We start from the raw sequence: 196,780 nt of genomic DNA on the forward strand, positions 1-196,780 counted from the left end.
GTGCCCTTCGGCGGGGTCAAGCAGTCGGGCAACGGGCGCGACAAGTCGCATCACTCGCTGGAGGAGTACTCCGATCTCAAGAGCGTGTGGATGACGCTGGCGCCCTGAGGGGCGGAGCCTGGAGCACTGATGGGGGAGGGGATCCCTCGACTTGCCGGCCGCGGTTCGCCGCGGCCGGCTTTTTTCGTGCCGCGGGCTCGGTCAGGAAACGGCGTCCTGGGCGGCGGCCGGACCGGGCGGCCAGGGGGGAAAGGATTGCGGCGCTGTTCGCCGCGTGGCACACCCGTCACCTCGTCAGGCGATCGCCGACCGGCTCGTTATGGGGGCGCGTCGAATGAGCGCCGGGAGCGGAATTTTCTTGTACAATAGTTGTTTCAAAGTTGTACGAAATTCTGCTCTTGCGGAGGAAATGGCATGTTGAACTGGCTCAAGCGAGACCCGCTAAAGAAGCTCCAGCGGCAGTACGAGCAGAAGCTGGAGGAGGCCATGACGACTGCACGCAACGGTGACATGCGGTCCAATGCGGTGCTGACCGAGCAGGCCGAGGCGCTGCGGGCGGAGATCGAGCGGCAGAAGAGCTGAAAGCGGCGGTGGCCGGCTGGCCTGGCGCATGACCCGATCGAGGCGCGGTGCGTGGAGTCGTTCGCCCCACGCCTCATCCGGGAAAAGAGGGGAGGATTAGGCCGTCGTGTCCTGATCGGCGCGGCGCTTGGCGACCGACTCGCCGCTCAGGCCGAAGTCCTGGGGCGCGATGTCGGAGAGCACGATGCGCACGCTCTCCGGGGTGCAGTCGATGGCCTCGACGCAGGCCGCGGTGATCTTCTCGATCAGGGCTTCCTTCTGCTCGGCGCTGCGGCCTTCGATCAGCTGGATGTTGACGTTCGGCATGGGGGTCTCCCGGGGTGGGGGCGATGTCCGGCGGCGGTGCCGGGGCGTCGCCACGTTCAGAAGCTGCGGGCCGGGGTGGCGCAGCTGACCAGTCGGCAGGCGACCTCGCCGACGTTGCGAAAGCGATGGGGAACGTTGGTGTCGAAGTAGTAGGCCTCGCCGGAGGTCAGCACGCGGGTCTCGGCGCCGATGGTGATCTCGATCTCGCCCTCCAGCACCACGCCGGCTTCCTCGCCCTGGTGGGCGATCATCTCGCGGCCGGTATCGGCCCCGGGGGGGTAGGTCTCGACCATGAAGTTCAGCGCGCGGGCGGTGCGATTGCCGCCGACCAGCTTGTAGATGACGTCGCCGCTGCCCACGTCGGCCAGCTCGTCGGCCGAATAGAACACCTGGTCGCGGCTCTCCAGGTCCATGGTGAAGAAGTCGCCGACGCTCATGGGGATGGCATCGAGGATCTTCTTCAGTGAGCTCACCGAGGGGCTGACCTTGCCCTGCTCGATGAGCGACAGGCTGGAGTGGGTGACGCCACAGCGCTTGGCCAGCTCGCGCTGGGAGATGCCTCTCAGTTTACGCAGGGCACGCAATCGCGCGCCGACGTCTTCTGCCATGGTTCATCCTCTGAAGTCGACGGGGCGGGCCGGTCAGGCCCGCCCCTCGGGGCTCAGCACAGGGCGTCGAGCTTTTCCTTGAGCAGGGCGTTGACCTGCTGGGGGTTGGCGGTGCCGCGGGAGGCCTTCATCACCTGGCCGACGAAGTAGCCGATCATCTTGCCGCGCTTGTCGGGCTCGGCGTCGCGGTACTGGGCGACCTGGGCCGGGCTGTCCGCGATCACCTGGTCGATCATGGCCTCGATGGCGCCGGTGTCGGTGACCTGCTTCAGCCCCTTGGCCTCGATGATGGCGTCGGCGGAGTCACCTTCGCCGTGCCACAGCGCCTGGAACACCTGCTTGGCGGCCTTGCCGTTGATGGTGTCGTCCTTGACCCGGGCCACCAGCCCGCCGAGCTGGTCGGCGGAGACCGGGCTGTCGACGATCGCCAGGCCCTCGCGGTTCAGGGCCCCGGACAGCTCGCCCTGGACCCAGTTGGCGGCCTGCTTGGCGTCGCCACAGACCGCATGAACGCGCTCGAAGTACTCGGCCATGGCACGGCTCGCCGAGAGCACGCCGGCGTCGTAGGCGGAGAGGCCGAGCTCGCCCTGGAAGCGCTCGCGCTTGGCGGCCGGCAGTTCCGGCAGCTGGCCGCGCAGGTGATCGACGTAGGCCTGATCGAGCACCACCGGCAGCAGGTCGGGGCAGGGGAAGTAACGGTAGTCGTTGGCCTCCTCCTTGGTGCGCATGCTGCGGGTCTCGTCGGCCTCGGGGTCGTAGAGACGGGTCTCCTGAACCACCGTGCCGCCGTCCTCGAGCAGCTCGATCTGGCGCTCGACCTCGAACTCGATGGCGCGCTCGACGAAGCGGAAGGAGTTGACGTTCTTGATCTCGGCGCGGGTGCCGAAGGCTTCCTGGCCCTTGGGGCGCACCGAGACGTTGACATCGCAGCGCATCGAACCCTCGGCCATGTTGCCGTCGCTGATGCCCAGATAGGTCACGATGGAATGGATCGCCTTGAGGTAGGCCGCGGCCTCCTTGGCCGAGCGCATGTCCGGCTCGGAGACGATCTCCAGCAGCGGCGTGCCGGCGCGGTTGAGATCGATGCCGGTCATGCCGTGGAAGTCCTCGTGGAGCGACTTGCCGGCATCTTCCTCGAGGTGAGCGTGATGCACGCGGATGCGCTTGCTCTCGCCGTCGTCGAGCAGGATCTCGACCTCGCCCGGGCCGACGATCGGCTCATACATCTGGCTGGTCTGGTAGCCCTTGGGCAGGTCCGGGTAGAAGTAGTTCTTGCGGTCGAACACCGAGACCTCGGGGATCTCGGCATGGATGCCGAGGCCGAACTGCACGGCCATGGCCACTGCCTGCTCGTTGAGCACCGGCAACACGCCCGGCAGGCCCAGGTCGACGGCGCAGGCCTGGGTGTTGGGCTCGGCGCCGAACGCGGTGGAGGCGCCGGAGAAGATCTTGGAGCGGGTGGCGAGCTGGACGTGGACCTCCAGCCCGATCACGGTTTCCCATTGCATCAGGCGGTCTCCTCGGCGAGGTCGGGACGGCGCAGGTGCCAGTCGGTGGCCTGCTGGAACTGGTGGGCGACGTTGAGCAGCTGGGCCTCGGCGAAGTGGGTGCCGAGGATCTGCAGGCCCACGGGGCGGCCGCCGGCGAAGCCGGCCGGCACGCTGATGCCGGGGATGCCGGCCAGGTTGACGGCGATGGTGTAGATGTCCTGCAGGTACATCGACACCGGGTCCTTGTTGTCGCCCAGGTCGAAGGCCGGGGTCGGTGAAGCCGGGCCCATCAGCACGTCGACCTCCTCGAAGGCGTCGAGGAAGTCCTGGCGGATCAGGCGGCGGACCTTCTGCGCCTGCTTGTAGTAGGCGTCGAAGAAGCCCTCGGAGAGGGTGTGGGTGCCGATCAGGATGCGCCGCTTGACCTCCTCGCCGAAGCCCTCGCCCCGCGAGCGCTTGTAGAGGTCGATCAGGTCGGTCGGGTTCTCGCAGCGGTGGCCGAAGCGCACGCCGTCGAAGCGCGACAGGTTTGAGGAGGCCTCGGCCGGCGCGATCACGTAGTAGGCCGGGATCGCATAGTGGGTATGCGGCAGGCTGACCTCGCGCACCGTGGCGCCCAGCGACTCGTAGACCCGGATCGCCTCGCGCACCGCGCTCTCGACCTCGGCGGACAGGCCGTCGCCGAAGTACTCCTTGGGCAGGCCGATCTTGAGCCCGGATAGCGGCGCGTCGAGGCCCTCGGTGTAGTCCGGCACGCCGCGCGCCACGCTGGTGGAGTCGCGCAGGTCGTGGCCGGCGATGGCGCCGAGCAGGTGGGCGCAGTCCTCGGCGGTGCGGGCCATGGGGCCGGCCTGGTCGAGGCTCGAGGCGTAGGCGATCATGCCGTAGCGCGACACGCGACCGTAGGTCGGCTTCAGGCCGGTGATGCCGCAGAAGGCCGCCGGCTGACGGATCGAGCCGCCGGTGTCGGTGCCGAGCGCCGCCGGCACCAGGCCCGCGGCCACCGCGGCGGCGCTGCCGCCGGAGCTGCCGCCGGGCACGGCGCCGAGGTCCCAGGGATTCTTCACCGCGCCGTAGTGGCTGTTCTCGTTGGACGAGCCCATGGCGAACTCGTCCATGTTGGTCTTGCCGAGGCTCAGGGTGCCGGCCGCGGCCAGCTTCTCGACCACGGTGGCGTCGTAGGGCGCGTCGAAGTTGTCGAGCATCTTCGAGCCGCAGCTGGTCTTGACGCCCCGAGTGCAGAAGATGTCCTTCAGCGCCAGCGGCAGGCCGGTCAGCGGGCCGGCCTCGCCGCGAGCGCGGGCGTCATCGGCGCGATCCGCGGCTTCGAGCGCGGCATCGCCAGTAACGGTGATAAAGCTGTTGAGCGCGCCGTCATGGCGCTCGATGCGCGCGAGCAGATGTTCGGTCAGCTCGCGGCTGGAGAACTCGCCGGCCGCCAGGGCGGCGGCGAGTCCGGTCAGTGTCTGGTCGTGCATGGGGCCGGGGCTCCGTGATGACATGTCATTGACGACGAAAGAGGGAGGCGGTCATTCGACGACTCGCGGCACCAGATAGAGGCCGTTCTCCACCGCGGGGGCGCAGCGCTGGAAGGTCTCGCGCTGGTCGGCCTCGGTGACCTCGTCGGCGCGCAGGCGCTGGGTGGCGTCCAGCGGGTGGGCCAGCGGGGCGACGCCGTCGGTGTCGATCGACTGCAGCTGGTCGGCCATCTCCAGGATGCGGCCCAGGTCGTCGAGATAGCGATCGGCCTCACCCTCGTCCAGGCCGAGACGGGCCAGGTGGGCGGCCCGGAGAACGTCTGCGTGTTCAAGCGCCATGATCGGGTGTCCTCGAAAGGGTGGCAGAAAAGACCGCAGAAGTTATCACATTCGCGTCACGGCGGGCAGGGGCCAGGGGCGTGGCGCTTGCCGCTGGGGGGGTGCAGTGATACGGTTTGCCCCCGCACAGGGTCCCCGGTCTGCACTAGGTAACGACTTCATGTTCAAACGTTTGAGGGGGCTGTTTTCCAGCGATCTGTCGATCGACCTGGGGACGGCCAATACGCTGATTTACGTCCGCGGGCGCGGCATCGTGCTCGACGAGCCGTCGGTGGTGGCGATCCGCCAGTCCGGTAACATGCGCAGCGTGGCCGCCGTGGGTGCCGACGCCAAGCGCATGCTGGGCCGCACACCGGGCAACATCACCGCCATCCGCCCGATGAAGGACGGTGTCATCGCCGACTTCACCGTGACCGAGCAGATGCTGCAGTACTTCATCCGCAAGGTCCATCAGAGCACCTTCCTGACGCCGAGCCCGCGGGTGCTGGTCTGCGTGCCCTGCATGTCGACCCAGGTCGAGCGCCGCGCCATCAAGGAATCCGCCGAGGGCGCCGGCGCCCGTGAGGTGTTCCTGATCGAGGAGCCCATGGCCGCGGCCATCGGCGCCGGCCTGCCGGTCGAGGAAGCCCAGGGCTCGATGGTCGTCGACATCGGCGGTGGCACCAGCGAGATCGCCATCATCTCGCTCAACGGCGTGGTCTATTCCGAGTCCATCCGCGTCGGCGGCGACCGCTTCGACGAGGCGATCATCGCCTACGTGCGTCGCCACTACGGCAGCCTGATCGGCGAGTCCACCGCCGAGCGGATCAAGGAAGAGATCGGCTGCGCCTATCCCGGCGGCGAACTGCGCGAGATCGACGTGCGCGGCCGCAACCTGGCCGAGGGCATTCCGCGCAGCTTCACCCTGAACTCCCACGAGATCCTCGACGCCCTGCAGGAGACCCTGGGGTCCATCGTCGCGGCGGTGAAGAGCGCGCTGGAGCAGTCGCCCCCCGAGCTGGCCTCCGACATCGCCGAGCGTGGCCTGGTGCTGACCGGCGGCGGTGCGCTGCTGCGCGATCTCGACAAGCTGATCGCCGAGGAGAGCGGCCTGCCGGTGGTCGTCGCCGAGGACCCGCTGACCTGCGTGGCCCGCGGCGGCGGCAAGGCCCTCGAGATGATCGATCAGCATACGTTCGAGCTGCTCTCCAGCGACTGACCGGGCAAAGCCCTGCTGGATGGCTGCGCTCGCCGGGATCGGCCACCCCCGAGTGGCCGGGCCCGGCGACGCACGACCTGACCGGTACGTCCCCTGAAAACGGAATGTTGCCATGGCGGGCCGGCGCCCTGGCGGGACAGTGCTGTCTGGCGTCGCGGCAAGAGGCCCGACGCCGCCAAGGAGAATAGGGAGAGGACGCCATCAAACCGCTGTTCTCGCACGGCTCGGTGCCGGGGTATCGCATGCTGCTGTGTGCGCTCCTCGCCGTGGCCCTGATGTTCGCCGATCTGCGTTTCACGCGCATGGAGCCCGTGCGGGCCCAGCTGTCGACCCTGGTGGCGCCGGTCCAGTGGCTGGTCAGCCTGCCCAGCGACGCCCTCAACTGGGCGTCGCTGGCGTTTTCCGACCAGCGCGAGCTGCTCGACGAGAATCGCCAGCTGCGCGAGCAGATCCTGACTCTCTCGCATCGCGTCCAGCGCATGGCCAGCCTGACCGCCGAGAACGTGCGGCTGCGCGAGCTGCTGGATGCCACCCGCGAGCATGACATTCCCTTCATCACCACCGAGCTGCTGTCGCTGGACCCGGATCCCTTCAGCCATCGCATGGTCATCGACCGCGGGCAGCGCGACGGCGTCTTCGTCGGCCAGCCGGTGATGGATGCCGCCGGGCTGGTGGGTCAGGTGACCTCGGTGTCGGCCTACGCCAGCCGGGTGCTGATGGTGTCCGACGCCAGTCACTCGCTGCCGGTCCAGGTCAACCGCAACGGCCTGCGTTTCATCCTTCAGGGCACCGGCCAGTACGACGCCCTCGGCGTGTTGCACGTGCCGGACACCGCGGATATCCGCGAGGGCGACCTGCTGATGACGTCGGGGCTGGCCGGGCGCTTTCCACCCGGCTATCCGGTGGCGCGGGTCACCTCGGTGGTCCACGATCCCGGCGAGCCCTTCGCCCGGGTCGAGGCCCGTCCGGTGGCCCAGCTGCAGCGCGCCCGCCATTTCCTGCTGCTGTTTCCGCCGGAGCCCCCCGAGGCGCCGGGCCGCGGGGGCTGGACGGTCGCGCTCGACCAGGCCGCCGTCCAGGCGGCGCTGGAGATGATCGGTCCCGTCGGGGAGGAGGAATAATGGCCGCACGCGCGACGGCGAGCCTGCCCTGGATCTGGCTGACCCTGCTGCTGGCACTGTGCCTTCAGGTGATGCCGCTGGCCGATGGCTGGCAGATCTGGCGCCCGGACTGGCTGGGCCTGATGCTGATCTACTGGTGCATGAAAGCGCCCCACAAGGTCGGGGTCTTCCACGGCTTCGCGCTGGGCATCCTGGTGGACCTGATCCAGGGCGCGCCGCTCGGCCAGAACGCCCTGCTGCTGTCGCTGCTGGCCTTCCTGTGCGCCCTGGTCTATCCGCGTTTCCGGGCCTACTCGCTGCTCCAGCAGGCGGTGCTGATCCTGGTGCTGCTGGGCACGGTGCAGCTGGTGGAGCAGTGGCTCCGGACCCTGCTGGGGCCCTTTGCGATTCACCTGTCCTTCCTGCTGCCCTCGGTGATCGGGGCACTGCTGTGGCCCTGGCTGACCACGCTGTTCCGCGCCTTCCGGCGCCGTGGCAGCGAGGAGTGAGCCGGATGACGATGTCCGATGCCGCCACCGATGCTCCCGAGCCGCCGCTGATCCGGCTGGCCTCCGCCTCGCCGCGCCGCCGGGAGCTGCTGGCCAGCATCGACGTGCCGGTCGAGGTGCATCCGGTCGACCTCGACGAGACACCGCGGCCCGGCGAAGCCCCCGAGGCCTATGTTCGACGTCTGGCCGAGGACAAGGCCCGGGCCGGGGCGCTGGGCAGCACGCTGCCCACGCTCGGCTCCGACACCGCGGTGGTGTGTGACGATGCCATCCTCGGCAAGCCGCGCGACCGCGAGCACGCCGCCGCCATGCTGCGTTCGCTGTCCGGGCGCACCCATCGGGTGCTGACCGCGGTGGCGGTGACCGGCCCGGCGGGCCTGCTGAGTGCCTGCGTGACCACGCGAGTGACGCTACGCGAGATCACCGAGGCCGAGGCCGCCGCCTATTGGGCGACCGGCGAGCCCGCCGACAAGGCCGGCGGCTATGCCATCCAGGGCCGGGCGGCGCTGTTCGTGTCGCGTCTCGAGGGCAGCCATTCCGCGGTGGTCGGCCTGCCGCTGTTCGAGACCGCTGAATTGCTGGCCCGACAGGGCGTGCCGCTGTGGAACCGCGCTATGTCATAATGCCTCGAGTTTCCTCTGGACAAGGATTTCCGCATGAGCGGTGAAGTACTGATCAACCTGACCCCGATGGAGACCCGGGTCGCCGTGGTGGAGAACGGCGTGCTCCAGGAAGCCTTCATCGAGCGGGCCCGGCGCCGCGGCATCGTCGGCAACATCTACAAGGGCAAGGTGGTGCGTGTACTGCCGGGCATGCAGGCTGCCTTCGTCGACATCGGTCTCGAGCGGGCCGCCTTCATCCACGCGCATGAGGTGATGCCCTCCGGGACCCCGGCCGACGAGCAGGCCTCCATCGGCCACCTGCTCCACGAGGGCCAGTCGCTGGTGGTGCAGGTCACCAAGGACCCCATCGCTTCCAAGGGCGCGCGCCTGACCACGCATCTCTCGGTGCCGTCGCGCTACCTGGTCTACATGCCGGACTCTCCTCACAACGGGGTCTCCCAGCGCATCGAGGACGAGCGCGAGCGGGAGCGGCTGCGCGAGCTGGTCGAGGCCGCCCAGGCGGAGCAGACCCTGGAGGTGACCGGCGGCTTCATCGTGCGCACCGCCGCCGAGGGCGTGAGCCAGGAGGAGATGGCCGGCGACATGCATTTCCTGCTGCGCCTGTGGCGCAAGGTCAGCGAGCGCAAGGTCACCGCCTCGGCCCCCAGCGTCATCTACGATGACCTGCCGCTGTTCATGCGCACCCTGCGCGACGTGATGCGCGACGACATCGAGAAGGTGCGCATCGATTCCCGGGAGAATCACGTCAAGCTGTTGGAGTTCGCCGAGGAATTCATGCCCTCGGCGGTGGAGCGCATCGAGCACTACGCCGGCGAGCGGCCGATTTTCGACCTGTTCAGCGTCGAGGACGAGATCCAGAAGGCGCTGGGACGCAAGGTCCAGCTCAAGTCCGGCGGCTACCTGGTGATCGATCCCACCGAGGCCATGACCACCATCGACGTCAACACCGGCGGCTTCGTGGGACATCGCAACCTCGAGGAGACCATCTTCAAGACCAACCTCGAGGCCGCCACCGCCATCGCCCGCCAGCTGCGGCTGCGCAATCTGGGGGGCATCATCATCATCGACTTCATCGACATGGAGGAGCCGGAGCATCAGCGCCAGGTGCTCCGCGTGCTGGAGAAGTCGCTCGAGCGCGATCACGCCAAGACCAAGTGCACCGGCGTCACCGAGCTGGGGCTGGTGCAGGTGACGCGCAAGCGCACCCGCGAGAGCCTCGAGCAGACCCTGTGCGAGGCCTGCCCGTCCTGCCACGGTCGCGGCACCCTCAAGACCCCGGAATCGGTGTGCTACGAGATCTTCCGCGAGATCCTGCGCGAGGAGCGGGCCTACAGCGCCGAGACCTATACGGTGCTGGCCTCCCAGCCGGTGGTCGATCGCCTGCTCGACGAGGAGTCCGCGGCGGTCGCCGACCTGGAGGAGTTCATCGGCAAGACTATCCGCTTCCAGGTCGAGGCCCACTACTCCCAGGAGCAGTACGATATCGTGCTGATGTGAGCCCATGTCGAGGACTCGCCTGGCCATTCGCTGGACCCTGACGCTGCTGGCGGCGGCGCTCACCCTGGTGGCGGTGCTCACCCTGGTGCTGCGCCTGCTGCTCGGTCAGGTCGATCAGCTCACCCCGCGCCTGGAGGCGCTGCTTTCGGCCCGCTTCGAGGCTGCAGTGAGCCTGGAGACGATCGAGGGTGGACTGGCCGGCTTCGATCCCGAGCTCGAGCTGCGCGGACTATCGCTGCGTGCGGCCAGCGGCGACCGGCCCCTGCTCGAGCTTGGCGACGCTCGCCTGCGGCTCGATGCCGGTGCCAGCCTGCGCGATGGCATGCCGGTGGTGGCCGATGCGCGGCTGTCCGATCTCACCCTGCATCTCTATCAGGCCGAAGACGGCCGATGGCACTGGCCGGAGCCGGCCGACGTGCCCCCCGAGCTGATGCCCGACAGCGAGTTCGATCTCGAGCGCCTGGACTTCTGGGTCGGCGTGCTGCTGCGCCAGCGCGCCTGGGCCGAGGACATCGAGCTGGTGCTGCACGGCCGCGAGCACGAGGCGGTGCTCGAGGCGCCGCGGCTGCTGATGGTCGGCGATGCCCGACGCACGCATCTGGAGGGGCGGGTGCGGCTGCGGGGCCGGCCGGGGGAGGCCGCGAGCGTGGTCATGGAACTGGTGCCGGGCGAGGGGCTGGACGATTTCGGCGCGGCCCTGCAGGCCGACATGAGCCTCGACAGCCTGACCGGGCTGTCGTCGCTGTTCGGCGTCGAGGGGCTGCCGGACTTCGACGACCTGGCGGGCGAGGCCCGGCTGTGGGGGCGCTGGACCCACGGGCGCCTGGCCGACGCGCGCCTCGACGTCACCGCGCCGCGCCTGGTGCTGGGCACGACGGTAGACGACGCCGAGGCGTCGGATATCGTGCTCGACAACGCCATGCTGCGGGGCCAGTGGCGGCGCACGGCCGGCGCCGAGGACTGGCAGGCCTGGGTGCAGGCCGACGCCGAGCAGGTCGCCGGCCCCGAGGCCTCGGCCGAGGCGCGAGCGCTGCCGCGGGACTGGTACCTTCAGGGCGACGACAGCGACTGGTGGCTCACCACCGGCCCGTTCGATCTCGAGGCCCTGGCCGCCTGGCGCTCCCGGCTGCCGCTGCCGGAGGCGCTGGACCGCGGCGTGGCCGCGCTGGCCCCGCGCGGGCGCATCGAGGCCCTCGGCGCCGGGGTGAAGGCTGGCGTCTGGCAGGCCCGGGTCAGTGCCAGCGAGGTGAGCGTGGCGCCCTGGAACGAAGCCCCGGGCGGCGGTCCGCTGGCGCTGTGGCTGGAGGCCGACGGGAATCACGGCAGCGTGCGCTTCGCCGGCGGCGAGGGCAGCACGCTGGCCTTTCCCGAGGTCTTCGAGGCGCCGATGTCGCTCGATCATGCCAGCGGCGAGGTGAGCTGGCGCTACGACGGCGAGCGCGGCTTCGTCAGCGGGCGGCACCTCTCGGCGGGCTGGCGCGGCGCCGAGGTGAGCGGCGACTTCGGCCTGGCCACCGGTGGCCCCGGCCGCGGCGGCTTCGGCCTGGCGCTGGATTTCCGTGACGTGGACGCTCGCTCGCGGCCGTTGACCGACTGGCTGCCGATGGTGGTGCTGCGCGAGGAAGCCCCGGAGCTCGCCGACTGGCTGTCCGGCGGCCTGGCCGGGCGGGTGCCCGCGGGGGCGCTGCGCCTGCACGTCCCGCTGCGCGACGAGCAGACCGGGCTTTCCAGCATCGAGCCGACCCTGAACCTGGATCTCGAGGTCGAGGCCGGGCGGCTGCCGTTCGCCGACGGCTGGCCGGTGCTGGACGACGTGGCCGGCCGCCTGCGCCTGCGCGGCGAGACGCTCGAGGCCGAGGTGGACGCCGCCGAGAGCCTGGGCATCCGCACCCGCGACGCCGAGGTGCGCCTCGAGGACGATCGGCTCTCGGTCAGCGGGCCGCTCGTCGCCGACGCCCCGGCACTCACGGGCTATCTTGCCGCGATGCCCGTCGATGGCATCGAGGCGGTCACCGACTGGCGGGCCGAGGGGAGCGTCGAGGCCGGCCTGGACCTCGAGATGGCGTTGGACGAGCCCGAGGCGCTGCAGCTCGACATCGCCGGCGACGCCGACCTGCCGCGCCTGACCCATGCGGCGAGCGGGCTTTCGTTCCACGACATCAGCGGGCCGCTGGCCTGGCGCCAGCGCGGCGAGGCCGGCTCCCTCGACGGTCGATTGAGCGGACGGCTGCTGGGCGGGCCGGTCAGCGCCACGCTGGCCACCGGCGAGGGACGCGTCGCGCTGTCGGGCACTGCCCGCGCCGGGGCGCTGACCGAGCTGGGCGCGCCGGCCGGCATCGGCGGCATGCTGTCCGGCCCGCTGGCCTGGCAGGGCAACGTGGATCTCGACGCCGAGACGCCGATCCTGAACCTGTCGAGCGAACTGCGCGACCTGGTCATCGACCTGCCGGCGCCGCTGGGCAAGCCGGCCGGCACGCCGCGCGACCTGCGCCTGACCTTCGCCCTGGCCGAGTCCGGGCCCTGGTCGGGCCGGCTGGGTGCGCGCCTCGGCTGGCGCTGGCGCCCCGGGCGCGGCGGCCAGGGGCAGGCCTGGCTGGGCCGCGAGGCACCGGCGACCTGGCCCAGTGAATCCGGCTGGTCGCTGCAGGCCTATCTGCCGCGCGTCGATGCCGAGGCCTGGGGCACCGCCCTGGCGCCGCTGTCCGCCGGCGTGGACGGTGCCGGCGGGGGGCTGGAGGGCAGCGGCGCCATCTCGCACCTGATGCTGGATACCGATTGCCTGAGCGTCGAGCGGCGCTGTCTGGGCTCGATGATCGTCGAGGGGGCCCCGACGGCCGGCGGCTGGGACCTGGCCCTGGACGGCAGCCTGCTGACCGGCCGGCTGGCCTATCGGCCGGGGCTTTCGCAGCCGCTCGACGTCTCGCTGTCGCGGCTGCGCCTCGACGGCCTGCTGCCGGCCGAGCCGGCACCGGTCTCCGCGGGTGGCGGCCGCCTGCTCGAGGAGCTGGAGGTGCCACCGACGCCGGTCGCCATGCCGGCGTCGCTCGAAGCGCTGCCGGCGGGTCGGCTGGGCATCGACGAACTGAACTACCAGGGGCGACAGTTCGGGCCGCTGAACGCCCAGTGGCGGGCCGCTCCGCAGCGCCTGGTGGTCGAGCCGCTGGCCTTGAGCCTGGGCGAGATCGATGCCCGGGGCAGCCTGACCTGGGAGGCCGCCGGCCCCGAGGCGAGCCTGACCCGGGCACGGCTGGACATCGATGGCGGCGACCTGGGGTCGGCCCTGGAGGCGCTGGGCCAGCCGGTGGCGATCCGCAACGCCGAGACCCGCGTCGACGGACAGCTGGCCTGGCCCGGTGCGCCCTGGCAGTTCGCTCTGGCGCGCTCCCGGGGCAACCTGGCGGTCGAGCTGCGCGACGGTCGTTTCGTCAACCTGGAATCGCCCTCGGCGCGGCTGGTCGGCTTGCTCAACGTGGACAACCTGCTGCGCCGGCTGACCCTGGACTTCTCCGACGTCACCGGGCGGGGCACCGCCTTCGATCGTGTCAGCGGCGATGCGACCCTGTATGGTGGGGTGCTGGAGACCCGCGGTCCGGTCGAGATCGATGGTCCGGCCACCCGCTTCACCCTCGACGGCAGCGTCGATCTGGCGCGGCGGGAACTCGACCAGCGTCTGGGCATTACCCTGCCGGTGAGCAGCAACCTGCCCCTGGCGGCGGTGATCGCCGGGGCGCCGGTGGTCGGTGGGGCGCTGTTCATCGCCGACAAGCTGTTCGGCGACGCCCTCGACCGCGTGACCCGAATTCACTATCGCGTGGAGGGGCCCTGGACCTCGCCGCGCATCGCTCTGGAAAGTGCCGAATGACATCACACACGCAACCCCTGCTCGACCAGGCCGCCGAGGCGCTGCTGACCCCCGGCGGGCTCGATCTCGATGCCCTCGACACCGGCCTCGGCCACGCCATGGGCGCCGGCATCGACTACGCCGATCTGTACTTCCAGCGCAGCTGGCACGAGGGCTGGGTGCTGGAGGACGGTGAGGTCAAGGAGGCCAGCTACAACATCGACGGGGGCGTCGGCGTGCGCTCCCTGGCCGGGGAGAAGACCGGTTTCGCCTACTCCAACCAGATCTCCATGGAGGCCCTGGCCGAGACCGGGCGCACCGCCGCCGGCATCGTGCGCAGCGGCCAGCGCCTGAGCGCCGCCCCGCGGGTGGTGACGGCGCCGGCCGCTCGCTATGCCGGCATCGATCCGCTGGCCGGACTCTCCGCCGACGAGAAGGTCGCCATGCTCAAGGAGGCCGATCGCGTCGCCCGGGCCGCCGACCCGTCGGTGAGTCAGGTCAGCGCCTCGCTGACCGGCGTCTACGAGGTGGTGCTGGTGCGTGCCAGCGACGGCACCCTGGCCGCCGACGTGCGCCCGCTGGTGCGTTTCAACGTCAGCGTGATCACGGTGCGCGACGGCCGCCGCGAGCGCGGCAGCGCCGGCGGCGGTGGCCGCTACCCGATGTCGCGGCTACGCGACGAGAACGTCGCCGAGCGCTTCGCCAAGGAGGCGGTGCGCCAGGCGCTGGTCAACCTCGACGCCGTGGATGCCCCGGCCGGCCAGATGCCGGTGGTGCTGGGCGCCGGCTGGCCGGGCATCCTGCTCCACGAGGCCGTGGGCCACGGCCTGGAAGGCGACTTCAATCGCAAGGGCAGCTCGGCCTTCGCCGGCCGCATGGGCGAGCGCGTGGCCGCGCCCGGCGTGACCGTGGTCGATGACGGCACCCTGGCCGACCGTCGCGGTTCGCTGTCCGTCGACGACGAGGGCACGGCCACCCAGTGCACCACGCTGATCGAGGACGGCATCCTCACCGGCTACATGCAGGACAAGCTCAACGCCCGACTGATGGGCATGGCGCCCACCGGCAACGCCCGCCGCGAGTCCTTCGCCCACATGCCGATGCCGCGCATGACCAACACCTACATGCGTGCCGGCCAGGACGACCCCGCCGACATCATCAAGAGCGTCTCTCGCGGCATCTATGCCGTGAGCTTCGGCGGCGGTCAGGTGGACATCACCTCCGGCAAGTTCGTGTTCTCGGCCAGCGAGGCCTATCTGATCGAGGACGGCCGCATCACCGCGCCGGTCAAGGGCGCGACCCTGATCGGCAACGGTCCGGAGGCCATGGGGCATGTGTCGATGATCGGCCACGACCTGGAGCTGGATACCGGCATCGGCGTATGCGGCAAGGAAGGGCAGGGGGTGCCGGTGGGCGTCGGCCAGCCGACGCTGAAGCTGGACGAGCTCACGGTCGGCGGCACGCAGTCATAAAGCTTGAAGCGGGAAGAGCGCCGCTTCGCGGCTGGAAGCTGGAAGAGCAACCCATGGCCTGACGGGAGGACTTCCAGCTTCAGGCTTCAAGCTTCCGGCTTTACAGCTCGGCGGTCTCGCGGATCAGCTTGAACAGCCGCCGGGCGTTGGTCGGCGGCTTGCCCTGATCGCGTTCGCGGCGGGCGTTGCGGATCAGCTGGCGCAGGGCCTGGCGGTCGACGTCGGGGTAGTCGGCGATGAAGGCCTCGAGGGCGTCGTCGTCCTCGATGAGGCGGTCGCGCCACTGTTCCAGGCGATGGAAGGCGTGGTCGCGGCGCAGCTGCTCGCGGTCCATTTCGTCGAACACCGCCTGGATGCCCTCGAGGTCCTCGCGGCGCATCAGCTTGCCGACGTACTGCATGTGCCGGCGGCGGGCCTCCCGGGCGCGGATGCGGCCGGTCTCCTCGATGGCCGCCAGCAGGTCGTCGGAGAGCGGGAAGCGGTCGCGTTCGGCCTCGCGCATGGCGATCAGCCGTTCGCCGAGCTCCTGGAGGGCATGCATCTCGCGCTTGAGCTGCGACTTGCTGGGCCGTTCGTCGGCCGGAGAGAAATCATCCTGGGTCATGCGGCGTCCTGATTCATGAGAGGGGCGTTAGGCATCGGCCCAGTATACCAGCCCGCCGCGTCGGGCTGGCCAAACGACCATGTTGTGTATCGGCCGCCTGGCCGGTCGAGTGAGGAGTCAAGACGATGACACAGGCTTTCGATGCCGTCGCCCAGCAGTCGCTGCTGGAAACCCGTGCCGAGGCGGCCCTGGCGCTGGCCCGCCGGCTCGGCGCCGATGCCTGCGAGGTGGGCGCCAGCGTCGACCAGGGCGTGGGCGTCAACGTGCGCGAGGGCGAGGTCGAGACCGTCGAGCTGTCCCGCGATCAGGGCATCGCGGTGACCGTCTACGTCGGCCAACGCAAGGGCAGTGCCTCGTCCACCGACGCCTCCGAGGCGTCGATCCAGGACGTGGTCGAGAAGGCCATGGCCATCGCCCGCTACACCGGCGAGGACCCGGCCTCGGGGCTCGCCCCGGCCGAACTGATGGCCCGCGAGCTGCCGGACCTCGACGTTCATCACCCCTGGGCGCTGTCCACCGAGGAGGCGGTCGAGCTGGCGCTGGCCTGCGAGAACGCCGGCCGCGGCCAGGCGGGCATCAGGAGCTCCGACGGCGCGGGGCTGTCCAGCGGCGAGGGCGTGCGCGTCTACGCCAACAGCCACGGTTTCCTGGGCAGTCAGCGCGGCAGCCGCCACTCGCTGTCCTGCATGCTGATCGCCGAGGACGAGCACGGCATGCAGCGCGACTACGACTACACCAGCGCCCGCGACCCTCGCGAGCTGCTGGCTCCCGAGGCCGTGGGCGAGAGCGCCGCGCGTCGCACCCTGCGCCGGCTCGGCGGCCAGCGCCCGGCCACCGGGCGGATGCCGGTGCTGTTCGATCCGAGCCTGGCCTCGGGGCTGGTCGGCAGCTTCTTGAGTGCCATCGCCGGCGGCGCCCTCTATCGCCAGTCCTCCTTCCTGTGTGACCGCCTCGGCGATGCGCTCTTCCCCGAATGGTTCTCGCTGCAGGAGAAGCCGCGCCTGATGCGCGGCATGGCCAGCAGCGCCTTCGACGGTGACGGCGTGGCGACCCGCGACAACGTCTTCATCGATCAGGGACGGCTGGCCAGCTACATGCTGTCCGCCTACAGCGCGCGGCGACTGGGGATGGAGACCACCGGCAACGCCGGCGGCGCCCGCAACCTGCGCCTCAGCGCGCCGCTCGAGTCCCAGGAGGCGCTGCTCGCGCGCATGGATCGCGGGGTGCTGGTCACCGAGCTGATGGGGCAGGGCGTCAACGGCGTTACCGGCGACTACTCCCGTGGCGCCGCGGGGTTCTGGGTCGAGAACGGCCGCATCCAGCATCCGGTGGAGGAGTTCACCATCGCCGGCAACCTGGCGACGATGTTCCAGGGGCTGGTCGGCGTCGGCGACGACATCGACACCCGCGGCAGCGTTCACACCGGCAGCTGGCTGATCGACGAGATGACCGTGGCCGGCAGCTGAGCCGGCCACGGTAACGACACTCCGGACACAAAAAAGCCCGCGAGACGCTCGCGGGCTTTTTTGTGTGCTCATGCGCGACGTGGTCTTGGCCCGAGGGCCGGTATTCAGCGTTTCGGGCGGTAGTGTTCGTCCACGCCCAGTCGCTCGAGCAGGCGAGCGAACAGGAAGGCCTCGTTGCCCTTGAGCGAGCGGCTCAGGCAGTCCAGGTACTCGCGGCGCGGATAGCGCCGCCAGCGCGGTGCCTTGTAGGCATCGAGGTCGATGGCGAACAGGCGACCGTCGCGAACCAGGAAGTTGTCGGTGTGCAGGCCGCGGCAGTGAATGCCGTCGCGGTCGAAGGCGACCAGCGCGTCCAGATACTGTTCCTGCAGGTCGGGGGAGTCGAGGATCAGCTGCTTGAGCGGCACGCCATGGATGTTCTCCGTGACCAGCCGATAGGGGCGCGCCTCGACGATGGTCGGCGTGGCGATGCCGAGGGTTTCGAGCCGGGAAGCAATGAGGGCGAAGTTGCGCCCGGGGTAGGGCCGGATGCGCGCCAGGTAGCGCAGCCGGTCGACGGCCTTTGGCTGGAAGGTCTTGATGAAGTGGTCGCGCTCGGGATCGAAGTGGACTCTGGAGTACTTGCCGGTCTGGATCAGCTGCATGGTCCTGCTCGGTAGAGGGGAGTGATGGCGCCGTCGAGACGGCCTCTGGTCAGGCTTCTTCGTCGAAGCGGGCCGCGAAGAGGGCTTCCAGCGCATCCAGCACCGCCTCGCCGTCGTCGCCGTCGGCCTCGAGGGTCAGTTCGGTGCCGCAGGGCGCGGCCAGCATCAGCAGCGCCATGATGTTGGTGGCATCGGCCTGCTGGTCGCCATGGCAGACGGTGACGCGGGAGGCGTAGGGTTGGCAGCACTGCACCAGGCGGGTGGCGGCCCGGGCGTGCAGGCCGCGCTTGTTGGTCAGGGTGAGCTTGCGGCTGGGCACGTGACTAGCGGTCCTTGGCGTCGTTCGGGTCGGGAAGCGTGAGTTGCAGGCCGAGCTCGCGATGGCGCAGGCGCACGCCGGCGTGGGTCTCGGCAAGACGTCGGGACAGTCGCTCGGCCAGGTAGGTGGAGCGGTGCTGGCCGCCGGTGCAGCCGATCGCCACGGTCAGGTAGCTGCGCTGGCTGGCGCGGTAGCGGGGCAGCCAGCGTTCGATCCAGGTCAGGATGTCGTCGGCCATCTCGTCGACCACCGGGTAGCCCTCGAGAAAGGCGATCACGCTGTCGTCGCGGCCGGTGGCATCACGCAGCCGCGGGTCCCAGTAGGGGTTGGGCAGGCAGCGGGCGTCGAACACGATATCGGCGTCCAGGGGCACGCCGCGCTTGAAGCCGAACGACTCGAGGGTCAGCGTCAGCCCTTCGCGGCGGTGCCCGGCGACCTGGTCGGTGATGCGACCGCGCAGGTCGTGCACCGATAGCCGCGAGGTATCGATCAGCAGATCGGCGAGGTCGCGGATCTCCGACAGGGCGTCTTCCTCGCGATCGATCGCCTCGGCCAGGGTCATTTCGGTATCGCGGGTCAGGGGGTGTCGGCGCCGGGTCGCGGAGTAGCGCTCCAGCAGGATGCGTGCATCGGTGGTCAGGTAGATCACCTGGCACTGGATGTCGCGGGCACGCACGTCCTCGAGCAGCGTCGGGAAGCGTTCCAGGGCATGGGGCAGGTTGCGGGCGTCGATGCTGACCGCGACGGCGCTGCGCAGGGACTGGCCGCTGCGCAGCTCGTCGACCAGCGGTCCGAGGAGCATCGCCGGGAGGTTGTCGATGGCGTAGTAGCCGAGGTCCTCGAGGGCCTGCAGGGCGATCGACTTGCCGGAGCCGGAGCGTCCGCTGATGATGACGAGCTGCATGACGGATCGGGTCTCCTGGTCGGGGGCGGCCCTCAGCCGCGTCCGCTGGCGGCCGGTGCCTGTCGTCGGATGGCGTCGAGGAGGCTGTCGTGCAGCTCGCGCTGGCTGCCGGCCCGACGCAGGGCGCTGCGGGTCGCGGCGTCGTTCATCACGCCGGCGACCTGGCCGAGCAGGGCGAGATGCGCGTCGTCGGCTTCCTCGGGGACCAGCAGCACGAACACCAGGTCGACGGGTTCACCGTCGATGGCGTCGAAGTCGACCGGTTCGTCGAGCTTGAGAAAGCCGGCGATGGGGGCCTTGCAGTGAGGGTTGCGGGAATGGGGGATGGCGACCCCGTGCCCGATGCCGGTGCTGCCCAGCCGCTCCCGTCCGATCAGCCGGCTGAAGACCTCCTGGCTGTCGAGGCTGGGAATGTTCTGGGCGATGAAGGTGCTGAAGAACTCCAGCACCCGTTTCTTGCTCCCCCCGGGCACACCGAAGAGGGTGCGCTCGGGGGGCAGGATGGCTTCGAGTGACATGACTCAGCGGACGCTTGCGGCGCCCTGGGCGCGGGCCTGAGTCTTTTCCTTGTGCTTGACGAGCTGGCGGTCCAGCTTGTCGGCAAGGGCGTCGATGGCGGCGTACATGTCGGCGTCCATCGCTTCGGCGTGCAGATCGGCACCGGCGGCGTGCAGCGTGCAGGCGGCCTGCTGGCGTTCCTTCTCGACGGAGAGCGTCACCTGAACGGTGGTGATGTTGTCGTAATGGCGTTCCAGGCGGGAGAGTTTCTCCTGCACGTAGTCACGCAGGGGCTCGGTCAATTCCACGTGATGGCCGGTGAGGTTGACTTGCATGACACGCTCCTTGCTCCTTGGGTGGTGACTCGATTGTAACCCTTTTTGGTGCCTTGCAAACCCCCCGTGCCAGACGCGTTTTCATACTCTGGAACCCCCCGCCGGGAGGGCCTCAGCCGAGGCGCTTGCGCTGGCTGGAGGAGGGGATGTGCATCGCTTCGCGATACTTGGCGACGGTGCGTCGGGCCACCTCGATGCCCTCCTCGGCGAGCAGGGTGACCAGCTTGCTGTCGGACAGCGGCTTGCGCGGCGGTTCGCCCTCGATCAGCTTGCGGATGCGGGCGCGGATCGCGGTGCTGGAGTGGGCATCCTCGCCGTCGCCGACCTGGCTCGAGAAGAAGTACTTGAGCTCGAAGACGCCGCGGGGGGTGTGGATGAACTTCTGGGTCGTGACCCGGGAGATGGTCGACTCGTGCATCTCCACCGTCTGGGCGATGTCGGCCAGGATCAGCGGCTTCATGGCCTCCTCGCCGTGCTCGAGGAACTCGATCTGGCGGGTCATCACCTCGTGGCCGACGCGCAGCAGGGTGTCGTTGCGGCTGGCCAGGCTCTTGATCAGCCAGCGCGCCTCCTGCAGGTGGTCCTTGAGGAACTGGTTGTCGTCGCTCTTGTCGGCGCGCTTGATCAGCGCCGCGTAGTCGGGCTGGATGCGCAGCCGCGGCATCGCCTCAGGGTTGAGCTCGACGCGCCAGCCCTGGGGCGTGTGGCGGGCGATCAGGTCGGGAATCACGTAGTCGCTGTCGCCGCTGGCGAATTCGCTGCCCGGGCGCGGGTCGAGGCCGCGGATCAGGCCGATGACCGCGTCGAGGGTTTCGTCGTCGAGCCCCAGGCGCCGCTTGAGCAGCCGCCGATCGTTGCCGGCCAGCGCCTCGAGGAACTGGCGTACCAGGCGGCGCGCCTGGGGCAGCAGCGGGGTGTCGTCGGGCAGGGTGGCCAGCTGCAGCAGCAGGCACTCGCGCAGATCGCGGGCGAACACGCCGGTGGGCTCGAACTGCTGCAGGCGCAGCAGCACCGCTTCGACCTCGCGGGTGGCGAGCCCGTCGAGGCCCTGGGCGCGCAGGCCGTCGCGCAGCTCGTCGAGCGGTTGATCCAGATAGCCGTCCGGCGTCACGGCATCGATCAGGCTCTCGGCGATACGGGTCTCGCGTTCGTCGAGCTTGCTCATGGCCAGCTGCCAGACGAGGTGGCTCTGCAGGCTCTGGCCGGCGGCCTGGCGCTCGAAGTCGGGAGCCTCGCCGCTGCCGCCGGCGTCCTGGAAGGTGTCCGACCAGTCGCTGTCGACGCTGAGTTCTTCCGGAATCTCGTCGGACCAGTCGTCGTCCGGCGTCTCGCCGACGGCCTGCTCGCCGAAGTCGTCCTCCAGCTCCAGCATGGGATTGGCTTCCAGGGCCTGCTGGATCTCCTGGCGCAGATCGAGGGTCGAGAGCTGCAGCAGGCCGATGGCCTGCTGCAGCTGGGGCGTCATGGTCAGCTGGGTGCCGACACGCAGTTGGAGGGATGCCTTCATGGCCATGGCAAGCGTTCCGGTCCTGCGGCAAAGAGGCCTTCCACCCTAGTGTGGGTGTGCCCGCCGTGCAAGCCTTTGCTCAGCAATTAGCATGCCAATGGCAATTGCCATGCCTGTCTGTGCATGGCGACAATATATCAGTGACTTGCGAAGCTAATAGGCTCAGAGTCGGAAGTCCTGGCCCAGGTAGACGTCGCGTACCCGCTGGTTGGCGAGGATGGCCTCGGCGTCGCCTTCGGCGATGATCTGGCCGTCGCCGACGATGTAGGCGCCGTCGCAGATGTCCAGCGTCTCGCGCACGTTGTGGTCGGTGATCAGCACGCCGATCTCGCGGGCCTTGAGCTGGCGGATGATACCCTTGATGTCGCCCACCGAGATCGGGTCGACGCCGGCGAAGGGCTCGTCGAGCAGAATGAAATCGGGTTCGGTGGCCAGCGCCCGGGCGATCTCGACCCGCCGGCGCTCGCCGCCGGACAGGCTCATGCCTAGGTTGTCGCGGATGTGGGTGATGTGGAACTCCTCCAGCAGCGCCTCCAGGCGCGCCTTGCGGCCGGCACGGTCGAGGTCACGGCGGGTCTCGAGAATGGCCATGATGTTGTCGGCCACCGACAGCTTGCGGAAGATCGAGGCTTCCTGGGGCAGGTAGCCGATGCCGGCCTGGGCGCGTTGGTGCATGGCGGCGCCGGAGAGGTCGCGGTCGTCGATGGCGACGCGGCCGGCGTCGGCCCGGACCAGGCCGACGATCATGTAGAAGGAGGTGGTCTTGCCGGCGCCGTTGGGGCCCAGCAGGCCGACGATGCGGCCCTGCTGGATCTCCAGGCTGATGTCGTGAACGACGCGACGGCGCTTGTAGCTCTTGGCGAGGTTCTGGGCACTCAGGGTCTTCATGGGCCGTCCTGCTGTTCCGGCTCCAGGGTCATGCGCACGCGCTGGCGCTCGCCGATGCCCTCGGCGTCGGAGCGGGCCTGCACCACCCGGCGGTCGAGGAAGTATTCGAGGTAGCCGCCGTCGAAGGTGTCGCCGCCCTGGTGCAGCTCGGCCTGGTCGACGAGCTCGATGCGCCGCTCGGCCACGTGGTAGACCACGGTGCGGCCCCAGGCGCGGACCAGGGGCTGATCGGGGGCGGGCTTCTGCTCCAGGTAGGCGCGCTGGCCGGTGGCGGTGGCGGTGGTCAGCTGGCCGGCCTCGTTGCGCTGGATTTCCACGCGGTCGCCGGTCAGCTGCATGCTGCCCTGCTGGATCTGCACGTCGCCCTGATAGACGGCGGTGCCGGCGCGGTCGTCGAGGTCCAGGCGGTCGGCCTCGACCTGGATGGGCGCGCTGGCGTCGCCTTCCAGCGCCAGGGCGGCGGGGGCGGCCAGCGCGGTGGCGAGCAGCGCTGCGCTGAGCAGTGAAGCGAGGGATCGCGTCATGACTCGGGGTCCTCCTGGGTGTCCGGCGGGTGGTGGCCGCGCACATTGTCGGTCAGTCGGGCGCGGTTGTCATCGAGCCAGGCGTCGAAGCGCTCGCCGCGCATCCACTGCGGCGGCTGGCTCAGTCGTGCCGGCGTGTCGCTCCAGGCGTGACCGGCGATGCTGTCGTAGTACAGGCGTTCGGTCTCGAGCCGCCAGCGTTCCTCGGGGGCGGTCAGCACCGCCTGCCCCTCGAGGGTGAGCAGGCGCTGGCCGTCTTCCAGGCGTCCGCGCTCGGCGTCGGCCAGCCATCGCCGGCCTTCGCTGTCGCGAAGCCGGGCGTGGGGCGTGGTCAGCCGGGTGACGTCGTCGACGGGCGTGTGCTCCAGGCGCGGCGTGGTGAGGCGCTGGTGAGGCGCACCCTGAGCGTCGAATCGCGTCAGGTGCGCGTCCTCCAGGTAGTAATCGGGCTCTCCCGTCTCGCCCTGGGGCGCGGGGCCCGGCGGTGCCTCGGGGCGCTGGTCGAGCAGCGCCAGGCCGCCGCCCAGGGCGAGCAGCAGCAGGAACAGCCAGGTGCGAAAGCCGGGACGAGGGAGGCGCATGGCGTCAGTCCTGGCCGTTCAGATAGGTGTCGAGCACGGCGTCCAGGCTGTCCTGGGCCTGGAGCAGGGTGTCGCAGATCTCGCGTACCGCGCCATGACCGCCCTCGCGTTCGGTGACCCAGTCGGCGTGCCGACGGATGTAGCTCGGCGCGCCGGGGACGCTGATGCCGACGCCGGCCCGATGGATCGGGGCCAGGTCGGGCAGGTCGTCACCGCAGTAGGCGACCTCGGAGAGATCCAGCGCCAGGTCCTGGCACAGTCGGCGCAGCGTCGGCAGCTTCTTCTCGATGCCCTGATGCAGATGCCGGATGCCGAGCGCGCTGGCGCGGCGAGTGACCATCGGCGAGTCGCGGCCGGTGATCAGCGCCACCTGGATGCCGGCGCGCTGCACCAGCTTGATGCCGTGACCGTCGAGGGTATGAAAGGCCTTGAGGCTGTCGCCGTCGGCATCGAAGTAGAGGCGGCCGTCGGTCAGCACGCCGTCCACGTCCAGGGCCAGCAGGCGCACCTGTCGCAGGCGCTGGACCAGGTCCGGGTTCAGCAGGGGGGCGTCGAAGGGCATGGAATCTCCTTGGGTCAGATGACGCCGCTGGCCAGCAGGTCATGCATGTGTAGCGCGCCCACCGGGCGGCCGTCATCGTCGACCACGGCCAGGGCGGTGATGCGGTTGTCCTCCATCAGCCGCACGGCCTCGGCGGCCAGGGTGTCGGGCGAGGTTCGTTTGCCGGGGGTCGTCATCACCTGATCCACGGTCAGCGACGACAGGTCGCTGAACTGATCCAGGGTGCGGCGCAGGTCGCCGTCGGTGTAGACCCCGGCCAGCCTGCCCTCGGGGTCGATGACGCAGGTGAAGCCCAGGCCCTGGCGGGTGATCTCCAGCAGCGCATCGCGCAGCGGGCTGCCCAGCGAGACCTGCGGCAGGCGGGCGCCCTGATGCATCAGGTCCGAGACCTTGAGCAGCAGCCGCTTGCCGAGGCTGCCGCCGGGATGCGAGAGGGCGAAATCCTCGGCGGTGAAGCCGCGGCTCTCGAGCAGCGCCACGGCCAGGGCATCGCCCAGTGCCAGGGCGGCGGTGGTCGAGGAGGTGGGCGCCAGGTCCAGCGGGCAGGCCTCGCGCTCGACGCCGGCGTCCAGGTGGGCCTCGGCGTGGCGGGCCAGGGTCGAGCCGGGGCGTCCGGTCATGCTGATCAGCGGGGTGCCGAGGCGCTTGAGCAGCGGCAGCAGGGCGGTGACCTCGGCGGTCTCGCCGGAGTTCGACAGCGCCAGCACCACGTCGCCCGGCGTGATCATGCCCAGGTCGCCGTGGCTGGCTTCGCCCGGGTGCACGAAGAAGGACGGGGTGCCGGTGCTGGCCAGGGTGGCGGCGATCTTGCTGCCGATGTGGCCGGACTTGCCCATGCCGGTGACCACCACGCGGCCGCGACAGGCCAGGATCAGCTCGCAGGCGCGCTCGAAGTCGCCGTCCAGGCGCGCGACGAGGGCGCCGATGGCCTGCTGCTCCAGCCGCAGGGTGCGTTCGGCGCTGGCCAGCAGGCCGGTGAGGGAGGAGGTGTCGTCTGTCATGGGAGGATTGTTGCCTGTCGCGGGGTTGGGCTCAAGGGCGGACGGCCGATTCGGCGCCGGCGGGCCACGCAAGAGGGCGCTCATTGAACCCGCTGAGGCCGTGCTGCGCAAGCCGGCACATGACGGCGCTGGCGCCCCGGTCGATGGTTAGGATACGATGTTCGATAATCTATCAGGGAATTCATTGGATGACCGATTCTCCCCTCATCGAGGTGGAGGGCCTGCGCTTCTCTCGCGGAGAGACGGAGATCTTCCGCGGCCTCGACATGGCGGTGCCACGCGGCAAGATCACCGCGATCATGGGACCCAGCGGCACCGGCAAGACCACCCTGCTCAAACTGATCGGCGGCCAGCTCGCCCCTGACGCCGGTCGGGTGAAGATCGGCGGCGAGGACGTGCACGCCCTGTCGCGCAAGGCGCTGTTCCGGATGCGTCGGCGCATGGGCATGCTGTTCCAGAGCGGGGCGCTGTTCTCCGATCTCGACGTGTTCGAGAACGTGGCCTTTCCGCTGCGCGTGCACACCGACCTGCCCGAATCGATGGTCCGCGACCTGGTGCTGATGAAGCTTCAGGCGGTGGGCCTGCGCGGCGCCCGAACGCTGATGCCGTCGGAGCTTTCCGGCGGCATGGCGCGGCGCGTGGCGCTGGCCCGGGCGATCGCCCTGGACCCGGACCTGATCCTCTACGACGAGCCCTTCGTCGGCCAGGACCCCATCTCCATGGGCGTGCTGGTGCAGCTGATTCGCCGGCTCAACGATGCCCTGGGGCTGACCGCGGTGGTGGTGTCCCACGATATCAAGGAGACCCTGTCCATCGCCGACTACGTCTACGTGATCGCCGACGGCCAGGTGATGGCCCAGGGCACGCCACAGAGCCTCGACGTGGATCGCGACCCCAGGGTCAGCCAGTTCGTTCACGGCGAGCCGGACGGCCCGGTGCCGTTCCACTATCCCGCCAGGGATTTCCATGAGGACCTGCTGGGCACGGGAGGCGCGAGATGATGGCGATGATTCAACGCCTGGGACGCCTGGGCTTCGGCGTCGCCGAGGGACTCGGCCAGGCGACGCTGCTGCTCTTCCAGTCGGCGGTGGGCGTGCCCTCCGGCGAAGGGATCCGTCTGTGGCTGCGCCAGATGTACTTCGTGGGCGTGCTGTCGCTGGCCATCGTGATGGTGTCGGGGTTGTTCATCGGCATGGTGCTGGGCCTGCAGGGCTACACCATCCTGGTCGACTTCGGCGCCGAGGATGCGCTCGGCCAGATGGTGGCGCTGTCGCTGCTGCGCGAGCTGGCGCCGGTGGTGGCGGCGCTGCTGTTCGCCGGCCGTGCCGGCTCGGCGCTGACCGCTGAGATCGGCCTGATGAAGGCCACCGAGCAGCTCACCAGCATGGAGATGATCGGCGTCGACCCGCTGCGCCGGGTCGTTGCCCCGCGCCTGTGGGCCGGTTTCGTCGCCCTGCCGCTGTTGACCATCGGCTTCGGCGTGATCGGCATCTGGGGCGGCGAGCTGGTCGGCGTGAAGTGGCTGGGCGTCTTCGAGGGCTCCTATTGGGGCAACATGCAGGCCAGCGTCGAATTCGTCGATGACATCCTCAACGGCCTGATCAAGAGCCTGGTGTTCGCCCTGGTGGTGACCTGGATCGCGGTCTATCAGGGCTATGCCCTGGTGCCGACGTCGGAGGGCATCGCCCGCGCCACCACGCGCACCGTGGTCTATGCCTCGCTGGCCGTGCTGGGGCTGGATTTCGTCCTGACCGCCCTGATGTTCGGCGGGCTCGCCTGAGGCGGAAGCATGATGGCGGCTGTCGGCCGCCGCGGATTTGTGGAGACATGGAATGAAGCGCAGCAAGACGATGGAACTCGGAGTCGGCCTGTTCATGCTGGCCGGCATCCTGGGGCTCCTGTTCCTCGCCCTGAGGGTCAGCGGCCTGAGCCTCGCGCCCCCGGGCGACGACTTCCGCCTGGAGGCCAACTTCGCCAACGTCGGCGGTCTCAAGCCGCGTGCCCGGGTCACCATGGCCGGGGTCACGGTGGGGCGGGTCGAGAGCATCGACCTCGACACGGAGTGGTACGACGCGCGGGTGGTGCTGACGCTCGACGACGAGCTGGAAGGGGCGCTGCCCGAGGATACCACCGCCGCGATTCTTACCTCGGGGCTGCTCGGCGAGCAGTACGTGGGACTGTCGGTGGGCGGCGCCCCCGAGACGCTGGCGGACGGCGATCGCCTGCGCGATACCCAGTCCGCCCTGGTGCTGGAAGAGCTCATCCAGCAGTTCGTGTCCAACATGGCCAAGGAGTGAACCCGATGAATGCAACGAGCCTTTCCCGGCGCCTGGTCGGCGCCATGACGATCCTGGTGATGTGCCTGATGGCGCTGCCGGCGGTCGCCCAGGCCAACACCCCGGAACAGTTGATCCGCGACAGCATCGACGAGCTGATGGGCGATATCGAGGGGCGTCGGGACTACTACCGCGAGCATCCCGACGAGCTCGAGGCCGTGGTCGACGACAGTCTCGAGCAGGTGGCCGATTTCCGCTACATCGGCGCCAGCGTCATGGGCCGCTACTTCCGCAACGCCACCCCGTCGCAGCGCTCGCGCTTCGTCGACACCTTCCGTCAGACGCTGATCGATACCTATGCCAAGGGACTGGTGACCTTCGATTACCGGGACATCCGCGTGCTCGACAACCAGGATGCCGGCCGCTATGAGGACCAGGCCAGCGTCGAGATGGAAGTGGTGGCCAGTGACGGCACCGTGTACCCGGTGAGCTATTCGCTGCGTCAGGATGACGGCCAGTGGAAGGTGGTCAACGTGATCGTCAACGGCATCAACCTGGGGCTGACCTTCCGCAACCAGTTCGATCAGGCGATGCGCGACCAGAATCGCGACTACGACGCCGTGATCGATGGCTGGGCGCCGGAACTCGCCGTCGACGAGCTGGAGCAGGGCGAGGCAGGATGAGCGTGCTGCTGGAGAACGGTGCCAATCGCCTCGAGGTCGATGGCGAGGTGCTGTCGGTGTCCGGCGAGGTCGACTTCGACGGCGCCGCGGAGATCGCCGCCGCCGGCCAGCGCTGGCTTGCCAGTCAGAGCGAGGGTAGCCGCGTGGTCTTCGATCTCGGCGGAGTGGGGCGCGTCAGCAGTGCGGCGGTCAGCGTGCTGCTGGAGTGGACGCGCCAGAGTCGGGCCGGTGGCCTCGCTCTCGAGGCGGTGCGGCTGTCGCCGCCGCTGGCCCGGCTGACCGAGGTCGCCGGAGTCGATACCCTGCTGCCGGTGGAGGCGAGCGTCGACGCCACCGAAGCGTGAGCGGCACCATGACGGCAAGGGGCCGGGAGCGACGGGCGTCGCCCCGGCCCCTTCGTGTTTCGAGGCTTGTCATGACCAGGCGTGTCGTGTCGAGACTCGTCGGCTGGCGCGCATGTCGCCATACGCGCACGTCGCCATACGCGCACGTCGCCATACGCGCACGTCGCCAACGGCGTCGCTTTTCATTACCATGGTCGGCCTGTTCGTCCCGTCATCGCATCGCGGTGGCGCTTTCACGGATCAACCATTTTCTAGCGAGGGTTCGATGCTTCCCACTGAGGTCAAGGCGCTGCTCGAGAGCCGGCTCGATGGCTGCGAATTTCATATCCAGGGCGAGGGCTGCGACTTCCAGGTGGTCGCCGTCGGCGAGGTGTTCGAAGGGCTGTCCCGGGTCAAGCGCCAGCAGCTGATCTACGGCGCGCTGTCCGACGAGATCGCCTCCGGCGCCCTGCATGCCGTGACCATCAAGACCTACACGCCCGAGCAGTGGCAGGGTGCCGCCGAGAACAAGGGGGCCTGAGGCTCGAGGTGACATGGACAAGCTGATCATTACCGGCAATGGCCCCGTCGATGGCGAGGTCTGGGCCAGCGGTGCCAAGAACGCCGCCCTGCCGATTCTCTGCGCGACCCTGCTGGCCGACGAGCCGGTGACCATCGGGAACCTGCCGCACCTGCAGGACATCACCACCACCCTCGAGCTGCTCGGCCACATGGGCGTGCAGCCGGTGATGGGCGAGCGCATGAGCATCCAGCTCGACGGCGCCCAGGTGACCGACTGTCACGCGCCCTACGAGCTGGTCAAGAAGATGCGCGCCTCGATCCTGGTGCTCGGACCGTTGCTGGCCCACTTCGGCCAGGCCGACGTGTCGCTGCCCGGCGGTTGCGCCATCGGCTCCCGGCCGGTCGATCTGCATATCCGCGGCCTCGAGGCCATGGGTGCCGACATCCGCGTCGAGGGCGGCTACATCCGGGCGCGGGTCGACGGTCGCCTCAAGGGTGCGACCATCTTCTTCGACACCGTCACCGTCACCGGCACCGAGAACCTGCTGATGGCCGCGGTGCTGGCCGAGGGCACCACGGTGCTCGAGAACGCCGCCCGCGAGCCGGAGGTCACCGACCTGGCCGAGTGCCTGATCAAGATGGGCGCGAACATTCGCGGCCACGGCACCGACACCATCGTCGTCGAGGGCGTCGAGCGCCTGCACGGCGCCGAGCACGACGTGATGCCGGACCGCATCGAGACCGGCACCTTCCTGGTCGCTGCGGCGCTGTCGCGGGGCAGGGTGAAGGTGCGCAACACCCGCGCCGACATCCTCGAGGCGGTGCTGGCCAAGCTCGAGGAGGCCGGTGCCAGCGTGACCACCGGTGAGGGCTGGATCGCGCTGGACATGCACGGCAAGCGGCCCAGGGCGGTCAACGTGCGCACCGCGCCCTATCCGGCCTTTCCCACCGACATGCAGGCCCAGTTCGTAGCCCTGAACGCGGTGGCCGAAGGCACCGCCCGGGTGGTCGAGACCATCTTCGAGAACCGCTTCATGCACGTCCAGGAGCTCAACCGCATGGGCGCGAGCATCGCGCTCGAGGGCAATACCGCGGTGATCACCGGCGTCGAGAGCCTGTCCGGTGCGCCGGTCATGGCCACCGACCTGCGCGCCTCGGCGTCGCTGGTGATCGCGGCGATGATGGCCGAGGGCGAGACGCTGGTCGACCGCATCTACCACATCGATCGTGGCTACGAGTGCATCGAGGAAAAACTGCAGCTGCTGGGCGCCAAGATCCGGCGCATTCCGGGCTGAGCCGACAACAGGCGAGACCATGAGCAAGCAACTGATTCTGGCCCTGTCCAAGGGCCGCATTCTCGACGAGACCCTGCCGCTGCTGGCCGAGGCCGGCATCACGCCCGCCGAGGACCTGGGGGCCAGCCGCAAGCTCTTGTTCGACACCAACCTGCCGGACGTCAAGCTGGTGGTGATCCGCGCCACCGACGTGCCCACCTACGTCCAGCTCGGCGCCGCCGACGTGGGCGTGGCGGGCAAGGACGTGCTGCTCGAGCACGGGGCCGAGGGCCTCTACGAGCCCCTGGACCTCGAGATCGCCGGCTGCAAGCTGATGACCGCGGGGGTCAGCGGTGCCGAGCCGTCCCACGCCCGGCGTCGGGTGGCCACCAAGTTCGTCAACGTGGCCAAGCGCTACTACGCCGAGCAGGGCATCCAGGCCGAGGTGATCAAGCTCTACGGCGCCATGGAGCTGGCGCCGCTGATGAACCTGGCCGACGAGATCGTCGACATCGTCGATACCGGCAACACCCTGCGCGCCAACGGCATGGAGCCGCGCGAGCTGATCGCGCCGATCTCCACCCGTCTGGTGGTCAACAAGGCGGCCATGACCATGAAGCACGACCGCCTCAAGCCGCTGATCGCCCGCCTGCGCGAGGCGGTCGAGCGGCGCAGCGCCGAGGCGCCGGCCTGAGCGGCCGGTCATCCCCGATAGGAGAGCAATCGTCATGAGTGAAGTGTCCGCCGGCCGTCTCGAGATCGCGCGTCTGTCCACCGCCGACGCTGACTTCGAGACGCGCCTCGATGCCCTGCTGGCCTGGGAAGGCGTGTCCGACGACGAGGTCCAGCGCCGCGTCGCCGACATCCTCGAGGCCGTGAAGACCCGCGGTGATGCTGCCGTGGTCGAGACCAGCAACCGCTTCGATCGCCTCTCGGCGTCGAGCATGGCCGATCTGACCCTGGGGCCGGATCGCCTGCGTCAGGCCTTCGATGGCCTGCCCGAGGCGCAGCGCGAGGCGCTGGCCACCGCCGCCGACCGGGTGCGCCGCTACCACGAGCACCAGAAGCCCGAATCCTGGCAGTACACCGAAGATGACGGCACTGTGCTCGGCCAGCAGGTCATGCCGCTGGACCGCGCCGGCATCTACGTGCCCGGCGGCAAGGCCGCCTATCCGTCCTCGGTGCTGATGAACGCGCTGCCGGCTCACGTGGCCGGCGTCGGCGAGATCGTCATGGTGGTGCCGACCCCGGATGGCGTGCTCAACGAGCTGGTGCTGGCCGCCGCCCACCTGGCGGGCGTCGATCATGTCTTCACCATCGGCGGCGCTCAGGCCGTGGCCGCGCTGGCCTACGGCACCGAGACGGTGCCGCGGGTCGACAAGATCGTCGGCCCCGGCAACATCTACGTGGCCACCGCCAAGCGAGCGGTGTTCGGCCAGGTCGGCATCGACATGATCGCCGGCCCGTCGGAGATCCTGGCGGTCTCCGATGGCGGCACCGACGCCGACTGGCTGGCCATGGACCTGTTCTCCCAGGCCGAGCACGACGAGGACGCCCAGTCGATCCTGGTCAGCTGGGACGGCGACCATCTGGACGCGGTGGGCGAGGCCATGGCCCGGCTGCTGCCGACCATGGAGCGCGAGGCGATCATCCGCACCTCGCTGGCCGAGCGCGGCGCGCTGATCCACTGCCGCGACCGCGACGAGGCGGTGGCGCTGATCAACCGTATCGCCCCGGAGCACCTGGAGCTGTCGGTGGAAGCCCCGCAGGACTGGCTGCCCGAGGTGCGCCACGCCGGCGCCATCTTCATGGGTCGCTACACCGCCGAGGCGCTGGGCGACTACTGTGCCGGCCCCAACCACGTGCTGCCGACCTCCGGCACGGCGCGCTTCTCCTCGCCGCTGGGCGTCTACGACTTCCAGAAGCGTTCCTCGCTGATCGGCTGCTCCGCCGAGGGCGCCTCGACCCTGGGCCGCACGGCCTCGGTGCTGGCCCGCGGCGAGTCGCTGACCGCCCATGCCCGCAGCGCCGAGTACCGCATCCGCGACTGAGGGCCCTTCGGGCCTTGCCAGGCAACAACGACCGCGGCCCCGTCATCGACGGGGCCGCGGTCGTTTCGGCGGAAGGGTGTCGCTCAGGGCGAGTCGGGCTTCTCGAGGGACAGCGGGCGCGACGGCGTGGGACGCTCGGCGACCTCGAGGGTGATCTCCAGGGGCTCGCCGCCGCGCACCACCGTCACCGGCAGATCGGTGCCGGGGGCGATGTCGGCGATGTCGCTCATGGTCTGGCGCGGATCGAGAATCGGGTTGCCATCCACCTTGAGCAGCACGTCGCCGGGCTGCAGGCCGGCATCGTCCGCCGGGCCGTCGGGCACCACGCCGGCGATGATCACGCCGGTGGGTGCCGCCAGGCCGAAGGAGGCGGCCAGCTCCGGGTTGAGCTCCTGGGCCTCGACGCCCAGCCAGCCGCGCACCACCCGACCCTGGGTGACGATCTGCTCGAGGATGCTGCGTGCCAGGTTGGCGGGGATGGCGAAGCCGATGCCCTGGGAGCCGCCGGAGCGCGAGAAGATGGCGGTGTTGATGCCGACCAGTGCGCCGTCCGGATTGATCAGGGCGCCGCCGGAGTTGCCCGGGTTGATGGCGGCATCGGTCTGGATGAAGTCCTCGTAGGCGTTGAGCCCCAGGTGGCTGCGGCCGGTGGCGCTGACGATACCCATGGTCACGGTCTGGCCGACGCCGAAGGGGTTGCCGATGGCCAGCGCCACGTCGCCGATCGCCGCCTGGTCGGAATCGGACAGCTCGATGACCGGCAGGTCGTCGAGGTCGATGCGCAGCACCGCCAGGTCGCTCTCGGGGTCGGTGCCGATGACCTCGGCCAGGGTCTCGCGGCCGTCGCGCAGTGCCACCTGGATCTGGTCGGCGCCGCGGATCACGTGGTGGTTGGTCAGCACATAGCCGTCGGCGCTGACGATCACCCCCGAGCCCAGGCTCGACAGCATGCGCTGGCGGCGCGGAGCGTCATCGCCGAAGAACTGGCGGAAGAAGGGATCGGACATCAGCGGATGACTGTCGCGCTCCACCACACGCGAGGAATAGACGTTGACCACCGCCGGGGCGGCCTGTGCCACGGCGCTTGCGTAGCTGGCCGGGCCTTCGCCGCGTTCCATGGGCGGGGCTTCGCGCAGGCTGGGGGCCGGTCGCTCGACCTCGTCGGCGGTCTGCAGTGGTGCCGGCTGAGGGGGAGGCGAGGTGGCGACGGGCGGCGTGGCCTGGCGACCCACCAGTCGCGGGAAGGCGTTGAGCAGCACGATGGCCAGCAGCAGGCCGATCAGGATGGGCCAGACATAGGGGAGGGCGCGTCGCATGCGGCGGGCTTCCTTCTGGTGCGTGGTCGCAGGGTGGCGGGGCGGCGGTTTAGAATGGCTCGAATTGTAACATTGCATGCGTGAACCGTCCGGAGGCTTCATGACGACATCCACGGAACTGGTGGCGGCCTGCGATCGGCTGCTGTCACCGGCGCGATTCAAGGACTACACCCTCAACGGCCTGCAGGTCGAAGGCCGCGAGCGGGTCGCTCGGGTGATGAGCGGCGTCACCGCCTGCCAGGCACTGCTCGACCAGGCGGTGGCCTGGGACGCCGATCTGCTGCTGGTGCACCATGGCTATTTCTGGAAGAACGAGCCGGTGGCGGTCACCGGCATGAAGCGTCGCCGGCTGGCGACCCTGCTGGCTCATGACATCGGCCTGCTGGCCTATCATCTGCCGCTGGACGCCCATGCCGAGCTCGGCAACAACGCCCGCCTGGGCGAGCGGCTGGGCTTCGTGGCGGAAGGCTGCGCCGACGGCGAGCTCGGCGAGGGGCTGATCTGGCGGGGACGGCCGTCCGTGCCGATGAGCGCGGCGGCGCTGGCCGATCATGTCGGTGAGCGGCTGGGTCGCGAGCCGCTGCTGGTCGAGGCGCCCGGCGGCGGCGAGGTCCGGCGCGTGGCCTGGTGCACCGGTGGGGCTCAGGACATGATCGCCGAGGCCGCGGCGGCCGGGGCCGATGCCTTCATCTCCGGCGAGATCTCGGAGCGCACCACGCACCTGGCGCGGGAGCTGGGCATTCACTACCTGGCGGCGGGGCATCACGCCACCGAGCGCTACGGCGTCCAGGCATTGGGTGAACGCCTCGCCGCGGAGTTCGGCATCGAGCATCGCTTCGTGGATATCGACAACCCCGCCTGACGGCAGCGGGGCGTGGACGCGAAGACGCCGCCCATGGAGCTCGAGCCATGGGCGGCGTCTTCGTGTTCGTGGCGGGTTCCCGGATCGGGCGCCGGGAGGGCCTCAGTAGCGGGGTGGCTGGGGCGCGTCGGCGTCGTTCTGCTTGAGGCCGAAGTCCTCCGAGAGGGTGCCGCGGTTGCCATCGGCGTAGTCGCGCGGGGCGGCGACATCGTCGTCGCTTTCGACCTCGGGCGTCGTGGGCGTGGCGGCGGCCAGGTCGGCGCGCTGCGGGGCTTCGGCCCCCAGCCGGCTGCTGGCCTCGCTCACTTCCTTGTTCAGCGCGGCGGCGAGGCTGCCGAGACGCTCGACGTGGTCGCCGACGCCGTCGCGGAGTTCGGCCAGCTGGCGGTCGCGTTCGGCGAGGCGCTGGCGCAACATCTGCACGTTGCGTGCGCCCGCATTCATCAGGTGGTAGCCCATCACGCCGAGGCCGATCCCGGCCAGCAGGCAAGCGGCGCCCAGCATCCAGTTGATATTGCTTAATTCCACATCGTTCTCCTGAGCGGTCTCTCGGCTCGGCATCGGCGGCCGGCTCCAGCGCCGGGCGGGCCGGCGGCCCATTATAGGGCCGAGGCGGACGCCGGGGTCAACGGCCGGCGGGCGATGCCAAGCGACGCCCCGGTGGGTATAATGCCCCTCTTTCACCGGATGCCGAGGACCGTCGCCCCCATGTCCATGAGCGAGCGTCACAGGATGCCGACCGCCGCCGAGCCGAACACCCCGATGGGCCGCTATCGCGCCGATCTCGAGCGCGCCGATTTCGCCTTCGATCCCGCCCAGGAACAGGCCGTGACGCACCTGCAGCGCCTGTTCGACGACCTGCTGGCCAAGCCGCGCGAGCAGGTTCGGCCGGCGTCGGCGGGCAAGGGGCTGAAGTCGCGGATGGCCGGGCTGTTCGGTCGCCGCGACGAGCCCGAGGCACCGGCGCTGCCGGAGGTGACCGGGCTCTATTTCTGGGGCGGTGTCGGGCGGGGCAAGACCTACCTGGTGGACACCTTCTTCGAGGCGCTGCCCTTTCCCGAGAAGATGCGCACCCACTTCCACCGTTTCATGCAGCGGGTGCACAACGAACTCGAGCACTACAAGGGCGAGAAGAACCCGCTGACCCTGGTGGCCGACAAGTTCGCCGCCGAGGCGCGGGTGATCTGCTTCGACGAGTTCTTCGTCAAGGACATCACCGACGCCATGATCCTGGCCAACCTGCTCGAGGCGCTGTTCGCCCGCGGGGTGGTGCTGGTGGCGACCTCCAACATCGTGCCGGCCGACCTCTACAAGGATGGCCTGCAGCGCGCGCGTTTCCTGCCGGCGATCGACCTGCTGGAGCGTCACTGCGAGGTGGTCAACGTCGACTCCGGCATCGACTACCGACTGCGCGCCCTGGAGCGCGCCGAGATCTTTCATTCGCCGCTGGACGAGGCTGCCGAGGCCGAGCTGTCACGCAGCTTCCGCGAAATCGCCGGCCACGAGGGCGAGGACGGGGCGCCGATCGAGATCAATCATCGGGTGCTGCACAGCCGGCGGCTGCATGACGACGTGGTGTGGTTCGCGTTCGACGAGCTCTGCGACGGCCCGCGCAGTCAGAACGACTACATCGAGCTGGCTCGCGAGTACCACACCGTGCTGGTCTCCAGCGTGCCGTGCATGGACGGCGCCAGCGACGACCAGGCCCGGCGCTTCATCAACATGGTCGACGAGTTCTACGACCGCGGCGTCAAGCTGCTGATGTCCGCCGAGGCGCCGGCCGAGCGGCTCTATCGCGACGGCAAGCTGGAGTTCGAGTTCGAGCGGACCCTCTCGCGCCTCCAGGAGATGCAGTCGCATGAGTACCTGGCGCTGCCGCACAAGCCCTGACCCGGCCTCTGGACGGGAGCTGTAAGCCTTGAGCTTGAAGCCGGAAGCCCCTTTTCTTTCCTCCGTGACGAAGGGGGGGGGCATGCTGTTTTCCAGCTTGTGCGTCATTGCCTTGCCGGTCGGGGGCGTGTAGAATTCGCGCGCTTGACCGTTGTCGTCCTGCGGACGGCAACCAAGAAAAATAGGGATGGTCCAAACCGCCGAGCCGGGGCAGGACCCAATACATCGATTTGGTGATTCACCCATGAAGACGTTCACTGCCAAGCCGCAGTCCGTCCAGCGCGACTGGTACGTCGTCGACGCTGCGGACAAGACTCTGGGCCGTCTGGCCACCGAGATCGCTCGCCGCCTGCGTGGCAAGCACAAGCCGGAATACACCCCGCACGTTGACACCGGCGACTACATCGTCGTGATCAACGCCGAGAAGGTGCATGTCACCGGCAACAAGGCGAGCGCCAAGAACTATTATCGTCACACCGGTTACCCGGGTGGCCTGCGCTCCATGAACTTCGAGAAGATGATCGCTCACGCACCGGAGCGTGTCATCGAGTCCGCGGTCAAGGGCATGCTCCCGAAAGGCCCGCTGGGTCGTGCCATGTACTCCAAGCTCAAGGTCTACGCCGGCACCGAGCATCCGCACGCCGCGCAGCAGCCGCAAGAACTGAACATCTGAGGGAGCTTTCGCCATGACACAGCAGTATTACGGTACCGGTCGCCGCAAGACCTCTACCGCCCGCGTCTTCCTGAAGCCGGGCACTGGCAAGATCACCGTCAACAACCGTGATCTGGACGAGTTCTTCGGCCGTGTCACCGGTCGCATGGTCGTCCGTCAGCCGCTCGAGCTGACCGAGACCCTCGGCCAGTTCGACGTCTACGTGACCGTCAAGGGCGGCGGCGGCAGCGCCCAGGCCGGCGCCATTCGTCACGGCCTCACTCGCGCCCTGATGCAGTACAACGAAGACTTCCGCAAGCCGCTGCGTGAAGCCGGTTACGTCACCCGTGACGCGCGTGAAGTCGAGCGTAAGAAGATCGGTCTGCGCAAGGCCCGTCGTCGTCCGCAGTTCTCCAAGCGCTGATCTGCGACGAGCCTCGTCAAGAACGCCCGGGTCCTCAGGACCCGGGCGTTTTTTTTGTGCGAGGTCAAGAGATTGGCGTCTTGCCGCTGCCGGTCGGCCGCGGCGTGTTGTGAAGGGTGGCCCCTTTACCTACCATGGTTAGCATTCCTCACCCCCTGTGGTCGCGGCTCTGGTGGCTCGCGCAGCAATGGCGGGCAAATCGCTGATGGGAGAATACCAACAATGGCAGACAGCGGCGTGAACAAGGGGCGACGCCGTTTCCTCGTGGGCGCTACCTCCGTCGTGGGTGCGGCGGGCGCGGTCGGGGTCGCGGTTCCCTTCTTGTCCTCCTGGCAACCGAGTGCCCGGGCGCGTGCCGCCGGTGCGCCGGTCAAGGCGGACATCTCCAAGCTCGAGCCCGGTCAGCGCATGACCGTCGAATGGCGTGGGCGCCCGGTATGGGTGCTCTACCGGACGCCCGAAATGATCGAGCGCACCGAGGCGCTCGGCGGTGATCTGCTGGCCGACCCCGGCTCCGAGGAGCCCCAGCAACCCGGCTATGCCGATGGCACGATGCGGTCCATTCGTCCCGAGATCGGGGTGCTGATCGGTATCTGCACCCATCTGGGCTGCTCGCCGCTGTTCAAGCCGGACCCCGGGGCCGACGATGTCGGCGTCGCCGACTGGCCGGGCGGTTTCTTCTGCCCCTGTCACGGGTCGCGCTTCGATCTGGCGGGTCGCGTATTCGCCAACGTGCCGGCACCGCTGAATCTGGAGGTGCCCCCGTATCGCTTCGAGAGTGACGACGTCATCGTCGTCGGTGAGGATGAGGAGACGGCCTGATGGCGAACCCCGATAAGCCCAAGGCGGAGCGCGGCGTCATGCGCTGGGTCGACGATCGCTTTCCCGCCACCCAGATGTGGCAGGAGCACCTGTCGAAGTACTACGCGCCGAAGAACTTCAACTTCTGGTACTTCTTCGGCTCGCTGGCGCTGCTGGTGCTGGTCAACCAGATACTCACCGGCGTGTGGTTGACCATGAGCTTCAATCCTTCCGCCGAAGGCGCCTTCGCCTCGGTGGAATACATCATGCGCGACGTGGAGTGGGGCTGGCTGATCCGCTACATGCACTCCACCGGCGCCTCGGCGTTCTTCGTCGTGGTCTACCTGCACATGTTCCGCGGCCTGCTCTACGGCTCCTACAAGGCGCCCCGGGAGCTGGTGTGGATCTTCGGCATGGCGATCTACCTGGCGCTGATGGCCGAGGCCTTCATGGGCTACCTGCTGCCCTGGGGGCAGATGTCCTACTGGGGCGCCCAGGTGATCATCTCGCTGTTCTCGGCCATTCCTGCCATCGGGCCGGACCTGGCCCAGTGGGTGCGCGGCGACTACCTGATCTCCGGCATCACCCTGAACCGCTTCTTCGCCCTGCACGTGGTGGCGCTGCCGATCGTGATCCTGGCGCTGGTGGTGCTGCACATCATCGCCCTGCACGAGGTCGGCTCGAACAATCCCGACGGCATCGACATCAAGGCCAAGAAGGACGAGAGCGGCAAGCCGCTGGACGGGATTCCCTTCCATCCCTACTACACGGTCAAGGACATCGTCGGCGTGGCGGTCTTCCTGTTCGTGTTCTGTGCGGTGATCTTCTACTTCCCGGAAGGCGGCGGGTACTTCCTCGAGAAGCCGAACTTCGAGCCGGCGAATCCGTTGAAGACGCCGGATCACATCGCGCCGGTGTGGTACTTCACGCCCTTCTACGCGATCCTGCGCGCGATCAACTTCTCGCTGTTCGGCCTCGACGCCAAGTTCCTCGGCGTGGTGTGCATGGGCGCGGCCATCGCGGTGCTGTTCGTGCTGCCCTGGCTGGACCGCAGCCCGGTGCGTTCGATTCGCTACAAGGGCTGGATCTCGAAGCTGATGCTGGCGCTGTTCGCGGTGAGCTTCATCGTGCTCGGAGTGCTCGGGGTGCTGCCGCCGACCGCTGCGCGCACGGCGCTGGCCCAGCTGTGTACCGTGCTCTACTTCGCCTTCTTCCTGCTGATGCCGTTCTACAGCCGCTGGGAGAAGACCAAACCCGTTCCGGAAAGGGTGACTGGCTGATGAAAAAGGGACTGCTGGCTCTGATCCTGGCCCTGCTTCCGATGCTCGGGTTCGCCGCCGGAGGTGGCGCCCATCTGCAGGAGATGACCCCCGACCTGCACGATCGAGCATCGCTGCAGCGTGGCATGAAGCTGTTCGTCAACTACTGCATGGGGTGTCACTCCCTGCAGTATCAGCGCTTCTCCCGCGCGGCGGAGGATCTGGACATGCCTCAGGGGCTGGTGGAGGACAACCTGATCTTCGCCGAGTCGGTGGGCTTCAACGACCAGATGCACAATGCGATGTCGGCGGAGGACGGCGAGGACTGGTTCGGCGCGGCGCCGCCGGATCTGACCCTGGAGGCGCGGCTGCGCGGCACCGACTGGATCTACTCCTATCTGCTCGGTTTCTATCGCGATCCGTCACGGCCCACCGGCGTCAACAACCAGGTCTTTCCGCTGGTGGCGATGCCCAACGTGCTCGAGCCGCTGCAGGGCGTGCAGGAGAAGGTCTGCGCCGCCAGCGAGCATCCCGTCGAGGGGGCCGAGCTTGATCCGCTGACCGGCAAGTACCAGTCCTGTGAGGTGCTGCAGGTGACCCAGCCCGGCGCCATGGAGCCCGGCGAGTTCGAGGAGGCGGTCTATGACCTGACCAACTTCCTGGCCTATGTCGGCGAGCCGTCCCGGCTCAAGGCCGAGGCGCTGGCGCCCAAGGTGCTGATCTTCATCTTCGTCTTCGGCATCATTGCCTACCTGCTCAAGCGCGAGTACTGGCGCGACATTCACTGACGAATCCGGCCGCGCGGGCGCATGGCTTCGGCCATGCGCCCGCGTCGTGTGCCGTGGCGATAGCGGGACGCCACACGACGCCCCGAGATGGGGTGCGTCGTGTTATCATCCCGCCACGAACTGATGCGAGGATTGTTTCATGGGTGTAGTGGCCAAGCGGTCGTCGATGATCTTCTATTCCGGGGGCGATGATCATTACAGTCATCGGGTGCGTATCGTGCTCGCCGAGAAAGGGGTGGCGGTGGATATCGTCGAGGTCACCGAGGAGAGCCACCCCGAGGAGCTCGCCGATCTCAACCCCTACAACAGCGTGCCCACGCTGCTTGACCGGGACCTGGTGCTCTACGAGTCCAAGGTGATGATGGAGTACCTCGACGAGCGGTTCCCGCATCCGCCGCTGCTGCCGGTCTATCCGGTCGCCCGGGCCCAGAGCCGGCTGTGGATGCATCGCATCGAGCGCGAGTGGTGCCCGCTGGTCGAGCAGATCCAGAACGGCACCAAGAAGGAAGCCGAGAAGGCGCGCAAGGAGCTGCGCGAGAGCCTGGTCGGCATCTCGCCGATCTTCGAGGACATGCCGTTCTTCATGAGCGAGGAGTTCACCCTGGTGGACTGCTGCCTGGCACCGATCCTGTGGCGTCTGCCGGCGCTCGGCATCGAGATGCCGGAGAAGCAGATCAAGCCGCTGATGGGCTACATGGAGCGTGTCTTCGATCGCGACGGCTTCCGGGCCTCGCTGAGCGAAGCCGAGCGCGAGATGCGTCCCTGATCGTTCTTTCACGCCCCGGCGTCGCGCCGGGGCCGCTTTTCTGGAGGGCCAATCGATGCAATCGAGTCGTCCCTATATCGCGCGGGCCCTGTACGAGTGGCTGCTGGACAACGAGCTGACGCCCTACATCGTGGTCGATGCCGAGCAGGCGGGCGTCGAGGTGCCGCGCCAGTTCGTGCAGAACGGCCAGATCGTGCTCAACCTCGGCGTCAGCGCGATCCGCGACCTGTCGATGACCAACGAGGCCATCGCCTTCTCGGCACGCTTCGGCGGCAAGCCGACCCAGATCATGGTGCCGATCGAGGCGCTGATCGCGATCTATGCCCGCGAGAACGGCGTCGGCATGGTGTTCGGTCATGAGCCGGTGATGCCGGCCGATGATGCCAATGACGTGGCCGAGGAGGCGTCGGAGGACGAGGCGCCGGGGCTGTCCAGCGTCGACAGCGACGATGGCGATGCCGGCGGCGAGCCGGAGGAGGCGCCGAAGAAGGGGCGCCCCTCGCTGCGCGTGGTCAAGTAGCGCGTCGTTCCCGCCGCCATGCGCGGAACCTGACAGAAGAACGGCAGGCCCTCGGGCCTGCCGTTCTTCGTTCCGTGCCGCCGGATGGCGGGGCGCGAGGGCGTCAGTCGAGGTAGTCGAAGACCTTGACGATGCGCTGCATGCCGCCGACGTTGCGGACCGCGGCGACGATGCGCTCGGCCTCCTGGCGGCGCACGATGCCCATCAGGAAGACGCTGTCGTTCTCGGTGACGATGCGCAGCTTGCTGGAGTCGATGGCCTCGTTGGCGACCAGGGCGGTGCGGATGCGGGTCTTGAGCCAGGTGTCGGTGAGACGCTGGCTGGTCGGCAGGTTGGCGGCCACGCTCAGCTGGTTGTGGACGCGGCGCACGTTGCGCACCTCGCCGGCGATGCGCTCGGCCATGTTCTTGAGTTCCTGGCTCGGTACCTGGCCGGTGAGCAGCACCACGCCGTTGTAGCTGTCGACGTTGATGCGGGCGTCGCCAAGGCGGGCGTCGGTGGTGCCGAGGTTGTGGGCGACCTTGGTCTCGATGCTGTCGTCCTCGACCTTGGTGCCGACGGTACGCTCGCTGTAGTTCTCGTTGATGGGGCCGGAGGTGGTGGCCGCGGTCATGGTGGTGCAGCCGGACAGGGCCAGCAGCAGGGCCAGGGAAAGGCCCAGGAGGCGGGACTTGTCGATCATGGGCATCACTCGCTTGCGCCGAAGAGTTGTTCGTCGATGAGGTCGCACAGGCAGTGGATCACCAGCAGGTGAACCTCCTGGATGCGGGCGGTCGAGGTGGCCGGCACGCGGATCTCGCAGTCGTCCTGGCCGAGCAGCGAGGCCATGTTGCCGCCGTCGCGGCCGGTCAGGGCGACCACGGTCATCTCGCGGTCGTGGGCGGCCTGGATGGCCTGCACCACGTTGCCGGAATTGCCGCTGGTGGAAATCGCCAGCAGCACGTCGCCGGGCTGGCCCAGGGCACGAATCTGCTTGGAATACACCTCGTTGTAGCTGTAGTCGTTGGCGATCGAGGTCAGCGTCGAGGTGTCGGTGGTCAGCGCCAGGGCCGGCAGGCTGGGGCGCTCGCGCTCGAAGCGGTTGAGCAGCTCGGACGAGAAGTGTTGGCTGTCGCCGGCGCTGCCGCCGTTGCCACAGGCCAGGATCTTCCCTTCGTTGACCAGGGCCTGGACCATCATCTGGCTGGCGACCTCGATGAAGGGCGGCAGCACCTCGCTGGCGTAGGTCTTGGTGTCGATGCTGGCGTTGAAGTGTCCGAGAATGCGGTTCTGGAAATCCATCGTGGCTTCCTGGTCCTTGGGCGATCAGAACGCTTCGAAGGCGTTTCGGACCCAGGTGAAATCGAGGTCCGGCGGCGTGCCGGTGACGGCCAGCACATCGAAGCGGCAGGCACATGATAGCCGGTTGCGTTGCAGATAAAAACGCGCCGCCTGGATCAGACGGCGCTGCTTGGTGGCGTTGACGGTCTCGAGCGGATGGCCGTGGCGGGTGTCGCGGCGGTGGCGAACCTCGATGAATACCAGCACATCGCTGTCGCGCATCACCAGGTCGATCTCGCCGCCCCGGGCGTGTTGGTTGGCGGCCTCGAGGGCGAGGCCGCGGGCCGCCAGCCAGTCCGCGGCGAGGCGCTCGATGCGAGCGCCGCGGGCGCGGGCGTCAGCGGGATGCGTCATCGGTGAAGTGGCTCATGTCCAGCGCCGGCTGGGGCACGCCGTCCTCGAAGCGGGCCCAGGGCAGCTCGCGGTGGATGCGGCCGTCCTGGTCGGCGCTCAGGGTGCCGGTGGCGCCGAACAGCTCGCTGCCGGGGATGGCCTGGAACTGGGGCAGACGCCGGGCCAGCTCGTAGGCGTCCACGCCCATGGCCATCAGGCGGAACATGTTGGGGTCGGACTCCTCGCGCAGCTGGCGATAGCTGTCGAGGAAGGGCAGGGCCTCTTCGCCGCCCACGGCGGCGTCGGGAATCTGCCAGGGGATGTCGAGGAACATCACGCCGTTCAGGTCCTTGTCCAGGCGCGGCTGCTGGCGCCCCTCGTAGAGGTGCGAGGTGGCGTAGACCGACAGCTCCTGCTTGTAGGCGTAGTAGTCGATGGTCGGTGGCACCTGGCGAGCGTAGTCGGGCAGGGCCAGCAGGAACAGCATGTCGGGGCGGCTCGAGCCCAGCGCGCGGCGCGTGCTCTCGGTGGCCGGCCGGCCGGGGTTGTAGCGTACGGCGTTGGCGATCCGGCCGTCGCGATCGCGCCAGGCGTCGGCGAACGCCTCGCCGACCCGGCGTCCCCAGGCGTTGTCCGGTACCAGCAGCGAGGCGCTGCGATGGCCGTCCTGGCGGCCGCGAGCCGCCACCGAGCGAGCCTCGTCCTCGGCCGAGAGGCCGTACTGGAAGAGCCCTTCGGCGCTGTTGCGCTCGTCCTCGCCGTAGTTGAGGGCCAGCGTCGGCATCGGCACCCGGTCGCGGCGCTCCAGGGCGGTGACGGCATCCTTGTCCAGCGGCCCGATGACCACCTGGGCGCCGCGCTGACGGGCCTCCTGATAGAGGGCGTCGAAGTTGCCGCCGGAGGAATCGATGAAGGTCAGCTGGATGCCGCGGCCACCGCCGTTCACCTCGTTCATGTGGTGGGCGCGCAGGCCTTCCTCGAGGGCGTCGGCGACCCCGGCCAGCGGGCCGGACTCGGGCAGGAAGACGGCGATGTGGCGCACGTCCTGGCCGCGCAGGTCGCGCAGCGCCAGGATGTCGGCGGGCAGCTGCCGGGCCGCGGGATGATCCGGATAGCGACCGCGCCAGTCGTCGAGGCGGGCGAACAGGCGTTCGATGTCGCCGCCGCTGGCGCGCACCAGCTCGGCGAGATCGAGCCAGGCCCGGGTCGGGTCGCTGGCGCCGTCACGCAGCTCGTCGATTGCGCCCGGCGTCAGGCGCGAGAGCTGCTCCCAGATCGGGTCGTTGAGATCGATGCGACCGGTATCGGCCTGCAGGCGAAGCAGCGCCTGGGCGGCGGCGCGCGTCTCGCCGATCTGGCCGAGGGCGCGGGCCTGGCGTTCGCGCAGCAGCGCGGCCTGGTCGCGGGACAGCTGCAGCCCGTCGAGCTGCTGGGCGGCCTGGATCACCGCCGAGGGGTCTCCCTCGGTCTCGCCGAGGTCGGACAGCAGCATCGCCCAGCGACCGCGATCCTCGGGGGGCAGCCGGCTGTCGTCGATGCCCTTGGCGATGTCCAGCGCCTGGGGGCGGCTGCCCTGGCGTGCTAGGATGTCGGCCGCCTGAAGCCGCGACTGCGCGGCCTGCTCGGGTGCCTGCTGCTCGGCCTGGGCCAGCAGCTGGTCAGGATCGCCGACGGGCTGCCGTTCGGTGATGCCGGGCTGGAAGGCACAGCCGGCCAGCCACATTGCCACGAAGGCGGCGGCCAGCGGGCCGCGAGACGAAATCTTCATGAATCCTTCCTTGTCCTCACGTGCGGAGAGCTTCCCGGGAGCCGAAATGACAGACGCCATAACAGGGGTATTGTACGTGGTCGCCACGCCGATTGGGAATCTGGACGACCTTGCCCCCCGTGCCGCACGGCTGCTGGGCGAGGTCGACCTGGTGGCCGCCGAGGATACCCGGCACACCTCGCGCCTGCTGCGCCACCTGGGCGTGGCGCCGCCGCTGTTGTCGCTGCACGAGCACAACGAGGCCGCGCGGGTCGAGCAGATCGACGCCCGGCTGGCCGCCGGGGAGGCCGTGGCGCTGGTCAGCGATGCCGGCACGCCCCTGATCAGCGATCCCGGTTTCGTGCTGGTACGCGAGCTGCGCGCCCGCGGGCGTCGCATCGTGCCGGTGCCCGGCGCGTGCGCCCTGGTGGCGGCGCTCTCGGCGGCGGGCCTGCCCACCGATCGTTTCCTGTTCCAGGGCTTCCTGCCGGCCAAGGGGGGCACCCGGCGAGGACGGCTCGAGGCGCTGGCCGAGCGCGAGGAGACCCTGGTGTTCTACGAGTCGCCGCATCGCATCCGTGACACCCTGGCCGATCTCGGTACGGTGCTCGGCGAGCGTCAGGTGGTGCTCGCCCGGGAGCTGACCAAGACCTTCGAGACCTTTCTCGAGGGCACCCCCGAGGCCCTGCTGGCGCGGATGGCGGACGACCCCGACCAGGCCCGTGGCGAGTTCGTGGTGATGGTGGCCGGCGCCGCGCCGAAGTCGGCCGACGAGGCCGCCAGCGTCGATGCCGATGCGCTGCTTTCCGCCATGCTCGCCGAGGGCGTGGGGGTCAAGCAGGCCGCGGCAGTGACCGCCCGGACCCTGGGGGGCGCCAAGAAACAGTGGTACGCCAGGGCGCAGGCGCTCAAGGACGGGGATTGAGGGGGTGGCGGGGCGCTGGTATGCTTGCCGCGGGAGTTGGCCAGACAGCCGCCGCCGGAGCGATCCGGGGGAGGAAAGTCCGGGCTCCACAGGGCAGAGTGCCAGGTAACGCCTGGGCGGCGCGAGCCGACGGAAAGTGCAGCAGAGAGCAGACCGCCTACGTCTCCTTCGGGAGGCCGGTAAGGGTGAAAGGGTGCGGTAAGAGCGCACCGCGCGCCTGGTAACAGTGCGTGGCACGGTAAACCCCACTCGGAGCAAGACCAAATAGGAACCCGTTGGCGTGGCCCGCGTTGGGTTCGGGTAGGTTGCTTGAGGGCGACGGTGACGTCGCCCCTAGAGGAATGGCTGTCCCCGACAGAACCCGGCTTATCGGCCGACTCCCCACGAATTCCTTGCGCGCCGCCGTCCGGCGGCGCCCCGCCATTTGCAAGACCAGCCGCCAAGAGAAGCGCATGACGTCATCCGCCCCCGAACACGCCCCCCGCGGCTTTCGCCATGCCAGCGTGCTGCTCGACGGGGCGGTCGACGCCCTGATCCATGATCCGGCGGGCCATTATCTGGACGGCACCTTCGGCCGCGGCGGCCACTCCCGGGCGATCCTCGAGCGGCTCGCTCCCGAGGGGCGGCTGCTGGCCATCGATCGCGATCCCCAGGCCATCGCCGAAGCGGCGAACATCGACGACGAGCGCTTCGCCATCGATCAGGGCGAGTTCGCCCGCCTGGGCGAGTTTGCCGAGGCGCGCGGCCTGCACGGCCGGCTGTCCGGCATGCTGCTCGATGTCGGCGTCTCCTCGCCCCAGCTCGACGATCCGGAGCGGGGCTTCAGCTTCCTGCGTGACGGCCCGCTCGACATGCGCATGGACCCGACCCGTGGCGAGAGCGCCGCGGACTGGCTGGCCCATGCCGCCGAGGGCGAGATCGCCCGGGTGTTCAAGACCTACGGCGAGGAGCGCTTCGCCCGTCGGCTGGCCAAGGCGATCGTGGCCCGCCGCGTCGAGACGCCCTTCACCCGCACCGGCGACCTGGCCGAGGTGATCAAGGCCGCCCATCCCGCCTGGGAGAAGGGCAAGCACCCGGCCACCCGCGCCTTCCAGGCGCTGCGCATCCAGGTCAACGGCGAGCTCGACCAGCTCGATGCCGCCCTCGAGGCCGCCCTCGAGGCGCTGGCCCCCGGCGGGCACCTGGTGGTGATCAGCTTCCATTCTCTGGAGGATCGTCGGGTCAAGCGCTTCATCCGGGATCACGTGCGCGGCGACACCCATCTGCCCAAGGGCATCCCGCTGCGCGACGACCAGATCCAGCGGCGCCTGGAGTCCGTCGGCAAGGCGCGCCGTCCGGGGCCGGAGGAGGTCGAGGCCAACCCCCGCGCCCGCAGTGCGGTGATGCGCGTGGCGCGCAAGCGATACTGAGGTACGGCATGGCTCAAGGACGCGACGCCACTCCCTCTTCCTTCGCCTGGCCGCTGCGCCTGCGCCCGACCCTGGGGCTGGCGCTCAATGCCGTGCTGCTGGCGGCCTGCCTGGGCGCGGCCCTGGCCGTGATCGCCACCAGCCATCAGACCCGGGTGCAATACGCGCAGCTGCAGGCGCTCGAGCGTGAGCACCAGCAGCTGCAGACCGAGTGGAGCCAGCTGCTGCTCGAGGAGAGCGCCTGGTCCTCGCCGTCGCGCATCGAGCGGCTGGCCAGCGACCGGCTCGAGATGCGCCTGCCCGGCATCGACGAAGTCGAGGTCATCCGGCCATGAGTGCCACGCCTCGTCGCGGCAAGACGCGTCATGCCCCGTCGCCCATGGGGCAGGCCCGCTACCGGGTGATGCTGGGGCTGGTGCTGATCGGCCTGGCGTTGCTGGCCGGACGCATCGTCGACCTGCACGTCTTCGACCGCACCTTCCTGCAGGGGCAGGGCGATGCCCGGACCCTGCGCGTCGATCCCATTCCCGCCCACCGCGGCATGATCACCGATCGCCACGGCGAGCCGCTGGCGATCTCCACCCCGGTGGTGACGCTGTGGGCCAACCCCCAGGATCTGCCCGACGATCGCATCCAGCGGCTGCGCCTGGCCCAGGCCCTGGGGCAGGAGCCCGAGGCCCTGAACGCGCGCATCGAGCGCTATGCCGATCGCGAGTTCATGTACCTGCGCCGCCGCATGACGCCGGTGGACGCCCAGGAGGTGCTCGACCTGCGCATCCCAGGGGTGCACAAGCGGGCCGAGTACAAGCGCTACTATCCTGCCGGTGAGGTGATCGCCCAGCTGATCGGCGTGACCAACATCGACGATCAGGGGCAGGAGGGGCTGGAGCTCGCCTATCAGTCCTACCTCTCCGGGGAGCCGGGGCGTCGCCGGGTGCTTAAGGATCGGCGCGGACGACTGGTCCGCGACCTGGAGGTGCTCCAGGAGGCCGAGCCCGGCGGCGACCTGACGCTGGCCATCGACCAGCGCCTGCAGTACATGGCCTATCGCGAGCTCAAGTCGGCGGTGGACGAGAACGACGCCGACGGCGGCGTGCTGGTGATGCTCGACGCCGATACCGGCGAAGTGCTGGCCATGGCCAACCAGCCGTCCTACAACCCCAACAATCGTGCCGGCCTCGATCCCGGCGGGTTGCGCAACCGCGCCATCGTCGACGTCTTCGAGCCCGGCTCGGTGATGAAGCCGCTGGCCATGTCGGCGCTGCTCGAGACCGGCCGGTTCCCGCCCGATACCGTGATCGACACGTCGCCGGGCTGGATGGTCATCGACGGTTACACCATCAAGGACGTCGCCAACTACGGCGAGCTGACCCTGTCCGGCATCCTCGAGAAGTCCTCGAACATCGGCATGTCCAAGCTGACCCTGCAGCTTGACGACCCCGTGGTGCCCGAGCGCTATCGGGCGCTGGGCTTCGATCAGGTGCCGGGCACCGGCTTTCCCGGCGAGGCGGGGGGCAGCGTGCCGGCGCCCCAGGTCTGGTCCAGCAGCCAGTGGGCGGCGCTGTCCTATGGCTACGGCCTGTCGGTGTCCGCGCTGCAGCTGGCCGGGGCCTACACCGCCATCGCCAACCACGGCGAACGCCTGCCGCCGTCGCTGTTGCGTCTCAATCGGCCGCCGGCCGGCGAGCCGGTGATCGAGCCCGACGTCGCCGACCGCGTGCTGGGCATGATGGACCGGGTGGTGGAGCCGGGCACCGGTGCCCGGCGTGCCCTGGTGCCGGGCTACAGCGTGGCCGGCAAGACCGGCACGGTGCGCAAGAGCGGCGGGGGTGGCTACGAGGAGAACGCCTATCGCTCGCTGTTCGTGGGTATCGCGCCGGTCTCCGATCCGCGCCTGATCACCGTGGTGATGATCGACCACCCCCGGGGCGACGCCTTCTACGGCGGCGCGGTGGCGGCACCGGTGTTCTCACGGGTGGCCGGCAGCGCCCTGCGGCTGCTGGACGTGCCCCCCGACCTGCTGGACGAGGATTCATGAGCGCCGCACCGTTCGCCGTTCGCCATGCGATCGTTCATCGCCCGATCGTCTATCGCCTGACCGTCTACCGAAAGGAGAGCCCATGGACGTGACCGCCGAGCGCCTGATCGAGGCCCTGAGCGCCCACTGGCCCCGCCGGCGCGAGGCGCTGGCCGGGCTCGCGCTGCCCGCCCGGCCGCGGTTGATCCTGGACAGCCGGGAGCTCGCCGCCGGCGACGTCTTCCTCGCCGTGCCCGGGGTATCCGTCGACGGCCGCGACTACATCGCCGCCGCCCTGGAGGCCGGCGCCGCCCTGGTGCTGGCCCATGACGACGACGCCTCGACGCTGCCGGACGACCCACGGGTGGTGGCGCTGCCACATCTGCGCACCCGGCTCGGCGAGCTGGGGCGCGACCTCTTCGACGTGCCCGAGGCGCTGGAGCTGATCGGCGTCACCGGCACCAACGGCAAGAGTTCGGTGACTCACTACATTGCCGCCCTGAGCGAACGCCTCGGTCGACCGGCCGGCATGATCGGCACCCTGGGCCACGGGCGCCCCGGCGCGCTGGTCGAGGGGCGGTTGACCACGCCGGGGCCGCTGGCGCTGCAGGCCGCCCTCGGCGAGCTCGCCGGCTCGGGCCTGGAGCGGGTGGCCATGGAGGTCTCGTCCCATGCTCTGGAGCAGCGGCGTCTCGATGCCTGCCGCTTCCGCGCCGCGGTGTTCACCAACCTGAGTCGTGACCATCTCGACTATCACGGCAGCATGGCCGCCTACGCCGCGGCCAAGGCGCGGCTGTTTCGTCGCAGCGAGCTCGCGCTGGCGGTGGTCAACGCCGACGACCCGCTGGCGCGGCTGATGCTGGCCGGGCTGGGTGAGGACGTGCGGGTGCTGGCGGTAGGCAAGGACGAGGCCGTGACCCTGCGCGTGGTGGACTGGGTGCCCCATGGCGAAGGCCAGCGCGCGCTGGTCGCCACGCCCGACGGCGAGCGCATGTTGACGCTGCCGCTGATGGGACGCTTCAACCTGACCAACGTGCTGCTGGCCATCGCCACGCTGCACGGCCTGGGGGAGGCGATCGATGACCTGTTCGAGGCCGCCGCCGGGCTCGCGCCGGTGCCCGGTCGCATGCAGGCGCTGGTCGGCGAGGGCGCGCCGACGGTGGTGATCGACTACGCCCACACCCCGGACGCCCTGGAGAATGCCCTGCAGGCGCTGCGTGCCCATCTGCCCGACAGCGGCCGGCTGTGGTGCCTGTTCGGCTGCGGCGGTGACCGCGATGCCGGCAAGCGCCCGCTGATGGCCGCCGCCGCCGAGCGCCACGCCGACCGGCTGGTGATCACCGACGACAATCCCCGCTCCGAGGCGCCGGCGGCGATCCGCGAGGCGATGCTCGAGGGGCTGTCCGAGGCCGGCCGCGAGGCCGCCGAGGTGGTCGACGGCCGCGCCCGGGCGATCCGCGACATCATCCGCGAGGCCGCCGCCGAGGATGTGATCCTGATCGCCGGCAAGGGTCACGAGGCCTATCAGGAGATCGACGGCGTCCGCCATGCCTTCTCTGATCTCGCCGAGGCCGAGGCGGCGCTGGCCGCCCGCCGGGAGGGCGAGGCATGAGCGGCGTCGGTCTCGAGACCCTGGCCGAGGTCGCAGCGGCGCTCGGCCTCGACGTGCCCGACGCCGGTGTGGGCGTCGAGCTGTCGGTGGGCGAGATCGTCACCGATACTCGCCGCCTGGGCCCGGGGGCGCTGTTCGTGGCGCTGACCGGCGAACGCTTCGATGGCCATGACTTCATCACCGCCGCCCGCGAGGCGGGGGCGGTGGCCGCGGTGGTCGAGCGTCGCGTCGACGATCCGCTGCCACAGCTCGAAGTGGCCGACGCTCGCCTGGCCCTGGGCCTGCTGGGGCGCGCCCGGCGCCGCGCCTGGGGCGGCCCGCTGGTCGCGGTGACCGGCAACAGCGGCAAGACCACGGTCAAGCAGATGCTGGCCACGCTGCTGGCCCGCCGCGGCGAGACCCTGGCCACCCGGGGCAACCTCAACAACGACATCGGCGCGCCGCTGACGCTGCTCGAGCTGGCCGCCGAGCACCGCCAGGCGGTGGTCGAGCTCGGCGCGAACCACCTGGGCGAGATCGCCTGGACGGCCGGTCTGGCCGAACCGCAGGTGGCGGTGATCACCAACGTCACCGGCGCCCACGTGGGCGAGTTCGGCGGCCCGGGCCGCATCGCTCAGGCCAAGGCCGAAATCCTGGCGTCGCTTCCCGGCGACGGGGTGGCGGTGCTCAACCGCGACGACCGCTACTTCGCCAGCTGGGCGAGCCTGGCGGCCCCGCGAGAGGTGCTGGATTTCGCCGTGGAAGGACCGGCGCGTCTGCGCGCCGAGACACTGGTTTGCGATCCGCTCGGACGCTATGCTTTCACGCTGTTTCACGATGATCGCGAACTGGGGCGCGTGCAGCTTGCGCTGCTCGGCCGCCACAACGTGGCCAATGCCCTGGCGGCGGCGGGCGCGGCGCTGGCCATGGGCCTGGCCCCGGACGACGTGCTGGCCGGGCTTGAGGCCGTCGCGCCGATGCCGGGCCGGCTCAGCGTGGTGGAGGGTGTCAATGGCTCGCGCTTGCTCGACGATACCTACAACGCCAACCCCGGCGCGGTGAAGGCCGCCCTCGATCTGCTGGCCAGCCTGCCGGGACCGCACTGGTGCCTGCTGGGCGCCATGGGTGAGCTGGGCGAGGCCTCGGCGCGGCTTCACGAAGAGGTTGGCCATCACGCGCGCGAGCTTGGCATCGACTTTCTCGGCACCCTCGGCGAGGCGGCGCGGCCGGCCAGCCGCGCCTTCGGCGAGGCGGGGTGTCATTTCGACGATCGGGAGGCGCTGACGCGCCACGTCCTCCAACATCTGCCGCCAGGGGCCAGCGTGCTGGTCAAGGGCTCGCGCAGTGCCGGCATGGAGGCCGTGGTGTCGGCGCTGTGTCCGGATGCATCAAGGTAAGGCATTACATGCTGCTCTTTCTGGCTGAACTGCTGGCGCAATTCCAGAGCGCCTTTCACGTCTTCAACTATCTGACCCTGCGCATGATCCTGGGCACCCTCACCGCCCTGGTGCTGTGCCTGTGGCTCGGCCCGAAGGTGATCCGCCGACTGGTGGAGCGCCAGATCGGCCAGGCGGTGCGTGACGACGGTCCCCAGTCGCATCTCTCGAAGGCCGGCACGCCGACCATGGGCGGCGCCATGATCCTGATGGCGATCGCCGTCAGCACCCTGCTGTGGGGCGATCTGCGCAACCACTACGTGTGGGTGGTGCTGGCCGTGACCCTGGGCTTCGGCGCCATCGGCTGGGTCGACGATTATCGCAAGGTGGTGGAGAAGAATCCCCGTGGCCTGCCGGCGCGCTGGAAGTACTTCTGGCAGTCGGTGATCGGTCTGGCCGCCGCGGTGATCCTCTACGTGACGGCTGCCTCGCCGGTGGAGACCAGCCTGATCCTGCCGCTGTTCAAGGACTTCGTGCTGCAGCTCGGGCTGTTCTACGTGGTGCTCACCTATCTGGTGATCGTCGGCAGCTCCAACGCGGTGAACCTCACCGACGGCCTGGACGGTCTGGCCATCATGCCCACCGTGCTGGTGGCCATGGGCCTGGCGGTGTTCGCCTATGCCAGCGGCAACACGGTGTTCGCCGAGTACCTGCAGATCCCGATGATTCCCGGCGCCGGCGAGCTGGCGGTGTTCTGCGCCACCATCGCCGGGGCGGGCCTGGGCTTCCTGTGGTTCAACACCTACCCGGCACAGGTGTTCATGGGCGACGTGGGGGCGCTGGCCCTGGGCGCGGCCCTGGGCGTGGTGGCGGTGATCGTGCGCCAGGAGATCGTGCTGTTCATCATGGGCGGCATCTTCGTGATGGAGACCGTCTCGGTGATCCTGCAGGTGGGCTCCTACAAGCTCACCGGGCGTCGCATCTTCCGCATGGCGCCCCTGCACCATCACTTCGAACTCAAGGGCTGGCCGGAGCCGCGGGTCATCGTGCGCTTCTGGATCATCACCGTGGTGCTGGTGCTGCTGGGCCTGGCCACCCTGAAGATCCGCTGATGCCGCATCGCTGAGGAGCCGCTGATGGTCAAGGTGCCCAAGGGCGTCACGCTGGTGGTCGGGCTCGGGGTCTCCGGGCGCGCCATCTGCCGCCACCTGCAACGCCTCGGGCGACCCTTCATGGTCGCCGACACCCGCGCCGCGCCCCCGGGGCTGGACGACTTCCATGCCGCCCATCCGGGCGTGGCGATACACTGCGGGGCGCTGACCGAGCTGGACATGGAGGCGGCCCGCGAGATCGTGGTCAGTCCCGGCGTCGATCCGGCAAGCCCCGGACTCGGTGCCCTGGCCGGTCGCCTCGGCGAATCCGGCGAGCCGCTCGTCGTCGGCGAGATCGCGCTGTTCGTGCGCGCGGCCCGCGCGCCCATCGCCGCCATCACCGGCGCCAACGCCAAGTCCACCGTGACCACGCTGCTCGGCGAGATGGCCGCAGAGGCCGGCCGGCGCGTGGCGGTGGGCGGCAACCTCGGCACGCCGGCGCTGGACCTGCTCGTCGAGTGGCCCGATGCCGAGCTCTACGTGCTCGAGCTGTCCAGCTTCCAGCTCGAGACCACGCCGCGGCTCGGCGCCGAGACCGCCGCCTTCCTCAATCTGTCGGAGGATCATCTGGACCGCCACGGCGACCTCGCCGGGTATCGCGCCGCCAAGCAGGCGATCTTCCGCGGCGCGCGCCACGGCGTGATCAACGCCGAGGACCCGGCCACCTGGCCGGACGCGCCGCCGCCGGCCCTCGATCGTTTCACCACGGCGTCGCCCGAGGGCGAGGCGTGGGGCATCGCCGTCCACGACGACGGCAGCGGTCCACGCGACTGGCTGATGCACGGCACCGCGCCGTTGATGCCGGCCTCGGCGGTGCGCCTGCCGGGACGCCACAACCAGGCCAACGCCCTGGCGGCCCTGGCCATGGGGCATCGCCTCGGCCTGGGGATGGCCGCCATGCGCCGCGTGCTCGAGCGCTTCGCCGGCCTGCCGCATCGCGGCGAGCTGATCGCCGAGGTCGGCGGGGTGCGCTGGATCAACGACTCCAAGGGCACCAACGTGGGCGCGACCCTGGCCGCCATCGCCGGGCTCGGCCCGACGCTGTCCGGCCGCCTGATCCTGCTCGCCGGCGGGGAAGGGAAGGGCGCCGACTTCACGCCGCTGGCCACGCCGCTGGCTCGTCACGGGCGCGAGGCGATCCTGTTCGGCCGCGACGCCGAGCGCCTTGCCGCCGCGTTGGACGGCGCCGTGGCCTCGACCCGAGTCGATGACCTCGAGGCGGCCATGGCCAGGGCCGCCGAGATCGCCGCTCCCGGCGACTGCGTGCTGCTGTCCCCGGCCTGCGCCAGTCTCGACCAGTTCCCGAATTATCAGGCCCGAGGCGAGGCCTTCCGGGCCGGCGTCGAGCGCCTGGCCGAGGAGGAGTGCTCATGAGCCGCCTGGCCCGTCTTCGCGAACGGCTCTCCACCGCCGACCAGCCCTTCGACGGCTGGCTGGTGATCGCCGCTCTGGCACTGCTGCTGATCGGCTGGGTGATGGTGACCTCGGCCTCCAGCGAGGTGGCTTCGAGCCTGACCGGCAATGCCTGGTACTTCAGCCTGCGTCATGGCGCCTTCCTGCTGCTGTCGATAGCGATCGCGGCCCTGGCGATGCGGGTGCCGCTGGCCTGGTGGAAGGCCAACGGGCCCTTGCTGCTGCTGGTCGGCATCGTCCTGCTGGTGCTGGTGCTGGTGGTCGGCCGCGAGGTCAACGGCAGCAAGCGCTGGCTGTCGCTGCCCGGCGTGCCGTTCAATCTCCAGGCTTCCGAGATCGCCAAACTGTGTCTGATCGCCTATCTGGCCGGCTATCTGGAGCGTTTCCTGCCCCAGGTGCGCCGAGAGTGGGGGGCCTTCCTGCGGCCCCTGGTGGTGCTGGGTCTGTTCGGCGGCCTGCTGATCTTCGAGCCGGACTATGGCGCCGTGGTGGTGATGACCGGTTGCGTGATGGGCATGCTGCTGATGGCCGGCGCGCCCTGGATCCGCTTCCTGCTGCTAATGGCGCTGGTGGCCGTGCTGGGCGTCGTGGTGGCGATCGCCGAGCCCTATCGCATGGCGCGCCTGACCAGCTTCGTCGACCCCTGGGCCGACCAGTTCGCCAGTGGCTACCAGCTGACCCAGGCGCTGATCGCCTTCGGGCGCGGGCAGTGGCTGGGCACCGGGCTCGGCAACAGCGTGCAGAAGCTGTTCTACCTGCCCGAGGCGCATACCGACTTCGTGTTCGCCGTGCTCGCCGAGGAGCTGGGGCTGGTGGGGGCGATCGCCGTGATCGGCCTGTTCGCGCTGCTGGTGTGGCGTGCCATGGCGGTCGGGCGGCGCGCCGAGCTGGCCGGCCTGGCCTTCGCCGCTTATGCCAGCTATGGCATCGCCCTGGTGATCGGCGCCCAGGCCTTCATCAACATCGCCGTGAGCAGCGGGATGCTGCCCACCAAGGGACTGACCCTGCCGCTGCTGAGCTACGGCGGCTCGAGCCTGGTGGTGAGCTGCATCATGGTGGCGATGCTGCTGCGGGCCGACATCGAGACCCGCCAGGCCGTGCGCCGGGCCTCGCCGACCGCGGCTCGGGACACGGCGTCCGGGACCCGCGGTGCCGGCAAGCGCGCGGCCGCCAAGAGTGACCCTGGCAAGAGCAAAGGAACGCAAGCATGAGTCGACGCGAGGGGCGACGCGCCCTGATCATGGCCGGCGGCACCGGCGGCCACGTCATTCCGGCCCTGTCCCTGGCCCGCGCGCTGCAGGCCCGCGGGGTCGAGGTCGAGTGGCTGGGCAGCCCGCGCGGCATCGAGAACCGTCTGGTGCCCGAGGCCGGCCTGCCGCTGCATCGCATCGCCGTTAGCGGGCTGCGAGGCAATGGCCTGGCCGGCTGGGCGATGGCGCCCTGGCGGCTGATCGGCGCGGTGCGCCAGGCCGGCCGGGTGATCCGCACCTTCGATCCCCAGCTGGTGGTGGGGCTCGGCGGTTTCGCCAGCGGCCCCGGCGGCCTGGCCGCCTGGGTGGCGCGCCGGCCGCTGGTGATCCACGAACAGAACGCCGTGGCCGGGCTCACCAACCGCGTCCTGGCACGGCTGGCGCGCGGGGTCTATGCGGCCTTCCCCCAGGCCTTCCCGGGCCGCGCCGAGGTAGTCGGCAACCCGGTGCGCAGCGACATCGCTGCCATCGGCGAGACGCCCCGCGACGCCGAGACGATGCGCGCCCGTCCGCTGCGTCTGCTGGTGGTGGGCGGCTCGCTGGGCGCGCTGGCGCTCAACCGGGGCATGCCCGAGGCGCTGGCCCGGCTGCCCGAGGCCGAGCGCCCCGAGGTGCGGCATCAGGCCGGCCGCGACAAGGACGCGGCGACCCGCGAGGCGTATGCGGGGCAGGGCGTGGCCGCCGAGGTGACCGCCTTTATCGATGACATGGCCGAGGCCTACGACTGGGCCGATCTGGTGGTCTGCCGGGCCGGGGCCCTGACCGTGGCGGAGCTGGCGGCGGCGGCCAAGCCGGCGCTGTTCGTGCCCTTCCCGCACGCGGTGGACGACCACCAGACCGCCAACGCCGCGGCCCTGGTGGCCCAGGGGGCCGCCGCCCTGATGCCCCAATCCGAGATGACTGCGGCGACGCTGGCCGACCGGCTGGCGGCGCTGCTCGACCCCGACACGCTTGCCACCATGGCCGCCGAGGCGCGAGGCTGTGCCCATCTCGACGCCGTGGAACGGCTGGTGGCCGGTTGCATGGAGACTGCTTTTGAGTGACCAGACCCTAGGGCCGGTACCCGGCCAAGCCACGCCCCCGCGCCTCGGGCGCGGGCTGGGCATGCGCCGTATCCGGCGCATCCACTTCGTCGGCATCGGCGGTGCGGGCATGTGCGGCATCGCCGAGGTGCTGGCCAACGAGGGCTACGACGTCAGCGGCAGCGACCTCCGGGTCTCGCCGGTGGTCAATCGCCTGCAGGCCTGTGGCGTGCGCGTGGCGATCGGCCATGCCGAGGACAATGCGCGCGATGCCGACGTGGTGGTCGTCTCCACGGCGGTGGATCCGGCCAATCCCGAGGTGCGCTGGGCCCAGGAGCATCGCGTGCCGGTGGTGCGCCGGGCCGAGATGCTGGCCGAGCTGATGCGCTTCCGTCATGGCATCGCCGTGGCGGGCACCCATGGCAAGACCACCACCACCAGCCTCACCGCCACCCTGCTGGGCGAGGGCGGGCTGGACCCGACCTTCGTGATCGGCGGTAAGCTCACCAGCGCCGGCACCAACGCGCGGCTGGGGGAGGGGGACTACCTGGTGGCCGAGGCCGACGAGTCCGATGCCTCCTTCCTGCACCTGCAGCCGATGGTGGCCATCGTTACCAATGTCGACGCCGACCACATGGCGACCTACGGCGGCGACTTCGAGCGCCTCAAGGACACCTTCGTCGAGTTCCTGCACAACCTGCCGTTCTACGGGCTGGCCGTGCTGTGCATCGATGACGCCAACGTGCGTGGACTGCTTGAGCGGGTCAGTCGCCAGTTCGTGACCTACGGCTTCAGCGACGACGCCGACTACGGCATCGAGGACTTCGCTCAGTCGGCCGGCGAGGTGCGCTTCACCGCCCGGCGGCCCGACGGGCTGGCGCCGCTGCCGGTGCGCCTGGCCATGCCGGGGCGCCATAACGCCCTGAACGCCCTGGCCGCCATTGCCGTGGCCAGCGACGCCGGCGTCGACGACGACGCCATCCTGCGCGGGCTGGCGAGTTTCGCCGGGGTCGGTCGGCGCTTCCAGGTACACGGCCATTTCCCCGCCCCGGCCGGTGACGGCGAGGTGATGCTGGTCGACGACTACGGCCACCATCCCCGCGAGGTGGAGATGGTCATCCAGGCGGTGCGCGACGGCTGGCCCGACCGTCGCCTGGTGATGGCCTACCAGCCGCACCGCTACTCGCGTACCCGGGACCTCTACGAGGATTTCGTGCGCGTGCTGGCGGGGGTCGATACGCTGCTGTTGCTCGACGTCTACGCGGCCGGCGAGACGCCGCTGCCCGGCGCCGACGGGCGCAGCCTGGCGGGTTCGATCCGCCAGCGCGGCGAGGTCGATCCGATCTTCGTGCAGGACAAGGCCGAACTGCCGGGGCTGCTGGCCAAGGTGCTGCGCCCCGGCGACATCCTGATCACCCAGGGCGCCGGTGACGTGGGCGGCATCGCCCAGCGATTGGCCGACGCCCGTCTGGCGCTCGACGAGGTGACGCTATGACGACCGACGTGACCGGCCCGGGCCGGGTGGTGGTGCTCTATGGCGGGGACTCCGCCGAGCGCGAGGTGTCGCTGAAGAGCGGTGCGGCGGTGCTGGCCTCGCTCGAACGCAGCGGCGTCCAGGCGGTCGGCTTCGATCCCGCCGAGGAGGGGGGGCTGGCCGGGCTCGAGGCGCTGAGGCCGGACGTCGTCTTCATCGCCCTGCACGGGCGCGGCGGCGAGGACGGCACCCTGCAGGGCGCCCTCGAGCTGCTGGGCATCCCCTACACCGGCAGCGGGGTGATGGCTTCGGCGCTGGGGATGGACAAGCAGCGCACCAAGCTGGTCTGGCAGGCCCTGGGGCTGCCGACGCCGCAGAGCGAGATGCTCGGTCCCGACGCCGACTGGGCGGCGGTGGCGGAGCGTCTGGGGCTGCCGCTGATCGTCAAGCCGGTTCACGAGGGCTCGACGCTGGGCATCACCATCGTCGAGAGTCCCGAGGCCCTGGAGGCGGCCTATCGCGACGCCGCGCGCTTCGATGCCCGGGTGATGGCGGAGCGCTTCGTGCGCGGCGAGGAGTACACGGTGACGCTGCTGGGCGACAGTGCGCTGCCGGCGATCCGCGTCGAGGTGCCGAATGGCTTCTACGACTACGAGGCCAAGTACCTTTCCGACGAGACGCTCTACCACCTGCCCTGCGGCCTGCCGGCCGGCGACGAGGCGCGGCTCGCCGAGCTGAGCCGCGATGCCTTCGCCGCCATCGGTTGTGCGGGGTGGGGGCGCGTCGACGTGATGCGCGACGCCGAAGGGCGTTTCTGGTTGCTCGAGGTCAACACCGTGCCGGGCATGACCGATCACAGCCTGGTGCCTCAGGCCGCCGCTCACGCGGGCATCGACTTCGATGCGCTGGTGCGGCGCATCCTCGACACCGCCGGGCGGACCTGAGGCCATGGCGCGTCGCGGAGGCCTGATCGGCGTTCTGCTGCTGCTGCTGGTGCTGGGCGCCGGCGGCCGCGCGCTGTGGCTGTGGCTCGACCGGCCCGTGGAGCGTGTCTCGATCCGCGGCGACCTGGAGTACGCCAGCGCCGACTATCTGAGGAGCAAGCTGGCGCCACTGGTGCGCGGCCAGACCTGGCTGTCGGCGGATATCGGCGAGCTTCGCGAGCAGGCTCGTGACATCGGCTGGCTGAGCGAGGTGCGCATTCGTCGCGAATGGCCCTACGCCCTCGTGTTCGAGCTGGTCGAACAGGTGCCGGTGGCGCGCTGGAACGACGATCGGCTGCTCAACCCGGCCGGGGATCCCTTCGCCTTCGCTCCGCTGGCGGCGCCGGAGGGGCTGGTGAACCTGGCCGGTCCGGCCGGCAGCGGGCCGGAGGTGCTGGCCTATCACGACGCCCTGGGCGCCCGCCTGGCCGAGCATGGGCTGGGGCTGCGCCAGCTGCGGCTCGAGGATCGTGGCGCCTGGCGGCTGCAGACCGATGACGGCATCTGGGTGATGCTGGGCCGCAGCAATCGCGAGGCGCGTCTGGCGCGCTTCCTGGCGGCCTGGGATCGGGAGCTCGATGGCCTGGCGTCGCATATCCGCTACATCGACCTGCGCTATCCGAATGGCGTCTCGGTCGCCTGGCACGGTGAAAGCGAGCCGGACGAGGAACACGGCGCTAAGGAAAGTTGAAGGCGATTCGCGAAACACACGGGATGAATGGAAGGGCCTCTCGGGTGTTCCTTTTGAGGAAAAATCGCCGTATCGTGACGGATGTTTTTCGCTCTGGGCTGGTGGAGCACGGGAAGTTGTTCCTATAATTGGCCCAGGTTTTTCTATTGTTAATGCTTAATTTCCCCAAGCGGGTCAGCTCGAGGAGATTCCCCGACTCATGTCAGGTCCATCCAATGCGTCCAATATGGTAGTCGGGCTGGATATCGGAACGTCCAAGGTCGTGGCGATCGTGGGTCAACCCACCGACGATGGCGGCATCGAGATTGCCGGCATCGGCTCGCATCCCTCTCGCGGGATGAAGAAGGGCGTGGTGATCAACATCGAGTCCACGGTGCAGTCCATCCAGCGCGCCGTGGAAGAGGCCGAGTTGATGGCCGGCTGCGACATCCACTCCGTTTACGTGGGGATCGCCGGCAGTCATATCAGCTCGATGAACTCCGATGGCGTGGTCGCCATCAAGGAGCGTGAGGTCGCGCCTGCCGATATCGAGCGCGTCATCGATTCGGCACGCGCCCGCGCCATCTCCGAAGGCCAGCGTGTGCTGCATGTGCTGCCCCAGGAGTTCGCCATCGACACTCAGGGCGGCATTCGCGAGCCCCTCGGCATGTCCGGGGTGCGCCTGGAAGCCCGGGTACACCTGGTGACGGCGGCACTCAATGCGGTGCAGAACATCGAGAAGTGCGTGCGTCGCTGCGGCCTCGACGTGGACGCGATCATCCTCGAGCAGCTGGCCTCCAGCCATGCGGTGCTCACCGAGGACGAGCGCGAGCTCGGCGTGTGCATGGTCGACATCGGTGGTGGCACGACGGATATCGCGGTGTTCACCGAGGGGGCCATCCGCCATACCGCGGTGATTCCCATCGCCGGCGATCAGGTCACCAACGACATCGCCATGGCGCTGCGCACGCCGACCCAGCACGCCGAGGAAATCAAGGTCAAGTACGCCTGTGCGCTGACCCAGATGGCCGCCAGCGACGAGATGATCAAGGTGCCTAGCGTCGGCGATCGGCCGGCCCGGGATCTGTCCCGCCAGTCGCTGGCCGAGGTGGTCGAGCCGCGCTACGAGGAACTGTTCACTCTGGTGCGCGACGAACTGCGACGCAGCGGCTTCGAGGATCTGGTCGCCGCCGGCATCGTGCTGACCGGCGGAACCTCGCGCATGGAAGGGGTGGTCGAGCTGGCCGAGGAAATCTTTCACATGCCGGTGAGAATCGCCTGTCCGCAGAACGTGCGGGGGCTTGCCGATGTGGTACGCAATCCGATTTATTCGACGGGGGTCGGTTTGCTACATTACGCTCTAAACGAGGCCCGTCAGGGGCACGGCCAACAAGAGACGTCGGGCAGTGGCATGTCGGCGCAGCCGAGGCGCGGAGACGCCTCCCGGCGCGGAGCAGGGGAAGGGATTCCGGCGCTGGTAAAGCTCAAGGGCTGGTTCAAAGGAAATTTCTGACAGGGCCGCGATCGCGGTCCAGGAGACGGGGCTAATGTTCGAACTGGTAGACAGTGCACCCTCAAGCAGTGCAGTCATCAAGGTCATCGGTGTCGGCGGTGGGGGCGGCAATGCCGTCAACCACATGGTCGAAAGCAGCATCGAAGGTGTCGAGTTCATCTGCGCCAATACCGATGCCCAGGCGCTCAAGCGGGTGGCGGCCAAGACCGTTCTCCAGCTCGGCAGCGAGATCACCAAGGGGCTGGGCGCCGGCGCCAATCCGGAAGTGGGCCGTCAGGCCGCCATGGAGGATCGCGAGCGCATCGCCGAGCTTCTCCACGGTGCCGACATGGTCTTCATCACCGCCGGCATGGGCGGTGGTACCGGTACCGGCGGTGCGCCGGTGGTCGCGCAGGTGGCCAAGGAACTCGGCATCCTGACCGTGGCCGTGGTCACGCGTCCCTTCCCCTTCGAGGGCCCCAAGCGCATGCGCTCGGCCGAGGAGGGCATGAAGGAGCTCTCCGAGCACGTCGACTCGTTGATCACCATTCCCAACGAGAAGCTGCTCTCGGTGCTCGGCAAGAGCGCCAGCCTGCTTACCGCCTTCAGCGCCGCCAATGACGTGCTGCTGGGGGCGGTGCAGGGCATCGCCGAGCTGATCACCAGCCCCGGCATCATCAACGTCGACTTCGCCGACGTGCGCACCGTGATGTCCGAGATGGGCATGGCGATGATGGGCACCGGTGGGGCCACCGGCGAGAATCGCGCCCGCGAGGCCGCCGAGAAGGCGATCCGCAGCCCGCTGCTCGAGGACATCGACCTGCACGGTGCGCGTGGCATCCTGGTCAACATCACCGCCGGCCCGGACCTGTCGATCGGCGAGTTCAACGACGTCGGTGCCACCGTCCAGGAGTTCGCCTCCCAGGACGCCACCATCGTGGTGGGCACTTCCATCGACATGGAGATGACCGACGAGCTGCGCGTGACCGTGGTGGCCGCCGGTCTCGACGGCCAGCGTCAGCCGGCGGCGGCCAGCCAGGGCGCGCGTCGCGAGGCGGCCGGCGGTGGCGACTATCGCCAGCGTCAGCCGGCAGCCGCCAGCCGTCCTCAGCAGCAGGCCCCGGCCCCGGGCCGTGGCTCCGCCGCCGCGGCATCCAAGCCCGAGTCCCAGGAGGCGTCACGTCCTCAGCAGGAGCCGCGCAAGTCCCAGGAGCTCGACGACTACCTGGACATCCCGGCCTTCCTGCGTCGCCAGGCCGATTGAGCGCCGCTATCGTTTGCATAGACACGCCAAACGCACGTTGTTTTTGTTGAAACGTGCGTTTGGTGTTATAGTGAACGGTGTTTGATAACCACCGAGCCTGGCGACTGCCCATGATCAGACAACGCACACTCAAGAATGTCATCCGCGCCACTGGCGTCGGCCTCCACTCCGGCAAGAAGGTCTACCTGACCCTGCGGCCGGCGCCGGTCGATACCGGGATCGTGTTCGTGCGCACCGACCTGGACCCCGAGGTCCAGATTCCGGCCAGCGCCGACAGCGTGACCGACACCACGCTGTGCACCGCCCTGTCCAAGGACGGCGTCAAGGTCGCCACCGTCGAGCACCTGATGTCGGCCCTGGCCGGCCTCGGCATCGACAATGCCTACGTGGATGTCAGCGCCCCCGAAGTGCCGATCATGGACGGCAGCGCCGGCCCCTTCGTGTTCCTGATCCAGTCCGCCGGCATCGCCGAGCAGAACGCCGCCAAGAAGTTCATCCGCATCAAGCGTGAAGTGGTGGTGCGCGACGGCGAGAAGGAGGCGATCTTCCTGCCTCACCAGGGGTTCAAGGTTTCCTTTGCCATCGACTTCGATCATCCGGTGTTCGAGGCCCAGAAGCAGAGCGCCGAGGTCGACTTCTCGACCACTTCCTTCGTCAAGGAAGTGTCCCGGGCGCGCACCTTCGGCTTCATGCGCGATCTCGAGTACCTGCGCTCCAACAACCTGGCCCTGGGCGGCAGTCTCGACAACGCCATCGTGGTCGACGACTACCGGATCGTGAACGAGGGTGGTCTGCGCTACGACGACGAGTTCGTCAAGCACAAGGTGCTGGACGCCATCGGTGACCTCTACCAGCTGGGCCACAGCCTGATCGGCGAGTTCCGCGGTGTGAAGTCCGGCCACGCGTTGAACAACCAGCTGTGCCGCGCGCTGATGGAAAACCAGGAGGCCTGGGAGATCGTCACCTTCGAGGAAGAGACTGCCAAGGCGCCGATTTCCTATGCCGCCCCGGCCATGGCCTGACGCCTCTCCGCGGTCGACGAGGTCGCATGAGCCCGATATGCCCGTTCGATGGTGAGGGGCTCGATGGTTGAGGCTCGATCACAAGCTCGGTAGAAGAAAGGCCCGCCAGTTCCTGGCGGGCCTTTCTCGTGGCCGGGAGGATGTGGTGCGTCAGGGGTCGCGTTCCGCGTGGGAGGCGAGGCGTTCCAGGGCGCGCTTGAGCGTCGGGTCCTCGACGTCGGCGGCGCAGCTCGAGAGCTCGTCGGCGGCGTGCGCAGGCAGGTGGCGTGTCTGGCGTGGCGGCACCTTGGCCGGGCGTACCGGGCGGACCTTGAAGTCGAAGCCGGTCACCGCGGCGAAGCCCGGGAGTTCGTGAAGCAGCGACAGCAGGCGCGACTGCTCGTAGCGCAGCCGGGTCAGCCACACGGCGCGGTCGGTGATGACCGTCAATCGCCCCTGGTGGAAGCCGCCCACGAACAGATGCTCGCCGAGCTCGCTCGGCAGGTGGTCGCGCAGATGCTGCTGGGCCTGTTCGATCAGTCGGGCCCGCCGCATCAGGTTACCCAGCTCACCGCGACCGTTCAGCACCTGGGACATGGGCTGGGCTCGCCACCGCTTAACCTTTATACTCATCAGCTTGATTCTCGGGTCCGGCCCGGGTGGGGAATCGTCGACCGTGTCGTCGACGGCCTTGGAACGCATGAGCCTAGCACAGGCACGGGAGTCCCTCGACAGCATGGACAGCCTTACCGCGGAGACAGGTCCGTCAGCGCCCGCCGAGCATGCCTCGGTGGAGCGCCGTCCGTCGGGCCGCCGGACGCCGCGCTGGTGGCTGGCCGGCCTGCTGGTCGGTTGCCTGCTGCCGGCGGGGCTGTCGCCGCTAGGGGCGGCGACGCCGGTCGAGCGCGTGATCCAGGTCTGCATTCTGGCGCCGGCGCTGATCCGGGCCAGCTCTCGCCTCCAGGCACGCCGGCGCGCCCGGCGCCGCTGGCCGGTCCGCCCCCTTCCTCGCCGTGCCGGCCGGCTCGCGCTGCGCCTGCCCCGCGTCGCGCCTCGGCAGCGGGCCGTGGCGGCGCATGATGTCCTGACCCGCCGCGGGCCGCCGCGGGTGCTTCTCGCCTGAACGACGAGCGGCCGGGAGTGCGTCCCGGCCTTGAGCACCCCAGCGATGGACCCTTCATGATCAACAACCTGTTACGCAAGGTCGTCGGTTCCAAGAACGACCGCGAAGTCAAGCGCATGGGCCGCACCGTGGCCCGCATCAATGCCCTTGAGAAGGATCTCGAGACCCTCGACGACGCCGCGCTCCAGGCGCGCACCGCCGATTTTCGCGAGCGCCTGGACGGCGGCGAGTCCGTCGACAGCCTGATGCCCGAGGCCTTCGCCACCGTGCGCGAGGCCAGCAAGCGGGTGATGGGCATGCGTCACTTCGACGTCCAGATGATCGGCGGCATCACCCTGAACGGCGGTCGCATCGCCGAGATGAAGACCGGCGAGGGCAAGACCCTGGTCGCGACCCTGGCCGTCTACCTCAACGCCCTGCCCGGCAAGGGCGTGCACGTGGTCACGGTCAACGACTACCTGGCGCGCCGCGATGCCGACTGGATGCGCCCCCTCTACGAATTCCTGGGCCTGACCGTCGGCACCATCTATGCCGGCCAGACCCCCGAGGAGAAGCGCGAGGCCTACGGCTGCGACATCACCTACGGCACCAACAACGAGTTCGGCTTCGACTACCTGCGCGACAACATGGCCTTCTCGCTGGAGGACAAGGTTCAGCGCGGGCTGCACTACGCCATCGTCGACGAGGTGGATTCCATCCTGATCGACGAGGCGCGCACGCCGCTGATCATCTCCGGTGCCGTGGACGAGAACACCGAGCTGTACAAGGTCGTCGACCGGCTGGCGATCCACCTGGCGCCCTGCACCGATGAAGAGGACCCGGAGAGCGGTGACTTCACCCTCGACGAGAAGCAGAAGCAGGTCGAGCTCACCGAGGGTGGCCATCACAAGGTCGAGCAGCTGATGCGCGACGAGGGCCTGCTCGGCGAGGAGGATTCCCTCTACGCCGCTCAGAACCTCAACCTGCTCCAGCACATGCATTCGGCGCTACGCGCCCGCCATCTCTACCAGCGTGACGTCGACTACATCATCAGCGACGGCCAGGTGGTCATCGTCGACGAGCATACCGGTCGCTCCATGCCGGGTCGGCGCTGGTCCGAGGGCCTGCACCAGGCGGTCGAGGCCAAGGAGGGAGTGACCGTCCAGCGCGAGAGCCAGACGCTGGCCTCCACGACCTTCCAGAACTACTTCCGCCTCTACGACAAGCTGTCCGGCATGACCGGTACCGCCGATACCGAGGCCTTCGAGTTCCGCCAGATCTATGGCCTGGACGTGGTGGTGATTCCCACCAACCGGCCGCTGGCGCGCAAGGACCAGAACGACCTGGTGTATCTCAGCGCCGAGGAGAAGTTCGAGGCCATCATCGAGGACGTCAAGGTCCAGACCGAGGCCGGTCGTCCGGTGCTGGTGGGTACCGCCTCCATCGAGACCTCCGAGTACCTGGCCGAGCTGATGAAGCGGGCGGGTATCCGCTTCAACGTGCTCAACGCCAAGCAGCACCAGAGCGAGGCGCAGATCATCGCCCAGGCCGGGCGTCCCGGGGCCATCACCATCGCCACCAACATGGCCGGCCGTGGTACCGACATCGTGCTGGGCGGCAACTGGGAGGCCGAGGCCGCACAGCTCGAGTCGCCGAGCGAGGACCAGATCGAGCGCCTCAAGGCCGAATGGCAGGAGCGCCACGAGGCGGTGCTCGCGGCCGGCGGCCTGCACGTGATCGGCTCCGAGCGTCACGAGTCGCGGCGCATCGACAACCAGCTGCGCGGCCGTTCCGGCCGCCAGGGCGACCCGGGATCGACGCGCTTCTTCCTGTCGCTGGAAGACAACCTGATGCGGCTGTTCGGCTCCGAGCGCGTGCAGAAGCTGATGCAGGCCCTGGGCCTGGAGCGCGGCGAGGCGATCGAGCACAAGATGGTCTCCAACGCCGTGGAGCGCGCCCAGAAGAAGGTCGAGGGTCGCAACTTCGACATTCGCAAGCAGCTGCTCGAGTACGATGACGTGGCCAACGATCAGCGCCGGGTCATCTACGAGCAGCGCAACGAGATCCTGGCCGCCGACGACGTCTCCGAGAACGTCATCGGCATCCGCGCCGAGGTGCTCGACGAGGCGATCAGCGAGTTCGTGCCGCCGCAGAGCCTGCCCGAGCAGTGGGACCTGGCCGGCCTGGAAGATCACCTCAAGACCGAGTTCAACCTCGAGGCGCCGGTACAGCAGTGGGCCGAGGAAGACCAGCGCTTCCATGAGGAGCAGCTGCGTGAGCGTCTCCACGAGATGCATCGCCAGGCCTACGACGAGAAGGTCGAGATCGCCGGTGCCGAGCTGATGCGTCGCTTCGAGAAGCAGGTCATGCTGCAGGTGCTGGACACCCGCTGGAAGGAACACCTGCAGTCCATGGACCACCTGCGCCGGGGCATCCACCTGCGTGGCTACGCCCAGAAGAACCCCAAGCAGGAGTACAAGCGCGAGTCCTTCGAGCTGTTCCAGACGCTGCTGACCAACATCAAGTCCGACGTCACGCGTATCCTCAGTCACGTCAAGGTGCGTCAGCCGGAAGAGGTCGAGGCCCTGGAACGCCAGCGGCGCGAGTCGCTGGAGCGCGAGAAGGCGGCCGCGGCCAGCCGCCACGACGCGCCCGAAGGGGCCGAGGCGGACACCGAGCAGGCCGCCGCCGCGGCGCCGGCCGGAGAGGCCCGCCCCCAGCGCCGCGAGGGCCCCAAGGTCGGACGCAACGACCCGTGCCCCTGCGGTTCGGGCAAGAAGTTCAAGCAGTGCTGCGGCAAGCTGAGCTGATCGGTCGGGGGCCGGGCGAGCGTGCCGCGCCGGCCCCGCCAAGCGAATTCATACAGGAGACAGACGATGGCAGTGGGCCCTGCAAGCTTTCCCGAGATGCCGGTGATCGATGGGGTGCGCCTGGGCACGGCCCGGGCCGGGATCAAGGCCGCCGATCGCCGTGACCTGGTGGTGATCGAGGTGCCCGAGGGCGCCGCCGTGGCGGGCAGCTTCACGCGCAATGCCTTCTGTGCGGCCCCGGTGACCGTGGCCCGAGAGCACCTGGCGGCCTGCACCCTGCACGGCGAGGCGCCGCGCTACCTGGTGATCAACACCGGCAACGCCAACGCCGGCACCGGCGAGACCGGGCTGCGTGACGCGCGGGCCACCTGCGCCGAGCTGGGTGGCCTGGCCGGGGTGGAGGCCTCCCGCGTGCTGCCGTTCTCCACCGGCGTGATCGGCGAGACGCTGCCCATGGAGCGGCTGCTGGGCGGCCTGCCCGAGGCGCTGCGCTGCCTCGACGAGAGCGCAGCGGGCTGGGCCGCGGCCGGCGAGGGCATCCTCACCACCGACACCCGGCCCAAGGGGGCCAGCGTGACCGTGCCGCTGGGTGACGAGACCGTCACCCTCAACGGCATCAGCAAGGGCTCGGGGATGATCAAGCCCAACATGGCCACCATGCTGGCCTTCGTGGCCACCGATGCGGCCATCGCCCCGGCGCTGCTGGATGAGCTGCTGCGCGAGGCCGTGGAGCGCTCCTTCAACTGCATCACGGTGGACGGCGATACCTCGACCAACGATGCCTGCATGCTGATCGCCACCGGCCGCGGCGCGGCCATCGACGATGACCGACGCCTGGCGGTGTTCCGCGAGGCGCTCGACCGGCTGATGATCGAGCTTGCCCAGGCCATCGTGCGTGACGGCGAGGGCGCCACCAAGTTCGTCGGCCTGCAGGTCGATGGCGCGGTGACGCGTCAGGAGGCATTGGACGTGGCCTTCACCGTGGCTCACTCGCCGCTGGTCAAGACCGCACTGGCCGCCAGCGACGCCAACTGGGGCCGGATCCTCGCCGCCGTGGGGCGGGCGCCGCTGGAGGACTTCGACGTCGAGCGCGTGGTGATCGACCTCGGCGAGGTGCGCCTGGTGGAGAACGGCGGCCGGGCCGCCGGCTACACCGAGGAGGCCGGCAGCGAGGTCATGGCCCGCGAGGAGATCGCGATCCGCATCGACCTGGGGCGCGGCGAGCGCAGCGCCACCGTCTGGACCACGGATCTGACCCGGGAATACGTCGCCATCAACGCCGATTACCGCAGCTGAGCGCGGGGCCCGGCGTTCCCGGTTCGCATCAAGAGAGCAATCCCCCGCGCGTCGGCGCGGGGACAAGTGGGATAAGGTGAATGAACGCAATGGTCAAGAGAAGGGTGCATGTGGCGGCCGCCGCCATCATCAGCGCCGATGGTCGTGAGGTGCTGCTCGCCCGGCGCCCGTCCAACGTCGATCAAGGCGGCCTCTGGGAGTTCCCCGGTGGCAAGCTGGCGCCCTATGAAACGGGCCTCGAGGCTCTCAAGCGCGAGTTGCACGAGGAGCTGGGGGTGGAGATTCATCGCGCCCAGCCGCTGATCCGCATCCACCACGAGTACACCGACAAACACATTCTGCTCGACGTCTGGCAGGTCCACGACTTCGCCGGCGAGCCCTTCGGGCGCGAGGGGCAGGCGGTGCGCTGGGTGCCGATGGAGGAGCTGTTCAACTATCCCTTCCCGGCGGCCAACGTGCCGATCCTTCGCGCGGTGATGCTGCCCACCGAGTACCTGATCACCGCCGAGGAAGAGGACGAGTCAGTGTTCCTGTCACGGCTGGAGCGGGCGCTGGTCGAGGATGGCGTGCGCATGGTGCAGCTGCGGGCCAAGGATCTGGACCGCGAGGGCTACCTGGCTCGCGCCGAGCAGGCCCTGGCGGTATGCCGTCGTCACGGTGCGCGGCTGATGCTCAACGGCGAGCCCGAGCTGCTCGACCAGGTGGATGCCGACGGCATCCATCTGACCAGCGCGCGGCTGATGAGCCTGGATCGTCGTCCGCTGCCCGAGGGCAAGTGGCTCTCGGCCTCGACCCACGACCGCGAGCAGCTGGACCAGGCCCATCGCGTCGGCTGCGACTTCGCGACCCTGTCGCCGCTGCGCACCACGCCTTCGCATCCGGAAGTGGCGCCGATCGGCTGGCACGATTTCCAGCAGCTGGTCGAGCATGCCGGCATGCCGGTGTTCGCGCTGGGTGGCATGACCCGCTTCGACGCCAATCATGCCCGCGCCGTGGGCGCCCAGGGCATCGCCTCGATTCGCGACTTCTGGAAGTAATCGGCGCCGAGCGACAAGAAAACCCCGAAGGACAGTCCTTCGGGGTTTTCTTTTGCTTCAGGCAATTTCAGGCGCTCGACGTGCCGCTAGTCCCGATAACGGCGGGTCAGGTCGCCATAGGCGTCGACACGCCGGTCGCGCAGATAGGGCCAGATGCGTCGCACCGCCTCGCCGCGCTCCATGTCCAGGGTCACCAGCAGCCGCTCGGCCTGCTGGCCGGCGTGGGCGAGCAGTTCGCCCTGGGGGCCGCAGATGAAGCTGCCGCCCCAGAAGTCGATGCCCGGGCCGATGCCGGAGTGGTCGCTCTCGTGGCCGACCCGGTTGGCCACCACCACCGGCAGGCCGTTGGCCACCGCATGGCTGCGCTGGATCAGCGTCCAGGCGTCCTTCTGGCGTGCCTTCTCGTCGTCATCGTCCTGCGGGTCCCAGCCGATGGCGGTGGGGTAGAGCAGCAGGTCGGCGCCGGCCAGGGCCATCAGGCGCGCGGCTTCCGGATACCACTGGTCCCAGCACACCAGCAGGCCGAGGCGGCCCAGCGAGGTGTCGATGGGGGTGAAGCCCTCCTCGCGAGCGGCGTCATGATCGCCCGGGGTGAAGTAGAACTTTTCAAAGAAGCCCGGATCGTCGGGGATGTGCATCTTGCGATACTGGCCGACCCGGCCGTGGCCACCGTCATAGACCACGGCGGTGTTGTGGTAGAGGCCCGGGGCACGGCGCTCGAACAGCGAGCCCACCAGCACGATGTCGAGCTCGGCGGCCAGCGCCGCCAGCCGCTGGCCGGTGGGGCCGTCCAGCGGCTCGGACAGGTCGAACAGCGCGGTGTCCTCGAACTGGCAGAAGTAGTGGGTGGCGTGCAGCTCCTGCAGCATCACCAGCTGGGCGCCGGCGCCGGCCAGTTCGCGGATGCCGGCCTCGCTCTCGGCCAGGCTCCGGGCCTTGTCGGGCCAGGCCGGCTGCTGGACCAGGCCGACCTTGAGGGTGCGGGTCATGATGTCTCTCCTTCATGGCGGCGAGCCCCGGTCAGGGTGCCGCGGGGCAGCTGCATGGTCAGGCAGTGCAGGCTGCCATGCTGGCGGATCACGGTGCTGCAGTCGATGGGCACGATGTCGCGGTCCGGGAAGGCCTCGGCCAGGGCGGTGAGGGCGCGCGCATCGGCGGCGTCGCCGTAGATGGGCACCAGCACCGCGCCGTTGATGATCAGGAAGTTGGCGTAGGTGGCCGGCAGGCGGCGACCGTCCTCGGCGTCGAAGCAGGGCGCGGGCCAGGGCAGCGGGATCAGCCGGTAGGGCTCGCCGTCGGCGCGGCGCAGCGCGCGCAGCTCGTCCTCCATGGCGGCCAGCGCCGGATGGTGCGGGTCGGTGTCGTCGTCGCAGCGCACGTAGGCGATGGTCCGCGGGTCGCAGAACCGGGCCAGGGTGTCCACGTGGCTGTCGGTGTCGTCGCCTTCCAGATGGCCATGGGCGAGCCACAGCACCCGCTCGGCGCCCAGCTGCTCGGCCAGCCGCGCCTCGATGGCGGCCCGGTCGAGGTGCGGGTTGCGGTTGTCGTTGAGCAGGCAGGCCCCGGTGGTCAGCAGGGTGCCCTGGCCGTCGCTCTCCAGGGCGCCGCCTTCGAGCACCAGGTCGTGGGAGACCAGCGGCGCGGCGAAGACGCCGGCCGCGGCGAGGCGGCGGGTCAGGCTGTCGTCGCGGCTGGCCGGGAACTTGCCGCCCCAGCCGGTGAAGACGTAGTCGAGCAGCACGAGCTCGCCGTCACGTTCGACGGTGAGCGGGCCGTGGTCCCGGGCCCAGGTGTCGTCGGCCTCGGCGACCTGGAGAATGAGGCGCTCGGCGGAGACGCCGCGATGATGGAAGGCCTCGGCCAGCCGGGTGCGGGTGGCGTCCTCCGGCACGGCGATCAGTACCGGCTGGTAGCGGGCGATGGCCACTGCCAGGGTCTCGAGGGTCGCCTCGATGTTCGCCAGCAGCGGCGCCCAGTCGCTGTCGGGACTCGGCCAGGTCAGTTGCACGGCATCCTGGGGATGCCATTCGGGGAGCAGGCAGACGGCCATGGCAGGCCTCCTCGATGAAGGAATCCGGCGCAATGTAGGGGGCGGTGCGTCGGGATGCAAGTCCGACGAGGACGTCGGCTCCGCGGGCGGCGAACCCGGGGATCATGCCTCTGTCGGGCGTTTTTCCGCGTCGTCGAGCCGGCAAGGTGCAGTCATCGTGCAAGCCTTGCCTCCCCGATGCAGGGCCGGCCAAAAACACGTACCATGAGCGCCCGCCGACAAGGAATGCTCAAATGCTGGATCGTCTGCCTCTCCTGATCGGGTTGCGCTACGTGCGGGCCAAGCGACGCAACCACTTCATCTCCTTCATTTCCCTGACCTCCATGCTGGGCCTGACCCTGGGCGTGGCGGTGTTGATTCTCGTGCTGTCCGTGATGAACGGCTTCGATCGCGAGCTGCGCGAGCGGGTGCTGGGCATGGTGCCGCACACTCGCATCGAGGTGCCCTCCGGGCTCACCGACTGGCAGCCGCTGGCCGAACGCCTCCAGCAGCGCGAGCACGTCATCGGGGCGGCGCCCTATATCCAGCAGCAGGGCATGTTCTCGGTGGGCGGTCGCAACAACGGCGCCATGGTGAACGGCATCGAGCCCGAGTGGGAGAAGCGCGTCTCGATCGTCGACGAGCACATGGAGCGGGGAAGCCTCGACGACCTCCAGCCCGGCGAGTGGAACGTGGTGCTGGGCTCGATGCTGGCACGCCAGCTCGGGGTGACGGTGGGCGATCGGGTGACCCTGCTGGTGCCCGAGGCCTCGATCACGCCGGCCGGCGTCTTCCCGCGCCTCAAGCGCTTCACCGTCAGCGGCATCTTCAGCGTCGGCGCCGACCTCGATGCCAGCCTCGCCTACGCCAACATCGCCGACATGCAGACCCTGGCGCGCATGGGCAGCGACGTGGGCGGGCTGCGCCTGGAGCTCGACGACCTCTTCCAGGCCGGCAGCGTGACCCGCGCGATCATCGACGACCTGGGGCCGGGCTATCGCGGTCTGGACTGGACCTATACCCGGGGCAACCTGTTCCAGGCGATCCAGATGGAGAAGCGCATGATCGCGCTGCTGCTGACGGTGATCATCGCCGTGGCGGCCTTCAACATCGTCTCGACCCTGGTGATGGTGGTCACCGACAAGCATGCCGACATCGCCATCCTGCGCACCATCGGTGCCACGCCGCGCTCGATCATGGGCATCTTCATGGTCCAGGGGCTGGCGATCGGGGTGATCGGCATCCTGATCGGGGTGGGGCTCGGCGTGCTGCTGGCGCTGACCGTCTCCGACATCCTGGCCTTCGTCGAGTCGGCCTTCGGCATCCACTTCCTCGATGCCGGCGTCTATTTCATCAGCGAGCTGCCCTCGCAGCTGCTGTGGTCCGACGTGGGCCAGATCGTCTCCGCGGCCTTCGTGCTGACCTTCCTGTCGACCCTCTACCCGGCCTGGCGCGCGGCCCGGGTGCAGCCTGCCGAGGTGCTTCGCTATGAATGATCCCGCCATGACCCAGGAGATCGACCGTCCGGCCTCAGGGCGTGAGGTGATGCTGGCCTGCGACCGCCTGACCCGCGTCTATCGCGAGGGGCCGCGCGATCTCACCGTGCTCGACGAGCTGGCGCTCGAGGTGCGCGCCGGCGAACGGGTGGCGGTGGTCGGCAGTTCCGGCTCCGGCAAGACCACGCTGCTCAACCTGCTGGGCGGGCTGGATCATCCCAGCCGCGGCGAGGTGCGCATCGCCGGGCAGGCGCTGCACGAGCTGGGCAACGCCGCCCTGGGGCGCTTTCGCAATCGGCACATCGGCTTCGTCTACCAGTTTCACCACCTGCTGGCCGAGTTCACCGCCGTGGAGAACGCCGCGCTGCCGCTGATCGTGCGTGGCCATCGGAAGAAGGAGGCCGAGGCCAGGGCGCTTACGCTGCTGGAGCGGGTGGGCGTGGCCGAACGGGCCGACCACAAGCCCGGCGAGCTCTCCGGCGGCGAGCGGCAGCGGGTGGCCATCGCCCGGGCGCTGGTCACCGACCCGAGCCTGGTGCTGATGGACGAGCCCACCGGCAACCTCGATCAGACCACCGCCGCCAGTATCCTGGGGCTGATGGATGAGCTGTCCGCCAGCGCCGCCTGTGCCTTCGTGATCGTGACCCACGATCCGAGCCTCGCCGCCCATCAGGACCGGGTGCTGCGCCTCGACGCGGGTCGCCTGACCCAGGACGCGCCCGCCGCCTGAGGCGCGGGCGGGCCGGCTGTCGACCTTTCTCGGCGCGATTATCTTTCTCGAGCGCGGTCGCCCAGCCGGTCCCGGCGGCGCCGCGCTCGACGTTTCCAGCTGCGCGAGACCTGCCAGCGCCAGGCCAGGCGAATCGCCACGCTACCCAGGAGGCCGGCCAGGATGGCCGCCACCAGCGAGCCCGCCGCCAGCGCCGGCAGGGCGTCGATCATCTGAGTGGCGATCCATTCGGTGGACAGGCGGGTGGGGGCCTCCCGGGCGGGCAGGTCCAGCAGCCAGGCGCCCAACCGATAGTTGCCGTAGAAGATCAGCGGCATGGTCAGGGGGTTGGTGATCCATACCAGGCCGATCGACAGGGGCAGGTTGGCGCGCAGCGCCCAGGCGCCCAGGGCGGCCAGCACCATCTGCCCGGGAATCGGCAGCAGCGCGCAGAACAGCCCGACGAAGAACGCATTGGCCACGCTGCGGCGCGACAGCATCCACAGCGAGGGGTTACCGATCAGGTGGCTCAAGAAGCGCAGTGAGCGCTGGCGCCTGAGGGTCTCGGGATGGGGCAGGTAGCGCTGCAGGAGACGGCGCGGCATGGGGATGGGCTCGCGGCTTCGGTATGCGCGCTATTATCCATACAAGCCCGCTCCCTCGCCATGGCGTCGCTCAACGCCTGGCCGTCATGCTGTCGCGGGCGCTCCAGGGATGATGCCCATGGCAACCGGACAGGCCCTGCCGCTCGCGCTGGCGGCCCTCCTCGGCACGCTGATCGGTGCCCTCGCCGACCAGGGCGCCTTCACCGCCTGGCCTCAGGCCGTGGGCCTGTCTCTGCTGGTCGGGCTGGCGGCTTGCCGCTGGCGCCTGGTGCTGCTGCTGTCGATGGTCGCGCTGGTCGCCGGCCAGCTGAGCGTGATGCGCGGCGGCGAGCTGCCCGACGGGCTGACACGCCAGGATCTGGCCGTGGAGGGGCGATTGACGTCGGTGGTCCGGGAGGGGGGCCTGACGCGACTGACCCTGGCGGTGAGCGACTGTGAGCCGCTGGCCGCGGGCCTGCCGCGCTGCGATCGGCTGTCGCGGGTGCGGCTCAATGCCTACGACGCGCCGGTCATGAGCGTCGGCGAGCGTTGGCGCCTGACCGTCCGGCTGCGTCCGCCCGCGGGTTTCGCCAATCCGGATGCCTTCGACTATCGCGCCTGGCTGCGCCGGGAGGGCATCCACGCCACCGGCTACGTGCGCGAGGCGCCGCCACCGGCGCGTCTCGAGGCGTCCGGCGGCTCGATTCGTCGATGGGCCCTCGACCGGCTCGATGAGCGTGATCTCTCCCCGCGCACGACGCGCTGGCTGGCGGCGCTGACCCTGGGCGTCGGCGAACGACTGACCGATGACGACTGGGCGCTACTCAACGCCAGTGGCACTACCCATCTGATGGTCATTTCCGGATTGCATGTCGGCCTGGTGGCCGGCGTGGCCCTGTGGCTGTCGCGCGGGCTGTCGCGGCTCGTCGCCCCGGGTCGCTGGCGGATGGCGATCTGGCCCTGGTGGGCCGCCGGGGTGGCGGCGGCGGCCTACGCCTGGCTGGCGGGGCTCGAGCCGCCGGCGATGCGGGCGATGATCATGGCCCTGGTGGGGCTCTGGGTGGCCAGCGGGCGACATGCGCCCGGGCCCTGGCAGGCCTGGTGGCTGGCGCTGGCCCTGGTGGTGATCCTCGATCCGCTGGCGGTCTGGCGCCCCGGCGGCTGGCTGTCGTTCGGCGCCGTGGCCTGGCTGATCCTGATCTGGCAGGGACGGCCTCGCCCCAGAGGGTGGCGCGGCTGGCTGTGGGCCCTGGTGCGCAGCCAGCTGCTGCTGGCGCCGGTGATGGCGGGGGCGGTGCTGCTGGCCTTCGATCGCCTCGCACCGGCGGCGCCGCTGGTCAACCTGGTGGCCGTGCCGCTCGTCGGCAGCGTCATGGTACCGCTGGGGCTGGCGGGCTGGGCCCTGGCCTGGATGCCGCCGCTGGCGGAACTCGCCTGGTCCGCGTTCGGCACGCTGGCGGAGGGGCTAGCCCTCGGGCTCGAGACAGCGGCACGCCTCGCGCCGCTGCAGGCGCCGACGCCGGCCGTGGCTCAGGCGTTGGGCGTGGCGCTGGTCCTGATCGGCCTGCTGTGGGGGCTACCGGGCCTCGCCGGGCGATTGCGCCTGGCCGGCACCGCGCTGCTGCTGGCCTGCGGTACGCTCGGGTTGTCGCCATCCTCGCCGGCGCCCGGCGAGGTGCGGGTGCGCGTCCATGACGTGGGGCAGGGGCAGCTGGTGGCCCTGCGCACCGCCCGCTACCGGGCGCTGATCGACACGGGGCCGCGCTTCCCCTCCGGCTTCATGCCCCTGTCGACGCTGTGGCCCGAGGGGCAACGCTTCGACGATGTCATCGTCAGCCACGCCGATCTCGATCATGCCGGCGGCGTCGAGGCGCTGATGATGGAGCATTCCGTCGGGCGCTACCTGGCGCCGCCGGGCAGCGCGCTGCCGGTGGCGACGGAGCCCTGCGTGTCGGGGCTGGCCTGGCAGCGTGACGGGGTGGATTTTCGCGTGCTCTGGCCGCCCGCGGGGGCCGCGGGGCTGTCCGCCAACGATGGCTCCTGCGTGCTGCTGATCACCGCGGGCCAGCAGCGGCTGTTGATCACCGGCGATGCCGGCGTGCGGGTGGAACATGAACTCTTGGCGTGGCTCGAGGGGCCCATCGAGGCGCTGGTGGCCGGGCATCACGGCAGCGCGACCAGCTCCAGTCCCGGTTTCCTGGCCGCCGTCAGGCCACGACAGGTGATCTTCAGCGCGGGCCGGGACAACCGTTTCGGCCACCCCGCGGCGTCGGTGGTGCGTCGCTTTCGGCGACTCGGCAGCTGTCTGTGGAACACGGCCCAGGACGGCGCCGTCACCCTGTGGCTGGGCGGGGAGGGGCGGGTCGAGCCCGCGCGCCCGGCGGCCTGGCGGCGCGGCGGTGTCGGACGCGGGTGCCTTGCGTTAGAATCGCCTGCAATGACGCCGGAGGCGCCGGTGACTGCTCGAGGGAGGTGACCCCATGACCCTGATGGAGGCCCTGATCGCCGGGGGCTGGCTGATGCTGCCGCTGCTCGGCTGTTCGCTGGTGGCGGTGGTGATCGTCGTCGAACGCCTGTGGGCGCTGCGCGCCTCGCGCATCGCGCCGAGGGGGCTCGGCGAGGAAGTCTGCACGCTGGTGGCTCGCGGCCAGGTCAACCTCTACTGGCTGGAGAGCCATTCGCCGCTGGGCGGCGTGCTGGCGGCCGGGCTGCGTAACGCCCGGCTCGGCCACGAGCAGGTGCGGGCGCGTTTCCAGGAGGCTGCCACCGCGGTGGTCCACGACATGGAACGCTTCCTCAGCCCGCTCGGCACCATCGCCTCGATCACGCCGCTGCTCGGCCTGCTGGGCACCGTGGTGGGCATGATCGAGGTGTTCGCGGTGCTCGTGTCGAACGATGGCGGCGAACGCACCGCGGATCTGGCCGGCGGCATCTCCCGGGCGCTGGTGACCACCGCGGCGGGCCTGACGGTGGCGATTCCCGCGCTGATGTTCCACCGCTACTTTCAGCGGCGGGTCGAGGACATCACGGTGTGCATCGAGGAACAGGCCGGCCAGGTGGTGGAGTTCCTGGCCCATCACGACGGCGAACTGACCCTGGCCGAGCGCCATGAGGCGACGGCGGACTCCCGGACCGCGGACCCGGATCCGCTGGCGGGAGCCGGGCGCCCATGAGGGTACCGCGCAGGCGACGCGAGGCGGTGGAGGTCAACCTGACCCCGCTGATCGACGTGGTGTTCCTGCTGCTGATCTTCTTCATGGTGTCCACGACCTTCGAGACCCGGCAGGCGCTCGAACTGGTGCTGCCCGAGAGCGAGACCGGCGTGGCCGCCGAGGCCTCGCCGGTCACCGTGGTGGTCACCCCCGAGGGTGCGTATCGCCTGGGCGATCGCGCCCTGGCGCCCGGCGCGCTGGAAGCGGCGCTGGCCGAGGCGGCGCCGCGCGCCCGCGAGCACGGCCTGGTGGTCGAGGCCGACGGCCGCGCCGCCCACGCCGACGTGGTGCGGGTGCTCGACCGGGCCGGCGCTCTGGACATTCGGCGGGTGCGCATCGCCACCGCCAAGGCAACACATTCTGAAGCGGAGACACCGTGAGCGAACACTCGGGCTGGACCCTCTACAAGCGTCTGCTGGGCTATGTGAAGCCCCATTGGAAGGCCTTCGCCCTGGCCGTCGTCGGCTACGCCATCTACGCGGCGTCCAGCACGGCGCTGGCCGAGATGATGAAGCGGCTGATCGACGGCATCCAGAATCCGGATGCCGCCTTTCGCCTGATGCTGCCGCTGTTCGTGGTCGGCATGTTCGCCGCTCGCGGGCTGGGCACCTTCCTCGGCACCTATTTCATGAGCAACGTGGCCCGCAACCTGGTCCACGCGCTGCGCTGCGATGTCTTCAATCACATGCTGCACCTGCCGGGGCGCTTCTTCGACGAGCATTCCTCGGGACATATGGTGTCGCGGGTCACCTATCACGTCGAGCAGGTCACCGGGGCCGGCACCAAGGCGATCACCATCCTGCTGCGCGAGGGGCTGTTCGTGATCGGGCTGGTGGTCTACCTGCTGTGGACCAACTGGATGCTGACCCTGCTGTTCCTGGCCGTGACGCCGCTGATCGGCGGCGTGGTCAGCTATGCCAGCAAGCGTTTCCGGCGCATCTCCCGGCGCATCCAGCATTCCATGGGCGACGTCACCCATGTGGCCTCCGAGGCGCTGTCCGGCTACCGGGTGGTGCGTACCCACGGTGCCGAGGGATATGAAAAGGCCCGTTTCGCCGAGGCCAGCGAGGTCAACCGGCGCCAGAGCATGAAGGAGGCGCTGACCAAGGCCACCAGCACGCCGGTGATCCAGCTGCTGGTGGCGCTGTCGCTGGCGCTGCTGGTGTGGCTCGCCATGTCGCCGGCGATGCTGGACGACATGACCCCCGGCGAGTTCGTGGCCTTCATCACCGCGGCCTCGCTGATGGCCAAGCCGGTGCGACAGCTCACCGAGATCAATGCCACCGTGCAGAAGGGCATCGCCGCCGCCGGCGAGCTGTTCGGGCTGCTCGACGTGCCGCCCGAGGAGGACAGTGGCACCCGCGAGCCGGGCCGCCTCGAGGGCCGCGTGACCCTGGAGGGCGTGCGCTTCGCCTACGGCCCCGACCAGCCCGAGGTGCTCAAGGGCATCGACCTGGACGTGGCCCCCGGCGAGATGATCGCCATCGTGGGCCGCTCCGGCAGCGGCAAGTCGACGCTGATGGGGCTGATGCCGCGCTTCTACCGGCCCACCGCGGGGCGGATCTGCCTCGATGGCGTGCCGCTCGAGGACTTCAAGCTGCTGCCGTTGCGGCGCAGCATCGCCCTGGTCTCGCAGCAGGTGACGCTGTTCAACGCCACCATTGCCGACAACATCGCCTACGGCATCGACGATCCCGACCCGCAGGCGGTCGAGGCCGCGGCCCGGGCGGCCCATGCCCACGAGTTCATCGAGCGCCTGCCCGACGGCTACGCCACCGTGGTCGGCGAGAACGGGGTGATGCTTTCCGGTGGTCAGCGCCAGCGCCTGGCCATCGCCCGGGCGATCTTCAAGGATGCGCCGCTGCTGATCCTCGACGAGGCGACCTCGGCGCTGGACACCGAGTCCGAGCGCTACATCCAGGCGGCGCTCGAAGAGGTGTGCCGCGATCGCACGACCTTCGTCATCGCCCACCGGCTCTCCACCATCGAACGCGCCGACCGCATCCTGGTGATGGAAGGCGGCGAGATCGTCGAGCAGGGCAGCCACGCTGAGCTGCTGGCCCGCGAGGGCGCCTATGCGGCCCTGCATCGCCTGCAGTTCCAGGACGCCGAGACGGCATGAGCGGTGGCGTCGGCGAGCGCTGGCTCGAAGGGGCCTATGCCGGTTCGCTGTGGCTGTGGCCGCTGCGCCCGCTCGAGGCGCTCTACCGCCGGGTGATCGCGCGCCGCGCCCGGGCCTATGCCGAGGGGCGGCGCCAGGCCTGGTGGGCCCCGGTGCCGGTGGTCGTGGTCGGCAACATCACCCTCGGCGGTACCGGCAAGTCGCCGCTGGTGGCCTGGCTGGCGCGCCACCTGGGCGAGGCCGGCTGGCGGCCCGGTATCCTGTCCCGTGGCTACGGCGGCCGCGCCGATCGCTATCCGTTGCGGGTCGAGGCCGATACCCCGGCCTCGGCCTGCGGTGACGAGCCTCGCATGCTGGCCGACCAGACCGGCGTGCCGGTGGTGGTCGACCCGGACCGCCCGCGAGGCGCCCGGCGGCTGCTGGAGGAAGGCTGCGACATCCTGCTCGCCGACGATGGCCTGCAGCACCTGCCGCTGGGGCGCGACCTGGAGCTGGTGGTGGTGGACGGTCATCGCGGGCTCGGCAATCGGCACTGCTTGCCGGCCGGGCCGCTGCGCGAGCCCGCCGAGCGGCTCGAGACCGTGGATGCCGTGCTGGTCAACGGCGAACCACGCGACGCGACGCTGGCCGATCACTATCGCATGACCCTGGCGCCCGCCGGCTGGCGCCCGCTGGGCGGCGGCGAGCGCCGGGCGGTGGCGCCGGCGCCCTTCGTCGAACCGGTGCATGCCGTGGCCGGTATCGGTCGCCCGGCGCGCTTCTTCGAGACCCTCGAAGGCCTGGGGATCGCCCACTGGACGCATCCCTTCGCCGATCACCACCGCTTCACCGCCGAGGATCTGGCCTTCGCCGACGGCCGCCCACGGGTGATGACCGCCAAGGATGCGGTGAAGTGCCGCGGTCTGGACGCGGACGATGCCTGGGTACTGGAGGTGGAGGCAGTCCCCGATCCCGATTTCGTCGCCTGGCTGGACGCACGCCTGGCGACCCTGTGAATTCCTGGCGGCCGCCTGCGTGCGGTCGCCGATGCTGACCCTGGAGGCGTGAGAGATGGACAAGCAACTGCTGGCGATGCTGGTCTGCCCGCTGTGCAAGGGCAAGCTGGCCTTCGATCGTGAGGCCGGCGAGCTGGTGTGCCGCTATGACGGCCTGGCCTATCCCGTGCGCGACGGCATCCCGGTGATGCTGCCCGACGAGGCGCGGGCCATCGACGTGGACGAGAAGCTGCCGCCGTCGACCGGCGCCGAGGGCTGAGGAGGCAAGATGCAGGACTTCATCGCCGTGATTCCGGCGCGCTTCGCCTCGACCCGGCTGCCGGGCAAGCCGCTGCTCGACATCGCCGGCGAGCCGATGGTGGCCCACGTCTGGCGCCGGGCCTCGGCCAGCGCCGCCGGACGGGTGGTGGTCGCCACCGACGATGCGCGCATTCGTGACGCCATGGCGCCGCTGGGCGCCGAGGTGGTGATGACCCGCGACGATCATCCCTCCGGCACCGATCGGCTGGCCGAAGTGGCCGATACGCTGGGCCTGGCCGATGACGCCGTGCTGGTCAACGTTCAGGGTGACGAGCCGCTGCTGCCGGCGACCCTGATCGACCAGGTGGCGGCGCGCCTGATGGACGATCCCGGCGCTTCCATCGCCACCCTGGCCGAGCCGATCGGCGACGTCGAGACGCTGTTCAATCCCAACGTGGTCAAGGTGGTGCGTGCGCTCTCGGGGCGGGCCCTCTACTTTTCCCGTGCGCCGATTCCCTGGGATCGCGAAGCCTTCGCCGCGCGGCCCGAGCTGCTCGAGACCGATGCCTGGCTGCGCCATATCGGCCTCTATGCCTACCGGGCGAGCTTCCTCGACGAGTATCGCCACTGGACGCCGTCGCCGCTGGAGCAGCTCGAGCAGCTTGAGCAGCTGCGGGCGCTGCATCACGGCCATGCCATCCAGGTCGCGCTGTCCCGCGAGCCGCACCCGGCGGGCGTGGACACCGCCGAGGATCTCGCCCGGGTGCGCCAGATCCTGGGGCAGGAGGAAGGCCGCGACGACGAGGGGGAGCGCTGATGCGGGTGCTGTTCGTCTGCCTGGGCAATATCTGCCGTTCGCCCACCGCCGAGGGCATGTTCCGCCGCCACCTCGACGAGGCCGGTCTCGCCGGCCGCGTCGAGGTCGACTCCTGCGGCATCGGCCCCTGGCACGCGGGCAAGGCGCCCGACGCCCGCGCCCAGGCCGCGGCCGCCGCGCGCGGGCTCGATCTCTCCGGCCTGAGGGCCCGTCAGCTCGACGACGACGATTTCGAGCGTTTCGACTACCTGCTGGCCATGGACCACGACAACCTGGCGGCGCTGGAAGCGCGGCGGCCGGCCGGCAGTGATGCCCATGTCGGCCTGTTCCTGTCCTTCGCCGGATTGCCCGATCGCGCCGTGCCCGATCCCTACTACGGCGGCGACGACGGCTTCGAGGAGGTGCTGGACCTGGTCGAGGCGGCCTCGCGCGGTCTCGTCGAGCACGTGCGTCGGCGACTGGAGGAGGGCGCTTGAGCCTGGACATCCTCGCCGACCACGACCTGACCGCCGCCAATACCCTGGGGCTTGGCTGTCGCGCCGAGCGCTTCGTCGCGCCGGACAATGCCTCCGAGCTCGGCGGGGCGCTGTCGCTGGCCCGGGAAGCCGGCTGGCCGACCCTGGTGCTGGGCGGCGGCAGCAACCTGATTCTGCCCGCCTTTCAGCCGGGGCTGGTCATCCGGATGGCCATGAACGACTGGTGGCTGGAAGAGACCGGTGACGGGAGCGTGCGGGTGCACACCGAGGCCGGCGTGGTCTGGCACGAGCTGGTCATGGCCCTGGCCGCCCGCGGCCTCTGGGGGCTCGAGAACCTGGCGCTGATTCCCGGGCACTGCGGGGCGGCGCCGATCCAGAATATCGGCGCCTACGGCGTCGAGCTCGCCGAACGCCTCGAGGCCGTGCATCTGGTGCATCTGGACGACGGCCGCGAAGCGGTGCTGGGGGCCGACGAGTGCGCCTTTGGCTATCGAGACAGCGTCTTCAAGCGCGCCCTGGCCGGGCGGGTGGCGATCACCCGGCTGGTGCTGCGTGTCTCGCGCAAGGCCGAGCCGCGCCTGGGCTACGGCGACCTGGCCAGTCGTGTCGGGGAAACCCCCACGCCGCTGGAGGTGGCCGAGGCCGTCTGTGCGGTGCGGCGCGAGAAACTGCCGGATCCGGCGGTGCTCGGCAATGCCGGCAGCTTCTTCAAGAACCCGGTGGTGTCGTCGGAATGCGCGGCGTCGCTGCGCGAGGCGTATCCCGACATGCCGAGCTTTCCGCTGGCGGATGGCCGCACCAAGCTGGCCGCCGGCTGGCTGATCGATCGTTGCGGCCTCAAGGGCTGGCGCGATGGCCCCTTCGGCGTCCACGACCGCCAGGCCCTGGTGCTGGTGCACCACGGCGGCGGCGATGCGCCCGGTCTGCTGGCCTTCGCCGCGCGGGTCGCCGAGACGGTGGAGCGGCGCTTCGGCGTGACGCTGGAGCGCGAGCCGCGCCTGGCGACAGAATAGGGACATCGGCGCTTTCGGCGCCTTCAGTAGACGCCAACGAAAACGCCCGTGGCCATTGCCACGGGCGTTGTCTTTCAGGGGCGGGCGTCGGATCAGCCTTGCTGGCTGTCCTGGCGCTTGGCCTCCTGTTCACGACGGCGGATTTCCCGCGGATCGTTGTGGGCGCGGCGGCGACGACGAGGCGCCTCGGCCTTGGCGTCGGCCTTCGGCGCTTCAGCCTTGGTCTCGGCCTTCGGCTGTTCCGCCTTGGTGTCGGACTTCGGCTGCTCGGGCTTGGCCTCGGCCTTGGGCTGTTCCGCCTTGGTGTCGGACTTCGGCTGCTCGGGCTTGGCCTCGGCCTTCGGCTCTTCCGCCTTGGTGTCGGCCTTCGGCTGCTCGGGCTTGGTCTCGGCCTTGGGCTGTTCCGTCTTGGTGTCGGCCTTCGGCTGCTCGGGCTTGGCCTCGGCCTTGGGCTCTTCCGCCTTGGTCTCGGCCTTGGGCTCATCCGCCTTGGCGTCGGCCTTCGGCTGTTCGGGCTTGGGCTCGGCCTTGGGCTGTTCCGCCTTGGTGTCGGCCTTGGGCTGTTCCGGCTTGGTCTCGGCCTTGGGCTGTTCCGCCTTGGCTTCGGCCTTGGGCTGTTCAGCCTTGGTCTCGGCCTTGGGCTGTTCCGCCTTGGCTTCGGCCTTGGGCTGTTCCGCCTTGGTGTCGGCCTTGGGCTGTTCCGCCTTGGGGTCGGCCTTCGGCTGCTCGGGCTTGGTCTCGGCCTTGGGCTGTTCCGCCTTGGTCTCGGCCTTGGGCTGTTCCGCCTTGGCGTCGGCCTTGGGCTGTTCCGCCTTGGTGTCGGCTTTCGGCGCTTCTGCCTTGGCTTCGGCTTTCGACTCTTCTGCCTTGGTCTCGGCCTTGGGCGCTTCCGCCTTGGCGTCGGCCTGCGGCTCTTCAGCCTTGGCTTCGGCCTTCGGCTGCTCGGGCTTGGTCTCGGCCTTCGGTTCTTCCGCCTTGGTCTCGGCCTTCGGCGCTTCCGCCTTGGTCTCGGCCTTGGATTGTTCCGCCTTGGCTTCGGTCTTCGCCTCTTCCGGCTGTGCTTCTGCCTTGGCGGCTTCGGCCTGCAGGCGCTGCTGTTCGGCCACGGACTCCGGGTTCAGGGCGTGCTGGCGACGACGCTGGCGCGGGTTGTTGCGGGTGCGCTTGGGCTTGCCGTCCGCCTCGGCCTGGCCGTCATCCTTGGCAGGCGTCGCTTCGGCGTCGCCCTTGGCCTTCTGGGGCTTGGTGTCCTGAGGCTTGTCGCTCTGGCGCTTGGTGTCTTGAGACTTGGGTTCCTGGGGCTTGCGGCCGCCCTGGTCCTTGTCCTTGCGCTCCTGCCCCTTGTTGTCCTGGCTCTTGCCTTCCTGAGACTTGCGGCTCTCGGACTGTGGACGGTTGTCGTCCTGGCGCTGGTTGCGACCGCGACCGCCGCGGTTCTGGCTGCCGCTCTTGTCGGCCTTCTCGCCTTTCTCGGCGCGGTCGCTACGGGCCTTGTCCTCGCCCTGACGTTGCGGCTTGGCGCTGCGCGTCTCGTCGCGATTGTCACCGCGCTCCTGACGCTGGTCCTGGCGCTGGCCGCCTCGACGATTGTTGCGCTGGCGGCCGTTACCGCTACCGGAGCGGTTGTCGCCGCTCTTGCCGCTTTCGCCACGCTGCTGGCTGCGCTCGTCGTTGCGGGCGGTGCCGGCCTGACGCTGGCCACTGCCCTCGGACTGACGCTGCTGGCTGGACGGGGAGGTCTCTTCGCCGCTCAGCAGGCGAGAGAAGCCCTTGACCAGGCGGCTCAGCACGCCATCGCGAGCGGCGGGAGCGACAGCGGATTTTGCCGCCGGGGCCGGCTTGGCGGCGGGCTTCTGGGCGGGCCGCTGCTGCGTCGGCTTTTCGGCGGGCTTCGGCGTGGGCTTCGCCGGTTCGGCGGGTTCTTCCTGCAGGGAGGCCGGGGCGGGCTCGTGGTGCACCACGGTCTTGACCGCGGCCTCGTCGCGCTTGACCGGCTTGCCGAAGGCGGCCTCCGGCTCCTTGCCGACCTCGGTCTCGGTGGGCAGCTCGTGGCTGGGCAGGTGAGAGGTGCCTTCCTCGTCGACGTGGTCGTCGCGCAGCCGCTGCACGTCGTAGTGGGGCGTGTCCATCTCGGGGTTGGGCAGCAGCACCACGCGCACGCCCTGGCGGCGCTCGATGTCGGCCAGCATCGCCCGCTTCTCGTTGAGCAGGTAGGTGGCGACCGGGACCGGCAGGATGGCGCGGATCTGGGCGCTGCGCTCCTTCATCGCCTCTTCCTCGATCAGGCGCATGATCGACAGCGAGATGGAGCGCACGTCGCGGATGGTGCCCTGGCCGTCGCATCGCGGGCAGACCACGCCGCTGGTCTCGCCGAGGGACGGGCGCAGGCGCTGGCGGGACATTTCCATCAGGCCGAAGCGCGAGATGCGACCGATCTGTACCCGGGCGCGGTCGATCTTCAGGGCGTCGCGGACCCGGTTCTCGACCTCGCGCTGGTTGCGCGCCGGCGACATGTCGATGAAGTCGATGACCACCAGGCCGCCGATGTCGCGCAGGCGCAGCTGGCGGGCGATCTCGTCGGCGGCCTCGAGATTGGTCTGCAGCGCCGTTTCCTCGATGTCGCTGCCGCGGGTGGCGCGCGCCGAGTTGATGTCGATGGAGACCAGGGCCTCGGTGTGGTCGATCACGATGGAGCCGCCGGAGGGCAGCTTCACGTCGCGCTCGTAGGCGGTCTCGATCTGGGACTCGATCTGGAAGCGCGAGAACAGCGGCACTTCATCGGCGTAGCGCTTGATCTTCTGCTGGTAGGAAGGCATCACCTGGCGGATGAAGCCCAGCGCCTCCTGGTGGACCTGTTCGCTGTCGATCAGCACCTCGCCGATGTCCTGGCGCAGGTAGTCGCGCATGGCGCGAATGATGACGTTGGACTCGCGGTAGATCAGGAAGGGCGCGGCGCGCTTGCCGGCTTCCTCGGTGATCGACTCCCAGACCTGGGTCAGGTAGTCGAGGTCCCACTGCAGCTCTTCGGGATTGCGGCCGATGCCGGCGGTGCGCACGATCAGGCCCATCTTGTCGGGCACGGTCAGGTGGCTCATGGCCTCCTTGAGCTGTGCGCGTTCCTCACCCTCGATGCGCCGCGAGATGCCGCCGGCGCGGGGGTTGTTGGGCATCAGTACCAGGAAACGGCCGGCCAGGCTGATGAAGGTGGTCAGGGCCGCGCCCTTGTTGCCACGCTCTTCCTTGTCGACCTGGACGATGACTTCCTGGCCTTCCTTGAGCACTTCCTTGATGCTGGGGCGGCCCGAGGGTTCCTTGAGGAAGTACTCGCGGGAGATTTCCTTGAGGGGCAAAAAGCCGTGGCGTTCGGCACCGAAGTCGACGAAGGCGGCTTCGAGGGAGGGTTCCACGCGGGTGATCTTGCCGCGGTAGATGTTGGCTTTCTTCTGTTCCCGGGCACCGGATTCGATGTCCAGGTCGTACAGGCGTTGTCCATCGACCAGGGCGACGCGCAGCTCTTCGGGCTGGGTCGCGTTGATGAGCATCCGTTTCATGTCGTCTCGCAAAATGGACGCGCCGGTGGGCGCCCATGGGCAACGACGAAGGCGAACCGCTGGGTGCTGCGTGCTTGTGCTCAGCGCATGTCGCGGAAGCGGAACTGCGCCCGGCCGTGTCGGGGCCTGTTAGCGGTGGCGGGCCGGCACGGCAGGATCATGTTGAGTACGGGGCGGAGGCAGGACATGTTCTCGGCGGGTCGTCGTATTGCCCATCCGGTCCTGCGGTCACCGCCAACACCTGGCATTCATCGATTCGCCAACGCCGGCCTCCGGCACGGTGTTATACGTATCCCGTGGTCGCCGCTTGCTCGTCGGGAGCAAGGCGGGGCGGGCGTGGCGTCATATCGCTTTCTGTCGGCGGCGGGACCTCATGGGGGAGCGTCGTCGCGGCCTGATTTCGTCGTTCCGGCCTGCGTGTCTGTCGTGCAGGCGCCAAGCGGACGGTTCTGTCCATTGGAACGCCTCGGCAATATAACAGTAAAGGGGGTGCCCAGCAATTGGCGGCAGGACGGCGCACAGTGCGGTAGAATGCGGCCTTTACGACGGTGGCAAGTGGAGAGCGGGATGACCGACGGCCGCGAGGTTCAGTGGGTGGAAGTGACCGAGGGCCAGGTGGGTCAGCGGGTCGACAACTTCCTGATAACGCGCATCAAGGGAGCGCCGCGGGCGCTCATCTATCGCATCGTGCGCAAGGGCGAGGTGCGGGTGAACAAGAAGCGCGTCAAGGCCGATACCCGCCTGGCGCTGGGAGATGTGGTGCGCATTCCGCCGCTCAAGCTCGCGCCGCGTGAGGCGGTCCGCGAGGTCAGCGACAACCTGCGCAACCTGCTGGCCGGCAGCGTGCTGCTGGAAGGGCGGGACTGGATGGTGCTCAACAAGCCCTCCGGGCTCGCCGTGCACGGCGGCAGCGGGGTCAAGATCGGCCTGATCGAGGCCCTGCGCCAGGTGCGCGAGGATCTCGACTTCCTCGAACTGGTGCATCGCCTGGACCGTGACACCTCCGGATGCCTGCTGCTGGCCAAGTCGCGCCCGGCGCTGCTCGCCCTCAACGAGTCGCTCAAGCGGCACGAGATGAACAAGCAGTATCTGGCGCTGGTGGCCGGGCGCTGGCCGGCGCGCCGGGACTTCGTCAGCGCGCGCCTGGATCGCTTCGACGCCGGCAACGGCGAGCGCCGGGTGCGCGTGGACAGCGGCGGCAAGGTGGCGCGTACGCGCTTCGCGGTGCGCGAGGCCTTCGCCCGTGCCACCCTGATCGAGGCCGAGCCGATCACCGGGCGCACCCACCAGATTCGCGTGCACGCCGCCCATGCCGGTCATCCGCTGCTCGGCGACGACAAGTACGGCACCCGCGAGGCGGGGCGCATCGCCGCCCAGTTTGGGTTGTCGCGGCTGTTCCTGCATGCGGCGTCCCTGACCTTCCCCGAACCGACCAGCGGCAAGCCGGTGAAGATCCGCGCACCGCTCGGCGAGACCCTCGACGGCGTGCTGGAAAGCGCCCGCAATGCCCGCTGATTCGGAGCCTGCATGCGTTATCGACTGATGATCTTCGACTGGGACGGCACCCTGATGGACTCGCTGGCGCGCATCGTGGCCTGCATGCAGGCCGCGGGGCGCGACGTCGGCTGGGGCGAGCTGTCCGAGGAGGCGGTTCGCGACATCATCGGCCTGGGGTTGCCCGAGGCCATTGCCAAGCTGTGCCCGGGGATCGGTCCCGAACAGGCCGAGGCCCTGCGCCAGCGCTATGCCTACCATTTCGTGGAAGGTGACGTCACGCCGATGGCCTTCTACCCCGGCGTGGTCGAGGGGCTGGCGCGGCTGCGTGCCGACGACGGCAGCCGGCTTGCGGTGGCCACCGGCAAGAGCCGCCGCGGGCTCGATCGCATCTTCCGCGAGAGCGACTGCGGCCACTGGTTCCATGCCAGTCGCACCGCCGACGAGACCCTTTCCAAGCCGCATCCGCGGATGCTGCAGGAGCTGCTCGACGAGCTCGGGGTGCCGGTCGAGGAGGCGGTGATGGTCGGCGATACCGAGTACGACCTGGAGATGGCCCGGGCGCTGGGCATGGATCGTGTCGCCGTGACCTACGGCGTGCACGCGCCGGAACGGCTGGCGGCCAGTCGTCCGGTGTACACCGCCGAGGCCTTCCCGGCACTCATCGATTGGCTGCATGCCTGATTACGGCTTTTATCCTCGATAGACAGGAGGTGGCGTTATGGACGACGAGCGACGCGACGACTGGACCCAGGGTCCCGAGCTCAGTGCCCAGCAGGCGCGCGAGGAGAAACGGCGCCGCGAGGCCGCCGACGAGGCGTCTTCAGTGGCGGATGGCGAGGATGTGGAGACGCTTCGCGAGCGTCGCCGCCTGGCCCAGCAGGACATGCTCGATCGCTGGATCGATGGCGTGCTGGTCGAGCAGCGGCGCTCGCGGCGCTGGAAGCTGTTCTTCCGCTTCCTGTTCGCCTTTTTGATCCTGGCGTCGCTTTCCACCACGCTCTATGGGCTCTTCGTGGCCCCCGGAGCGACCGATGTGGCCGGTCCGCACCTGGGCGTCGTCGAGGTGAAGGGCGTGATCGATGGCGACTCCCGGGCCAGCGCCGAGCGTGTCATCGAGGGCGTGCAACGGGCCTGGGAGGCGCCGGACGCCGAGGCGGTCGTGCTGCATATCGACAGTCCCGGTGGCAGCCCGGTGCAGTCGCAGCGCATCCATGACGAGCTGATGCGCCTGCGCGAGCAGGGCGACAAGCCGATCATCGCCGTGGTCGAGGACATCGGTGCCAGCGGTGCCTACTACATTGCCTCGGGCGCCGACGAGATCGTCGCCGCGCCGGCCAGCCTGGTGGGATCGATCGGCGTCATCAACGCCGGCTTCGGTTTCGAGGAGGCGATCGAGCGTCTCGGCGTCGAGCGTCGGGTGTTCACCGCCGGCGAGAACAAGGCCTTCCTCGATCCGTTCTCGGATATCTCGCCGCAGCAGCGCGACTTCTGGCAGCGGGTGCTGGCCACCACTCACCGCCAGTTCATCGACGACGTGAAGGCCGGGCGTGGCGATCGGCTGGCCGACGACGAGCGGCTGTTCAGCGGCCTGATCTGGACCGGCGAGCAGGCGCTGGAGCTGGGGCTGGTGGATAAGCTGGGCAGTATCGACACCCTCGCGCGGGAGCGGCTGGCCAAGCCGCGCACCCGGGATTACACGCCGCCGCTGGATCCGTTCGAGCGCCTGACCCGGCGCTTCGGCCGGGTCGCCGCCGAGTGGGTGGGCGTGCCTCAGGCGGCCTCGCCGCTGCGTTATCAGCTCGCGCCCTAGTCCTGTGCCCGGGCTCCTGCCCGTCTGACGATTCGTCGTCATCTGCCGCCCCGTGGCCTTGGCCCGGGGCGGTTTGCGTTGAAGGGCGCTTAAGGGCTGCCCAGCGGGTCCATGCCTGCCTCGCGCAGCAGCTGGCAGAGGCGAATCAGCGGCAGCCCGATCAGGGCGTTGGGATCGTCGCCCTCCAGGCGCTCGAACAGGGTGATGCCGAGACCTTCCATGCGGAAGCTGCCGGCGCTGTCCAGTGGCCGCTCCCGCTCGACGTAGCGGGCGATCTCGGTGTCGCCGAGCTGGCGGAACACCACGTCGTAGCGCTCGTGGCAGACCCGGTGGCTGGCATGGCGGGTGTCGATCAGCGCCAGTCCGGTCAGGAAACTCACCCGATGGCCCGAGAAACGGGCCAGCTGGGCGCGTGCGGCGGCCTCGTCGGCAGGCTTGCCCAGTGCCTCGCCTTCGAAGACCGCGACCTGGTCGGAGCCGATGATCAGATGGTCCGGCCAGTCGTCGGCCAGCCGCTCGGCCTTGGCCAGCGACAGGCGATGCACCAGTGCGCGGGGCGATTCGCCGGGGCGGGGGGTCTCGTCGATGTCCGGACTGTCCCAGGCGTAGGGAAGTTCCAGGCGGTCGAGCAGCTGGCGGCGAAAGCGCGAGCTCGAGGCGAGTACCAGACGTGGCATGGCGGGGTCCTCGTGTGACACGGTGGGGCGGTCTCTGCCGCAACGGGCGGGCATTGTAACCCCGAAGCGTGCGGGCTTTGACAGGGGGGAGGGGAGTGCCTATCATTGCGCGCCTATGTTGACCTCAAGACTCCCTGGCAGGGTCGAGCCTTACAAGCTCGCCGCGCATGCCGAACATCTCGAAGGCCTGGTGGCGCTGGGCGATATGCCCCGTCTCGCCGATGAAGCCGGTGTGCAAAACGGTGATGCCGAGGTATGGCTGGACTTCGCCATCGACGCCCAGGGGCGTCGAGAAATCCGCGGTCGTCTGACGGCCGAGCTGCAGCTGCTGTGTCGGCGCTGCCTCTCGCCCATGCCGCAGTCGGTCGAGAGCGAGTTCCTGCTGGGAATGGTCTCCAGCGACGCCCTGGCGGCCTCTCTGCCGAGTACCCATGAGCCGGTGCTGGTGGAAGACGAACAGCTGAACCTGCTGGCGATGATCGAGGACGAGCTGATCCTCAGTCTGCCCCAGGTGGTTTACCACGACGAGGCCGACTGCGCGGTCTCGCGCGACCAGCTGAGCAGTGGGGAGAGCGCCGAGTCGGTCTCGGACTCGCCCGCGGAGAATCCCTTTGAGGTGCTCAAGCAGCTCAAAGGCAAAACCTGATTACCTCATCGATTCACTCTGGAGTGATATCTCATGGCAGTTCAACAGAACCGCAAGACCCGTTCCAAGCGCGGCATGCGTCGCAGCCACGACGCCCTGGTCGACAACAAGGCCCTGTCCCAGGACAAGGAGACCGGTACCACGCACCTGCGTCACCACGTCTCTCCGGACGGCTTCTACAAGGGTCGCAAGGTCGTCGACGCCTGAGGCGACGCGTCCTATCGATCGCCATGACGCCTGACGCCCGCTGACATGCGGATTGCCGTCGATGCCATGGGCGGGGATCTTGGTCCCCGCGCTACCGTGGCAGGCGCCGCCAGCGCCGTCATGGCCGATCCTGAGCTCGATATCCGGCTGTTCGGCCCTGCCGCGCGGCTGGAGGAAGAGCTCCTTCGGCTGCCGCGGCCTCTCGCCGCGGCGTCGTCGCATCTGGAGATCGAGAATGCCCCCGGGGAGATCCGTCAGGATCAGCGTCCCGCCGAGGCGCTGCGCCGCGGTCAGGATTCCAGCATGGCCGCCATGCTGGCCTGTCTGGCTCGGGGCGAGGCGCAGGCCGGGGTCAGTGCCGGCAACACCGGGGCGCTGATGGCACTGTCGCGCCGCGCACTCGGCACCGTCGCCGGCGTGGCGCGACCGGCGATCAGCACGGCGATTCCCATCGATCGGGAAGGGCGCTGCTATCTGCTCGATCTCGGCGCCAACGTCGACGTCGAGGCCGAGCGACTGCTCGACTTTGCGCTGATGGGCGACGTCATGGCGCGCCATGTGGACGGCCTTGCGCGTCCGCGGGTGGCGCTGCTCAACGTCGGCGTCGAGGGCACCAAGGGGTCGGCGAGCGTGCAGCGGGCCGACGAGCTGCTGCGCGAGCGCGACGACCTCGACTATGTGGGCTTCGTCGAGGGTGATGGCATCTTCGCCGGGGAGGCCGACGTGGTGGTCTGTGATGGCTTCGTCGGCAACGCCGTGCTCAAGGCCAGCGAGGGGCTGGCCAAGATGCTGGTGCGACGGGTCCAGGCGACCTTCGAAGCGCACTGGACCAGCCGCCTGGTAGGCGTGCTGGCGCGACCGGCGCTGGGGCGCCTGCGCCGTGAGCTGGATCCGGTGCGTTACAATGGCGCCAGCCTGCTGGGCCTCAACGGCATCGTCATCAAGAGCCATGGCGGTGCCGATGCCGCGGGTTTTCACTACGCCGTGGCCCGTGCCGCGCAGGAAGTGCAGCATGGCCTGCCCGAGCGGCTGGCCGACGAACTAGGTCTTCGGCGGTCTGTCGTCGATTCGGCCGCCGGCGGCGACCGAACCGACAGCGGATCCAGGACTTCCGGCGTCGCCGCCACGGATAGCGACAGCGCCGGAATCCGTCAACAAGTGCAAAGGTGATCGACATGACACAACCCCTTGCCCTCATCTTTCCCGGGCAGGGCTCCCAGCAGATCGGCATGCTGCGCGAGCTGGCGGAGCGCTACAGCGTGGTGCGCACGACCTTCGAGGAGGCCGCCGACGCGCTGGGCTACGATCTCTGGCAGGTGGTCCAGGAAGGGCCCGCCGAGTCGCTCAACGCCACCGCCTGCACCCAGCCGGCGTTGCTGACCGCCAGCGTCGCCATCTGGCGTGTCTGGCAGGAGCTCGAAGGGCCGCGCCCGGGCGCCATGGCCGGTCACAGCCTGGGCGAGTACAGCGCCATGGTGTGTGCCGGCGCGCTGTCGTTCGCCGACGGCGTGCGGCTGGTCAAGCTGCGCGGCGAGGCCATGCAGGACGCCGTGCCCATGGGGCAGGGCGCCATGGCCGCGATCCTCGGGCTGGACGATGCCGCCGTCGAGCAGGCCTGTGCCCAGGCTGCCGAGGGCGAAGTGGTGTCCGCGGTGAACTACAATGCACCCGGTCAGGTGGTCATCGCCGGCGCCAAGGGTGCCGTCGAACGTGCCATCGCCGCCTGTCAGGAGGCCGGTGCCAAGCGGGCCATGCCGCTGCCGGTGTCGGTGCCGTCGCACTGCGACCTGATGCGCCCGGCCGCCGAGCGCCTGGCCGCGGCGATGGATGACATCTCGCTGCGCGCGCCGCGTTACACCGTGGTGCAGAACGTCGACGCCCAGGCGCATGCCGATGTCGAGACCCTGCGCACGCGCCTGATCGAGCAGCTCTATCAGCCGGTGCGCTGGACCTCCTGTGTCGAGAACATGGTCGGCCAGGGCGCCGAGGTGTTCATCGAATGCGGGCCGGGCAAGGTGCTCACCGGCCTGAACAAGCGAATCGCACGGGGCAGCCGCGGGCTGGCGGTCAACGATCCCGACAGCCTTTCGGCGGCCCTCGAGCTGGCCCGCGAGGCGGCCGGCCAGTCGCCGTCGGCCAACGGCTGACCCCTCTCCTGGACGAGAACGGAAGAGACCATGTCAAGCGAGTCTAGAGTTGCCCTGATCACCGGGGCCAGCCGCGGCATCGGCCGCGCCATCGCCCACGAGCTCGGCCGCCAGGGCCGCATCGTGATCGGTACCGCCACCAGCGATGCCGGCGCCGAGCGCATCGATGCCGACCTCAAGGCCCACGGGTTCGAGGGTGCGGGTCGCCGCCTCGACGTCACCGACCAGGCCAGCGTCGACGGCCTGATCCAGGCCATCAACGAGGAGTTCGGCGCGCCGACCATCCTGGTCAACAACGCCGGCATCACCCGCGACAACCTGCTGATGCGGATGAAGGAAGATGAGTGGGATGCGGTGATCGACGCCAACCTCAAGTCCGTGTATCGCGTCAGCAAGGCCTGTCTGCGCGGCATGACCAAGGCGCGTTTCGGTCGCATCGTCTCGGTCAGCTCCGTGGTCGCCACCATGGGCAACCTCGGCCAGACCAACTACGCTGCCGCCAAGGCCGGCATGGAAGGTTTCACCCGGGCGCTGGCCCGTGAGGTGGCCTCCCGCGCCATCACCGTCAACGCCGTGGCGCCTGGCTTCATCGCCACCGACATGACCGAGGCCCTGCCCGAGGCGCAGAAGGACGCGCTGCTGGGCCAGATTCCGCTGACGCGTCTCGGCCAGCCCGAGGAAATCGCCGCAGCGGTGGGTTTCCTCACCAGCGAGCCGGCCGGCTACATCACCGGCGAGACGCTGCACGTCAACGGCGGCATGAACATGCGCTGAAGCCGCGCCATGCGGCGGTTGCGTTGTCCTTGAGCGGTCTATAAACTACCCCGCAGCTTATTGGCTTGCGGATCTGAAACGGCTGGTTAGCAGTCGCTTAACGTGAACGACTGGAGTACTTCATAATGAGCACCATCGAAGAGCGCGTGAAGAAGGTTGTGGCCGAGCGCCTGAACGTCAAGGAAGAGGACATCCAGAACTCTTCTTCTTTCACCGAGGACCTCGGCGCGGATTCCCTGGATACCGTCGAGCTGGTGATGGCGCTCGAAGAGGAATTCGACACCGAGATTCCCGACGAGGAAGCCGAGAAGATCACCACCGTTCAGGAAGCCGTCGACTACGTCAACGCCCACCAGTAAGGGTGTTGTCGGACACCGCTTGCTGAGGTGTGCCCGGGACAACGCGTCCTGGTGAGAGAGCCGTCCTGCCATGCAGGACGGCTCTCGTGCTGTCTGGGGGCGGTGCGCGACCACAGCGGACGCGGAGTCGGGTATAATGCGCGCCAAGACGGCCCTGCGGGGCCGTGACACTATCTGGATCTGGAGGAGAGCGGATGGCTCGTAGAAGGGTTGTGGTGACGGGGCTCGGCCTGGTCACGCCAGTCGGCAATACCGTGGACGAGAGCTGGGGCAACATCCTGGCCGGCAAGAGCGGTATCGCCCCCATCGAGCACTTCGATGCCAGCGGCTTCAACACGCGGTTCGGCGGGTCGGTCAAGGACTTCGACATCAGCCCGTACCTGAACCCCAAGGACGCCCGCAAGATGGACCTGTTCATCCAGTACGGCGTGGCCGCGGGTGGACAGGCGATCAGCGACGCCGGCATCGAGTGCACCGAGGAAAACGCCCACCGCATCGGCGTGGCGATCGGTTCCGGCATCGGCGGCCTGCCGATGATCGAGCATAACCACAACGCCCTCCAGAAGGGCGGCGCTCGCCGCATCTCGCCGTTCTTCGTGCCGGGCTCGATCATCAACATGATCTCCGGCAACCTGGCGATCCAGCACGGTTTCCGCGGTCCCAATATCGCCATCACCACCGCCTGCACCACCGGCACCCACAACATCGGCTACAGCGCCCGCACCATCGCCTACGGCGACGCCGACGTGATGGTCTGCGGCGGCGCCGAGATGGCCACCACGCCGCTGGGCCTGGGCGGCTTCTCCGCCGCCCGCGCGCTGTCGACCCGCAACGACGATCCGGCCGCGGCCAGCCGCCCCTGGGATCGCGATCGCGACGGCTTCGTGCTGTCCGACGGCGCCGGCGTGATGGTGCTCGAGGAATACGAGCACGCCAAGGCCCGTGGCGCGACCATCTACGCCGAGCTGACCGGCTTCGGCATGAGCGACGACGCCCACCACATGACCGCGCCGCCCGAAGACGGCAGCGGGGCGGCCCTGTCGATGGCGAACGCCATTCGCGACGCCAAGATCGATCCGGCCGAGGTGGACTACATCAACGCCCACGGTACCTCCACCGCGGCCGGCGATCTGGCCGAGAGCCGCGCCGTGCAGCGTGTGCTCGGCGAGGCCTCGAAGGACGTGGCGGTCAGCTCCACCAAGTCGATGATCGGCCACCTGCTGGGCGCCGCCGGCGCCGTCGAGGCGGTGTTCTCGGTGCTGGCGATCCGCGATCAGGTCGCGCCGCCCACCATCAACCTCGACAATCCCCAGGAAGGCTGCGAGCTGGACTACGTGCCGCATACCGCCCGTGAGATGAAGATCGACGTCAGCCTGTCGAACTCCTTCGGCTTCGGCGGCACCAACGGCACGCTGGTCTTCTCCAAGGTGTGAGCGGCACGGCAGGCGAGGGCGACGCCGAGCGGCTGACGCCGGAGGGCGTGCCCTTCGACGACCGCGGCCTGGCCTACGGCGACGGCCTGTTCGAGACCGTGCTGGTGCGCGACGGCGAGCCGCTGCTGTGGGCCGAGCATCTGGGCCGGCTGGCCCGTGGTGCCGAGACCCTCGGCATTCCGCTGCCGGATCGGGCCGCGCTCGACGCCTTGCCGGCCCGGGCCGGTGAGGGGCTCGCGGTGCTCAAGCTGATGCTGACCCGCGGCTCCGGCGGGCGCGGTTACCTCGCGCCCGCCGAGCCCGAGCCGCGGCTGCGCTGGCAGGCCGTGCCCTTCGCCCCGGCCCGGGCGCGCTGGCGCGACGGCGTGCGGGTTCGCCACTGCCGGCTGCGGCTGGGCATCCAGCCGGCGCTGGCCGGCCTCAAGCACCTCAATCGCCTGGAGAACGTCCTGGCCCGGGCCGAATGGTCCGATCCCGAGATCGCCGAGGGGCTGCTCGGCGACGCCGAGGGGCGGCTGGTCGAGGCCACCTGCATGAATCTCTTCTGGTGGCAGGACGACGCCTGGTACACGCCGCGGCTCGACCGCTGTGGCGTGGCCGGCACCCTGAGGCAGGCGCTGCTCGCCGACGGCGTGATCCATGAGGGCGACACCACCCCCGAAGCGCTGGCGACGGCCGAGGCGGTATGCCTGGCCAACTCCGTGCAGGGCCTGTGGCCGGTGACCCGGCTCGATGACGCCGACGGCCGCCGTCAGGCGCGCTGGTACATCGGCGATCGCCATCGCGCCCTGCAGGCCGAGGCCCATGCGCGGCTCGGCTATCCCCACGACTGAACGAGGACTTCCCATGAGGCGAGTGGCCAAGCTGTTGCCGCTGCTGCTGATCCTGGCGGCACTGGTGCTGGGTGCGGGGTATCGCTACTGGCAGAGCCGTCTCGAGGCGCCGCTGACCCTCGAGGCGCCGACGCTCTACGAGGTGCCGGCCGGCGCCGGCTTCCATCGGGTGATCCGTGAGCTCGAAGCGCGCGGCATCCTGTCCGACGGCTGGGCCTATCGTCTGCTGAGCCGTCTCGAGCCCGAGGCGTTGCCCGACCTGCGCCCCGGCGAGTATCGCCTGACGCCCGGCATGAGCGGCCGTGAGCTGCTCGGGCGGCTGGATCGTCACGAGGTGGTCACCTACCCGCTGACGATCCCCGAGGGCTGGACCTTCGCTCAGATGCGCGCCGCGCTGGACGCCGCGCCCAAGCTCGAGCATCGCACCGCCGAGTGGTCCGACGCCGAGATCATGGCCGAGCTGGGTCGCGAGGACGAGCTGCCGGAGGGGCGCTTCTTCCCCGACACCTACCGCTATCGCAAGGGCATCAGCGATCTGGAGATCCTGCGCCAGTCGATGGTGCGCATGGACGAGCTGCTGTCCGAGGCCTGGGCATCACGCGACGACGATCTGCCCATCGATACGCCCTATCAGGCGCTGATACTGGCCTCGCTGATCGAGCGCGAGACCGGCGCTCCCGAGGAGCGTGAGCGCATCGCCGGCGTCTTCGTGCGTCGCCTGGAGCGGGGCATGCGCCTGCAGACCGACCCCACCGTGATCTACGGCATGGGCGACGACTACGACGGCAACATCACCCGCGCCGACCTGCGCGAGCCCACGCCTTACAACACCTACGTGATCGACGGCCTGCCGCCGACGCCCATCGCCCTGCCGGGACGGGCGGCGCTGCAGGCGGCGGTGCAGCCCGCCGAGGGCGAGGCGCTCTATTTCGTGGCCCGGGGCGACGGCACCCACCACTTCTCGCGCTCGCTGCGCGAGCACAACAACGCCGTCAATCGCTACATCCGCAACCGCTGAGCATCGGAGAGGCCATGCAACGCCGAGGACGCTTCATCACCCTGGAAGGCGGCGAAGGGGTGGGCAAGTCCACCAATCTGGCCTGGGTCGCCGCGCATCTGGAGGCCCGCGGCCTCGAGGTGGTGCGCACCCGCGAGCCGGGCGGCACGCCGCGCGCCGAGGCGATCCGCGGCCTGCTGCTCGACCCCGCGTCCGACGAGCCGCTGGACGCCGACGCCGAGCTGCTGCTGGTGTTCGCCGCTCGCGCCCAGCACCTGGCACGGGTGGTGCGGCCGGCCCTCGAACGGGGCGCCTGGGTGGTCTGCGACCGCTTCACCGATGCCACTTTCGCCTACCAGGGCGGCGGGCGCGGGATTCCGTTCGCCCGTATCGCCGAGCTGGAAGCCTTCGTCCAGCAGGGGGTGCAGCCGGACCTGACGCTGCTGCTCGACATGCCGATGGCCGCGGCCCAGCGCCGGCTCGAGGGGCGTCTGGAGCGCAGCGGTGGCCAGCGCGATCGCTTCGAGCGCGAGCGGGCCGAGTTCTTCGAGGCCGTGCGTCAGGCCTATCTGGCCCGCGCCGCCGCGGCGCCCGAGCGCATCGCCGTGGTCGATGCCGACCGAACCCTGGCGGACGTGCAGGCCGAGCTCGGCCGCCGGCTGGACGCGCACCTGGAGGCATCATGAGCGAGCCCGTCCGGCCGCTGCCCTGGCTCGAGCCACGCTGGCGGGAGCTGATCGCGCTGGCCGAGGCCGGCCGCCTGCCCCATGCGCTGCTGTTCTCCGGCCCCCACGGCGTCGGCAAGCCGTCGCTGGCCGAGGCGCTGATCGCCCGCACCCTGTGCCAGGCGCCGGGGGAGGTCGCCTGCGGCCGCTGCCACGCCTGTCAGATGCTGGCGTCGGGCTATCACCCGGACCTGATGCGGGTGTCGCCGGACGAGGGCAAGCGCCAGATTCGCATCGATGCCATCCGCGAGATCAACGGCTTCGTCTCCCAGACCGCCCAGCAGGGCGGCTACCGGGTGATCGTCATCTCCCCGGCCGAGGCGATGAACGTGGCCGCCTCCAACGCCCTGCTCAAGAGCCTGGAGGAGCCCGGCGGCCGGACCCTGTTTCTGCTGCTCTCGGACATCCCTTCTCACCTGCTGCCGACCATCCGCTCGCGCTGCCAGCACTGGAGCCTGACCGCGCCGGACGAGGCCGACTGCCTCGAGTGGCTGGCCGAACGGCTCGGCGGCCGCGAGGATGCCCGCTTCTGGTATCAGGCCGCCGGTGGACTGCCGCTGCGGGCCCTCGAGCTCGCCGAGCCCGACGCCCGGGCGCTGCGTCAGCAGCTCCACGAGACCTTCGACGCCCTGGTGCGCGGTGCCGAGCCGGTGGCCGAGGCCGCGCGGCTGGACCGCCAGTCCCTCGACGCCATCCTGTGGTACGGTATCGCCTGGCTCGAGGATCTGATCCGGCTGGGGCTGTCCGGTGAGAGCGCAACGCTGCGCAATCCCGACCTGCTGCCGCTCTATCGCCAGGCGGTGAAGAACGGCCGGGTGCGCGACTGGTTCCGCCTGCTGGACTATGCTCGCGAGCAGCGCCGCCTGCTCGGCGCGGGGGGCAATCCCAACCCGCAGCTGGTGCTGGAGGCCTGGCTGGTGCGCTGGTCCGCGCTGCTGCGCTCCTGAAGACACTGCCCGAGGAGGCTCGCCGATGTCCGCCCAGAAGGCCCTCTCCCTGACCATCCGGGATATCCCCACGCTGCTCATGGCCTACATGCCGTCGCTGGAGCGGGGTGGCATCTTCGTGCCGACCCGGGAGCGCTACGAGCTCGGCCAGGAGGTCTTCGTGCTGCTGACCCTGCCCGAGCAGAGCGAGCGCCTGCCGATCACCGGCCGAGTGGTCTGGGTCTCGCCCGAAGGCGTCTCCGGGCGACGCGTGCCGGGCATCGGCGTGCACTTCGGCCGCGAGGACCAGGCCGTGCGCGACCATATCGAGACCCTGCTGGCGGGCCAGCTGGACAAGGCCGCGCCGACCTACACGCTCTGACCCGCGTCGAGCTTCCGAACGTATCCCTTTTTCGTGTGAACCTGCCGATGTTTGTCGATTCCCACTGCCATCTCGATCGCCTCGATCCCCGTACCCACGACGGCGACGTCGCCGCCGCCCTGGACGCCGCCCGCGCCCGCGACGTGCGCCAGTTCCTGGCCATCGCGGTCACCCTGGAAGAAGTGCCCGGCATCGCCGCCATCGCCCGCGAGCATGACGACGTGGTGATCTCCGCCGGCGTGCATCCGCTGCATGAGGTGCCGGAGGAGCCGAGCGTCGAGGCCATCAAGGAATGCGCGGAGCGCCATGAGGCGGTGGCGATCGGCGAGACCGGCCTCGACTATCACTACGACGGCGTCTCCCGCGAGGTGCAGCACGAGCGCTTTCGCCGCCACCTGATCGCCGCCACCGAGCTCGAGCTGCCGGTGATCATCCATACCCGCGCCGCGCGCGAGGACACCCTGGCGCTGATCCGCGAACACGTCGATCCGCGGGTCGGCGGCGTACTGCATTGCTTCACCGAGGACCTGGACATGGCCCGCGAGGCGGTAGCCCACGGGTTCATGGTCTCGCTGTCGGGCATCGTCACCTTCCGCAACGCCGAATCGGTGCGCGAGCTGGCCCGCAAGGTGCCGCTGGACCGCCTGCTGATCGAGACCGACAGCCCCTACCTGGCGCCGGTGCCGCATCGTGGCAAGCCCAACGAGCCGGCCTGGGTGGTCGAGGTCGCCGAGTGCATCGCCGAGGAGCGCGGCATCAGCGTCGAGGAGGTGGCCATGCAGACCACCGCCAACTTCTATCGGCTGTTCAAGGCGGCCGTGCCCGAGGCGTCGGCGGAAGTCCGTGAGGCGCTGTCGAGCGCCGGCCTGGTGGTCTGATCCGGCGCGCAAAGGAGGCGTCATGAACCTGGACACCTGGCTGGTCGGCATACCGCCCGAGGGCGAGATCCCGCCGCTGGAGCGCTGGCATCCCGAGTGCCGGGGCGACATGGATCTGACCATCGCCGCCGACGGCCGCTGGCTCCACGAGGGGGCCGTCATCGCGCGCCCCGCGCTGGTGCGGCTGCTGGCGAGCGTGCTGCGCCGCGAGGACGACGGCGAGTATTACCTGGTAGCGCCGGCCGAGAAATGGCGTATCCGCGTCGAGGATCGCCCGCTGCTGATCGTCGATGCCGAACGCGATGCCGCCGGCGACTGGCAACTCGTCACCAATGCCGGCGATCGCGTGAGGCTCGACGACACGCACCGGCTGACGGTCAGCGACACGCCCCGCGGCGAGGCCGTGCCGGAGGTGCCGGTGCGCTTCGGGCTGGCCGCGCGCCTCGGGCGCAACGTCTTCTATCGCCTCGCCGACGCCGCCGAGTGCCGCGACGACGAGCTGGGGCTCGAGAGCGGCGGGGCCTGGCACGCGCTGGGCCGCTGGGACGACGAGGCATCATGAGGCTGACGTCGGAACAGCACGCCGTGGTCGGCCACCCCGAGGGGCATGCCCGGGTCGCCGCCGTGGCCGGGGCGGGCAAGACCACCACCCTGGTGGCGCGGGTGCTGCACCTGCTCGAGCGCGGCATGGCGCCCGGGCGCATCCTGGTGCTGATGTTCAACCGCTCGGCCCGGGAGGACTTCCAGGCCCGGCTGGCCGCGGCGGCACCCGCCGGCCAGGCGCTGCCCGACGTGCGCACCTTCCACTCGCTGGGTCATCGCCTGACCCAGAGCCTGACCCGCTGGGGCGTGCTGGAGAACCGTCGGCTGCTGACCGCCGACTGGCAGCTCGAGCGGCTGCTGCGCCAGGCCACCCAGCAGGCGCTGGAGGCCTTCCCCGAGGCCGGCGAGCGCGCCCTGGAAGCCGAGAAGCTCGAGGCCCTGGCCCACTTCAGCGGCCTGGTGAAGGCCGAGATGGCCGAGCCCGCCGAACTCTACGCCCGGCTCGACTTCGGCGAGGACACCGAGCACTTCGTCGCCGCCTTCGAACACGCCGAGACCCTGCTCGCCGATCAGGGCCTGATGACCTATGCCGACCTGCTGTACCGGCCGGTCCGGGCGCTGGAGGCCGACCCCGCGCTGCGCGCCCGGGTCCAGGGCTTCCTCGACCAGGTGATCATCGACGAGTACCAGGACATCAATCCTACCCAGCAGCGCCTGCTGGCGGTGCTGGCCGGGCGCCAGGCGGCGGTGATGGCGGTCGGCGATGCCAACCAGTGCATCTACGAATGGCGCGGCGCCCACCCCGACACCATGCTCGAGGACTTCACCGCCATCTTCGGCGAGGCCCGCGACTACCCGCTCTCCACCACCTTCCGCCACGGCCACGCCCTGGCGCTGGCCGCCAACCACGCCATCGAGGCCAACCGGCGCCGTCCGGACCAGCTGTGCCTGGCCGCGCCGGACAATCCCGACACCCGGCTGGCGGTGGGGCAGGGCAGCCAGGCGTTGCTCGACGAGCTGGCCGGCTGGCAGCGCGACGGCCGCCGTCTCGACGAGGCCTGCCTGCTGGTGCGCAGCTGGGCGCTGTCGGTGCCGCTGCAGCTGGCGCTGCTGCGCGAGGGCGTGCCCTTCCGGCTGTCCCGGGAGGACCGTTTCGTGTTCCGGCTGCCGCTGGTCGAGGCACTGGCCGGCTATCTGGCGCTGGCGCTCGACGGCCAGCTGCTGCGCGACCCCGGCCACCTGCTGTTGCTGCTGTCCCAGCCGACGCCCTTCGTGCCCCGCGAACGCCTCTCGGCGCTGGCCGCCCGGCTGGCCGAGACCCAGCGCTGGCCGGAGCGCCAGGACCCGCTGCTGGCCTCGCTCAAGCCGCACCAGCGGCGGACCCTCAAGCGTCGCTGGGCGCTGCTCTGCGAGCTGCCGAAACGCGGCGGCTGGTCGCCGGCCAAGCTGCTCGAGCACGTGGTCGAGGAGGTCGAGGCCGAGAAGGTGCTCAAGCGCGCCGCGGCACGCCGCGACAAGGGCGAGGAGGACGTGCGCCTGCTCGACGTGCTGGTGGAGCAGGCCAAGGAGGCCTCCGATCTCGCGGCCTTCATCGAGCTGCTGCGCCGCCCGGTGGAGAACCGCGATGACGGCGTGCTGATCACCACCGTGCACGGTGCCAAGGGGCTGGAGTGGCCGCTGGTGATGCTCGGCGGCGTCAACGAGGAAGACTTCCCGCACTACACCCGCGACAACCCGCTGAGTCCGCCGCGTCTCGAGGAGGAGCGGCGGCTGTTCTACGTGGCGATCACCCGGGCCTGCGAGCGGCTGGTGATGCTGCACGACGGCGGCGATCACCGGCCCAGCCGCTTCCTCGGCGAGACCGCTTGGCAGGACGGCCAGCGGGTGGCCGAGCGGCTGGTCGCCGAGGATACCGAGGCCGCCCCGGCGCCGCTGCGGGTCTCGCGTCCGGCGCTGGTGCAGCGCTATCTCGAGCGCCTGGGCCGGCCGCTGCCCGTCGAGGCCGCCGCGGCGCAGACGGGGCAGGTCGCCGATAGCGCGGCCGACTACCGGGTCGGCCAGCGCCTCAACCATGCCGTCTTCGGCGAGGGCGAGATCAGCGTGGTGGAAGGCGATCCGGCGAATCCGGTGATCGAGGTGCGATTCCGTCAGGCCGGCCGCAGGCGACTGATTGCCCGGCGGGCCCCCATCGAATGGCTGGAAGGAGAGGGCGCATGAACGTGTTGATCGAAGCCACCGCGCTGGCCGAGGCGCTCGCGGGCGATATGCCGCCGCTGGTGCTGGACTGCCGGGCGCGGCTCGGCGATCCCGAGGCCGGCGAGCGGCTGTGGCGCGAAGGCCATGTGCCGGGCAGCCAGCACCTGGACATGGATCGCGACCTGGCCACCTCGCCGGGCAAGAACGGCGCGGGCGGCCGCCATCCGCTGCCGAGCCGCGAGGCCTTCACGGCGACGCTGCGCCGCCTCGGCGTCACCCCCGGGCGGCCGGTGGTGGTCTACGACGACGTGGGCGGCCAGCTGGCCGCGGCCCGGGCCTGGTGGATGATCGCCCGCTGGGCCGGTCATCCCGACGTGCGGCTGCTGAACGGCGGTCTCGGCGCCTGGCAGGCCGCCGGCGGCGAGCTGCCGCTGGGGCGCGAGCCGGCGCCCGCGCCGAGCGACTGGGTGCCCGACTACCGCGACGACGTGCTGGTGGAGGCCGACGAGGTGTTCTCCGGTCGGGCGCTGAAGCTCGATGCGCGCCCCGCCGAGCGCTTCCGCGGCGAGGCCGAGTCCGTCGATGCCATGGCCGGGCATATCCCTGGCGCACGCTCACGGCCGAGCGCCGAGAACCTCGATGCGCACGGTCGCTTCAAGTCCCCCGAGACGCTCGACGCCGAGCTGCCGGACGCGGACCCGGTGATCGCCTACTGTGGCTCCGGCGTCACCGCCTGCCACGACATCCTCGCCTACGCGATCGCCGGCCGCCCGCTGCCGCGGCTCTACGTCGGCTCCTGGAGCGACTGGATCACCGACGCCGACCGGCCAATCGCCACCGGCGACTGAGCCTGGGCAGCGCCCGGAGAGGTAAGAGGGAAGAACGGCGCTTCGCGCCTGGAAGCCTGAAGATAGACGCCCCGCAGGCTGTGTGCCTGCGGGGCGTTTTTTGCCTTTTTGAATCAGGCCTTCCTTACATGTTGGGGTAGTTCGGCCCGCCGCCGCCCTCCGGCGCGACCCAGGTGATGTTCTGGGCCGGGTCCTTGATGTCGCAGGTCTTGCAGTGCACGCAGTTCTGGAAGTTGATCTGGAACGCGGGCTTGCCGTCGTCGTCCTCGACCACCTCGTAGACCCCGGCCGGACAGTAGCGCTGTGCGGGCTCGGCGTAGGTCGGCAGGTTGTCGCGGATCGGCAGTTCCGGGTCCTTGAGGCGCAGGTGGCAGGGCTGGTCTTCCTCGTGGTTGGTGTTCGAGAGGAACACCGAGGAGGCCTTGTCGAACGAGATCACGCCGTCCGGCTTGGGATAGTCGATCTTCTCGCACTCGGCCGCCGGCTTGAGGGTGGCGTGGTCCGGGGTGGTGTCGTGGACCGTCGGCAGCTTGCCGCCGGTGAGCTGGTCGAGGAAGTTGTAGGCGCCGCCGCCCACGGTGCCGTACTTGTGGATCGCCGGGCCGAAGCTGCGGCTCTCGTCGAGCTCCCGGTAGGCCCAGCTGGCCTGCCACTTGGCCTCGAAGGCGGTGAGATCGGCGCCGCCCTCGTCGCCCGCCACGATCGCCTCGAAGACGCTCTCGGCGGCCACCATGCCGGACTTCATGGCGGTGTGCAGGCCCTTGATCTTGGCGAAGTTCAGGGTGCCGGCGTCGCAGCCGATCAAGAGCCCGCCGGGGAAGGTCATCTTCGGCAGGCAGTTGAGACCGCCCTTGGCGATGGCCCGGGCGCCGTAGGCCACCCGCGAGCCGCCTTCCAGGTACTGCTTGAGCACCGGGTGGTGCTTCATGCGCTGGAACTCGTCGAAGGGCGACAGGTACGGGTTCCGGTAGGACAGGTCGAGGATCAGGCCGACCACCACCTGCTGGTTCTCGGCGTGATAGAGGAACCAGCCGCCGTGGGTCGACTTGTCCAGCGGCCAGCCGGAGCCGTGCAGCACCAGGCCCGGTTCGTGCTTGTCGGCGGGCACGTCCCACAGCTCCTTGAGGCCGATGCCGTAGTGCTGCGGATCCTTGCCGGCGTCGAGCTCGAAGCGCTCGATCAGCCCCTTGCCCAGGTGGCCACGGGCGCCCTCGGCGAACAGGGTGTACTTGGCGCGCAGCTCCATGCCCGGCATGTGGCCGTCCTTGGGCTGGCCGTCGGCGCCCACGCCCATGTCGCCCACCAGGATGCCCTTGACCACGCCGTCCTCGACGATGGTCTCCTGGGCGGCGAAGCCCGGGAACACCTCGACGCCGAGCTCCTCGGCCTGTTCGGCCAGCCAGCGGCACAGGTTGCCGGCGCTGATCACGTAGCGGGTGAGGTCGCCACCGGTGTTGTGCATGGTCTTCGGCACCAGGGCATTGGGCAGCTTCTGGGCCTTCTCGGCGTCCTTGAGCAGATAGAGCTCGTCGCGAATCGCCGGCGTGGTCAGCGGCGCGCCGCGTTCCTGCCAGTCGGGGAACAGTTCCTGCAGGGCGCGGGGTTCGAAGACGGCGCCGGAGAGGATGTGAGCGCCGACCTCGGAGCCTTTCTCGACCAGGCACACCGTCAGCTCCTGTCCGGCCTCGTTGGCCTGCTGCATCAGGCGGCAGGCGGCGGCCAGCCCGGAGGGGCCGCCGCCGACGATGACCACGTCGAACTCCATGGCGTCGCGCTCGATCTGTTCTGTCATTGGATCCTTCTCCTCCCATCCCGACGACGTCCTGGCCGAGGCGGTCTCGGCATCGTCAGGGTGTTAAAACGGTCGTTTGCTTCCGGGGGTGTCCCATGGTCCGCATGATAGCGGGATTGGCCCCCCCTTACGATGGCCAAACCCCGGAAAGCCCCATTCCCGGCATGCCGGGGATTGTTGGAGTGGTCCGGGCTGTGGCACATTTAGGGGGTTTTTCGGCAAGGCGCCTATCAAACGCTCGTCTGAAACGCATAAAAGCATATCGGTCCGTTCTATGGGCCGGTGTCGCGTTCCGTCAGCGAGTCGCCGAGCTCCGTTTCCCCGGTTCCGAGACAGAACCCAGCGAGGACATTATGAAGGTACTCGTCGCGGTCAAACGCGTCATCGACTACAACGTCAAGATCCGGGTCAAGCCGGACAACAGCGACGTCGACCTTACCAACGTCAAGATGGCCATGAATCCCTTCTGCGAGATCGCCGTGGAAGAGGCGGTGCGGCTCAAGGAAGCCGGTGTGGCCACCGAAGTGGTCGCCGTCACCGTGGGTCCGAAGGCCGCCCAGGAACAGCTGCGCACCGCGCTGGCGCTGGGCGCCGATCGCGCCGTGCACGTGCAGACCGAGGCGCCCGTCGAGTCGCTGGCCGCGGCCAAGCTGCTGGCCAAGGTCGTCGAGGAGGAGCAGCCGCAGCTGACCATCCTCGGCAAGCAGGCCATCGACAGCGACAACAACCAGGTGGGGCAGATGCTCGCCGCGCTGACCGGTCGTCCCCAGGGCACCTTCGCCTCCGAGGTCGCCGTCGAGGGCGAGACGCTCAAGGTCACCCGCGAAATCGACGGCGGCCTGCAGACCGTGGCCCTGCAGCTGCCGGCCATTGTCACCACCGACCTGCGCCTCAACGAGCCGCGCTACGCCAAGCTGCCCGACATCATGAAGGCCAAGAAGAAGCCGCTGGACACCAAGACGCCCGAGGAACTCGGCGTGGCGGTGGCCTCCGGCCTCAAGCTGGTCTCCGTCGAGCCGCCGGCCGAGCGTCAGGGCGGCGTCAAGGTGGGCTCCGTGGACGAGCTGGTCGACAAGCTGAAGAACGAAGCGAAGGTGATCTCATGAGTATCCTGGTCCTTGCCGAACATCACGACGGTCAGCTGGCCGAGACCACGGCACACGTGGTGGCCGCGGCCCAGGCCATCGGCGGTGATATCGACGTGCTGGTCGCCGGCGAGAACGTGAGCGCCATCGCCGAGGCGGCCGCCAGGCTCGACGGCGTGAGCCGGGTGCGCGTCGCCGATGCGCCCGTCTATGCCCATCAGCTGGCCGAGCCGCTGAGCGAGCTGCTGGTGGCGCTGTCCGGCGACTATGGCCACGTGCTGGCCGCCGCCACCACCCATGGCAAGAACGTGCTGCCGCGCCTCGCCGCGCTCAAGGACGTCAGCCAGATCTCCGAGATCATCGAGGTGGTCGGCGCCGATACCTTCAAGCGCCCGATCTACGCCGGCAACGCCATCGCCACCGTGCAGAGCGAGGACGCGCTGAAGGTGATCACCGTGCGTCCCACCGCCTTCGATGCCGTCGCCGAGAGCGGAAGCGCGAGCATCGAGGCCGTCGAGAGCGGCGTCGACAACGCCCTGTCCTCGTTCATCGACGAGCAGCTCGAGCAGAGCGACCGCCCCGAGCTCGGCGGCGCCAAGGTGGTGATCTCCGGTGGCCGCGGCATGGGCAGCGGTGAGAACTTCAAGCTGCTCGACGGCATCGCCGACAAGCTGGGCGCGGCCATCGGCGCCTCCCGCGCGGCGGTCGACGCCGGCTACGTGCCCAACGACATGCAGGTCGGTCAGACCGGCAAGATCGTGGCGCCGGAGCTGTACATCGCGGTGGGTATCAGCGGTGCCATCCAGCACCTGGCGGGCATGAAGGACTCCCGGGTGATCGTCGCCATCAACAAGGACGACGAGGCGCCGATCTTCCAGGTCGCGGACTATGGTCTGGTGGGCGACCTGTTCGAGATCCTGCCGGAGCTCGAGAGCAAGCTGTAAGGCGAAGATCGGGATCTTCCAGGTGGCGCTCTCGATGACCCGCGGTCTCGTCGGCGATCTGTTCGAGATCCTGCCGGAGCTCGAGAGCAAACTGTAAGGCTCTCTGCCGTCAGGTAGAAAACGGGCCGGCCTCTCCCCGGAGAGGTCGGCCCGTTTGCGTTGATGCGTCGTCGATGCTGGAGAGGGGGGCGGTTCAGCGGCGAAGCCAGCCGCCCAGCCGTCGGGCCATGGCCTGCCACTGGCTTTCCTGTGCCTCGGAGGGGCGACGGCCGGCCAGCCAGGCGGCAGCCTCCTGCAGCGGCGACACGATGGCGTCGAGCTGGCGCGCGCAGCGATCGCGACCCAGGCCGCCGGGACATTGGGCCAGCAGCAGGCTGGCGTGGGCGAGGGCGGCATCGAGGGACTGCCAGGCCGCCGGATGACGAACGGCGGCATCACGGCAGCGTCTCAGTTCGCCGGTGAGCATCTCGACCAGGCCGGCGTCCAGCCAACAGGGGCTGGACGGGGCTCGCGACGGCTTGTCCAGGTCATCGCGAAGCGCCCGGAAGGAGACCGAAAGGAAGATGCAGGTGTTATGCAGCTGTGATGTGTCGGCCGACATGGGTGGCGGCTCCTTTGATAGTAATTCTCATTCTTTATGGATGCCCGCGAGCTGTCAACCTCTCGGTGCTGGGTCTCGTTTGCGGCTGCGCCAGGCATTGATAATTATTCTTGTTCAAAGTAGGGTTTAGGGGATATGTCGGACCTTTCGGAGACAAGCGTGTCCTACCACCAATCCCGGCGCCGCCTCGCCGTGGCAGGCGTTGCCCTGCTCATGGCCGGTTCGGCGGCCGCCCAGTCGACGGTGCGCGATGAGACGCTGGACGCCCAGCGTACCCAGGCCGAGCTCCAGGCGCGCATCGACAACGCCGACGACGTCGTGCGCGACAAGCTCCAGGCGCTGCGTCAGGCGCGCGAGGAAACGCGGCGTCTGAGCGACTACAACGCCGAGCTGGCGCCGCTGGTCGAGCGTCAGGCCGAGACCCTGGCCCACCGTGAAGAAGCGCTTTCCACCCTGTCCGCGACCCGCGAGGCCCTGCCGGGCCTGATGCGTGACATGGTCGAGCGTCTGCGTGCCTGGGTGGAGCGCGACATGCCTTTCCTGGAGGACGAGCGGCTGGCCCGGGTCGAGAACCTCGAGCGCCTGCTGGCCGATCCCGAGACGAGCCGCGACGAGAAGCTGGCGCGGATGCTGGCCGCCTGGCGCGCCGAGCTCGACTACGGTCGGGAGATCGATGCCTGGCGTGGTGAACTGGCCGGCGATGTCCCGCGCGAGGTGGATTTCCTGCGCCTGGGCCGGGTCGGCTGGTACTACCTGACGCCCGACGGCCATCGAGGTGGCGTGTGGAAGGCCGAGCAGGGCGGCTGGCAGCCGCTGGACGGCGCGGCTCTGGCCGAGGTCCGCAAGGGGCTGGCCATCGCCCGCGAGCGGCGCGCTCCCGCGCTGCTGGAGCTGCCCGTTTCTCAGCCCGTGTCTGCGTCAGAGACACCTGCCGGGGAGGACGCCTGATGCACCTGCCGACGGCAATGCGCGCTGCGCTGATGGGCCTTTGGCTGGCCGGCTTCCCCCTGCTGGGCCAGGCCCAGCCGGCAGTCGCGCCGGACGACGAGGCCACGCTCTCGACCCTGCGTGCCGAACGCGAGGCCGCCGAGGCCCGTGACAACGCTCGCCTGGCCGAGCTGGTCGATGACGAAGCGGCGCTGGATGAGGCGCTGGCCGAGGTGCAGGACGCCCTGGCCGAGGCCCGCGAGCGACGCGAATCCCTCGACGCCCGTGAGCGGTCCCAGCGTGAGGCGCTCGAGGAACTCAACGCCCGCCGCCGGGAACAAGGCGGTGATCTGCAGGCCCTGTTCGATGAGGTGGCCGGCGTCAGCGGCGAGCTGCGGGACGATCTCGCCGCCAGCTGGCTGACCCTCGGCGGCCAGGCCGAGCTGCCGCCGCGCCTCGAGGCTGACGGCATCCTCGGCGCCGATCAGGTGGCCGGCCTCGCCGACCGCCTGATGGCGCTGACGCGCGAGACCGCCCGCGTGGCGGAGTTCCAGGCCCCGGTGGCCGGCGCCGATGGTGAGGTTTCCGAGCGCTCGGTGCTGCGGGTCGGTGATCTGCTGGCGGCGACCGACGACGGTCAGCTGCTCGAGCGTTCCGGTGAGGACGGGCGCCTGGCGGTGCTGCCGACGACGCCCGAGGCGATCGCCGACACCCTGGCGGCCTTCCGCAACGGCGAGGGCGATACCCTGGCCTTCGATCCGGCCGACGGGCAGGTCGTCGCGGCCATGGCGCAGACGCCGAGCCTCTGGGAGCGCTTCCAGCAGGGCGGTGCCGTGGGCTATGTGGTCGTGGCGCTGGGCGTCGTCGGCCTGCTGGTGGCACTGGTGCAGTACCTCTATCTGACGCGGGTGACGGTGCGGCTGCGTCGTCAGCTCGGCGATCTCGACCGGCTGCGCGACGACAATCCGCTGGGGCGCGTGCTCAAGCGTTTCCATGCCCTTGGCCCGGGTCACGCGCCCGAGGCGCTGGAGGCCCGCCTCGACGAGGCGCTGCTCGCCGAGCAGCCGAAGCTCGAGCGCGGCCAGGGGCTGGTCAAGATGCTCGCCGCCGTGGCGCCGCTGATGGGCCTGCTCGGCACCGTCACCGGCATGATCGTGACCTTCCAGTCGATCACCGTGTTCGGCACCGGCGACCCGCAGCTGATGGCCGGCGGCATCAGTCAGGCGCTGGTGACCACGGTGCTGGGCCTGATCACCGCGGTGCCGCTGCTGTTCGCCCAGACGGCGCTCTCCAGCCGCAGCCGTTCGCTGATCGGCACCCTCGAAGGGCGCGCCAGTGCCGTGCTCGCCGACACCCTGGAAGCCGGCCGCGACGCCGCTTCCCCGAGCGTGACGCCGCGCCATGCCGATGCGCTGGCTTGATCCCCTGGCCTGGCTGGTCGAGGCCGGCGGCCCGGTGCTGGTGGTCATCATCGGCGTGGCGGTGCTGCTGTTCTCGCTGGGCCTGGAGCGCTGGTGGTTCTTCCGCTTCCACTATCGTCCGGCGCGCCACGCCCTGGTGGCGCGCTGGGTGGCCCGCGAGGATCACGCCAGCTGGAGTGCGCTGACCCTGCGCGAGATCTGGGCCCGCGAGCTGATCACCCGGCTGCGCGCGCCGCTGCCCTGGCTCAAGCTGCTGGTGGTGATCTGCCCGCTGTTCGGCCTGCTCGGCACGGTGACCGGCATGATCACCGTCTTCGACAGCCTGTCGGTGAGCGAGGTCAATCAGGCTCGTGCCATGGCCGACGGCGTGGCCCGCGCCACCCTGCCGACCCTGAGCGGCATGGCGGTCTCGGTGGTGGGGCTCTTGTTCATCGCTCGTCTCGAACACATCATCCGGCGCGAGGATCAGCGGCTGCACGACCGCCTGGCACGCGCCGCGGAGGACGCACATGCGTAGACGTCGACTGGCGGCGGCCGGTGAGGAGAGCAGCGAGGTCAACCTGACCCCGATGCTGGACGTGGTCTTCATCATGCTGATCTTCTTCATCGTGACCACCAGCTTCATCAAGGAGAGCGGGGTGGAGATCGAACGGCCCGAGTCCAGCGCGGCCTCGCCGCGGCCGGACGTTCAGGTGCTGGTGGCGATCACCCCCGAGGGCGCGGTGTGGGTCGACGGCGAGCCCGTGGACCTGCACCGGGTCGGCCCGCGCGTGGCCGGTCTGGTCAGCGGCGACGGCTCGGTGGTGATCCAGGCCGATCGCGATGCCACCACCGGCGTGCTGATCGAGGTCATGGATCGCCTGCGCGAGGCCGACGTCGACAACGTGGCGGTGGCCGCCCAGCGGAGCGGTGACTGATGCGGCTACCGGTTTCGCTGCTGGCCGGGGCGGCCCTGACCCTGGCCCTGTTCGCGCTGCTGGCCTTGCTGGTGGCGCCGCCCGAGGCCGAGCCCGAGCCGCAGCAGGAGATCATGATGACGCTGGCCGAGGCGCCGGCCGAGATGGCCCCCGAGCCGGCCACGGCGGCCAGCGCGGCGCCACCGCCGCCGCCCAGTGCCCCGACACCGCCGCCACAGCCGGCGCCGGCGCCCCAGGTCGACAGCGCCATTGCCCTGCCGGAGCCGGAGCTTCCGCCCCTGGAAGCGCCGGAGACGCCGGTGGACGAGGCCCTGCCGGAGCTCACCGAGACGCCGCCCGAACCGGAACCCGAGCCGCAGCCTGAGCCCGAACCGCAGCCTGAGCCCGAACCGCAGCCGGAACCCGCGCCGACGCCGGCACCGGACCCTGCCCCGAGCCAGGCCACGGCCAGTGCGTCGTCGTCGGCCCCGGCCGCGAGTCAGGCGGCCTCCAACGAGCCGGTGGACGTCGGGTCCTCCGCCCAGGCCATGCGTCGCGTGCCGCCCGAGTATCCCTCGCGGGCCCGCCGTCGCGGTCTCGAAGGCCACGTGGTGGTGCAGTTCATCATTCGCCGCGACGGCAGCGTCGAGCGCGACAGCATCCAGGTGGTGGAGGCCAGCCCGCGCCGCGTCTTCGACCGCGTCGCTCGCCGCGCCATCGCCGGCTGGCAGTTCGCGTCCGCCGACCAGCGCCGCCGGGCCCGCCAGCGCCTGGAGTTCCAGCTGAGATGACGATCATGACGCCGACACGCCCGTTGTGCCTGCTCGCCTGGCTGCTGCTGGCCTCGCCCGCCCTGGCGGCGCCGACCCTGTCCGGGGCGCGCATCGACGACCTTCAGGGCCTCGAGCAGCGCCTGGGGCAGTCCGAGTATGCCGCCGTACGCGAACGCGCCCTGAGCCAGGCCGAGCGCCTGGCGGGCGGCAATGCCTCGGATCGCTGGGCCCGCGCCCTCTACCTGCAGCTCGCCGCCAGCGCCGCGGCGCGCCTCGACGATCCGCTCGCCGCCGCCGCTCATCTGGCCGAGGCGCGCGGCATCCGTGGCGTGGAGCGCGCCCAGGCGGATCGCTGGCTGCGCCAGGAGGCGGGGCTTCGCCTGCGGGGCGATCAGCCCGAGCGGGCGAGGGCGCTGCTCGATGACTGGTTCCAGCGTCACGGCGGCACCCGCGAGGATCACTGGCTGATGGCCCAGCTGCTGGCCGCCGAGTCCGACTGGGACGCCGCGGCGCGCTGGGTGAATCGCGCCCTGAGTGGCGGCGAGCCGAGCGAGGCGCGTGCGACGCTGGCCGCCACCGTGCTGCAGCGTGCCGGCGACGAGGGCGGCGCGCTGGCGCTGATCGAGCGGCGTCTCCAGGGCGCCGACGGCGATGCCGAGACCTGGCGCCGGGCGGCGAGCCTGGCCCAGCGCCTGGGCGATCCGGGCCGGGCCGCGGCGATCTGGGAGGCCGGCTGGCGCCGCGGCGTGCTGGCGGGCGCCGAGGACCTGCATCAGCGCATCCGTCTGCACCTGGCCGGCGGCACGCCGGCGCGGGCCGCCGAACTTCTGACCACCGCCCTCGAAGAGCAGGCGCTGCCGGACGATCTCGAGCATCGTCGCCTGCTGGCGCGCGCCTGGCAGGCCGCGCGCGATCACGACGAGGCGTTGGCTGCCTGGCGCGATGTCGCCGAGCGCAGCGGGGCCGGCGACGACTGGCTGCGGCTGGGCGAGCTGGCCTACGGCTGGGGCGAGTGGGACATCGCCGGCGAGGCGCTGGCGAAGGCGCGTGATCTGGGCGAGCCCGAGGCGGAAGAGTGGCTGTCGAGCCTGCCGGAGCAGGAAGGCGGTGAGGTAACGGGCGGGACCGAGAAGGGTGGTCCCGCCGACGAGGCCTGATGCCTGATTACGCCTCGAATTCGGTCCACACGGGGGCGTGGTCGGACGGCTTCTCCATGCCGCGCAGCTCGTAGTCGATGCCGGCGTCGCGCACCCGGCCGGCCAGCGGCTCCGTCACCAGGATGTAGTCGATGCGCAGGCCGCGCTTCGGGTCGCGGTCGAAGCCCTTGGAGCGGTAGTCGAACCAGCTGAAGCGGTCGCCCACCTGCGGATGGCAGAGCCGGTAGCTGTCGGCGAGGCCCCAGGCCTTGATGCCCGCGAGCCACTCGCGTTCCACCGGCTGGAAGCTGGTCTTGCCCTCGCGCAGCCAGCGCTTGCGGTTGGGTTCGCCGATGCCGATGTCGATGTCCTCGGGCGAGATGTTGAAGTCGCCCATGATCGCCAGGCGCTCGTCCGGGGCATGGTGCGCGTCGAGCAGGCGCGACAGCTGGGCGTAGAACTCGCGCTTGTGCGGGAATTTCACCGGATGGTCGACGCTCTCGCCCTGGGGAAAGTAGCCGTTCCACACCGTCAGCGGCTCGCCGCCGTCGATGCGCAGTCGCGCGCCGATCAGCCGGCGCTGGGCCTGTTCGCCGTCATCGGGAAAGCCGCGATGGATCGCTTCCGGGCCGTCCGGGCACTGCTCGTTGCAGATCATCAGCGCCACGCCGTAGTGACCCTTCTGGCCGTGAAAGTAAACGCTGTAGCCCAACGCCTCGACGGCCTCGACCGGGAACTCGCTGTCCTGGACCTTGGTCTCCTGCAGGCCGATCACCGCCGGACGATGTGCGGCGACCAGCGCCTCCAGCTGATGCAGCCGGGCGCGAATGCCGTTGATGTTGAATGACACCAGGCGCATCGGTCAGTCGTCCTTCTGCTCGGGCTTGTCGGGATGGATGGCGATCTTCTGGCCGCTTTCCTGGCGGGCCAGCTTGCGCTCCGCCTGCAGCTTGCGCTGCTGGCGCTTCTTGTCGGTGTAGCGCCGCGACGAGGTGACCTCGTCGGGGTTCTCGTGGCGCCACTGCTTGTAGTCCTTGCGCCGACCGGTGCGGATGGTCACCTTGTCGGCGATGGAACGGCTCTTCTTCCTGCGTGTCATGACACGGCTCCTCTTTCGATGGGCGCCATTCTAGCAGTCGGACGCTTCCCTTCGACAGCGGACGCGCCCTCGGCGCCCGAGACTGGTACAATGCGCGTTTGCGTCACGCATCGCTGATCGATGCACCTCCATCCACGAACATGGACGAGACAGCACAGCCTATGAGCGAGTCGGAACAGACCACAGCACCGGCCCAGACCGAGAACCGCAAGCCCAAGCGTCGCCGCCGCAAGCCGCGTCGCCGCCAGTCGAACTGGGATCTGCGCCAGTTCCAGGTCCCCGCCGTGGCGGGCAAGTGGCGCTTCCACGATTTCGACCTGCCGCTGCCGCTGATGCGTGCCATCCATGCCCAGGGCTTCGAGTACTGCACGCCGATCCAGGCCGAGGCGCTGACCCACACGCTGCTCGGTGGCGACGTGGTCGGCAAGGCCCAGACCGGCACCGGCAAGACCGCCGCCTTCCTGATCTCGATCCTCGCCTACTTCCTCGAGGAAGAGGCCCCGGACGGCCAGAAGCCGGGCGCGCCGCGGGCGCTGATCGTGGCCCCGACCCGCGAACTGTCGCTGCAGATCGAGAAGGACGCCAAGGCCCTGGCCCGCTTCACCAAGCTCAACGTGGCCAGCGTGGTCGGCGGGATGGACTACCAGAAGCAGCTCGAGGGCCTCGGCCAGCAGCTCGACATCCTGGTGGCCACCCCGGGCCGGCTGCTGGACTTCCATCAGAAGCGTGACGTCGATCTGACCCAGGTCGAGGTGCTGGTGCTCGACGAGGCGGACCGCATGCTCTCCATGGGCTTCATCCCGGACGTGAAGCGCATCATCCGCCATACGCCCAAGCCCGAGGAGCGCCAGACCTTCTTGTTCTCGGCGACCTTCACCGAGGACATCCTCAATCTGGCCAGCCAGTGGACCCGCGATCCGGCCCACGTGGACATCGCGGTCACCGTCGACAACGCCGCCGATATCGATCAGCGCGTCTATCTGGTCGGCGACGAGGAAAAGGCGAAGCTGCTGGTGAAGCTGCTGCAGCAGGAGAGCTTCGACCGGGTGATGGTGTTCGGCAACCGCCGTGACCTGGTGCGCAAGCTCGACGGCCTGCTCAAGGACGCCGGCATCAACGCCGCCATGATCTCCGGCGACGTGCCCCAGAACCAGCGCATCAGCACCCTCGAGAAGTTCCGCGAGGGCGAGATCCAGGTGCTGGTCGCCACCGACGTGGCCGGCCGTGGCATCCACATCGAGGACGTCAGCCACGTCATCAACTACACCCTGCCTGAGGATCCGGAGGACTACGTCCACCGTATCGGCCGCACCGGCCGCGCCGGCGCCAAGGGTGTCTCGATCAGCTTCGTGGGCGAGGAAGACGCCTTCTCGCTGCCGGAGATCGAGCGCTTCATCAACGACAAGCTGCCCTGCGAGCATCCGCCGGAAGGGTTGCTGTAAAAGTGCTGACATTGGCGTCGAGTCGGTCGATGAGACTGTCCCGACGCCAGGCCCCGGCGTGCCGGACCATCGCGAGGGCGCTGTGAACTCGTCCCTGGGTGCTAACTTTTGCCATCCCTGGCAAAAACCCCTCGCGCAGTCGAGTCGCCGGCGCTCATCGAGCCCGGCGTCTTTCATTCGTTACCAGACCGCAAGTACAGTCTCGCCGGGGAGGGCGGCATGCTTGACGAGGCCCTGAAGGGCGAGATCCAGGGCGCCTATCGCAAGGTGCTCGACGGCCTCGACCTCACCCCACGCTATGGCCAGCGGCTGATGATCGCCGAGATCGCCCGCACCCTGGGCGGCATCGAGGCCGATGACGCCGGCCAGCGCACCAGCCACGAGCACGTCTGCGTGCTCGAGGCCGGCACCGGCACCGGCAAGACCCTGGCCTATCTGCTCGCCGCGCTGCCGGTGGCCAAGGCCCATGGCAAGCGGCTGGTGGTGGCCACTGCCACGGTGGCCCTGCAGGAGCAGGTGCTGCACCAGGACCTGCCGGCGCTCAAGGCCCACAGCGGGCTCTCCTTCAACTTCTCCCTGGCCAAGGGCCGCGGTCGCTACGTCTGCGTGGCGCGCCTCGACCAGGCCATGGACGGGGGCGAGGACGACAATCCCACCCTGTCGCTGTTCGAGCAGGCCCTGGACAGCGGCGGCGACGATTTCCAAGAGCTCGTCCAGTCCCTCGGCGAGGCCTACGGCAACGGCCGCTGGGCCGGCGATCGCGACAGCTGGCCGGAGGGCATCGACGACGCCCACTGGCGCAAGCTGACCGTCGATCATCGCCAGTGCACCAATCGCCGCTGCGGACACTACGGTGCCTGTGCCTTCTTTCGCGCACGGCGCGAGCTGGACAGCGCCGAGGTGATCGTCGCCAACCACGACCTGGTGCTGGCCGACCTGGCCCTGGGCGGCGGCGTGGTGCTGCCGGACCCCGGCGACTGCATCTACGTCTTCGACGAGGGCCACCACCTGCCGGACAAGGCGCTCAACCACTTCACTCATCGCTTCGCCGTGGGCCATGGCCTGCGCTGGCTGAGCACGCTCAAGAAGTCGCTCACCGAGCTCAACCAGGCGCTGGCCGTGCAGCCCACGCTGGCGCGCCTGCTCTCGAGCCTGCCGCCGCTGTTCGAGGGGCTCGAGCCGCGCCTCGGCGACGCCTTCTCGCTGGGGCATCAGCTGGCCGGGCGCCCCGAGGGCCTGGGCGACGGCGAAGACAGCGCCCAGCATCGCTTCGAGATGGGCCGAATCCCCGACGCGCTGCGCGAACAGGCCGATGGTCTGGTGACGATGTTCGCCGAGCTGTCGCGGACCCTGGAGTCGATGGCCGACATCCTGCGCGAGAGCCTGGATCCGGAGAAGTCCACCGGGCTGCCCAAGGAGCAGGCCGAGCCCTGGCTGCCGCTGGTGGCGCTGCTCCACGGCCGCGCGCTGGAGGCGCATGCCCTGTGGCAGGCCTTCGCCGAGACCGATCCGGAAGGCGAGCCCCCGCGGGCCCGCTGGCTGACGCTGGAGCGCTTCGGCGGCGACCCGGAGCTGACCTTCTCGGCGAGCCCGGTGTCCGCCGCCCACACTCTGGCGAAGTCGCTGTGGGGGCGCTGCTTCGGCGCCGTGGTGACCTCGGCGACCCTCACCGCCCTGGGCCGCTTCGAGCGGCTCCAGGAGCGCGCCGGGCTCGCCAACCGCTACCGCTACCAGAGCCTGCCGAGCCCCTTCGACTATTCCCGCGCGGTGCTCAGCGTGCCCCGGGAGGCGGCCGACCCGTCCGACCGCGAGGGCCACGAGCGGGCCATCGTCGATTTCGTCGAGGCGCTCGGAAAAGACGAGGCGGTGCTGGCGCTGTTCTCCTCCCGTGCCCAGCTGCGTGCCGTGGAACGCGCGCTCTCGGAAGACACGCGGGAGCGGGTGCTGGCCCAGGGCCGGCTGCCCAAGCGCGAGCTGGTGGAGCGTCACCGGGCGAAGATCGACAAGGGCGAGGGCAGCATCCTGTTCGGCCTGGCGAGCTTCGCCGAGGGCATCGATCTGCCTGGCGACTATCTGACCCATGTGATCATCACCCGGCTGCCGTTCGCGGTGCCCGACGACCCGGTGGGGGCGACGCTGGCCGAGTGGATCGAGCGCCAGGGCGGCAACCCGTTCATGCGCATCAGCGTGCCCGATGCCTCGATCAAGCTGGTCCAGGCCTGCGGTCGGCTGATCCGCAAGGAGGCCGATCGCGGCCGCATCACGCTGCTCGACCGCCGCGTGCTGACTCGCCGCTACGGTCGCGCCCTGCTGGATGCGCTGCCGCCCTTTGTGCGCGAGATCGACGGCCAGTAACGGGGCGTCTTCGCTCGCCGACTTTTGCTCCTGGGTGAGATCATCCCTCCTCGGCGAGCAGCCGCCTGAGGTCGTGTCGCACGGCCTCGGGGTCGTCGCCGTCGCGGATCAGCAGCCGGGCGTCGCCCGCTCGGTCGAAGGCGAAGACGCCGCTTGGATGGGAGACGGCATAGCCGCCGGCGGCGTCCTTCTCTCCATAGCCGTAGGTCACCCGATAGCGCTTGGTAAGGGCGTCGAGCTGCGCCCGGCTGCCGGTCAGCCCGACGATGGCCGACCCGAAGGCCTCGGTGTAGGCCGCGAGCCGCTCGGGGTCGTCCCTGGCCGGGTCGACCGAGACGAACAGGATCTGCATATCGTCCCGGGCCTCGGGGGGGAGGTCTCGCACCTGGCCGGCGAGCCGGGCCAGGGTGATCGGGCAGACGTCGGGGCAGTGCGTGTAGCCGAAGAACAGCAGGGCGACGCCACCACGATAGCGGTCGGCCTCGACCGTCTCGCCGCGTTCGTCGACCAGCGTGAAGGCGAGCGGCGGCATCAGCGAGGCGATGTCCTTGGTCCGCCACTCCGGCTCGCCGCAGCCGGCCATGACCAGCAGGGCGAGAAGGATGAGTGGCGTGCAGCAACGAGGCGGGGCGGGGGGCATGGCATCTCCTTTCAATGGGCCTGGGGCCGGGTCGGCGATGGCGTGTGGCCTGTCGCCTGGTCGCCACGGCGCAGCTGGCGCAGCACGATCAGGGTGCCGATCACGCTCATCATGGTGGCCGGAATCCAGGTGATCAGCCCGCCGATCTGCTGGTCGACCAGCGGCGCCAGCGGCCAGGCGCGCCCGCACACCTCGTAGACGTCGAACAGCACCGTGGGGCTGAAGGTCAGGTAGGCGCCGAGCAGGATCTGCGGCGGAATCACGACCAGCAGCAGCAGGATGCGTCGCCCCGGGCCTAGTCGGCCATGAGGCGTCAGCACCAGCCACCAGAACAGCAGGCCGTCGAGCAGCATGCTCCAGTTCATCAGCTGGTAGAGATGACGGCTGAGCATGGCGTCGAAGTGCACCGACGGGATCAGCCAGAAGTAGATCAGACCAACGAACAGCAGCGGTGCGATGAGCGGATGCTGCAGTAGATCCAGTAGCGGGCGGGCGAGGCGGTGCGCCGAGGACGCCCAGGCCGGCAGTCCGGCGGCCAGTACCCGGGGCGGCGCGGCCAGCACCAGCAGGAAAGGTGCCGCGTGGTGCAGCACCAGATGCTGAGCCCGGTGGGGAAAGAACATGTACTGGGCGAGGTAGTCGTAGCGGGTCTGGCTCACGACGTAGATCAGCGTCAGGCCGATCAGGAAGGTCGCGGGTCGCAGCCACCCCAGTGGCGAGACGCCCGGGTCGAGCGCACGCAGATGACGCACGCCGCGCCAGTAAATGCCGAGCGCCGCCAGGCAGGCCAGCCCCCACAGCGGCTCGAATTCCCAGGGCGCGAGCCAGTGCAGTGCGGTCGCGAGGATCGAAGGTTCCGTCGACTCGGGCATCCGGGCTCCTCGTGGCGGGCGGCGCCTTTCGCCTCAAGCTAGCCGAGGCGTGCCGGACCGGCAAACGGGCCGCTCCACGATCGTGTCGACGCTTGAAACCCGCGCCGCCGTTGGCCACTATCCCGCGCTCGTGGATCGTGCCTACCGACCGGAGACCCGATGAAACTGATCCTGAGCCGCAAGGGCTTCGATACCTCCGCCGGCGGGGTGCCCAATCCGATCCTGCCCGACGGCCGGCTGCTGGCGCTGCCGATTCCCGATGCGCAGTCGGTGATGCCCTATGAGGCGATCACGCAGCAGGGCGAGCCGCTCGGGCCGCTGGTGCAGGACCTGACCCGGGGGCGTGTCTCGCCGAGTCACGGGGCGCACCTGGATCCCGACCTGCGGGCCGATCAGCATCCGCGCCCGGCAGGCTGGACGCCGCTGTTCGGACAGCGGGGCGCGGCCCAGAGCCATCTGCGCAACCAGGGCGTGGGGGCGGGCGACCTGTTCCTGTTCTTCGGGCTGTTTCGGCCCGTCGAGCGCGTCGACGGTGGCTGGCGCTTCGTGCCCGAGGCGCGGCCGCGTCACCTGTTATGGGGCTGGCTGCAGGTGGGTGAGGCGCTGACGTTGGGCGACCACCTGCCGGCGGGGCTCGAGTGGGCCGCCGAGCATCCGCACTGCCAGCGGATCGGCGAGGCGCGCAATGCGCTCTATATCGCGCGTCACGAACTGGCGCAGCCCGGCGGCGAAGGCGGCGGGCTGCCGGGAGCGGGGATCTTCCCTCGGGAGACGCCCCGGCAGCGGTTGACCGCGCCGGACGCCGAGACCGTATCGCAGTGGCGCCTGCCGGGCTGGTGGCATCCCGGCGAGGGGCGGGCGCCGCTTTCCTATCATGCCGACCCCGGGCGCTGGGGGCGGCGCGGCGACGAGGTCGCGCTGCAGGCCGTGGCGCGAGGGCAGGAATTCGTGCTGGACGCCGATCAGTATCCCGAGGCGATCCCCTGGGCGCGGGAGTTGATCCGCGAACACGGTGCGCTGGAGCAGGGCGCCCGTTCAGGGTGACACAACGCAGAGGGCCCGCCGAATGGCGGGCCCTCGTCGCGTCAGGCGCAGGCGGTCAGGCGGTCAAGCGGCCTGGCAGCGCTTGGCCAGCGCCGGGGCCAGCTTGTCGTTCATGGTCTTGAAGGCCTGTTCGGTGGCGTCCCAGTCGATGCAGGCATCGGTGATGGAGACGCCGTAGGTCAGCTGGCTCAGGTCCTCGGGGACCTTCTGGTTGCCCCAGCCGATGTTGGACTCGACCATCAGGCCGATGATCGAACGGTTGCCCTCGAGGATCTGGTTGGTGACGTTCTCCAGCACCAGCGGCTGCAGGCTCGGGTCCTTGTTGGAGTTGGCGTGGGAGCAGTCGATCATGATGTTGGGCGTCACCCCGGCCTTCTGCAGCTCCTGCTCGGCCAGCGCCACGCTGACGCTGTCGTAGTTGGGCTTGCCGTTGCCGCCGCGCAGCACCACGTGACCGTAGCGGTTGCCACGGGTGCGGATGATCGCCACCTTGCCGGCCTGGTCGATGCCCAGGAAATTGTGCGGATGGGCGACCGACTGCAGGGCGTTGACGGCCACGTCGAGGCTGCCGTCGGTGCCGTTCTTGAAGCCCACGGGGCCGGACAGGCCGGAGGCCATCTCGCGGTGGGTCTGGGACTCGGTGGTGCGCGCACCGATCGCCGACCAGCTGATGCAATCCTGCAGGTACTGGGGAGAGATCGGGTCCAGCGCCTCGGTGGCCAGCGGCAGGCCCATCTCGGCGAGCTCGACCAGCAGGCGCCGTGCGATGTGCAGGCCTTCCTCGATCTCGAACGAGCCGTTGAGATGCGGGTCGTTGATCAGCCCCTTCCAGCCCACGGTGGTGCGCGGCTTCTCGAAGTAGACGCGCATCACGATATAGAGGCTGTCCTTGACCTCGTCGGCCAGACGGCGCAGGCGGCGCGCATAGTCGAGGGCGGCATCGACGTCGTGGATCGAGCAGGGGCCGACCACCATCAGCAGGCGGGGGTCGCGGCCGTCGAGGATGTTCTGGATGACCTGGCGGCCCTCGATCACCGTGCGCTCGGCCTCCTCGGAGAGCGGGATGTCCCGCTTGAGGTCGGCCGGCGGGAGGAGGACGTCCTCGGCCAGGACGTTGAGGTTGTTGACCTGTTGCTCGGACATGGAATTCTGCTACCTGTATCGTGTCAGCGCTGATGCGGTATCAAGCGCCTACTATCGCCCGCGTGACGGCCAAATTCAATCGAAGACGGAACTCCCCGGGCGCTTGAGCTGTCACACCGCCCCGCTGGCGGTCCCATGGGTCGCCCCGCCCGGACGGGCGCCCGTGGTGGCGTCCAGGCTTGATGCCAACCGGCGAAACAGGAACACTTGGTCTCCCGCCGAGAACGGCGCACGCTCACCCCAGGGTCTAGGTTGATACATATGGAAGCGACACCCGTCTCATCGCGACGCCCTCTCGAGGCGTCGCGGCAAGCTCCCGCCACGGGGAGGCGCTGAATGAGCCACCGGGAAACCGACCAGCAACTCGTCGAGCGCGCACAGAAGGGAGATACCCGCGCCTTCGACCTGCTGGTGAAGAAGTACCAGCACAAGATCATCGGCCTGATCGGTCGCTACGTGCACGACCACGCCGAGGTTCAGGACGTGGCCCAGGAGGCATTCATCAAGGCCTACCGGGCGCTGGGCAAGTTTCGCGCCGAGAGTGCCTTCTATACCTGGATGTACCGCATCGCCATCAACACCGCCAAGAACCATCTGGTCTCCAAGGGGCGCCGTCCGCCGGGCAGCGACATGGACATCGTCGATGCCGAGGTGGTCGACCACAGCGGCCGGCTGGCCGACATCGAGACGCCGGAAGCGGCGATGGCGCGGGACGAACTGCAGACGGCCGTGTTCGAGGCCATCGAGGCGTTGCCCGATGACCTGCGCACGGCAATCACCCTGCGCGAGCTCGACGGGCTGTCCTACGAGGACATCGCCAACATCATGGATTGCCCCGTCGGCACGGTGCGCTCGCGCATCTTTCGGGCCCGGGAGGCCGTGGATCAGCACATCCGGCCGCTGGTCGCCACGTCGCGCAACCAGGAAACGGTCACCGAATGAGCCGAATTTTCACCGTTTTTGCCGATTGGCTGAACTGTCGGGCGACAGTGACGTCATATGCGGTGACCGATCCGTACACGATGAGGCAGGGGCCTCTCGACATGGCCGGCATGACGGCCAGTGTGGTCGGGAATCCGGGCTTCCAACAGGCTGCAAGGCAGTGTCGCCTTGACGATTGTGAGGGTGTAGAGACATGAGTCAGAACGCACGGGAATCGCTTTCTGCGCTAATGGACAACGAGGGGGACGAGCTGGAGCTGCGGCGCGTTCTCAAGTCGCTGGATGACGAGCCCGATGCGGCGGATGCCTGGCGCCGCTACCATCTGATGCGCAGTCTGATGCAGCGCGAGAATGAGGCCGATACCTCGGTGGATCTCTCGGCGGGCGTCATGGCTGCCCTGGAAGACGAGCCGGCACCCATGGCCGAGCCGTCGAAGGCCCCGCGTCGCTCCCTGCCGCTGGGGCGCAGCGCCGGCATCGCCGCGGCGGTGTCGCTGATGGTGATCACCGGGGTGCAGTTCTACAACGGCGCTTCCCCGCTGGGCGGTGGCGAGGCGCCGGTGGCGACCAACGCCGGGGTTTCCGGCGCCGGTGCCACCGCCGCCGCGACCCGCGCCTCTTCCGGGCTGGAGGCGCTGGGCGGCGGTAACGCGACCTTCGGCCAGGGGGCGTCGCTGGTCGACATGCCGATGTTCCCGGGCGGCAGCGCCGGCGAACAGGGGCTGATGACCGTCGGTGCCGGCGCGCCCATGGTGCTGTCGCCCGCCCAGCGTCAGTCGCTGCGGATGGATCGCCAGCAGGCGCTGCTGCTGCAGTCCTACCTGGATCGTCATGCCGAGGGTGCGGCGGCCACCGGGGGCGATTCCTGGATGCCCCTGCTGCGGGCCTCGGGAAGCGAGTCGCTGGGGCAGCGCTGATGGCGTCCCGGCGAAGGCAGTCGTTGCGCCTGCGGGCGTGGCGGCTGGTCAGCGCCGCTTGCATGGTCGCCGCCCTGGCTCCCGTCGCCCAGGCGTCGACCGGCATCGACTGTGCCAGGCTCGCCGAGCAGGATGAACCCGACTCGGCGCAGGCCTGGTACGAGCGCAGCCTCTGGGCCAGCCACTGCTACGACTTCCGGGCCAGGGCCGTGCGCATCGGCAGTGACGGGGTGCGCACCCTGGCCCTGTCTCACGAGGTCAAGGACGGCGTGGAGCGCGAGCGGGCCCGTTTCCTGGATGGCCCGGCCGTGGCCTTCGAACGCGAGGGGCGCATCGCGCGTCCCGGTGGCCTGGCCAGCGACGACGCCCGGGCCCAGGCGGCTCCGCCCCACACCCTCGTCGAGCACCTCGACAGCCTCTATCGGCTCCAGCTTTCCGGCGCGGATCGCATCGCGGGCCGCGCCAGCGTGCGCCTGGACATCGAACCCCTCGATGATCATCGCTATGGTCATCGCCTGTGGCTCGATGCCGCCACGGGCCTGCCGCTGAAGAAGATCCTGCTCGACGAGCGGGGGCGGGTGCTCGAGACCTTCCAGATCACCGAGCTGCATGCTCCCGGCCTCCATCGCGGAGGCATCGAGCTGGTGTCGGCCGCGCCGCCACCCGACGTGCCCTGGCGTCCTGGCTGGTTACCCGAGGGGTTCGTGTCCCAGCCCGTGGCGCCACAGGGCGAGCGCCACCCGAGCCCCCGTCACCGCATCTATGGCGACGGCCTCTCGACCCTGAGTCTGTTCGTCGAGCCCCTCGAGGATCGCGACCTCCTGATGCCCGGTCTTCATCGCCTGGGCGTCTCCCATGCGGCGGTGCTGCACCGGGAGCTGGGCGATCGTCCGCGGCAGGTCGTCGCCATGGGGGAGCTGCCCGCCGACGTGCTGCGTCGGGTCGTCGAGTCCGTGGTCTGGGTCGAGGGCAGCGAGGGTGGCGAAATGGCCGATGCCCCCGACGAGACGACGGCGGAGCAGGCGGAGCCGGCGGAGCCGGACGGCGATGACGCGCGCTGAGATTCCCCCTTCCTCCGAAACGAACCCGGCATCGGGCCACCCCGGCTCGAACGGCCGTGCTGAACCTTTTGCCCGCTCCGGGGTTAAGGGGTAGGGCAGATGTCCTTGCCATCCATTGCACCTTGTCACAGGAGTCATTCATGACACGCATGACGCGCACGCTATCCCTCTGGGTGCTGCTGGTCGTGGGGCTGTTCGCCGCGCAGTCCGCCATGGCCCGCGAGTTGCCGGACTTCACCGAGCTGGTGAAGGATGCCGCCCCGGGGGTCGTCAATATCTCCACCTCGCGCATGGTCGAGCGTCCCGACTCGCCCTTCCGCGGCTTCGGCAACCAGGAGATCCCCGAGATCTTCCGCCACTTCTTCGGCGACCAGCTGCCGATGCCGCGTGGCCAAGGGCCGGGACGCAGCCACAGCGAGGAGCGCCAGTCGCTGGGATCGGGCTTCATCATCAGTGAAGACGGCTACATCATGACCAATGCCCACGTGGTCGATGGCGCCGATCAGATCCTGGTGCGGCTCAACGACCGCCGCGAACTCGAGGCCGAGCTGGTGGGGGCCGACGAGAAGACCGACGTGGCGGTGCTCAAGGTCGAGGCCAGCGACCTGCCGACCCTGGAGCTCGGCGACTCCGACCGGCTCGAGGTGGGCGAATGGGTGGCGGCCATCGGTTCGCCGTTCGGCTTCGACCACTCGGTGACCTCCGGCATCGTCAGCGCCATCAACCGCACCCTGCCGCGGGATGCCTACGTGCCCTTCATCCAGACCGACGTGGCCATCAACCCCGGCAACTCCGGCGGTCCGCTGTTCAACCTCGACGGCGAAGTGGTCGGCATCAACTCCCAGATCTTCACCCGCAGCGGCGGCTTCATGGGGCTGTCCTTCGCGATTCCCATCAACGTGGCGATGGACGTGGCCGACCAGCTCAGGTCCAGCGGCTCCGTCGAGCGCGGCTGGCTCGGCGTGATGATCCAGCCGGTGTCACGGGAGCTGGCCGAATCCTTCGGCATGGACAATCCGGAAGGCGCGCTGATCGCCGATCTCGACCCCGAGGGGCCGGCGGCCCAGAGCGGGCTCCAGGCCGGCGACGTCATCCTCTCGGTCGACGGCGAGACCGTCGATCGCTCCAGCAAGCTGCCGCGCCTGATCGGCCACGTCTCGCCGGGCGGCGATGTGGCGATCACGGTGCTGCGTGACGGCGAGCGCCAGACCCTGGACGTCGAGGTCGGCGAGTGGCCGGACAGCCAGAAGGCCGGGGACAGCCGCGACGGCGATGCCTCGCCCGCCCGCCTCGGCGTGGTGGTCCAGTCCCTCGACGAGACCCAGCGCAGCAAGATGGAGCTCGATCACGGCGTCCAGGTCACTCGGGTCGATCCCGACGGCATCGCCGCGGCCGCCGGCATCCGCACCGGCGACGTGCTGGTCAGCATCGCTCACCAGGCGGTGGAGAGCCCCGCGCAGCTCGCCGAGCTGGTCGCCGAGCTGCCGGCCGGCAGCGCGGTGCCCGTACGGCTGTATCGCGACGGCCGTTCCTACTACGTGGCCCTGCGCCTGGCCGACGACTGAGCCTGACCCGCTCTCGTCGTGACCCGCGACCCGACGGCCCGCGCCGTCGGGTCGCTGTATCTGGAAGGCGCATCCCGCTACAATGCCGCCATCTCACTCGACGCACCCGAAGAGGGCGGCAAGCCTGTAGTCAGTATAGGGTTGTGTACACGAACCGGATCTTTTCGAATGTCAGAAAGCGATAACCGCAAAGTAATCAATGGGATACGGAACTTCTCCATTATCGCCCACATCGATCATGGCAAGTCGACCCTGGCCGACCGCCTGATCCAGACCTGTGGCGGGCTCACCGAACGCGAGCTCAAGGAGCAGGTCCTCGATTCCATGGACCTGGAGCGTGAGCGCGGCATCACCATCAAGGCCCAGTCGGTGACGCTGGATTATCAGGCCGCGGACGGCAATACCTATCAGTTGAACTTCATCGACACCCCGGGGCACGTGGACTTCTCCTACGAGGTCTCGCGCTCGCTGTACGCCTGCGAGGGTGCCCTGCTGGTGGTCGATGCCGGCCAGGGCGTCGAGGCCCAGTCCGTGGCCAACTGCTACACCGCCATCGAGCAGGGCCTCGAGGTGCTGCCGGTGCTCAACAAGATGGACCTGCCCCAGGCCGACCCGGACAAGGTGTCCACCGAGATCGAAGAGATCATCGGCCTGGACGCCACCGACGCCTGCCAGGTCTCGGCCAAGAGCGGGCTCGGCATCGACGCGCTGCTCGAGCGCCTGGTGCGCGACATCCCGCCGCCCAAGGGCGACCCCGAGGCGCCGCTGCAGGCGCTGATCATCGACTCCTGGTTCGACAACTACCTGGGCGTGGTGTCGCTGGTGCGGATCTTCGACGGCACGCTGAAGAAAGGCGACAAGATCCGCATGACCTCCACCGGCCGCGACTGGCAGGCCAACGAGGTCGGCATCTTCACGCCGCTGCGCCGCGAGACCGGCGTCCTGCGCGCCGGCGAGGTCGGTTTCGTGGTCGCCGGTATCAAGGACATCCACGGTGCGCCGGTGGGTGACACCATCACCCACGCCAAGACACCGGACGTCAAGCGCCTGCCGGGCTTCCAGAAGGTCAAGCCGCAAGTCTATGCCGGCATGTTCCCGGTCTCCTCCGATGACTACGAGGAATTCCGCGACGCCCTGGAGAAGCTGGCGCTCAACGATGCCTCGCTGGATTACGAGCCGGAAAACTCCGACGCCCTGGGCTTCGGCTTCCGGGTCGGTTTCCTAGGCACCCTGCACATGGAGATCATCCAGGAGCGGCTGGAGCGCGAGTACAATCTCGACCTGCTGACCACCGCGCCGACGGTCATCTACGAGCTGCTGATGAAGGATGGAGAAGTGCGCTACGTCTCCAACCCGTCCAAGCTGCCGGACATGGCCGACATCGAGGAGATGCGCGAGCCGGTGGTGCGGGCCAGCATCCTGGTGCCCCAGGAGTTCGTCGGCAACGTCATCGCCGAATGCGAGCAGCGCCGCGGCACCCAGCTCGACATGCTGTTCCTCGGCAGCCAGATCCAGCTCACCTACGAGCTGCCGATGGCCGAGGTGGTGATGGACTTCTTCGACCGCCTCAAGTCGATCTCCAGGGGCTACGCCTCGCTCGAGTACAACTTCGAGCGCTTCGAGGCCGCCCAGCTGGTGCGTCTCGACGTGCTGATCAACGGCGACCGGGTCGATGCCCTGGCCATCATCATCCACCGCGACCATGCCCACTCCCGCGGCCGGTCGCTGGTCGAGAAGATGAAGGAGCTGATTCCGCGCCAGATGTTCGACGTGGCCATCCAGGCGGCCATCGGCGGCCAGGTGGTGGCGCGCTCCACCGTCAAGGCGATGCGCAAGAACGTGACCGCCAAGTGCTACGGCGGCGACGCCTCGCGTAAGAAGAAGCTGCTCGAGAAGCAGAAGGCGGGCAAGAAACGCATGAAGCAGGTCGGCCGGGTGGAAATCCCCCAGGATGCCTTCCTCGCCGTGCTCAAGGTCAACGACGACTAGGGAAGGCAACGACCGATGGACTTCACACTCCTGCTGACGGTGGCCGTGCTGGTCACCGGCGCGATCTGGCTGCTCGAGCTGATCTGGTGGCGGCCGGCGCGCCGGGGCCGCCTGACGGCCAGCGTCGAGGCCGGCACCACCGAGGGCGCCGACCCTGCCGCCCGCGAGAAGGCGCTCAAGGAGCCCTGGCCGGTGGACTACGCACGCTCCTTCTTCCCGGTGCTGCTGGTGGTGCTGGTGCTGCGCAGTTTCGTGGTCGAGCCCTTCCAGATCCCGTCGGGCTCGATGCGCCCGACCCTCGAGGTGGGGGACTTCATCCTGGTCAACAAGTTTGCCTATGGCCTGCGCCTGCCGGTGCTGGACACCAAGGTCGTCGACGTGGGCGAGCCCGAGCGCGGCGACGTCATGGTGTTCCGCTTCCCCAACGATCCCTCGGTCGACTTCATCAAGCGCGTGGTCGGCCTGCCGGGCGACCGCATCCGCTACGAGGGCAAGCAGCTGTTCGTCAACGGCGAACCGGTGCCCAAGACGCTGCTCGAGAACGGCCCCGAGTCGGCGCCCGGCGAACGGCTGCTGGAAGAGCGGTTGGGCGAGGCGCCGCACCCTATCTACAATAATCCACGCGATCCCGGCCCGCAGATGCGCGAGATCACGGTGCCCCCCGGTCACTACTTCACCATGGGGGACAACCGCGATCACTCCAACGACAGCCGCTACTGGGGCTTCGTTCCGGAGCAGAACATCGTGGGCAAGGCCTTCGCCGTCTGGATGCACTGGAATGGCGGGCTGCCGAGTTTTACCAGTGTACGCCGTATCCAATGAATGCCGGGAGCGGCATTCCTTGCATGACATAGCAGGAGCTTCGTGAGCAATTCCCTGACCCAATTCAGCCGCCGCATCGGCCATGACTTCGCGCAGCCCGACCTGCTCGAGCTGGCCCTGACCCACCGCAGCTACGGCGGCCGCAACAACGAACGCCTGGAGTTCCTCGGCGACTCCATCGTCAACTTCGTCATCGCCGAGGACCTCTTCCAGCGCTTCCCGCAGGCGCGGGAAGGGCAGCTGTCGCGCCTGCGTGCACGCCTCGTCAAGGGCCAGACCCTGGCCGAGCTGGCCCGCGAGATGGAGTTCGGTGGCCACCTGCTGCTGGGCTCCGGCGAGATGAAGAGCGGCGGCCATCGCCGCGACTCGATCCTCGCCGATGCGGTCGAGGCGGTGATCGGTGCCATCTATCTGGACGCCGGCATGGAAACCGCCCGGGCCCGCGTGCTGGCCTGGTACGCCGAGCGCCTGGAGGCCATCAACCTGCAGGACACCCAGAAGGATCCCAAGACCCGGCTGCAGGAGTTCCTGCAGTCGCGCCAGTCGGCGCTGCCGCGCTACGAGGTGATCTCGGTGGAGGGCGAGGCCCATGCCCAGACCTTCACCGTGGAGTGCCACGTGGAAATGCTCGAGGAGCATACCCGGGGGATCGGTTCCAGCCGCCGCCACGCCGAACAGCAGGCCGCCGAGATGGCCCTGTCCCGCCTCGAAGGCCATGGAGGTCGCTCATGACACAACGCTGTGGTTTCGTGGCCATCGTTGGCCGCCCCAACGTCGGCAAGTCGACGCTGATGAACCGCATTCTCGGCCAGAAGATCTCCATCACCTCGCGGCGCCCGCAGACCACGCGCCATCAGGTGATGGGCATCAAGACCGAGGGTGACGACCAGTTCATCTACGTCGACACCCCGGGCATTCACATCCTCGAGAAGGATCGTGACAAGGCCATCAACCGCTTCATGAACCAGGCCGCCACCCAGGCCTTGCGTGACGTGGATGCGGTGGTCTTCATCATCGACCGCACGCGCTGGACCCAGGAAGACCAGGTGGTGCTCGACCGCCTGGCCAAGGTCGAGGTGCCGGTGATCCTGGCGGTCAACAAGGTCGATCGCCTCAAGGACAAGAAGGAACTGCTGCCCTGGCTGGAATCGGTCGGTGCGCGGCGGGACTTCGCCGCCATCGTGCCGATCGCCGCCAAGCACGGCACGCACGTGGAGGCGCTCGAGGCCGAGGTCGCCAAGCACCTGCCCGAGAGCATCCACTACTTCCCCGAGGATCAGGTCACCGACAAGAGCCAGCGTTTCCTGGCCGCGGAACTGGTGCGCGAGAAGGTCATGCGCCAGCTCGGCGACGAGCTGCCCTACCAGATGACCGTCGAGATCGAGGAGTTCCGCGACGAGGGTCGGGTGGTGCACATCAGTGCCCTGATCATGGTCGAGCGCCACGGGCAGAAGAAGATCCTGATCGGCGAGCGCGGCGAGCGGATCAAGAAGATCGGCCGCGAGGCGCGCCTCGACATGGAACGGGCGCTGGACGCCAAGGTCATGCTCAACCTCTGGGTCAAGGTCAAGAGCGGCTGGTCCGACGACGAGCGGGCCTTGAAGAGCCTGGGCTACGATCTGGATTGACCTCTCGGTGAGGGGGCTGGGGTGAGGCGTGAGGAGAGCCCTCGCGCCTTGCCTTGGCCCCTCACTCCTCACGCTTCTCTCCTGACGCCCGACCATGACCCCTCAGCCGGCCTATCTGCTGCACAAGCGCCCCTACCGCGAGACCAGCGCCCTGGTCGAGCTTCTGACGCTCGATCACGGGCGCGTGCGGGCCGTGGCGCGGGGCGTGCAGCGCCCGGGCAGTCGTGCCCGGGCGACCCTTCAGCCCTTCGCGCCGCTGCACATCACCTGGAGCGGTCAGGGCGAGCTCAAGCGCCTGTCGCTGATGGAGAGCCGGGCGCCGGCGGCGATGCTGGTGGGGGAGGGGCTGCTGTGCGGCCTCTACGCCAACGAGCTGCTGACCCGGCTGCTGCCGGTGGAGCTGCCGGTGGCTGATGTCTTCGCCTTCTACGCCGCTGCCCTGGAGGCGCTGCCGCGCCCCGACGGCCGGGCCGGCGCCCTGCGTCGCCTGGAGCTGTCGCTGCTCGAGGCGCTGGACGCCGAGCCGCGCTTCTGCACCCCGGGCGGCGAGTCCCTCGACCCCCAGACGCGCTATCGCTTCGACGTCGATTCCCGCGCCTTCCTGCCCGCCGAGACCGGCATCGACGGGCGTACGCTCAAGCTGCTGTCCGGCGGCGACTGGCGCGAACCGGGGCTCGCCGGTCCGGCCAAGGCGGTGACCCGGGCGGCGCTGGCGCCGCTGCTGGGCAGCCGGCCGCTGCGCTCCCGGGAGTGGATGCAGCAGCTGGTGGCGCGGCGCCGGACCGGCGGGAGCGCCGCCCGCGGCTAAACGGCCCGGCCTGAACGGTATGTTCCGGACGGCGGGCCAGGGCGCTTGGGCGACCGTCCGCTTACCCTTATCCTTGTGACCCTGTTTCCCTCGTATTCCGGACCTGGAGAGTTCCCCATGCATCCTCCCCGCATCCTGCTCGGCGTCAACATCGACCATATCGCCACCCTGCGTCAGGCGCGCGGCACTCGCTATCCCGATCCCGTCCAGGCGGCGCTGCTGGCCGAGGAGGCCGGGGCCGACGGCATCACCGTCCACCTGCGCGAGGACCGCCGGCACATCCAGGAGCGTGACGTGCGGCTGCTGGCCGAGGTACTCAACACGCGCATGAACCTGGAAATGGCGGTCACCGAGGCGATGCTGGGGCTGGCCGAGGAGATTCGCCCGGCCCACGTGTGCCTGGTGCCGGAGAAGCGCGAGGAACTGACCACCGAGGGTGGCCTGGACGTGGTCGGCGGCTTCGAGGCGATCGAGGCGGCCTGCCGCCGTCTCGCCGCGGCGGGCTCGGAAGTGTCGCTGTTCATCGACCCGGAGCCGGCGCAGATCGAGGCGGCGGCCAAGGCCGGGGCGCCGGTGATCGAGCTGCACACCGGGGCCTATGCCGAGGCCAAGGGCGCGGAGGCGGCCGCCGAGCACGCCCGTCTGGTCGCCGCCGCGGAGATGGCCGGCGAGCTGGGGCTGACCGTCAACGCCGGGCACGGCCTGCACTACCATAACGTCGAGGCCATCGCCGCCATCCCGGGGCTGCACGAACTCAACATCGGCCACGCCATCATCGCGCGGTCGCTGTTCGTCGGTCTCAAGGAGGCGGTGGCGGAGATGAAGCGCCTGGCCATCGCCGGCCAGGAGGCGGGATTCGTGGCGGCGCTCGATGAGCACGATCACGAGCATGATCACGACCATCAGGCCGACGGCAGCTGCTGCGGATGATCCTCGGGGTCGGCACCGACATTGCCCGGGTGGCGCGCTTCGAGACCGCCCAGGCGCGTCACGGCGAGCGCTTCGCCCGGCGGGTGCTGGGCGACGACGAGCTGGCGGGGTATCGGGAGCGCGGTCAGCCGGCCGCCTTCCTGGCCAAGCGTTTCGCCGCCAAGGAGGCCTTCGTCAAGGCGCTGGGCACCGGGCTGCGTCACGGCATGCGCTGGACCGAGATCCAGGTGGTCAACGATGCCCTCGGGCGTCCGGCGCTGGTGCTGTCCGGGCGTGCCCGGGAGCTGGCCGAGGCCGAAGGCGTCAGGAACCTTCACCTGTCGCTGTCGGACGAGGCGGCCTTCGCCGTGGCCTTCGTGGTGCTCGAGGCCTGAGGCGGGGTGCCGGGGCGTCCCGGCACCTCATCGGATCAGGCGCCGGACGTCGACGTCGAGGCGGGCTGAGCCGCCTGCCAGTCGCGCAGCGCGGTCATGGCCGCGTAGAGGTCCGGCAGCAGCGGTGTCACCGCGTCCAGCCCGCGGGAGCGCAGCCGGGTTTCCAGGGTCTCGGCCAGCAGCCCCAGGCGCGGCACGCCGCAGTAGCGGCAGGCGCCGTTGAGGGCGTGAATGGCATCGAGCAGCGCCTCGGCATCGCCGACTTCCATGGCCTGGCGAACCTGGGCTTCGCTCTCGTCCAGCGAATCGATCAGCTGGCCCAGCAGCTTGCGGGCCAGCGCCTCGCGCCCGCCGGCCAGCTGGGTGCCCAGGGCCAGGTCCACCGAGGCCAGCTCGCCATCGGTGGCCGGGTCGGCCTCCGGCGCCTCGCCGGCTTCCTCGAGCGCCAGGCCCACGCCCAGGTGATGACGCAGCAGGCTCGACAGCTGGGCGGTGTCCAGCGGTTTCTCGAGCACGCCGTCGAGGCCGCTTTGCAGCAGCTGGCGCCGCTGTTCGCTCTGCACGTGGGCGGTGACGGCGATGATCGGTACATGGCGCCAGTGCCCGCCCAGCTCGCGCAGCGCGCGGGTCGTTTCCACGCCATCCATGCCGCGCATGCGGATGTCCATCAGCACCACGTCGAAGCGTCTCTCCTGGGCCATGGCCAGGGCTTCCTCGCCGCTGGCGGCGAGTCCCACCTCCAGCTGCGGGCCGCTGATCAGCTCCTGGAGCAGCAGGCGGTTGGATTCGGTGTCGTCCACCACCAGCAGGCTCAGCGGGCCGCGGGGCGCCGCCGTCTGGCGGGCCGGCAGCCGGTCGCGACGGACCCGCGTCAGGGCGCGGCTGACCGATTCCACCAGGGTGCGCCGCGACAGCGGCTTGCTCAGCACCTCGCCGCCTTGGGGCAGCGGCAGCGCCGGCAGATCGGGCGGGCTGGCATTGACCAGCAGCATCGCTGGACACTCCAGGCGCTCCAGGCGCTGCTGCAGGGCCGTCTGCCCCGACGGCGACAGGTCCGCGTCGGTCAGGCCGAACACGGCCAGCGCCGTCTCGTGGCCGAGCGCCTGCCGCTCCCCGATCACGCGGGCTCCCCAGCGCCCCAGCAGGTGACGCAGGGCGGAGCGGGTCGGGCCGTGGGGCTCCTCTAGCACCACGCACTTGCCGTCGAGGGTCATCTCGGGTTCGCGCTCTTCCGGGGCCTCCGGCGGGCACGCCAGCGGCAGGCTGAAGGCGAAGGTCGACCCCTCGTCCGGGGTGCTCTCGACGCTGATCTCGCCGCCCATCTGTTCCACCAGCTGGCGGCTGATCGCCAGCCCCAGGCCGGTGCCGCCGAACTCGCGCTGGTGGCTGGCATCGGCCTGCCGGAAGGCCTGGAACAGCCGGCGCTGGGCCTCGTCGCTCATGCCGATGCCGGTATCGCTGACCGCCACCCGCAGCACCACGTGCCCGCCGGCACGTTGCTCGACCATCACGCGGACGATCACCTCGCCGTGCTCGGTGAACTTCACGGCGTTGCCGACCAGGTTGGTCAGCACCTGGCGGATGCGCAGCGGGTCGCCGCTGAGGGTCTCCGGCACGTCGTCGTAGACCAGGCCGAGCACCTGGATGCCCTTGGCCTGAGCCTGGGGCGCCTGCAGCCCCAGCACCTCGTCGACCAGGGCCACCATGTCGAGCTCGGTGTGTTCGAGTTCCAGGCGACCGGCCTCGATCTTGGAGAAGTCGAGCACGTCGTTGACCAGCATCAGCAGGTTGTCGCAGGCGCGCTGCACGTGGTCGAGCCATTCGCGCTGCCGGGGCGCCATCTCGGTGCGATGCAGCAGGCGACAGAAGCCGATGATGCCGTTGAGCGGGGTGCGGATCTCGTGGCTCATGTTGGCCAGGAATTCCGACTTGGCGCGGTTGGCTTCCAGGGCGCGGCGGTGCGCCAGGTCCAGCTCGATGTTCTGGACCTCGATGGTCTCCATGGATTCCTGCAGTTCGCCGGTGGCCTGCTCGATCTGGGCCTGCAGGTCGTCGCGGGCCGAGGCCAGGTGCTCGCCCAGGGCGTTGAGCCGCTGGGCGAGGCGGGCCAGCTCGGCCTCCTTCGGCACCGATAGCGGCTGCGGGGCGCCGCCGGCGGTCAGCCATTCCAGCGAGCGGGTGACGTCTTCCAGCGGCTGGGTCAGTCGGCGGCTCAGGCCGTAGGCCACCAGGAACAGCAGCAGGCCCACGATCAGCAGCAGCAGCCCGCCGCTGGCCAGGTGACGATAGTAGGTGAGGGGCAGCGTCGAGGCGTCGATGTCCAGCGTCAGCCGGGCGCCGGGCGCCCCGGGCAGCGCCGCCTGCAGCCGCCAATGTCGACCGTCCTCGATCAGCGCCGGACCCTGGGGGGGCGCAAGATCGCCGGCCTGGCGCAGTCGGCCGAGCTCCAGGCGGCGTTCGCCGTCGGCGTCCAGGATGCGCAGGGCGCGCACGTCCTCCAGCTCTAGCAGGCGGCCGGCCAGGGCCTCCAGTTCGGCCGCGTCGCCGGCGGCCAGCGCCTGGCCCAGGCTGGGGGCCAGCAGGTCGGCGGCCTGTGTCAGGCGCTCGCGCAGCTGCAGCCGATGATGGCGATCGTCCAGCTCCGTGACCGCCACCACCAGCAGGGCGATCAGCACCAGGGGCAGGGCGAGGATGGCCAGCATCAGGCGGGTCTTCAATGACATCGGGAGGGCTCGTCGGCTGGGGTGTCGTGCCCCAGTATGCCACAGCCGGCCGGGATGCCTGTCCAGTGTCGGTGCCCGAGGATATAATGCCGAAAAGACGTTTCCAGAAGGACGGTTGCATGCATTTCCCCACCCTGGAGGAGACCATCGGCCACACGCCGCTGGTCCGCCTGAAGCGCATCACGGCCGGGCGCAACAACACCCTGCTCGCCAAGCTCGAGGGCAACAATCCTGCCGGGTCGGTCAAGGACCGTCCGGCGCTGTCCATGCTCGAGCAGGCCGAGGCGCGGGGCACCATCTCTCCGGGCGACACCCTCGTCGAGGCGACCTCGGGCAATACCGGCATCGCCCTGGCCATGGCCGCGGCGATCAAGGGCTATCGACTGATCCTGATCATGCCGGAGAACGCCTCCAGCGAGCGCAAGCAGGCCATGGCCGCCTACGGCGCCGAGCTGATCGAGGTCAGCCGCGAGGGTGGCATGGAGGCGGCCCGCGACCTGGCCGAAAGCATGATCGCCCGGGGCGAGGGCAAGCCGCTCGACCAGTTCGCCAACCCCGACAATCCGCTGGCGCACTATCGGGGCACCGGTCCCGAGCTGTGGGAGCAGACCGGCGGCACCATCACCCACTTCGTCAGTTCCATGGGCACCACCGGCACCATCATGGGCGTCTCCCGCTACCTCAAGGAGCAGAGCCCCGAGGTACGCATCGTCGGCCTGCAGCCGGAAGACGGCGCCAGCATCGCCGGCATTCGCCGCTGGCCCGAGGCCTACCTGCCGGGCATCTTCGAGCCCGCCCGGGTCGACCGGGTGCTCGACATCGGCCAGGCCGAGGCCGAGGAGCACATGCGTCGCCTGGCCCGGGAGGAGGGGATCCTGTCCGGCGTGTCGTCCGGCGGGGCGCTCGCCGGCGCCCTGCGCATCGCCGAGGAGGTCGAGAACGCGGTGATCGTGTTCATCGTCTGCGACCGCGGCGACCGCTACCTGTCCACCGGCCTGTTCGCCCCGGAGTCCTGAGGTGGGGCTGGGACAACGACGGCCCGCGCGCAAGAATGCCGGCGTCTCGGGGCTGCAGACGGCGAAACGCGGCAAGAAGGCCGCCCGGGGCGGCGGCGATCAGGGCGCCATCCTGACGATCGATGGCCTGGCCCATGACGGCCGCGGCGTGGGGCGCCTGGGCGACGGCAAGACGGTGTTCGTCGACGGTGCCCTGCCGGGCGAGCGCGTCGAGATCGCCGTGCATCGGACCCGCCAGCGCTTCGACGAGGCCCACGTGCGCGAGGTGGTCGAGGCCTCGCCCGAGCGCGTCACGCCGCCCTGTGCCCACTACGGCACCTGCGGCGGCTGCGACCTGCAGCACCTGAGCCTGGGCGGTCAGCGTCGCCACAAACAGGCGGTGCTGCGCGAGCTGCTGGCCCGCCAGGGCATCGCTCCGGACGGCGAGCCCGAGCTGCTGGCCGAGGCCGGCGAAGGCTATCGGCGTCGGGCGCGCCTCGGCGTCAAGGTCGATGCCGACGGCCGGGTGCACCTGGGCTTCCGCGCCCGGCACAGCCACCGGCTGGTGGACCTCGACGACTGCCCCATTCTGGTGCCGGCACTGGCCGCCCTGCTGGCGCCTTTGCACCGTCATCTGGCCGAGCTCGAGGCGCCGCGTCAGGTCGGCCACCTGGAGCTGTCCTCGAGCGATGCCGGCATGACCCTGGTGATCCGCCAGCTGCGCGAGCACGACGGCGATACCCGCCGCTGGCGCGAGTTCGCGCTGGCCCGGGGATTGCATCTGGCACGCTGGGTGGGCCGCGAATCGCCGGCCTTCGAGTGGCTGACGCCGGCGCCGGACCTTCACGCCCGTCTGGCGGTCGACGAACGCTCGCTGAGGCTGGGTTTCGCGCCCGGCGATTTCCTTCAGGCCAACGAGGCGGTCAACCAGCGCATGGTGACCGAGGCGCTGGCGTGGCTCTCGCCCCTGGCGCCCGGCGAACGGGTACTCGACCTGTTTGCCGGGGTCGGCAACTTCAGCCTGCCGCTGGCGGCCCTGGGCGCCGAGGTGACGGCGGTGGAGGGCAGTTCGGCGATGGTCGAGCGGCTGGCCGACAACGCCCGGCGCAACGCGCTCGAGGTGACGGCCCGGCAGGCCGATCTCAGCCGCGCCGAGGCGCTGGGCACGCTGCTCGATGTGCCCGGGCTGCGCCAGGTGCTGCTCGATCCGCCCCGCGACGGCGCCGAGGCCGTGTGCCGAGCGCTGGCCGAGCGGCCGGTGCCGCGGGTGCTCTATGTGTCCTGCGATCCGGCGACCCTGGCACGGGATGCCGCGCATCTGGTGCGGGCGGGCTACGTCATCCAGCGGTGGGCGGTGGCCGACATGTTCGCCCACACCGCTCATCTGGAATCCATGCTGCTGCTCGAGCACCCGGACGCCGGGCAGCGGGGCGAAGGAGCGTCAAGCGATGGTTAAAGTGCGGGAAGATCAGCCCCTGACCGAGCGGGGAACGGTGGACATTCCCCGTTGGGTCGCGCGCCTGCAGGACGACGTCAAGCTGCGCGACGCCGAGGAGATGCGCGTGGCCTGCGAGCTGGCCGAGCGTCTCGAGCAGGAGTCCGACCGGCCCCACAAGGCCTGGCTCAAGGACGGATCGAGCTTCCGCATGGGCCTGGAGATGGCCGATATCCTTGGCGAGCTGCGCCTGGACCAGCCGGCCCTCGAGGCCGCGGTGCTCTATCGCGCGGTGCGCGAGGGGCTGATCGACCTGGCCGAGGTCACCAAGCGCTTCGGCCGCGAGGTGGCGGGGCTGATCGACGGCGTGCTGCAGATGGCCGCCATCAGCACCTCCCAGATGCCCTGCCAGGGGCTGAGCCAGCACGATCAGCAGGACAATCTGCGCAAGATGCTGGTCAACATGATCGACGACGTGCGGGTGGCGCTGATCAAGATCGCCGAGCGTACCTGCGCGCTGCGTCAGGTGCGCGACGCGCCCCGCGAGAAGCGCCTGCAGGTGGCCCGCGAGGTGTTCGACATCTACGCACCGCTGGCCCACCGGCTGGGCATCGGCCACCTCAAGTGGGAGCTGGAGGACCTGTCCTTCCGCTACCTGCACGAGGAGGACTACAAGACCATCGCCCGCCAGCTGGCCGAGAAGCGTCTCGACCGCAACCGCTACATCGAGGACGTGGTGGCCACCCTCAAGGGGTTGATGGAGGCCCAGGGCATCCATCAGTACCAGGTGGACGGCCGCGCCAAGCACATCTACTCGATCTGGCGGAAGATGAAGCGCAAGGCCATCGACTTCTCCCAGGTCCACGATATCCGCGCGGTGCGCATCCTGGTCCCCGAGATCACCGACTGCTACACCGTGCTCGGCATCGTCCACTCGCGCTGGCACCACGTGCCCACCGAGTTCGACGACTACATCGCCAACCCCAAGAAGAACGGCTATCAGTCCCTGCACACGGCGGTGTTCGGCCCCGAGGGCAAGGTGCTGGAGATCCAGATCCGCACCTTCTCGATGCACGAGGAGGCCGAGCTCGGGGTCTGCGCCCACTGGCGCTACAAGGGCCATGACACCAACGCCAGAAGCGCCAGCTACGAGGACAAGATCGCCTGGCTGCGCCAGGTGCTCGAGTGGCAGGAGGAAGTCGGCGACTTCGGCGACATCCGCGAGGGCCTGTCCAGCGACGTGGCGCCGGACCGCATCTACGTCTTCACCCCCGACGGCCACGTCATCGATCTGCCGCGGGAAGCCACGCCCATCGACTTCGCCTACCGGGTGCACACCGAGGTCGGTCACCGCTGTCGCGGGGCCAAGGTCAACGGGCGCATCGTGCCGTTGACCTACCGGCTCGGCACCGGCCAGCAGGTCGAGATCCTCACCGCCAGCAAGGGCGGGCCGAGCCGCGACTGGCTCAACCCCAACCTCGGTTACGTCTGCACCTCCCGGGCGCGGGCCAAGATCCAGTCCTGGTTCAAGCACCAGGCGCGGGACCGCAACCTCGAGGAGGGGCGCGTCCTCTTCGAGCGCGAGATGAAGCGCCTGGACGTCGGCGACATGGATCTCACCCGGCTGGCCAACCAGGTCAACTATGCCGGCCCCGAGGACATGTACGCCGCGCTGGGGGCCGGCGACCTGCGCATCGGCCAGGTGCTGCACCAAGCCCAGCAGCTGTTCGGCGAGAGCGACGACCAGGAGCAGCTCGACAAGCTGCTGGCCAAGCCGCGCAAGGCCGCCGACAAGCCGGAGGGCGACGGCATCACGGTGCTCGGGGTCGGCAACCTCAAGACCAGCATGGCCAACTGCTGCCATCCGGTGCCCGGCGAGTCGATCGTCGGCTTCATCACCCAGGGGCGCGGCGTCACCGTGCATCGCGAGGACTGCCCCAACATCCTGCAGCTGCGCCTCGACGAGCCCCAGCGGGTGATCGAGGTGGAGTGGGGCGAGCGGGCCCGCACCCAGTATCCGGTGGACATCGAGATCCAGGCCTGGGACCGCTCGGGGCTGCTGCGCGACGTGACCGCCGTACTCAGCCACGAGAAGGTCAACGTGCTGTCGGTGAACACGCTCACCGATACCGACGACGGCATCGCGCGGATGCAGATCACCCTGGAGGTGGACGGCCTGGAGACCCTCGGCCGGCTGTTCTCGCGCATCCAGCAGCTGTCCAACGTCATCGAGGTGCGTCGCCTGCGGGCCGGCGGCAAGGGCAAGAACAAGAAGAAGGGCAAGAAGTCATGAGCGAGCGCCGCTTCGATCTCGACGACCTGCTGACCCTGATGGCGGTGCTGCGCGACCCCGAGCAGGGCTGCCCCTGGGACGTGAAACAGGACTGGGACAGCATCGTGCCCCACACCCTGGAGGAAGCCTATGAGGTGGCCGACGCCATCGAGCGTCGCGCCTATGACGAGCTGCCGGGCGAGCTGGGCGACCTGCTGTTCCAGGTGGTCTACTACAGCCAGTTCGCCGCCGAGGAGGGCCGCTTCGACTTCCGCGACGTGGTCCATACCCTCACCGCCAAGATGCTGCATCGTCACCCTCACGTCTTTCCCGACGGCACCCTGGCCTCGCGCCGAGAGGACGCGAGCGCCGCCGAGGTGGAAACCCGGCAGGTACACTCGCGCTGGGAGTCGCTCAAGGCCGAGGAACGCGACGCGCGGGCCGAGGAAGCGGCCTCGGTGCTGGACGACGTGCCACGCAACCTGCCGGCGCTGTCCCGGGCGGCCAAGCTGTCCAAGCGCGCCGCCCGGGTCGGCTTCGACTGGCCGGACAGCCGCGGCGTGATCGCCAAGCTGCGCGAGGAACTCGCCGAAGTGGAAGAGGCGCTGGCCGAGGGCGATCATGACCACGCTCGGGAGGAGGTCGGCGACCTGCTGTTCGCCGCCGTCAACCTGGCGCGCACCCTGGACGCCGATCCGGAACGCTGCCTGCGTGGCACCAACGGCAAGTTCGAGCGCCGTTTCCGCCGGGTGGAGGCCGCCCTTCAGGAAGAGGGCGTGACGCCGGCGGAGGCGGGGCTCGAGCGCATGGAACGGCACTGGCAGGCGGCGAAGCGACACGATAATCACAACGATATTCCCCCCACCCACGAGTGAAGGAGAATCCTGGACATGAGCCACGACCTGCACGAATCGCTGCGGGACAACGTCCGCATCCTGGGCGACAGTCTGGGGCGTACCATTGCCGATGATCTCGGCAAGGACTTCGTCGATCGCATCGAGACCATCCGCGGCCTCGCCAAGCAGGGTCGCCAGCGCGAGGCCGACAGCAACCGCCAGCTGATCGACTACCTGCGTGGCCTGCCCGACAGCGACCTGCTGCCGGTGACCCGTGCCTTCAACCAGTTCCTCAACCTGGCCAACATGGCCGAGCAGCACTATCGCGCCCGCTTCCGCCGGGTCGAGGACTACAAGCCCGGCGCCCAGCCGGTGCTCGGCGAGCTGCTCGAACGCGCGCGCAGCGAGGGCCACACGCCGCGCAAGCTGGTCGAGGCGCTGGCCGGCATGCGGGTCGAGCTGGTGCTGACCGCTCACCCCACCGAGGTCATCCGCCGGACGCTGATCCAGAAGTACGACGCCATCGATGAGTGTCTGACCATCATCGAATCCTCTACCGACTATCCCGAGCGCGCCGCCCGCGCCCACGGCCGCCTCGAGGAGCTGATCAGCCAGGCCTGGCACACCGACGAGATTCGCCACGAGCGCCCGACACCGGTGGACGAGGCTCGCTGGGGCTTCGCGGTGATCGAGAACTCGCTGTGGCAGGCGGTGCCGGACTTCCACCGCGACCTCGACAATCTGCTGCTCGATACCGCCGGCGAGCGGCTGCCGCTGGACGCCGCGCCGATCCGCTTCGCCTCCTGGATGGGTGGCGACCGCGACGGCAACCCCAATGTCACCGCCAAGGTCACCCGCGAGGTGCTGCTGCTGGGCCGCTGGATGGCGGCGGACCTCTACTCGCGCGACCTCGAGCAGCTCAAGGCCGAGCTCTCCATGTGGAAGGCCAACAGCGCGCTCAAGGCCGAAGTGGGCGATGTCGCCGAGCCGTATCGCGAGCTGATCAAGCGCCTGCTGAGCAAGGTCGAGGCCACCCGCGACTGGGCCCAGGCCCAGCTCGACGGCGTCAATTACGACGGCGGGCCGATCATCGAGACCCGCGACCAGCTCTACGCGCCGCTGCTGGCCTGCTACCGCTCGCTGTGCGACGTGGGCCTCGACACCATCGCCAACGGCGTGCTGCTCGACACCCTGCGCCGGGTCTCGGTGTTCGGCGTCACCCTCACCAAGCTCGACCTGCGCCAGGAGTCCACGCGCCACGAGCAGGTGATGGAAGAGCTCACCGACAGCCTGGGGCTCGGCCACTATCGCGACTGGAGCGAGGAGCAGCGCCAGGAATTTCTGCTCGACGAGCTGTCCTCCCGCCGGCCGCTGATTCCGCGTCGCTGGGAGTGCTCCGCCGAGACCCGCGAGGTGATCGACACCTTTCGCGTGATCGGCTCCGAGCACGTCGAGGCGCTGGGCACCTACATCATCTCCATGGCCGGCCAGCCCTCCGACGTGCTGGCGGTGGCGCTGCTGATGAAGGAAGTGGGCGGCGAGGCGACGCTGCCGATCGCGCCGCTGTTCGAGACCCTGGACGACCTCAACCGCGCCGGTGACGTCATCGACCGGCTGCTGGCGCTGCCGGGCTATCGACGGCTGATCGGGGATCGTCAGGAAGTGATGATCGGCTACTCGGACTCGGCCAAGGATGCCGGCCAGCTGGCCGCGGCCTGGGCCCAGTACCGGGCCCAGGAGACGCTGGTGGAGGTCTGCCGGCGCCACGACGTCGACCTGACGCTGTTCCACGGCCGCGGAGGCACGGTGGGTCGCGGCGGCGGTCCGGCCCATGCGGCCATCCTGTCCCAGCCGCCGGGATCGGTGAACGGCAGCCTGCGGGTGACCGAGCAGGGCGAGATGATCCGCTTCAAGTTCGGCCAGCCCGATATCGCCCTGCGCTCCATGGAGATCTACGCCTGTGCGGTGCTCGAGGCCTCGCTGCTGCCGCCGCCGGCCCCCGAACCGGCCTGGCGCGAGGAGATGGACCGCCTCGCCGGCGTGGCCCACCAGGCCTACGTGGGCGTGGTGCGCGAGGACCCCGACTTCGTGCCCTACTTCCGCTCGGTGACGCCGGAGACGGCGCTGGGTCGGCTGCCGCTGGGTTCGCGCCCCGCCAAGCGGCGCCAGGACGGCGGCGTCGAGACCCTGCGCGCCATTCCCTGGATCTTCGCCTGGACCCAGACGCGGCTGATGCTGCCGGCCTGGCTGGGCAGCGGCGAGGCCTTCGCCAAGCGCATCCAGGAGCCGGGCGGGCTCGAGGTGTTGCGCGAGATGCGCGACCGCTGGCCGTTCTTCGGCACCTACCTCGACATGCTCGAGATGCTGCTGGCCAAGGCGGATGTCAGCATCGCGGCCTACTACGAGCAGCGCCTGGTCGACGAGCCGGCCCTGCAGGCCCTCGGCAAGCGGTTGCGCGAGCGCTTCGGTCGTCTCAACGGTGCGGTGCTCTCGATCCTGGATCAGGACGAGCTGCTCGAGAGCACGCCGCTGATCCGTCAGGCAGTAGAGGTGCGCAACCCCTACATCGACCCGCTTCACGGCCTTCAGGCCGAGCTCCTGCAGCGTAACCGCGACGCCGATGGCGCGATCAGCGGCGACCTGTCCCGGGCGTTGATGGTGACCATGGCCGGCATCGCCGCCGGGCTGCGCAACACCGGCTGATCCCCGGCGCCGTGCGAGGCGCGCCGAACGACAGAAAACCCCGAAGGCCCTTGGCCTTCGGGGTTTTTGGTCTGATGGAAGCGGTGAGGCGCGCCCGGTCTGCGGCGTGGAGGCCTGGTGGAACAGGCTAGAAGGGCAGATGCACCGAGGCGGTGATCATGTTGAGGTGTTCGAGCGCGGGGTCGTCGACGCGCTCGACCTCCAGGCGGCTGACCCAGTCGTTGTCGAAGTCGAGCCGTGCACCGAAGCCGTTGACCCGCGTCATGCCGCCCTGGGAGAGCTCGGGGGCGTGGCCGCTGGCCGCCTTGCCCTGCCAGCCGGCGAGGCCCGACTTGGCGTAGAGACCGAAGGCACCGAAGCGCACGCCGGCCAGCAGGCTGCCGCCGAGGCTGGTGGTATCGAGCAGGGTGTCGCGGGTCGCACCGGTCACGGGGACGTCGTTGCTTTCCCGATAGCGAATCTCGGCGCCGAAGTCGAAGCTCGGCAGATCGTGTGGCGACAGGCCGGCGGTGAGACGGAAGCCCGATGTCACGCCATCGGGGCTCTGGACGTTGCCGCCCAGCAGCTGCACCCCGTTGTCGAGGCGAGCGAGGGCGGTGTCGTCACCCGCGTAGGCAGGCTCGTCGGCGCCTGCCAGCGCAGGGGTGGCGCTCAGGGTGGGGAGCAGCAGCAGGGCGATCAGCATCGACCGCCATGGACTCGGGATCTTCATCGCTCAGGCCTGGAGAGGGTGCCCGTCGGGTATCGTTACCAGAATGAGGCTAGCAGGTGACACCCGAGACGGCCAGGCGATGCGTCACTGTCGGGCGACGGAGCCGGACACGGAATCGGTCTCGGCCAGCCGGGCGTGGAGTCCCGCCAGCGCCGGCGTCGCCAGGCCGTGGCGGCGCCCGGCCGCCAGCAGCGGGCCGAGAATGGCCTCGTGCTCGGTGGGCCGGCCGGCCTGCACGTCCTGAAGCATCGAGGCGCGATTGTTGGCGGTCGACGACACCACCGACCACACCCGCGCCGACCAGCCGGCCGCCGGGGCCGGAATGGCCTCGGCGGCCATCACCGCCGAGACTTCCTCGATCACGGCCTCGACCATGGGCCGGAAGGGGCGATCACGCAGCTGGCCGTTGCGGATCCGGAAGCGGGCGACCAGCGGGTTGATGGCGGCATTGACGGCAAGCTTGTGCCACAGCCTCACGCGGATATCGTCCACCGCGACGGTGGTCAGCCCCGCCGTGCCGAGGCCTGCCGCGATGTCTTCGGCCAGCCGGGTGTGGCGGCCGGCGAGATCGCCGATCACCGTCTGCCCGCGGCCGGCATGCACCACGCCGGCATCGCCGTCGGGATACGCGCCCTCGGTGGTGCTGGCGCACAGCACCGGGCCCGACCAGCGCTCGCTCAGGCGCGGCTGAACGCCGTAGCCGTTCTGCCACAGCACCAGCGGCGTGTCCGGGGCGAGCCGCGGAGCGATCGCCTCGAAGGCGGCCTCGGCGGCGTAGGCCTTGGTGGTCAGGTGCACGATATCGGCGCGTTCGGCGAGTCCGTCGGGCAGCGTCGCGGGCGTGACGCTGTCGAGCTCGTGCGAGAGCGTTTCGCCGCTCGGGGTGGTCAGGGTCTGACAGCGCGGCAGCTCGCGGCGGCCGATCAGGGTGACGGACATCGTGGCGGCCAGGTGCAGCGCCAGTAACCGCCCGACGGCGCCAGGCCCGAGGATCAGCGTGTTCATGAGGACGTGCTCCGCTTGCGTCGGGCGGTGCCGGCCTTGGCGCCTTTCGCGGCCTTGCCGGCGCCGCCTCGGCCGGTGCCCTTGCCACCGCCCTTGCTGGCGCTCCGGCTTCCTGTGCCGCGTCGCGCCTTGCCACCCGACCTGCCCGAGCGAGCCGCCGGTTCGGCGCCTCGCGCATTGGCCAGAGACTGGCGCAGGCGGCCGGCGTCGGCGCGGCCGAGCAGCTCGCGCAGGTCGGTGACGAGGGCGTCGAGGAAGGGCGCCGGGGCGTCGCCGGCCTCGGCGATGGCGGAGAGCCGCTGCTCCCACAGGGCGGTGCGCTCGGGGCGGCTCACGGCCTCGGGCAGCGAGGCGATCAGGGCGTCGCCCAGGCGGGTGGCGCGCAGGGCCTTGCCTTCGCGTACCAGATAGCCGCGGGTCTCCAGGGTCTCGAGGATGCCGGCGCGGGTGGCCTCGGTGCCCAGGCCATCGGCGTCGCGCAGGGTGCGGCGAACCTCCGGGTCGTCCACGTAGCGGGCGATGTTCATCATCGCCTTGATCAGGCTGGCGTCGGTGAAGGGCTCCGGCGGGCGGGTCTCGCGGTCCTCCACGCCGGCGTCCTCGACGCGGCAAGCCTCGCCCTCGTCGAGCGGCGGCAGCGGCGGGGCCTCGTCGCGGGTGGTGAACAGCGGCTTCCAGCCGGGATCGAGGATCTCCTGGCCGCGGGCGCGGAACAGCTCACCGATGATGGTGAACTCGGCCTTCACCTCGCGGGTCGAGAGCGCAGGATAGAACTGGGCCAGCACGTTGCGCGCGATCAGCCGGAAGACGTCGGCCTCCTGGCGCGAGAGCGTCGCCGGATCGGCGGTCTTGCCAGTGGGCGCGAGGGCATGGTGGGCGCCGACCTGCTTGTCGTTCCAGGCCTTGGAGCGCTTCGAAAAGTCGGCGCCGGCGAGCCAGCCGCGCAGGGTGTCGTCGCCGGCGCAGGCGCCCTCGAGGGTGCGGCGGGCTCCGGCGAAGTGCTCCTCGGGCAGGTAGCGGCAGTCCGAGCGCGGATAGGTGATCAGCTGGTGGCGCTCGTAGAGGCGCTGACAGATGTCCAGCACCGCCTTGGCCGAGAGCCCGTGGCGGCGGGCGGCGTCGACCTGCAGCGCCGACAGCGAGTAGGGCAGGGGCGCGGCCTGGCGCTTGTCGCGGCGCTCGAGCTTGGTCAGCCGGCCCTCGGCGCCGGGCAGTCGCTCGGCCAGCGCGGCCGCCGGGGCGCGTTCGAGCAGTCGTCCCTGATCGTCCAGCAGATGCCCCTCACCGGGCGCCCACCAGGCCCTCAGGCGGCCGCGGGAAACCGCCAGATCGGCCCACAGCACGTAGAAGGGCTTGGGCGTGAAGTCGCGGATCTCGGCGTCGCGGCGTACCACCAGGCCCAGCACCGGCGTCTGCACCCGGCCCACCGAGAGCACGCCATCGTTCCCCGCCTGTCGGCCGATCAGCGTCCAGGCGCGGGTCAGGTTGATGCCGTACAGCCAGTCGGCCCGGGAACGGGCCTGGGCGGCGCGGTAGAGCGGCGCGTAGCGGGCGTTGTCCTCCAGCCGCGATAGCGCGCGTTTCACGGCCGGGGCGTTGAGGTCGCTGACCAGCAGTCGCGACACCGGCCCCTTCCAGCCCAGGTGCTCGATGACCTCCTGTACCAGCAGCTGGCCCTCGCGGTCGGGATCGCCGGCGTGCACGACCTCGCCGGCCTGCTTGAGCAGCCGGCGGATCACCGCGATCTGCCCCCTGGCCTTGGGCCGCGGGGCGAGTTTCCACTGCTCGGGCAGGATCGGCAGGGTATCGAGCCGCCAGCTCTTGAGGGCGGGATCGTAGGCCTCGGGCGGGGCCTGTTCCAGCAGGTGGCCGAGGCACCAGGTGACCGTGGTATCGCCGGCCACCAGGGCGCCGTCCTCGCGGCGAACGGCGGCGGGCAGGGCGTCGGCGATGGCCCGGGCCAGGCTCGGCTTCTCGGCGATGATCAGGCGCATGGGTCCTCGTCGTCGGCATCACGGTCGATGGAAGAAAGTATGGGAATTCTTACAGTATTTACCACGGGCCGCCAGGGGTAAGATGGGGCGACGCTGTACAATGCTTGTCACACTTTATCGGAGGGCGTGATAGATGCGCGAACGCGGCCGCACACGGCGCCTGCTGGGCCTGGGCACTCGTACCGGTGGGGCACTGCTGCGTACCCGACTGGGCGGGCAGGCCGACTGGCGTGCCCTCGGCGAGGCGCTGTTCGAGGGGCTCTCCGAGCTCAAGGGGCCGGCCATGAAGCTGGCCCAGGTGATGTCCCAGTGGGATGATCTGCTGCCGCCGGAGCTGGCCGACGAGCTGGCCCGGCTGCAGCGCCAGGCCACGCCGATGCCCTGGGAGTCCATTCAGGGCACGCTCGAGGCGCAGTACGGCGACCTGGAGGCGGTCTTCGCCGAGGTCGAGACCGCGCCCTTCGCCAGTGCCTCCATGGGCCAGGTGCACCGGGCGGTGACCCGAGATGGCGAGACGGTGGTGCTCAAGGTGCAGTACCCCGGCCTCGCCGAGGTGCTGGAGGGCGATCTCGCCCAGCTGCGTCGCCTGATGCGTCTGGGACGCTGGTTCAAGGTGCCCCAGGCGCGCCTCGATGCGCTGTTCGAGGAGCTCGCCGCCGGCCTGCGCGACGAGCTGGACTACCGGGCCGAGGCCGAGCACCTGGCGGGTTACCGGGCGCGCTATGCGCATCTCGACTCGCTGGTGATCCCCGAGCCGCTGACCGATCTCTGCGGGCCCCATGTGCTGGCGATGCGCCACGTGGCGGGCACGCCGCTGCGCGAGCTGGAGGATGCCGACGACGCCGTGCGTCAGCGGGTGGCCACGACCCTGGCCGACTGGCTGACCGAGGAGCTGTTCACCTTCGGCGAACTGCACGCCGACCCCCATGCCGGCAACTTCGCCGCCGATGACGAGGGTCGGCTGGTGATCTATGACTTCGGCGCCGTCATCCCGGTGCCTCGCGAGCGGCTGTCGGCGATGATGCGCCTGCTCGAGGCCACCCTGGCCGCGGACCCCATGGCCATGGATGCGGCGATGCTCGAGCTGGGCGGTCGCCAGGGCGAGGGCGCGCCCCTGGCGCTCTACCGCGAGGCCGCCGAGGCCGTGGGTCCGCTGTTCGCCCCCGGCGTCCAGGACTTCGGCGACGTACGCGTGCACCGCCGGCTGCGCGAGCTGAGCCCGCGGGTGTGGGCGGCCATGGATCGCCTGCAGCCGCCGGCGGACACCCTGCTGCTGTCGCGTACCCTGAACGGCCACTACTGGAACCTGGTGCGCCTCGGCGCGCGGCTGGACATGGATGCCCGGGTACGGCCCCTCTTCGCGCAGGTGTCGCGGTGAGCGGCTGCCAGCCCGGCCCGCGGCTGGTAGACTGTGCGGTTTTTCGGCAGGGGAGACGGCCATGCTGGCGGTATGGGTAGAACAGCTGCTGGGGTTCGCCTCGGGCGCCCTCAAGGCGATTCGCGAAGACGAGCGTTATCCGACGCTGATGGCCTGGGCGCGCGAGGAAGGTCCCAAGCTCACCGGGGACCCGGCCATGGCCCAGGCGCTGGCTCCGGAGCTGTGGTCGCAGACCCCGCTGGCGCGGCTGGACTTCGAGTGCGAGGCGCTGGCCCGCCCGGGGCGCAACGAGCCCTGCTGGTGCGACTCAGGGCGCAAGACCAAGCGCTGCTGCGGCGCCGTCAGCCTGCCGGGCGAGGTGCCCGATCACCTGATGTGGATGCTGTCGCTGCGCGAGTGGAAGGGCGATACCCTCAAGGCCGCGCTGGCCAGCGGCAAGGCGCCTGCCCAGGCGCTGCTCGAGGCCGGGCTGATCGCCGCCGAATCCGGCCAGCGCGGTCGCGCCCAGCAGATCCTCGAATCGCTGTTCGAGACCGCCGACTGGTCGCGCCTGCCGGAGCAGGCCGAGCCGGCCTTCGAGATCCTGGTCGATCTCTATCAGGAGCGAGGTTTCCATCGCAAGCGCGAGGCGCTGCTCGATGCGGTGCTCGATCGCGGCCCGCTGTTCCTGCGCGGCGTGGCGCTTGAGCGGCTGTGCCTGATGCATCTGGACAACGACGACCTGGACAGCGCCCGGGCCGCCTTCGTGCGGGCCCAGCAGGCGTTGCCGGACTCGCCGACCCTGGCCTACATCGAGGCCATGCTGCTGCTGCACGAAGGGCACGAGGAAGAGGCCCGGGAACGTTCGAGCTTCTGGTTCCGCCGCCTGTCCCGCCAGGGTGAGCTTGACCCCGACCAGCTGCAGTTCCTTTCCGACCTGGCCGACAATCCCGGCGCCACCCTGGCCGAGCAGCTGCTCAACGCCGAGGAGGACCTGGCCGAGCCGCTGGTGGCGCTGCAGGCGTTGCTCGAGTCGCTGGACGGGGCGCCTCGGCTTGACCTGCGCGTCGAGGAGGGCCAGCTGGCCTATCACCGCAGTGCCCGGGAAGACACCCTCTATGCCGCCTTCCGCGCGGTGTTCCCCGCCGAGGTCGAGAACGAGGCGCCGCTGGGCTTCGACGACGATCCCTGGCAGGCCGCCGGCGAGTGGCTGCCGGCGCTGTGCGCCCACCCCGAGTGGCTCGATTCGCCGGCGGTGGTGCAGTCGCTGGCGCTGGCGATGACGAGCCGCTTCGGCAGCCTGCCGTGGATGGCGCCGAGCCTCTTCGAGCCGCTGTCCGCGCGCCTGGAGGACTGGCTGGAGCAGGCGAGAGAGGCGAGAGAGGCGAGCCAGCAGTCCGCCGGCGAGGCGGCACTGGGCTGGGACGCCGCCGACAACGCGGTGCTGTTGCGCACCGGCCTGGCGCTGGTGGTGGGCATGGAACGCGGTGCACGGCAGCGCTCCCGGCGCCTGGCCGAGCGGCTGCTCGAGCTGGACGACCGTGACAGCCTGGGGCTGCGCGAACTGGTGCTCGACCAGCTGCTGCGCGAGGGTCGCGATACCGAGGCCCTCGCGCTCAGCGAGTCGGCGCTGGCCAAGCCGTCCGAGGACGAGGCGGTGCTGGGGCTGCTGATGGGGCGCGTGCTGGCATTGTACCGCCTGGATCGCGTCGACGAGGCCATCGAGGCCCTGGATGTCGCGCAGCGCCACAACGGGCACGCCCTGGCGCTGCTTTGCGCCGAGAACCCGCGTCCGCCCAGCCCGTCGGGCGACGGCACCGCGGCACCCGGCTCGCGGGCCGAGGCCTGGCAGTACCGCACCCTGATGCGCGACCAGTGGCGGGCCACCCCGGGGGCGCTGGAGTGGCTCGCCGGTCGGCTGGACTGAGCGGGCGCAATCGGCCTCAGGCCGTCGTCGGCGCCGGCGCCAGACGACGGTCTCGGCTGACCCAGACCGCCAGCGCGATGGCCGGCAGACCCAGTACCGAGGCCGCCAGGAAGAAGTCCGCATAGCCGTGGGCTTCGACCACCAGGCCGCCGAAGCCGCTCAGGAACTTGCCGGGCAGGGTCATCAGCGAGGAGAACAGTGCGTACTGGGTGGCGGTGTAGGCGCGTGAGGTCAGCCCCGAGAGGAAGGCGATGAATACCGCGCTGGCCAGCCCGTTGGAGAGGTTGTCGCCGACGATGGTGACCACCAGCATCGGCAGGCTGTCGCCGGCCAGCGAGAGGGCCACGAACAGCAGGTTGGTCAGGGCGGTGGCGGTGGCGCCGAGGATCAGGATCGGCCCCACGCCGTAGCGTGCCACCAGCAGGCCGCCCAGCAGACCGCCGCCGATGCTCATGGCGATGCCGAACACGTTGGTCACGTTGGCGATGGCCTCCAGGCTGAAGCCCAGGTCGATGTAGAGCGGATTGGCCATGGACGCCATGGCCAGGTCGCTGATCCGGAACACCGCCACGAAGGCCAGTAGCCATAGCGCCTTGAGCCCGTGCCGGCCGAAGAAGTCGGTGAACGGGCAGACTACCGCGCCGATCACCCAGGCGCCCAGGCGGCGCAGCCAGGCCGGTCGGCCGCGGCTGGCACGCAGGAAGGCCCGTACCCGTGGCTCGTGGATCAGCTGGGTGGCGAGCGCCTGGCGTTCGGGCTCCGGGCGCACCAGCACCGTCAGCATGCCCACTGCCATCAGCGCCGCCATCGCCAGGTAGGCGACGTGCCAGGACACCAGCGAGGCCAGGTAGAGCGCTCCCGCCCCGGCGGCGATCAGCCCGCCGCGATAGCCGATGATATAGGTCGAGGCCATGGCCGCCTGCAGATCCTCCGGCGCCGACTCGATGCGAAAGGCGTCGATGGAAATGTCCTGGGTCGCCGAGCCGAAGGCCACCAGCAGCGCGAACAGCGCCACCAGCGGCAGCTGGTTCGGCGGATCGAGACTCGACAGCCCCGCCAGTCCTGCGGCGATCATCGCCTGGGCCAGCAGCATCCAGCCGCGGCGCTGGCCGAGCCAGCGGGTCAGGCCGGGCAGCGCCAGGCGGTCGACCACCGGCGCCCAGAAGAACTTGATCGAGTAGAGGATGCCGATCCAGGCGAAGAAGCCGATCGCCGCCACCTCGACGCCGTCGCTGCGCAGCCAGGCCGAGAGAGTGGAGAACACCAGCAGGAAGGGCAGGCCCGCCGAGAAGCCCAGGAACAGCATTGTCAGTACCGGGGCGCGCAGATAGACCGACAGGGCGCTGCGCCAGCTGCGGTGCGCGGTGGGGGTCGGCATGGCGGGGCTCTCCTTGCGATGGGTCAGGTCACGCGCCGGGCCATCGATGCTAAGATGTCGCCCTCGACGGGGCCCGGTGACGCCGGCGGCGCGCGCCGCCGATTGTTGCAGAGCCCCGGCGCCGACACCAGCCAGAGACGATCGACGACATGCGAGATGACGACCTTTCTCTCGAGGGCGCCGAGGACGCGGTGCCGCGCTGGTATGCGATCCAGTGCAAGGGCGGCGAGTCCTTCCGGGCCGCCGAGCATCTGGGCAACCAGGGCTACGAGGTCTTCCATCCTGTTCTAGAAGTGCAGAAGAAGCGCCGAGGCAAGCTCGAATGGGTGAGCGAGCCGCTCTTCCCCTATTACCTGTTCATCCGCCTCGACCGGCTGGTCAGCAACTGGCGACCGATCCGCTCGACGCGGGGCGTGCTCAAGCTCGTGACCTTCGGCGGCGAGATGCCGGTGGCGGTCGGTGACGGGCTGATCGAGGCCCTGCGCCGCCAGGCCAGCCAGGATGACGACGACGTCGCTCACGTCTATTTCCGCGCCGGCGAGACGGTGGAGATCACCGAGGGGCCGTTCAAGGACCTCCAGGCGGTCTTCGCCAGTCACAAGGGCGAGGAGCGCGCCATCGTGCTGCTCAACATGCTGCATCAGCAGCAGCGCCTGGAAATGCCCGTCTCCCGGCTGCGCCGCCGCGACTGATACGATTCTCCTTTCATTTCCCCGTACCGGAGGTCCCATGACCATCGCCCCCCAGCGGGTCGTGATCCTGCACTACGTGCTGAGCGACGAGGACGGCCAGATCCTCGACGATTCCCGTGCCCGTCAGAAACCGCTCGAATACCTGCACGGCCACGATAACCTGATGGCCGGGCTGGAGCGCGCCCTGGCCGGCAGCGAGGCCGGCGCCGAGATCGAGGTGACCCTGGCCCCCGACGAGGCCTACGGTCGGCGCGACGAGGCGCTGGTGCGCGAGGTCGGCCGCGATGCCTTCCCGGTGCCCGACCTTGCCCCGGGCATGCGCTTCCAGACCCGTGGCGACGACGGCCCGGAGATCGTCACCGTGCTCGAGGTGCGCGACGACGGCGTGCGGATCGATACCAATCATCCGCTGGCCGGACGCACCCTGCACTATCGGCTTGAGGTACTGGAGGTGCGCGAGGCCACTCGTGCCGAGCTGGCCAAGGGCCATCCGCTGCCGCCAGGCACCACGCCGGACCAGGTGGAAGACAAGAAGGTGATCTGAGCGTTTGACCCGAGAGCGCCGGCCGCGTCCTCATCGGCGTGGCCGCGTGTTCCCCTCTTTCTCTCCCGCCCTGTCTTTCTCTCCCGCCCTGTCTTCCTTCCTCCCGTCCTCCCTTCTTGCTGCCCTTCAGCGCGATGCGGCACCGTTTCCGGGGCCGATGATCTTTCCTCGGGTACGTCGTGCGGTCGTGGAACTGACCTGGATCAAGCCCGTGCGGCCGGCAGGTGCGCACCGGGCGGCGCACTTGACGCAGATCAGCGTATCGCCCGTGTCGGGTCGCTAGAGTGGAGTCATCACATCGCGACGGGAGGCAAGCACCATGTACTGGGATGATGCCGTGATCTTCGGGCTTGCCACCGTCGGCATGATGATCGCCTTCATGGGCGGCTGGATTGCCTTCGTCATCCGCGACCACCATCGTCGCAACAAGAAGCGCTGATCCACCGTTCCACCGTCGTCAGGGGAGGGGGGATTCCCCCCACTAGGCCGACCCTTCGGGGCCGGCTTTTTTTTGTGCGTCGTCCGGGGAGAGGCTTGCTCAACGGTCGGCGGTCAGGCGTTCCGGCAGGCCGGGCGCCGCGGGCGTCCAGCGTCGGGCCAGGGCGCGCATCACTCGCTCGGGATACCAGGTCCTGCCCAGGCTGCCGTTGTAGCGGGCCAGGGCGCGGGTGAGATCGCCGTCCTCCACCGCCAGGTAGTGGGCCAGTATCGTGCAGCCGTAGCGCAGGTTGCGGATGGGGTCCTTGAGGTCGTCGGCGGGCAGCCCGAGCTCCCGGATCCAGAACGGCATGATCTGCATCAGCCCCACGGCGCCGGCCGAGGATACCGCCTCGGCGCGGAAGGCGCTCTCGACCTGAATGACCGACAGCACCAGCGAAGGCGGGAGGCCGGCCAGGCTCGCCTCCTGATGGATGCGGGCCAGCAGCGTCTGGCGACGATCGGCATCGGGCACGTAGCGCGCCAGGCGCGGTGCCATGTCGTTGATCCACTGGCGGGCCGCCCACACCTCGGCGGGCGAGCGCGGCGTCTGCCGGGCGCCGTCCAGGGTCGGGCGCAGCGTGGCGGGGGGCGGCGGCAGGGCCTGAACCACCGGCGCCCGGTCCAGGACCGGGCGCGCGGAGAGGGCATCGAGGAAGTCGCTGCCCGTCGGGCCCTCGAGCGGCTGGGCGGCGAGCGGCGTCGCCAGCAGCAGGGAGGCGGCCGCCGCCAGGGCGGCCGTCAGACGCCGCTTACCGGGCGTCGATCTTCTCGCGCAGGAAGGCGAGGATGTCCCCGGCGGGGACCATGGTGGCGTCGCTGTCACGGCGTCCCTTGTACTCCAGTTCACCCTTGTCCAGCCCGCGGTCGCCGACCACCAGGCGATGGGGAATGCCCATCAGTTCCTGGTCGGCGAAACGCACGCCGGGGCGCAGGTCGCGATCGTCGAGCAGCACGTCGAAGCCGGCGGCGCTGAGCTCCTGATAGAGACGCTCGCTTTCCTCGCGCACGCGCTGCGACTTGTGAGCGTTCATCGGCACCACGGTGACGTGGAAGGGCGCGATGGCGTCCGGCCAGATGATGCCGCCGTCGTCATGGTTCTGCTCGATGGCGGCGGCCACGACCCGGCTTACCCCGATACCGTAACAGCCCATCCAGGGGTGCGCGGCCTTGCCGTTGGCGTCCAGTACGGTGGCATTCATCGCTTCGCTGTACTTCTGGCCCAGCTGGAAGACGTGCCCGACCTCGATGCCGCGCTTGATCGACAGCGTGCCCTGGCCGTCCGGGGAAGGATCGCCCTCGACCACGTTGCGCAGGTCGGCGACCTTGGGCAGCGGCAGGTCGCGCTCCCAGTTGATGCCGAAGTAGTGCTTGCCGTCGACGTTGGCGCCGGCGCCGAAGTCGCTCATCATCGCCACGCTGCGGTCGATGACGACCGGCATGTCGAGGTTCACCGGGCCCAGCGAGCCGGGGCCGGCGCCGGCCGCCGCGCGGATCTCTTCCTCGGTGCCCATGGTCAGCGGGCTCGCCACCTCGGGCAGGTTCTCGGCCTTGACCTCGTTGAGCTCGTGGTCGCCGCGCACCAGCAGCGCGATCAGGCCGCCCTCGGTGGCGTGCACCATCAGCGTCTTGATGGTCTTCTCGATCGGCAGGCCGTGCTGCTCGACCAGCGCGGCGATGGTCTTGGCATCCGGCGTGTCGACCAGGCGCAGCTCCTCGCTCGGGGCGGCGCGCTCGCCTTGGGGCGCCAGCGCTTCGGCCTTCTCCATGTTGGCGGCGTAGTCGGACTCGGTGGAGAACACGATGTCGTCCTCGCCGGAGTCGGCCAGCACGTGGAACTCGTGGGAGCCGGTGCCGCCGATGGAGCCGTTGTCGGCGATCACCGGGCGGAAGTCGAGCCCCAGGCGGGTGAAGATGCGCACGTAGGTGTCGTACATCACCTGATAGGTGTCCATCAGCGAGGCTTCGTCGATGTGGAAGGAGTAGGCGTCCTTCATCACGAACTCGCGGGAGCGCATCACGCCGAAGCGCGGGCGGATCTCGTCGCGGAACTTGGTCTGGATCTGATAGAAGTTCGACGGCAGCTGCTTGTAGCTGGCGATCTCGCGGCGCACCAGGTCGGTGATCACTTCCTCGTGGGTCGGCCCGACGCAGTAGTCGCGCTCGTGGCGGTCCTTGAGGCGCAGCAGCTCGGGCCCGTACTGGTCCCAACGGCCGGATTCCTGCCACAGCTCGGCGGGCTGCACGGCCGGCATCAGCACTTCCTGGCCACCGGCGCGATCCATCTCCTCGCGGACGATGCGCTCGACCTTGCGCAGGGTGCGAAGGCCCAGCGGCAGCCAGGTGTAGAGCCCCGAGGTCAGGCGGCGGATCATCCCCGCGCGCAGCATCAGCTGATGGCTGACCACTTCGGCGTCGGCGGGCGTTTCCTTGAGGGTGGAGATCAACAGTTGCGTGGCGCGCATGGGTCGCGGATATCCTCGAAAGCGTCATATAGAGGGGGGGGCCGACCGGATATGAGCGGCCCGAATTGAACGGCATTGTACGACCAAGCGCGAGTGGCGGCAAAAGCGACGCGAGGCGCCGGCGCGGCTACGCCTTTGGTCGAAGGCGGGCGGACATGTGTAGCTGGCAATCTATTAGCGTGAAATGATTAAGCTAGGCCGCCGGTCGCTTCCGACGGTTCCTTCCCCACCGACGAGGAGATTGCAGGCGTGTACGACGACGATCGCATCCGGCAGCGCTGCCGCTGGCCGCAATGGCATGACAGGCTCCGTTCGGCCGAACAGGCCGCGGCGCTGATCGAGGATGGCATGACGGTCGGGATGAGCGGTTTCACCCGGGCCGGCGAAGCCAAGGCGGTGCCGCTGGCGCTGGCCGAGCGGGCCGCCCGCGATCCGCTGTCGATCACCCTGATGACCGGGGCGTCGCTCGGCAACGACCTGGACCGCCTGCTCACCGAGGCCAACGTGCTGGCGCGGCGCATGCCGTTCCAGGTGGATACCACCCTGCGCCGGGCGATCAACGACGGGCGGGTGATGTTCATGGACCAGCATCTGTCCGAGACCGTCGAGCTGTTGCGCAACCACCAGCTCGCCGATCTGGACGTGGCGGTGGTCGAGGCCTGCGCGATCACCGAGGACGGCGGCATCGTGCCGACCACCTCGGTGGGCAATTCGGCCAGCTACGCGCTGCTGGCCGACAGGGTGATCGTCGAGCTCAACCTGGCCGCGCCCGCCGAGCTCGAGGGCATGCACGACATCTTCGTGCCGGCCATGCGCCCGACGCGTCCGCCGATCCCGGTGGTGGCGCCGGACTCGCGCATCGGCACCACCGCCATTCCCGTCGACCCGTCACGCATCGCCGCCATCGTGGTCACCGAGGGCCAGGACAGCCCCTCCACCGTGCTGCCGCCGGATGCCGATACCGCGCGCATCGCCGAGCACCTGATCGGCTTCTTCGCCGACGAGGTCGAGGCGGGGCGCCTGACGCCGTCGCTGCTGCCATTGCAGGCCGGCATCGGCAGCATGGCCAACGCGGTGATGTGCGGCCTGGCCGAGGGGCCCTTCGAGCACCTGAGCATGTACTCCGAGGTGCTCCAGGACTCCACCTTCGACCTGCTCGACGCCGGCAAGCTCGATTTCGCCTCCGGCTGCTCGATCACCCTCTCCGAGGCCTGCGGCGAGCGCGTCTGGCCGCGCCTGGCCGAGTACCGCGACCGCCTGGTGCTGCGGCCCCAGGAGCTCTCCAACCATCCGGGCATCGTGCGCCGGCTCGGGGTGATCGCCGTCAACACCGCGCTGGAGGCCGACATCTACGGCAACGTCAACTCCACCCACGTGAACGGCTCGAAGATGATGAACGGCATCGGCGGCTCCGGCGACTTCGCCCGCAACGCCCAGCTGTCGGTGTTCGTCACCAAGTCGGTGGCCAAGGGCGGGGACCTGTCGAGCTTCGTGCCCTTCGCCAGCCACGTCGACCACACCGAGCATGACGTCGATATCCTGGTCTCCGAGCACGGCCTGGCCGACCTGAGGGGGCTGGCGCCGCGGGAGCGCGCCGAGGTGATCATCGAGCGCTGCGCCGATCCGCGCTATCGCCCGGCGCTGCGCGACTACTTCGCCAGGGCCTGCGAGCGCGGCGGGCACACGCCGCACTGCCTGGAATCGGCGCTGTCCTGGCATCTGGCCGCCCAGCGTGACGGCCACATGCGCTCGCTGATCGAGCAGGTCGAGCCGCGCTCGGCCTGACGCCGCGCGCGAATCCCTCCTCCGGGTGGCCGCGGCTGGATGCCATCCACCGGATCTTTCCGGAGCACCGGCTGCGTTCCTCCAAGGTCGCCGCCTTCGTCGACGACCTGATGGCGCGGCGCGAGCGGCTGTCGCCGCGCCTGGAGGCGGGCGGATGAAACGCTAGGCCAAAGACTCACGGGCGACGCCCGTGGCCAGGCAGGCGTCCTGCAGGGACCAGTCGGCGTGGTTGTTGACCTGGCCGTGGTCGCGCAGGGCGCGGATCGCGGCCAGATCGAGGCGGGCCAGCTGCCAGCCCGGCGTGGCGTCCCGGGCCTGGGTCAGCACGCCGTCGGGCGGGAAGCCGTGGTCGCAGGGCGTGTAGACGCCGGCCCGGCCGATGTTGATGTCCACCGCCGGTGACCACAGCGCCTCGCCCACCGTGGGCGAGTGCACGATCGCCACCTGCTGCTCGATGGCGCGGGCCTGGGCGCTGAGCCGCACGCGCTGGAAGCCGGCCTCGGTGTCGGTGCAGCTCGGTACCAGCAGCAGCTCGGCGCCGGCGTCCACCAGCGCCCGGGCCAGCAGCGGGAACTCGCTGTCGTAGCAGATCAGCACGCCCAGCCGCCCGGCCGGGGTGTCGAAGACCCTGAGGCCGTGGCCGGCTTCCACGCCCCATTCGTCGTTCTCGAAGCGCGTCATCACCTGCTTGTCCTGATGGCCCAGATCGCCGTCCGGGCCGCACAGCCAGGCGCGATTGACGAAGCGACCGTCATCCAGCCGCCAGGGCAGGGAGGGAGCGAGCAGGGTCACGCCATGCGCGCGGGCAAGCTCACGCCAGGTCTCGACGAAGGCCACGCGCCAGGGCTGCAGGCCGTGCAGTTGGGCCGCCAGGTCGCCCTGCTGGGCCTCTGGCAGCAGCGAGGCCAGCTCCATGGCGCCGTACTCGGGGAACACCAGCAGCTCGGCGCCGCGGCTGGCGGCATCCTGCACCCAGCGTGCGGCCTTGGCCTGGAAGTCGGCGAAGTCGGCGAACGCCTCGATGGGATACTGGGCGGTCGCCACGGTCACCGTCGGGCGGTGGTTCTCGCTCATGAGTCCAGGGCCTTGAGCCAGAAGATCATCGGCTTGGCGGTCTCCTCGTCGGCATCGATGTCCTTCCAGCTGAAGGTGGTCGAGAGCGACGGCGTGCGGCGATAGCCCCAGGCGTTCCAGAAGTCGTGCAGCGGCCGGTAGTCGTCCGGCTTGAGCGGATGGTCGATCGGGCGTTCCACGGCGCAGAAGGCCGCATGGCCGAAGCCCTCGCTTTCGGCGTGGCTCTCGCGGGCCTCCATGAAGGCCTTGCCGATGCCGCGGCCGCGGTATTCGGGCAGCAGCACCGACTCGCCGTAGTAGAAGACGCCTTCGGGGCGGTAGCCGGCGGCCTCGAAGGGCGCGCGGAAGTCATCGACCTCGTCGTCCAGCGGCTGGCCGGTAGCCGCGCCGACCAGGGTGTCGCCATCGAAGGCCAGCACGAAGAAGCTTTCCGGGTTGGCGGCGTAGCGCTCGAGGTAGCTGGCCTCGTAGGCCTCGTCGCCGTCGTAGAGATAGGGGAAGTCACGGAAGACCCGGATGCGCAGCTGGGCCAGGGCTGGCAGGTGCGGGGTGATGTCGCGTCCCCGGCAGATGGATAGGGTCGGGTTCGCCATGGGCTTGCTCCAGGGAGGAAAATTGTTATTGGGTCGCGGCACCCTAGCAGATGCGCCCGGGCTGACGCAGTGCGGCGGCGACGCCAGCGGTGCCGAGCGCGACATGGCTCAGGTGACGTTGCTCGCGGCGCGCCAGCGACCGATGGTCAGGGCGACCAGGCCGGCCACGAGGCCCCAGAAGGCCGAACCGATGCCGCCCGGCGCGATGCCCGAAGCGGTGACCAGGAAGGTGAGCAGGGCGGCGTCTCGCTGGGTGGCATCGCCCAGGGCGTCGGCCAGCGACGCGCCGAGGGTCGGCAGCAGTGCCAGGCCGGCGATGGCGACCACCAGCTCGCCGGGCAGCGCGGCGAACAGCGAGCTCACGGTGGCGCCGAACAGCCCCAGCAGCAGGTAGAAGCCGCCCGCCGCGACCCCGGCGGCGTAGCGTCGCTGCGGGTCGCGATGGGCCTCCGGGCCCTGGCAGACCGCGGCGCTGATTGCCGCCAGGTTGAGCGCGAAGCCGCCGAAGGGCGCCAGCGCCAGGCCGGCGAGCCCGGTGCCGCCGACCAGCGGCGAGATCGGCGGCTGGTAGCCGGCGGCGCGCAGGGCGGCCACGCCGGGCAGGTTCTGGGAGGCCATGGTGACCACGAACAATGGGATGCCGACGCCGATCAGCGTGCCGAGATCGAAGCTCGGCGCCGTATACGCCGGCACCGCCAGCGCCGGGGTGATGGCGCCCAGATCCAGCAGGCCCTGGGCCTGGGCCACCAGGCCGCCCACGGCCAGCACCAGCGGGATGGCATAGCGCGGCCACAGCCGCTTGGTCACCAGATAGGTCAGCCCCATCGCCAGCGGCAGCACCAGCCGGTGCTCCACGGTCATCACCAGATCGAGCCCGAAGCGCAGCAGCACGCCGGCCAGCATGGCCGAGGCCAGTGCCCGCGGCAGGCGGTGCATCAGCCGCTCGAACAGCCCGGTCACGCCGCACAGGGTGATCAGCAGCGACGAGAACAGGAAGGCCCCGATCGCCTCGCTCATGGGCAGCCCCGGCAGGCTGGTGGCGAGCAGCGCCGCGCCCGGGGTCGACCAGGCGGTGAGCAGCGGCATGCGATAGCGCAGCGAGAAGACCAGGGTGGTGACGCCGGAGCCGATGCCCAGCGCCCACAGCCAGGAGCCGATCTCGGCCTGGCTGGCGCCGGCCGCCTCGGCGGCCTGAACGATGATCGCCGCCGAGCTGGAATAGCCGATCAGCACGGCGATGAAGCCGGCGGTGAGGGTCGACAGGCTGCTGTCGCGCCACAGCGAGGAACGCTCGGCGGTGGTGGGGCTCGGCGTCGGCCGGCTTGGCGTGGACATGACAGGGGCTCCGGAAGCGTGTGCGCTATAACGTACGATGGCGCCACCCTAGCACCGTGCGCTATAGCGCACAAATGGGCAGGCACGCCGCGGCGGCCGCGCTACAATGGCGCCTTCCATCTATTCGAACGAGCTATCAGAACGATCTATCAAGAACTGTCGGAACGCGACCGGGAGAGGCCGATGCAGGAGATCTCGCAGCATATTGCCGAGCGGCTCAGGACGCTGCGCCGCGCCGAGGCCTGGAGCCTCGATCGCACCGCCCGGGAGACCGGGGTCAGCAAGGCCATGCTGGGCCAGATCGAGCGCGGCGAATCGAGTCCCACGGTGGCAACGCTGTGGAAGATCGCCAGCGGCTTCCGCGTGCCGTTCTCGGGCCTGTTCGAGCCCGAGGCCGTCGCCCCGGATGCTGGCGTGGCCGGTGCCGCTCATCAGGCCGCGCCGGCCTCCGAGGGCGATGCCGTCGGGATGTCGGCGGTGCCGCTGTTCGCCTTTGACCCCGTGCTCGGCTTCGAGCTGCTGGTGGGGACCCTGGCCGCGGGCGCGGTCAGCGAGTCGGCGCCCCATGCCCCGGGCGTGGTCGAACATCTGGTGGTGGTCGAGGGCGAACTGGAGGTGCGGGTGGACGGCGTCTGGCGGCGTCTGACGGCGGGCGAGGGGCTGCGCTTCGCCGCCGACCGGCCCCACGCCTATCGCAACCCCGGGTCGGGGCCGGTGCGCTTCCACGATGTCATCCACTACCCCCGCGGCGCTGGCGTCACCCCGGGTGTCACCGCTGACAGGGAACCCGGCGAGGCGAGCGCGGGATCGGACAGCGCCTCGGGGCGGTAGCGGGCGAGCAGCGCCCACAGCCGAACGGCAGTGTCGGCGTCCGGCCGACCGCGATGGTCGGCGGGCCGATAGCGCATCTGGAAGGCTCGCAGTGCGCCCCGGGTCGCGCGATCGAACTCGCCGCTCGGTGTGACCGCATAGCCCCAGGCCGCCAGCGCCCGCTGCAGGGTGGCGAGCGGCGGCGGGCCCGCGGCGAAGAGGCGACGGTAGCGGGCCAGGTCGGCTTCCAGCGGCCAGGTGCCGATGCCGGCCGCGTACAGGCGCCGCCAGGGAAAGGCCGGCCCCGGATCGATCTTGCGCGTGGGCGCGATCTCGGCGTGGCCGAGCAAGTTGGTGGGGGCGATGTCGTGGCGCGCGATCAGGTCCCTGAGCAGGGCGATCAGCGCCGTGATCTGGTCGTCGGGGAAGGGCGCCCAGGCTACCGTGGGGGCGGTCTCGATGGGCGTGCGATCCGGCCCGGCGTTGACCAGCTCGATGCCCAGCGAGCTGTCGTTGAGGTGGCTGCGGCCCGCCCAGGCGCTGGCGCCGGCGTGCCAGGCGCGGCGCGACTCGTCGACCAGGCGATAGATCCGGGGCGCGCCGAGATCCCGGCCGGACTGGCGCGGCACCAAGTAGTGGGCGCTGACGCGGGGCCCGGTGAGAATCTCCAGTGAGGTCGCCTCGTCCTCGTCGGTGTAGTGCAGCACCAGAAAGCGCACCCGGCTGGAGTGGGCGCGGGACGAATGGCTGTCATCGATCGTCACGCCGGTGGGTTCGACGGGGCGTTGGCCACCGGCGCAGCCGCTCAGCAGCAGGACGAGCAACAGGCAGGGCAGTGTCCCGAATCGCATGGCTCAGGCCGTCCAGGGCAGCTGCCGCACCGCCAGCCCCAGCGCCAGGGTGGCGGTGACGCTGAGCAGGGTGCCCAGCAGCACGTACTCGGTAAGCTTGCGGTCGCGGCGGGCGCGCAGATCGCCGAAGCGCAGCACCGACTTGGCGGTGAGCAGAAAGCCCACCGCGGTCAGTTCGTCGAGCACCACCAGGGTCAGCACCAGCAGCCGTTCGAGCATGCCGATGCGAGCCCCGGCGGCGACCAGGGTGCCGGGGTCGGTGACCTCCTCGCTCCAGGGGCGCATGGCCAGCGCGATGGCGATGGCCATGGGGCGGGTGACCAGCAGATAGGCGAGACCGTGCGCCATCACCTCGGGGCGGGCCAGCCAGTCGGCCGCCGCGGCGAGCGGTGCCAGGCTGCCCAGCGAGGCCAGCCAGACGCCGACCAGCACGGCCAGGTGCAGCGCCTGATCGAGCAGGAACCAGCACAGCCGCCGCGGGTCCAGGTGCGCCTTGCCCAGGTCGATCAGCGCGTGGCTGGCGGCGATGGTCACCGACCAGGCCGCGGCGGCGAGCGGATCGATGCCGGCGACGACCAGCACCGCCAGGGCCAGCAGCCCGTGCACTCCGGCATGCAGGTAGAGCACGCCGGCACGGGCCTTGTCGCGCTGGCGCGCCTCGACCCAGCGCCGAGGCTGGAGCAGGAAGTCGCCCACCAGGTGAGCGATGATCAGGGCGAACAGCGTCGTCAGGGCCATGGCGGTCATGGCGTCGCCTCCTCGTCGGCGAGCGATGCGCGGAAATGCGTCAGGGTGTCGGCCAGCAGGGGCCAGCGGGCGGCGCGCAGGCGCTTGTGGACGCTGGGCTGGCGAATGCCCAGCCGCTCGGCCAGTGCCTGCTGGGTGAGGTCCTCGGTCAGTCGCAGGCCGACCGCCTCGGCGGCGCGGGGCGACCAGTCGGCCAGCATGGCGTCGAGATGGCGTACCAGCAGTGCCTCGCAGGAGCCCTCATCGACGTCGGTATGCCGCAGGGCGAGGTGCGCCTCCGACGCATCCAGCGCGTCCAGTGCCTGGCCGGAGGCGACGAAGACCGGGCCGTCGGCGGAGGCCAGCGCCTGGCCGGGCCGCCAGTCGTCGTGCCCCACCGCGACGGCGAGCCGGGCGTCCCAGCGGTGTCCGGTCTCGGAGTGCGCGATCAGGGCGGCGCGCAGCGCCACGGCCGCCTCCAGTGCTGCCTCGGCCCGGGCGATGGCGAGCTGGAAGCCGTCGCCGCGATAGCGCTGATAGTCGCCCTCGTGGCGCTCGGCGAGGTCCGTCAGGGTCGTCTCGAGCACCTGATGAAGGCGCTGGCCCTCCTCGAGGCGGCGCGAGTCGATGATGTCGCCGGTGATGACGGCGAGGCGTGTGGCCATGGGGGCTCCCGAGGACGGCGGTCATGCCTCAGGATAGATTCTCGAGGCTATTTTTCAATGTAATAGCCTCATAAGGCTATATTTAGGCGCCTCACGCCTCACGCCTCACGCCTCACGCCTCACGCCTCACGCCTCACGCCTCGCCCGAGCCCGGCGAGCGATAGGCCTCGACCAGCGTGGCCGGATCCGCCTCGCCGTGCCCGCGGGCGGCATGACCGCGCATCAGCTGGGCGGCCAGCGCCCCGGTCAGCCGTGCGAAGTCTCAACGAGGCGTCCACTGTTGATGGGCAGGTCCAGATGGGGAGTGCCTGAATCAGGACGTGAATAGCGCCCGGCCTGGAACGGCCGGGCAGGCGGGATCAGGCTGCCTTGTTGCGACGGCGCTGGCGATACTGGTCGGCGACCACGGCGGCCACGATGATGGCGCCCTTGACGATGTCCTGGTAGTAGGCATCGACGCCAAGGAAGGTGAAGCCTGAAAGCATGACGCCGAGGATCAGGGCGCCGATCACTGTGCCGGTGACGCGGCCGTAGCCGCCGGCCAGGCTGGTGCCGCCGATGACGGCTGCAGCGATAGCGTCGAGTTCGTACATCAGGCCCATGCCGGCTTGGCCGGTTCCTGCGCGTGCCGAGGCCACGACGCCGGCCAGGCCGGCCAGCAAGCCGCCGATGGCGTAGACCAGCACCAGGTGGCGCCGCACGTTGATGCCGGACACCCGGGCCGCCTGGGGGTTGGCGCCGATGGCGTAGGTATACTTGCCGTAGCGGGTGTATTTGAGGGCGATGTGGAAGATCACGGCGACCGCGAGAAAGATGATCACCGGATTGGCGCCGGAGCCGATCCAGGTGAACTGCTCGGTCAACATGCTGACCGGCTGGCCGTCGGTATAGGCCCGGGCCAGGCCGCGGGCGCTGACCATCATTCCGAGGGTGGCGATGAAGGGCGGAATCACCGCGAACGAGATCAGGGCGCCGTTGACCAGGCCACACAGGGCGCCGACCAGCATCCCGGCGACGAGCGGGACGATCCAGGGCATGTCGGTCAGGGCCGGGTAAACGGCACGCACGTACTCCGACTGTTGCGCCAGGCTGGCCGTGACCATGGCCGTCAGGGCCAGTACTGACCCGGACGACAGGTCGATGCCGCCGGTGATGATGATCTGGGTCACCCCGATAGCGATGATACCGATGATCGACATCTGCAGGATCATGATCAGCAGTCGCTGCGGGTTCATCAGGAATGAATCCCCGCGCACGATCCAGCCGATGATCTCGAAGAGCACGGCGATACCGACGAGTACCAGCAGGATGCTGACCTCGGTCGGGACCTTGCGCTTACGTTTCTTGACCACCTCAAGCGGTTGAGAGGTGTCCGGCATGTCGTTTGCGTTAGCCATGATGTTCACTCGTTGTTGTTGATCTCGATGTGTATCAGGCGCTCTCGGCCGGTGGCGTCACCGGCGAGGAAGCGAGTTCCATGATGTTGACCTGGTCGGCGTCGCCGCGGTCGAGGAAGCCGGTGGTCCGGCCTTCGTGCATCACCATGATGCGGTCGCTCATGCCGATGACCTCGGGCAGCTCGGACGAGATCATGATCACCGCGACCCCTTGGCCGGCGAGCTTGCTGATCAGCTTGTGGATCTCGGCCTTGGCGCCTACGTCGATGCCGCGGGTCGGTTCGTCGAGGATCAGGATGCGCGGATTGGTCATCAGCCAGCGGCCGATCAGCACCTTCTGCTGGTTACCGCCGGAGAGGTTGCCGATGCGCTCGTCGAGGCTGGGGGTCTTGACCCTCAGCAGCTCCTTCATTGCGCTGCACTCTTGTTCGAGGCGACCCTGTTCGACGAAGGCGCTTCGGGTGTAGCCATCGCGCAGCACGGCCATTTCCATGTTTTCGATCACCGACAGCCCCAGAAACAGGCCGGTCTCCTTACGGTCCTCGGTGAGCAGGGCGAGGCCCCGCAGCATGGCCTGGTGGGGAGAAGAGATCACCGTCTCCTGGCCGTCGATGGCGATGCTGCCGCCGGTGGCCGGCGTCACGCCGAAAAGCGTCTCGGCCACGTTGGTACGGCCCGAGCCGACCAGGCCGGCGATGCCGAGAATCTCGCCGGCGCGCACATCGAAACTGATGTCCTCGAAGATGCCCTCCAGCGCCAGGTTCCTGACCGAGAGCACCACGTCGCGGATCGGGACCTCCTCCTTGGGGAACATCTGGGTGACCTCGCGTCCCACCATCAGCTTGATGATCTCGTCGGAGGTCAGATCGCTGGCCGGAGCGGCATGGATGAACTGGCCGTCTCGGAACACCGAGATGTCGTCGGCGATCTCGAAAACCTCGTCCATCTTGTGGGTGATGTAGATGATGCCCTTACCCTGGGCCTTGAGGTCGGCGATGATGCGGAACAGGTGCTCCACTTCGCGGTCGGTCAGTGCCGAAGTGGGTTCGTCCATGATCAGCACGTCGGATTCATAGGAGACCGCCTTGGCGATCTCGATCATCTGACGGCCGGCCACGCTGAGGTGGCGCACCTCGGTCTCCGGGTCCATATCGATGCCCAGGCGCTCGAACAGCTCCTCGGTCATCCGGTTCATCCGGCGATGATCGACCAGCCCCAGCACATTGATCGGCTCGCGGCGGATCCAGATGTTCTCGGCAATGGTCATGAAGGGCATCAGGTTGAGCTCCTGATGGATCATGGCGATGCCGGCCTCGAGGGCATCCAGCGGCCCGTTCAGGCTCAGGGGCTTGCCATGCAGGCGGACCTCGCCCCGGTCGGGGATGTAGATGCCGGCAATGATCTTCATCAAGGTCGACTTGCCGGCCCCGTTCTCGCCCATCAGGGCGTGTACGGTGCCTGGCCGGATCCTGAGCTGGACGTTATCCAGGGCGACGACGCCGGGGAAGGTCTTGCGGGCGTCGACGACCTCCAGCAGGTAGCGATCGGCGCCGCCGTGGGGGTCTTGTCGTGTGTTCATCGTTGCCATGTCGCACGCTCCGACGATGTTCGCGTTGCCCCGCCCGGTGGGACGGGGCTGGCGGCATCAGTTGAGGAAGTCGTCGAGGTTCTCGGGAGTGACCAGCTGGAAGGGGACCATGTTGATGTCGTCCACGGGCTCGCCGTTGACCATGTCGATGGCGGCCTGAACGGCGCCGCCGCCTTGGCCTTCCGCGTCCTGGAAGACGGTGACGGCCAGCTCGCCCCGCTGCATGGATTCGAGCGCATCGCGGGTGGCATCGATGCCGCCGACCAGGATCTCGTCGGGTGAGATCCCGGACTGTTTCATGGCGATCAGCGCGCCCAGGGCCATCTCGTCGTTGTTGGCGGCGACGGCGTCGATCTGCTCGCCGCCGACGATCCAGTTGTTCATCAGATTGATGGCATCGGTGCGCTGATAGTCGGCGGGCTGCTCGGCAACGATGTCGAGATCGGGATACTCCGCGGCGACCTCCTTGACCCCGTCCCAGCGCTTGTGGGTGGCCCCGGACGATAGCTCGCCGAGCATCACGGCCACGTTGCCCTTGCCGTCAAGCCGCTCGGCGATGGCCTCCATCTGCAGCGTGCCCGAGAGTTTCTGATCCGAGCCGACGAAGACGACGTTGTCGTTGTCCAGGTCGTTGCCTTCTGGCTGGCGGTTCACGTAGACCAGCGGGATGCCATGGTCGACGGCGGTCTTGGTCATCATCTGGGTGGCGGCGGTATCCACCGGGTTGATGATGATGGCATCGACGTCCTGCGCGGCCAGTGTCTGGATCTGACTCAGCTGGCGGCCGATGTCGCCCTGGGCGTCCAGGAACTGGATGTCGTGGCCCTGTGCTTCCGCCCCGGCCTGCATGGCGTTGCGCATGGTGGTGAGGAAGTTGTCGTCGAACCAGGCCACCGACGCGCCGATGGTGGCGGCCATGGCAGAAGAGCTGCAGGCAGCGAATAGGGCGGTACCAAGGAATAGGCGTTTCATGGAGGGTCTCCCGAATATTGTTCGTTATGCTCGCGGCTGGCATGCCGTTAGGAGTGAGGAATCCCGTAGAATCCTATTTGGAATCTAGATTCCAAAATCAATAAATGCAAAAGAAATATTCTATACTTTGGTATTAATGGAATTTTTGTTTCTTTTTTGGGTGGAGCCGAGTGCTGGCCGATACGGGGGCTGGACACAAAAAACCCCGCCGAGGCGGGGAAAACGTCAATTCGGAGAAATTGACGCGGAGAGAAGCCAGTAAAGAGTTGAGTTACTGATGGGCAATCCAATCGTGAGCAGGATCGTTCTGGAACTTCCACTTGCGTTTAGGGCCGGCCATCACGTTGAGATAATAGAGCTCGTAGCCGTGGGGGGCTCCGACCGGATGGTAGCCGCGCGGTACCATCACGCAGCAGCCGTTCTCGACTGCCATGGTCTCGTCCAGGCTGCGGTCATCGGTGTAGACCCGCTGGAAGGCGAAGCCCTGGGAGGGGTTGAGGCGGTGGTAGTAGGTCTCCTCGAGGATCGACTCTTCGGGCAGATTGTCCACGTCGTGCTTGTGCGGGGGGTAGCTGGACCAGTTGCCCGGGGGGGTGTAGACCTCCACCACCAGCAGGCCGTCGGCCGGCTCGGTCTCCGGCAGGATGTCCTGGATGTGGCGGGTATTGGTGCCGCTGCCGCGAGTGCTCTGCTGGATCTGGTCGGGGGCGATCAGCCGGGGCGCGTGGTTGCCGTGCCCCGGGGCACTGCAGACCGCGAGTTCCATGTCGGTGGTCGCCTCGACCTCGAAGCCGACGCCATCGGGCAGGTATACCGCATAGGGTGGCACCTTCTCGAAGATGTCCATGCGCTCGCCGATATCTTCCCAGCGATGCTCGCCGCAGCTCACGGTGGCGCGACCGGTGAGAAGCACCAGGCAGTGTTCCCGGTTGCCAGTGTTGGCCTCCAGGCGCTGGCCTTTGGTCAGCTGGTGGATGCGGAAGCCGACGTGCTCCCAGCCGGCGGATTCCGGCGTGATGTCGAGTACCGTGCCCTGATCATCGGGCGCGTGAGGGCGTACCAGCAGTGAAGTCATGGGGCGCTCCTGTCGAGTTCAGTGAGTGTCATCCAGCGGTGTATTGCCTGCCTGCTGCGCAGGGGCGCCGTCGTCGTGTTCCAGGACGACGGCGAATCGGATCTTGGATTACTGGGACCGCGCGGGTGCTGCCGGCGGTACGGGGCGTTGGCCGGGTCAGGCCTGTGCCTCGTCGCCATCACGGCCGGAACGGTCGCGGGCCTTGTCCTGGCGCATTCCCAACGCGATGGCCAGGGTTTGGGTCAGGCAAAGCGAGGCCGTCAATCCGCGGAAGCTCTTGACCTCTGCCTCGTGTACCACCAGTGAGACATCGGCGATGCGAGCCAGCGGGCTGAGGCTCGAGTCGGTGATCACCACCAGCGGGATACCGCGTTTTCGGGCCTCGTCTGCCACCTCGCGGGATTCGGGAGCATAGGGCGAGAAACTGACCACCATCAGGGCGTCCTGAGGCTCGATGTTGCGCACCTGCTCGCCGTACATGCCACCCAGGCCATTGACCAGGTAGGTGCTTTTTTCGATGTGATGCAGGGCGTAGGTCATGTAGCTCGCGACCACGAAGCTGCGTCTCGCCCCCATTACGTGAATGGCACGCGCCTGCTCGAAGATGTCCAGAGCTCGCTCCAGGTGCCGGGGGTCAATGTTGCCCGGTAGCTGATCGAGCACCTCACGGTTGGCCTCGGCAAACTCCCACAGCAGCTGGGTGCTGTCCGGTGTCTCGCCGGTGGCTGAGCGCACGGCGCGAATGCGCTCGCTGTAATTGGGTAGCTCGTCCACCAGTCGCGAGCGAAACAGCTGCTGCATTTCGGAGAAGCCCGAGAAGCCGAAATGGTTGGCGAAACGGATCAGCGTCGACGGCGTGACACTCGCCCTCTCGGCCAGCTTGGCTACGGTGGCAAAGGCCACCTCCTGGGGATGATCGAGCAGGAAGCGTGCCGTTTGCTGGAGGCGACGGCTCAGCGCCGGATAGTCCGACGTGATGCGCTCTTCCAGTGTGGTGAAGTCCTGAGGGGGCTGGCTCATGGTTGCGCCTCGCTGGTGGGGCCTGATGCGCTCATTTCATCGTGATGCCCAGTATAGCGCAGAGGGAATAAAAATTCCATTTCTACGTTAGTATAGAATGGATGGCGGAGCAATTTTTCCGTTTTTTCATCTGATATGAGCGGAGTGGAATGCTGCTTTGGTCGTAATTTACGCGGGTTGCGACACCACGGTGAACAGTTTAACTCTTTGATATTCATATATTTATTGTTTTCCTGTCGAGGCTTTGCTTTAAGGATGGAATGTTCTGTTTGTTGATGGCATGGAATATGTGTTCTAGCCTTCCGGCAAATGCGCCATCCCGTCCACCGGGCGTTGCCCGAACGGCGCGATGGCCGGTCAACAATGACGTCATCACTGGAGCCCGTCATGGCAAAGCAAGCCCTGAAGTTTTCGCTGAATCACATGGTGTGCCCCCGCTGGACACCCGCGCAACTGATCGAGGTCGCCGCCGAGATGGGCGTCGGTGCCGTGGAGCTGCGCAACGACGTTGGCGAGAACAGCCTGGTTGATGGAGAGCAGGCGCGTGCCGTTGGCGAACGCGCCCGGGCGCTGGGCGTCGAGATCCTGAGCCTCAATGCCCTCTATCCGTTCAACGACTGGAGCGACGAGCGAGCCGCTCAGGCTGACAAGCTGGCTCAGCTGGTTGCGGCTTGCGGTGGACGTGGCCTGGTACTGTGCCCGCTGGTCGATGGCGACTACCGTGGCTCGGAGGCCGACATGGCGGCCGCACTCAGGCAGGCACTTACCGCGCTGGACAGCATCCTCGGCCAGTATGGTCTCAGGGGCTTCGTCGAGCCGCTGGGGTTCCCGATCTCCACCCTGCGCACCAAGCGTGCGGCGGTGACGGTGATTCGTGAGTTGGGTCTCGAGCAGCGCTTTGGCCTGGTCCACGACACCTTCCATCACCAGGGAGCCGGCGAGACAGAGTTTTTCGCCGACATGACCGGCCTGGTGCATATCTCCGGTGTCGAGGATCCGGCCATCGGCTTCGAGGAGATGCTCGACGGCGATCGCTTCCTGGTCGGCGAGGCGGATCGACTGGACAACGTCGGCCAGCTGCGCCGGCTGCTGGATGAGGGCTACGACGGCTACGTCTCGTTCGAGCCCTTCGCCGAGGCGGTGCATGCCGCGGCAGATCCGGTGGACGATCTGCGCCAGAGCATGGCCTTCGTGCAGGCCGGTCTGCGCTGATCCCCATTTGGAACACTCATTCATCACCCGGAGTTCGTCATGAAGATCGCCCTCGACCCTCATATGCATCGGCACCTGTCGCTGGAGGAAACCTGCCGGCTGACCGCCGAACTCGGCTACGACTACATCGAGCTGTCGCCGCGCCCCGATTTCCTGAACTGGTGGACGCGCCCCCGCGTCTATCCTGAGCGCGTGCGTTCCTTCAAGAAGGCCATGAAGGATCATGGCGTCGCCCTTGCGACCATGCAGCCGATGTACCGCTGGTCCAGTCCCTATAAGGACGAGTGGGAAATGGCCATCGATAACTGGAAGCGGGTCATCGAGATCGCCGTGGAAATGGAATGCGACACGCTGGTGTCAGAGTTCGGCCGCGGCGGCTCTGACGAGCGCTCCTTCGCCGATCGCGAAGGGCGGCATACCCCGGAGGCCTGTGAGAACGCTTTCTGGCGTTCCATGGACGTGTTGGTGCCGCTTCTCGAACGCGAGGGCCTGACCCTGAGCATCGAGCCTCACCCCGAGGACTGGGTTGAGACCATGGAGCCGGCGGTCAATATCATCAAGACGATCGATTCCCCGGCGGTCAAGGCGTCCTACATCGCGCCGCATTCCTTCTACTATGGCGACGATCTGGCCGAGACGATGCGCTCCACACAGGGTGTGCTGGCCCATGCTCGGGTAGCCGACACCTTCAATCACAAGGGCTCTTCGAGGCTTCGGTACATCGTCAATCCGCCGACCTCCAACGCTCGCGTGCACCAGCACCTGGACATCGGTGAGGGTGAAGTTGACTGGGATGTCTTCTTCAAGACCCTGCACGAGATTGGTTTCGACGGTGTGCTGTCGAGCTGCGTGTTTGCCTGGGAAGAGCGCGCCGTGGAGTCCTCGCGCTTTATGCGAGAAGAGATCCAGCGCTACGTCGACAAGTACTGGAAGCAGTGATGCCGAGTGGGCCCGGCATCATCGCCAGGCCCACTGTCCTCTCTACGAACAAGCTCAACACACTAAAGGACATCACCATGACCGTCAGAATCGGTGTCATCGGAACCGGCATGATCGGCGAGGAGCATTCCCGCCGCATTTCCCAACGCCTCACCGGCGGTGAAATCGTCGCCGTCAGCGACGTCAATGCCGACCAGGCGCGCGGCGTCGTCGATCGTCTGCGTCTCGATGCGCGGGTCTACGAGAGCGGCCTCGAGCTGATCCAGTCCGACAACGTGGATGCGGTGCTGGTCACCTCATGGGGCCCGACTCATGAAGAATACGTGCTCGCCGCCATCTCGGCCGGCAAGGCCGTGTTCTGCGAGAAGCCACTGGCCACTACCGCCGAGGGCTGTCGCCATATCATCGATGCCGAGATCGAGGCCGGAAGGCGCCTCGTCCAGGTCGGCTTCATGCGTCGCTACGACAGCGGCTACAACCTGATGAAGGATGCCATCGACGCCAACCGCCTGGGCGAGCCGCTGCTGGTGCACGCCGCCCACCGTAACCCCGACGTGCCGGAGCGCTACGTCACACCGATGGCGATCCACGACACTCTGATCCATGAGCTGGACACCTTCCGCTGGTTGCTCGACGACGACTACGCCAGCGCCCAGGTGATCTTCCCGCGCAAGACGCGCCATGCTCACAGCAAGGTGGAAGATCCGCAGATGGTCCTGCTGGAGACCGCGAAGGGCGTACGCATCGATGTCGAGGTGTTCGTCAACTGCCAGTACGGTTACGACATCCAGTGTGACGTGGTAGGCGAGGAGGGCATCGCCCACCTGCCCGAGCCGCAGAGCCTGACCTTCCGCCAGGGCGGCCAGCGCTCCAACGAGATCCTGCAGGACTGGAAGCAGCGTTTCGGTGACGCCTTCGACGTCGAACTGCAAGCGTTCATCGACGGCGTTGCCGTCGGCGAGATCGGCGGGCCGTCATCCTGGGACGGCTATGCCGCCGCCATTGCCAGCGATGCCTGCGTCAAGGCGCAGGAGAGCGGGCAGATCGAAGCGATCAACATGCCTGAGCGTCCGGCATTCTATGGCTGAGGCGGGTCCGTAACTGAGCGTCGTGAAGGTTGGCCCTGGATGTCGTCGTGACACGGTATCCAGGGCTTTTTTATGCCGTGACCGGTCCTCGTTGTGTGACTCGGGAATGAAACGTTCATTCCGAATGTGTCGGAACGCAATACCCGCTTGCGCGACCCTTCTCGGTCTTGAAAACCGCGCCAGGCCTTTGATGGCGGATGTTTCATGTTTACGGGTTACTAGGAACTATTGTTCCAACTTTGGTATTACTGGAATCTTTGTTCTATTTTGTCTAGTATCGATATGACAGCCGACGTATTACGCAACCACGGCCGCTAGAGCCCACCGACCGGTCCCATGCAGTCGGGCGCCGGCCTCAAGCAGGAATCGACTCTATGAACAATGCCAACTCCCTGGATCTGATCTGTCTCGGCCGCGTCGCCGTTGATCTCTACGCCGAGCAGATCGGCAGTCGACTGGAGGATGTCTCCAGCTTCGCCAAGTACCTGGGCGGCAGCTCCGGCAACATGGCCTATGGCACCGCTCGGCTCGGCCTCAAGTCGGCGATGCTGTCGCGGGTCGGCAACGAGCAGATGGGCGGCTTCGTGCGCGAGGAACTCGAGCGTGCGGGCGTCGACGTCAGTGCCCTGCAGACCGATCCCGACCGTCACACCGGCCTGGTGCTGCTGGCGCTCAAGGATCGCGACAGCTTCCCGCTGCTGTTCTATCGCCATGACTGTGCCGATATGGCCATCGATGCCGAGGTCATCGATCCGGCCTTCATCGCCCGTGCCAAGGCGCTCGCCATCACCGGCACCCACCTGTCCACCGAGACCACCGGACGGGCCTGTCGCAAGGCGCTGGACGCCGCCGCCGAGCATGGCGTCAAGCGGGTGCTGGATATCGATTACCGCCCGGTACTGTGGGGCCTGACCACCCCCGGCGACGGCGAGACCCGTTTTATCGCCGATGAGTCGGTCACCACCGATCTGCAGCAATGGCTTGGCGACTTCGACCTGATCGTCGGCACCGAGGAGGAGTTCCACATCGCCGGCGGCAGCACCGATACCCTGGCCTCGCTGCGTGCGGTGCGCCGGGTCAGCGATGCCACTCTGGTGTGCAAGCTCGGCGCCCTGGGCTGCGTGGTCTTCGAGGGCGAGATTACCGAGCGCATCGAGGACGGCATCCTGGTGGAGGGCGTCAAGGTCGAGGTGCTCAACGTGCTGGGCGCCGGCGATGCCTTCATGAGCGGCCTGCTCAGGGGTTGGCTGCGCGGGGAAAGCTGGGAGACCTGCGCCACTTATGCCAACGCCTGCGGCGCCCTGGTGGTGTCGCGCCACGGTTGCGCTCCGGCCATGCCCACTGAAGAAGAGCTGTTCGACTACCTGAGCCGTCGCGCTACAGTCCCACGCCCCGATCAGGATGAACGCCTCAACCACCTGCATCGGGTCACCACTCGCACGCCTGCCGACTGGCCCCAGGTCTGCGGTCTGGCCTTCGACCATCGGCGCCAGCTCACCGACATGGCGCGTGACGTCGAGGCCGACCCGGCGCGCATCCCGGTGCTCAAGCAGTTGCTGGTGCGTGCCGCCGAGGAAGGCGCCCGTCGCACCGGGCTCGACAAGCCGGCGATCCTGGTCGACGACGTCTTCGGCCAGGACGCGCTGAACGACGCCACCGGCAAGGGGTGGTGGATCGGCCGTCCGGTGGAGCTGCCGAGCTCCCGCCCGCTGCACTTCCAGCATGGCGACGACCTGGGCAGCGAACTGCGCCACTGGCCGGCGGAGCACATCATCAAGTGTCTGGTGTTCTATCACCCAGACGATCCGGTCGAGCTGCGCCTGGAGCAGGAAGCTCGCCTGCGTCAGCTCTACCAGTCGGCCTGCGCCAATCATCTGGAACTGCTGGTCGAGGTGATCCCGCCCGCTGGCAGTGAGGTCGATGACCGCACCCTGGCGCGTGCCGTGCAGCGACTCTACCACCTGGGCATCCGCCCCGACTGGTGGAAGCTGCCGGCCATGTCCGACGCGGCCTGGATAGCGGTCAGCCAGGCGATCGAGGAGCAGGATCCGCACTGCCGCGGCGTCGTGCTGCTGGGCCTGGACGCGCCGATGGACGACATGAAACGCGGCTTCGCCGCCGCCGCTCGCAACGCCCGCTGCAAGGGCTTCACCGTCGGCCGCACCCTGTTCGCCGGGCCCGGCCGCGAGTGGCTGGCCGGCACCATCGACGATGCCCAGCTGGTCGACAAGGTCGCCGGCAACTACGCCGAACTGATTGAAGAATGGCAACGGCTGCGCGCCGCCCAGCCCACTGCAGAGGAAGTCCTGTCATGAGCACCATTCGACTCACCATGGCCCAAGCCGTCATTCGCTACATGATGGCCCAGAAGGTCGAACTCGACGGCGAGATACAGCCGATGTTCGCCGGGGTATGGGGCATCTTTGGCCACGGCAACGTGGCCGGCCTGGGGGAAGCGCTCTACCACGTCCGTGAGGAACTGCCGACCTATCGCGCCCACAACGAGCAGGGCATGGCGCACGCCGCCATCGCCTACGCCAAGACGCTCAATCGCCGGCAGATGATGGCCTGCACGGCCTCGGCCGGCCCGGGCTCGACCAACATGGTCACCGCTGCCGCAGTGGCCCATGTCAACCGGCTGCCGGTGCTGTTCCTGCTAGGCGACACCTTCGCCACTCGCATGCCGGACCCGGTCCTGCAGCAGGTCGAGAACTTTCACGATCACACCCTGACCTCCAACGACTGCTTCCGGCCGGTGAGCCGCTTCTTCGATCGCATCACCCGCCCCGAGCAGCTGCTGACCTCGCTGCCCCAGGCCATGCGGGTGCTCACCGACCCGGTGGAATGCGGGCCGGTGACCCTGGCGCTGCCCCAGGACGTGCAGACGATGGCCTTCGATTTCCCGGAACACTTCTTCGACGAGACCCTCCATCGTCAGCGTCGCCAGGCCGCGGATCGCGACGAGCTGGCCGATGCCATCGCGCTGATCCGCCAGGCGAAGCAGCCGATGGTGGTCGCCGGGGGGGGGGTGCACTACTCGGGCGCGCTGGCCGAGCTCGATGCCCTGGTTTCCACCTATCACCTGCCGGTGGGCGAGACCCAGGCCGGCAAGGGCGCCCTGCCGTGGGACCACGAGCAGAACATGGGGACCATCGGCGTCACCGGTGCGGCCTCCACCAATGCCCTGGCCGCCGAGACCGATCTGATCATCGCCGTGGGCACCCGGCTGGGCGACTTCGCCTCTGGCTCGCGGGCCATGTTCAACCCACACGCCCGGTTGCTGTGCCTCAACGTGGCCTCCTTCGATGCGGTCAAGCACAAGGGCCAGGCGCTGGTCGGCGACGCCCGCCTGACGCTGCCCGAGCTCAGGGAGGGGCTGGCCGGCTGGCAGCCCGAGGGTGGCTGGATCGAGCGTGCCGCCCGGCTGCGCAGCGAATGGAACGCCCAGGTCGACATCGCCACCACCGATCGTGGCAGCGACCTGCCCAGCGACGCCGAGGTGGTCGGCGCGGTCAACCGTGCCGCCGGCGAACGCGACATCGTCGTCTGCGCCGCCGGCGGGCTGCCGGGCGAGCTGCAGAAGCTGTGGCGCACCCGCTTCGATCGTGGCTACCACATGGAGTACGGCTACTCCTGCATGGGCTACGAGCTGGCCGGCGGGCTGGGGGCCAAGATGGCCAAGCCCGACTCCGAGGTGTTCGTGATGGTCGGTGACGGCTCCTACCTGATGCTGAACTCCGAGATCGCCACCTCGGTGATGCTGGGCCACAAGATCGTCGCGGTGGTGCTCGATAACCGCGGCTACGGCTGCATCCATCGTCTGCAGCAGTTCTGCGGCGGCCCGGGCTTCAACAACCTGCTCGACGACTGCCTGACGGCGGAGGGTGGGGCGCCCAAGACCGATTTTGCCGCTCATGCCCGGGCGCTGGGGGCACAGGCCGAGAAGGTGGGCAACATCGCCGAGCTGGAGCAGGCCCTGGCGCGCGCCAAGACCGCCGAGACCAGCTATGTGATCACCCTCGATACCGATCCATTGCTCGACACCGGCGACAGCGGCTCCTGGTGGGACGTGGCAGTGCCGGAGGTCTCCGAACGCAGCCAGGTCGAGGAGGCTCGCCGGCGCTACGAGTCTTACAAGGCCCGACAGTGGCAGAACCTTTGACACGGCGACAAGCGATATACCGACGAACCACGGGGTTCACGATTAGGAGCACATCATGAGCGTTAGACTGGGCATCAACCCCCTGACCTGGACCAACGACGACCTGCCGAGCCTGGGCGGCGACACCCCGCTCGAGGTGTGTCTCTCGGAGGGTCGAGAGGCCGGCTTCACCGGCTTCGAGCTGGGCCACAAGTTCCCGCGCACCCCGGATGCCCTGTCCCGGGTGCTGGGCGAGCACGACCTGTCGCTGGTCTCCGGCTGGTATTCCAGTCAGCTGCTGGAGCGCAGCCCGGAGGAAGAGATCGAGGCGGTCAAGGAGCATCTCGAACTGCTCAAACAGTGCGGGGCCAGCGCGATGGTGTTCTGCGAGGTCTCGCGCTGCGTCCACGGCGACCAGGGCACACCGCTGACCCGCCGGCCACACCTCAACGAGGCCGACTGGCAGCGCCTCACCGAGGGCCTGAACGTGGTCGGCGATTACCTGAAGGAGCAGGGCGTTCACCTGGCCTATCACCATCATCTGGGCACAGTGGTGGAGAGCCAGGCCGACGTGGAGCGGCTGATGGACAGCACCCGCGACTCGGTGGGCCTGCTGCTCGACTTCGGCCACCTGGTGGGTGCCGGCGGCGATCCGCTGGCGATCGCTCAGCGCTATGCGTCGCGCATCAAGCACGTGCACTGCAAGGACATGCGTTTCCCGGTGCGCGAGGCGGTGCGCAACCGCGACAAGAGCTTCCTGGACGGGGTGCTCGACGGCATGTTCACCGTGCCCGGCGACGGCGACATCGACTTCCTGCCGGCCCTCGAGCATCTGCACCAGACCGGCTATCAGGGCTGGCTGGTGGTGGAGGCCGAACAGGATCCGCAGATCGCCAATCCGCTGACCTATGCCCGCCTGGGGTGCAACAACCTGCGCTCGCTGGCCGAAGGGGCCGGTTTCACCATCGAGAAATAAGCACCAAGAGGTAACGTCATGAACCAGATTCACCACTATCTCAACGGCCGCCACGTCGACGGACGCAGCGAGCGCTTCGCACCGGTCTACAACCCCGCCACCGGCGAGCAGAGCGCCCAGGTCGCCTTGGCCTCCGCCGACGAGACCCGCGAGGCGATCGCCTCCTCCGAGGCGGCCTTCGCCGGCTGGTCGAAGCTGTCGCCGCTCAAGCGCTCGCGCATCCTGTTCAGGTTCAAGGCGCTGGTCGAGCAATACGCCGACGAGCTGGCCGCCATGATCTCCCGCGAGCACGGCAAGGTATTCTCCGACGCCAAGGGCGAGGTGACCCGCGGCCTGGAAGTGGTCGAGTTCGCCTGCGGCATCCCGCACCTGCAGAAGGGCGAGCACTCGATGAACGTCGGCACCGGCGTCGACAGCTACTCGATGATGCAGCCGCTGGGCGTATGTGCCGGCATCTCGCCGTTCAACTTCCCGGCCATGGTGCCGATGTGGATGTTCCCCATCGCTCTGGCTTGCGGCAACACCTTCGTCATGAAGCCGTCCGAGAAGGACCCGTCCACGCCGATGCGCCTGGCCGAGCTGCTCAGCGAGGCCGGCCTGCCCGACGGCGTGTTCAACGTGGTCAACGGTGACAAGGCATCGGTCGACGTGCTGCTCACCGACGAGCGCGTCCAGGCGGTGAGCTTCGTCGGCTCCACGCCGATCGCCGAATACATCTATGCCACCGCCTCGGCCCACGGCAAGCGCGTTCAGGCACTGGGCGGGGCGAAGAACCACATGGTGGTGATGCCCGACGCCGACCTCGACCAGGCGGTGAGCGCGCTGATGGGCGCGGCCTACGGCTCCGCCGGCGAGCGCTGCATGGCGATCTCGGTGGCCGTGCCGGTGGGCGAGGAGACCGCCGAGCGGCTGCGTGCCAAGCTCGTCGAGCAGCTCGAGCAGCTGCGCGTCGGCCCGGGGATCGTCGAGGGGCCCGACAACGACATGGGCCCGCTGGTCACCCGTGAGCACCTGGAGAAGGTCAAGGGCTATATCCAGACCGGGGTGGACGAGGGCGCCGAGCTGGTGGTCGACGGCCGTGAAACCGTGATCGAGGGCGCCGGCGACGGCTACTTCGTCGGTGGCACCCTGTTCGACCGCGTCACCCCGGGCATGCGCATTCACGCCGAGGAGATCTTTGGGCCGGTGCTGGCCATCGCCCGGGCGGCGAGCTTCGACGACGCCGTGGCGATGATCAACGACCACGAGTACGGCAATGGGACCGCCATCTTCACCCGCGATGGTGATGCCGCACGCCAGTACTGTGAGCAGATCCAGGTGGGCATGGTCGGCGTCAACGTGCCGATCCCGGTGCCGATGGCCTTCCACAGCTTTGGCGGCTGGAAGCGTTCGCTGTTCGGCCCGCTGCACATGCACGGCCCCGACGGCGTGCGCTTCTACACTCGCATGAAGACCATCACCCAGCGCTGGCCGAGCGGCATTCGTGAAGAGACCAACCATTTCACCATGCCGACCCTCTGACCGACGCCCGACCTCGCGTTTCACCTTCGCGCCGGGCCTCGTGCCCGGCGTTTCTTCGACAGGAGACCTTTTCATGCCCCTCGTGACCATCAGTGTGCCCGACCATCGCTCTTTTCCTTGGCGCAAGAAAGTCGCCGACCTGGTCAACGCCGCGGTGATCGAAACCCTCGACTTCCCGGCAGACGATCGCTATCAGCTCCTCCAGCCCTTGCCGGCCGAGGACATGGAGCTGCAGCAGCGCAACGGCGACGCCGTGTTTCTGCAGCTGACCATGCGCGCCGGTCGCCCGATCGAAGCCAAGCAGGCCTTCTATCGACGAGTCGTGGACGACCTGTCGAGGCTGGCCGGCATCAAGCCAGCCAATGTGATGATCGTGATTACCGAGAATAGCGACGCCGACTGGTCGTTCGGCAACGGCGTGGCGCAGTTCCTTGAGCAAGGTGATGTGCAGCAGGGATGCTTCTTCCAGCCGGTTCGGGAGGCTGGCGAGATGTCATGAGCCTCTTGCGGGGCCGTTTACGAACCGTAAATCGCGCGCCATGGAGGGCCCAGCCGGACGGCGGTGCTTCCATGGCGCGTTTTTGTGCGTGAGGGTAGCGACGTTCAAGGTCTTCGGCCCGCGGAGTAGACCAAAGTATGGAATACATGCATTGAACATTCCTTCCGTGAAATCTATATTCTGGAATCAGCGTTCCATTTCATTTCACCGGTAGCGTCCATCCGGTGGATTTTCTCCATAACAAAGGAGCGACGCACATGAGCACGCCAGCCCATTCCACGGCCGCCCAAGAGATGCCTCGATCCGACACGAGCAGTGACGGTGAATTCGAGCGACAGCGGATTCCTCCCAGTCATCAGCTCAGTGGCAAGTATTTCCTGGGCTCCTACGCCGGTGAGCACGTGGCCGGCACCGAGTTCGTCATCGGCGCCTCTCTGGTCTCGCTCGGGGTCAGCACCGGCGACCTGCTGTGGGGGCTGCTGATCGGCAACCTGCTGGCGGTGCTCTCCTGGGCCTGGGTCTGCAGCCCGGTAGCCACGCGCTCGCGCATGACCATCTACTGGTACCTGGAGCGTCTCGCAGGCAAGCACTTCTCGCTGGTCTACAACCTCCTGAACGGCCTGATCTTTGCCGTGGTTTCCGGCGCCATGATCACGGTATCGGCCTCGGCTTTCCGCGTGGTCACCAGCATTCCGCCCCAGACTGCCTGGTATCCCCAGAGCCTGAGCTTCGTGGCCCTGGTGCTGTTCGTCGGCGCCATCACGGTGTGGATGACCGTCAAGGGCTTCAAGCTGATCGCCAACTTCTCCACCGTCTGCTCGCCGTGGATGGCGACTATGTTCCTCGCTAGCGGCGTGCTCACGGTGCCGGTGCTGATGCACATGGGCGAACTGGATGGCCTCTTCACGCTGGCCGGCGTGGTCGATACCTTCGTCTGGACAGGTACCTCTCCTGACGGCACGCCCGGCATCTCCATGTGGGTGATCGCGGCCTGGGCCTGGGGGGCCAACCTGCCGATGCACCTGGGCATGAGCGACATGAGCATCCTGCGCTTCGCTCGCAAGTCCTCCTACAGCTACTTCTCCGCCGCCGGCATGTACATCGGTCACTATATGGCCTGGGTCTGTGCCGGTCTGATGGGGGCCACTGCGGCACTGCTCGCCAAGTCTCAGCTGATCGACATGGATCCGGGCGGCGTCGCCTTCAGCGTCCTCGGCGCCATGGGGCTGATTGCCGTGGTGGTGGCTGGCTGGACCACCTCGATCCCCAGCCTCTATCGTGCCGGCCTGGCCTTCCAGTCGGTCTTCCCAAAATACTCCCGCGTGCGGGTAACCGTGGCCACCGGTGTGGTCACCACCCTGATCGCCTGCTTCCCCTTCGTGTTCACCCAGTGGTTGAACGTGCTGTCCTACTTCATCATGCTGATCGCCCCGGTGGGTGCCATCATCGCCGCCGAGCACTTCCTGCTGCCGCGTCAGGGAATGCGTCCCTTCTGGCGTGAACGCCAGCGGCTGGGCAGCAACCTGCCTGCCTTCGGGGCCTGGGGCCTCGGGATTGCCGTTGGCGTCGCTCTGCTGATTGACGGCTCGCTGCATCTGTTTGCGCTGTTCATTCCCGTGTGGCTGGTGAGCTTCCTGGCCTACCCGCTGCTGTGCCGCCTGGCTGGCGTCGAGCGGGGGAGTGCGTGCGGCGCCGATCTGCACCACGCGGCCTATGGCCCCGTGCAGCCGGCCGAGGATTCCGGCACTGCGGTGGCGGAGCATGCGCCGGTCAGCATCCGCGATCCCTGGTACTTCACCGCTGTGGCCTGCCTGCTGGTCATCCTGGGGGTCGCCGGCTGGGCCTGGATCGGCGACGAGAGTGCCGTCGCACACCTTGACACCTTCCAGACCCTGATTGTGGTGCCGACGGCGCTGTATTTCGCCTCCGCGACACTGTGGATGCGCAACCGTCGCAAGCCCCGACATCACACGGCCTGATCCGCGAGACGCACGCGAAGGCCCCCGCCGTCATGGGATGGTGGGGGCCTTCTGGTCTTTAGACTGCGGATACAGTGAGAAGGGGCCTCCTGCTCGTTCGAGCCCTGCCTCTCTCACATAGAAACTCGATAGGGTAGAAACCAGTGTTCTGGTCGGCCATGGTTATGTCACTGCTGTTACCAATGGCATAGCCCAGTGCTTGCAGAGTAATGAGGCCGAGCCGAATGCCTGCCTTCATGAGCATGCGCATACACTGAGGCTCCACGGGCGGCACCGGTAGCCGTCAATCCCCGGCTGGGTGATGAGAAGGAGTCGGTGTGCTCTTACGCTTCCTCCTCCGGATAGCACCACCTCCCCGACGATCAGGTCAGCGCGAGGGTGACGTACCGGTGATTTCCTCGCCAACTGCCGTACCAATGATCACGGCCACCACCAGGGCAATGTAGCTGGCATCGGATGCCTGCACGGAACCTGGCTTTCCGATGATGGAGTAATTGCTGAAGCAGGCTCGCTCGGTGCCCAGCACTCCCAGGCCACGGCCCCCACCAGTGTTCGCGAATTCGACGTGAGGCTAGCCATGCTGACGAAGTTAGTCAGTATTAGCAGAGTCAGAACCGCGAGTCCCGACTGCCAGGTCACCAATGCCAGCGGCGCAGTTTCAGCGGCGACAGGAGCCGTTGGGCATTGACGAATGACACTCCTTGGCTCAGCGTCACGGCCAGCATGCACAAGCCCCGGCCAACGCCATGTCATCGGAGCCTTCCCAGAGACGAGCACTCAGTGCGATACCGATGAAGCCCAGTACAACACCAACCGCTATCTGTGCGGCCGGGCGGTCCTGACGCAGGAACAGGAAGGAACAGAGGGCCTTCCATGCCACGGGCAGTTTGCGAATAATTCTTAGCATTCTGCTTCCGCCTCATGCTCATAGGATAGCGCACCTCTATCATCCATAAAAAAATCATGCGTGTTTTACAGAAAATCTAATTTGATAGTTCTGCATAACATCCATAAAGTTATTCCATCATCGTAACCAAGAGTTTTTATGCTTGATATAAAATATTACATTCTCATAGAAGCCATATATAAGCATGGAACGCTACAATCTGCTGCTGCTGCATTAGGGTTAACACAACCAGCAGTAACGCACCGCATACGGGAAATGGAACGCCGGCTAGCAATATCAATTTTTGAGAAAAGAGGTCGAAAAATCCAATTGACCCCGGCGGGGGTTAGGCTTCTGGAAACAGCACAAGATATTATTCCAAAGATTAGAGAAGCCGAAGGTGAAGCGGCACTATTGGCCCGTTCCGACACAACATCACTTAAATGGGGCGTAGATGCGTACGATACAGTTAGTGATATTCTGTGCGAACAACACCGCTCTGGAGTGATACCGCTAGAACTTTATCGATTTTCAAGTGCTGCATTGACGACAGCGTTGCTAGATAAACAGATTGATCTGGCTTTGCTGACAGCCCCCCCGGAGCAGCAAGGGATCAATAGCATCTTCTTGTTTGAAGATGAATTGATGGCAGTTCTCCCTGCAACTCACCATCTGGCAGAAAAAGACTTCATTACTGCAGCAGAAATTGCTGCTGAGACATATCTCACATATAGCGCCACTCGTGAACCTGGTTTTGAGTTTGATCTGTTTTTGCAGCCTAACAACCAGTCTCCAAACAATATACATATAATTGAGTCCGTTCAAACGATACTAAGTGTAATCGCTGATACTCAACATGGTGTTAGCATCCTGTCTTCCTGGGCTATAAAGTCAGGTAAGAATCAGGAGGGGCTAAAAATTCTACCTCTTGACGGGGATCCTATAAATATAAGGTGGTACTTGACATGCCGCGACAATGATCTCGTCAATGAAAGATTTGGTGAAGTCAAGAAAATATTTGGCATTATATCCAATAAATAATAGCTGTGTAATATAAAGGAGAAACAGTGAAAGCTTCCCTGCGCTCATACACCTTCTACCCTTCTCTTCTAGTTCTTGGGTCATTCACAGTTCTGGCGCTTATAAGTGACGACTTGCTGTTAAGCGTTACGCAGAATATTCATGAGTGGCTTATGTCTAACTTTGGATGGCTTTATGCTTTGTCGGCATTCGTGCTTGTCATCCTGGCATTCTTGTTGTTTTTTTCGCCACTGGCAAAACTACGTATCGGCGGCGATTCAGCCACGCCACTACTGACGCGCTGGAAATGGTGTTCAATAACACTATGTAGTTCCATTGCCATCGGTTTGCTGTTCTTTGCTGCAGCAGAGCCTATATTTTTTATACTAACACCGCCGTCATCAACTAGCATCGAAGCCATGTCGAAAGATAGCGCGTTATTCGGCCTTTCATCTCTATTCATGCACTGGTCTTTCACTACTTATGCTATATATGCAATTCCGGCTCTGATTTTTGCTATTGCTCACTACAACCTGAAGATGCCTTTCAGTATTTCATCAGCAATGAATGCCGCACTTCCGATAAAGATGACGTCTACCGTGCGTCAGGCTATCGATTCGATTGCATTGATTGCATTGGTGGCGGGGATGGTAGCCTCTTTGGGAACAGGAGCCATGATGCTCGGTGGCGGCATCCAACGCCTGTTTAGTGTTGAGGTTTCACCGACTATGGTTGGGATGCTCTGCGTACTGGTCATGGCTGCATCTGCCATCTCGGCTGCCTCCGGGTTATTGAAAGGTATCACGTTCCTTTCCAGCTGGAATGCTCGCGCGTTGATGTGTCTAGCATTTTTTATATTGGCTATTGGGCCGAGCTCCTATATTGCCAATTCTGGCGTAGATGCGCTTGGCCACTATTTATCCAACTTTGTTTCAGAAAGTCTGAACACTGGAACAGTAGTAGAAGATAGTTGGGCACGCGACTGGACGCTATTCTTTTGGGCTAACTGGTTCGCCTGGGCACCGATCACTGCAATGTTCTTAGGGAAAATTTCACGTGGCTATACAGTTCGTGAGTTTCTGATTTTTAACTTTGTTGTTCCATCCGTTTTTGTCATAGCTTGGTGCTCAGTATTTGGTGGGTTCTCAATCAATGTCGAAATGGCGACTCAATTGCTTAGTCAGACATTGACCCAGGATGGCCCCGGGGATGTCATTTGGGTAATGTTGGAGCAGCTTCCCGGTAGTACTGTTGTAATGGCTGTGTTTATGGTCATTGCAGTTATCTCCTATATAACTGCTGCTGACTCCGCTATTGATGCAATTTCGGGGATCTGTGCTACTAGCAGCTTGAAAAGTGAAGTCAACTCGTCTCCTTATTACATTAAGTTGCTATGGGGCGGCGTGATCGCAGTCATCGCACTTACTCTGACGAGTACAGGTGGTCTTGATGGCCTCAAGATGATTTCTACGATCGGCGGTTTCTTAGGAATGGTCATAGTATGTTTTTGTGCCTCTTCGCTCATCAGGATGGCTCTTGCTTACAATGGGCGAGATGGGAGTTTAAAGTTCTCAGGGGCTAAAAATTCCATCGGCGCACAGGAAGTCGCCAATCACTAAAATCAAACAATGTAGTGTGGGGCTGGCACTCATGATAAGTGATGTGATGTGCCAGCCTGATAAAGCGTGATTATTGAGTATGGTGCACAAAGCTGATGGAATTTTGATGGTATAAAAGCTCCATTTTCTTTTCGACGAACTTTTCATTTTTTTAACGCCTCAGCTGGCTATATGCTGGGCATTCCTTGAATTTGACAGGATGGAGAAAGCATCGTGAGTCATAAAGACGTTGTCGTTGATCAAGCACGAGATGTCGACACCTTGAGCGAACTCATTAATTTAGACTCTTACCCGCTTCATGAACCGGATTCGACTGCATACCGAGAATGTGTAGCACGCATCCGTACCCAGCTCGCTGAGGATGGTTGTGCACATTTTGCTAAATTTATTCGAAGCGACAAGGTAGAGCAATTAAGAATAGAGAGTGAAGCATTAGCACCTCAGGCTCACTACCATAGTAACCAAGTCAATCCTTACGCTACGGAAGATGATGCATCTTATCCTGAAGATCATCCTGTGCGACGTTTTCAGTCCTTCAGTAATGGCTTCGTAGCAAAGGATCTGATCGGTGAAGAATCGTTGGTGCAACGGCTTTACAGGAACAAGATCTTTCAGACGTTCATCGCTGATTGTTTGGAAGAAAATAAAATCTACGAATATGCGGATCCAATAGCAGGCCTGGTCATCAATGTGATGCCAGAAAATACAACGCTGCCTTGGCATTTCGATACCAATGAGTTCATCGTAAGCCTGATGACTCGTCGCCCCGAGCAGGGAGGTGACTTCGAGTATTGCCCTAACATTCGCACCCCTGGAAACGAAAACTTCGAGGAGGTGAAGGAAGTTCTGGATGGTGACCATAGGAAAGTCAAGTCGCTAACGTTGAACACTGGTGATCTTCAACTCTTCAAAGGTCGCTACTCTATGCATCGAGTCGCTCCTGCAAAAGGACAGCGCCTGTGCACCCTGCTTGGTTACGCCAAGGAACCTGGCATGATTGGCCGTGTGAAGCGTACCAAGGATGTTTATGGGCGTGTCACGCAAGCTCATATTGACGCCGAAAAAGATCGTCGCAACGATGAATTGGTGGGGTGAATAATGACCAGTGTTGATAAGAAAGTAGCACACCGATCTGATGAGTTTCGCTATGGAACTTACGATTTTAAAAAAAATGTGATTAATAAGGAGCTGGAAAATCGGGTGGCTTTGTATCGACTCCACCGATTGCGCGAACAGTTGCACTTGCATGAGCTGAATGCAGTGGTTTTATTCGACCCGATTAATATTCGCTATGCTTGTGGTGTTCGTAACATGCAGGTTTATTCACAGCGTAATCCGGCTAGATACCTTATCGTGCCCGCTGATGGCCCGGTTGCGCTGTTTGAGTACCGGTCTTGCCGCCACTTGGCCGAGGGTATGCCCACGCTTGATGAAATCTATGGCGCGAGTCCCATCATGCCACTTCATAGTGGTCATCACTCGGGCAGGCATGTCGAGTCTTTTCTAGGCGAGCTATCCGACATCCTAGAGCGTTCTGCTTCAAAGGGAAAACGCATTGGCATCGAAGGCGCGCCCACCGAAGTAATCAGTGCCCTTATTGAACAAGGGTATGAGCTTTCGGATGCTTCTCGGCCGATTGAAATCGCCAAGTCTATAAAGAGTATCGATGAACTAACCTTGATCGCCAAGTCTGTCGAGCTTACCGAGCAAGCGATGGCCACTATGGAGGAGGCGATCGTTCCCGGGATTACGGAAAATGCTTTATGGTCAATATTCCAGCAAAAGGTTATTGAAACCGGTGGGGAGTACTTGGAAACGCGTTTGCTTAGCTCCGGTGATAGAACCAATCCGTGGTTTCAAGAGACTTCAAGTAAAAAGCTGGCTCCTGGCGAACTGATTGCTTTTGATACTGATGCCGTCGGAGTATATGGATACTACACTGACTTTTCCCGAACCTTTTTTTCAGGAGGAGGCCTAGAGCCGACAGATAAACAAAAAGAGCTATATAAACTTTCTCAAGATGAGATTGAGACGAATATCGAGCTCATGAAGCCAGGGATGTCGTTCCGCGAGTATTCAGAAAATGCTTGGAAAATTCCTGATGGATATCAGGAGAATCGTTATTTGGCGGTGGTGCACGGCTGTGGTATGACAGGTGAATGGCCAATCATTTCTCATAATATGGATTGGGAAACGGTTGGCTATGACGGTGTCATTCAGCCTGGCATGACGCTGTGTGTGGAATCCTACGTTGGTCATCGTGACGGAAAAGAAGGCGTCAAGCTCGAAGAGCAGGTGCTTGTAACTGAAACGGGCATACGTCGGTTGTCAACTTATGGCTATAGCAACGTGCTTCTCGCATAGGCTGTAAAGTAATGGTTACCACCTGACGCATGCTGCTTGGGATTTCTAAAATCACACAGTGCTTACGCCGTTTTCTAGGCTCCTTCTTCGCTGACTTGGGGAACCCTTTCTTGAACGCGGCATAGGACGTCATCCACTTCATGTTGCGCCCTTGGTGGGGGCGTTCTACGCCCCCGACTGTGTTCATCAGGCCAGTGTTGGTTAGCGCCAGTCGAGCCTCACCGGCGCCCGGGTCTCCAGCGAGCGGGTCGCGGCATCGGCGATGCGCTGGGCGCGCAGTGCGGCCTCGTGGTCGGGATAGTCACTCGTTTCGTCGTGCAGGACTCGAACGAAGGTGTCCAGCGCGGTCTGGAAGGTTGGTGCGATGCGCTCGAACCAGCCGGCATGCAGGCCGTCGTCCTGCTGGCGGTCGCCCTTGAACAGCGACAGATGGCGATGGGGCTGGCGCCGGGATTCGGCCATGCCCTCGGCGCCGAATACCTCGAGGCGCTCGTCGTAGCCATAGCCGGTTCGACGGGTGCAGTCGAGCTGGGCGAGGGCGCCGGAGCCCATGCGCAGCGTGACCACTGAGGTATCCACGTCGCCGATCTTGGCGATGCGAGGGTCGCTCAAGGCAGCCCCCATGGCCTGGACCTCCACCGGTACGTCGTCGGTCAGCCAGCACAGGAGGTCGAAGAAGTGGATGGCCTGGTCGCGCATCTGGCCGCCGGAGACCTCGAGGTAGGACAGTGGCGGCGTATCCTGGGAGCGACAGGTCATCTGCACCAGCTCGGTACTGCCCAGCTCGCCGGCGGCGACGGCCTGGCGCAAGGCGTCATGGCTGGCATCGAAGCGTCGGGTGAAGCTCATCATCATGGGTACCCCGGCGCGGCGAACGGCGTCCACCGCCGCCTCGGCGCATCGGGTGTCGAGGTGGATGGGCTTCTCGCAGAAGATGGCCTTGCCGGCCGCGGCGGCGCGTTCGACGTAGTCGGCATGGGTATCCGTGGAGGAAGCGATCACCACGGCGTCGACGTCCGAGGCGAACACCTCATCGACGCTGGCGGAGCGGGCGCCGAAGCGCTCGGCCACCTCGACGGCGCGCGCCGGGTCGGCGTCGGCCACCAGGGCGAAGTCGATGCGGGGATGATCGGCCAGGTGGCGGGCGTGGACGGTGCCGATGAAGCCGGCACCGATCAGGGCAAAGCGTTTCATGGGCTAGGCCTTTCCTGGAATGGGATGATGAGGCATCAGACGTGGGTCCAGCGACCCTGCTGTCGATGGGAGTCGCCGACGGCCTGGACGAAGCGAATGCCCAGCAGGCCGTCGTGGCTGGTCGGTAGCGGCAGGTCGTCGAAGCGTGTCTGGCCGGACTCGCGATGGCGGTCGATGGCCTCGGCCACGTCGCCGTAGAGGTTGGCGAAGGACTCGATGAAGCCCTCAGGATGGCCGAGCCCGACCCGGGTCAGACGCGCCTGGGCCTCGCTCTGTCCGTCGTGGCCCTGGACCAGCATCTCGCGGCGGCCGCCGGGGTGATTGATCGTCAGGTAGTGCGGGTCCATCTGTTGCCACTCCAGCGAGGCCTTGCTCCCGAATACGCGAATGCGCAGGCCATGCTCATGGCCGGTGGCGGCCATGCTGGCCCAGAGGGTGCCGCGGGCGCCGTTGCACAGGCGGACCTGGACCTGGGCGTCGTCGAAGACGCGGCGTTCCGGTACGCAGGTCTGCATCTCCGCCGAGACCTCGGTGACCTCGAGGCCGCTGACGAAGCGCAGCAGCTGATGGGCATGGGTGCCCAGGTCGAACACCAGGCTGGCTTCCCCCGACTGCGCCGGGTCGAGGCGCCAGGCGGCCTGCTTGTTGTCGGGGGCGAGCTCCACTGCGTCGGCCGCCCAGCCCGAGGCATGCTCGACCATCACGATACGCGGCTCGCCGAGGACGCCGTCGCGGATCAGCCGGGCGGCCTCACGCACCATGGCGTAGGCGCTGTAGTTGTGGGTCAGGGTGAATACCCGCCCGCTGGCGGTGGCCAGCTCGTGCAGTGCCCGAGCCTGATCCAGGTCACCGGTCATCGGCTTGTCGCAGACCACGTGGATGCCGGCCTCGAGGAAGGCCCTGGCCACCGGATAATGGCTGTCGTTGGGGGTGACGATGGCCACCACCTCGATGCCGTCCTCGCGGGCGGCCTCCTCGCGCGCCATCTGCGCGTAGTCCTGGTAGACCCGGTCCTCGGCGACGCCGAGCTCGGTGGCGGCCTGCCGAGACTTCTCCGGCGATCGCGAGAAGGTGCCGGCCACCAGCGCGTAGCGGTTGTCCAGGCGCATGCCCATGCGGTGGGCCTTGGCGATGCCGGCGCCGGGCCCGCCGCCCACCATGCCGATACGAATCCTGTCGTTGCTCATGCTTGGCTCCTTTACATGGCGCCGGTGGCGCCTGGTCGATATCAGACGCGCACCCACTGGCCGCTATAGGCGGACTCGTCCATGGCGGTGATGATGCGCTGGTTGGCGCGGCCGAAGGCGAAGTTGGGATAGCAGTCGTCCCGCTCGGCGATGCCCCGGATCAGGTCGTGGATCTCGATGACCTTGATGTCGAAGAAGCCCAGACCGCCGCCGCCGAAGTCGAAGCCGAAGAAGCCGCCGTACTGCGGCACCTGAGAGCCGGCCAGCAGCGTCTTGAAGCCACGGTCGCGCTTGTCATCGTTGAAGCGGAATACCTGCAGCTCGTTGAAGCGTTCACCGTCCATGTACAGGGTTCCCTCGGTGCCCGAGACCTCCCAATAGACGCCGAATACCCGGCCGGCGGCGACGCGCGAGCTCTCGATCACCCCGGCGGCCCCGGAGGCGAACTTGACCAGCGACTGGGTCTGATCGTCGTTCTCCACTCGGCGCCGTTCGGCGTCGGCCTCGACCCGGCTGGCATAGCCGGCATCGCTGGAGGGCACCGGGCGCTCGGTGATCTGGGTCTGGGCCTGACAGTTCACCTCGTCGATATCGCCCATCAGGAACTGGGCCACGCTGATCACGTGGGCGCCGAGGTCGCCCAGCGCCCCGGTGCCGGCGCCTTCCCGGGAGCAGCGCCAGGACCAGGGCAGCTCGGGGTCGTTGAAGAAGCCCTGGTCGAAGGTGCCGCGAAAGCGGATCGGGCGGCCGATCTCGCCGGCCTCGATCAGCTGCTTGGCCAGCAGCGCCGCCGGCGTCTTGATGTTGTTAAAGGCCACCATGGTCTTCACCCCGGCGCGCTCGGCCGCTTCCTGCATCTCGCGGGCCTGGTCGTCGTCCATGGCCAGCGGTTTCTCGCAGTAGACGTGCTTGCCGTGCTCGATGGCGGTCATGGCCATCTCGTGGTGCAGGGCGTTGGGGGAAGTGATGTCGACGACATCCACCTCGGGATCGGCCACCAGGGTCCGCCAGTCGCCGTAGGCCTTCTCGAAGCCCAGGCGTGAGCGGGCGGCCTCGGCCACCTCGTCGCCCTGGTCGGCGATGGCGTAGAGCCGCGGCGCCAGCGGCAGGTCGCGGTAGAGCATCCGGGCGCGATGGTAGGCATCGGCATGGGCCTGGCCCATGAAACCGCTGCCGATCAGCCCGATATTGAGGGTGCGGGGCATGTCGTTGTCTCCTGGTGGCTCGGTGTTAACGGGACAGTAGGGTGGCGAGGTGGTCGTGGGCCCGGGTCGCCATCTCGCGGGGCGGCGCCAGGGTCGGGTCCTGCTCGGCCTCGACGACCAGCCAGCCCCGATAGTCGGTCGAGGTGGCGAAGTCGAGCAGCGGGGCGAAGTCCAGATAGCCGTCGCCGGGGACGGTGAACATGCCGTCGCGTACGCCGCGGTTGAAACTGCGGTCGTCCCGGCGAACCTCGGTCATGACGTCGTGGCGGATGTCCTTGAGGTGCAGGTGATTGATGCGCGAGCCGTGGCGCTGGAGCAGGGCCGCCGGTTTGCCGCCGCCGGCGACGATATGGCCGCTGTCGAACAGCAGGCCCACCGCCTCGCCGGTATGGGCCATCAGGGCATCGACCTCGCGCTCGTTCTCGACGAGCATCATCAGGTGGGCGTGATAGGCGAGCTCAAGGCCGTGACGCTGACGCAGCCCCTCGGCGAAGCGCGTCAGGCGTTCGCCGTAGGCCGGCCAGTCGGCCTCGCCCAGGGCCGGGGTGCGGGACAGCGGTGCGTCCAGCGGTGCCGTGCCTGGCATGCGACCGCACTCGCCGTAGACCATCACTTGGGCGCCGCAGGCGGCGAGCAGTTCGGCGTGGTCGGCGACGGCGTCGAGCTCGGCCTCGGCGTCGCGTTCGGCGACGAAACCGGAGTACCAGCCGCTGGCAAGGGCCAGGTCATACTCCGCGAGCAGCGGCTTCAGTACGGCGGCCTCGCGGGGAAACTTGCGCCCCATCTCGACCCCTTGATAGCCACACTCGGCGGCTTCGCGCAGGAAGGTCTCCACCGGAGTCTGGTCGCCGAACTCCTCGATGACGTCGTTGGTCCAGCCCAGCGGGTTGATGCCGAGCCTCAGGTCTTGGGGCATCAGTAGCTCTGCAGTGTTGGTGGCCATGTCGGGATCTCGCGGTTGTTTTTTGATAGATCTGTGATAGATTGATAGAAATCATCATGTGCGAGCGAATATCCATGTATGACAAGCCATCGTCGACCCCTACGATGGTCGATGTTGCCAGGGCAGCCGGTGTCGGTGTGGCCACCGTCGATCGGGTCTTCAGCGGTCGGGCAAGGGTCCGGAAGGCAACCGCCGACAAGGTATTGAGAGCTGCTAAATCATTGGGTTATGAGAGAAGTAGTGAAGAAGGTGGTGAGCTATCCGGTGTCGGCCCGGCGACTGTGCGGCGTCTGGGTTTCCTGCTGCAGAAGCGGACCTCGCCGGTCTATAGAGTCCTCGCCGAATCCTTGATAGAGGCCGCCCGGCGCTATCACGGAACGCGGGTGACGGTCACCATCGACTACTGCGATACCCTGGATCCGGATCAGGTCGCTTCCGCGCTGGTGCGCCTGGGGCGGCAGGTCGAGGCGATCGGGGTGGTGGCCACCGATCATCCCGAGGTGGCCCAGGCCGTTGCCGGCCTGCACCGGCAGGGCGTGCCGGTCTTTGCGCTGCTCTCCGAACTGTCCGTTGACGCCCTCAGCGCGGGCTTCGTGGGCCAGGACGGACGCAAGATGGGGCGCAGTGCGGCCTGGGCCATGAGTCGCATGACGCGTCCGGGCGCGGTGGGGATCATCACCGGCAGCCATCGCTACGTCTGCCAGGAGCTCTACGAGATAGGCTTTCGTGGCTACTTCCGCGAGAAAGCCCCGGCGTTCCGCGTGGTGGAGCCGATCTTCAGCCAGGAAGATCCCGATCAAGCCGCTCGCGCGACTCGTGAGCTGCTGGAGGCCGAGCCCGAGCTGCGTGGCCTCTACGTGGCGGGCGGCGGCATCGAGGGCGTGGTCGAGACGCTGCGAGAGCGATCCCGCCAGGATCTGCTTGTGGTCGGTCATGACCTGACCGCCACGACCCGGGCAGCATTGGTAGATGGCACTTTGGACATGTTGCTGTCGATGCCGCGTCGCGAGTTGGCCGAGAGGGCGGTATCGGCCATGGTGGAGTCGTTGATGGCGCCTCAGCTCGATACATTGCCTAGGCGAGTGATCCTGCCGATCGATATATTTACGCCCGAAAGCGTGTGAGTGGATCTTTTTTGCGAATTTTTAAATGCATCACGATATTACAATGTTGATTTGCCGGCCCTGCCGGCTATTGGGAAGATCATAAAATTGGAGTTTTTGATGAGAAAAACAATGGTGGTTGGCAACTGGAAGATGAACGGTAGTCGCCAGAATAATGAGGCCTTGTTGGAGGCATTGATCCCCTATTTTGATAGCCTTAATACCTTGGAGGTGGGAGTCGCGATTTGTCCGCCGTTGCCTTACTTGGAGCAGGTGGGAAAGCGTTTGCAGGGGACAAATATTTCTCTTGGCGCCCAGACCCTAAACGCGCATGAGGCCGGTCCGCATACTGGAGAAGTCTGTGCCGAGATGTTGACTGATCTTGGGTGTCAATGTGTATTGATTGGCCACTCGGAGCGTCGAAGCTTGTATGGTGAATCTGATGCTGTGGTAACGGCAAAGTTCGAGACCGCGAAAGCCAATGGACTCATGCCTATCCTATGTGTGGGCGAAACGTTGGAAGAGCGACATCAAGGTGAGACCGAATCAGTCGTGGCAAGACAGCTGCGAGCGGTGATCAACACCTTGGGTATCGAGGTTTTTGAGGGAAGCGCTATCGCATATGAGCCGGTGTGGGCCATCGGCACTGGCGAGACTGCGACGCCCGCGCAAGCTCAGGCCGTACATGCCTATATTCGTGGCATACTCGCCGAACAATCTCCAGATATTGCGAATGATCTTTCTCTACTCTACGGCGGCAGCGTCAAAGTTGACAACGCGTCTGAACTTTTTGCCCAGTCAGATGTTGATGGTGGTTTGATTGGAGGGGCTTCTTTGAATGCCAATGCCTTTGCCCAGATTTGTCTTGCCGCTGCTATTTGATGTATTCATTTGGCGCTACAAGGAAGCGTCTTGATCGATTGTTCTGACCTTACATGAGTCCCTATCAATACGCTCAAGCGCTTGCTCTATGATGTCATCTAGGCTATCGACATCGCGCAGCGCTACGGCCGTATCCAGGGCCGCCTCGGCCCGGGCGATGGCGAGCTGGAAGCCGTCGCCGCGATAGCGCTGATAGTCGCCCTCGTGGCGCTCGGCGAGGTCCGTCAGGGTCGTCTCGAGCACCTGATGAAGGCGCTGGCCCTCCTCGAGGCGGCGCGAGTCGATGATGTCGCCGGTGATGACGGCGAGGCGTGTGGCCATGG

187 protein-coding genes, 1 other RNA gene and 1 pseudogene are annotated in these 196,780 nt (G+C 68.4%); 128 read left to right on the top strand and 61 right to left on the bottom strand.

Annotated elements, in window-relative coordinates; translation table 11 throughout:
- Together CVH10_RS25320 and CVH10_RS11215 are read left to right on the top strand one after the other, a co-directional pair.
- Positions 1-108 (top strand): aldehyde dehydrogenase family protein (locus tag CVH10_RS25320; RefSeq protein ID WP_146142930.1); only part of this gene is annotated, 108 nt, incomplete at its 5' end.
- A 306-nt stretch (positions 109-414) separates the two neighbouring features.
- Positions 415-582, top strand: a complete 168-nt coding sequence (locus tag CVH10_RS11215) for a DUF6435 family protein (RefSeq protein ID WP_106488738.1) — start codon at positions 415-417, stop codon at positions 580-582.
- A gap of 96 nt (positions 583-678) precedes the next feature.
- Here CVH10_RS11215 and CVH10_RS11220 read toward each other — a convergent pair whose 3' ends face one another.
- Genes CVH10_RS11220 through gatC form a run of 5 tightly spaced genes read right to left on the bottom strand, consistent with a single transcriptional unit; the run spans position 679 to position 4,803 of the window.
- Entirely contained in the window at positions 679-888 is a 210-nt protein-coding gene (locus CVH10_RS11220; protein ID WP_035598404.1) for a 2-hydroxymuconate tautomerase family protein, read from the bottom strand.
- A 56-nt stretch (positions 889-944) separates the two neighbouring features.
- On the bottom strand, positions 945-1,496 hold the full coding sequence (locus tag CVH10_RS11225; protein WP_035598406.1) for a cupin domain-containing protein: 552 nt from the start codon (positions 1,494-1,496) through the stop codon (positions 945-947).
- 53 nt (positions 1,497-1,549) lie between these two features.
- Positions 1,550-3,004 (bottom strand): Asp-tRNA(Asn)/Glu-tRNA(Gln) amidotransferase subunit GatB, encoded by a 1,455-nt coding sequence (gene gatB / locus CVH10_RS11230; protein ID WP_035598409.1) that lies wholly within the window; start codon positions 3,002-3,004, stop codon positions 1,550-1,552.
- Positions 3,004-4,464, bottom strand: a complete 1,461-nt coding sequence (gatA, locus tag CVH10_RS11235) for an Asp-tRNA(Asn)/Glu-tRNA(Gln) amidotransferase subunit GatA (protein WP_106488739.1) — start codon at positions 4,462-4,464, stop codon at positions 3,004-3,006. Before gatA ends, gatB begins: the two co-directional genes overlap by 1 nt.
- 51 nt (positions 4,465-4,515) lie before the next feature.
- Entirely contained in the window at positions 4,516-4,803 is a 288-nt protein-coding gene (gene gatC, locus CVH10_RS11240; protein ID WP_035598414.1) for an Asp-tRNA(Asn)/Glu-tRNA(Gln) amidotransferase subunit GatC, read from the bottom strand.
- A gap of 160 nt (positions 4,804-4,963) precedes the next feature.
- On the opposite strand from gatC, the gene CVH10_RS11245 reads away from it, so the two are divergent.
- From CVH10_RS11245 to tldD, 7 genes are all read left to right on the top strand, one after another.
- Positions 4,964-6,001, top strand: coding sequence for a rod shape-determining protein (locus CVH10_RS11245; protein WP_035598417.1), 1,038 nt, complete (start codon positions 4,964-4,966; stop codon positions 5,999-6,001).
- A 242-nt stretch (positions 6,002-6,243) separates the two neighbouring features.
- Entirely contained in the window at positions 6,244-7,122 is an 879-nt protein-coding gene (gene mreC / locus CVH10_RS11250) for a rod shape-determining protein MreC (protein WP_052052561.1), read from the top strand.
- The gene (gene mreD, locus CVH10_RS11255) at positions 7,122-7,610 is read left to right on the top strand and encodes a rod shape-determining protein MreD (RefSeq protein ID WP_035598422.1); all 489 of its coding nucleotides are present in this window, start codon (positions 7,122-7,124) and stop codon (positions 7,608-7,610) included. The genes mreC and mreD overlap by 1 nt, the downstream gene beginning before the upstream one ends.
- A gap of 5 nt (positions 7,611-7,615) precedes the next feature.
- Positions 7,616-8,233: a nucleoside triphosphate pyrophosphatase gene (locus tag CVH10_RS11260; RefSeq protein WP_106488740.1), complete on the top strand. Its 618-nt coding sequence runs from the start codon at positions 7,616-7,618 to the stop codon at positions 8,231-8,233.
- A 33-nt stretch (positions 8,234-8,266) separates the two neighbouring features.
- Entirely contained in the window at positions 8,267-9,730 is a 1,464-nt protein-coding gene (gene rng / locus CVH10_RS11265) for a ribonuclease G (RefSeq protein WP_035598425.1), read from the top strand.
- A 4-nt stretch (positions 9,731-9,734) separates the two neighbouring features.
- Positions 9,735-13,592: a YhdP family protein gene (locus tag CVH10_RS11270; RefSeq protein WP_106488741.1), complete on the top strand. Its 3,858-nt coding sequence runs from the start codon at positions 9,735-9,737 to the stop codon at positions 13,590-13,592.
- A complete protein-coding gene (tldD, locus tag CVH10_RS11275; protein ID WP_035592371.1) occupies positions 13,589-15,043 on the top strand; it encodes a metalloprotease TldD in 1,455 nt (484 codons plus the stop codon). The genes CVH10_RS11270 and tldD overlap by 4 nt, the downstream gene beginning before the upstream one ends.
- A 100-nt stretch (positions 15,044-15,143) precedes the next feature.
- Here the strand turns inward: tldD and yjgA are convergent, their stop codons facing one another.
- Positions 15,144-15,647, bottom strand: a complete 504-nt coding sequence (gene yjgA, locus CVH10_RS11280; protein ID WP_035592374.1) for a ribosome biogenesis factor YjgA — start codon at positions 15,645-15,647, stop codon at positions 15,144-15,146.
- 125 nt (positions 15,648-15,772) lie between these two features.
- On the opposite strand from yjgA, the gene pmbA reads away from it, so the two are divergent.
- Positions 15,773-17,113, top strand: a complete 1,341-nt coding sequence (gene pmbA / locus CVH10_RS11285) for a metalloprotease PmbA (protein WP_035592377.1) — start codon at positions 15,773-15,775, stop codon at positions 17,111-17,113.
- Positions 17,114-17,217: 104 nt separating this feature from the next.
- Here pmbA and CVH10_RS11290 read toward each other — a convergent pair whose 3' ends face one another.
- From CVH10_RS11290 to CVH10_RS11340, 11 genes are all read right to left on the bottom strand, one after another.
- Entirely contained in the window at positions 17,218-17,757 is a 540-nt protein-coding gene (locus CVH10_RS11290; protein WP_035592378.1) for a hypothetical protein, read from the bottom strand.
- A gap of 49 nt (positions 17,758-17,806) precedes the next feature.
- Positions 17,807-18,076 carry an HPr family phosphocarrier protein gene (locus CVH10_RS11295; protein ID WP_035592380.1) on the bottom strand — a complete coding sequence of 90 codons (270 nt, stop codon included), beginning with the start codon at positions 18,074-18,076 and terminating at the stop codon, positions 17,807-17,809.
- Positions 18,077-18,080: 4 nt separating this feature from the next.
- The gene (gene rapZ / locus CVH10_RS11300) at positions 18,081-18,980 is read right to left on the bottom strand and encodes an RNase adapter RapZ (protein WP_035592383.1); all 900 of its coding nucleotides are present in this window, start codon (positions 18,978-18,980) and stop codon (positions 18,081-18,083) included.
- A 32-nt stretch (positions 18,981-19,012) separates the two neighbouring features.
- Positions 19,013-19,498: a PTS sugar transporter subunit IIA gene (locus tag CVH10_RS11305; protein ID WP_106488742.1), complete on the bottom strand. Its 486-nt coding sequence runs from the start codon at positions 19,496-19,498 to the stop codon at positions 19,013-19,015.
- Positions 19,499-19,501: 3 nt separating this feature from the next.
- Positions 19,502-19,813 (bottom strand): ribosome-associated translation inhibitor RaiA, encoded by a 312-nt coding sequence (gene raiA / locus CVH10_RS11310; RefSeq protein ID WP_016854429.1) that lies wholly within the window; start codon positions 19,811-19,813, stop codon positions 19,502-19,504.
- Between the two features lie 112 nt (positions 19,814-19,925).
- Positions 19,926-21,326: an RNA polymerase factor sigma-54 gene (locus CVH10_RS11315; protein ID WP_106488743.1), complete on the bottom strand. Its 1,401-nt coding sequence runs from the start codon at positions 21,324-21,326 to the stop codon at positions 19,926-19,928.
- A 156-nt stretch (positions 21,327-21,482) separates the two neighbouring features.
- The gene (gene lptB, locus CVH10_RS11320) at positions 21,483-22,208 is read right to left on the bottom strand and encodes an LPS export ABC transporter ATP-binding protein (protein WP_035592394.1); all 726 of its coding nucleotides are present in this window, start codon (positions 22,206-22,208) and stop codon (positions 21,483-21,485) included.
- Positions 22,205-22,732 (bottom strand): lipopolysaccharide transport periplasmic protein LptA, encoded by a 528-nt coding sequence (gene lptA, locus CVH10_RS11325; RefSeq protein ID WP_035592396.1) that lies wholly within the window; start codon positions 22,730-22,732, stop codon positions 22,205-22,207. The genes lptB and lptA overlap by 4 nt, the downstream gene beginning before the upstream one ends.
- A complete protein-coding gene (lptC, locus tag CVH10_RS11330) occupies positions 22,729-23,313 on the bottom strand; it encodes an LPS export ABC transporter periplasmic protein LptC (protein ID WP_035592399.1) in 585 nt (194 codons plus the stop codon). Before lptC ends, lptA begins: the two co-directional genes overlap by 4 nt.
- A 4-nt stretch (positions 23,314-23,317) precedes the next feature.
- Positions 23,318-23,875 carry an HAD family hydrolase gene (locus CVH10_RS11335; protein WP_035592402.1) on the bottom strand — a complete coding sequence of 186 codons (558 nt, stop codon included), beginning with the start codon at positions 23,873-23,875 and terminating at the stop codon, positions 23,318-23,320.
- Positions 23,876-23,889: 14 nt separating this feature from the next.
- Entirely contained in the window at positions 23,890-24,876 is a 987-nt protein-coding gene (locus CVH10_RS11340; protein WP_106488744.1) for a KpsF/GutQ family sugar-phosphate isomerase, read from the bottom strand.
- A gap of 188 nt (positions 24,877-25,064) precedes the next feature.
- On the opposite strand from CVH10_RS11340, the gene CVH10_RS11345 reads away from it, so the two are divergent.
- The 9 genes from CVH10_RS11345 (at position 25,065) to hisD (ending at position 32,005) form a co-directional block, all read left to right on the top strand.
- Positions 25,065-25,877, top strand: a complete 813-nt coding sequence (locus tag CVH10_RS11345; RefSeq protein ID WP_035592408.1) for an ATP-binding cassette domain-containing protein — start codon at positions 25,065-25,067, stop codon at positions 25,875-25,877.
- Positions 25,874-26,656: a lipid asymmetry maintenance ABC transporter permease subunit MlaE gene (gene mlaE / locus CVH10_RS11350; protein ID WP_106488745.1), complete on the top strand. Its 783-nt coding sequence runs from the start codon at positions 25,874-25,876 to the stop codon at positions 26,654-26,656. Before CVH10_RS11345 ends, mlaE begins: the two co-directional genes overlap by 4 nt.
- A 52-nt stretch (positions 26,657-26,708) precedes the next feature.
- The gene (gene mlaD, locus CVH10_RS11355; RefSeq protein ID WP_035592413.1) at positions 26,709-27,173 is read left to right on the top strand and encodes an outer membrane lipid asymmetry maintenance protein MlaD; all 465 of its coding nucleotides are present in this window, start codon (positions 26,709-26,711) and stop codon (positions 27,171-27,173) included.
- Positions 27,174-27,178: 5 nt separating this feature from the next.
- Positions 27,179-27,835 (top strand): phospholipid-binding protein MlaC, encoded by a 657-nt coding sequence (locus CVH10_RS11360; RefSeq protein WP_035592414.1) that lies wholly within the window; start codon positions 27,179-27,181, stop codon positions 27,833-27,835.
- Positions 27,832-28,179 (top strand): lipid asymmetry maintenance protein MlaB, encoded by a 348-nt coding sequence (locus tag CVH10_RS11365; protein WP_035592417.1) that lies wholly within the window; start codon positions 27,832-27,834, stop codon positions 28,177-28,179. The genes CVH10_RS11360 and CVH10_RS11365 overlap by 4 nt, the downstream gene beginning before the upstream one ends.
- 265 nt (positions 28,180-28,444) lie before the next feature.
- Positions 28,445-28,699, top strand: coding sequence for a BolA family protein (locus tag CVH10_RS11370; protein WP_016854417.1), 255 nt, complete (start codon positions 28,445-28,447; stop codon positions 28,697-28,699).
- Positions 28,700-28,712: 13 nt separating this feature from the next.
- Positions 28,713-29,975 carry a UDP-N-acetylglucosamine 1-carboxyvinyltransferase gene (gene murA, locus CVH10_RS11375; RefSeq protein ID WP_035592419.1) on the top strand — a complete coding sequence of 421 codons (1,263 nt, stop codon included), beginning with the start codon at positions 28,713-28,715 and terminating at the stop codon, positions 29,973-29,975.
- A 19-nt stretch (positions 29,976-29,994) separates the two neighbouring features.
- Positions 29,995-30,648: an ATP phosphoribosyltransferase gene (hisG, locus tag CVH10_RS11380; protein ID WP_035592422.1), complete on the top strand. Its 654-nt coding sequence runs from the start codon at positions 29,995-29,997 to the stop codon at positions 30,646-30,648.
- Between the two features lie 34 nt (positions 30,649-30,682).
- The gene (gene hisD, locus CVH10_RS11385; RefSeq protein WP_106488746.1) at positions 30,683-32,005 is read left to right on the top strand and encodes a histidinol dehydrogenase; all 1,323 of its coding nucleotides are present in this window, start codon (positions 30,683-30,685) and stop codon (positions 32,003-32,005) included.
- Between the two features lie 83 nt (positions 32,006-32,088).
- Here hisD and CVH10_RS11390 read toward each other — a convergent pair whose 3' ends face one another.
- Complete coding sequence (locus CVH10_RS11390) at positions 32,089-33,321, bottom strand: S1C family serine protease (RefSeq protein ID WP_106488747.1); 1,233 nt, start codon at positions 33,319-33,321, stop codon at positions 32,089-32,091.
- Positions 33,322-33,421: 100 nt separating this feature from the next.
- Here CVH10_RS11390 and CVH10_RS11395 point away from each other — a divergent pair, with 100 nt between their 5' ends.
- A complete protein-coding gene (locus tag CVH10_RS11395; RefSeq protein ID WP_106488748.1) occupies positions 33,422-34,183 on the top strand; it encodes a Nif3-like dinuclear metal center hexameric protein in 762 nt (253 codons plus the stop codon).
- 102 nt (positions 34,184-34,285) lie between these two features.
- Here CVH10_RS11395 and CVH10_RS11400 read toward each other — a convergent pair whose 3' ends face one another.
- Positions 34,286-34,711: a YhcB family protein gene (locus tag CVH10_RS11400; RefSeq protein ID WP_160174894.1), complete on the bottom strand. Its 426-nt coding sequence runs from the start codon at positions 34,709-34,711 to the stop codon at positions 34,286-34,288.
- A gap of 204 nt (positions 34,712-34,915) precedes the next feature.
- Between CVH10_RS11400 and zapE the strand changes: the two genes are divergently transcribed.
- The 8 genes from zapE to CVH10_RS11440 all read left to right on the top strand — a co-directional run bounded on the left by zapE (position 34,916) and on the right by CVH10_RS11440 (position 41,283).
- Positions 34,916-36,073 carry a cell division protein ZapE gene (gene zapE / locus CVH10_RS11405; RefSeq protein ID WP_035592500.1) on the top strand — a complete coding sequence of 386 codons (1,158 nt, stop codon included), beginning with the start codon at positions 34,916-34,918 and terminating at the stop codon, positions 36,071-36,073.
- Positions 36,074-36,317: 244 nt separating this feature from the next.
- Entirely contained in the window at positions 36,318-36,746 is a 429-nt protein-coding gene (gene rplM / locus CVH10_RS11410) for a 50S ribosomal protein L13 (protein WP_016854409.1), read from the top strand.
- A 13-nt stretch (positions 36,747-36,759) separates the two neighbouring features.
- Positions 36,760-37,149: a 30S ribosomal protein S9 gene (rpsI, locus tag CVH10_RS11415; protein WP_035592430.1), complete on the top strand. Its 390-nt coding sequence runs from the start codon at positions 36,760-36,762 to the stop codon at positions 37,147-37,149.
- Positions 37,150-37,371: 222 nt separating this feature from the next.
- The gene (gene petA / locus CVH10_RS11420) at positions 37,372-37,971 is read left to right on the top strand and encodes a ubiquinol-cytochrome c reductase iron-sulfur subunit (RefSeq protein ID WP_035592432.1); all 600 of its coding nucleotides are present in this window, start codon (positions 37,372-37,374) and stop codon (positions 37,969-37,971) included.
- Positions 37,971-39,230, top strand: a complete 1,260-nt coding sequence (locus tag CVH10_RS11425; protein ID WP_035592434.1) for a cytochrome bc complex cytochrome b subunit — start codon at positions 37,971-37,973, stop codon at positions 39,228-39,230. The genes petA and CVH10_RS11425 overlap by 1 nt, the downstream gene beginning before the upstream one ends.
- A complete protein-coding gene (locus CVH10_RS11430) occupies positions 39,230-39,997 on the top strand; it encodes a cytochrome c1 (RefSeq protein ID WP_035592436.1) in 768 nt (255 codons plus the stop codon). The genes CVH10_RS11425 and CVH10_RS11430 overlap by 1 nt, the downstream gene beginning before the upstream one ends.
- A 139-nt stretch (positions 39,998-40,136) precedes the next feature.
- Positions 40,137-40,763 carry a stringent starvation protein SspA gene (gene sspA / locus CVH10_RS11435; protein ID WP_035592439.1) on the top strand — a complete coding sequence of 209 codons (627 nt, stop codon included), beginning with the start codon at positions 40,137-40,139 and terminating at the stop codon, positions 40,761-40,763.
- 55 nt (positions 40,764-40,818) lie between these two features.
- Positions 40,819-41,283, top strand: coding sequence for a ClpXP protease specificity-enhancing factor (locus tag CVH10_RS11440; protein WP_035592442.1), 465 nt, complete (start codon positions 40,819-40,821; stop codon positions 41,281-41,283).
- A gap of 103 nt (positions 41,284-41,386) precedes the next feature.
- Here CVH10_RS11440 and CVH10_RS11445 read toward each other — a convergent pair whose 3' ends face one another.
- The 4 genes from CVH10_RS11445 to CVH10_RS11460 are packed head-to-tail and all read right to left on the bottom strand — an operon-like array spanning position 41,387 to position 44,704.
- Positions 41,387-41,965, bottom strand: a complete 579-nt coding sequence (locus CVH10_RS11445) for a BON domain-containing protein (protein ID WP_035592448.1) — start codon at positions 41,963-41,965, stop codon at positions 41,387-41,389.
- A gap of 5 nt (positions 41,966-41,970) precedes the next feature.
- The gene (locus CVH10_RS11450) at positions 41,971-42,564 is read right to left on the bottom strand and encodes a phosphoheptose isomerase (protein WP_016854401.1); all 594 of its coding nucleotides are present in this window, start codon (positions 42,562-42,564) and stop codon (positions 41,971-41,973) included.
- 24 nt (positions 42,565-42,588) lie between these two features.
- Entirely contained in the window at positions 42,589-42,957 is a 369-nt protein-coding gene (locus CVH10_RS11455) for a YraN family protein (RefSeq protein WP_106488749.1), read from the bottom strand.
- A complete protein-coding gene (locus CVH10_RS11460; protein WP_106488750.1) occupies positions 42,941-44,704 on the bottom strand; it encodes a penicillin-binding protein activator in 1,764 nt (587 codons plus the stop codon). Before CVH10_RS11460 ends, CVH10_RS11455 begins: the two co-directional genes overlap by 17 nt.
- A 46-nt stretch (positions 44,705-44,750) precedes the next feature.
- Here CVH10_RS11460 and rsmI point away from each other — a divergent pair, with 46 nt between their 5' ends.
- The 17 genes from rsmI (at position 44,751) to lpxC (ending at position 63,742) form a co-directional block, all read left to right on the top strand.
- Entirely contained in the window at positions 44,751-45,608 is an 858-nt protein-coding gene (gene rsmI, locus CVH10_RS11465) for a 16S rRNA (cytidine(1402)-2'-O)-methyltransferase (protein WP_035592455.1), read from the top strand.
- 32 nt (positions 45,609-45,640) lie between these two features.
- An RNA gene (rnpB, locus tag CVH10_RS11470) (RNase P RNA component class A) lies at positions 45,641-45,993 on the top strand.
- 67 nt (positions 45,994-46,060) lie between these two features.
- Complete coding sequence (gene rsmH, locus CVH10_RS11475; RefSeq protein ID WP_106488751.1) at positions 46,061-47,017, top strand: 16S rRNA (cytosine(1402)-N(4))-methyltransferase RsmH; 957 nt, start codon at positions 46,061-46,063, stop codon at positions 47,015-47,017.
- A gap of 8 nt (positions 47,018-47,025) precedes the next feature.
- Positions 47,026-47,352, top strand: coding sequence for a cell division protein FtsL (ftsL, locus tag CVH10_RS11480; protein WP_035592464.1), 327 nt, complete (start codon positions 47,026-47,028; stop codon positions 47,350-47,352).
- Complete coding sequence (locus CVH10_RS11485) at positions 47,349-49,055, top strand: penicillin-binding protein 2 (RefSeq protein ID WP_035592466.1); 1,707 nt, start codon at positions 47,349-47,351, stop codon at positions 49,053-49,055. The genes ftsL and CVH10_RS11485 overlap by 4 nt, the downstream gene beginning before the upstream one ends.
- An 82-nt stretch (positions 49,056-49,137) precedes the next feature.
- Entirely contained in the window at positions 49,138-50,646 is a 1,509-nt protein-coding gene (locus CVH10_RS11490; RefSeq protein WP_106488752.1) for a UDP-N-acetylmuramoyl-L-alanyl-D-glutamate--2,6-diaminopimelate ligase, read from the top strand.
- Positions 50,643-52,022, top strand: coding sequence for a UDP-N-acetylmuramoyl-tripeptide--D-alanyl-D-alanine ligase (gene murF / locus CVH10_RS11495; protein ID WP_106488753.1), 1,380 nt, complete (start codon positions 50,643-50,645; stop codon positions 52,020-52,022). Before CVH10_RS11490 ends, murF begins: the two co-directional genes overlap by 4 nt.
- A gap of 8 nt (positions 52,023-52,030) precedes the next feature.
- The gene (gene mraY, locus CVH10_RS11500; RefSeq protein ID WP_035592476.1) at positions 52,031-53,113 is read left to right on the top strand and encodes a phospho-N-acetylmuramoyl-pentapeptide-transferase; all 1,083 of its coding nucleotides are present in this window, start codon (positions 52,031-52,033) and stop codon (positions 53,111-53,113) included.
- A gap of 24 nt (positions 53,114-53,137) precedes the next feature.
- On the top strand, positions 53,138-54,526 hold the full coding sequence (murD, locus tag CVH10_RS11505) for a UDP-N-acetylmuramoyl-L-alanine--D-glutamate ligase (RefSeq protein ID WP_106488754.1): 1,389 nt from the start codon (positions 53,138-53,140) through the stop codon (positions 54,524-54,526).
- Positions 54,523-55,776 (top strand): putative lipid II flippase FtsW, encoded by a 1,254-nt coding sequence (gene ftsW / locus CVH10_RS11510; protein WP_106488755.1) that lies wholly within the window; start codon positions 54,523-54,525, stop codon positions 55,774-55,776. The genes murD and ftsW overlap by 4 nt, the downstream gene beginning before the upstream one ends.
- The gene (murG, locus tag CVH10_RS11515; protein ID WP_106488756.1) at positions 55,773-56,858 is read left to right on the top strand and encodes an undecaprenyldiphospho-muramoylpentapeptide beta-N-acetylglucosaminyltransferase; all 1,086 of its coding nucleotides are present in this window, start codon (positions 55,773-55,775) and stop codon (positions 56,856-56,858) included. Before ftsW ends, murG begins: the two co-directional genes overlap by 4 nt.
- A gap of 61 nt (positions 56,859-56,919) precedes the next feature.
- Positions 56,920-58,332: a UDP-N-acetylmuramate--L-alanine ligase gene (gene murC, locus CVH10_RS11520; RefSeq protein WP_046079747.1), complete on the top strand. Its 1,413-nt coding sequence runs from the start codon at positions 56,920-56,922 to the stop codon at positions 58,330-58,332.
- The gene (locus CVH10_RS11525; RefSeq protein WP_035592488.1) at positions 58,329-59,255 is read left to right on the top strand and encodes a D-alanine--D-alanine ligase; all 927 of its coding nucleotides are present in this window, start codon (positions 58,329-58,331) and stop codon (positions 59,253-59,255) included. The genes murC and CVH10_RS11525 overlap by 4 nt, the downstream gene beginning before the upstream one ends.
- Before the next feature lie 4 nt (positions 59,256-59,259).
- Positions 59,260-59,985 carry a cell division protein FtsQ/DivIB gene (locus tag CVH10_RS11530; RefSeq protein ID WP_035592490.1) on the top strand — a complete coding sequence of 242 codons (726 nt, stop codon included), beginning with the start codon at positions 59,260-59,262 and terminating at the stop codon, positions 59,983-59,985.
- 199 nt (positions 59,986-60,184) lie between these two features.
- Positions 60,185-61,477 carry a cell division protein FtsA gene (ftsA, locus tag CVH10_RS11535; RefSeq protein ID WP_035592493.1) on the top strand — a complete coding sequence of 431 codons (1,293 nt, stop codon included), beginning with the start codon at positions 60,185-60,187 and terminating at the stop codon, positions 61,475-61,477.
- A 34-nt stretch (positions 61,478-61,511) separates the two neighbouring features.
- Complete coding sequence (gene ftsZ / locus CVH10_RS11540) at positions 61,512-62,720, top strand: cell division protein FtsZ (protein WP_035592495.1); 1,209 nt, start codon at positions 61,512-61,514, stop codon at positions 62,718-62,720.
- Between the two features lie 110 nt (positions 62,721-62,830).
- Positions 62,831-63,742 (top strand): UDP-3-O-acyl-N-acetylglucosamine deacetylase, encoded by a 912-nt coding sequence (lpxC, locus tag CVH10_RS11545; RefSeq protein ID WP_106488757.1) that lies wholly within the window; start codon positions 62,831-62,833, stop codon positions 63,740-63,742.
- A 150-nt stretch (positions 63,743-63,892) separates the two neighbouring features.
- Here lpxC and CVH10_RS11550 read toward each other — a convergent pair whose 3' ends face one another.
- The gene (locus CVH10_RS11550) at positions 63,893-64,318 is read right to left on the bottom strand and encodes a DUF721 domain-containing protein (RefSeq protein ID WP_081945697.1); all 426 of its coding nucleotides are present in this window, start codon (positions 64,316-64,318) and stop codon (positions 63,893-63,895) included.
- A 103-nt stretch (positions 64,319-64,421) separates the two neighbouring features.
- On the opposite strand from CVH10_RS11550, the gene CVH10_RS11555 reads away from it, so the two are divergent.
- The 4 genes from CVH10_RS11555 to CVH10_RS11570 all read left to right on the top strand — a co-directional run bounded on the left by CVH10_RS11555 (position 64,422) and on the right by CVH10_RS11570 (position 69,966).
- Positions 64,422-64,844: a hypothetical protein gene (locus tag CVH10_RS11555; RefSeq protein WP_369335786.1), complete on the top strand. Its 423-nt coding sequence runs from the start codon at positions 64,422-64,424 to the stop codon at positions 64,842-64,844.
- A gap of 56 nt (positions 64,845-64,900) precedes the next feature.
- Positions 64,901-67,633, top strand: coding sequence for a preprotein translocase subunit SecA (gene secA / locus CVH10_RS11560; protein WP_106488759.1), 2,733 nt, complete (start codon positions 64,901-64,903; stop codon positions 67,631-67,633).
- Between the two features lie 66 nt (positions 67,634-67,699).
- Positions 67,700-68,929, top strand: a complete 1,230-nt coding sequence (gene argJ, locus CVH10_RS11565; RefSeq protein ID WP_106488760.1) for a bifunctional glutamate N-acetyltransferase/amino-acid acetyltransferase ArgJ — start codon at positions 67,700-67,702, stop codon at positions 68,927-68,929.
- An 89-nt stretch (positions 68,930-69,018) separates the two neighbouring features.
- The gene (locus CVH10_RS11570; RefSeq protein ID WP_035599407.1) at positions 69,019-69,966 is read left to right on the top strand and encodes a Nudix family hydrolase; all 948 of its coding nucleotides are present in this window, start codon (positions 69,019-69,021) and stop codon (positions 69,964-69,966) included.
- Positions 69,967-70,052: 86 nt separating this feature from the next.
- On the opposite strand, the gene CVH10_RS11575 is transcribed toward CVH10_RS11570, so the two are convergent.
- Together CVH10_RS11575 and CVH10_RS11580 are read right to left on the bottom strand one after the other, a co-directional pair.
- Positions 70,053-70,955 carry a carbon-nitrogen hydrolase gene (locus CVH10_RS11575; RefSeq protein WP_106488761.1) on the bottom strand — a complete coding sequence of 301 codons (903 nt, stop codon included), beginning with the start codon at positions 70,953-70,955 and terminating at the stop codon, positions 70,053-70,055.
- The gene (locus CVH10_RS11580) at positions 70,952-72,016 is read right to left on the bottom strand and encodes an agmatine/peptidylarginine deiminase (RefSeq protein ID WP_106488762.1); all 1,065 of its coding nucleotides are present in this window, start codon (positions 72,014-72,016) and stop codon (positions 70,952-70,954) included. The genes CVH10_RS11575 and CVH10_RS11580 overlap by 4 nt, the downstream gene beginning before the upstream one ends.
- 233 nt (positions 72,017-72,249) lie before the next feature.
- On the opposite strand from CVH10_RS11580, the gene CVH10_RS11585 reads away from it, so the two are divergent.
- Together CVH10_RS11585 and CVH10_RS11590 are read left to right on the top strand one after the other, a co-directional pair.
- On the top strand, positions 72,250-73,491 hold the full coding sequence (locus CVH10_RS11585; RefSeq protein ID WP_035599416.1) for a lipoprotein-releasing ABC transporter permease subunit: 1,242 nt from the start codon (positions 72,250-72,252) through the stop codon (positions 73,489-73,491).
- A complete protein-coding gene (locus CVH10_RS11590; protein WP_035599419.1) occupies positions 73,484-74,221 on the top strand; it encodes an ABC transporter ATP-binding protein in 738 nt (245 codons plus the stop codon). The genes CVH10_RS11585 and CVH10_RS11590 overlap by 8 nt, the downstream gene beginning before the upstream one ends.
- A gap of 38 nt (positions 74,222-74,259) precedes the next feature.
- On the opposite strand, the gene CVH10_RS11595 is transcribed toward CVH10_RS11590, so the two are convergent.
- Positions 74,260-74,805 carry a DUF2062 domain-containing protein gene (locus tag CVH10_RS11595; RefSeq protein WP_035599421.1) on the bottom strand — a complete coding sequence of 182 codons (546 nt, stop codon included), beginning with the start codon at positions 74,803-74,805 and terminating at the stop codon, positions 74,260-74,262.
- A gap of 118 nt (positions 74,806-74,923) precedes the next feature.
- On the opposite strand from CVH10_RS11595, the gene CVH10_RS11600 reads away from it, so the two are divergent.
- From CVH10_RS11600 to murB, 9 genes are read left to right on the top strand one after another with little or no spacing between them, the layout of a single operon-like run.
- Positions 74,924-77,260 (top strand): DNA internalization-related competence protein ComEC/Rec2, encoded by a 2,337-nt coding sequence (locus CVH10_RS11600; RefSeq protein ID WP_106488763.1) that lies wholly within the window; start codon positions 74,924-74,926, stop codon positions 77,258-77,260.
- 4 nt (positions 77,261-77,264) lie between these two features.
- A complete protein-coding gene (locus tag CVH10_RS11605) occupies positions 77,265-77,957 on the top strand; it encodes a MotA/TolQ/ExbB proton channel family protein (RefSeq protein ID WP_052052595.1) in 693 nt (230 codons plus the stop codon).
- Positions 77,954-78,376 carry a biopolymer transporter ExbD gene (locus CVH10_RS11610; protein ID WP_106488764.1) on the top strand — a complete coding sequence of 141 codons (423 nt, stop codon included), beginning with the start codon at positions 77,954-77,956 and terminating at the stop codon, positions 78,374-78,376. The genes CVH10_RS11605 and CVH10_RS11610 overlap by 4 nt, the downstream gene beginning before the upstream one ends.
- Positions 78,373-80,118: a lipid A export permease/ATP-binding protein MsbA gene (gene msbA, locus CVH10_RS11615; protein ID WP_035599429.1), complete on the top strand. Its 1,746-nt coding sequence runs from the start codon at positions 78,373-78,375 to the stop codon at positions 80,116-80,118. Before CVH10_RS11610 ends, msbA begins: the two co-directional genes overlap by 4 nt.
- A complete protein-coding gene (lpxK, locus tag CVH10_RS11620; protein ID WP_106488765.1) occupies positions 80,115-81,113 on the top strand; it encodes a tetraacyldisaccharide 4'-kinase in 999 nt (332 codons plus the stop codon). The genes msbA and lpxK overlap by 4 nt, the downstream gene beginning before the upstream one ends.
- Positions 81,114-81,168: 55 nt before the next feature.
- A complete protein-coding gene (locus CVH10_RS11625) occupies positions 81,169-81,372 on the top strand; it encodes a Trm112 family protein (protein ID WP_016854367.1) in 204 nt (67 codons plus the stop codon).
- A gap of 9 nt (positions 81,373-81,381) precedes the next feature.
- Positions 81,382-82,170, top strand: coding sequence for a 3-deoxy-manno-octulosonate cytidylyltransferase (gene kdsB, locus CVH10_RS11630; RefSeq protein ID WP_106488766.1), 789 nt, complete (start codon positions 81,382-81,384; stop codon positions 82,168-82,170).
- Positions 82,170-82,646, top strand: a complete 477-nt coding sequence (locus CVH10_RS11635; protein ID WP_035599436.1) for a low molecular weight protein-tyrosine-phosphatase — start codon at positions 82,170-82,172, stop codon at positions 82,644-82,646. The genes kdsB and CVH10_RS11635 overlap by 1 nt, the downstream gene beginning before the upstream one ends.
- The gene (murB, locus tag CVH10_RS11640; protein ID WP_106488767.1) at positions 82,643-83,659 is read left to right on the top strand and encodes a UDP-N-acetylmuramate dehydrogenase; all 1,017 of its coding nucleotides are present in this window, start codon (positions 82,643-82,645) and stop codon (positions 83,657-83,659) included. Before CVH10_RS11635 ends, murB begins: the two co-directional genes overlap by 4 nt.
- A gap of 92 nt (positions 83,660-83,751) precedes the next feature.
- Here the strand turns inward: murB and rne are convergent, their stop codons facing one another.
- Positions 83,752-87,210: a ribonuclease E gene (rne, locus tag CVH10_RS11645; protein ID WP_106488768.1), complete on the bottom strand. Its 3,459-nt coding sequence runs from the start codon at positions 87,208-87,210 to the stop codon at positions 83,752-83,754.
- 567 nt (positions 87,211-87,777) lie between these two features.
- On the opposite strand from rne, the gene CVH10_RS11650 reads away from it, so the two are divergent.
- Genes CVH10_RS11650 through sppA form a run of 3 tightly spaced genes read left to right on the top strand, consistent with a single transcriptional unit; the run spans position 87,778 to position 90,517 of the window.
- A complete protein-coding gene (locus tag CVH10_RS11650; RefSeq protein WP_035599080.1) occupies positions 87,778-88,725 on the top strand; it encodes an RluA family pseudouridine synthase in 948 nt (315 codons plus the stop codon).
- A gap of 12 nt (positions 88,726-88,737) precedes the next feature.
- The gene (locus CVH10_RS11655; protein WP_035599076.1) at positions 88,738-89,388 is read left to right on the top strand and encodes an HAD family hydrolase; all 651 of its coding nucleotides are present in this window, start codon (positions 88,738-88,740) and stop codon (positions 89,386-89,388) included.
- Between the two features lie 37 nt (positions 89,389-89,425).
- On the top strand, positions 89,426-90,517 hold the full coding sequence (gene sppA / locus CVH10_RS11660) for a signal peptide peptidase SppA (protein ID WP_106488769.1): 1,092 nt from the start codon (positions 89,426-89,428) through the stop codon (positions 90,515-90,517).
- Positions 90,518-90,606: 89 nt separating this feature from the next.
- Here the strand turns inward: sppA and CVH10_RS11665 are convergent, their stop codons facing one another.
- The gene (locus tag CVH10_RS11665) at positions 90,607-91,194 is read right to left on the bottom strand and encodes a nucleoside triphosphate pyrophosphatase (protein ID WP_035599070.1); all 588 of its coding nucleotides are present in this window, start codon (positions 91,192-91,194) and stop codon (positions 90,607-90,609) included.
- Between the two features lie 115 nt (positions 91,195-91,309).
- Here CVH10_RS11665 and CVH10_RS11670 point away from each other — a divergent pair, with 115 nt between their 5' ends.
- The 16 genes from CVH10_RS11670 (at position 91,310) to CVH10_RS11745 (ending at position 105,088) form a co-directional block, all read left to right on the top strand.
- Positions 91,310-91,840: a YceD family protein gene (locus CVH10_RS11670; protein ID WP_035599068.1), complete on the top strand. Its 531-nt coding sequence runs from the start codon at positions 91,310-91,312 to the stop codon at positions 91,838-91,840.
- Between the two features lie 33 nt (positions 91,841-91,873).
- The gene (gene rpmF, locus CVH10_RS11675; RefSeq protein ID WP_035599067.1) at positions 91,874-92,047 is read left to right on the top strand and encodes a 50S ribosomal protein L32; all 174 of its coding nucleotides are present in this window, start codon (positions 91,874-91,876) and stop codon (positions 92,045-92,047) included.
- A gap of 45 nt (positions 92,048-92,092) precedes the next feature.
- Positions 92,093-93,217: a phosphate acyltransferase PlsX gene (gene plsX / locus CVH10_RS11680; protein WP_106488770.1), complete on the top strand. Its 1,125-nt coding sequence runs from the start codon at positions 92,093-92,095 to the stop codon at positions 93,215-93,217.
- 5 nt (positions 93,218-93,222) lie between these two features.
- The gene (fabD, locus tag CVH10_RS11685) at positions 93,223-94,194 is read left to right on the top strand and encodes an ACP S-malonyltransferase (RefSeq protein ID WP_035599061.1); all 972 of its coding nucleotides are present in this window, start codon (positions 93,223-93,225) and stop codon (positions 94,192-94,194) included.
- A 30-nt stretch (positions 94,195-94,224) separates the two neighbouring features.
- Positions 94,225-94,968, top strand: coding sequence for a 3-oxoacyl-ACP reductase FabG (gene fabG, locus CVH10_RS11690; RefSeq protein ID WP_046079726.1), 744 nt, complete (start codon positions 94,225-94,227; stop codon positions 94,966-94,968).
- Positions 94,969-95,093: 125 nt separating this feature from the next.
- Complete coding sequence (gene acpP / locus CVH10_RS11695) at positions 95,094-95,327, top strand: acyl carrier protein (RefSeq protein WP_016854353.1); 234 nt, start codon at positions 95,094-95,096, stop codon at positions 95,325-95,327.
- A gap of 194 nt (positions 95,328-95,521) precedes the next feature.
- Positions 95,522-96,760: a beta-ketoacyl-ACP synthase II gene (gene fabF, locus CVH10_RS11700; RefSeq protein WP_035599054.1), complete on the top strand. Its 1,239-nt coding sequence runs from the start codon at positions 95,522-95,524 to the stop codon at positions 96,758-96,760.
- The gene (pabC, locus tag CVH10_RS11705; RefSeq protein ID WP_369335787.1) at positions 96,757-97,593 is read left to right on the top strand and encodes an aminodeoxychorismate lyase; all 837 of its coding nucleotides are present in this window, start codon (positions 96,757-96,759) and stop codon (positions 97,591-97,593) included. The genes fabF and pabC overlap by 4 nt, the downstream gene beginning before the upstream one ends.
- A 13-nt stretch (positions 97,594-97,606) precedes the next feature.
- Positions 97,607-98,611, top strand: coding sequence for an endolytic transglycosylase MltG (mltG, locus tag CVH10_RS11710; RefSeq protein ID WP_106488771.1), 1,005 nt, complete (start codon positions 97,607-97,609; stop codon positions 98,609-98,611).
- Between the two features lie 14 nt (positions 98,612-98,625).
- Positions 98,626-99,276 (top strand): dTMP kinase, encoded by a 651-nt coding sequence (tmk, locus tag CVH10_RS11715; RefSeq protein WP_106488772.1) that lies wholly within the window; start codon positions 98,626-98,628, stop codon positions 99,274-99,276.
- The gene (locus tag CVH10_RS11720) at positions 99,273-100,262 is read left to right on the top strand and encodes a DNA polymerase III subunit delta' (protein WP_035599045.1); all 990 of its coding nucleotides are present in this window, start codon (positions 99,273-99,275) and stop codon (positions 100,260-100,262) included. The genes tmk and CVH10_RS11720 overlap by 4 nt, the downstream gene beginning before the upstream one ends.
- Before the next feature lie 25 nt (positions 100,263-100,287).
- Positions 100,288-100,623 carry a PilZ domain-containing protein gene (locus tag CVH10_RS11725; RefSeq protein ID WP_035599042.1) on the top strand — a complete coding sequence of 112 codons (336 nt, stop codon included), beginning with the start codon at positions 100,288-100,290 and terminating at the stop codon, positions 100,621-100,623.
- A gap of 47 nt (positions 100,624-100,670) precedes the next feature.
- Positions 100,671-101,501 carry a TatD family hydrolase gene (locus CVH10_RS11730; protein ID WP_035599039.1) on the top strand — a complete coding sequence of 277 codons (831 nt, stop codon included), beginning with the start codon at positions 100,671-100,673 and terminating at the stop codon, positions 101,499-101,501.
- Positions 101,502-101,523: 22 nt separating this feature from the next.
- Positions 101,524-102,063, top strand: coding sequence for a DUF1285 domain-containing protein (locus CVH10_RS11735; protein ID WP_106488773.1), 540 nt, complete (start codon positions 101,524-101,526; stop codon positions 102,061-102,063).
- Entirely contained in the window at positions 102,060-104,261 is a 2,202-nt protein-coding gene (locus CVH10_RS11740; protein ID WP_106488774.1) for an ATP-dependent helicase, read from the top strand. The genes CVH10_RS11735 and CVH10_RS11740 overlap by 4 nt, the downstream gene beginning before the upstream one ends.
- Positions 104,258-105,088, top strand: coding sequence for a sulfurtransferase (locus CVH10_RS11745; protein ID WP_106488775.1), 831 nt, complete (start codon positions 104,258-104,260; stop codon positions 105,086-105,088). Before CVH10_RS11740 ends, CVH10_RS11745 begins: the two co-directional genes overlap by 4 nt.
- Before the next feature lie 124 nt (positions 105,089-105,212).
- Here the strand turns inward: CVH10_RS11745 and CVH10_RS11750 are convergent, their stop codons facing one another.
- Positions 105,213-106,880 carry an electron transfer flavoprotein-ubiquinone oxidoreductase gene (locus tag CVH10_RS11750; RefSeq protein ID WP_106488776.1) on the bottom strand — a complete coding sequence of 556 codons (1,668 nt, stop codon included), beginning with the start codon at positions 106,878-106,880 and terminating at the stop codon, positions 105,213-105,215.
- Between the two features lie 353 nt (positions 106,881-107,233).
- Here CVH10_RS11750 and CVH10_RS11755 point away from each other — a divergent pair, with 353 nt between their 5' ends.
- Positions 107,234-107,986 (top strand): electron transfer flavoprotein subunit beta/FixA family protein, encoded by a 753-nt coding sequence (locus CVH10_RS11755; protein WP_035599028.1) that lies wholly within the window; start codon positions 107,234-107,236, stop codon positions 107,984-107,986.
- Entirely contained in the window at positions 107,983-108,909 is a 927-nt protein-coding gene (locus CVH10_RS11760) for an electron transfer flavoprotein subunit alpha/FixB family protein (protein ID WP_035599026.1), read from the top strand. The genes CVH10_RS11755 and CVH10_RS11760 overlap by 4 nt, the downstream gene beginning before the upstream one ends.
- Before the next feature lie 193 nt (positions 108,910-109,102).
- Here CVH10_RS11760 and CVH10_RS11765 read toward each other — a convergent pair whose 3' ends face one another.
- On the bottom strand, positions 109,103-109,510 hold the full coding sequence (locus CVH10_RS11765) for a hypothetical protein (protein ID WP_106488777.1): 408 nt from the start codon (positions 109,508-109,510) through the stop codon (positions 109,103-109,105).
- A gap of 159 nt (positions 109,511-109,669) precedes the next feature.
- Between CVH10_RS11765 and CVH10_RS11770 the strand changes: the two genes are divergently transcribed.
- From CVH10_RS11770 to CVH10_RS11795, 6 genes are read left to right on the top strand one after another with little or no spacing between them, the layout of a single operon-like run.
- Positions 109,670-110,458 carry a DUF3450 domain-containing protein gene (locus CVH10_RS11770; RefSeq protein WP_106488817.1) on the top strand — a complete coding sequence of 263 codons (789 nt, stop codon included), beginning with the start codon at positions 109,670-109,672 and terminating at the stop codon, positions 110,456-110,458.
- Positions 110,458-111,858 (top strand): MotA/TolQ/ExbB proton channel family protein, encoded by a 1,401-nt coding sequence (locus tag CVH10_RS11775; RefSeq protein WP_369335788.1) that lies wholly within the window; start codon positions 110,458-110,460, stop codon positions 111,856-111,858. The genes CVH10_RS11770 and CVH10_RS11775 overlap by 1 nt, the downstream gene beginning before the upstream one ends.
- Positions 111,839-112,375, top strand: a complete 537-nt coding sequence (locus CVH10_RS11780) for a MotA/TolQ/ExbB proton channel family protein (RefSeq protein ID WP_035599021.1) — start codon at positions 111,839-111,841, stop codon at positions 112,373-112,375. The genes CVH10_RS11775 and CVH10_RS11780 overlap by 20 nt, the downstream gene beginning before the upstream one ends.
- Positions 112,368-112,775: a biopolymer transporter ExbD gene (locus CVH10_RS11785; RefSeq protein WP_035599018.1), complete on the top strand. Its 408-nt coding sequence runs from the start codon at positions 112,368-112,370 to the stop codon at positions 112,773-112,775. Before CVH10_RS11780 ends, CVH10_RS11785 begins: the two co-directional genes overlap by 8 nt.
- On the top strand, positions 112,775-113,545 hold the full coding sequence (locus CVH10_RS11790) for an energy transducer TonB (protein ID WP_106488778.1): 771 nt from the start codon (positions 112,775-112,777) through the stop codon (positions 113,543-113,545). Before CVH10_RS11785 ends, CVH10_RS11790 begins: the two co-directional genes overlap by 1 nt.
- Positions 113,546-113,550: 5 nt before the next feature.
- A complete protein-coding gene (locus CVH10_RS11795) occupies positions 113,551-114,684 on the top strand; it encodes a hypothetical protein (RefSeq protein ID WP_369335789.1) in 1,134 nt (377 codons plus the stop codon).
- Positions 114,685-114,691: 7 nt separating this feature from the next.
- On the opposite strand, the gene xthA is transcribed toward CVH10_RS11795, so the two are convergent.
- Entirely contained in the window at positions 114,692-115,522 is an 831-nt protein-coding gene (gene xthA, locus CVH10_RS11800) for an exodeoxyribonuclease III (protein WP_106488780.1), read from the bottom strand.
- Positions 115,523-115,525: 3 nt separating this feature from the next.
- Positions 115,526-115,762 carry a hypothetical protein gene (locus CVH10_RS11805; RefSeq protein ID WP_035596714.1) on the bottom strand — a complete coding sequence of 79 codons (237 nt, stop codon included), beginning with the start codon at positions 115,760-115,762 and terminating at the stop codon, positions 115,526-115,528.
- 161 nt (positions 115,763-115,923) lie between these two features.
- Here CVH10_RS11805 and CVH10_RS11810 point away from each other — a divergent pair, with 161 nt between their 5' ends.
- Both CVH10_RS11810 and dinG read left to right on the top strand, forming a co-directional pair.
- Positions 115,924-117,204, top strand: coding sequence for a DEAD/DEAH box helicase (locus CVH10_RS11810; protein ID WP_369335790.1), 1,281 nt, complete (start codon positions 115,924-115,926; stop codon positions 117,202-117,204).
- A gap of 219 nt (positions 117,205-117,423) precedes the next feature.
- Positions 117,424-119,559, top strand: coding sequence for an ATP-dependent DNA helicase DinG (gene dinG / locus CVH10_RS11815; RefSeq protein WP_106488782.1), 2,136 nt, complete (start codon positions 117,424-117,426; stop codon positions 119,557-119,559).
- Positions 119,560-119,599: 40 nt separating this feature from the next.
- Here the strand turns inward: dinG and CVH10_RS11820 are convergent, their stop codons facing one another.
- Positions 119,600-120,199 carry an SCO family protein gene (locus CVH10_RS11820; RefSeq protein WP_035596723.1) on the bottom strand — a complete coding sequence of 200 codons (600 nt, stop codon included), beginning with the start codon at positions 120,197-120,199 and terminating at the stop codon, positions 119,600-119,602.
- An 11-nt stretch (positions 120,200-120,210) separates the two neighbouring features.
- Positions 120,211-121,071, bottom strand: coding sequence for a cytochrome c oxidase assembly protein (locus tag CVH10_RS11825; protein ID WP_052052499.1), 861 nt, complete (start codon positions 121,069-121,071; stop codon positions 120,211-120,213).
- Between the two features lie 159 nt (positions 121,072-121,230).
- Here CVH10_RS11825 and CVH10_RS11830 point away from each other — a divergent pair, with 159 nt between their 5' ends.
- Positions 121,231-122,115, top strand: a complete 885-nt coding sequence (locus CVH10_RS11830) for a hypothetical protein (protein ID WP_106488783.1) — start codon at positions 121,231-121,233, stop codon at positions 122,113-122,115.
- A gap of 63 nt (positions 122,116-122,178) precedes the next feature.
- On the opposite strand, the gene CVH10_RS11835 is transcribed toward CVH10_RS11830, so the two are convergent.
- Positions 122,179-123,258, bottom strand: coding sequence for a 3-deoxy-7-phosphoheptulonate synthase (locus tag CVH10_RS11835; protein ID WP_035596727.1), 1,080 nt, complete (start codon positions 123,256-123,258; stop codon positions 122,179-122,181).
- A gap of 336 nt (positions 123,259-123,594) precedes the next feature.
- On the opposite strand from CVH10_RS11835, the gene rpoE reads away from it, so the two are divergent.
- The 11 genes from rpoE to acpS all read left to right on the top strand — a co-directional run bounded on the left by rpoE (position 123,595) and on the right by acpS (position 134,293).
- Entirely contained in the window at positions 123,595-124,200 is a 606-nt protein-coding gene (rpoE, locus tag CVH10_RS11840; protein ID WP_035596730.1) for an RNA polymerase sigma factor RpoE, read from the top strand.
- 193 nt (positions 124,201-124,393) lie between these two features.
- The gene (locus CVH10_RS11845; RefSeq protein WP_035596732.1) at positions 124,394-125,116 is read left to right on the top strand and encodes a sigma-E factor negative regulatory protein; all 723 of its coding nucleotides are present in this window, start codon (positions 124,394-124,396) and stop codon (positions 125,114-125,116) included.
- Positions 125,117-125,139: 23 nt separating this feature from the next.
- Positions 125,140-126,177, top strand: coding sequence for a MucB/RseB C-terminal domain-containing protein (locus CVH10_RS11850; RefSeq protein ID WP_106488784.1), 1,038 nt, complete (start codon positions 125,140-125,142; stop codon positions 126,175-126,177).
- 140 nt (positions 126,178-126,317) lie between these two features.
- On the top strand, positions 126,318-127,742 hold the full coding sequence (locus CVH10_RS11855; protein WP_106488785.1) for a DegQ family serine endoprotease: 1,425 nt from the start codon (positions 126,318-126,320) through the stop codon (positions 127,740-127,742).
- A 168-nt stretch (positions 127,743-127,910) separates the two neighbouring features.
- Positions 127,911-129,731 carry a translation elongation factor 4 gene (gene lepA, locus CVH10_RS11860; protein ID WP_106488786.1) on the top strand — a complete coding sequence of 607 codons (1,821 nt, stop codon included), beginning with the start codon at positions 127,911-127,913 and terminating at the stop codon, positions 129,729-129,731.
- Positions 129,732-129,746: 15 nt separating this feature from the next.
- Positions 129,747-130,553 (top strand): signal peptidase I, encoded by an 807-nt coding sequence (lepB, locus tag CVH10_RS11865; protein ID WP_035596741.1) that lies wholly within the window; start codon positions 129,747-129,749, stop codon positions 130,551-130,553.
- 42 nt (positions 130,554-130,595) lie between these two features.
- Entirely contained in the window at positions 130,596-131,285 is a 690-nt protein-coding gene (gene rnc, locus CVH10_RS11870) for a ribonuclease III (protein WP_035596744.1), read from the top strand.
- The gene (gene era, locus CVH10_RS11875) at positions 131,282-132,181 is read left to right on the top strand and encodes a GTPase Era (RefSeq protein WP_035596747.1); all 900 of its coding nucleotides are present in this window, start codon (positions 131,282-131,284) and stop codon (positions 132,179-132,181) included. Before rnc ends, era begins: the two co-directional genes overlap by 4 nt.
- Before the next feature lie 94 nt (positions 132,182-132,275).
- Positions 132,276-132,989 carry a DNA repair protein RecO gene (recO, locus tag CVH10_RS11880; RefSeq protein WP_035596749.1) on the top strand — a complete coding sequence of 238 codons (714 nt, stop codon included), beginning with the start codon at positions 132,276-132,278 and terminating at the stop codon, positions 132,987-132,989.
- Positions 132,990-133,106: 117 nt separating this feature from the next.
- Positions 133,107-133,919 (top strand): pyridoxine 5'-phosphate synthase, encoded by an 813-nt coding sequence (gene pdxJ / locus CVH10_RS11885; protein ID WP_035596752.1) that lies wholly within the window; start codon positions 133,107-133,109, stop codon positions 133,917-133,919.
- Positions 133,916-134,293 carry a holo-ACP synthase gene (gene acpS / locus CVH10_RS11890; protein ID WP_035596754.1) on the top strand — a complete coding sequence of 126 codons (378 nt, stop codon included), beginning with the start codon at positions 133,916-133,918 and terminating at the stop codon, positions 134,291-134,293. Before pdxJ ends, acpS begins: the two co-directional genes overlap by 4 nt.
- Before the next feature lie 35 nt (positions 134,294-134,328).
- On the opposite strand, the gene CVH10_RS11895 is transcribed toward acpS, so the two are convergent.
- Positions 134,329-137,016, bottom strand: a complete 2,688-nt coding sequence (locus CVH10_RS11895; protein WP_106488787.1) for an ATP-binding protein — start codon at positions 137,014-137,016, stop codon at positions 134,329-134,331.
- Positions 137,017-137,135: 119 nt separating this feature from the next.
- Between CVH10_RS11895 and cysM the strand changes: the two genes are divergently transcribed.
- From cysM to ppc, 5 genes are read left to right on the top strand one after another with little or no spacing between them, the layout of a single operon-like run.
- The gene (cysM, locus tag CVH10_RS11900) at positions 137,136-138,032 is read left to right on the top strand and encodes a cysteine synthase CysM (protein ID WP_035596759.1); all 897 of its coding nucleotides are present in this window, start codon (positions 137,136-137,138) and stop codon (positions 138,030-138,032) included.
- A 1-nt stretch (position 138,033) separates the two neighbouring features.
- Complete coding sequence (locus CVH10_RS11905; protein ID WP_106488788.1) at positions 138,034-139,467, top strand: TRAM domain-containing protein; 1,434 nt, start codon at positions 138,034-138,036, stop codon at positions 139,465-139,467.
- Positions 139,460-141,739 (top strand): GTP diphosphokinase, encoded by a 2,280-nt coding sequence (gene relA / locus CVH10_RS11910; RefSeq protein WP_106488789.1) that lies wholly within the window; start codon positions 139,460-139,462, stop codon positions 141,737-141,739. The genes CVH10_RS11905 and relA overlap by 8 nt, the downstream gene beginning before the upstream one ends.
- On the top strand, positions 141,736-142,593 hold the full coding sequence (mazG, locus tag CVH10_RS11915; RefSeq protein WP_035596767.1) for a nucleoside triphosphate pyrophosphohydrolase: 858 nt from the start codon (positions 141,736-141,738) through the stop codon (positions 142,591-142,593). The genes relA and mazG overlap by 4 nt, the downstream gene beginning before the upstream one ends.
- Positions 142,594-142,608: 15 nt before the next feature.
- Positions 142,609-145,257, top strand: coding sequence for a phosphoenolpyruvate carboxylase (gene ppc, locus CVH10_RS11920; protein WP_106488790.1), 2,649 nt, complete (start codon positions 142,609-142,611; stop codon positions 145,255-145,257).
- Between the two features lie 127 nt (positions 145,258-145,384).
- On the opposite strand, the gene CVH10_RS11925 is transcribed toward ppc, so the two are convergent.
- From CVH10_RS11925 to CVH10_RS11935, 3 genes are all read right to left on the bottom strand, one after another.
- A complete protein-coding gene (locus tag CVH10_RS11925; RefSeq protein WP_369335791.1) occupies positions 145,385-145,942 on the bottom strand; it encodes a hypothetical protein in 558 nt (185 codons plus the stop codon).
- Between the two features lie 111 nt (positions 145,943-146,053).
- A complete protein-coding gene (locus CVH10_RS11930; protein ID WP_106488792.1) occupies positions 146,054-146,974 on the bottom strand; it encodes a ketopantoate reductase family protein in 921 nt (306 codons plus the stop codon).
- Positions 146,971-148,968: a DNA topoisomerase III gene (locus CVH10_RS11935; RefSeq protein WP_106488793.1), complete on the bottom strand. Its 1,998-nt coding sequence runs from the start codon at positions 148,966-148,968 to the stop codon at positions 146,971-146,973. The genes CVH10_RS11930 and CVH10_RS11935 overlap by 4 nt, the downstream gene beginning before the upstream one ends.
- Before the next feature lie 133 nt (positions 148,969-149,101).
- Between CVH10_RS11935 and CVH10_RS11940 the strand changes: the two genes are divergently transcribed.
- Positions 149,102-150,346: an AarF/ABC1/UbiB kinase family protein gene (locus tag CVH10_RS11940; RefSeq protein ID WP_035596781.1), complete on the top strand. Its 1,245-nt coding sequence runs from the start codon at positions 149,102-149,104 to the stop codon at positions 150,344-150,346.
- Between the two features lie 61 nt (positions 150,347-150,407).
- Positions 150,408-152,252, top strand: coding sequence for an SEC-C domain-containing protein (locus CVH10_RS11945; protein WP_106488794.1), 1,845 nt, complete (start codon positions 150,408-150,410; stop codon positions 152,250-152,252).
- A 16-nt stretch (positions 152,253-152,268) separates the two neighbouring features.
- Here CVH10_RS11945 and CVH10_RS11950 read toward each other — a convergent pair whose 3' ends face one another.
- Complete coding sequence (locus tag CVH10_RS11950; protein WP_106488795.1) at positions 152,269-153,630, bottom strand: MFS transporter; 1,362 nt, start codon at positions 153,628-153,630, stop codon at positions 152,269-152,271.
- A gap of 149 nt (positions 153,631-153,779) precedes the next feature.
- Here CVH10_RS11950 and rfaH point away from each other — a divergent pair, with 149 nt between their 5' ends.
- The 3 genes from rfaH (at position 153,780) to ccoM (ending at position 155,305) form a co-directional block, all read left to right on the top strand.
- On the top strand, positions 153,780-154,322 hold the full coding sequence (gene rfaH / locus CVH10_RS11955; RefSeq protein WP_035596791.1) for a transcription/translation regulatory transformer protein RfaH: 543 nt from the start codon (positions 153,780-153,782) through the stop codon (positions 154,320-154,322).
- Between the two features lie 37 nt (positions 154,323-154,359).
- Positions 154,360-154,866, top strand: a complete 507-nt coding sequence (locus CVH10_RS11960) for a peptidylprolyl isomerase (protein ID WP_106488796.1) — start codon at positions 154,360-154,362, stop codon at positions 154,864-154,866.
- 319 nt (positions 154,867-155,185) lie between these two features.
- Entirely contained in the window at positions 155,186-155,305 is a 120-nt protein-coding gene (ccoM, locus tag CVH10_RS27245) for a cytochrome c oxidase subunit CcoM (protein WP_281288357.1), read from the top strand.
- A 99-nt stretch (positions 155,306-155,404) separates the two neighbouring features.
- On the opposite strand, the gene CVH10_RS11965 is transcribed toward ccoM, so the two are convergent.
- Together CVH10_RS11965 and CVH10_RS11970 are read right to left on the bottom strand one after the other, a co-directional pair.
- The gene (locus CVH10_RS11965) at positions 155,405-155,956 is read right to left on the bottom strand and encodes a lytic transglycosylase domain-containing protein (protein ID WP_106488797.1); all 552 of its coding nucleotides are present in this window, start codon (positions 155,954-155,956) and stop codon (positions 155,405-155,407) included.
- A 139-nt stretch (positions 155,957-156,095) separates the two neighbouring features.
- Positions 156,096-157,808, bottom strand: coding sequence for a proline--tRNA ligase (locus tag CVH10_RS11970; protein WP_035596800.1), 1,713 nt, complete (start codon positions 157,806-157,808; stop codon positions 156,096-156,098).
- 249 nt (positions 157,809-158,057) lie between these two features.
- On the opposite strand from CVH10_RS11970, the gene CVH10_RS11975 reads away from it, so the two are divergent.
- A complete protein-coding gene (locus CVH10_RS11975; RefSeq protein WP_181244396.1) occupies positions 158,058-159,593 on the top strand; it encodes an acetyl-CoA hydrolase/transferase family protein in 1,536 nt (511 codons plus the stop codon).
- A gap of 162 nt (positions 159,594-159,755) precedes the next feature.
- Here the strand turns inward: CVH10_RS11975 and CVH10_RS11980 are convergent, their stop codons facing one another.
- The 3 genes from CVH10_RS11980 to CVH10_RS11990 all read right to left on the bottom strand — a co-directional run bounded on the left by CVH10_RS11980 (position 159,756) and on the right by CVH10_RS11990 (position 162,595).
- A complete protein-coding gene (locus CVH10_RS11980; protein WP_106488798.1) occupies positions 159,756-160,667 on the bottom strand; it encodes a carbon-nitrogen hydrolase family protein in 912 nt (303 codons plus the stop codon).
- Positions 160,664-161,260, bottom strand: coding sequence for a GNAT family N-acetyltransferase (locus CVH10_RS11985; RefSeq protein ID WP_035596807.1), 597 nt, complete (start codon positions 161,258-161,260; stop codon positions 160,664-160,666). The genes CVH10_RS11980 and CVH10_RS11985 overlap by 4 nt, the downstream gene beginning before the upstream one ends.
- A gap of 108 nt (positions 161,261-161,368) precedes the next feature.
- On the bottom strand, positions 161,369-162,595 hold the full coding sequence (locus CVH10_RS11990) for a benzoate/H(+) symporter BenE family transporter (RefSeq protein ID WP_106488799.1): 1,227 nt from the start codon (positions 162,593-162,595) through the stop codon (positions 161,369-161,371).
- 183 nt (positions 162,596-162,778) lie between these two features.
- On the opposite strand from CVH10_RS11990, the gene CVH10_RS11995 reads away from it, so the two are divergent.
- Positions 162,779-163,426, top strand: coding sequence for a helix-turn-helix domain-containing protein (locus CVH10_RS11995; protein ID WP_035596813.1), 648 nt, complete (start codon positions 162,779-162,781; stop codon positions 163,424-163,426).
- Here CVH10_RS11995 and CVH10_RS12000 read toward each other — a convergent pair.
- The 9 genes from CVH10_RS12000 to CVH10_RS25620 form a co-directional block, all read right to left on the bottom strand.
- Positions 163,333-164,256, bottom strand: coding sequence for an N-acetylmuramoyl-L-alanine amidase (locus tag CVH10_RS12000; RefSeq protein ID WP_181244397.1), 924 nt, complete (start codon positions 164,254-164,256; stop codon positions 163,333-163,335). The genes CVH10_RS11995 and CVH10_RS12000 overlap by 94 nt on opposite strands.
- 3 nt (positions 164,257-164,259) lie before the next feature.
- Positions 164,260-165,003 (bottom strand): DUF3307 domain-containing protein, encoded by a 744-nt coding sequence (locus CVH10_RS12005; protein WP_106488800.1) that lies wholly within the window; start codon positions 165,001-165,003, stop codon positions 164,260-164,262.
- A complete protein-coding gene (locus CVH10_RS12010; protein ID WP_035596887.1) occupies positions 165,000-165,647 on the bottom strand; it encodes a hypothetical protein in 648 nt (215 codons plus the stop codon). The genes CVH10_RS12005 and CVH10_RS12010 overlap by 4 nt, the downstream gene beginning before the upstream one ends.
- A 359-nt stretch (positions 165,648-166,006) precedes the next feature.
- Positions 166,007-167,044 carry an ABC transporter permease gene (locus CVH10_RS12020; RefSeq protein WP_106488801.1) on the bottom strand — a complete coding sequence of 346 codons (1,038 nt, stop codon included), beginning with the start codon at positions 167,042-167,044 and terminating at the stop codon, positions 166,007-166,009.
- A gap of 34 nt (positions 167,045-167,078) precedes the next feature.
- Positions 167,079-168,623 carry a sugar ABC transporter ATP-binding protein gene (locus CVH10_RS12025; RefSeq protein ID WP_106488802.1) on the bottom strand — a complete coding sequence of 515 codons (1,545 nt, stop codon included), beginning with the start codon at positions 168,621-168,623 and terminating at the stop codon, positions 167,079-167,081.
- A 66-nt stretch (positions 168,624-168,689) separates the two neighbouring features.
- The gene (locus CVH10_RS12030; protein ID WP_046077730.1) at positions 168,690-169,604 is read right to left on the bottom strand and encodes a substrate-binding domain-containing protein; all 915 of its coding nucleotides are present in this window, start codon (positions 169,602-169,604) and stop codon (positions 168,690-168,692) included.
- A 271-nt stretch (positions 169,605-169,875) separates the two neighbouring features.
- Positions 169,876-170,679 carry a 5-deoxy-glucuronate isomerase gene (iolB, locus tag CVH10_RS12035; protein ID WP_046077731.1) on the bottom strand — a complete coding sequence of 268 codons (804 nt, stop codon included), beginning with the start codon at positions 170,677-170,679 and terminating at the stop codon, positions 169,876-169,878.
- A gap of 156 nt (positions 170,680-170,835) precedes the next feature.
- On the bottom strand, positions 170,836-171,699 hold the full coding sequence (locus CVH10_RS12040) for a MurR/RpiR family transcriptional regulator (protein ID WP_046077732.1): 864 nt from the start codon (positions 171,697-171,699) through the stop codon (positions 170,836-170,838).
- A complete protein-coding gene (locus CVH10_RS25620) occupies positions 171,696-171,917 on the bottom strand; it encodes a hypothetical protein (protein WP_181244398.1) in 222 nt (73 codons plus the stop codon). Before CVH10_RS25620 ends, CVH10_RS12040 begins: the two co-directional genes overlap by 4 nt.
- Before the next feature lie 169 nt (positions 171,918-172,086).
- On the opposite strand from CVH10_RS25620, the gene CVH10_RS12045 reads away from it, so the two are divergent.
- The 9 genes from CVH10_RS12045 (at position 172,087) to CVH10_RS12085 (ending at position 184,054) form a co-directional block, all read left to right on the top strand.
- Positions 172,087-172,911, top strand: a complete 825-nt coding sequence (locus CVH10_RS12045; RefSeq protein ID WP_106488803.1) for a TIM barrel protein — start codon at positions 172,087-172,089, stop codon at positions 172,909-172,911.
- A gap of 39 nt (positions 172,912-172,950) precedes the next feature.
- Positions 172,951-173,850 carry a sugar phosphate isomerase/epimerase family protein gene (locus CVH10_RS12050; protein WP_046077734.1) on the top strand — a complete coding sequence of 300 codons (900 nt, stop codon included), beginning with the start codon at positions 172,951-172,953 and terminating at the stop codon, positions 173,848-173,850.
- Positions 173,851-173,927: 77 nt separating this feature from the next.
- Positions 173,928-174,938: a Gfo/Idh/MocA family protein gene (locus tag CVH10_RS12055; protein ID WP_046077735.1), complete on the top strand. Its 1,011-nt coding sequence runs from the start codon at positions 173,928-173,930 to the stop codon at positions 174,936-174,938.
- A gap of 374 nt (positions 174,939-175,312) precedes the next feature.
- Positions 175,313-177,253, top strand: a complete 1,941-nt coding sequence (gene iolC / locus CVH10_RS12060) for a 5-dehydro-2-deoxygluconokinase (RefSeq protein ID WP_106488804.1) — start codon at positions 175,313-175,315, stop codon at positions 177,251-177,253.
- On the top strand, positions 177,250-179,100 hold the full coding sequence (iolD, locus tag CVH10_RS12065; RefSeq protein WP_106488805.1) for a 3D-(3,5/4)-trihydroxycyclohexane-1,2-dione acylhydrolase (decyclizing): 1,851 nt from the start codon (positions 177,250-177,252) through the stop codon (positions 179,098-179,100). Before iolC ends, iolD begins: the two co-directional genes overlap by 4 nt.
- 55 nt (positions 179,101-179,155) lie before the next feature.
- Positions 179,156-180,055, top strand: a complete 900-nt coding sequence (gene iolE / locus CVH10_RS12070; RefSeq protein ID WP_106488806.1) for a myo-inosose-2 dehydratase — start codon at positions 179,156-179,158, stop codon at positions 180,053-180,055.
- A gap of 18 nt (positions 180,056-180,073) precedes the next feature.
- Positions 180,074-181,576, top strand: a complete 1,503-nt coding sequence (locus tag CVH10_RS12075) for a CoA-acylating methylmalonate-semialdehyde dehydrogenase (protein ID WP_106488807.1) — start codon at positions 180,074-180,076, stop codon at positions 181,574-181,576.
- A gap of 73 nt (positions 181,577-181,649) precedes the next feature.
- Positions 181,650-182,075, top strand: coding sequence for a tautomerase family protein (locus CVH10_RS12080; protein ID WP_046077740.1), 426 nt, complete (start codon positions 181,650-181,652; stop codon positions 182,073-182,075).
- Between the two features lie 257 nt (positions 182,076-182,332).
- Entirely contained in the window at positions 182,333-184,054 is a 1,722-nt protein-coding gene (locus tag CVH10_RS12085) for a cytosine permease (protein WP_046077741.1), read from the top strand.
- 367 nt (positions 184,055-184,421) lie between these two features.
- Here the strand turns inward: CVH10_RS12085 and CVH10_RS25625 are convergent, their stop codons facing one another.
- Entirely contained in the window at positions 184,422-184,580 is a 159-nt protein-coding gene (locus tag CVH10_RS25625; protein ID WP_181244399.1) for a hypothetical protein, read from the bottom strand.
- Positions 184,581-185,099: 519 nt separating this feature from the next.
- Here CVH10_RS25625 and CVH10_RS12095 point away from each other — a divergent pair.
- The 4 genes from CVH10_RS12095 to CVH10_RS12110 all read left to right on the top strand — a co-directional run bounded on the left by CVH10_RS12095 (position 185,100) and on the right by CVH10_RS12110 (position 189,943).
- Positions 185,100-185,981 (top strand): LysR family transcriptional regulator, encoded by an 882-nt coding sequence (locus tag CVH10_RS12095; protein ID WP_106488809.1) that lies wholly within the window; start codon positions 185,100-185,102, stop codon positions 185,979-185,981.
- 26 nt (positions 185,982-186,007) lie between these two features.
- Positions 186,008-187,579, top strand: a complete 1,572-nt coding sequence (locus tag CVH10_RS12100; protein WP_106488810.1) for a BCCT family transporter — start codon at positions 186,008-186,010, stop codon at positions 187,577-187,579.
- 213 nt (positions 187,580-187,792) lie between these two features.
- Positions 187,793-188,674 carry a hypothetical protein gene (locus tag CVH10_RS12105; protein ID WP_369335792.1) on the top strand — a complete coding sequence of 294 codons (882 nt, stop codon included), beginning with the start codon at positions 187,793-187,795 and terminating at the stop codon, positions 188,672-188,674.
- Between the two features lie 3 nt (positions 188,675-188,677).
- Positions 188,678-189,943 (top strand): Xaa-Pro peptidase family protein, encoded by a 1,266-nt coding sequence (locus CVH10_RS12110; protein ID WP_106488812.1) that lies wholly within the window; start codon positions 188,678-188,680, stop codon positions 189,941-189,943.
- 201 nt (positions 189,944-190,144) lie between these two features.
- Here CVH10_RS12110 and CVH10_RS12115 read toward each other — a convergent pair whose 3' ends face one another.
- From CVH10_RS12115 to iolE (CVH10_RS12130), 4 genes are read right to left on the bottom strand one after another with little or no spacing between them, the layout of a single operon-like run.
- The gene (locus tag CVH10_RS12115) at positions 190,145-191,137 is read right to left on the bottom strand and encodes a Gfo/Idh/MocA family oxidoreductase (RefSeq protein ID WP_046077745.1); all 993 of its coding nucleotides are present in this window, start codon (positions 191,135-191,137) and stop codon (positions 190,145-190,147) included.
- Between the two features lie 35 nt (positions 191,138-191,172).
- On the bottom strand, positions 191,173-192,324 hold the full coding sequence (locus CVH10_RS12120) for a Gfo/Idh/MocA family protein (protein WP_106488813.1): 1,152 nt from the start codon (positions 192,322-192,324) through the stop codon (positions 191,173-191,175).
- Positions 192,325-192,365: 41 nt separating this feature from the next.
- Positions 192,366-193,529, bottom strand: coding sequence for a Gfo/Idh/MocA family protein (locus CVH10_RS12125; protein ID WP_106488814.1), 1,164 nt, complete (start codon positions 193,527-193,529; stop codon positions 192,366-192,368).
- A gap of 25 nt (positions 193,530-193,554) precedes the next feature.
- Positions 193,555-194,472: a myo-inosose-2 dehydratase gene (gene iolE / locus CVH10_RS12130; protein ID WP_181244400.1), complete on the bottom strand. Its 918-nt coding sequence runs from the start codon at positions 194,470-194,472 to the stop codon at positions 193,555-193,557.
- Positions 194,473-194,546: 74 nt separating this feature from the next.
- Here iolE (CVH10_RS12130) and CVH10_RS12135 point away from each other — a divergent pair, with 74 nt between their 5' ends.
- Both CVH10_RS12135 and tpiA read left to right on the top strand, forming a co-directional pair.
- Positions 194,547-195,596 carry a LacI family DNA-binding transcriptional regulator gene (locus CVH10_RS12135; protein ID WP_181244401.1) on the top strand — a complete coding sequence of 350 codons (1,050 nt, stop codon included), beginning with the start codon at positions 194,547-194,549 and terminating at the stop codon, positions 195,594-195,596.
- On the top strand, positions 195,597-196,457 hold the full coding sequence (gene tpiA, locus CVH10_RS12140; RefSeq protein WP_369335793.1) for a triose-phosphate isomerase: 861 nt from the start codon (positions 195,597-195,599) through the stop codon (positions 196,455-196,457).
- Positions 196,458-196,472: 15 nt separating this feature from the next.
- On the opposite strand, the pseudogene CVH10_RS12145 reads toward tpiA, so the two are convergent.
- Positions 196,473-196,780, bottom strand: a pseudogene (locus CVH10_RS12145) (hypothetical protein); the annotation flags it as partial.

It is taken from the genome of Halomonas sp. ND22Bw (assembly GCF_003011945.1).
GTDB lineage: Bacteria > Pseudomonadota > Gammaproteobacteria > Pseudomonadales > Halomonadaceae > Halomonas > Halomonas halophila.

What these genes read in the sequence shown, in the direction of transcription:
- CVH10_RS11215 (WP_106488738.1), top strand. Translation starts at nt 415, where the DNA reads ATGTTGAACTGGCTCAAGCGAGACCCGCTAAAGAAGCTCCAGCGGCAG.
- CVH10_RS11220 (WP_035598404.1), bottom strand. Translation starts at nt 888, where the DNA reads ATGCCGAACGTCAACATCCAGCTGATCGAAGGCCGCAGCGCCGAGCAG.
- CVH10_RS11225 (WP_035598406.1), bottom strand. Translation starts at nt 1,496, where the DNA reads ATGGCAGAAGACGTCGGCGCGCGATTGCGTGCCCTGCGTAAACTGAGA.
- gatB (WP_035598409.1), bottom strand. Translation starts at nt 3,004, where the DNA reads ATGCAATGGGAAACCGTGATCGGGCTGGAGGTCCACGTCCAGCTCGCC.
- gatA (WP_106488739.1), bottom strand. Translation starts at nt 4,464, where the DNA reads ATGCACGACCAGACACTGACCGGACTCGCCGCCGCCCTGGCGGCCGGC.
- gatC (WP_035598414.1), bottom strand. Translation starts at nt 4,803, where the DNA reads ATGGCGCTTGAACACGCAGACGTTCTCCGGGCCGCCCACCTGGCCCGT.
- CVH10_RS11245 (WP_035598417.1), top strand. Translation starts at nt 4,964, where the DNA reads ATGTTCAAACGTTTGAGGGGGCTGTTTTCCAGCGATCTGTCGATCGAC.
- mreC (WP_052052561.1), top strand. Translation starts at nt 6,244, where the DNA reads ATGCTGCTGTGTGCGCTCCTCGCCGTGGCCCTGATGTTCGCCGATCTG.
- mreD (WP_035598422.1), top strand. Translation starts at nt 7,122, where the DNA reads ATGGCCGCACGCGCGACGGCGAGCCTGCCCTGGATCTGGCTGACCCTG.
- CVH10_RS11260 (WP_106488740.1), top strand. Translation starts at nt 7,616, where the DNA reads ATGACGATGTCCGATGCCGCCACCGATGCTCCCGAGCCGCCGCTGATC.
- rng (WP_035598425.1), top strand. Translation starts at nt 8,267, where the DNA reads ATGAGCGGTGAAGTACTGATCAACCTGACCCCGATGGAGACCCGGGTC.
- CVH10_RS11270 (WP_106488741.1), top strand. Translation starts at nt 9,735, where the DNA reads ATGTCGAGGACTCGCCTGGCCATTCGCTGGACCCTGACGCTGCTGGCG.
- tldD (WP_035592371.1), top strand. Translation starts at nt 13,589, where the DNA reads ATGACATCACACACGCAACCCCTGCTCGACCAGGCCGCCGAGGCGCTG.
- yjgA (WP_035592374.1), bottom strand. Translation starts at nt 15,647, where the DNA reads ATGACCCAGGATGATTTCTCTCCGGCCGACGAACGGCCCAGCAAGTCG.
- pmbA (WP_035592377.1), top strand. Translation starts at nt 15,773, where the DNA reads ATGACACAGGCTTTCGATGCCGTCGCCCAGCAGTCGCTGCTGGAAACC.
- CVH10_RS11290 (WP_035592378.1), bottom strand. Translation starts at nt 17,757, where the DNA reads ATGCAGCTGATCCAGACCGGCAAGTACTCCAGAGTCCACTTCGATCCC.
- rapZ (WP_035592383.1), bottom strand. Translation starts at nt 18,980, where the DNA reads ATGCAGCTCGTCATCATCAGCGGACGCTCCGGCTCCGGCAAGTCGATC.
- CVH10_RS11305 (WP_106488742.1), bottom strand. Translation starts at nt 19,498, where the DNA reads ATGTCACTCGAAGCCATCCTGCCCCCCGAGCGCACCCTCTTCGGTGTG.
- raiA (WP_016854429.1), bottom strand. Translation starts at nt 19,813, where the DNA reads ATGCAAGTCAACCTCACCGGCCATCACGTGGAATTGACCGAGCCCCTG.
- CVH10_RS11315 (WP_106488743.1), bottom strand. Translation starts at nt 21,326, where the DNA reads ATGGCCATGAAGGCATCCCTCCAACTGCGTGTCGGCACCCAGCTGACC.
- lptB (WP_035592394.1), bottom strand. Translation starts at nt 22,208, where the DNA reads ATGAAGACCCTGAGTGCCCAGAACCTCGCCAAGAGCTACAAGCGCCGT.
- lptA (WP_035592396.1), bottom strand. Translation starts at nt 22,732, where the DNA reads ATGACGCGATCCCTCGCTTCACTGCTCAGCGCAGCGCTGCTCGCCACC.
- lptC (WP_035592399.1), bottom strand. Translation starts at nt 23,313, where the DNA reads ATGCGCCTCCCTCGTCCCGGCTTTCGCACCTGGCTGTTCCTGCTGCTG.
- CVH10_RS11335 (WP_035592402.1), bottom strand. Translation starts at nt 23,875, where the DNA reads ATGCCCTTCGACGCCCCCCTGCTGAACCCGGACCTGGTCCAGCGCCTG.
- CVH10_RS11340 (WP_106488744.1), bottom strand. Translation starts at nt 24,876, where the DNA reads ATGACAGACGACACCTCCTCCCTCACCGGCCTGCTGGCCAGCGCCGAA.
- CVH10_RS11345 (WP_035592408.1), top strand. Translation starts at nt 25,065, where the DNA reads ATGACCGATTCTCCCCTCATCGAGGTGGAGGGCCTGCGCTTCTCTCGC.
- mlaE (WP_106488745.1), top strand. Translation starts at nt 25,874, where the DNA reads ATGATGGCGATGATTCAACGCCTGGGACGCCTGGGCTTCGGCGTCGCC.
- mlaD (WP_035592413.1), top strand. Translation starts at nt 26,709, where the DNA reads ATGAAGCGCAGCAAGACGATGGAACTCGGAGTCGGCCTGTTCATGCTG.
- CVH10_RS11360 (WP_035592414.1), top strand. Translation starts at nt 27,179, where the DNA reads ATGAATGCAACGAGCCTTTCCCGGCGCCTGGTCGGCGCCATGACGATC.
- CVH10_RS11365 (WP_035592417.1), top strand. Translation starts at nt 27,832, where the DNA reads ATGAGCGTGCTGCTGGAGAACGGTGCCAATCGCCTCGAGGTCGATGGC.
- CVH10_RS11370 (WP_016854417.1), top strand. Translation starts at nt 28,445, where the DNA reads ATGCTTCCCACTGAGGTCAAGGCGCTGCTCGAGAGCCGGCTCGATGGC.
- murA (WP_035592419.1), top strand. Translation starts at nt 28,713, where the DNA reads ATGGACAAGCTGATCATTACCGGCAATGGCCCCGTCGATGGCGAGGTC.
- hisG (WP_035592422.1), top strand. Translation starts at nt 29,995, where the DNA reads ATGAGCAAGCAACTGATTCTGGCCCTGTCCAAGGGCCGCATTCTCGAC.
- hisD (WP_106488746.1), top strand. Translation starts at nt 30,683, where the DNA reads ATGAGTGAAGTGTCCGCCGGCCGTCTCGAGATCGCGCGTCTGTCCACC.
- CVH10_RS11390 (WP_106488747.1), bottom strand. Translation starts at nt 33,321, where the DNA reads ATGCGACGCGCCCTCCCCTATGTCTGGCCCATCCTGATCGGCCTGCTG.
- CVH10_RS11395 (WP_106488748.1), top strand. Translation starts at nt 33,422, where the DNA reads ATGACGACATCCACGGAACTGGTGGCGGCCTGCGATCGGCTGCTGTCA.
- zapE (WP_035592500.1), top strand. Translation starts at nt 34,916, where the DNA reads ATGCCGACCGCCGCCGAGCCGAACACCCCGATGGGCCGCTATCGCGCC.
- rplM (WP_016854409.1), top strand. Translation starts at nt 36,318, where the DNA reads ATGAAGACGTTCACTGCCAAGCCGCAGTCCGTCCAGCGCGACTGGTAC.
- rpsI (WP_035592430.1), top strand. Translation starts at nt 36,760, where the DNA reads ATGACACAGCAGTATTACGGTACCGGTCGCCGCAAGACCTCTACCGCC.
- petA (WP_035592432.1), top strand. Translation starts at nt 37,372, where the DNA reads ATGGCAGACAGCGGCGTGAACAAGGGGCGACGCCGTTTCCTCGTGGGC.
- CVH10_RS11425 (WP_035592434.1), top strand. Translation starts at nt 37,971, where the DNA reads ATGGCGAACCCCGATAAGCCCAAGGCGGAGCGCGGCGTCATGCGCTGG.
- CVH10_RS11430 (WP_035592436.1), top strand. Translation starts at nt 39,230, where the DNA reads ATGAAAAAGGGACTGCTGGCTCTGATCCTGGCCCTGCTTCCGATGCTC.
- sspA (WP_035592439.1), top strand. Translation starts at nt 40,137, where the DNA reads ATGGGTGTAGTGGCCAAGCGGTCGTCGATGATCTTCTATTCCGGGGGC.
- CVH10_RS11440 (WP_035592442.1), top strand. Translation starts at nt 40,819, where the DNA reads ATGCAATCGAGTCGTCCCTATATCGCGCGGGCCCTGTACGAGTGGCTG.
- CVH10_RS11445 (WP_035592448.1), bottom strand. Translation starts at nt 41,965, where the DNA reads ATGATCGACAAGTCCCGCCTCCTGGGCCTTTCCCTGGCCCTGCTGCTG.
- CVH10_RS11450 (WP_016854401.1), bottom strand. Translation starts at nt 42,564, where the DNA reads ATGGATTTCCAGAACCGCATTCTCGGACACTTCAACGCCAGCATCGAC.
- CVH10_RS11455 (WP_106488749.1), bottom strand. Translation starts at nt 42,957, where the DNA reads ATGACGCATCCCGCTGACGCCCGCGCCCGCGGCGCTCGCATCGAGCGC.
- CVH10_RS11460 (WP_106488750.1), bottom strand. Translation starts at nt 44,704, where the DNA reads ATGAAGATTTCGTCTCGCGGCCCGCTGGCCGCCGCCTTCGTGGCAATG.
- rsmI (WP_035592455.1), top strand. Translation starts at nt 44,751, where the DNA reads ATGACAGACGCCATAACAGGGGTATTGTACGTGGTCGCCACGCCGATT.
- rsmH (WP_106488751.1), top strand. Translation starts at nt 46,061, where the DNA reads ATGACGTCATCCGCCCCCGAACACGCCCCCCGCGGCTTTCGCCATGCC.
- ftsL (WP_035592464.1), top strand. Translation starts at nt 47,026, where the DNA reads ATGGCTCAAGGACGCGACGCCACTCCCTCTTCCTTCGCCTGGCCGCTG.
- CVH10_RS11485 (WP_035592466.1), top strand. Translation starts at nt 47,349, where the DNA reads ATGAGTGCCACGCCTCGTCGCGGCAAGACGCGTCATGCCCCGTCGCCC.
- CVH10_RS11490 (WP_106488752.1), top strand. Translation starts at nt 49,138, where the DNA reads ATGGACGTGACCGCCGAGCGCCTGATCGAGGCCCTGAGCGCCCACTGG.
- murF (WP_106488753.1), top strand. Translation starts at nt 50,643, where the DNA reads ATGAGCGGCGTCGGTCTCGAGACCCTGGCCGAGGTCGCAGCGGCGCTC.
- mraY (WP_035592476.1), top strand. Translation starts at nt 52,031, where the DNA reads ATGCTGCTCTTTCTGGCTGAACTGCTGGCGCAATTCCAGAGCGCCTTT.
- murD (WP_106488754.1), top strand. Translation starts at nt 53,138, where the DNA reads ATGGTCAAGGTGCCCAAGGGCGTCACGCTGGTGGTCGGGCTCGGGGTC.
- ftsW (WP_106488755.1), top strand. Translation starts at nt 54,523, where the DNA reads ATGAGCCGCCTGGCCCGTCTTCGCGAACGGCTCTCCACCGCCGACCAG.
- murG (WP_106488756.1), top strand. Translation starts at nt 55,773, where the DNA reads ATGAGTCGACGCGAGGGGCGACGCGCCCTGATCATGGCCGGCGGCACC.
- murC (WP_046079747.1), top strand. Translation starts at nt 56,920, where the DNA reads ATGCGCCGTATCCGGCGCATCCACTTCGTCGGCATCGGCGGTGCGGGC.
- CVH10_RS11525 (WP_035592488.1), top strand. Translation starts at nt 58,329, where the DNA reads ATGACGACCGACGTGACCGGCCCGGGCCGGGTGGTGGTGCTCTATGGC.
- CVH10_RS11530 (WP_035592490.1), top strand. Translation starts at nt 59,260, where the DNA reads ATGGCGCGTCGCGGAGGCCTGATCGGCGTTCTGCTGCTGCTGCTGGTG.
- ftsA (WP_035592493.1), top strand. Translation starts at nt 60,185, where the DNA reads ATGTCAGGTCCATCCAATGCGTCCAATATGGTAGTCGGGCTGGATATC.
- ftsZ (WP_035592495.1), top strand. Translation starts at nt 61,512, where the DNA reads ATGTTCGAACTGGTAGACAGTGCACCCTCAAGCAGTGCAGTCATCAAG.
- lpxC (WP_106488757.1), top strand. Translation starts at nt 62,831, where the DNA reads ATGATCAGACAACGCACACTCAAGAATGTCATCCGCGCCACTGGCGTC.
- CVH10_RS11550 (WP_081945697.1), bottom strand. Translation starts at nt 64,318, where the DNA reads ATGTCCCAGGTGCTGAACGGTCGCGGTGAGCTGGGTAACCTGATGCGG.
- CVH10_RS11555 (WP_369335786.1), top strand. Translation starts at nt 64,422, where the DNA reads ATGAGCCTAGCACAGGCACGGGAGTCCCTCGACAGCATGGACAGCCTT.
- secA (WP_106488759.1), top strand. Translation starts at nt 64,901, where the DNA reads ATGATCAACAACCTGTTACGCAAGGTCGTCGGTTCCAAGAACGACCGC.
- argJ (WP_106488760.1), top strand. Translation starts at nt 67,700, where the DNA reads ATGGCAGTGGGCCCTGCAAGCTTTCCCGAGATGCCGGTGATCGATGGG.
- CVH10_RS11570 (WP_035599407.1), top strand. Translation starts at nt 69,019, where the DNA reads ATGGTCAAGAGAAGGGTGCATGTGGCGGCCGCCGCCATCATCAGCGCC.
- CVH10_RS11575 (WP_106488761.1), bottom strand. Translation starts at nt 70,955, where the DNA reads ATGACCCGCACCCTCAAGGTCGGCCTGGTCCAGCAGCCGGCCTGGCCC.
- CVH10_RS11580 (WP_106488762.1), bottom strand. Translation starts at nt 72,016, where the DNA reads ATGGCCGTCTGCCTGCTCCCCGAATGGCATCCCCAGGATGCCGTGCAA.
- CVH10_RS11585 (WP_035599416.1), top strand. Translation starts at nt 72,250, where the DNA reads ATGCTGGATCGTCTGCCTCTCCTGATCGGGTTGCGCTACGTGCGGGCC.
- CVH10_RS11590 (WP_035599419.1), top strand. Translation starts at nt 73,484, where the DNA reads ATGAATGATCCCGCCATGACCCAGGAGATCGACCGTCCGGCCTCAGGG.
- CVH10_RS11595 (WP_035599421.1), bottom strand. Translation starts at nt 74,805, where the DNA reads ATGCCGCGCCGTCTCCTGCAGCGCTACCTGCCCCATCCCGAGACCCTC.
- CVH10_RS11600 (WP_106488763.1), top strand. Translation starts at nt 74,924, where the DNA reads ATGGCAACCGGACAGGCCCTGCCGCTCGCGCTGGCGGCCCTCCTCGGC.
- CVH10_RS11605 (WP_052052595.1), top strand. Translation starts at nt 77,265, where the DNA reads ATGACCCTGATGGAGGCCCTGATCGCCGGGGGCTGGCTGATGCTGCCG.
- CVH10_RS11610 (WP_106488764.1), top strand. Translation starts at nt 77,954, where the DNA reads ATGAGGGTACCGCGCAGGCGACGCGAGGCGGTGGAGGTCAACCTGACC.
- lpxK (WP_106488765.1), top strand. Translation starts at nt 80,115, where the DNA reads ATGAGCGGTGGCGTCGGCGAGCGCTGGCTCGAAGGGGCCTATGCCGGT.
- CVH10_RS11625 (WP_016854367.1), top strand. Translation starts at nt 81,169, where the DNA reads ATGGACAAGCAACTGCTGGCGATGCTGGTCTGCCCGCTGTGCAAGGGC.
- kdsB (WP_106488766.1), top strand. Translation starts at nt 81,382, where the DNA reads ATGCAGGACTTCATCGCCGTGATTCCGGCGCGCTTCGCCTCGACCCGG.
- CVH10_RS11635 (WP_035599436.1), top strand. Translation starts at nt 82,170, where the DNA reads ATGCGGGTGCTGTTCGTCTGCCTGGGCAATATCTGCCGTTCGCCCACC.
- rne (WP_106488768.1), bottom strand. Translation starts at nt 87,210, where the DNA reads ATGAAACGGATGCTCATCAACGCGACCCAGCCCGAAGAGCTGCGCGTC.
- CVH10_RS11650 (WP_035599080.1), top strand. Translation starts at nt 87,778, where the DNA reads ATGACCGACGGCCGCGAGGTTCAGTGGGTGGAAGTGACCGAGGGCCAG.
- CVH10_RS11655 (WP_035599076.1), top strand. Translation starts at nt 88,738, where the DNA reads ATGCGTTATCGACTGATGATCTTCGACTGGGACGGCACCCTGATGGAC.
- sppA (WP_106488769.1), top strand. Translation starts at nt 89,426, where the DNA reads ATGGACGACGAGCGACGCGACGACTGGACCCAGGGTCCCGAGCTCAGT.
- CVH10_RS11665 (WP_035599070.1), bottom strand. Translation starts at nt 91,194, where the DNA reads ATGCCACGTCTGGTACTCGCCTCGAGCTCGCGCTTTCGCCGCCAGCTG.
- CVH10_RS11670 (WP_035599068.1), top strand. Translation starts at nt 91,310, where the DNA reads ATGTTGACCTCAAGACTCCCTGGCAGGGTCGAGCCTTACAAGCTCGCC.
- rpmF (WP_035599067.1), top strand. Translation starts at nt 91,874, where the DNA reads ATGGCAGTTCAACAGAACCGCAAGACCCGTTCCAAGCGCGGCATGCGT.
- plsX (WP_106488770.1), top strand. Translation starts at nt 92,093, where the DNA reads ATGCGGATTGCCGTCGATGCCATGGGCGGGGATCTTGGTCCCCGCGCT.
- fabD (WP_035599061.1), top strand. Translation starts at nt 93,223, where the DNA reads ATGACACAACCCCTTGCCCTCATCTTTCCCGGGCAGGGCTCCCAGCAG.
- fabG (WP_046079726.1), top strand. Translation starts at nt 94,225, where the DNA reads ATGTCAAGCGAGTCTAGAGTTGCCCTGATCACCGGGGCCAGCCGCGGC.
- acpP (WP_016854353.1), top strand. Translation starts at nt 95,094, where the DNA reads ATGAGCACCATCGAAGAGCGCGTGAAGAAGGTTGTGGCCGAGCGCCTG.
- fabF (WP_035599054.1), top strand. Translation starts at nt 95,522, where the DNA reads ATGGCTCGTAGAAGGGTTGTGGTGACGGGGCTCGGCCTGGTCACGCCA.
- mltG (WP_106488771.1), top strand. Translation starts at nt 97,607, where the DNA reads ATGAGGCGAGTGGCCAAGCTGTTGCCGCTGCTGCTGATCCTGGCGGCA.
- tmk (WP_106488772.1), top strand. Translation starts at nt 98,626, where the DNA reads ATGCAACGCCGAGGACGCTTCATCACCCTGGAAGGCGGCGAAGGGGTG.
- CVH10_RS11720 (WP_035599045.1), top strand. Translation starts at nt 99,273, where the DNA reads ATGAGCGAGCCCGTCCGGCCGCTGCCCTGGCTCGAGCCACGCTGGCGG.
- CVH10_RS11725 (WP_035599042.1), top strand. Translation starts at nt 100,288, where the DNA reads ATGTCCGCCCAGAAGGCCCTCTCCCTGACCATCCGGGATATCCCCACG.
- CVH10_RS11730 (WP_035599039.1), top strand. Translation starts at nt 100,671, where the DNA reads ATGTTTGTCGATTCCCACTGCCATCTCGATCGCCTCGATCCCCGTACC.
- CVH10_RS11735 (WP_106488773.1), top strand. Translation starts at nt 101,524, where the DNA reads ATGAACCTGGACACCTGGCTGGTCGGCATACCGCCCGAGGGCGAGATC.
- CVH10_RS11740 (WP_106488774.1), top strand. Translation starts at nt 102,060, where the DNA reads ATGAGGCTGACGTCGGAACAGCACGCCGTGGTCGGCCACCCCGAGGGG.
- CVH10_RS11745 (WP_106488775.1), top strand. Translation starts at nt 104,258, where the DNA reads ATGAACGTGTTGATCGAAGCCACCGCGCTGGCCGAGGCGCTCGCGGGC.
- CVH10_RS11750 (WP_106488776.1), bottom strand. Translation starts at nt 106,880, where the DNA reads ATGACAGAACAGATCGAGCGCGACGCCATGGAGTTCGACGTGGTCATC.
- CVH10_RS11755 (WP_035599028.1), top strand. Translation starts at nt 107,234, where the DNA reads ATGAAGGTACTCGTCGCGGTCAAACGCGTCATCGACTACAACGTCAAG.
- CVH10_RS11760 (WP_035599026.1), top strand. Translation starts at nt 107,983, where the DNA reads ATGAGTATCCTGGTCCTTGCCGAACATCACGACGGTCAGCTGGCCGAG.
- CVH10_RS11765 (WP_106488777.1), bottom strand. Translation starts at nt 109,510, where the DNA reads ATGTCGGCCGACACATCACAGCTGCATAACACCTGCATCTTCCTTTCG.
- CVH10_RS11775 (WP_369335788.1), top strand. Translation starts at nt 110,458, where the DNA reads ATGCACCTGCCGACGGCAATGCGCGCTGCGCTGATGGGCCTTTGGCTG.
- CVH10_RS11780 (WP_035599021.1), top strand. Translation starts at nt 111,839, where the DNA reads ATGCCGATGCGCTGGCTTGATCCCCTGGCCTGGCTGGTCGAGGCCGGC.
- CVH10_RS11785 (WP_035599018.1), top strand. Translation starts at nt 112,368, where the DNA reads ATGCGTAGACGTCGACTGGCGGCGGCCGGTGAGGAGAGCAGCGAGGTC.
- CVH10_RS11790 (WP_106488778.1), top strand. Translation starts at nt 112,775, where the DNA reads ATGCGGCTACCGGTTTCGCTGCTGGCCGGGGCGGCCCTGACCCTGGCC.
- CVH10_RS11795 (WP_369335789.1), top strand. Translation starts at nt 113,551, where the DNA reads ATGACGCCGACACGCCCGTTGTGCCTGCTCGCCTGGCTGCTGCTGGCC.
- xthA (WP_106488780.1), bottom strand. Translation starts at nt 115,522, where the DNA reads ATGCGCCTGGTGTCATTCAACATCAACGGCATTCGCGCCCGGCTGCAT.
- CVH10_RS11805 (WP_035596714.1), bottom strand. Translation starts at nt 115,762, where the DNA reads ATGACACGCAGGAAGAAGAGCCGTTCCATCGCCGACAAGGTGACCATC.
- CVH10_RS11810 (WP_369335790.1), top strand. Translation starts at nt 115,924, where the DNA reads ATGAGCGAGTCGGAACAGACCACAGCACCGGCCCAGACCGAGAACCGC.
- dinG (WP_106488782.1), top strand. Translation starts at nt 117,424, where the DNA reads ATGCTTGACGAGGCCCTGAAGGGCGAGATCCAGGGCGCCTATCGCAAG.
- CVH10_RS11820 (WP_035596723.1), bottom strand. Translation starts at nt 120,199, where the DNA reads ATGCCCCCCGCCCCGCCTCGTTGCTGCACGCCACTCATCCTTCTCGCC.
- CVH10_RS11825 (WP_052052499.1), bottom strand. Translation starts at nt 121,071, where the DNA reads ATGCCCGAGTCGACGGAACCTTCGATCCTCGCGACCGCACTGCACTGG.
- CVH10_RS11830 (WP_106488783.1), top strand. Translation starts at nt 121,231, where the DNA reads ATGAAACTGATCCTGAGCCGCAAGGGCTTCGATACCTCCGCCGGCGGG.
- CVH10_RS11835 (WP_035596727.1), bottom strand. Translation starts at nt 123,258, where the DNA reads ATGTCCGAGCAACAGGTCAACAACCTCAACGTCCTGGCCGAGGACGTC.
- rpoE (WP_035596730.1), top strand. Translation starts at nt 123,595, where the DNA reads ATGAGCCACCGGGAAACCGACCAGCAACTCGTCGAGCGCGCACAGAAG.
- CVH10_RS11845 (WP_035596732.1), top strand. Translation starts at nt 124,394, where the DNA reads ATGAGTCAGAACGCACGGGAATCGCTTTCTGCGCTAATGGACAACGAG.
- CVH10_RS11855 (WP_106488785.1), top strand. Translation starts at nt 126,318, where the DNA reads ATGACACGCATGACGCGCACGCTATCCCTCTGGGTGCTGCTGGTCGTG.
- lepA (WP_106488786.1), top strand. Translation starts at nt 127,911, where the DNA reads ATGTCAGAAAGCGATAACCGCAAAGTAATCAATGGGATACGGAACTTC.
- lepB (WP_035596741.1), top strand. Translation starts at nt 129,747, where the DNA reads ATGGACTTCACACTCCTGCTGACGGTGGCCGTGCTGGTCACCGGCGCG.
- era (WP_035596747.1), top strand. Translation starts at nt 131,282, where the DNA reads ATGACACAACGCTGTGGTTTCGTGGCCATCGTTGGCCGCCCCAACGTC.
- recO (WP_035596749.1), top strand. Translation starts at nt 132,276, where the DNA reads ATGACCCCTCAGCCGGCCTATCTGCTGCACAAGCGCCCCTACCGCGAG.
- pdxJ (WP_035596752.1), top strand. Translation starts at nt 133,107, where the DNA reads ATGCATCCTCCCCGCATCCTGCTCGGCGTCAACATCGACCATATCGCC.
- acpS (WP_035596754.1), top strand. Translation starts at nt 133,916, where the DNA reads ATGATCCTCGGGGTCGGCACCGACATTGCCCGGGTGGCGCGCTTCGAG.
- CVH10_RS11895 (WP_106488787.1), bottom strand. Translation starts at nt 137,016, where the DNA reads ATGTCATTGAAGACCCGCCTGATGCTGGCCATCCTCGCCCTGCCCCTG.
- cysM (WP_035596759.1), top strand. Translation starts at nt 137,136, where the DNA reads ATGCATTTCCCCACCCTGGAGGAGACCATCGGCCACACGCCGCTGGTC.
- relA (WP_106488789.1), top strand. Translation starts at nt 139,460, where the DNA reads ATGGTTAAAGTGCGGGAAGATCAGCCCCTGACCGAGCGGGGAACGGTG.
- mazG (WP_035596767.1), top strand. Translation starts at nt 141,736, where the DNA reads ATGAGCGAGCGCCGCTTCGATCTCGACGACCTGCTGACCCTGATGGCG.
- ppc (WP_106488790.1), top strand. Translation starts at nt 142,609, where the DNA reads ATGAGCCACGACCTGCACGAATCGCTGCGGGACAACGTCCGCATCCTG.
- CVH10_RS11925 (WP_369335791.1), bottom strand. Translation starts at nt 145,942, where the DNA reads ATGCTGATCGCCCTGCTGCTGCTCCCCACCCTGAGCGCCACCCCTGCG.
- CVH10_RS11930 (WP_106488792.1), bottom strand. Translation starts at nt 146,974, where the DNA reads ATGAACACGCTGATCCTCGGGCCTGGCGCCGTCGGGCGGTTACTGGCG.
- CVH10_RS11935 (WP_106488793.1), bottom strand. Translation starts at nt 148,968, where the DNA reads ATGCGCCTGATCATCGCCGAGAAGCCGAGCCTGGCCCGGGCCATCGCC.
- CVH10_RS11940 (WP_035596781.1), top strand. Translation starts at nt 149,102, where the DNA reads ATGCGCGAACGCGGCCGCACACGGCGCCTGCTGGGCCTGGGCACTCGT.
- CVH10_RS11945 (WP_106488794.1), top strand. Translation starts at nt 150,408, where the DNA reads ATGCTGGCGGTATGGGTAGAACAGCTGCTGGGGTTCGCCTCGGGCGCC.
- CVH10_RS11950 (WP_106488795.1), bottom strand. Translation starts at nt 153,630, where the DNA reads ATGCCGACCCCCACCGCGCACCGCAGCTGGCGCAGCGCCCTGTCGGTC.
- rfaH (WP_035596791.1), top strand. Translation starts at nt 153,780, where the DNA reads ATGCGAGATGACGACCTTTCTCTCGAGGGCGCCGAGGACGCGGTGCCG.
- CVH10_RS11960 (WP_106488796.1), top strand. Translation starts at nt 154,360, where the DNA reads ATGACCATCGCCCCCCAGCGGGTCGTGATCCTGCACTACGTGCTGAGC.
- ccoM (WP_281288357.1), top strand. Translation starts at nt 155,186, where the DNA reads ATGTACTGGGATGATGCCGTGATCTTCGGGCTTGCCACCGTCGGCATG.
- CVH10_RS11970 (WP_035596800.1), bottom strand. Translation starts at nt 157,808, where the DNA reads ATGCGCGCCACGCAACTGTTGATCTCCACCCTCAAGGAAACGCCCGCC.
- CVH10_RS11980 (WP_106488798.1), bottom strand. Translation starts at nt 160,667, where the DNA reads ATGAGCGAGAACCACCGCCCGACGGTGACCGTGGCGACCGCCCAGTAT.
- CVH10_RS11985 (WP_035596807.1), bottom strand. Translation starts at nt 161,260, where the DNA reads ATGGCGAACCCGACCCTATCCATCTGCCGGGGACGCGACATCACCCCG.
- CVH10_RS11990 (WP_106488799.1), bottom strand. Translation starts at nt 162,595, where the DNA reads ATGTCCACGCCAAGCCGGCCGACGCCGAGCCCCACCACCGCCGAGCGT.
- CVH10_RS11995 (WP_035596813.1), top strand. Translation starts at nt 162,779, where the DNA reads ATGCAGGAGATCTCGCAGCATATTGCCGAGCGGCTCAGGACGCTGCGC.
- CVH10_RS12000 (WP_181244397.1), bottom strand. Translation starts at nt 164,256, where the DNA reads ATGCGATTCGGGACACTGCCCTGCCTGTTGCTCGTCCTGCTGCTGAGC.
- CVH10_RS12005 (WP_106488800.1), bottom strand. Translation starts at nt 165,003, where the DNA reads ATGACCGCCATGGCCCTGACGACGCTGTTCGCCCTGATCATCGCTCAC.
- CVH10_RS12010 (WP_035596887.1), bottom strand. Translation starts at nt 165,647, where the DNA reads ATGGCCACACGCCTCGCCGTCATCACCGGCGACATCATCGACTCGCGC.
- CVH10_RS12020 (WP_106488801.1), bottom strand. Translation starts at nt 167,044, where the DNA reads ATGGCTAACGCAAACGACATGCCGGACACCTCTCAACCGCTTGAGGTG.
- CVH10_RS12025 (WP_106488802.1), bottom strand. Translation starts at nt 168,623, where the DNA reads ATGAACACACGACAAGACCCCCACGGCGGCGCCGATCGCTACCTGCTG.
- CVH10_RS12030 (WP_046077730.1), bottom strand. Translation starts at nt 169,604, where the DNA reads ATGAAACGCCTATTCCTTGGTACCGCCCTATTCGCTGCCTGCAGCTCT.
- iolB (WP_046077731.1), bottom strand. Translation starts at nt 170,679, where the DNA reads ATGACTTCACTGCTGGTACGCCCTCACGCGCCCGATGATCAGGGCACG.
- CVH10_RS12040 (WP_046077732.1), bottom strand. Translation starts at nt 171,699, where the DNA reads ATGAGCCAGCCCCCTCAGGACTTCACCACACTGGAAGAGCGCATCACG.
- CVH10_RS25620 (WP_181244398.1), bottom strand. Translation starts at nt 171,917, where the DNA reads ATGAATATCAAAGAGTTAAACTGTTCACCGTGGTGTCGCAACCCGCGT.
- CVH10_RS12045 (WP_106488803.1), top strand. Translation starts at nt 172,087, where the DNA reads ATGGCAAAGCAAGCCCTGAAGTTTTCGCTGAATCACATGGTGTGCCCC.
- CVH10_RS12050 (WP_046077734.1), top strand. Translation starts at nt 172,951, where the DNA reads ATGAAGATCGCCCTCGACCCTCATATGCATCGGCACCTGTCGCTGGAG.
- CVH10_RS12055 (WP_046077735.1), top strand. Translation starts at nt 173,928, where the DNA reads ATGACCGTCAGAATCGGTGTCATCGGAACCGGCATGATCGGCGAGGAG.
- iolC (WP_106488804.1), top strand. Translation starts at nt 175,313, where the DNA reads ATGAACAATGCCAACTCCCTGGATCTGATCTGTCTCGGCCGCGTCGCC.
- iolD (WP_106488805.1), top strand. Translation starts at nt 177,250, where the DNA reads ATGAGCACCATTCGACTCACCATGGCCCAAGCCGTCATTCGCTACATG.
- iolE (WP_106488806.1), top strand. Translation starts at nt 179,156, where the DNA reads ATGAGCGTTAGACTGGGCATCAACCCCCTGACCTGGACCAACGACGAC.
- CVH10_RS12075 (WP_106488807.1), top strand. Translation starts at nt 180,074, where the DNA reads ATGAACCAGATTCACCACTATCTCAACGGCCGCCACGTCGACGGACGC.
- CVH10_RS12080 (WP_046077740.1), top strand. Translation starts at nt 181,650, where the DNA reads ATGCCCCTCGTGACCATCAGTGTGCCCGACCATCGCTCTTTTCCTTGG.
- CVH10_RS12085 (WP_046077741.1), top strand. Translation starts at nt 182,333, where the DNA reads ATGAGCACGCCAGCCCATTCCACGGCCGCCCAAGAGATGCCTCGATCC.
- CVH10_RS12095 (WP_106488809.1), top strand. Translation starts at nt 185,100, where the DNA reads ATGCTTGATATAAAATATTACATTCTCATAGAAGCCATATATAAGCAT.
- CVH10_RS12110 (WP_106488812.1), top strand. Translation starts at nt 188,678, where the DNA reads ATGACCAGTGTTGATAAGAAAGTAGCACACCGATCTGATGAGTTTCGC.
- CVH10_RS12115 (WP_046077745.1), bottom strand. Translation starts at nt 191,137, where the DNA reads ATGAAACGCTTTGCCCTGATCGGTGCCGGCTTCATCGGCACCGTCCAC.
- CVH10_RS12120 (WP_106488813.1), bottom strand. Translation starts at nt 192,324, where the DNA reads ATGAGCAACGACAGGATTCGTATCGGCATGGTGGGCGGCGGGCCCGGC.
- CVH10_RS12125 (WP_106488814.1), bottom strand. Translation starts at nt 193,529, where the DNA reads ATGCCCCGCACCCTCAATATCGGGCTGATCGGCAGCGGTTTCATGGGC.
- iolE (WP_181244400.1), bottom strand. Translation starts at nt 194,472, where the DNA reads ATGGCCACCAACACTGCAGAGCTACTGATGCCCCAAGACCTGAGGCTC.
- CVH10_RS12135 (WP_181244401.1), top strand. Translation starts at nt 194,547, where the DNA reads ATGTATGACAAGCCATCGTCGACCCCTACGATGGTCGATGTTGCCAGG.